The following is a 224,905-nucleotide window of genomic DNA, read 5'->3' as shown; positions in this document are numbered from 1 at the left end:
TGGTCCAGACCTTCTACGGTGCGTCGCATCGGGCGGGTCACCCCCACCGCTCCGCAAGGCACACGGTTCTGCACAGCCCTGGTACCCCCACCTCACCGCAGGGAGAACCATGTCCGCACCGCGTTCCACCCCCGCGCGCCGCCGGCGAAGACTCGCCGTGCTGCTCGCCGCGCTCCTGCTGCCGCTCGCCGCCCTCACCGGGCTCGGCGCGGCCCCCGCCGCGGCCGCCTCCGGCCTGACCGCCACCTTCGCCTCGCAGGACAACGGCTCCTGGTGGAAGGGCACGTTCGTCGTGCACAACGCGACCTCGGCGCCCGTCACCGGCTGGGCCCTGGAGTTCGACCTGCCCGCCGGGGTGAGCGTCACCGGCCACTACAACGGCGACGCGACCGTCACCGGCCGGCACGTCAGCGTCAAGAACGCCTACTACAACGCGACCGTCCCGCCCGGCGGTTCCACCGAGCCGTACAGCTACTGGTTCGTCGCGAACGGCCCGGTCGGGGCACCCACCGGCTGCACCGTCAACGGCGACAAGTGCGACGGCACCCCCGATGTTCCGCCCACCGCCCCGGGCACACCGCGGGCCGCCGCCGTGACCGCGCACAGCGTCTCGCTCGCCTGGAGCGCCGCCACCGCGGGGGACCACCCCGTCGCCTCGTACGAGGTGCTCGGCGGCGACACCGTGCTCGCCACCACGACCACCACCTCCGCGACCCTGACGGGCCTGACCCCGGCCACCGGGTACACCTTCACCGTCCGGGCCAAGGACACCCGCGGCAACCCCGGTCCGCGCAGCGAGCCGCTCGCGGTGACCACCGTGGACCCCGCGTCCGACCCGGTGCCGCCCGGCGCTCCGGGCGACCCGCGCGCCACCGCGAAGACCTCCACGAGCGTCACCCTCGCCTGGGGCGCGGCCACCGACAACATCGGTGTGGTCGCCTACGACGTCTACCGCGACGGCACCCTCGCGACGACCGTGGCCGCACCCGCCACCACCGCCACCGTGCCCGGCCTCACCCCGTCGACCACGTACACGTTCACCGTCAGGGCGCGCGACGCCGCCGACAACGCCTCCGCCCCCTCGGCCGCGCTCTCCGTCACCACCGACGACCTCGTGGGCCAGGGCAAGTACCTCAAGGCCGGCTACTTCGCGCAGTGGGGCATCTACGGCCGACAGTACTTCGTGAAGAACCTCGACACCTCGGGCGCGGCGGCCAAACTGGACGTCCTCAATTACGCGTTCGAGAACATCGACCCCACCAACCTCACCTGTCAGGCCGGTGTCACCAAGGGCGTCAGCGGCAACCCGCAGGACCCCGACGAGGGGACCGGCGCGGGCGACGCCGACGCCGACTACGGGCGCGCCATGACCGCCGCCCAGTCCGTCGACGGCGTCGCCGACGACGGCTGGGGCCAACTGCGCGGCAATTTCAACCAGGTGAAGAAGCTCAAGGCCAAGTACCCGAACCTCAAGGCCGTCGTGTCGATCGGCGGCTGGACGTACTCGAAGTTCTTCTCGGACGCCGCCGCCACCGACGCCTCCCGCAAGAAGTTCGTCAGCTCCTGCATCGACGTGTGGATCAAGGGCAACCTGCCGCTCTACAACGGCGCGGGCGGGCCCGGCACCGGTGCCGGGGTCTTCGACGGCATCGACATCGACTGGGAGTGGCCCGGCACCGACGGCCACCCCGGCAACCACTACTCCACCGCCGACAAGGCCCATCTCGCCCTCCTGCTCGCCGAGTTCCGCAAGCAGCTCGACGCGCTGGGCGGCCCGCACCGGCTGCTCACCGCGTTCACGCCCGCCGACCCGGCGAAGATCGCCGCGGGCTGGGACCTCACCCAGGGCTCCGGCGTCTTCTCCTCGCTCGACTACGCCATGGTCCAGGGCTACGACTTCCACGGCTCGGGCAGCGACAACTCCTGGGAACCGGGCCGCACCGGGCAGTCCGCCAACCTCTACCCCGACCCCAAGGACCCCTACAGCTTCCACTTCAGCGTGGACGCGGCCGTGGCCGCCTATCTGTCGGCGGGCACCAACCCGCGCAAACTCGCCGTCGGCTTCCCCTTCTACGGGCGGGGTTGGAAGACGGTCGCGGACGGCGGGGCGCACGGCGTCTGGCAGGCCGCCGACGGGGCCGCGCCCGGCCAGTTCCCCGAGGAGGCGGGCGTACGCGGTTACGCCAACCTGATCGCCTCGGTGCCCGGAATGACCGTCTACCACGACGACCGGGCGGTCGCCACGTACGGCTACACCGGGGAGGGCGGCCAGTGGTGGTCGTTCGACGACGCCTGGTCGATCGGCCACAAGACGCCGTACATCAAGAGCAAGAACCTCCTCGGCGCCTTCGTCTGGGAGATGTCCGGCGACACCCCCTCGGGCACCCTCATGAACGCTCTCGACACGGGCCTCAAGTAGCCGACGGCGGGCGGGAGTTGGACCCGCCCGCCCGCCGGGCCGGATTCAGTGTCCGCCGCCGTCGCCCGCGTCCCCCGCGGCGTGTGCGTCGGTGTGGTGGTCGGCGTGCACCTCCGGGGCCTCGTCGCCCCGGTGGCGCGTCTCGGTGATGATGCCGGTCACCGCGACCGCCACCAGGCAGGCGGAGATGATCGCCTCGGCCCACAGGAACGCCGCGTAGTCGAGCAGACAGCCCACCGGCGGGCCGCCGGGCGCCGCGTTGCGGAACCCGGCGAGCGCGAACAGGGTCGCCGCCATCCAGGCCATCGCCGGCCACACCAGACCCCGGCGCTGGTCGACGATCACCCAGGTCGCGCCGAGCACCGCGAGGGCGAGCCCCCACATGATGAACATCATGAACCAGGCCAGGATGAACGTGGCCCGCGAGCGGCTGACGCGCACCTCGAACGCGACGAAGCCGTGGTCCTGGCTGCGGCTGACGACCGTCGGCTTGAAGAACGCGTCGACGTCCCGCAGCGACAGGGAGACCGGCACCTCCCTGCCTCCCGCTTCGGCGGCGAAGCCGATGATCGTCGAGTACCGGTCGAACGGGTAGTCCGAGACGGAACCGCCGTCCAGGCTCACCTTCACGTCCTCGTAACTGACCTGCCGCCCCGCCTTGAAGTCCAGGGTGCCCCGGATCAGCGAGGAGGTCTCCACCCGCAGGTCGACGGCCGGGGTGTAGGGGTCGCCGTTCTCCCGCAACGAGCCCTGGGGGAGCACCAGGACCCGCAGCGTCAGCTCACGGGCCACCGGGTCGACCTTCTGGACGCTGGTGTCGACGTACACGCCGTTCGCGGCGCGGCTGTCGCCCACGAAGTGTTCCTGCTGGCGCACGTCGCGCTCGTTGAAGTACAGGAGCACTCCGATGACGGCGGCCAGCAGGATCACCAGCAGTGACATCACGTGACGCACGACGTACTTGTTCGGTCTGAAACGGGCCATAGGCGAATGAATACACCCCGGGGCCCCGCCGCGCGGGTCAGACGTGGCGGGGCAGCCGGACCGTCAGCGCGTAAAGGCGGGTGGTCTGCACCGGGTTCTCGTTGTCGTCACTGACCAGGAGGAGGCGCAGCCGGCCGTCCCGGGTGCGGCCGGTCACGGCCAGGCCCTCGATGTTGTCGAGCAGCGGGTTGGGCTGCGGCTGCTTCGCCGTGGCGCCGAGGGAGGGGCAGGCGCCGATGTCGGCGAGCAGCGTCTTGCGGACGGAGCGCGCCGGGCCCGGCAGGTTCTCGACCTTGCTCACATCGCTCGCGCCGCGCGGGTCGGCGAGGAAGAGGCGTACCGCATTGCCCACGCCCGCCGTGAAGCCGCGCTCCAGGACGAGCAGCCGCCCGTCGCCGGTGGCGGTGATCTCGGAGACGCCCGCGTTCGGCTCCACGGGGTAGGCGTACTGCCCGGCGAGCGTGAAGTCGCCCTGCGCGGAGCCCCGGTGCCAGGTCTGGAACCGGACGAGCGTACGTCCGGCCGCGTCCTTGGCGTCGCCGGACAGCGGGGCCTCCATCGAGGCGACGAGGGTATGGCCGCCGGGTTGCAGGGCCAGGCCCTCGAAGGTCGCGTTGGCGATGGCGCGCCCGGCGGGGGCGACCCGCAGGGCGTCCGGGACCGGCAGCCGGCCGAGGAGCTTGCCGTCGCGGTCGTAGTGGCGTATCGACGGTTCGGTCTCGGAGGTGATCAGACGGGTGCCGTCGCGCTCGACGACGACGGCCTCCGAGTCCAGCTGCGCGCCCCTCTCGTCGGCGAGCGGCACGACGCGGGTGGGAGCTGCCGAGAGGTGCTTGCCGACCTTCAGGGCGAACAGTTGGGAACGGTCGGACAGCGCGGCGACCGTGCCGTCGGTGTCCACGGCGAGACCGGACAGGTTGCCGACGACCGTGCCCTGGAACAGCGTCTTGTCCAGGTCGTCCGAGAAGCCGTCCACGGCCGTGGAGGCGGAGCAGGCGTGCGCGGAGGCGGGTGGCCGGACCGCGGCGTTCGCGTCGGTGACGGTCACGCAGGCGGCGACGGCCAGCGAAGCGGTGGCGGTGGTGACGAGGGTGCGCAGACGCACGGTTCCTCCCGGGTCGGATGTGGATGGCACCACACAGTAGATCGCCTTGTGTGAAGGGCGAGTTGAGCACATCCGTCCTGTACGGGAACGCCGGGCCGCCGAGCGAATCCCGGCGGCCCGGGCGAGGGGGCGGCCCCGCGGCGGGACCGCACGGGGCCGTCGTGACCGCAAACCGCGGGTGAGCCGGGCCCCTGGCGGACCGGGAGGCGCCCGGGGCCACTTATCCTGAGCCACTCAGTCCGTACCCGGCGTCCTGGCCGCACAACTTGTCCTTGGAGTCCGCCTTGAGGGTAAATCTCCGTTCCCGAGTCACCCTGTGGCTCGGGCGCACCTACCTAGCCAGGATCCAGAAGCGCGGCATCGGCCCCGGCACGATCTCGCTGCTGCCCGACGCGCTGCTCATGCCGCTGCGCCGGAACGGGCTCGACCCGGTGCCCGAGCTCACCGCCCGGCAGGCCGAGGAACCGGTCACCAAGGTCCCGCTGCCGTTCGGCATGGACGCCTGGGTGGTCACCGGACACGACGCCGTGAAGGCCGTCCTCGGCTCGGCCGACGGGTTCAGCAACGACTTCACCCACCTCGCGGGCAACGCCGGCGTGGTGGAGGAGCAGCATCCCGGCGGGCTCGGGTTCAGCGATCCGCCGGTGCACACCCGGCTGCGCCGCATCCTGACGCCCGAGTTCACCATGCGGCGCCTGCGCCGGCTGACCCCGCGCATCGAGGCCCTGGTCGAGGAGCGGCTCGACGCCATGGAGGCCGCCAGCGGCACCGTCGACCTGGTCGAGGCCTTCGCGCTGCCCGTCCCCTCGCTGACCATATGCGAGCTGCTCGGCGTGCCCTACGAGGACCGCCACGACTTCCAGCAGCTCGCCATGGAACGCTTCGACCTGTTCGCCGGGGCCACCGCCCCGCTCGGCGCGATGTCCGCCTCGCTGTCCTACTTCCGCGACGTGGTCAAGAAGCAGCGTGAGAACCCGGGCGACGGCCTGATCGGCATGATCGTCAAGGAGCACGGCGACAGCGTCGGCGACGACGAGCTCGCGGGGCTCGCCGACGGAGTCCTGACCGGCGGCTTCGAGACCACCGCGAGCATGCTGGCGCTCGGCGCCCTGCTGCTGCTCCAGGACCCGGACGCCTTCGCGCGAATAGCCAAGGACGAGGAGGCGGCCGCGACCTTCGTCGAGGAGTCGCTGCGCCACCTCACCGTCGTCCAGCTGGCCTTCCCGCGCTTCGCCCGCGAGGACGTGGAAGTGGCCGGCCGGCTCATCCCCAAGGGCGACATGGTGCTGTGCTCGCTCAGCGCCGCCAACCGCGACGCCGCCCACATCCCCGACGGCCACCGCTTCGACCCGCACCGCAGGGCGGCCGGCCATCTCGCCTTCGGCCACGGCATCCACCGCTGCATCGGCGCCGAACTCGCCCGCATGGAACTGCGTGCGGCCTTCCCCGCCCTGGCCCGCCGCTTCCCCGAGATGCGCCTGGCCGTCCCGGCGGACGAACTCGCCTTCCGCAAGCTGTCGATCGTGTACGGGGTCGAGTCGCTGCCGGTACGGCTGCGCGGCTGACCCCGCGGGCCCGGGCCGGAGCCCGCGGGGCGCGCCCGGTCAGCTCACCGTGAGCGCGGTGTCGTCGATCACGAACGACGTCTGGAGCTTGGAGCCCTCGGTCGCGGTGAACTTGAGCGTCACCGTCTGCCCGGCGTACGCGCCGAGGTCGAAGGCGCGCGGGGCGTAGCCGCTCGCCGCGTTCAGGTTGGAATACGTCCCGAGGGTGGCCAGGACCGATCCGCCGCTGTTCAGTACCTGCACCTTGAGGGTGTCGTACGCCGTGCTGGACGTCTCGGCCGTGTCGATGTGCAGCTGGAAGCCGAGCGAGGCGGCACAGCCCGCCGGGACGGTGACCTGCTGCGCCAGGGTGTCGGTGTGCGCGGTCCCCTTCCCGCCGAGCCACGCCTTGTACGCGCCGGTGCGGGCGGGCTCCCCGCTGCTGGTGTTGATGATGCCGCTGGTCGCGGTCCAGCCCGAACTCCCCGATTCGAAGCCGGGGTTGGCGAGGAGCTGGGCGCCGGTGCAGCCGGGGGTGGGGTCGCCGCCGGTGCTGCCGGCCGCGCCCGACAGCCATGCGGTGGCGTTGAGCGCGAGGGCGGCGTCCGTGCCGGCCGGGTCGTTCCAGCCGTCGTACAGGGTGTTGCCCGACTGGCCGGTTCCGTCGTCGATGGGCGAGCTGTCGCCCCAGAAGGCGACCCGGCCACTGCCGAAGGTGCTGGTGGCGAAGAACGCGCCGGTATCGCCGGAGTAACCGGTGCGGTAGACCTCGCCCTTGGCGGCCGGGTTGTCGGCGGGCTTGAGGGTCACCGTCGTGCCGTTGCGGATGATGCTGCCGGTCACCTTGCCGAAGGAGCCGTTGAGGACCGGGTCGGCGCTGTCGCCGATGGCCCTCGGGTTGTCGGTGGCGATGTTGAGCGAGTCCACCGAGAAGCCGAACGGGTCGGTGCTGTCCACGGAGTTGTTGGACATCAGGTCGTTGATGACCTTCACCGCGTCCGCGCCGTCGTTGTTGCGGTCGGAGCCGGTGTGGTCGGAGATGAGGAAGAGGCCGCCGCCGTTCTTCACGAACTGCATCACCGCGGTCTTCTCCACCGCGCCGAGCAGCACGTTGGGCTCCGGCAGCACGAAGGTGTCGAAGTTCTTCAGATCGAGCGGGGAGGACGTGCCGTAGGTGATCGTGTTGCCCGAAGGCAGCGTCTTCAGGGCGTAGCCGCCGCTCTTCTGGAGCGCCACGCCCCAGGAGGACAGGGCGCCGGTCCAGTCCGTCTCGGCCGAGGGGGACGGGTTCTGGGCCAGCGGGTCCGGCTGACTGGTGCTGATGATCCAGTCGGCGTTGCCGGCCGTCTCGGCCTTGGAGTTGTCGAACAGCACCCGGTGCGGCGCCGCCGCCGCGGCGACGGCCGGCGCGGAAGCGGCGGGCGGGGTGGCGGCCTGCGCGGCGGCGCCACCGGCGACGACCAGCGCGCCGAGCGCGGTCAGCACGCCGGCGGTCCGGCGGCGCGGCAGTGCGGTCCGGCGGCGCGAGGGAGCGGAACTGCTGGCTCCGAGCATCCTGCGTACCTCCATGAGGGGTGGGGGGAGTGGTGGTGGGGACACCAAGTCTGCGCGCGTAGAACGTCGTTGTGCGGACTCCGGAGCAGCGCGCGGTTGAACCGTACATGGCGGAAAGGGTGCGGCGGCAGGTGTTCGTCGTGGCGAAATCTGTCGGTAATCGTGGACGCGCCGCAGGTTCTACGCTCGTTGACGTGACCCGGGCCGGGGGCCGGACGGGAGCGCGCACGGGGCCGTGGTGCGGGCGGGATCGGGGAGGTTCGTCGATGGCTGATGGCGCCAGGCTGCGGCCGGTGGGCGACCAGGACGTGCGGCTGCGCCACCGGGTGGTGCACGGCTACCGCCGGGCGTACCGCACGGCGGGCCAGGGGCCGCCCGTCGTGCTGATCCACGGAATCGGCGACTCGTCGGCCACCTGGGCCGAGCTGATCCCCGGCCTCGCCCGCCGCTACACCGTCCTCGCCCCCGATCTGCTCGGCCACGGAGCCTCCGAAAAGCCGCGCGCCGACTACTCGGTGGCCGCGTACGCCAACGGCCTGCGCGATCTGCTCGGCGTCCTCGGCGTCGAACGCGCCACCCTCGTCGGCCACTCGCTCGGCGGCGGCGTGGCCATGCAATTCGCCTACCAGTACCCGGAGTCGACCGAACGGCTCGTCCTGGTCGGCGCCGGGGGAGTGGGCCGCGAGGTCAACCCGGTGCTGCGCGCCGCCACGCTCCCCGGCGCCGAGCTGGTCCTCGCGCTCCTGGCGCGGCCCGCGATGCGCCGGCCCACCCGGCTCGTCATCGAGCTGATGCGGCTGCTGGGCACCGACCTCGGCCAGGACGCCCCGGACCTGCTCGGCCTCGTGGACGCGCTGCCCGACGCGAGGTCCCGCAGCGTCTTCGTGCGCACCCTGCGGTCGGTCGTCGACCCGCACGGCCAGGTCGTCACCATGCTCGACCGCTGCTATCTGACCGCGGGCATGCCCACCCTGCTGATCTGGGGCTCGCGCGACAGTGTCGTACCACCGAGCCACGGCCGGCGCGCGCACGCCGCCATGCCCGGCAGCCGTCTCGAAGTCTTCGAAGGCGCCGGGCACTTCCCCTTCCACACGGACCCGGCCCGTTTCCTCGCCCTCGTCGAGGACTTCATCGCGACCACCCCGCCCGCCGACTGGAGCGCCGAGCACTGGCACGCCCTGATGCGCGCGGGCCGCGACGGCACGGCGGTCGCGGAGCCCGACCCCGGCCAAGAGTCCATCGTGGCACGGGAGTTGCGGAGGGAGAGCGAGCGCAGCGCGACCTGACGCCTGTCGTGCGGATCGGTCGGAGGCGCGCGGACAGGCCCTGGCCTCACTTCTTCATGACCGCCTCCATCACCGCCTTGGCGATCGGCGCGCCGAGCTTGCCGCCGGCGATCTCGGAGCGCTGGATGTCCATGTCGGCGGGGTCGACGAACACGGCCACCGCCACCGGGGAGGTGCCGTCGCTCTGCTTGGCGTACGAGACGAACCAGGCGTAGGGGCGCTCCTCGCGCACATCGGCGCCGTGCTGGGCGGTGCCGGTCTTGCCGCCGACGGTGACGCCGTCCATCCGCACCTTCTTCGCGGTGCCGTCGCTCGCCGTGAACTCCATCATCTCCTGCACCTTCTTCGCGGTGCTCTCGGAGACGGCCTGGTGCAGAACCTCGGGCCTGGCCTTCTCCAGCGAGGACAGGTCCGGGCCGCGCAGCTCGTCGACCATGTACGGCTTCATGACCTTGCCGTCGTTGGCGATGCCCGCGGTCACCATGGCCATCTGGAGCGGGGTGCTGGTCACGCTGCCCTGGCCCATGCCGGTCAGCGCGGTCCCCGGCTTGTCGAGGTCGTCGGGGTAACCGCTCTTCGCGGTACGCACGGGGACGAACTGCTCCTCGTTGAACCCGAACTTCTCGGCCGTCTCGCGCATCTTGTCCTTGCCGGTCTTCAGCGCGGTCTGGAGGAACACGTTGTTGCAGGACCACTGCATGCCGGTCTTGAGGGACACCTTGTCGCACAGCGAGTTGTCGACGTCGTTGCCCACCTGGGTGGTGCTCAGCGGCAGGGTGTACGGCGCGGGGGCGTCCGGCATGGCGGCGTTGATGTCGGTGACCACGCCGTGGTCGAGCGCGGCGGCCGCGGTGAGGATCTTGAATGTGGACCCGGGCGGATACACCTCGCGGATCGCCCGGTTGTTGAGCGGCTTGCTCTTGTCGGCGTCGAGCCGCAGGAACTCCTGGCCCTCCTTCCGGGAGATCCCGGAGAAGACCGACGGATCGTAGGAGGGGGTACTCGCCATCGCGAGGATCCTGCCCGAGCGCGGATCGAGGGCGACCACCGCGCCCTTCGCCTTCAGCTTCGTCAGACCCTCGTACGCCGCCTTCTGCGCGGCCGGGTCGATCGTGGTGATCACATCGCCGCCGCGCGGGGTCTCCCCGGTGAACAGGGACTTGGTCCGGTCGAAGAACAGCCGGTCGTCCTTCCCGTTCATCACCTTCGCGTGCACGCCCTCCAGGAACGTGGCTCCCTGCGCCTGGGAGAGATAGCCGGTGACGGGCGCGTACATCGGGCCGTCCTTGTAGGTGCGCTTGTACTTGAAGTCGGAGCCCGGCGTCGCCACCGACCCCGTGATCGGCTGCCCGCCCACCACGATGTCACCGCGCGGCTGGGCGAACGCGTCGATCTGCACCCGCCGGTTGTGCTCGTTGTTGGCCAGGGTGTCGCCCTTCACGAACTGGACCCACGTCGCCCGGACCAGCAGGGCGAACACCATCACCCCGCAGAAGGCGGCTATGCGCCGCAGCGGCTTGTTCATCACGCTCCCAGAGTCATACCGAATGGGGTTCAACCGGACATGTGGTGATCAGCAGAACAGGTCCGGCCCCCGGATGTCCAAGAGCGCTCAGGCGTCACACGCCATAGGGATTCGCCTATCAGTGCAGGTCATGGGGGCAAGATCGCCCTTCGTGAGCCCCGGATGGGGATATGGCTGTTACGGAAGGGTCATAAACCGGTCATGGCGTCCAGAGCGCCGACCGGGCCCCGGGTGCCTTCGGGCCGGGCAATGCCCGACGCCACGTCGTGTGCAATTCACCGGGAGCACATATGGCGATCCCATACTCACAGCGCGGAAGCCCATGCGGAAACCACAGAGGGATTCGACTGTGCCCCACGTCGCGGAGAACGCCACATCCATGCTCTCGATATCCACCGCACCCGCCGCCACCGGTTCCTACACCACCTCCATCGCGGACACCGAGGAACAGATCCGGGCCGCGCAGCGGTTGCGGTACCGCGTCTTCGGCGAGGAGATGGGAGCGGCCCTCACCACCCCGCTGCCCGGCCACGACATCGACGCCTTCGACACGCTCGCCGACCATCTGATCGTGACCGACACCGCGACCGGCGAGGTCGTCGGCACCTACCGGCTGCTGCCGCCCGGGCGGACCCGACGCTCCTACTCCGAGGGCGAGTTCGACCTCGGCTCGCTCGCCGCGCTGCGCCCCGCGATGATCGAGGCCGGGCGTTCCTGTGTGCACACGGACCACCGCTCGGGCGCCGTCATCAACCTCATGTGGTCCGCGCTGGCCCGCTATGTGCTGCTGTCCGGGCACCGCTATCTGGCGGGCTGCGCATCCGTACCGCTCGCCGACGGCGGTGCGGCCGCCTCCAGCGCCTGGCTCCTCGGCAACGCCAAGCACTCCTCACCCCCCGAACTGCGGGTCCACCCGCACCGCCCGTGGCTGCCGACGGCCCCGGCGCCGGGCCGCGCCGGCTACGCGGACCTGCCACCGCTGCTGCGCGGATACTTCCGGCTCGGCGCCTGGATGTGCGGGGCGCCCACCTACGACCCCGAGTTCAACGTGGCCGACTTCTTCGTGCTGCTCGACATGGACCGGCTCGGCGACCGCTACCGCCGCTACTTCCTCGGAGACGCCGGCCGCGGAGACACCCGATGAACCCCTGGTCGGTAGCGGCACCCTGCACCCCGGACTGTCTGGACGACCACACACCCCGAGTGCCGCTCACCGAGACGGCACGCCGGTACGCGGCCCTCACCCACACCCTGATCCGCGCCGTGGCGACGGGCGAGCGGCTCGCGGACCCGCGCGTGCTGCGCGGCCAGGCCCGGGCCGTACTCCACGCCCTGGGCGTGCGCCTGGAGACCGGGCCGCCCGTGCGGGGGGTCGCACCGGCCGCGGGGATCACGCCGGGCGCGCTGGTCGTCGCCAACCACATCTCCTGGCTCGACGCCGTGGCGCTGCTCGCCGTCGAGCCGGTCACCGTCCTCGCCAAGCGCGAGGTCGGCCAGTGGCCGGTGGTCGGCACGCTCGCCCGCCGCATCGGCACCCGCTTCATCGACCGCGGAGCGGTACGCGAACTCCCTTACACCGTGGCTGAGTTGGCCGGTCTCCTGCGCTCGGGCCGGTCTGTCCTCGTCTTCCCGCAGGCCACCACCTGGTGCACCGTCGCGGGCGGCCGGTTCCACCGGGCCGCGTTCCAGGCCGCCGTCGACGCGGGCGCCCCGGTGCGGCCGATGACCGTCGACTACCTCCAGGACGGCGTCCCCACCACGGTCGCGGCCTTCCTCGGCGGCGACGACTTCACGACCTCGCTGCGCAGGGTGACCCAGGCCCGCGCCCTGAGCGTGCGGGTCACCGCGCACCCGGAGCTGCACGGCACCGACCGCCGCACCCTGGCCGCCGCGGCCGGCGCCGCCGTGTGCGGCACCCGGCCGCCCGCCCACACCGGCACGCGCGTACCCGCCTGAACGCCCTGTCCGCCCCCTAAGCTGGGCAGCCATGTTCACACCCGAGGGTCCCAGCTTCCGTGAGCTCGCCGTCCAGGCGCTGTCGTCCGTCGAGCACGGCTACGACCTCCTGGCCCCGAAGTTCGACCACACCCCGTTCCGTACACCGGAGTCGGTCCTCGACGCCACCGCCGCCGTGCTCGCCGGACTCGGCCCGTTCGGCCGGGGGCTCGACCTGTGCTGCGGCACCGGCGCCGGCCTCGACGTGCTGGGCCAGGTGTGCCGGGAGCGGATCACCGGCGTCGACATCAGCGCCGGGATGCTGGAGGTCGCAGCCGGGGCGCATCCGGAGGCGGACCTGCTGCGCGGCGACGTGCGGGCACTGCCGCTCGGCGCGGACTACGACCTGGCCGTCAGTTTCGGAGCGTTCGGCCACTTCCTGCCCCGGGAGCGGCCGAACCTCTACGCCCAGGCGTACGCCGTGCTGCGGCCCGGCGGCCGGTTCGCGTTCCCCGTGGCCGCCCCGGCCCGGCCGGGCAGCCCGGGCCATCTCGCCCTGCTCGGCTTCGACACGGCCATGCGGATCCGCAACGCGCTGTGGCGCCCCCCGTTCGTCATGTACTACCGCGGCTTCGGCCTCGCGGACATGCGCCGGGAGCTGGCGACGGCCGGCTTCGCGGTCGAGCTGTACGCCCTGGAGGCGCTGGGGCGCCGCCCCGACGGCAGCCCGCGGGCCCGACTGGTCGTGGCCACGAAGCAGGACCGCGAAGCCCCTCAGCCACAGGTGAGTTGAGGTGCGGCCCAGTCCGCGTGGTCGTAGTCGACGCCGTCGCCGGCGTCCGTGACGACGAGCCGCAGCTCGTTCGCACCGCTCACCTCGGCACTGATCGCCTTCGCCGCGTCCGCTCCGGTGACCTTGCCGCTGTCGGCGGCGAGCACCCCGTCCCGGTACACCTGGAAGACGACCGAGCCCTTCGCGCCCACCTCGTCGTCCACACCCACGCTCGACCGGAACGCGGTGCAGGTGCCGCCGAGGTAGTACGTCACCGTGGACGCCGCGTGCGTGCCGAGGCCCTTGGTGTAGACGGTGCCACCCACGGTCAGGGGCTTGCCGTCGCCCGCGGCCTGTTCGCCGTTGCTGCGGTCGCGCTCGACCGGGCCCCAGCCGCCGGCCGCCGAGCTCCACGCCAGGTCGCTCAGCGCGTGGGTACCGGCGGACGGGCCCTGGCCGCAGGCCAGTTGGGGACCCGCCCAGTCGGCGTGGTCGTAGGTGATGCCGTCCCCGCCGTCGGTCACGACCAGGCGCAGCGTGCCGCCGCCCCGCAGATCGGCCGCGAGGTGCGTGGGCGGATCGCTCGCGGTGCGCAGCCCGCTGTCCGCGACGAGCGTCTGGTCCCGGTAGATCCGGAACACCACCGAACCGCCGGCCGTAGACTCGTCGTCCACGCCCACGTCGACGTTGAGCGAACGACAGCCGCCGCCCAGGTAGTACGTGATGTCCGAGGCGGCATGGGTGCCCAGGCCCTTGGCGTAGGTGGTCCCGTTGATGGTGAGCGTCCGGCCGTCGCCCGCGGTCTGTTCGCCGTTGCTGCGGTCGCGCTCGACCGGGCCCCAGCCGTTCACGGCCGACGTCCAGGGCAGGTCGCCGAGCTGGTGGAGACCGGTCGGCGGCGGAACCGGCGAGCCGGGTGTCACCCGGTACATCACGGTGCCGTGGGCCGGCACCGACGCGCTGATGGCGCTGGTGGTGCTGCTGGTCCGCTTGGACCACAGATCCTTGAGCGCGTACGAGGACGCGCCGCCGATCCCGAGGGCGTCGACGGTCGTCGAGATCGTCCGGGCCGAGGTGTTCTCATTGGTGAGCGTGACCGAACGGCCGCCGTCCGCAAGGGGTTTGGACATCACCACGAGGCCACCGGAGCTCGACACCACGGTGCCCTGCTTGCCGAGCGGGTCCTGGTCGACGGCGATGACGTCGGTGTTCTTGAGGATCGCGAGCGTCGCCGCGCTCGGATTGCGCAGATCGCTGCCGATGAGCAGCGGCGCCGCCATCTGCGACCAGAGGCTGAAGTGGGTGCGGTACTCGGTGTCCGTCATGCCGCCGTTGCCGACCTCCAGCATGTCCGGGTCGTTCCAGCCACCGGGGCCGGCATAGGGGGCGAGCGACTGGTTCTGGTGCGCGATGTCGATCATGCTCGACCAGGAGTCGCTGATGTCGCCCGTGGTGCGCCAGGAGTTGCCGGTGCCCGAGGCCCAGTTCCAGGGCTGGTTGGAGCCCCATTCGCAGATGCTGTACAGGATGGGCCGGCCCGCCGCCCTGAGCGCGTCGCCCATCGCCCGGTACCGCTGCTTCGCGTCGGCGCCGGTGTTGTTGCAGTTGTCGTACTTGAGGTAGTCGACGCCCCAGGAAGCCCACAGATCGGCGTCCTGCTGCTCGTGACCGAGGCCCCCGGGAAAGCCCTGGGTGTCGCAGGTCCTGGTGCCCGCGCTGGAGTAGAGCCCGAACTTCAGGCCCTTGGCGTGCACGTAGTCCGCGACGGCCTTGATGCCGTGCGGGAAGCGCGCCGGGTCGGGGACGAGGTTGCCGGAGGCGTCCCGGTCCGGCAGCGCCCAGCAGTCGTCGATGTTGACGTACGTGTAGCCGACGTCCTTGAGGCCCTGCGCGACGAACGCGTCCGCGATGCCCTCGACCATCGACTCGTCGAACTCGCCGCGGCAGTGCGTGGAGTTCCAGTTGTTGAACCCCATCTGCGGGGTACGCGCGAGGCCGTTGTCCACGGCCGCGGCCGGCGGCGCGGCCGCCACCTCCACGGCGACCGTCACGCCGCCCGCGACAAGAGCGAGGGCACCCAGAGAAGCGGTGACGCGCTGTCTGAAGATGTTCAGTTCGGCAGTCAAGTGCGGCTCCGTTGCAGGTGATTGGCGCACAAACGAACGGTGTCGAACGAAAGCAACCACATCACAGCGCCCGGGCAAGTGCATGTCAAGAGAAGCGGCCGGTGAGTCGGCACGGTGCGCCACCCCGCTCGGCGGGCCCCGCGGGGTCCGGCCGAACGCGGGGTCCGGGTCCCCTCACCGCCGCATCCGGTCACGCGAGGGCCCACCGCACCGGCGGTGGGGCCCTCGCGTGACCGCGGTGGACAGCGGCCGGAGGACTAGCAGTCGGGGACGTGTCCCCGTACGTCGACGTACGAGGCGCTGACCCAGCCGCGCGCGTTGCCCAGCCAGTACCACCAGTCGGTGCCGTGCACGTCCGTCCCGTACGTCTTGCACTCCACCCGGTCCCGGGCGCCCGGCGACAGACTCGTCACCACATCGGCGCGCAGCGTCGGGTCCTCCCGTACGTTCAGTTCGATGCGCGAGGTCACGGTGCCCCACACGGGTCCGTCGTCATGGTGTGCCGGGGCCGCGGTGGCGGTGACCGCCATGGCGGCGCCGCCCGCGGAAAGACCGCAGGCGAGCAGGCCCGCGGCCAGCGCTCGACGGGTGCGTCCGGTGTGCATGAGCGACTCCCTTCGTCACTGCTGCCCCCTGGGATGCGCGGGCCGTAGCCGACCGGCACCCCTCGACGCGTCCCCTCCATCACACACCAGGCCCACCGGGGATGCGACCCGAGCGGCGAGGGCCCGGGATCCGAAGGGATCCGGGGCCCGGGCGCCGGACGGGCCGCGTCAGGACGACGCGTGCAGGCGCAGCAGCGACGCCACCAGCTCGTCGACCTCCTCCGGGGTGTTGTACAGCGCGAAGGAGGCGCGGGCCGCCGACTCCAGGCCGTAGTGGGCGAGGGCCGGCTGCGCACAGTGGTGGCCGGCCCGGATCGCGATGCCGTCCCGGTCCAGCCAGGACGCGATGGCCGCCGGTTCGTGGCCCGCCATGGTGAAGGTGAGCACCGCGATGCGCTCCGGCGCCGACCCCAGGATCTCCAGGCCCGGCACCCTCGCCATCGCCTGCCGCGCGTACGCCGTCAGCTCGTTCTCGTACGCGGCGACCGCTCCCCGGTCGAAGGACGTGAACCAGTTCAGGGCGGCGAGCAGCCCGACCACCCCGGCGATGTTTCCGGTGCCGGCCTCCATGAGGTGCGGCACCGGGGCGAACGTGGTGCGCTCGAAGGACACCGAGTCGATCATGTTGCCGCCGCCCTGCCAGGGCCGCAGGCCCGCGAGGACCTCCGGCTTGACGTAGAGCGCGCCGATGCCGGTGGGCGCGTACAGCTTGTGCCCGGAGAAGGCGTAGAAGTCGGCGTCCAGGGCGGTGACATCGACCGGCAGGTGGGCCACCGCCTGTGCCCCGTCGACCAGTACCTTCGCCCCGTAGCGGTGGGCGAGTGCGGTCATCTCGCGCACCGGCGGGACCGTGCCGAGCACGTTGGAGGCCTGGCTGATCGCGACGAGCCGGGTACGGCACGAGAGCAGGTCCGCGTAGGCGTCCTGGTCGATCCGCCCGTCCGGCAGCAGCGGTACCGGGACCACGCGCGCCCGGGTCTCGCGTGCGATCAACTGCCAGGGGACGATGTCCGAATGGTGCTCCAAGACCGGCACGAGGATGTCGTCGCCGGGGCCGAGGCCGGCCCGCCCCCAGCTCTGCGCGACCAGGTTCACGGCCTCGGTCGTGCCCCGTACGAACACGATGGAGTCGGGCGACGGCGCCCCCAGGAAGTCCGCGACGGCGGCGCGGCCCGCCTCGTACATCTCGGTGGCCTCGCGGGCCATGGTGTGCGCGCCTCGGTGGATGTTGGAGTTGGACGTGCCGTAGTAGCCGGCGATCGCCTCGATGACCTGGCGCGGCTTCTGTGTGGTGGCCGCGTTGTCCAGCCAGACCAGAGGGTGCCCGTTGACCGTGCGGTGCAGGACCGGGAAGTCCTTGCGCGCCGACTCCGGTGTGAATCCGCCCGGTTGCCGCCCTGGTGGGACGATCCGCTCCGCAACCTCAGGAGTAGTCATGGTAGTTGGACACCTCGACGTTCTGGAGTACGGCGATCGCGTCCTCCACCAGGACGGCCGTGTTGAAGTACGCGGTCATCAGGTACGAGGTGATGCCCTTCTGGTCGACCCCCATGTTCCGCATGGACAGGCCGGGTTCGACCTCGTCGGGGACCGCGGCGGGCCGCAGCCCGACCACGCCCTGCTCGGCCTCGCCGGTGCGCATCAGCAGGATCTCCGTGGTGCCGATGGCTCCGCCGCCCGAGAAGCGCACCTTGTCGGAGGGCAGCAGCGGCACGCCCCGCCAGGTGAGCAGCGGGCTGCCGTACCGGCTGTCGGTCACCGGCGGCACGCCCCGCCGGGTGCATTCGCGGCCGAAGGCGGCGATCGCGCGGGGGTGCGCGACGAAGAACCCGGGCTGCTTCCACACCCGGGCCAGCAGCTCGTCGAGGTCGTCCGGGGTCGGTGAACCGGTGCGGGACTGCACGCGCTGGCCTGCGGATACGTTGTTCAGGAGGCCGAACTCGGGGTGGTTGAGCAGTGCCGCCTCCTGCCGCTCGCGCAGCGCCTGCACCGTCAGGTTGGACTGGGCTCGCGTCTGGTCGATCGGGCCGTTGTACAGGTCCGCGACGCGGGTGTGGATGCGCAACACCGTCTGGGCGAGCGTCATGTGGTACTCGCGCGGTGCGTCCTCGTAGTCCACATAGGTGCCCGGCAGCTCGACCTCCCCGACGTGCCCGGAGCTGAGGTCGATGGGCGCCTCCGCGCCGGGCCGCACCCCGTCGCCCGAGGCGTACGCGTCCATCGCGGTACGCAACTCGGGGCTGCGGTCGGCCAGTTGGGCGAGTGCGGCCCGGTCGGCGCACAGGGCCGTGCCCGGCGTGAGTGCCTTGACGCGGTACGGCATCGGCTCGCCGCGGGTCCAGGAGTCGAGACAGAAGAACTGGCCGTCGCCCACGACTTCGAGCAGCGCGTCCTCGCCGTACCGGCCGGTGACGCGCTTCTCCGCGCGGCCCTGCACCAGGACCCACAGCCGGTCGGCGGGATCCCCCTCCTGCACGAGCACCTGCCCGGCGTCGAACGTCACCGGGGTGAAGGCGCCCGCGAGTTCGCCCAGGAGCTCGTCCTCGGTGTCACGTAAGTAGGGCAGCTCGCGCAGGTCGCCCGGCATGACGCAGGGGGTGCCGTCCTCGTCGTACGTGCTGATCCGGTCGTCGCCCAGGACGAAGGAACGGCGCCGGTTGACGCGGTAGACGCCGGATTCGACGTCCACCCAGGGCAGCGCGCGCAGCAGATAGCGCGGGGTGATGCCGCGCATTTGCGGAACGGTCTTGGTGGCGGTGGCGAGTTGCCGAGCGGCGTCCGGGCCGAGACTCGACCGACCATTATTCACAGGAGCGTTCACCAGTACCTCCACGTCGGGGTTGGACGACAACCGATCGTGTTCCTGGAATTCCGGCGCCACAAGAGGCATGTGCCCGTGGCAGTCCTGAAAAGGTGCCAAAGGGGCCACGAAAAACCGCCCCGACGCAGGTCGGGGCGGTTTTGGCGCATCGCAGAACAGACTCGATTCAAACTGACTGCACGGCTATTACATCCTAAAAGCACGGCTTATGGGAATGCCCGTTCCGGTCGAATGAAAAGATCGACGGCGCGAATTCGACGAAGCGGTCAGCGGGCCGCCCGCTCCTCCACCGCGGTGCGCCAGGCAGCCTTTTCCGCGGGCGTTTCCTGTTCGGTCGCGGGCGCGTGCCGGCCGCCGCGGGCGAAGAAGCCGGCCAGCGGCAGGGTGGCCGCGCCCACGGTGACCGCGTCCGGGCCGAGCCGGCCGAGCTCGATGGTGACCCGCTCGGCCGGGTGGCGCAGCGCGTAGGCGGTGGCGTGCCGGCGCACCGACTCCAGGATGTGCGGGCCGAGTTGGAGCCCGGCCCAGCCGCCGATGAGGATGCGCTCGGGGTTGTAGAGGTTGATGAGATCGGACAGTCCGGCGCCCAGGTACTCGGCGGTCTCCTCGATCACCCCGAGCGCGACCGGGCTCGGGGCGACGCCCGGGTCCGTGGGGTAGGCGGCGCGGAGGAGGGCGGTGACGGCGGTCTCCTCGCCGGTGTCGGGGGGCAGTTGGGCTCCCGCCTCGCGCCAGCGCTGGATGAGGGCCTCGGCGCCCGCGTACGCCTCCAGGCAGCCGAGCGCGCCGCACCGGCAGCGCCGGCCGCGTACGTGCACGGTGGTGTGGCCCCACTCGGCGGCGCTGCTGTGCGCGCCCCCGTAGATCGCGCCCCCCGAGATGATGCAGGCCCCGACGCCCGAGCCGAACAGGACGATGGCCGCGTCGGAGGCCCCGCGGCCGCCGCCGAACCACAGCTCGGCCTGTCCCAGCGTCTTGGTGCCGTTCTCGATGAAGTAGCGTGTATCGGTGGGCAGTTGGAGGCTTTCGCGCAGCAGGGACTCCAGGGGGACCGCGTCCCAGCCGATGGTCTGGCCGTGCACCACGGCCCCGTCGGGGGAGCTGCGGTCGACGATGCCCGGCACGCCCACACCCACGCCGAGCAGGCGGGCCGGATCCAGACCGCTCTCGTGCAGCACGGCCGCGACACCCTCGCGGATGTGGCCCACGATGTGGTCGACGTCGTAGCCGCCCGCGTCCAACGACAGCTCCGCGCGGGCTAGTTCACGCAGTACCAGGTCGAACAGCTCGACCCTGACCCGGGTCTCGCCGACGTCCACGCCGATGAGGTGGCCGCAGCCGGGGGCGACCCGGAGCAGGGTCCGGGGCCGCCCGCCGTCGGAGTCCACCACCCCGGCGTCCTCAAGGAGGCCGTCCGCGACGAGCTCGGCGACGACGTTGCTCACGGATCCTGAACTCAGCCCGGTGGCGGGCCCCAGTGCCTGGCGGCTCATCGGTCCGTCGAAGTACAACCGGCGCAGAACCGCGCTGCGGTTGTCCCGGCGCAGGTCGCGGACGGTCCTTCTGTTCGGTGTGGCCATGTGGCTCCCTCCCTGCGTGCAACATACCGGTGCGAGAGCCCGTGCCGCGCCCTTGTCCCTGGTCTTAACTCATGCCCTAAATTAAGCCATGAGCTTGCTGGCGGCGCGCAAGGGGGCGGCGCACCCGCACCGGCGGCCCGCATGCGCGGGGGGATGCGTGGGGGCGTACGGGGTGTCCTAGCCCAGATGTGCCACGAGCCGTTCCAGGAAGGCCTGCTGGCCCTTGATGAGCAGCGGGGCCGCGGCCTCGGGGGCCAGCCAGGCGAAGCGGTCCATCTCCGGGAACTCGCGCAGGGTGCCCGAGCCGCGCGGCCACTCCATGGTGAACGTGCCCGGCACCACGTCCGCCGGATCCAGGTCCCCCTCCACCGCCCACGCCGTCACGGTCTTCCCGGAGCGCTGCACGACCTCGCCCAGCGGCACCCAGGCGCCCTCGGGAGCCGGCAGCCCCAGTTCCTCCTCGAACTCGCGCCGGGCCGCCGCCTCGGGCCGCTCCTCGGGGCCGTACTCCCCCTTGGGGATCGACCAGGACCCGGCGTCGCGTCCCGAATGGAACGGCCCGCCCATGTGCCCGACCAGCACTTCGAGCCCGCCCGCCGTCCCGCGGTACACCAGCAGCCCCGCGCTGCGCTTTCCTGCCATGCCGCCAGTCTGCGGGCCCGGCCCGCGCGGCGCCACGGGGCGGAGATGTCGGCGGGGTTTCGGTTGATATGTATGGGTACCGGACTTCGAGGAGGTGGTGCACATGGCGGACTCCGGGCGGAACGAGACGGCCGAGGAACGCGCCGACCGCAAGTGGGGCGACCTGCTCCAGGAGCTGAGGGTCGCGCAGACCGGAGTGCAGATCCTGTTCGGCTTCCTGCTCGCCGTCGTCTTCCAGGAGCGCTTCACCAGCCTCGGCAGCACCGACCGCACCATCTATGTCGTGACCGTGGTGCTCGGCGCCGCGACCACCGGAGCACTGATCGGTCCGGTCTCCTTCCACCGGGTGCTCGCCGGAGAGCGGCTGAAGCCGCAGACCGTGACCTGGGCGTCCTGGCTCACCGTCGTCGGCCTGGTGCTCCTGCTGTGCACGGTGGCCAGTTCGCTCCTGCTCATCCTGCGCGTCGCCCTGCACAGCGTGCTCGCACCGTGGCTGGTGGCCGGGGTGGTCTGCTGGTTCGTCTGCTGCTGGTTCGTGCTGCCGGCCGTGGCCCGCAGGCTGCACCACGGCGACCGTACGTCCTAGGGGTCATGCGTCCCGGTCAGGTGTCTCCGGGTCGGCTCCGGGGGCGGAATATTCCGAGCGCTCGGCCGACACGGCGAGCGTGAAGGAGTGGCCGGCCGGGTCGGCGTAGACGCGCTCGTCGCGCGGCCCGTTGTTGTCCTTGGTGTCGACGGGCATCCCGCCGAGGGTGATCACCTCGCGCTCGGCGGCGTCCATGTCGCCGAGCGCCACGACGATCCTGAGGTGCGCCTGCTGCGAGTCCTCGGGGCGCGGCCAGCTCGGCGGCGCGTACCCGTGGTCGCGGCGGATCGCCAGATGGACGCCGTCGCCGCCGATGACCTCCACGAAGTCCGGGTTCTCGGCGGTACGGGTCTCGCCGCCGAGCAACGCGGCGTAGAACTCGGCGAGTTCGACGGGCTCGGCACAGTCCAGTACGAGGATGCTGGTCTTGGGTACGCTCATGCCGGACGAGTGCCCCCGCCGGGCTCCGCCTAACCGGCGCGGGCCGGGCCCCGGCAGCCGTCGGGCACGCGGTCGCCGTCCGTGACCGCCGCGCCGCTCGCGTAGTGGACGTACTCGCGCACCAGTCGGAACCCGGCCGTCCAGGCCAGCAGCCGGCTCGGCCGGTCGTGGCGGGAGCAGGTCCAGCTCACGCCGCGCCCCCGTGCCGTGATGTCGTGGCTCAGCGCCAGCACGCAGTGCGGGGCGAGCCGTTGGTGGCGCCGCCCGGGCGCGGTGAGCACGGCGATGTCCTCGTAGGCGGCACCCCGGAAGTAGGTGCAGGCGAGGGCCAGGAGTCTCTCCTGGTGGAAGGCGCCCCACGCGTGCCCGGACCGGGCGAGGCCCGAGGGGCCGCCCCAACTCGCGTGGATCCAGGCCGAGTCGGCAGGCAGGGCGACGAGTGCGGGCGCGTCCGAGGAGGTGAGCGGACGGATCGTCACGGTACGCGGCGGGCGTGGGGGAGCCACCGGTTGCTGGCGCACGTAGACCATCCGCTCGCGCGGCACCACCTGGTCGAAGGCGGCGCCGAGGACCGGCAGGAAGGAGGCCGGCGCGTCGATGCGGCGATGGGCCAGGGGTGCGAGGTCCGCCGGTTCGAGGGCGTCCGGGTCGCCGCGCAGCAGCGCATGACGCGCGCAGTCCAGGGCGAGCACGCGCGGACGCCCGGCACGGTCGGCCAGGGCGTGGCCGTTCCCGGTGGTCAGCACGTGCTCGGCCAGCGCCGAGGGTCCGGGTTCCGTGGTGTCCAACCGGCCCACGAGTGCGGTGAGTTGAGGTAGGGAGAGTTCGATCACGTCGGGCTCCGTTCCGGCGGCGGGATGTCGGGCCTCGGGTCCGACGAGCGGCGAGGCCGACGGGTGCGAGGCGCTGCGCGGTGGGGTGCGGTGCGAGCGCCGCGGACTGTGCGGTGTGGTGCGGGACATGCGGTGAGCTGCGGTTCGGTGTGCTGCCTTTGCTTGTGCTTTGCCGTGAGGAATGGGTACCCCGTGCGCGGCGAGGTAAGGGCGCGACCTCCCCGGGGGCCGTTGCGTACCGCCGCGCGGCCGCACCGGGAGACGGCCCCGACGGTGCCGGCATCGCCCTGGCAGGCAAGGAAAGCAGGTCTTGAGCGTCCCCGGCGTCAGCGTCGCGTCAGTGTGGGCCCGCTTCCCGTCAGCGTCGCGTCAGGACGCCGGGCGGTCAGGACTCGCGGGCGTAGCGTCGCCGACGTGCCCCGGCCCGCCTCCCCGTGCCGGGGCCGCCCCACCCACCGCGCGGATCCTCCAGGAGGCATCCATGGCACGGCCCGTCGGTGCGGCGACGCCCCGGACCCCGGGGTACGCCCCGCCGACGGGCGCACGCGGTGGATCGCCCGACAAGGAGCACCTGGCCATGACCACCATGAACCTGCCGGCCGCCGCCCCCGCCCACACCCCGGACGATCTGTCCGTGTGGCCGGCCTCCACCTCCCGGCTGGGCCACGGCGGACTCGCGGTGGGCGCCGTCGCGCTCACCGAGATCGCCGAACGCTTCGGCACACCCGCCTATGTGCTGGACGAGGGCGAGGTGCGCGAACGCTGCCGCACCTATCGCAGCGCCTTCCCCGAGGCCGAAGTCCTCTACGCCGCGAAGGCGTTCCTGTGCCGGGCCGTGGCCCACTGGGTGCGGGACGAGGGCCTCGGGCTCGATGTGTGCTCGGCCGGCGAACTCGAACTCGCCGTCACCGCCGGATTTCCGGCCGACCGCATCGTGCTGCACGGCAACGCCAAGTCGCCGCACGACATCGAGGCCGCGCTGCGCCTCGGCGTGGGGCGGATCGTCATCGACAGCCCCTCCGAGATCGCCCGCCTGGCGGCGGCGGTCGGCCCGGGCGGTCACCAGAAGGTGATGCTCCGGGTGGTGCCCGGTATCAGTGCGGGCGGCCACGACAAGATCCGTACCGGCACCGACGACCAGAAGTTCGGACTGTCCCTCACCGACGGCCACGCCCAGCACGCCATCGCTCGCATCCTGGGGCAACCGCAGCTCGAACTGACCGGCCTGCACTGCCATTTGGGGTCGCAGATCACCACGGTCAAGCCCTATCTGTCGGCGGTGCGCCGCATGGTCGGCCTGATGGCCCGCATCCGCGACACCCACGGCGTGGTGCTGCCCGAGCTGGACATGGGCGGCGGCCACGGCGTCGCCTACCGGCCCGGCGAGGACGCGCTGGACATCACGGCGCTGGCCCGCCGGATGCGTACCGAACTCGTCGAGAGCTGCGCGGCGGCCTCGCTCACGGTGCCCCGGCTGCTCGTCGAGCCGGGCCGCGCGGTGGTCGGGCCGGCCGGTGTCGCGCTGTACCGGGTGCTCGCCGTCAAGCGCACCGGCGACAACCTCTTCGTCGCGGTCGACGGCGGCATGAGCGACAACCCGCGACCCGCCCTGTACGGGGTGCGGTACGAGCCCCGCCTCATCGGGCGGGCCGCGACCGCCGAGCCCCGCAGGGCGACCGTCGTGGGACGGCACTGCGAGGCGGGCGACGTCCTGGCCGCGGCGGTGGACCTGCCGGGCGACGTCCACCCCGGGGACCTGCTGGCCGTGCCGGTCGCCGGCGCCTACCAGCTGTCGATGGCGTCCGGCTACAACATGGTGGGCCGCCCCCCGGTGGTCGCCGTCGCCGACGGGCACGCCCGGCTCCTGGTGCGCCGCGAGTCGCTCGACGACTTCCGCAGCCGCGACGTCGGGCTGTGAGGCGACCCGGTCGCGGCATCGGGTGTGCGGCGGGCCGGCTCCGGCGACGGGTGTGCGGAGGCCGGTCCCGTCGCGGCCACGGGTGTGGGGAGGCCGGTCCCGTCGCGGCCACGGGTGTGGGGCGTCGCTTTCGGCATCGGCCGTGCGCCGCGCTCACTGCGGTCGCTGCGCGACCCGGGGGGCGGTGCGGCGGCCGAGGAGTTCGGCCAGGCCCCGTCGGGTCGCGGCGAGCACCACCCGGTCCTCGGGGCGCAGCACGTAGCCGGGCGGCACCTGCCACACCAGGTCGCCGGGAGAACCCGCCCGGTCGCGCCGGGCGGCACCCAGATCGGGCACCCGCTCGCCGGGCGAGGACGTGTCGAGCGCGAGGACCCGCCAGGCCCCCTCGCGGAAGGCCTCCTCGACCGTGTGCCCCTCCAGCTGTGGATGTCCCGCGACATCGACGGCCGCGAAGAGCAGCACCTTGCGCTCCACCGGTATGGCGCCCAGGATCTGACGACCCATCATGGCGCTGGCGAAGGCCGGCGCCGCCAGGTGCGAGACGCTGCGGCTGCGGGTGAGCGCCCCCGGGTGCGCGGCCCGCAGGGTGCGGTGGACGGCGGTCGCGAAATCGTCGTCGTAGAGGCGCATCACCACGCGCAGATCGGGCTTCACCGAGCGGGCGTACAGGGCGGCTTCCAGGTTGGTGGTGTCCGAGCTGGTCAGCGCGAGCAGGGCGTGCGCCCGGTGGATACGGGCGGACTCCAGGAGCCCTTCCTGGGTGACGTCGCCGATGACGGTGGGGACCCGAAGGCGCCTGGCGAGCGCTATGCCGCGGGCCTCGGGGTCGGCCTCCACGCACACCACGGGGATGTCGAGTTCGCGAAGCCGCACCAGGACCCGTGCGCCGATCTTGCCCATGCCGAGCAGCACCACATGGCCCGAGAGCCCGCGCGGGGGCCGGGGCAGCGCGGAGGCGTTGCGGAAGGTTCCCAGACCTTCCAGGACGGCGGCGACGAGGATCGGCAGGAGCAGCAATCCCACGAGTCCGGAGAGGAGTTGAAGGATCTGCCGTCCCACCGGCTGGCCCTTGGCCGGGTCGTCGATGGCGAAGATGTCGAGCAGCGTCAGATAGGCGGCGTGCAGGGGATCCGCGCCGGTGGTGAGGCAGGTCGCGACGGCGAGTGCGAGCACCGAGGCGACGATCCCGGCCAGCGACCAGCGAAGCCGCCGGGAGAACAGCCTGCCCAGGGGCGCGCTCAGATCGGTGAGGCGGCCCGGCGACCGCGCGGGCCCGGTGTAGGTGACCGTCTCCAGGACCACCCGGCCGCGGTGTCCGGCCTCGTCCATCGAGCGCTCGTCCGGCAGCAGCCGGGGTCCTTCCGAGCCGCTGCGGTCCGAACCCTCGGCACCCGCGGGGTCGTTGGTGGTCGACGACAGAAGGGCCAGGGTGCACAGACCGGGGTCGGTGACCTCGCCGGGCCGGGGCGGCGGACGCTGCCCCGCCCGCAGCAGCACCCCGTCGGCGTGTACGACCTTGCTGGTGCCCGCGAGCGCGGTCGCGGCGAGTGCGGGCGCCGCGGTGTCGGCGTCGGACAGGACGGTGGTGGAGGTCTCCGAGGCGCCCGGGCCCGGGCCGGGCGTGGTGAGCGCGGCGGCCTGGTCGAGCAACTCCTGGAGATACTGGCCGAGTTTGCGGTTGTAGAGGCGGATGACGAGCCGTACGCGCGGATTGAGACGCCGGGCGATGAGGGCGGCCCGGATGTTCGTCTCGTCGTCGCGGTGGACCAGGGCCACGGCCGCGGCCTGACCGATGCCGGCCTCCGCGAGCGTCTCGTCGTTGGGTTCCACCGCCTCCACGAGCCGGTTGTCACCGGCCCCGTCCGGGGCGGTGGCCGGGGTGCGCAGCATCACCGAGGACACGCGGCCGAACAGCGCGGAGGCCCTGGCGCGGCCGCCTGCCGGGAGCCGGGACGCGGGAGTTCCGTCGACCGGTGGTACGACCAGGATCACCCGCTCCCCGTACACCTCGCGCAGTTCACCGGCGAGCCGGTGGGCCAGCGCGCCGTCCCCGCTGACGATCATGTGTCCTACGGGCGGTCCGGGTCTCGACGCGGACGCGAGCGGCTGTTGAGGTAGTGAGGGCACACCCAGACCTTGCCCCATCAGGTGGCGTCGCGTCGACGCCCCGCCGGCCCCGGGCGCACCGGGGGAGCAACTGCCGCGTTCCGCACGGATGTTGTGAACAGGGTGTGCAGCAGCACCGCGGTGAGTGTCCCCGCCACCACCCCACTGCCCGCGACCGTACGCGCCCAGCCGGGGAACCCGTCGTAGAGGGCGGGCGCGAGCAGCGGCAGCAGGCCGATCGCCAGCGCCAGAGCCGCGACCACGGAGTTGGAGCGCTCCCCGAGCCCGGCGCGGGCGAGCATCTCCACGCCCATGACGGCGATGACCGCGTACACGACGAGCGCCGAGCCGCCGACCACCGCGGTGGGCAGCCCGGCCACCAGGCGCGAGAGCGGGGAGAGCAGTCCGGCGACCACCAGCAGGCCACCGGCCGCGGCCGTCACGTACCGGCTGCGCACCCCGGTCAGCCGGCCGATTCCGATGTTCTCGGAACTGGTCACCATCAGGGACGTACCGAACAGGGCGCCGACGAGGGAGACGAGCGCGTCCGCGCGGGCCACCCTCGGCACGTCCCGCCCGGGGTCGGGCGCGCGGCCCGCGGTCTCGCTGTTCAGTACGGTCTGGCCGGTGATCTCGGCCAGCGTGGTGAGGCTGAACACAAGAAGCGGCAGGGCCGCCAGCGGGTCGAACTCCGGTGCCCCGTAAGGGAAGAGGTCCGGCAGCGCGAAGCCCGAACCGGCGGCCGGGGTGAACGTGCCGAGGCCCGTGGTCACCGCGACGAGCGTGCCCACCGCCATGCCGATGAGGACGGCGGCCCGCCGCCACACCCCGCGCAGCACGAGGTGGGCCAGGACCGTCGCGGCCACGGTCACCGCGGCGAGCAGGACCGCGCGCGGGGCGGCCGTGCCGCCGGGGCCGGTGATGAGCTGGGCAGCGACCTTGACCATGGAGATTCCGATCAGGAGCACGGTCACCCCCATCACGAGCGGCGGGAAGAGCCGTACCACCCGGGCGTACAGCGGCAGGACGGCGAGCAGCAGCGCGGCGGCTAGCAGCACCGAACCGCTCGCCACCGCCGGGCCGTGATCGCGGGCGATCTGGAGGAACAGGGCCGCGGCCGCCCCGCCCGGCAGCATCACGAACGGCAGCCGCGCGCCGAACTTCCAGACGCCGAGCGACTGGAGGAGCGATCCGGCGCCGCACAGCACCAGCACGGCGCTGAGCAGCGAGGCGGTGGTCGGGGGCGGCAACCGCAGGGCGGTCGCCGTGAGGAAGACGGTGGACACGGGGGCCGCGACCATGGCGAGCACATGCTGAAGGGCGAGCGGCCCGAGCCGCGCCGCCGGTACGCGCTCATCGGCGGGGGAGGGGCCGCAAGAGGCGTACCCGGCACCGGAGTCGGGGGTCCCCGGGTCGTTCGGGGAAGCGGGGGAGGTCATGGGCGGGCCTCCAGCCAGGGCAGCTGCTCGGGGGTGTAGCGGTAGGCGCGGAACACCGCGTTCGGCTCGGCGGGGAAGAGCCGGCGGACCTCGGACTCCTCGTAGCCGCCGAACTGCGGCACCACGAACTCCCAGCACAGATAGCCCTCCTGGGTCACCTCGAAGAGGCGCCCCGCCGGTGAGTCGGTGATGAGCGTGTTGCCGCCCGGCAGCCGCTGTGCCGATCCCATGAACGGTGCGAAGAACGACTCGCGGGCCGGGTCGTGGTACTGCCACACCACCGCGCGGCTCTCTCGCGCGATCTCGATGACGCGCGAGTACGGCACGTCGTGGCCCGGCCGGAAGACGCCGTTGTCGAAGACGAGGATGTTGCCGTTCGCCAGCTCGGTGGGATGGTGCTGCTGGGAGACCGAGCCGGGCTCGGTGCGCCACAGGATCTCGCCGGTGTCCCGGCTGATGACGACCACCGCGGACACGCTGCGCAGACTGGCCAGGACGTTTCCGTCGGCGAGCGGGGTCACGCTGTTGATCAGTGGCCAGTGCTCACGGGCGTAGTCGGGGTGCAGCGGGAACTCGGCACGGTCGAGGTGGTCGGCGGCCCGCCACGACCACAGCTCGGTGCCGTCGGGTCCGACCTCCTTGATGGTGTCGGCCCACACCGTGTCCCCCGCGGCCTCCGAACCCGCCACCCCGCCGAGGACGGCGGCGGCCTGTGCGCCCCGCAGGGGTTCGAGCGCGGTGTACAGGACGCGCCCGTCGCCGAGGTGGTGGGCGTCGTGGTGCTGGAGGGGGTCGCGGTGCTCGCGCAGGACGGTGCCGTCCGGCGCGGCCTCCAGCATCACGCCGCCCCGGTACTTGTGCCACATCGGGAACAGCGCCTCCTGGTCCGGCAGCACGCCGTTGTACGCCAGGTTCCCGTTGCCGAGGATGCGGGCGTGCCGCCCCGGCCGGTAGGGGAGGTGCCAGGTGTGTACGGCCTCGCCGCGCAGGTCCACCAGATACACCTCGCCGTCCGAGGTGAGCGGGGCGTAGAGCGTGAAGCCCGGGCAGGCCGCGCCCGGGTCGAGCGCGATGAGACCGGTGCCGCGGCGGCGGCGCTGGTTCTGGTCGACGGCGGTCGGACGAGCGGTCACGACGACTCTCCTTCAAACTTTCTTTGATGGCTTCAAACAGCTTCGAAGGTAGAGGCGTTGTGTGTCAGCGGTGTGACGGGAGTGCGAAACCGTTCCGGGCCCTGCGTAAGGTGATCCCCAGGGAGGGCGGTGTCGATGAACGACGCAGGTGACAAGGGTGCGGGGCCGCGCCTGGGCGGGGCGGTCCGCCGCCGGCGCCGGGGGCTGGAGTTCACGCTCGCGGCCGTCGCGGAGCGCAGCGGCCTCTCCGTCCCGTTCCTCAGCCAGATCGAGAACGAGCGGGCCCGCCCCAGCATGCGCTCCCTCCAGCGCATCGCGGACGCCCTGAACACCACCGCGGTGGAACTGCTGGCCGCCGCCGACGCCACGGAGCGGACCGTGGATGTCGTACGGGCCGGCGACGACGCGGGCCTCTCCGCGGACGCCGGGGTGCGCCCGCTGGTGCGCGGCCGGCATCAGATGCACGCCCTGGAGTTCACCGGGGAGCGTGCGGCGGACCGCGAATTCCTGCACCACAACGACGAGTTGATGTACGTGGCCGACGGTGCGGCCGAGGTCGAGGCGGAGGGGCGGGGCTACACCCTGTCCAAGGGGGACACGCTCTACCTCACCGGCGGGGTGCGCCACCGCTGGCGGGCGACGCTGCCCGGTACGCGGGTCCTCGTCGTCGCCGTCTCCGACCACGTCGAGGGACCGTGAGAGGCGCCGCGGTCGATGGGTGGAGAGGCTTCGGCCCTCAACTGACCCCTTCGGCAAGGCTGTTGTAGCGCAGCAGATACTCCGCGAAGCGGTCGAGATCCTGCGGGGCCCAGTCGGCGAGGCGCTCGTGGAAGGCCTGGCGGCGCAGCTCGGCCGCCTCGGCGAGCTTGGCGGTGCCGGCCGGGGTCAGCTGGAGCAGCTGGATGCGGTGGTCGTCGGGGTCGCTGATCCGCTCGACGAACCCGAGCTTCTCCAGGGCGGCGACCTGCCGGCTGATCGTCGACTTGTCGAGCATGTAGTAGGCCGCCAGATCGGTCGCCCGGCAGCCCTGCTGGTCCTCCAGGTGGGAGAGCAGGGTGAACGAGACGAGCGAGAGCTCCGGGTGCATCCGGGCGGCGGCGGCCCGGGCGCGCCGGGCGAACGCGGTCAGCTCACGCTGGATGGTGACGACCGACTGGTCTCGGCTGAGCACGGCTGATCCCCTTTCGTCTCCACGGATCGGTTGCACAATACAACGTCACGGGGGATACGGGGAGCGCCACGCCGGGCGGGCCGCCCGCCTCGCCTTCCCGTGGAGCGGCCTACTTCGCGGGCGGTTCCGCCCGCGTTTCCACGGGCTCCTCGCCCAGGGTGTCGAGCGCCTCGGCCAGCCAGCCGATCCAGAACGTCTCCAGCTCGATGCCGCCGCGCAGCACCAGATGCCGCAGCCGGTCCCGCTCGCTGTCGCGTTCCGGCGGGAAGTCCTTCGCCTCGATTTCCTGATACATCGTCAGTGTGGCCTGGTGCAGGGCGAGATGGCGCTCCAGCTCGGCCCGCAGGCCCCCCGTGCCGACCACCGCCGCCGCCCGCATTCGCAGCAGCAGCGGGTCGCGCATCGGCTTCGGGTCCTGTGCGGCGGCCGCCCACTCGGTGAGCTCCGCACGGCCCGCGGGCAGTACCTCGTACTCCTTCTTCTGCCCCCGGGCCGGTGCCGCGGACGCCAGCGCCCGGATGAGGCCGGACTGCTCCAGCTTCGCCAGCTCGCGATAGATCTGCTGGTGCGTGGCCGACCAGAAGTAGCCGATCGACTTGTCGAAGCGGCGCGTCAGCTCAAGCCCCGACGAGGGCTTTTCGAGCAGTGCGGTCAAGATCGCGTGGGGCAGGGACATGACCGCATCCTAGGTTCGGGCCGATCCCGGGGCCCGCATCCTGGGTTCGGGCCGATGCCGGGGCCCGCATCCTGGGTTCGGGCCGATCCCGGGGCCCGAACCGGCGCTCGGCCCGTCAGAGCGCCGCGGCGAGCCGGGTGCCCTGGTCGATGGCGCGTTTGGCATCCAGCTCGGCGGCCACGTCCGCGCCGCCGATCAGGTGCACGGCCGCACCGGCCGCGGTCAGCTCCTCGTACAGGCCGCGCCGAGGTTCCTGGCCCGTGCACAGCACGACCGTGTCGACGGGGAGCACGGTGGAGGTGCCGTCCACGGTGATGTGCAGGCCCTCGTCGTCGATGCGGTCGTAGCGCACGCCCGGCACCATGGTCACGCCGCGGTGCTTGAGTTCGGTGCGGTGGATCCAGCCGGTCGTCTTGCCGAGCCCGGCCCCGACCTTGGTCGTCTTGCGCTGGAGCAGGTGCACCTGGCGCGGCGGCTTCGGCCGCTCCGGCGCGCGCAGTCCGCCGCGCTCGCCGTAGGCGGTGTCGACGCCCCACTGCCGGAAGTACGTCTCGGCGTCCAGGCTCGCCGCGTCCCCGCCGTCGGTGAGGAACTCGGCGACGTCGAAGCCGATGCCGCCCGCGCCGACGACCGCGACCCGCTCGCCCACCGGGGCCCCGTCGCGCAGGACATCGAGATAGGTGACCACGCTCGGGTGGTCCGAGCCCGGGATCTCGGGGGTGCGCGGGGTGACGCCGGTCGCGATCACGATCTCGTCCCAGCCGCCCGGGATCAGGTCGGCGGCGCTCACCTCGGTGTTCAACTCGACGTCCACACCGAGCAGTTCGAGCTGGGTGCGGTAGTAGCGAAGGGTCTCGTCGAACTCCTCCTTGCCCGGCACCCGCTTGGCGATGTTCAGCTGGCCGCCGATCCGGTCGGCCGCGTCGAACAGTGTGACGGCGTGCCCGCGTCCGGCCGCCGACACGGCGAAGGCGAGCCCGGCGGGCCCCGCGCCGACCACGGCCAGGCGCTTGCGCAGCTTGGTGGGGGCCAGGACCAGCTCGGTCTCGTGGCAGGCGCGCGGGTTCACCAGGCAGGAGGTGATCTTCCCGCTGAAGGTGTGGTCGAGGCAGGCCTGGTTGCAGCCGATGCAGGTGTTGATGGTCTCGGGGCGGCCCGCGCCGGCCTTGGCCACGAACTCGGGGTCGGCGAGGAAGGGCCGCGCCATCGACACCATGTCCGCCCGCCCCTCGGCCAGCAACTGCTCCGCCACCTCGGGGGTGTTGATGCGGTTGCTGGTGATCAGCGGGATCGACACCGACCCCATCAGCTTCTTCGTCACCCAGGTGTAGGCGCCCCGGGGCACCGAGGTCGCGATGGTCGGGATGCGCGCCTCGTGCCAGCCGATGCCGGTGTTGATGATGGTCGCTCCGGCCTCCTCGACGGCCCGCGCGAGGGTGGTGACCTCGTCGAAGGTGGAGCCGCCGGGCACGAGGTCCAGCATCGAGAGCCGGTAGATGATGATGAAGTCCGGGCCGAGGCGCTCGCGGGTGCGGCGGACGATCTCGACCGGGAAGCGCATCCGGTTCTCGTAGGAGCCGCCCCAGCGGTCGGTGCGCCGGTTGGTGGCGCCCGCGACGAACTCGTTGATCAGATAGCCCTCGGAGCCCATGATCTCGACGCCGTCGTAGCCGGCCGACCTGGCGAGGCCCGCTGCCCGGACGAAGTCCTCGACGGTCCGCTCGACCTCGTCGTCGCTCAGGGCGTTCGGCACATACGGGCTGATGGGCGCCTGGAGGGCGCTGGGCGCGACCAGGTCCTCGTGGTAGGCGTACCGGCCGAAGTGCAGGATCTGCATCGCGATCCGGCCGCCCTCGCGGTGCACGGCCTCGGTGACCACCCGGTGCTGGGCGGCCTCCGCCTCGGTGGTCAGACGGGCGCCGCCGGGGTAGGGCCGGCCCGCGTCGTTGGGGGCGATGCCGCCGGTGACCATGAGGCCGACCCCGCCGCGGGCCCGCTCGGCGTAGAACGTGGCCATCCGCTCGAAGCCGTTCTCGGCCTCTTCGAGACCGACGTGCATCGAGCCCATCAGCACCCGGTTGGGCAGCGTGGTGAACCCGAGGTCCAGGGGGCTCAGCAGATGGGGGTACGCGGTCATGGGGGCGCCTCCGGGTGGGATGTCGTCGCCACCCGTTGTAGACCAGCGCACCCCGGTTATGCAACAAGTTGCATAACACTGAGGTGCCGCTCACACCCGGGGTTCGCACACCGGAGATCACATCCGGAGATCACATCCAGAGAGCGCACCCGGAGATCACACCCGGAGCGGCGGCCCCACGGGGCGAGCCGGTACACGCCGGGCGTCCGCGACCGAGCCCCTTGGTGTACTCGGCGTGCGCCGCCGCGCCTACGCGCCCTCACACCTTCCGGTTCCCGTGCGCCGCCGCGCCTCACACCTTCCGGTCCCCGTGCGCCGCCGCGCCTACGCGCCCTCACACTTTCCGGTCCCCGTGCGCCGCCGCGCCGCACACCTTCCGGTCCCCGTGCGCCGCCGCGCCTCACACCTTCCGGTACCCGTACGCCGTCGCGCCCTCACACCTTCCGGTACCCGTACGCCTCCTCCGCCGCCGCCCGCACCGCCTCCAGGTCCGCCCCGGCCGAGGCGCTGACCACCGCGGCCACCGCGCCCTCCACGAAGGGAGCGTCCAGCAGCCGTGTCCCGTCCGGGAGTTCGTCGCCCTCGGCGAGCAGCGCCTTCACCGTGAGGACCGCGCTGCCCAGGTCCACCAGGACGGCCACGCCCGCGCCCCGGTCCACGGAATGGGCCGCCCGCACGATGAGTTCCTCGCTGGTGCCGAGCCCCCCGTCGGGCAGCCCGCCCGCGGGCGCGACGGGTGCCGTGGCGCCGCCCCCGGCCAGGCCCACGGCCAGCTCCGCGACGGCCGCCGCGACCGCCGCGCTGTGCGACACCAGGACCACCCCGACCAGCGGGGCCGGCCCGCTCACGCGGCGGCCTCGGCCAGCGCGCCGATCAGCAGGGCCGACGAGGTCGCCCCGGGATCCTGGTGCCCCACCGAACGCTCCCCGAGATAACTGGCCCGCCCCTTGCGGGCGATCAGCGGCACCGTCGCGAGCGCCCCGGCCTCGGCCGCCTCGGCCGCCGCCGCGAACGACCCGCCCAGCGCCTCGACGGCGGGCAGCAGCGCGTCCAGCATCGTCTTGTCCCCGGCAGCCGCGCCGCCCAGCTGCGCCACCGCCGCGACCCCTGCGCCGAGCGCCTCGGCCAGCTGCTCCCGGCTCACCTCGCCCGCCTCCCCGAGCGCCTTGCCGGTGCGCCGCAGGAGCGTCCCGTACAGCGGGCCCGAGGCGCCGCCGACCGTGGAGATCAACTGCCGCCCGGCGAGGGCGAGTACGGCCCCGGGGGTGTCCGGTGCCTCCTTGTCGAGCACCGCCGTCACGGCCCGGAAGCCGCGCTGCAGATTGGCACCGTGGTCGGCGTCGCCGATCGCCGAGTCGAGATCGGTCAGCCGGGATGCCTCCCGGTCCACCGCGGCGGCGGTGGCGGACATCCAGCGGCGCGTGAACGCGGCGTCGAGCACGGCTCCTCCTTCAGGCATCGGATCAGCAACCCCAGCGCAGCGCGGGTGTGTTGACGGGTGCGTCCCACAACCGCAGCAGCTCCTCGTCGGCCTGACACAGCGTCACCGAGCAGCCCGCCATGTCGAGCGAGGTCACGTAGTTCCCGACGAGCGTACGGGCGACCGGGACACCGCGCTCGGCCAGCACCCGGTGCACCTCGGCGTTGAATCCGTACAGTTCGAGCAGGGGAGTGGCGCCCATCCCGTTGACCAGGAGCAGCACGGGGCTGGTGGGCCGCAGATCCTCCAGGACGACGTGCACGGCATAGTCCGCGATCTCCCGCGAGGTCATCATCGGCCGCCGCTCGCGCCCCGGCTCGCCGTGGATGCCGACCCCCAACTCCAGCTCGCCCGGCGGGAGTTCGAAGGTGGGGCCGCCCTTGGCCGGGGTGGAGCAGGCGGTCAGGGCCACGCCGAAGCTGCGCGAACTCCCGTTCACCTGACGCGCGATCGCCTCGACGCGCTCCAGGGGCCGCCCCTCCGCGGCGGCCGCCCCGGCGATCTTCTCGACGAACAGGGTCGCGCCGGTGCCGCGCCGCCCCGCCGTGTACAGGCTGTCGGTCACCGCGACATCGTCGTCGACGAGCACCTTGGCGACGGCCACGCCCTCGTCCTCGGCCAGCTCGGCCGCCATGTCGAAGTTCAGCACGTCACCGGTGTAGTTCTTGACGACGAACAGGACTCCGGCGCCGCCGTCCACGGCCGCCGCGGCCCGTACCATCTGGTCCGGCACCGGCGAGGTGAACACCTCGCCCGGGCACGCGGCGGACAGCATCCCGGGCCCCACGAAGCCGGCGTGCAGGGGCTCGTGCCCCGAGCCGCCGCCCGACACGAGGGCCACCTGACCGGCCACCGGCGCGTCCCGCCGGACGACCACGCGGTTGTCGACGTCGACCGTGAGTGAGGGATGCGCCGCGGCGATGCCGCGCAGCGCGTCCGCCACCACCGTCTCGGGCACGTTGATGAGCATGTTCACCATGACCTCCAGGGCGAGGCGTGCGGAGTGTGACCACTCCAGTATCACGCGACGCCCCCTCCCGGGACGGGGCCGGTCAGGGGCGCCGGGCCGGGCGGCCCGGCAGGGTCACTCCTTGCCCTCGTAGCGGCGCTCGAAGCGGGCGATCCGCCCCTCCGTGTCCACGGTCCTGGCCCGGCCGGTGTAGAAGGGGTGGCTCTCGGCGGAGATCTCCACGTCGATGACCGGGTAGGTGTTGCCGTCGTCCCAGTCGATGGTCTCCTCGCTCGTCGCGGTCGACCGGGTCAGGAAGGCGAATCCGGCCGCCCGGTCACGGAAGACGACCGGCTGGTACGAGGGCTGCTTGTCGCGTTGCATGGGGGCTCCGGGGGAGAGGGTTTCGGTCAGCGGTTCTCGCCGGACCGCGTGCTGGAGGGGTCCTCGTATCCGTCGAGGTACTCGGTGTCGTCCTCGTCGACGATGTGCATGGCGGCCTCCTCCGCGGAGGCCGCGGCGCCGTCGATGCCCACGTCGGTGGCGAGCATCCGGGTCTCGTCGTCGGGGTGGGCGCCCTCGTCGGGGGCCACCAGGCGTCCGGCGCGGGCGCCGCCGACCTCGTTGTCGCGCGGCTCGCCGTCGGTGTCCCACGTGTCGCCCATGCCGTCGCCGTCGGCCTCCGACACCTCGGCGACCTCGTCGGACAGGCGCTGCTCCAGGCTGTCGCCGCGCAGCCGCTCGGCCGCCGTCACACCGGCGCGCTCCACGGCCCAGGGGCGCTCCGGCGGCGAGTAGCCGACGTCCAGCGGGTCCGGCGGGCCGTCGTCCAGCGTGTCCTCGGCGCCCAGGAGGCCCTCGTCGTCCTGTACCTCGGACCCGTCGGGCTGGTAGACCTCGTCCCCCCACGCCTCACTGTCGACCACGGCTACCTCCTGGGTTGCGGCCGGTGGCTCGCACGCCGCGCGGTCCGATCCGGCAGCCGCTCCCAGTCTCGGCTCGCCCGGACCCCGGGCACCACCGCACGCGGGCCACCCGGGTGATCGCCGACCGCGTTGAACGTGTTCAATTCCGTGCGCTAGGGTCGCTCCCAGATCGAGGGGGCGCAATGAAGATAGTGATTCCCGGCGGTACCGGGCAGGTCGGAGCGATCCTGGACCGGGCCCTGACGGCCGCCGGCCACGATGTCGTGATCCTGACCCGACGGCCGCGTCGCGAGCGCGAGGTGGGCTGGGACGGCGAGACGCCCGGCGCGTGGGGGGACGTCGTCGACGGCAGCGACGTCGTCATCAACCTGGCCGGACGCAGCGTGAGCTGCCGCTACACCGAGGCCAATCTGCGCGCCATGATGGACTCGCGGGTGCGTTCGGCCCGGGTCGTCGGGGACGCGATCGAGGCCGCCCGGCGCCCACCGAAGCTCTGGCTCCAGATGAGCACCGCCACCGTCTACGCCCACCGTTTCGACGCGGCCAACGACGAGGCGAACGGGATCGTGGGCGGCGCCGAGCCGGACGTGCCCGGCTACTGGGGGTTCAGCGTCGAGATCGCCAAGGCCTGGGAGGCGGTCCAGGAAGAGGCCCGCACGCCCAGGACCCGCAAGGTCGCGCTGCGTTCGGCGATGGTGATGAGCCCGGACCGTGGAGGCGTCTTCGACGTGCTCCAGAATCTGGTCCGGCTCGGTCTCGGCGGGCCGGTCGCCGGCGGTGCGCAGTACGTGTCCTGGATCCACGAGCGCGACTTCGTCCGGGCCGTCGAGTTCCTCGTCGCCCGTGGGGACCTGGCCGGCGCGGTGAACCTGGCCGCGCCCGTTCCCTTGCCGCAGCGCGACTTCATGCGCGCCCTGCGGACGGCCCGGGGCGTTCCGGTGGGCCTTCCCGCGACGAGGTGGATGGCCGAACTCGGCGCGTTCGCCCTGCGCTCGGACACCGAGCTGCTCCTCAAGAGCCGCCGCGTCGTGCCGGGCCGCCTCCTGGACGCGGGCTTCACCTTCGAGCACCCCGAGTGGCCGGCCGCCGCCGACGACCTGGTGCGGCGTGCGCGGGCCGGGCGCGGGGGCCACAACTAGCCGGTGCGCGGGCGCAGTTGGGAACGGACGGAGCCGACGAGCACGAGCAGCCAGGCCGCCACCGCGATCCCCAGCACGACCGCGCCGAGTGGGTGCAGCGCGCCGATGCCGGTGGCGTCCGAGGTGGACAGGGCGGCCGCCGCCGTCATCCCGACCGGGAAGACCGTCGACCAGCGTCTGACGTCGTAGCGCGGGCGCGGCCGGTACACCTCGGCGCCGAGCAGTACCGCGCACGCGGTGACATTGAGGCCCAGCAGCACCAGAGCGGCGATCCGCAGGGCCGTGTGCGCGGCGCCGGTCCACAGCGGGGAGAGGGCCAGCTTCGACGCGGTGAGCGCGGAGATGGCCAGGGCGCCGCCGCCGATCCACTGGTCGCCCGCGCCGTCCCGTACCTCGCGGAGGTCGAACCGCACCAGGGCCTCGCCGTAGAGGACCAGGCCGAGACCGAACACGGCCAGGGCCGCCCACCCCAGCCACGCGACGCCGACCGCCGGCGACAGGGTCCCGGCGAGCACGCCGAGGCCCTGGGTGGCGACGCACACCAGGAACACCGCGCCCGGCATCCGGCGCTGCCAGTGGCGTACCACCGCGATCAGGAGCACCGGCCAGAGCGCGGCCGCCAGCGCGAGCAGGGCCGCCGCGGCCGTCTGCCAGCCGAGAGCCGAAAGCCGGGTGCCGAGCACCGTGGTCGCGGCGACGGCGGTGAGCGCGGGCGGGGTGTCCGCCTCGCCCGACCAGCGGTCCCGGTCACGCAGCAGCCTGGTGAGGAAGTCCCCGGCGAGCAGCAGCCACAGCGCGGCCGCGAGCACGAGCGCCACCCGCGAGAGCGCTTCGTGGCCGGTCAGGTGCAGCCCGACGGAGATGATCGCAGTGGCCATCACGGCGGCGCCGGCCGCCGGGGGCAGCTCTGCCCACCACCGGTTCGCCTGGCCGTCCATGGCCCCATCTCAACGCGGCCCGGTCCCGGTCGCCACCGCGGTGGCTTCCCGGCGGAGATGCTTGTACAGTACAACTGACAGAAGTTGTAAAAGCCAACCATTGGGTCGCGACCGCTCCCGGCCGACGATCCGATCAGAAGGGTCCTGTCATGTCCGCAGGCCACAAGGCCGGTAGGGTCGCCGCTCCGGGCGACGTGCGTACGGCGCCGTCGAACCCCGCGCTGCGACACGTCCTCACGCACCTGATCACCCCGCTCCTGATGTGCCTCGGCATGGGACTCGCCTACCTGGGCGCCTTCGCCACGCCCGAGCCGCACCACCTGCCCGTCGCGGTCGTCGGAGCGGGCCCCGAGGCGAAGGTGTTCGCGCAGACCGTGAAGGACGAGGCGGGCGACCAGCTCGACGTCCGCACCCTGCCCGACCGCGCCACCGCCGTCCACCAGCTCAAGGACCGGGACATCTCCGGCGCCTACGTCCTGGACGCCAGGGCCCCCGAACTCGTCGTCGCCTCGGCCGGGTCCGACATGAGCGCCACCGCCGTCGAGAAGGTCTTCACCCCGGCGGCCACCGCCCAGGGCGTCCCCCTCAAGGTCACCGACGTCGTCCCGCCGGTCTCCGGCGACCCGACGGGCTCGGGCATCTTCTTCCTGCTCATCGCCGTGAGCATCGGCTCGTACGCCTCGGTCGCCGTCCTCGGCGCGGCCGGCGCCGGGCTCTCGCCGCGGACCCGGGCGGCACTCGTGGCCGGGGTCTCCTTCGTGGTGTCCCTCATCGGAGCCGCCTTCGCGGGCCCGCTGTTCCACCTCGTCGACCACGGCCTGTGGGGCGTGTGGGCGATGTCCTGGCTGTACTCGGCGGGGATCCTCTTCCTCGGCGCCGGGCTGCACACCTTCCTCAAGCGCTGGACCACGCTCGCTGTGATGGTGCTCTTCGTGATGCTCAACTTCACGAGCTCCGGCGGCTTGTTCCGGCCCGAACTGCAGAACGGCTTCTTCGGGAGCCTGCACGCCTTCTGGAACGGCGCCGGCCTCGTCGAGGGCATCCGCGACCTCGTCTACTTCGACGGTCACGGCCTCGCCCGCAACGTGTGGGTGCTCGCCGCCTGGCTGCTCCTCGGCATGATCGTGACGGCGATCGCGGGCGCGGTCGAACGACGCCGGGCCCCGGCCGGGTCCGTCACCCCTGTCACCCCCGCATCCTCGGTGAAGGCTCCGGCCGCCCCACCGATGGAATCCGTCGAGGAGGCCGAGGAGGCGGCGGAAGAGGAGGAGATCGAGGAGACCGTCGGCGTCTGATCGCGCCCGTCCCCGCTCCGGGCGGTCCGGCCTCGGCCGGGCCGCCCTCTTCCCGGCCTGTGCCGTGCGGCCGCACCGGTCGCGCAACGCGCGGGCCGTCGACAGGGTTGGACCGGTACGCAGCGCGGGGGAGCGACAGCCGGGAGGCATGATGCCGAGCAGGAACACAGTGCGGGTCCGCCGCGTCTACGACCCGCCCGAGGAGGCGGACGGCGTACGCGTCCTCGTCGACCGGCTCTGGCCGAGAGGACTGTCCAAGGAACACGCGGCCGTCGACGAATGGCCCAAGGCCCTCACACCGTCGACGGAACTGCGCCGCTGGTACCACGAGGACCGCACCCGGTTCGCCGCCTTCCAGGAGCGGTACGAGGCCGAACTGGCCGGCCCCGAGCAGGTCGGCGCGCTCGACCGCCTCGCCACCCTCGCGAAGGACCGCACCCTGACCCTGGTCACCGCCGTGAAGGACATCGACCACAGCCATCTGCCGACGCTGCTCGCGGCCCTCGGGCGGAGCCGCCCGTCCGGGTGAACCCGGCGGGCAGTCGCTCGCCGTCTGGGCTAGGCATTACGCATGTCACCGATGTCACGGATGGGCGCCATCGACCGCCGCTGGTTCGAGCGGGTCGCGACCGCACGCCTGGCCGGCGCCGACCAGGTACTGCCCCGGCTGAGTCACGCGGCCAACCACGGCAAGCTGTGGTTCGCCGCGGCCGGGGTGCTCGCGGTGGCCGGCGGCCCCACCGCCCGCCGGGCCGCCCGGCGCGGGATCGGCGCCCTGGCGCTGGCCTCGCTGACCGCCAACACCGCCGCCAAGTACGCGACCCGGCGCCGGCGCCCGGCGATCGACGCGGTGCCGCTGGTGCGCCGCCTCGCGAAGGCGCCCGGCACCACCTCGTTCCCGTCCGGGCACTCCGCGTCCGCCGCCGCCTTCGCGGCCGGGGTGGCGCTGGAATCCAGCCGGTACGGGGCACTGGTCGCCCCGCTCGCCGCGGCCGTGGCGTTCTCCCGCGTCTATGTCGGCGTGCACTACCCGGGCGACGTCCTGGCCGGGTGCGCGCTGGGCGTGGCCGCGGCCGCCGTCACCTGCTACTGGTGGCCACCCCGGCCCCAGCCGCTGCACCCCCTGCACACCCGCGCCGCGGCGCCCGCACTGACCCGGGGCGAGGGGCTCGTGGTGGTCGTCAACTCCGGCTCCGGCAAGGGCGTTCCGGGCCGGCTGCCCGCCCAGGACCATCTGCGACTGCTGCTCCCGAAGGCCGAGATCGTCGAACTCGGACCCGGCGACGACCTCGGTGAACTCCTCGACGAGGCCGTCGCCCGCGCCGCACAGCTCGACCGCGTGCTCGGCGTGTGCGGCGGCGACGGCACCGTCAACGCGGCCTGCGAGCGCGCCGCCCGCGAGGGCCTCGCCCTCGCCGTGTTCCCGGGCGGCACCTTCAACCACTTCGCCCTCGACGCGGGCGTGGCCGCCTTCGAGGACACCGCGTACGCCCTCGAACACGGCGAGGCGATCCGGGTCGACCTGGCCCGGGTCAGGGACGGGTCGGGCGAGGACGTCACCGCGTTCGTCAACACGTTCAGCATCGGCCTCTACCCGGACCTGGTGCGGATGCGCGAGGGCATGGAGGGCCGGATCGGCAAGTGGCCGGCCGCGGCGATCGCCCTGGTCCGGGTGCTGCGCACCGCCGCTCCCCTCCGCCTCCAGGTCGACGGCCGTCCACGGGCGCTGTGGCTGCTGTTCGCGGGCAACGGCCACTACCAGCCCGAGGGGCTCACCCCCACACACCGGCCGCGCCTCGACGAAGGCCTCCTGGACGTACGGACCGTCGACGCCGAAGTGCGGCTCGCCCGCACCCGGCTCGTGGTCTCGGCCCTGGCCGGAGCGCTGCGCCGCTCCCACGTCTACCGGGGTGAGCGCGTCCGCTCGGTCCGGCTCACCGGCCTCGACAACGTGAACTCCCTCGCCTACGACGGGGAGACGGCGACCGCTCCGGACGCGCTGCTGCTCGACAAGGCGGACCGGGCGCTCATCGTCTACAGCCCCGCCGAACCGCAGGACGAGCTCGCCCAGCGCGCCCGCACCGCGACGGCCGCCATCGCCGCCGGTGCCACCGCCGCCCGCGCCCGTTCGTCGAACCCTTGACCCGGCTCAACTCGTCTGTGGAACACGTGAGGTGGAGGATCGCGCCACCGGCTCGGGCGGTGCGGGCTCCGGCAGCCGTCGGGTCAGGAGCCAGGCCAGTACGGGCAGGACGACGAGCGGGGCCAGAGCCGTGCGCAGCGAGGTCGCGTCGGCCGCGGCCCCGATCAGCGGGCTCGCCACCCCGCCCACGCTCACCGTCAGACCGAGCGTGACACCGCTCGCGGTGCCGATCCGGCTGGGCAGATAGTCCTGGCCGAGCGTCACCTGCAACGAGAACGGCACATACAGGGCGGCCGAGGTCAGCGCGACGAACAGATAGAAGGCCGGCCCGGGCACGAACACCACTCCCGCCACCGCCGGCACCGCGGCGGCGTACGACCAGCACACCACGCGTACCCGGTCCCAGCGCGCCGCGAGCCTGCCGCCCACCACGGTGCCCGCCGCACCGCCCGCGTACAGCGTGAACAGGGCCGCGGAACCGCCGAGTTGACCGACTCCGACCCGCTGACGCGCGTACAGCGCGACGAACGCGGCAAGGCCCACGAAGACCAGCGAGCGGCAGACCACGGCCAGACACAGCTTCACGAACGAGGCCCGGTCGTCCCGCCCGGCCACCCGGGTGGACCCCGCTCCGGCCCGGCCCGGCATCCGCACCGCCCGCAGGGCGAGCACGCACAGCACACTGCCGAGGGCGGCCGGAACCACGAGCAGCGGGGCCGCCCGCAGGCCACCCGTCCCGACCACCCCGGCGACGAGCAGCGGAGCGGTGGCGAAGCCGAGGTTGCCGCCGAGCGAGAACCAGCCCATCGCGGTGTGGCTGCCCGCGCTCGCGAGCCGGGCCACCCGGGCGGACTCGGGGTGATAGGCGGCCACGCCCACCCCGGACACGGCCACCATCGCCAAAGTCGTGGCGTACGTGCCGCCCCAGGCGCTCAGCGCGATGCCGGCCCCGGCCACCGCCGTACTCACCGGCAGCAGCCACGGCATCGCCCACCGGTCGGTCAGCGCGCCGAACAGCGGCTGGACGATCGAGGAGAGCAGCGAGGCGGCCAGCACGATCCCGGAGGCCGCCGCATAGGAGTAGGCGCGCTCGGCGACGAAGAACGGCACCAGGGCCGCCACCGCGCCCTGGTACACATCGACGCAGGAATGCCCGACGGCCAGCAGGAGCACCGGCCGCCCGGGCCCCGCACCTCCCCGGGCCGACGCCCCGCGCACCGGATCCCTCCCACGCCCGTCACGCTGTTCGTTTCGCACACACCGATGGTCGTCGGCGGCCCTGTTGTCGCGCTTCCGATAAATTGCCAACCGATGCCGAACATCCGCCACACGCCCGTCGCCCCCACCCGGGCCCAGCGGCTGGCCCCCGGGGACACCATCGACGCGCACCGCCACGACGACCACCAGATCGTCTACGCGGGGCGCGGCGTTCTCGCCGTGACGACCGAGGCCGGCACCTGGGTGGCCCCTGCCACCCGCGCCGTCTGGGTGCCGGCCGGGACCGTGCACGCGCACCGGGCGCACGGCAGCCTCGAACTGCATCTGATGGGGATCGCGGCCGACGAGAACCCGCTGGGCCTGGACGCGCCCACCGTGCTCATGGTCGGGCCGCTGCTGCGTGAGCTGCTCCTAGCCCACACCCGGGCGCCGCACGACGACACTCCCGAAGGTGCCCGCCTGCGGGCCGTGCTGCTCGACCAGCTGCGCGCCTCGCCGCAGCGGCCCGTCACCCTGCCCGCGCCCACCGATCCGCGCCTGGTCGCGGTGTGCGCGCTGCTCGAAGCCGACCCGGCCGACCGGCGCGGGCTCGCCGAGCTCGGCCGGCTGGTCGGCGCGAGCGAGCGCACCCTGACCCGGCTCTTCCGCGCCGACCTCGGGATGACGTTCCCGCAGTGGCGCACCCAGCTCCGCCTCTACCTGGCACTGCGGCTGCTGGCCGAGGGCGCCCCGGTCACCACCGTGGCCCATCGCTGCGGCTGGTCCTCGACCAGCGCGTTCATCGACGTGTTCCGCCGCGCGTTCGGCCACACGCCGGGCGCGCACAGCCGCTTGCGTTAGAGCACGCTCCAACTCGTAGCGTCTTGTTCATGAACAGCGCAGACAACGCAGCCAACATCCCCGCCGCCTCGTCCGGCGCCGAGACCACCGACGAGCGGTTCGAGCGCGGTCTCGCGCTGCTCCGCACCATCGGCGGCCAGGAGCACCCGGCGGTCCTGGACAGCCTGGCCGACATCGCGCCCGGCCTCGGCCACATGACCGTCGCCTTCGCGTACGGCGATGTCATGTCCCGCCCCGGACTCACCCTGCGCCAGCGGCAGATCGCCACCGTCGCGGCCCTGGCCGCCATGGGGAACGCGGCGCCCCAGCTGCGCTTCCACATCGACGGCGCGCTCAACGTCGGGGTCAGCGCCGCCGAGGTGGTGGAGATCCTCCTCCACACCGCGGTGTACGCGGGCTTCCCGGCCGCGCTCAACGGCATCGGCGCCGCCCGCGAGGTCTTCGAGAGGCGCCCGGACGTCGCCGCGGCGCCGGTCGACAGCGAGCCGCTGCCGGGTGACCGTTACGAGCGCGGCCTTGTCAAGCTGGCCGAGGTGGACGGGCACGCGGGCGACCAGGTCGTCGCCTCGCTGCGGGACATCGCGCCCGATCTGGCGCGCTACATCATCGAGTTCGCCTTCGGCGACATCTATACGCGCCCCGCACTCGACCTGAAGTGCCGCGAGATCGCCAGCGTCGCCATGTGCACCGCGCTCGGCACGGCCGCGGCCCAGCTGCGCGTCCACATCCACGGTCTGCTGAACGTGGGAGGCAGCCGCGAGGAGGTCATCGAGGTCATCACCCAGATGGCGAGCTACGCGGGCTTCCCCGCGGCACTCAACGGTATCGCCGCGGCACGCGAGGTCTTCGAGGAGCGCGGCGCGGGGGAGTGACCGGGGCCGGGAACGGGCCAGGGGCGGTGGCGGCGCGGCGGGGTGGCCGTACTCCTCGGCCTCCCGGCGGGCCCCCATCCGCTACAACTCGGCTCAAGCGGCCTTCTGGCCAAGGGAGCTCAAGCTGCCTTCTGGCAAAGGGAGTTGACCCGGAACAGCACCTGGAACAGGGACCTGGACGGAGACCTGAACGGAGGCCGGAACGGCAAGGTGCCGCGCCGCGGCTGCCCCGAAGGGCGCCGAGGGTGCTACTCTGCGAGCAGCACGTGTGTACGCCCCTTCTCGCGGCGTCCGTGCTCGTTTCCTCCCGGTGCCGCCTCCAGCGCGGCGCCCGCTGTTCCTCTCCCGGCCGTCGTACGGCCCGGACTTCTCCTGCGCCCGTCGCGCGAAGGGACCCCCTGTGCTGAGCACGCTCGAACACCCCACCCCCACCTCCACCCCCAACCGTCACGACCAGCCCACCAGGACCCCGCTCGCCGGCGTCCTGGACCTCACGGCCGGCCAGGGCAGGCTCCGGACCACCGGGTACGCCCCCGGCCCCGGCGACATCAAGTTCCCGCCCGCCCTCATCCGCCAACACGCCCTGCGCAAGGGCGACTTCATCGAATGCGAAGGCCCCGCGGCCGAGCGGATCGTGCGGGTCAACGGCCAGCCCGTCGAAGCGCTGCGCCGCCGCCCGCACTTCGCCGACCTCACCCCGCTGCACCCCGGGGAGCGGCTCCGTCTGGAGACCCGGTCCGACCGGCTCGCCACCCGGGTCGTCGATCTCGTCGCACCCGTCGGCAAGGGGCAGCGCGGTCTGATCGTCGCGCCGCCCAAGACCGGAAAGACCATCCTGCTCAAGGAGTTGGCGCAGGCCGTCGCCGAGAACCACCCCGAGTGCCATCTGATGGTGGTGCTGATCGATGAACGTCCCGAGGAGGTCACCGACATGCTCCGCTCGGTCCACGGCGAGGTGCTCGCCTCGACCTTCGACCGGCCGCCCAAGGAGCACATCGCGCTGGCCGAGCTGGCCGTCGAGCGCGCCAAGCGCCTGGTCGAACAGGGCAGGGACGTCGTGGTGCTCCTGGACTCGCTCACCCGTCTGTGCCGGGCCCACAACAACGCGGCCGGTCCGGGCGGGCGCACGTTGAGCGGGGGAGTGGACGCGGCCGCGCTGCACGGCCCCAAGCGCCTGTTCGGCGCCGCCCGGCTCACCGAGGAGGGGGGCTCCCTCACCATCCTCGCGACCGCCCTGGTGGACACGGGATCGCGCGCCGACGACTTCTTCTTCGAGGAGCTCAAGAGCACCGGCAACATGGAACTGCGGCTGACCCGCGCCCTCGCCGAGCGCCGGCTCTTCCCCGCCGTCGACATCACCCCCTCCGGCACGCGCCGGGAGGAACTCCTTCTGGAACCGGCCGAGTTGAGCGCCGTTCGCGGACTGCGCCGGGCGCTGCACCATCAGGACGCGCACGGCGCCCTGGAGGCACTGCTCGACAAGATGAGGCAGACCCCCGACAACGCGGCCTTCCTGCGACAGATCCGCCTCACCGCCTGAGCCCGCTCCCACTCGACAACCCCGGGCCGGACAAGCCGGACGGCGCCCCGCCGGGCGAGCCGGACGCGCCCGGCCGGGGACGCTCGGCAGCCCGGGGGCGCCGTCGGCGCGGCCGTCACCAGGCCGGGAGGCCCCTCAGGGAAGCAGCTTGTCGAGCGCGGCGGGCCCCTCGGCGGCCAGCTTGCGCTCGGCCCAGGCCAGATTCTCCGGGGTGACGTCCCGCCCGGACGCGAGCACGATGTCCTCGGCGGTGACCTCGCCCCCGGATCCCGTGTGCAGCAGGGCGTCGGGGGTCACGGGCTCGCGCGGGCTGGAATCGGACCGGTCGTTCATGCCGCCTCCTGTGTTCGTCCGGTAATGCACCATTCTCGCCCCCGCCTACCCGGGCCGCATCCGGCCCACACGCCTCATCCGCACGGTCGGACGGGGCCGGACTCAGGAGGCCGCGTACACCCGGCTCGCGTACGACGAGAACGCCTCGGCGGTGAGCCTGCGCGCCAGGTCCGCCTCGGTGATCATGCCGACCGGAGCACCGTCCTCGACCACCACGATCCGCCGGATCCGTGCCTCGCTCATCGCCTTGACCGCGAGCGAGGCGTCCGCGTCGGCGTCGACCGTGTGCACACCGCCCTCGGCCAGGTCGCCCGCGGTCACCTTCGCGGCGTCCTTGCCCGCGGCGAGTGCCCTGACGACGATGTCGCGGTCGGTGACGATCCCGGCCAGCTCGCCCGCACCGCCCATGACCGGCAGTGCGCCGATCCCGTGGTCGCGCATCAACTGGGCGGCCCGGTCGAGCGTTTCGGTCGCGGGGACGCAGCGGACGTCCGGGGTCATCAGGTCACGGGCAGTGGTCACGGAGGCCTCCGGTCCAGGGGTGCGCAGGGGGTGCGGGCCCGTCGCCCGCGCCTCGGCCATGCTCGCCGGGTGCCGGTCCTCCGGCGACCGCTCGGCGCCGATCGGGTGTCCGGCGCATCCCCGGGCCTGCTGGGCGGCCGGGCGCGGGATCGACGCTCCCCTTCCAGATTCTTGAAACACGTTCTACTGTGTGCGCCGCCGTACCGCGACCGTCCTGGAGGGGCCGTGCACCTCGAATACACGCCTGAGCAGCAGCAGTTGCGCACCGAGCTGCGGACCTACTTCGCCGAGCTCGTACCGGACAACGTCTACGCCCGGTACGCAGACCCGGCCGCCCAGAAGCGGTTCTACCGGGAGACCGTACGGCGGCTCGGCGGCGACGGCTGGCTGGGCGTGGGCTGGCCCAAGGAGTACGGCGGGCGCGGACTGAGCCCCATGGAGCAGTTCATCTTCTTCGACGAGGCCGCCCAGGCCGGGGTCCCGCTGCCGCTCATGGCCCTGAACACCGTCGGTCCGACGATCATGCAGTTCGGCACGGACGAGCAGAAGGCGTACTTCCTGCCGAAGATCCTCTCCGGCGAGATCGACTTCGCCATCGGCTACAGCGAGCCCGACGCCGGGACCGACCTCGCCGCGCTCAAGACGCGCGCGGTGCGCGAGGGCGACGAGAACAGCGGCACGTACACCGTGAACGGGCAGAAGATCTGGACCACCAACGGAGACACCGCCGACTGGGTCTGGCTCGCCGTCCGCACCGACCCGGACGCTCCCGCACACAAGGGCATCACGATGCTCCTCGTACCCACCTCGGACCCCGGCTACAGCTGCACCCTGATCAACACCCTCGCCTCCCACGACACCACCGCCAGCTACTACGAGAACATCAAGGTCCCCGCGTCGCGCCGGGTCGGCGCGGAGAACAAGGGCTGGCGGCTCATCACCAACCAGCTCAACCACGAGCGGGTCACCCTGGCCGCGCACGGCACGATGGCGATCCGGGCCCTGCACGACGTCCAGCGCTGGGCCGCCGGCACCAAGCTCGTCGACGGCCGCCGCGTCATCGACCTCGGCTGGGTCCGCCGGAACCTCGCCCGCACCCATGCCCGCCTGGACGCGATGAAGCTCCTCAACTGGCAGATGGTCAACGCCGTCCAGGAGGGCACCCTCACCCCGCAGGACGCCTCCGCCGTCAAGGTGTACGGGTCGGAAGCGCGCCGGGACGCCTATGCCTCCCTCATGGAGGTCGTGGCGGCCGCGGGCCCGATGAAGGAGGGCTCGGCCAAGGCCGTCCTGCACGGCGAACTCGAACGCGGCTACCGCTCGGCCGTGATCTTCACCTTCGGCGGCGGCAACAACGAGATCCAGCGCGAGATCATCGCCTGGATCGGACTGGGGATGCCCCGCGTCCGGCGCTGACGGCCGGCGGCCATGAGCGTCCGGGGGGCGTGGGCGTGGGCGTCGTCGAGCGAAGGGGATCCCACGCGATCGGATCCCACGCGATCGGCCTCCGCGCTCCGGGCTGTTCCCTGGAGACGTGATCCTCCGGACGGTCAGGCGCGGCCGGCCGGGGCGCAGGGCCGCTGGATGTCCTCCGGGTGGGCCGTGCACAGCACGGCCTCCTCGTAGGCGACGGTGCCTGCCGCGACGAGGGCGTTGACGCCCGACTCCAGGGTCTGCATGCCGTCACGGTGGCCGGTCGAGATCATGTTGCGGATCTGGCGGGTCTTGCCCTCGCGGATCAGGTTGCGGATCGCGGAGGTGGCGACCAGCACCTCGAAGGCGGCCACCCGGCCACCGCCGGTCCGGGGGATGAGCGTCTGGTTGAGGATGCCGACCAGGGTGTGCGCCAACTGGAGCCGGATTTGCGGCTGTTGCTCGGCCGGGAACACGTCGACGATGCGGTCCAGGGTCTGCGAGGCGTCGTTGGTGTGCAGCGTGGCGAACACCAGGTGCCCGGTCTCGGCGATGGTCAGGGCCGCGGAGATGCTCTCCGGGTCGCGCATCTCGCCGAGGAGCAGGACGTCGGGATCCTCGCGCAGGGCCGAGCGCAGCGCGGCGGGGAACGAGTCGGTGTCGGTGCCCACCTCGCGCTGGTTGACCGCCGACCGCTTGTGCCGGTGCAGATACTCGATCGGGTCCTCGATGGTGAGGATGTGCACCGACCGGTGCGTGTTCACGTGGTCGAGCAGCGCCGCCAGGCTGGTCGACTTCCCCGATCCGGTCGGCCCGGTCACCAGCACGAAGCCGCGCGGCAGGCCCGCCCACCCGATGACGACCGGAGGGAGCCCGAGCTGCTCGTACGACGGCACCTCGAACGGGATGATCCGCAGCGCCAGCGCCGACGCCCCGCGCTGCACGAAGGCGTTCCCGCGCAGTCTGGCCCGCTCCCCCCAGCTGAACGCGAAGTCGACCTGCTTCTCCCGGCGGAACCTCTCCGTGAGGTCCTCGCCGAGCACTCCGGTCACCAGACGGTCGACCTCCGGCTCGGTCAGCGGAGCCCCCTCGACCGGCCGCAGGGCGCCGTCGACGCGCAGGAACGGCGCCGATCCGGCAGTGAGCAACAGGTCGCTGCCGCCCCGCTGCCACAGCTCGCCGAGCAGCTGGTCGATGATCGCGGAATCCGGCCCGGACATGGTGGTCTCCAAGGTGGTGTGCTCGCTCATGGCAGGACCGTCCACTGCTTGACGGTGCCGGCGTGGCCGTCGAAGGACACGGCGGCCCGGACCAGCGGGCCGGACAGCAGGTCGATCCCGGTGCCGCCGAGGTGCTCGGTCGCGCCACCGCTCCCGGCGGTGACGGTGTAGGTCAAGGTCAGCCCGGCCACCTGGGAGGCTCGGGTCAGGCCGCACGGTGCCAGGTCGAGCCGGTCGGCCACCGGGCCGCCCGGGCCGGGGTGGACCGGTACGTCCAGTGAGCGCTCGACGCCGGCACAGGTGCTGCCCGGAAAGTCCACCGACAACTTCACCGCCTTCACGTCCCCGTCGTCGTGGTGCGCCACGTGCAGGACGACGTGGTCGAGCGGTCCGGTCCCGGCCGGTTCCGGCTGGGTGTAGCCGCCGAAGGTGAGGGAGGCTCGGCCCCCGCCCGCGATGGCGGCGTCCGTGACGTCGACGGGCGCGCCGGGAGCCGGGGTGGTGAACCCGGTGCTCGCGGTGACCGACGCCGGTCGTGCGGTCACGGCCGGATAGGTCGTGAACAGCACCGGCTCCGGCGGGATTCCGATCACCGGGCGGAGGTATCCGGCCGCCGGACTGATGCCGAGATCAATGGTCCGGGCGACGATGCCGCGGGTGACGACCTGCGAACCGACCTGGCTCATCGACAGGTCGACGGCGGCGGTCGGAGCGTAGACCGTGCCGTTGACCACCAGCCGGCTGTGCTCGGTGGTCGTGTCGGCGTCGTCGGTCGACTTCAGCACCGCGCAACGGCTGCCCGTGGTGAGGCAGCCGGACAGGGCCCTGATGGACGGGGCCCGGAACACGATGTCGAGCTCGACGCCGTCGAGCCGGTCGGCCGCGGCGGTACCGCCCGTGGCCAGCCTCGCCGCATAGTCCACCGCGAGCCCGGACAACTGCTCGCCCTGGGTGATCCCGCAAGCGCCGAGGTCGACGACGTCGACACCGAGTGCCCCTTGATGGGCGGTCAGGGCGTGGCTCGCGTCGCAGGCGGTACCGGTGCCGGAGACGGTCAGCGCGGTCGTGGGAGGCTGCTTCGGCGCGGGCGGCGCCGGGTTGGTGTCGTCGTCCTGGTGGGCTACGCGCAGGACGACCTTGTCGATCACCGCCCCCGCCGGCAGGGGCAGCATCGCGAACCCGCCGGCCCGGACCGACGCCGACGGGGTGGCCGTGGAAAGCGTCGCGGTCGAGGCGGTGGCGTCGATCGCCCGCGCGTTCTCCGGGTCGGGGAACGCCGCGGCGGTGGGCGTCGCGGCGCTGATCGCCGTGGTGGGCCGTACCGGGAGCGGCGGCCGGTGGGCCAGTTCCAGGGTGACGCCGTCGAGCTGATCGGTGGCGGTGGTGCCGCCGGCGCCCAGGGTGGCGGTGTACGTCACGACCAGGCCGGTCAGCTGGGCGGGATCGGTCAGCCCGCAGGTGGCCACCAGGTCCAGGGTGTCGGTGGCCAGGCCGCCCTGGTGCACGGCGAGATTCCGCGCGGTGGTGCAGGAGCGGGGTAGGCCGGGCCCGGTCAGGGTGACCGCGGCCGTCGGCGGCGGCCCGCCGGCCGCCCCGGGATCGTCGCGGTGCGCGACGTGCAGCAGCGCCCCGTCCAGGACCGACCCGGGCGCCACCGCGGGGGCGTCGTAACCGCCGAGTCCGATGCTGGCGGTCGGCGTCGTCACCGGGTCGAGGGTGGCGCGGGCCGTGTCGGTGCCGTCGATCGCCTCGGCATCGGCCGCGTCGGTGAACGTCGTCGACTCCGCGCTCGTCGCCGGCCGGGGCGCCGGCGGGTCGTAGACGACTTCGAGCCATATGCCGTCCAGGGAATCGGAGCCCGTGGTGCCACCCTCCTTCAGCCCGGCGGTGTAGGTCGCGGTCAGTCCGGTCAGCTGCGCGGGGTCGGTGATGCCGCAGGCCTTGAGGTCGACGCGGTCGTCGCCCAGTACGGCCCGCGCGGTGAGCGGCAGCCGGGCGCAGCCGTCACCGCCGCCCGCGGGGGCGACGTCGATCCCGGGCGCCGCCGCGTCGCCGCTCTCCCGATGGGCCACCCGCAGCACGGCGGAGTCGATCGTCGACCCCGGCGGCAGGGGCGGCTGCCCGAACCCGGCCAGGGTGATCGACGCGGGCCGGGCCCCCGGGGTCAGATCGGCGCCGGCCGCCAACGAGGTCGGCTGTTCGCCGATCTCCAGGGCGCTGCCGGGATCGGTGAACCCGGTCGACGCGGTTACGGCGGTGGGCTTGAACGTGGTCGGCGTACGGTAGCTGACCTCCAGCCGGATGCCGTCCAGTCGTTCCGTGGCGGCGGTGCCGTCGGCGTCCAGGGTGGCGGTGTACGTCACCGTCAGGCCGGTGAGCCGATCCGGGTCGCCGAGCCCGCACGCGCTCAGCAGGTCGATCGGGGGATCCAGGGCGAGCGCCGGGTGCCGGGGCAGGTTGTCGGTGCGGCAGGCGTCCCCGCCGACCGCGGTGGTGACCTTCACCGCGCCGGGGGCGGCCAGGTCGCCCTCGTCCTGGTGCTCGACCCGCAGCGTCGCGCCGGTGATGACCGATCCGGGCGGCACCCGCGGGGTGAAGCCCGCGAGCCGCATCGAGGCCGACGGACGTGTCGCCGGATCGAGGACGGCGTCGGCCGTGCAGCCCGCCGTGCCGGTCGGCTGCGAACACCCGGGCAGGGTCGGCCGTTCGCCACCGGTCAGGGCATGGTCCGGGGCGGTGAAGCCGGTGTTCGTGACCACGGCTGTCGGCTTCAGGGTGTGCGACGGTTTCGGTGGCTGGACCCCGTACACCGCCACCTGCTGCGCGCCCGGAGCCACCGGGGCGCACAGTTCGGCGTGACCGCGGTCGACCCGGAACTGGCTGCCGCCGCCCATCATGACCTCGACGCCTTCGGGCCGGGTCCTGTCGCACGCCCCCGGGCTGGGGACGGCCGGGCGGGTGGGGGCTGCGGGGGCCCAGCCTGCCGGCGTGCCGCCGACCACACTCACCGTGGGGTCGTCGACCGTCCAGAGCGCGGTGCCGCCGGTGAAGGTGAAGTCGAAGTAGTAGATGCCCGGTTGGAGCCACACGACGACGTTGTGGCAGTCGCCGCCGGTGAGGCGGGTGAGGGCGTGGGCATCGTCGTAGTAGCCGGGCCGCAGCCGCACCAGCCAGGAACCGGGGTCGGGGCACGCGGGCACCGCCCGGCGGGGCGGGACGGCCGTGGCGGGCGGGGTGTAGTCCGGGTCGGCGCCCAGGACCTCGTCGGCGGGAGTCGACGGGGTGTCGTTGGCGCAGTCGTGCGCGTACGGCCCCTGGGTCGGGGGGAGTTGGGTCTGCGACACGGCACTGGAGCAGTCGCCGACGGCGGACACGTCGCCGGACACCGCCATCGAGGCGCCGGCGCCGGTGGTGATGTTCGAGCGGGAGAACACGCTGCCCTGCACACGCACCCCCTGCGCGGTCACGTTGACGCCGTCCTTGGCCGCCCGGCCCAGGCTGCGCAGCGCGTCCTGCGGTTGGGTCGCGCGCGTGGTCGCGGGCGACGTGTTGAGGGGGTCGCAGTGGACGATCATCTGCCGGCCGTTGATCGGCGGGGCGGTGTAGTCGGCACACGGGTTGCCCTGCGAGAAGTTCTTGATCGCGAGCTGTGTGGCACCGTCCGCGCTGTAGCTACGCCTGCCCTGGTCGACGTACACGCCCGCGGCTTTCAGCCCTGTGCCCGCGAAGGACAGCACCGCCACGGTCACCAGGCCGAAGACGACGACGAAGACCAGCGCGAGTATCAGCGTCGCGCCCTGTTCGTCATCGTCGCGCGGGCGGCGCGGACACGGGCGGCCGGTCAGGACGAACCGCGGATACGGGCGGCCGGTCATGACGAACCGCGGGTACGGGCGGGCGGCCACGGTGAGCCGCGGACTCGGGCGGCCGGTCATGACGCGCTCGATCGTCGGACGGCGGTGAGGGCCGTCGGGGGTGCGGCGGGGTCGCTCTGCACGGTCAGCGTTACCTCCATGGGCGAGGTGCACAAGGTCTCGGCACCACAGCTCAGAGTCACCGGATGGGTCGATGCGGCAGGGTCGAACCGGCCCAGCGACGTGGTGACGGCACCTGCGTCGGTGCACGTCACCCGGCTGAGGGCGCCGGTCGGCCGGTCGTAGCTGTAGACGGTGTCGGTGCCGGGCCGGCTCAGGTGGACGATCACGTCGGCGACGCCGCATGCGGGGGCGGTCGTGACGTTGTCCGCGCTCTGCACGTCGCCGTAGAAATAGCGGTTGAGCGTGCCCAGCGCGCTGGTGGCGGCCACCCGCTTCTCGGTACCCGTGGTGAACCGGAGTCCGAGGATGATCGCCTTGGGCAGCAGGGCCCCGACGATGCCCACGATGACGATCGTGACCAGCAACTCGGTCAGGGTGAACCCCAACTCCGAGCGTTCGGCGTGCCGTTGAGCCGTCATGACGGCATCGGCTCCCGCTTGACCACTTCGAGGGTCGCGTCCCTGACGGGGCGGGCGCCGGTCCGGCGCACGGTGAGTGTCACCTTCTGCACTCCGGTATCGGCCGTCGGGCAGGGCTCGCCGAACGCACCCACCCCGTCCCAGTACTCGATCCTGACGGTCACGGTGTACCCGGGGGGCGGGGCCGGAGTCCGGTAGTCACGCGCGCAGGACACGTACGGGTCGCTGACGACCTGCTCGGCGGCGCTGCGGACGACCGAGTCGGCGGTGGTCACCTTCGCCTGGGTGGCCGAGCTGATGATCGCGGTGCCGATGCCCCCGAGGATGGTCACGAAGGCAACCCCCATGAGCACCACGGCGACGAGAACCTCCACCAACGTCTCGCCCTCTTCGCCGCGGTGGCACCTCGGGTGGATCCTCGGGTGTCGCCTCGGACGGCGTGCCGGGCCGGTCACTGGACGGTGACCTGGCTGTAGACGCCGTAGATCGCCGAGATGAGGGCGACGGCCACAAACCCCACGACGACCCCCACCATGATCACCACGGTCGGCTCGAACAGGCTGGTCAGCCGCTTGAGTTTGTGCTGGAGTTCCTTCTCGTAGAACTCCGAGACGTTGTCGAGCTGGTCGTCGAGGGTTCCGGTCTCTTCCCCCACGCGCATCATCTGGGTGACCGCCCCGGGGAACAGCCCGGTGCGGGCGATCGGCTGGGAGATTCCGCCGCCTTCGAGCATCTCCGTCCGGGCGGTCCCGATGGACCGTTGGTACACCAGGTTGTTGGCGCCCGCACTCGCCAGGCCGAGCGCCTCCGGCAGGGGTACGCCGGCCTTGATCATCGAGGTCAGGATGCGGCAGAACCGTTCGATGACCATGAAGCGGACCACGTCGCCGACCACCGGCGTCGCCAGCAGGAAGCGGTCGCGCAGCACCCGTCCCCGCTCGGTCCGCAAACCGGCGAGCAGGGCCACCACGAGCGCGCCGAGCACGCCGACGATGACCGGATACCAGGCCGTGACGAAGTCGGTGAAGCCCAGCAGCATCCGGGTGGGCAGCGGCAGTTTCGCGTGGAAGGACTCGAAGAACACCTTGAACCGGGGCAGTACGAAGATGACGAGGACGAGGACGACCGCGACGGCCAGCCCCATCACCAGGATCGGATAGGTCAGTGCGGAGCGGATGCTGCGCCGCCCCTCGACGTCGCGCTCGATGTAGCGGCCCAACTGCGCCATCACCACGTCGAGTTCTCCGGTCGCCTCGGCCGAGCGCAGGACGGATGTGTAGAACGGCGGGAGCGCCGCGGTGTGGGCTGCCATCGCGGCGGCGAAGCTTTCGCCGAATCGCAGCGAGTCCATGACGTCGACGAGCATCCTGCCGAGCTTCTTGTCCTTGGTCTCGGCGCGGATGATCTCCAGGGCGTCCAGGATGGGCACTCCGGCCTTGATGAAGGCGGCCATCTGGCGCGAGAAGTTGCTCAGCTCGACCAGATCGACCTTCGCCGCGGTGAGTTCGAGGTGCAGCGGATTGCGGCCCACGGCCTTGACCGACCGTACGTCGTAGCCCTGCCGGGCCAGGCTGTCGGTCACGCCGTCGACACTGGAGCCCTTGAGCACACCGGTGGCCCGTCTCCCGTCCGGGCCGACCGCGACGTACTTGAAGGTGGCCATGCCGATGTACTCCTGATTTCCGGTCGGTGCAGAGGTTCGCGTCGTCAGTGCTGGGGTGCCGCGGCCGGCGAGGTGGGCCCCGGGGCCTGTCCGGCGGATCCGGTCGGGGACGCGCGGCCCTAGACCACGTACACGCTGGACATGATCTCGGCGATGGTCGTGACGCCCTCCTCCACCAGGCGGACGCCGCCGTCCAGGAGGCTGTCCATGTGCTGCTCGCGGGCGGCGCCGCGCAGGCTGTGCATCGGCGCCTTCTCGACGAGCAGCCGCTTGACCGCGTCGCTCATCACGAGCAGCTCGAAGACGCCGATGCGCTCCTGGTAGCCGGTCCGGGAGCAGAAGTTGCAGCCCCGGCCCTGCCAGAACCCGCTGTCGGTCGATCCGCCGGCCTTGGCGAAGAAGGCCAGTTCGTCCACGCCCGGCCGGTAGGGCTCGCGGCACTGGTCGCAGATCCGCCGCACCAGTCGCTGGCTGACGACACCGGCGACCGTGGAGGTGATCAGGAACGGCTCGATGCCCATGTCGGCGAACCGGTGCAGCGCGGAGCAGGAGTCGGCGGCGTGGATGGACGACAGGACGAAGTGGCCGGTGAGAGCGGACTCCACCGCGATCCGCGCCGTCTCGGCGTCCCGGATCTCGCCGACCAGGATCACATCGGGGTCCTGTCGGAGGATCGAGCGCAGGCCGGTCGCGAACGAGATGCCCGCCTGGTCGTTGATCTGGATCTGGTTGACCGACGGGAACACGTACTCCACCGGGTCTTCGATGGTGGTGATGTTGCGCTCGCTCTGGTTCAGCTCGCCGAGCGTGGCGTACAGGGTCGTCGTCTTGCCGCTGCCGGTCGGTCCGGCACAGGCGACCATGCCGTAGGGCGAGCGCAGCAGCGACGAGAACCGTTCGTAGGTCGCGGCGGGCATGCCGAGCTCGGCAAGGCGGAACAGGGTGCGGTTCCGGTCGAGCAGCCGCAGCACCGCCTTCTCACCCCAGAGGGTGGGGCTGGTCGCGACCCGGATGTCGACCGACCTGCCGTCGATCTCGGTGGCGATCTGTCCGTCCTGCGGGCGCCGCCGGTCGACGATGTTCATATTGGCCATGATCTTGATACGGCTGACCAGGGCCGGGCCCATGTTCTCCGGCAAGCTGAGCACGTCGTGCAGCGCGCCGTCGATGCGGTACCGCACCCGGACCCGGTCGGCGTGCGGTTCTATGTGGATGTCCGAGGCCCGGTCGCGCAGGCCCTGGGTCAGCATGAGGTTGACCAGGTGGACGACGGGCGCGTCCTCACTCACCACTCTGGCCCCGGAGTCGGCGTTGCGGCCGGTCTCGGTCGCCTCGAAGGCCTCGACCAGGCTGCCGACGCCGGCCAGCGCCCGGTAGGTGCTGTCGATCGAGCGCAGGATGTCCGCGGGAGCCGCGATCGCCAGCCGCACCCGGTCCGGCGCGACGGCCCGGCCGACCTCGTCGAGTACGCGCGGATCACCCGGGTCGCCCGCCGCGATCAGCAGCGTGCCCTCGGCCCGCCGGACCGCAACCACCCCCAGCGAGCGGGCCAGCGCCTCCGGCACCCGGGCGGCAGCCTCGGGATCGGGTTCGCTCTGGCGCAAGTCGGCCACGGGGACGTCGAGTTGAACCGACAGCGCCTCGATCAGCGACCGCTCGTCGACCATGGCGAGTTCGACCAGCAGGGCGCCGAGCCGCTTGCCCGACGCCGACTGTTGCAGGAGCGCCTCATCCACCTGCGCCGGGGTGAGCAGCCCGCGCCGCACCAGCAGTTCCCCGATACGCGGCCGCGTCTCCGCCGTGCGTGACGGCCCCCCTGGGCCGGACGTCGCGTCCCGGACCGGTTCGCCCACCGGGCCCGCGGACGGCTCCGGGGCCCGCGCGCCCTCGGACAGGGGGCCGTCCTCGCCCGCAGGGCTTGTCGCCTCCGCGCGGCGACGGAGAAGCCGGCGATTCGCCAAGGAACCCACCCCTTTCGCGCATCCAGAACACGGCCGATCCTTCGCCGCGCGTGCATCCGCAGTACTGTCAGTCGCTGATTAGTCAGCGGGATACTACAGCACCCCGTCGCAAGGTTCCGTGTGCCGTCCTCGCGTGGACAGCCCTTGTAAGTGGACCGTGGGCTACGTAGTCTACGGCTGATTAATCAGGCAGTTACTATCGTCCCGGGCCTTGCTTGAACCGGGCGCCGCAGATGGAGAGAGATGTTCAGATACCCACAAGCCACGTTGCGCCGGCGAATGCGTGCACCGAACGAGAGGGCGGAGTCCGGCTTCACGCTCATCGAGCTTCTCGTGGTCATCGTGATCCTGGGCATCCTGGCCGCCGTCGTCGTCTTCTCCGTCCGCGGCATCAATGACAAGGGCCAGAGTTCGGCGTGCAAGACCGACAGGTCCACGATCCAGACCGCGGAAGAGGCGTTCTTCGCCAATGGCAACCACGGCGCCTACGGCACCATGGCCGACCTGGTGAACGGTGGGTTCCTGTCCACCGAATCCACTTGGTACGACGTCAATCCGAAGGGCGCCACCTTCGAGATCACGCTGAGGAAACTCGACGGCGATCAGGCGAACCCCTGCACCTGACACGAACCCCTGCACCTGAGACGAGCCCCTGCACCTGAGACGAGCCCCTGCACCTGAGGGGGAGGGGAAACGGGGGAGTCCCGCCGATGTCGCCCGATGGCGGTTGGGGCGGCCACCAGGGCCCGGTTCATCGGGGTGGGGCGAGGGCCGCGAGGGCCTGGTCCGGGGGGAGTTGGCGAGAGGGCGGGGCCCGCCCCCTCGACCGTAATCAACCGCATCATTCCGGTAGCAACAGTTATGCACCGTAAGGCACGGTTACACCCATGGAATCCATATTTGTCGCGATGATCGGTCTGCTGGGGCTCGCGGTGGGGTCGTTCCTCAACGTCGCCGTCTCCCGGGTACCGGAAGGCCGTTCGGTCGTGCGGCCCCGCTCCGCCTGCCCGCGATGCGCCACACCGATCGCGGCCCGGGACAACGTCCCCGTGGTGTCCTGGCTCCTGCTGGGCCGGCGTTGCCGTGCCTGCCGGGTTCCCATTCCCGCGCGCTATCCGCTCATCGAAGCGCTCACCGCGATCCTGTTCCTGGCCGAGGCGCTGCGCTTTGGCCGGTCGGAAGAGCTCCCGGCCGAACTGGTCTTCACCGCCGGGCTGTTGGCCCTGGCCGCCTGCGATGCCGAACGCTTCCTGCTCCCCCGGCGGCTGGTCCATCCGACCCTCGGGCTCACCGCCGCCTGTCTGCTCGCGGCCGCGGCGACCACCGGCCAGTGGCAGCGGCTCGGCACGACCGCGCTGTGCGGAGCGGGCGCGTTCGCCGCCTTCTTCGCCCTGCACTGGGTGCGGCCGGTCTGGCTCGGCTTCGGCGATGTGCGCCTGGCCGGCCTGCTCGGCACCGGCCTCGGCTGGCTCGGTCCTTCCTACCTCGTCCTCGGGCTGCTGGCCGGGAGCGTCGTCGGGCTGCTGGTGGGCGTCGCGCTCATGGCGGCGGGGCGGGCGACCCGCCATACCCGCCTGCCGTTCGGACTGTTCCTCGCCGTCGGCGCCATCGCCGCCCTCCTCGTCGGCGCACCCGTCGTCCACTGGTACGAGAGCCTGAGCGACCGGTACGCGATGGACGCGCGGCTCACCACGGTCCGCCACTGACCCCGGTCACCGGGGCCGGACGCCGGCCGCGGGCCGGTTGGGAGTGGGTGCGACGGAACCCGGACGGCGGCCCTGGCTGTATCTACAGGACGCGCGCCGGGTGGGCACCGAAGACTGTTCCATCGCACAATCGTCCGCCGGACCAATTGCTACCCTGGTCACCATGGCGAAACCTGACCGACCTGATCTGCCACTGGCCGAGTGGATTGTGCTCGCACTCGTGGCCGAACGGCCGAGCCACGGCTTCGCCATCGCATCCCTCACCGCGGAGGGATCGGAGATCGGTGAATTCTGGTACATCTCGCGCCCGATGGTCTACCGGTCGATCTCGCGGCTCGTCGAGCGCGGACTGATCACGCCGGTCGGCTCCGAGGAAAGCGACCGCGGACCGCAGCGCATGATCTACGCCACCACCCGCGCGGCGAAGACGGCCGTCAGCCGGTGGCTCAGCGAACCGGTGCCCCATCTGCGCGACATCCGCGCCGACTTCACGAGCAAGCTGCTCCTCCTCCAGCGCCGCGGCATGAGCCCGGCTCGCCTGGTCGAACGTCAGCGGGTCGTCCTCGACGGGATCGAGGAGTCGCTGCGTGCCAAGGACCCCGTCGACGACCACCTCGCCCGCGCGATCTACGACTGGCGGCTGGAGATCGTCCGCGCCGCGCGCCAGCTTCTCGACGCCGTCGACGTCGACTCGAAGAGGCCGGCCGTCAAGACCGGCTGACGTCACGCTCGCCGTCATCCACTTCTGGGCCCACACCGTCGTCTTCTGGGCCCACACCGTCGTCGCCGCCGCGCGCCACGACCCGGTCGGGCCGGCACGACCACGGCGGCCGATACCCCGGTGGTCGCTCCCCGGCGTCACCGCCGGGACAGCCCGCACCTGCGCGGGCGGCACCCGATCCGTCGTCCGTGGACCGTGCTCACCAGCGCGTGCGCGTCGGCGGGACGGGGCCGGCGGTCGCATCATCGCCATCGCCGAAGCGACGGCGGGTGACCGCCATGGGACGGCCGTCCGGCGCGGGGCGACGTGCTGATCTGCTCATGGGCGAGGCCCCTTCTCGGGGCCCGACGAACGAGAGTGGGTGACACATTTCGGCGGGGAGGCCATCAACTGGCCGCCGCTGTAAGGCGGTTACCGTTCCGACGGGTGCGCGATGCCTGCTGAGGGCACGGCATGGCCCGACGCCCCGGCGGCGGCGCACGCGACGCGCCGGGGCCGCCGGCGGGGCGCTGTTCGCGCCCCGCCGACGGCCCGTTGCCCAGTGCTCCGGATCGCCTAGTAGCCGTAGGCGGCGAGGGTCGACTGGATGGTGGCGTTGCCGTCCCACTTGGTGTTGAACAGGTCGTCCCAGGCGGCCTCCGCACCGGCGTTGCCGCCGCTCAGGGCGACGCCGTACTGCTCGATGTCCCCGTAGCCGGAGTACGCGCTCGGATCGACGTCGGTCCACGTGTTGGGGTCATTGCCCGTGGTGCCGTTCAGCGAGCTCGACGTCCAGCTCACGTGCATGATGTTCGACTTCGCGACAAGACCCAGCTGGGTGTTCCCGCCGGCGTTCGCCGTCACCGCGCCGCGCACCTGGCTGATCCCGGATTCCAGGCGCACCTTGCACGCCGTCCCCGCGCTGTCGCACGCGCTCCCGGTGAACACGTTCTGACCCGCCCCGCTGGTGGTCCACGTGAACCCGTTCTGGATCAGCGCCTGCTTGGACGCCGCACCGAACGGCGCGGTGGCCGGGTCGGCGACGGCGATCCGGTGCCCACTCGTCGCGAGCCAGCTCACCACCCCGGACATCGTCGTGGGCGCGCCGCCGGAGACCGGCGACGCGTCACACCGCGGCGACTGCGCCTTGCCGTTGCCGCTGCCGTTGGCGTCCGCGCCGAACGCCAACGGCGGAGTCCCGCCGTTGGACGGGTCGTCCCCGTGGGTCGAGCCCGCCCAGCTGCCGCTACAGCTGTAGATCGCCAGGTGCCCGATGGCCACGGCGTGCTTGCTGGAGACCGAGCCGTTGCACTCGACGCTCCCGCTCGCCGTGCACGTCCCGCCGTCCGTCGTCGGGATGACCGCGTCCACGTTGGTCTCGTCCGCCGACAGGAACGCGTCGATGTGCAAAGGCCCGTTGACGCAGTTGTTCGACGAAGAGGGATCGCACGTGGTGTAGGGACCGGCGCTCTTCAACTGCTGGCGCAGGCTTCCCGACGTGATGCCCCGCATCGTCGACGTGTCGATCGCCGGCTTGTTCCAGAACCCGCCGACCTGGGACGAGGTGTTCGCCGTGAACGCGGTGAACGAGCCGAGCGACTCGATCGTGCTCTTCATGTCCTTCGTCGCGGGATACATGTTGTTCGCGATGCCGACCTGGGAACCCGTGGTGGCGAACACGGCGGGTGCCCCGGCGGCGATCAGCGCCGTCGCGAGCGCACCCACCGCGAACGCGTTCCGTACCCGGCGCATCGCGGCGAAGCCGGCGTGCGGAGCACTCCGAGCGCGTCTGAACCTTCGTTGCATTTGCTACTCCTAGTCGATCCGGTTGGCGGCGACTGCCGCCCGGGCACCTGCTGAACGGAGTGGGCACAGGTCCGAGAAATCCTGTACGTCCGCCCGGTTTCCCGGCATGGCGGTGCCCTGCAAGCCCTAGATGGTGCGCAGTTGGGGAGCCAGTAGTCAATCATTGACAACCGTGCTGGCTGTGGATGTAATGCACGGGTATCCCAGCCTGCGGCAGGCCGGCGGCCGTGTGCCGTCGGCCGCCGCGGGACGCACAAGAGGGGCTGGCGGCACGATGGGCAGAGGCATGTGATGGCACTGTTGAGCAGATGGTCGCGCTCCCGCGCGGTCAGGCGGGGTGCGCTGGTTCTCGCGTTGATCGCGGTGGTGTCGGTCGTGGTGGTGATCGCGCGCGGTGGCTCGGGCACGTCCGCCCCGGCCCAGCAGGCCGACCCCGCGTGGTGCACGCCGGGCACGCAGCGCAGCGCGCTCTGCCCGCACGGCGAGGTGTTCGACGCGAAGGAGTACGCCACCCACGGCAACGCCTTCGAGTGCGTGAGCTTCGCCAGTCAGGCGGATGCGCAGGCGGTGCTGCGGGCCAACCCCAGCGATCCGAACCACCTCGATGACGGAGGCGGCGTCGCATGTCGTGGACTGCCGCAACCGCGCGACACCCAACCGGTCGCCGCCATCGCCCAGCACCACAAGTGCGGTCCGGACGACACCCGCAGCGCGCTCTGCCCGCAGCCGAAGCGGTCGTTCGACGCCCGCTACTTCCTGCGCTACGGCAATGACGCCTACGACTGCGCGGACTTCGCCACCCAGGCGGACGCACAGGCCGTCCTGCGGTTCGAGCCGGCCGACCCGAACCACCTCGACCACGCCGGGAAGGGCATCGCGTGCCCGGACCTACCGGGAGCCAGGGACGTCAAGCCAGTGCGCCGGGGAACACCGTGACGCGGCAAGGGCTCGCGCGTGCGCTCGGGCTGAACGTGCCCCATCGATCGAAGGAAGCCCCGACCGCCATGCCATCGGCCCATCGCCTCACCTCCTTGCGCGCCAGACGCCAGGACGGCTTCACGCTCATCGAGTTGCTCGTGGTCATCGTGATCCTCGGCGTCCTCGCCGCCGTCGTGGTCTTCTCCGTCAGGGGCATCGGCGACAAGGGCCGCGCGAAGGCGATCGCCGCCGACGCGGCCACGCTGCGAACGGCGGAGGAGTCCTACTGCGCGAAGCACGGACGCTATGGGACGGCCGACGACCTGACAGCCGACGGTCTGCTGTCCGGCGAACCGACCTACAACATGGTGGTGGTCGGAAACGAGAACAAGTGCGGCCGGGGCGAGAAGTCGTCGTTCACGCTGTACGACACCTCCACGCCGACGCAGAGCGGGGCGGACGCGATCCGGGCGGGCACGAATCCGGCCGACCTCGCGGTCGACGAGAAGGCCGACCGCGTGTACGTCGTGGCCGGCGGCAGCAACGACGTGACCGTGATCGACGGCCGTACCGACACCCCGATCGGTTCTCCGATCGACGTATCCAGCGCCGTGTCGAGCCCCACCCGCATCGCCGTCGACCCCGGTACGGGGCGGGTCTACGTCGGGGGCATGGGCGGTGTCGCGGTCATCGACACGGCCAAGGGCGGCCAGGTGACCCGGGTCAGCGGCTTCACGACGACCGTCAGCGCCCTGGCCGTCTCCCCCGAGAACGGCGACGTCTATGTCGGCGGCGGTACCGCGGGCACCTCGGCGGTCGCCCGCATCGCGGCCGGCGGCTCGTCGGCGACGCCGATCACCCTGCCCGCCGCGGGAACCGTGGGCGCGATCAACGGAATGGACTTCTCCTTCGACCCCGCGCACCACACCGTGTACCTCGTCAAGAGCGGTGTCGGCCGCGGCACGAGTCTGGCTGCCAGCATCGGCCTCTTCGCGATCTCGTCGCAGACCCAGGCCGTCGGCGTCGTGGCGCAGTTCCCCACGGACTCGTGCAGTGCCAATGTCGGGAACGTCCTCGTCGTGAACAGCGCGCGTGGTGGCGTCGCGGTCGACCCCGGCCGCAACCGGGTCTACCTCCTGGCCAAGAGGTGCGTTCCGGACCCGGCGAATCCCTCGGGCCCGCGCAAGACCGTGGCGACAACGATCGCCATCAATCCCGGCGACGGCAGTTCCACGGCGATCAACGACCCGGTGGGATCCACCCTCACGCCCATCTCGGCGGTCTACAACTCCGCGGCGGGGTCGGTCTACGTCCTGCTGGACGGCGGGACGAACTGCAACAACTCCGGGGGCCGCATCGACCGGATCGTCGGTACGACGGTCACGGGGCAAGTGCCGGTGTGCGGAGTGTCGACCGCGCCCGGGAACATGGCGCACAAGGTCGCCGTGCTGAAGAACTTCAACAGGATCTTCGTGGCACAGCAGAACGTTCTCGGCGCGCCGGGCGGCCTCGGAGTGTCCGACGGCGGCACGCTGCTGCCGCGGCCTCCGATCGGCACGCCCCGCCGGTTCGCCGCGTTGGCCGCGAACAACACCACGGGGAAGGTGTACGCGGTCGATCCGGACAACGCGACGGTCGCGGTGTTCCGGACGGGATCGAGCTAGGGCGTTCCCGGACCGGCCACGCGAGCTCCACCAGGGCCCGGACCACCGGCAAGCCGCCGCCGGTGGTCCCACCCGGCCGGCGCGGGAACCGGCCCGGGACCGACGCGGCGGTACCCCCGCCGCCGGGCGCCGACTAACCTGCTGGTGTCACAGGCACGCCCGGTCCTGAGCGCACGGCCACTGGAGGTGGCGGATGACGGACGCCGACCCCGGGTACTTCGGGCCCGATTCGGTCACCTGGCACCTGCACAGCGACCCCATGATGTGGATCGCCGGCGTCAGGGCGCTCTACCTCCAGGCGCTGCACCCGCGGGCGGTGCGCGGGGTCATGCAGAACTCGGACTTCCGCAAGGACGCCTGGGGCCGCCTGCTGCGCACCGCCGACTTCGTCGGGACGCTCTCGTACGGCACCAAGGCGGACGCCGAACGGGCGGGCGCGCGGGTACGGCGCATCCATGCCCTGCTCAAGGCGGACGACCCCGTGACGGGGGAGCGGTTCGGCATCGACGATCCCGAGCTGCTCCTGTGGGTGCACTGCGCGGAGATCGACAGCTACCTCGGTGTCGTGCGGCGCTCCGGGTTCCGGCTCAGCGACGCCCAGGCGGACCGCTATGTCGGGGAACACCGCGTGGACGCGCGTCTGGTGGGGCTCGACCCGGCGGGCGTGCCGGGCAGCACGGCCGAACTCGCCGCCTACTTCGACTCCGTGCGTCCCCTCCTCGCGGTCTCCGCCGACGCCCGGAACGTCGACGACTTCCTGCGCCGGCCGCCCACCCCCTGGCCGCTGGTCCCGGCGCGCGAGCTGGTGTGGCGACGGGTGTCCGCCCTCGCCTACGCCGCGCTGCCCCCGTACGCCCACGAGCTCTACGGCCGCCCCGCCCCCGCCGCGGGGGCCGTGGACCGGCGCCTGCGGTTCACCGGGACGGTGCTGCGCCGCATCCCCGCGACGGTGCGCTGGCAGCTTCCGCCCCGGCACGTCCTGAGGGCGGTCGCCCGGCTCGGACCCGGGACCCGGCCCGCACCGTACAAACTTCGCGAACAGGCCGCCATACTGGACGGGCCGGGGAGGGCGCATGGTCAGTGACGGGGGCGACGGCACCAGATGGCGGACACCAGGCTGATCCACGGCCGCTACCGGCTGCTTGAGCCGATCGGGCGCGGTGGCATGGGCGAGGTGTGGGCGGCCCGCGACGAATCGCTGGAGCGACGGGTCGCGGTCAAGCTGCTCAAACCGCTCGCCCCGGGCCACGAGGAGTCGTTCACCCGGGTGCTCAGGGAACGCTTCCGGCGTGAGGCCCGCGTCGCCGCCGCGCTCCAGCACCGGGGGGTCACCGTCGTCCATGACTTCGGGGAGTACGAGGGCGGGCTCTACCTCGTCATGGAACTGCTCGACGGACGCAACCTCAGCCAGCTCCTCGACGACAACAAGCGGCGGCCGCTGGCGGTGGACGCCGTCGTCGACATCGCCGAACAGGTCGCGGCGGCCCTCGACTACACCCATCGACAGGGCGTGGTGCACCGGGACTTGAAGCCGGCGAACATCATGCGGCTCACCGACGCCGCCGTGAAGATCTGCGACTTCGGCATCGCCCGGCTCGGCGCCGACATCGGCTTCACCAGCCGGCTCACCGGTACCGGCATCGCGATGGGAACCCCGCACTACATGTCGCCGGAGCAGATCGCCGGCACCGAGGTCGACCACCGCAGCGACCTGTACTCGCTCGGCTGCGTCCTGTACGAACTCTGCACCGGGGCGCCGCCGTTCGACCTGGACGACGCCTGGGCCGTGCTCGTCGGCCACCGCGACAGCGTGCCCCGCCCCCTGCGCGAGCACCGCGCCGGACTCCCCGGCTTCCTCGACCGTGTCGTACTCGACCTGCTGGCGAAGGAGCCCGGTCAACGCCCGCAGGACGCGGGGGAGTTGGCGCGTCGGCTGGCTGCGGGCCGGGCCGGGGCGGGCCGACTCGGCGGCGCGGCTGGGGCGGCCTCGCGCCACGCGTCCGGGCTGCCGTCCTGGACCGAGGGGATGACCACCGGCCACAAGGCGACGCGCTCCTTCTCGCCGGCCGTCGACCCCGACCCCACCGCCGGCCTCACCGGCGAGTGGACCGCGCCGCCCGCCGCCCGGCACCGCACCCCGGCCACCCCCGCAGCGAGGGAGGCGGCGCGGCCGACTCCGGCGGCCAAGGCGCTCGCCGCGCTCGACAGCCGCCACAGCGCGGGGCTCAGCCTGGGCCGGCTCGGCCGCTGGGCGGAGGCGGGCGAGGTGCACCGGGCGGTGGCGGCCGAGCGCGCCCACCTGCTGGGGCCGGACCACCCCGACACCCTCGCCAGCCGCTACGAGATGGGCTTCACGCTGAGCCGGACGGGCCGGGCGGCCGACGCGCTGCGCGAATTCGGCAAGGTCGCCGAGGGCCGGGCCCGCTCGCTCGGACCCGATCACCCCGAGACGCTCGACGCACGCCAGGAGACGGCGTACGTCCTCGGCCGGCTCGGCCGTCACTTCGAGGCGCACCAGGTGTACGTCGCCGTCCTCGCCGCCCGCGAGCGCACCCAGGGTCCCGACGACCCGGACGCCCTGCGCTGCCGGCACAACCTCGCCTTCAACCTCAGCCGGCTCGGCCGTCTGGAGGAGTCCTGCGCGATGGCCCAGGACGTGGCCGCCGCCCGTGCCAGGGTGCTCGGCCCCGGCCACCCCGACACCCTGGTCACCCAGTACGAAGTCGCTTACGCGCTCGGCCTGTTGGGGCGCTGGGTGGAGGCGCTCGCCACCTATCGCGAGGTCGCCCGGGGTCGGGCGGCGGCGCTCGGCCGCGATCACCCCGACACCCTCGCGGCCCGCTACGAGATCGGCATCAGCCTCGGCCGGCTCGGCCGCAGCCCGGAGGCCCTGGAGCTGTACCGCGAGCTGGTGGCGGACCGGCTGCGGGTCGGCGGCCCCGAGGATCCGGAGACCCTGCGCGCCCGGCACGGCGTCGGCGTCAACCTCGGCCGTCTCGCCCGCTGGGAGGAGGCCCTGGAAGAGGCCCGCGAGGTGTGTGAGCTGCGCGTGCGCGTGCTGGGCCCCGAGCATCTCGACACCCTGGTCAGCCGACGCGAGGTCGCCGTGGGCCTGGGCTGGCTGGGCCGCTGGGCGGAGGCGCTCGATGCCTACCGGACGGTGGCCGAAGCCCGTGAACGCGTCCTGGGTGCCGACCATCCCGACACCCTCGCCAGCCGCAACGACCAGGCCAACTGCCTGGAGCAGCTCGGCCGGGGCTCCGAGGCGGTGGAGCTGTACCGCAAGGTGGCGGCCCTGCGCCGAACCGGCCACCACTGACCCGGGGCCGGGTTCCTCCGCCGACCGGGTTCCGCCGACCGGGGCGAGCCGCCGCTGCGGCGGCCGTGCGCTCGGGCGATCGGTCGATCGTGTACGGCCGACCTTCGACGTCAGGTCTCGACGTCAGGTCTCGACGTCAGGCCTCGACGTCAGGACAGTCTCGCTCCGGGGGCGAAGGCGGGCAGCCTCTCAAGACTGGTGCGCACGGCCTCGGCGCCGTACTCGAACATCTGCCGTTCGTAGTCGTCCACCGCGTCGAGCAGCTCCCGGCGGCCGTCGACTGCCTCGATCAGGCGGCGGCGCAGCAGGTCGGCGTCGCGCAGCGCGGTGTTCGCGCCGTTGCCGCCGGTCGGTGAGGTGGCGTGGATCGCGTCGCCCAGTAGGGTGACCGGGCCGGACGCCCAGCGTTCGCCGGGCTTGACGGCCCGGATGGACAGCAGGGTGCTGTTGTCCGGGTCGGCCTGCCCGATCAGCGCGCGCAGCCGCGGGTGCCACCCCTCCATCCTGGACAGCACGGCGTCCCGCGCGGTCACGTCGCCCAGCGAGTCGTCCGGCGGCAGGATCATGGCCCAGCGCACGTAGTCGCCGATGTCGGGCAGCGTGACCTCGGGAGCCAGTCGCTCCGCGGCCCGTTGGGGCGGGGTACTAAAGCGCATCGCGCCGAGCAGCAGGCTGACGCGGTCGTCCGTGATCTTCGAGCCGTATGCCGCGGACAGGCCGGTGAACTCGTCGGTCAGCGGGGTGCGGCCGATGACGAACCGGACGCCGGTGTCGGTGGGGACGGTCCCCGGCGACAACACCCCGCGGACCGCGGAGGCCACACCGTCCGCGCCGACGAGCAGGTCCGCGGTGGCCGGGCCGCGGCGGGCGAACCGGGCCTGGACCGTGCCGTCGGCCAGCACGTGGTAGCCGGTCAGCGCGGCATCCGTGTGCACGGTGAGACCGGTCAGCAGCAGGTGCCGCAGTACCTGCCGGTCGACCACGATGCCGGTCCGCCCCGCGCCGAGCCGGCCGATCTCGTTCAGCCGCGGGTCCAGGATCAGCTGCTCGGTGCAGGCACTCATGACGATCTCGTCCAGCAGCGGGTGCCAGCGCGTCGGCAGGCAGTCGCGCACCGCCTGGAACCCGATCGGGTCCAGCACCAGCCGGTAGCCCTGGAACCGGGCGCCGGTCCCCGGGTCGCGCTCGAACACCTCGGCCTCGATCCCGGCACCCCGCAGACCCTGTGCGAGAGCCAGGCCTCCCAGACCGGCTCCGACCACGGACACGCGCATCACATACCTCCAGGACGGCGGGACGAACTAAGTTCGCTCTGACGAACTTAGTTCTACTCAACGAACTTAGTTCGCGTCAAGGTACAGTGGTCCGCATGACCGCCGATCCCCGCCGGAGCCGTTCGGCTCGCCACGCCCAGCCCTCGGCGCAGCGCGCCGCTCCGGCACCGCGCAAGGAGCCGATCACCGTCGGGCGGATCGCCGACGCCGCCCTGGAAGTGGTCGCGACCGAGGGGTACGACGCGCTGACCATCCGCCGGGTCGCCGCCGTGCTCGGCACCGGTCCTTCGTCGCTGTACGCGCACATCGTCAACAAGGACGACATCGACGATCTGCTGATCGGCAGGCTCTACGCCGCGATCGTGCTCCCCGAACCGGACCCGGCCGCCTGGCGCGAGCAGGTGACGGGCGTGTACACGCAGATCCGTGACCTGTACCTGGAATACCCCGGGGTCTCGCGCGCCGCGCTGGCCATGGTGCCGACCAACCTGGAAACGCTGCGGGTCGGCGAAGGGATCCTGGCGATCCTGCTCGCGGGCGGGGTCGAACCGAGGACGGCCGGATGGGCCCGCGACGCGCTCTCCCTCTACGTCAGCGCCTATGCGCTGGAGCAGTCGCTGGTCCGGCAGCGGCGCCGGAACCAGGATCAGGAATGGGTGCTCGGCGACGAGGAGTTGCTGGACCGCTTCACGGCCCTGCCCGCGGAGAGGTTCCCGCAGACGCGGCGCCATGCCGCCGAGCTGATCTCCGGCACCGGACACGACCGCTTCGCGTTCGCCCTCGGTCTGCTCCTGGACAATCTGCGGCCGGCCTCGGGCTGACGCGTCAGTGGGAGCCATGAGGGTGGGGGGAACCATGAGGATGTGGTGACCTCGCGACGCGGACCCCGTGGGCGCGGACGTCGTCACCCGGCGGCCGAGGAGGCCGCGCACATCACCAGGGCACTGGGCCGTCGTCGTTGAAGAACTCGCCGGTCGGGCCGTCGTCGGGCAGGGTCGCGAGGGTGATCGCGATCGCCGCGCCCTGTTCGGGGGTGCGCACTCCCCGGAAGCCGTTGAGGTCGGTCGCGACGTAGCCGGGGCAGCCGGCATTGATCAGGATGTTCGTGCCGCTCAGCTCCCGGACGTACTGGAGGGTGACGGCGTTCAGGAACGTCTTCGACGGCGCGTACGCCACGGCCACCGGGCCTGCCGTCTCGTTCGCGGCGGGTCCTGATTGGCGGGTGAGGGAGCCGACGCTGCTGGACATGTTCACGATCCGCGGTGAGGCGGAGCGGCGCAACAGCGGCAGCATCGCGTTGGTGACGCGGATGACGCCGATCACGTTGGTCTCCACGACCGTCCGGATGGTGGCGGGATCGACCCGGGTGGGCTCCTGCGGCATGCCGCCCGTGATGGCGGCGTTGTTGACGAGCACGTCGAGGCGCCCCGGGCGTTCCCCGATCAGCTGTGCGGCGGCGGTCACGCTCGCGTCGTCGGTCACGTCCAGGGGCACGCCGAACGCGTCGACTCCGGCCGCGCGCAGCCGTTCCACCACCGCCGCACGGCGCTGATCGTCGCGGGCGCCGACGCCCACGCTCCAGCCGAGGGCGCCCAGGCCCCGGGCGATCTCGTAGCCGATTCCCTTGTTCGCGCCGGTGACCAGCGCAGTCGTTCGTTCGCTCATGGAGACCATGCTGCTCCTGGAACCCGGCCGCGGTCCAAGACCGATCGGGTGGGCAGCGATACCGTCAGGGTATTGATCCGGGGTAGCGTGGCGCCATGGAGACCCGGGAACTGCGCTACTTCGTCGCCGTCGCCGAGGAGCTGCACTTCGGGCGGGCAGCGCGGCGGCTCGGGATGGCGCAGCCGCCCCTGTCACGGGCGATCCAGCAACTCGAACGCCGGCTCGGGGCGGCCCTGCTGGACCGGACCAGCCGCACCGTCACGCTGACGGAAGCCGGCTCGGTGCTGCTGGCCGAGGGCCGGGCGGCCCTCGACGCGGTCGACGCCGCCGAGCGCCGGACCCGTCGTGCAGGCCTTTGCGCGACCGGCCGTCCCGGCCTGGCCCTGGTCACGAAGGCGAGCGCGTCCAGGGAACTGCTGGCCGAACTGCTCGACGCATACGCGGCCGAACCCGGCGCGGTCCCCGTCGACGTCATCCTGTGCGGCCCCGCCGAGCAGCAACGACTCCTGCGCGAGGGCCGGGCCGACGTGGCGCTGCTGCACCGGCCGTTCGACGCGACGGCCGGGTTCGACACCGAAACGCTCAGCACGGAGGGCCAGGTTCTGGTCCTGCCGTCCGGGCATCCGCTCGCCGCCCGGGCGCAGGTGCGCATGGCCGACGTCACCGCCCTGCCGGGCCTGCCCCTGCCCCGCTGGCCCGAGCCCGACGGCAGCTACCCGCCCGGCCCCGGCCCACAAGTCCGCGACCAGGCACAGCTGTTGCAGCTCGTCGCACTCGGGCGCGCCTGCGCGGTCGCACCGGAGTCGTGCCGAGCCCAGCTGCACGACGACCTCGCCGCCGTGCCCGTGGTGGACGCGCCGACCGTCACCACCGTCATCGCCTGGCCCCCGCACAGCCGGTCCGGAGCGGTCGCCGACCTCGTCCGGACCGCGACACGTCTCCATTAGGTCCCACCTGCCCGGCCGGGCTCCACCCGTCCTGTCCCGGCCCGGACGGGGGCGGCGAAACCCGGGCACCCCCGGCGGTGGCGGCCACGGGCAGTCCCGGCCCGCGGCGGGGTTCCGCGCGCGATCATCCCGTGTTACCAAGGGGCATGCCCGCACGCACCGCGTTCGCCCGTGATGTCTACGACGCCGTCATCGTCGGCGGCGGTCACAACGGCCTGGTCGCCGCCGCCTATCTGGCCCGCGCCGGGAAGTCCGTCCTGGTGCTCGAACGGCTCGGCCGCACCGGTGGCGCGGCCGTGTCCACCCGCCCGTTCACGGGGGTGGACGCCCGGCTCTCGTGCTACTCCTACCTCGTCTCGCTGCTGCCCCGGAAGATCGTCGACGATCTCGGGCTCGACTTCGCGGTCCGCAAGCGCACCGTGTCGTCCTACACGCCGACCCTGCGCGAGGGGCGTGCCGGCGGTCTCCTCGTCGGCGGCGGCGCGGACCGTACCGCCGCCTCCTTCCGCCAACTGACCGGATCGGACGCCGAGTTCAGCGCCTGGCAGGCGTTCTACGCCACCATGCGGCACGTCGCCGAGCGGATCTTCCCCACCCTCACCGAGCCGCTGCCCACCGCCGCCGCGCTGCGCGAGCGGGTCGGCGACGACGCGGCCTGGCGGATGCTCTTCGAGGAGCCCATCGGCGTCGCCGTGGAGGACCGCTTCCGCGACGACCTGGTGCGCGGAGTCGTCCTCACGGACGCACTGATCGGTACCTTCGCCGACGCCCACGACCCCTCCCTCGCCCAGAACCGCTGCTTCCTCTACCACGTCATCGGCCAGGGCACGGGCGACTGGGACGTCCCGGTCGGCGGCATGGGCGCCCTCACCGACGCCCTCGCCGGCGCCGCGCGGTCGGCCGGCGCGGAGATCGCCACCGGACACGAGGTGACCGCGATCCGCACCGATGGGACCGAGGCCGAGGTCGACTGCACGACGGCCGAGGGCACCGGTGCGGTGGCCGCCCGGCACGTCCTGGTGAACGCCTCGCCCCAGGCCCTCGCGGCGCTCACCGGGCAGGCGCCGCCCGAGGCCGCCGAGGGCGCCCAGCTGAAGGTCAACATGCTGCTCAGGCGGCTGCCCCGGCTCCGCGACACGGCCGTCGACCCGCGCGAGGCCTTCGCCGGGACCTTCCACATCGCCGAGGGATACGGCCAGTTGGCGACCGCGTACGCCGAGGCCGCGCGGGGTGAACTGCCCAGCGCCCCGCCCTCGGAGATCTACTGCCACTCCCTGACCGATCCGACGATCCTCGGTCCCGAACTCGCCGGGCAGGGCTACCAGACCCTCACCCTGTTCGGTCTGCACACCCCGGCCCGGCTGTTCGCCGAGGACAACGACAAGGCGCGCGAGCTCCTCCTCGCCGCGACCCTCGCCCAACTGGACGCCCATCTCGACGAGCCCCTCGCCGGCTGTCTGGCCCTGGACGCCGACGGCCGCCCCTGCATCGAGGCGAAGACGCCGCTCGATCTGGAGCGCGATCTGCGGCTGCCCGGTGGCAACATCTTCCACCGCGCCCTCGCCTTCCCCTACGCCGAAGCGTCGACCGGCCGCTGGGGCGTCGAGACGGCCCACCCGAACGTCCTCCTGTGCGGGGCCGGTGCCGTACGCGGCGGCGGGGTGAGCGGCATTCCGGGGCACAACGCGGCCATGGCCGTCCTCGGGCGGTGAGACGGAGCCCTCGCCTGCGGCCGGCGCGCCGAAGAAGGTCCGTCAACGCCCGCTTGAACGACGTCAGTTCGTGGATCTCGTCCAGCCGTCCGCCTCGATCCGGACGGCGTCGGTAGGCCGGACCTCGTCGAACAGCACCCGGCCGTCGTCGACGACCCGCATCCCGTCGACGTACACCCCGCGCCCGACGTACCGCGGACCGGTCGTGTACCGCCAGCGCAGCCGCAGCGGCCGGTCGCACCAGGCTGCCAGGTCCGCGCCCGCCTCGTGCCAGACCCGCCCGGACCACCCGGTCACCGACCCGGAGGGATGCTCCAGGGGTGTTTCGCCGGGGCGGCCGGTGGTGAACGGCACGGGCCGCCAGGTCGCTCCCGTGTCCGTCGAGGCCTCCAGGGCGAGCGTGCCCACGCCCGGCTCGGTGTCCCACCACAAGGAGAGGCCGAAGCGCCCCCGGCCGGACACGAACCGGCATTCGGGCAGGGTGAGCGTGGCCGTGGTGCCGGGCTCCATGCCCGCGAACCAGGCGGCGCCGCCGTGCGCGGTGCGTACCGGGACGGCCCGCGCGAGCGCGTTGCCCGCTGCCACCCTCGGTGCCGATCCGGTGCGCCACGTGCGCACCGGATGAACGGAGTTGGCGAGCAGTACGAGAAAGGTGTCGGTGCTGGGGTCGACGACGAGGCCGGTGCCGGTGAACCCGGTGTGACCCGCGCTGTGCGGCGTGGCCATCGCGCCCATGTACCAGTGCTGGTAGAGCTCGAAGCCCAGGCCGTGCTCATGGCCGGGGAAGGCCGTGTTGAAGTCCCTGAACAGCAGGTCCACGGAGGCGGGGCGCAGGATGCGGGCCCGGCCGTAGGATCCGCCGTTCAGGAGGGTCCGGGCGAGGACCGCGAGGTCCCAGGCGCAGGAGAACACCCCGGCGTGGCCCGCGACTCCGCCGAGGCAGTACGCGTTCTCGTCGTGGACCTCGCCCCACACCAGGCCCCGGTCGATCCCGGACCAGGGCTTGCGGGCGTCCTCGGTCGCGGCGATCCCCGGCTTCCAGGACGCGGGCGGGTTGTAGCGCGTGCGGCGCATCCCGAGCGGAGCGGTGATCCCGTCGTGGAGCAGTGCGTCCAGCGGGCGGCCGGTGATCTTCTCCAGGACCAGCTGGAGCGAGATCAGGTTGAGGTCGGAGTAGAGGTAGGCGCTGCCGGGCGGGCTCGCCGGGGGCTCGTTCCGGACGAGCCGCAGCCGGTCCTCGTGCGTCGCCGCCCCGTAGAGCGGGATCCAGGACGGGAACCCCGAGGTGTGGGTGAGCAACTGCCGTACGGTGACGGCCTGTTTGCCCGCCGCCCCGAACCCGGGCAGGTACGCGGAGACCCGCTCCTCCAGGACCAGCGAGCCCCGCTCGATCTGCTGGACGGCGAGCAGCGAGGTGAACAGCTTGGAGAGGGACGCCAGGTCGTACACCGTGTCCTCGGCCGCGGCGATCCGCCGCCCGGGCGGCAGCTCCACCGCCGTGTCGGTCTTCTCGTCGTACGCCGCGTACCGCACCGCGTCGCCGATGGCGTGGTGCAGGGCCACGGTGCCGCCGCGCCCGGCGAGCAGCACCGCCCCCGCGTACCAGGGATGCCCGGGGGAGGGGCCGAGGAACGTCCGGGCGTCCGCCACCAGGCGGTCCAGGTGCTCGGGGAGCAGTCCGGCCCGCTCGGCGGAGCCGTGCCGCAGAGTGCGGCCCCGGCCCGCGGCCACCGCCGTACCCGGCGAGGAACCCGCCATCAGTGCGCCTCCCAGCGCCATGGCCGCACCGGCCAGCCGTCGTCTGCCGACGCCGCCCCGGACTTCCCCGGCCATCGCCACACACCCTTCTCGACGCGCCGGTCCGACACGCTGAAAGTATCTTTCGCGATCACGTCACGCCCTGGAAACTTTCTTCCCCAGACCGTGCCCGTGTCAATGATCCGGCCCGCCGCGCGGCCCGGCGCAAAGAAACTGACGCAGCATCAGAAAATCTCTTCCTTCGTCGCCCCGGCTACGGCATCCTGCGCCCCATGCAGACGGAGCTGAGCAGGAAACTGGGAGTCGAGCACGCCGTCTTCGGCTTCACGCCGTTCCCCGCGGTGGCCGCGGCCATCACCCGGGCCGGCGGATTCGGGGTGCTCGGCGCGGTCCGCTACACGGCACCCGACGACCTCGCGCGCGACCTCGACTGGATGCAGGAGCACACCGACGGACTGCCCTACGGCCTCGACGTGGTGATGCCCGCCAAAAAGGTCGAGGGCGTCGGCGAGGCCGAGATCGAGGCCATGATCCCCGAGGGGCACCGCCGGTTCGTGCGGGACACCCTCGCCAAGCACGGCGTGCCCGAGCTCGCCGAGGGCGAGGCCTCGGGCTGGCGCATCACGGGCTGGATGGAACAGGTGGCCCGCAGTCAGCTCGACGTCGCCTTCGGCTATCCGATCAAGCTGCTGGCCAACGCGCTCGGTTCGCCGCCCGCCGATGTGGTGGGGCGCGCCCACGACCAGGGCGTGCTCGTCGCCGCGCTCGCGGGCAGCGCCCGGCACGCCCGCCACCACGCCGAGGCCGGCATCGACATCGTCGTGGCCCAGGGCTACGAGGCCGGCGGCCACACCGGGGAGATCGCCACCATGGTGCTGGTCCCCGAAGTCGTCGAGGCGGTCGGCCCGCTGCCCGTGCTCGCGGCCGGCGGCATCGGCAGCGGCGAGCAGATCGCCGCCGGGCTCGCGCTCGGCGCCCAGGGCGTCTGGCTCGGCTCCCTGTGGCTCACGGCCACCGAGGCCGACCTGCACTCCCGCGCGCTGACCGACAAGCTCCTCGCCGCCGGATCCGGCGACACCGTCCGCTCGCGCGCCCTCACCGGCAAGCCCGCCCGCCAGCTGCGCACCGAGTGGACCGACGCCTGGGACGACCCGGCCGGACCCGGCACCCTGCCCATGCCCCTGCAAGGCCTGCTCGTCGCCGAGGCCGTGTCGCGCATCCAGAAGTACGAGGTCCAGCCGCTGCTCGGCACCCCGGTCGGACAGATCGTCGGGAGGATGACCGCCGAGCGCACGGTCCAGGAGACCTTCGACGAGCTGACGCGCGGCTTCGAGCGCGCCGTCGACCGCATCAACCGCATCGCCGGGAGGGACGCCCGATGAACCAGCCGCCCAACGGATTCTGGGCCCAGGCCACCGCCGACCCCGGACGGTCCGTCCTCATCGCCCCCGACGGCGAGGTGTGGACCGCGGGCCGGCTGCACGGCGCCGTCAACCGACTCGTCCACGGACTGCGGTCCGCGGGCCTCGAACGCGGCGACGCCTTCGCCGTGGTGCTGCCCAACGGCGTCGAGTTCTTCACCGCCTATCTCGCCGCCTCCCAGGCCGGGTTCTACCTCGTGCCCGTCAACCACCACCTGGTCGGCCCCGAGATCGCCTGGATCGTCGCGGACTCCGGCGCCAAGGTCCTCATCGCACACGAGCGGTTCGCGGACGCGGCCACCGCGGCGGCCGACGAGGCGAAGCTGCCCGCCTCCCACCGCTATGCCGTCGGCGCGGTCCCCGGCTTCTCGCCGTACGCCCAACTCCTGGACGGAAAGACCGAGTCGGCGCCGCGGGACCGCACCCTCGGCTGGGTCATGAACTACACCTCCGGCACCACCGGGCGTCCGCGCGGGATCCGCCGCCCGCTGCCCGGCAAGCTGCCGGAGGAGACCTATCTCGGCGGGTTCCTCGGCATCTTCGGCATCAAGCCGTTCGAGGACAACGTCCACCTGGTGTGTTCGCCGCTCTACCACACGGCGGTCCTCCAATTCGCCGGCGCCTCCCTGCACATCGGGCACCGCATCGTCCTCATGGACAAGTGGACGCCCGAGGAGATGCTGCGGCTCATCGACGAACAGGCCTGCACCCACACCCACATGGTGCCGACCCAGTTCCACCGGCTGCTCTCGCTGCCCGCCGAGGTGCGCGGACGCTACGACGTGTCCTCGATGCGGCACGCCATCCACGGCGCCGCGCCCTGCCCCGACCACGTCAAACGCGCCATGATCGAGTGGTGGGGGAGCTGCGTCGAGGAGTACTACGCGGCCAGCGAGGGCGGCGGCGCGTTCGCCACCGCCGAGGACTGGCTGAAGAAGCCCGGCACGGTGGGAAAGGCCTGGCCCATCAGCGAGTTGGCGGTCTTCGACGACGACGGGAACCGGCTGTCGGCGGGGGAGCTGGGCACGGTCTACATGAAGATGTCGACCGGCGGCTTCAGTTACCACAAGGACGAGACCAAGACGCGGAAGAACCGCATCGGCGACTTCTTCACCGTCGGCGACCTCGGCTACCTCGACGAGGACGGCTACCTCTTCCTGCGCGACCGCAAGATCGACATGATCATCTCGGGCGGCGTCAACATCTACCCCGCCGAGATCGAGGCCGCGCTCCTCACCCACCCGGCCGTCGCGGACGCCGCCGCCTTCGGCATCCCGCACGCCGACTGGGGCGAGGAGGTCAAGGCCGTCGTGGAGGTGGCCGAGGGCCGCGTGGCGGACGGCGACCTCGCCGCCGCGATCCTCGCCCACTGCGAGGGCCGGCTGGCGGCGTACAAGCGGCCCAGGACCGTCGACTTCATCGAGACGATGCCGCGCGACCCGAACGGCAAGCTCTACAAGCGCAGGCTGCGCGAGCCGTACTGGGAGGGTCACGAGCGCGCGATGTGACCCGCCAGGCTCCGCCCCGCGACCGCGACCGCGAGGCCGGGCAGCCGGACGGTTGACCCCGGCCGCCCGGCCGCCCAGGATCCAGCCATGGACGACGTACGCAGCAGCACCGTCGACGGCATCGTGCGCCGCAGCGCCCGCCGCACCCCGCACCACACCGCCTTGCGATACGGGGAACGCACCTGGAGCTATGCCGAGCTGGACGCGGCCGTCTCCACGGCGGCCGCCTTCCTCGCCGGCCTGGGTCTGAGCAAGGGCGACCGGGTCGCCGCCTACGGCCACAACTCGGACGCCTACCTGATCGCGTTCCTCGGCTGCGCCCGGGCCGGGCTGATCCATGTGCCGGTCAACCAGCACCTCACCGGAGCCGACCTGGGGTACATCCTGGAGCAGTCCGGCGCCGCCCTCGTGCTCGCCGACCCCGCGCTCGCCGCACAGGTGCCCGCAGGCTTCGCCGTGCGCCCGCTGCGCGATGCCGGGGGTTCGCTGCTCGCGGCCCTCGCCGAGCCGCGCGCGTACGCCTGCGCGAGCCACGGGGACGATCTGGTCCAGCTGCTCTACACCTCGGGCACCACCGCGCTGCCCAAGGGCGCGATGATGACCCACCGCGCCCTCGTCCACGCGTACGTCTCCGCCATCACGGCCCTCGACCTGCGCACCTCGGACCGGCCCGTGCACGCCCTGCCGCTCTACCACTCGGCGCAGACGCACGTCTTCCTGCTGCCCTACCTCGCGGTGGGCGCGGAGAACACGATCCTGGACGCACCGGACCCCGGCCGGATCCTCGACCTCGTGGCGCGCGGGCTGCTCGACTCGCTGTTCGCGCCGCCCACGGTGTGGATCGCCCTCGCGGCCCACCCCGCCTTCGCCACCGGCGACCTGAGCGCTCTGCGCAAGGCCTACTACGGGGCCTCGATCATGCCGGTGCCGGTCCTGGAGCGGCTGCGCGCACGGCTGCCGGGGCTCGCTTTCTACAACTGCTTCGGTCAGAGCGAGATCGGGCCGCTGGCCACCGTCCTCGGTCCCGAGGAGCACCAGGGGCGGCTCGACTCGTGCGGGCGGCCCGTGCTGTTCGTCGAGGCCAAGGTCGTGGACGAGAGCGGCAAGGAGGTGCCCGACGGGGCGGCGGGCGAAGTGGTCTACCGCTCCCCGCAGTTGTGCGAGGGCTACTGGGACAGGCCCGCCGAGACCGAGGAGGCCTTCCGGGACGGCTGGTTCCACTCCGGTGACCTCGCCGTGCGCGACGGCGAGGGGTACTTCACCGTCGTCGACCGGGTGAAGGACGTCATCAACTCCGGCGGCGTCCTCATCGCCTCGCGCCAGGTCGAGGACGCGCTGTACACCCATCCGGCGGTCGCCGAGGCGGCCGTCGTGGGGCTGCCCGACGAGCGCTGGATCGAGGCGGTCACCGCGTTCGTCGTGCGGCGGGAGGGAGCGGACGGATCGGTGACCGAGGCGCAACTCATCGCTCACGCGAGGGAGTCGCTCGCCCACTTCAAGGCGCCCAAGCGGGTCCTGTTCGTGGACGAGCTGCCGCGCAACGCCAGCGGCAAGATCCTCAAGCGCGAGCTGCGCGACCGGTTCTCCTGAACACCGGTCGCTCCAGGCCAGGTTGGGGGCGGCCGGTCAGCCGCGCACCTCCCGCAGGTCGACGATGCGCTTGAACTTGCCCACCGAGCGCTCGATGGTCTCCGGGTCGACGATCTCCACCGCCACGGAGACGCCGATCCCGTCCTTGACCGCCGCGACGATCGACCGGGCCGCGTCCGCGCGCCGCTCCGGAGTGGTGTCCGCCCGGGCCTCCACCCGCACGGTCAGCGCGTCGAGCCGGCCCTGGCGGGTCAGGCGCAGCTGGAAGTGCGGGGCGAGGCCGGGCGTGCGCAGCACGATCTCCTCGATCTGGGTGGGGAAGAGGTTCACCCCGCGCAGGATGACCAGGTCGTCGCTGCGGCCGGTCACCTTCTCCATCCGCCGGAACACCCGGGCCGTACCGGGAAGGAGCCGGGTCAGGTCCCGCGTCCGGTAGCGGATCACCGGCATCGCCTCCTTGGTCAGCGAGGTGAAGACCAGCTCGCCGCGCTCGCCCTCCGGCAGCACCTGGCCGGTCAGCGGGTCCACGACCTCCGGATAGAAGTGGTCCTCCCAGATGTGCAGCCCGTCCTTGGTCTCCACGCACTCCTGCGCGACACCGGGGCCCATGACCTCCGACAGGCCGTAGATGTCGACCGCGTCGATCGCGAACCGCTCCTCGATCTCGGTGCGCATCTCCTGCGTCCACGGCTCGGCGCCGAAGATGCCCACCTTGAGCGAGGTGGAGCGGGGGTCGACGCCCTGCCGCTCGAACTCGTCGAGCAGCGTGAGCATGTAGGACGGGGTCACCATGATGATCTCGGGGCGGAAGTCCTGGATCAACTGGACCTGACGGGCCGTCATGCCGCCGGAGGCGGGGATCACCGTGCAGCCGAGCCGCTCGGCCCCGTAATGCGCGCCGAGCCCACCGGTGAACAGGCCGTATCCGTATGCCACATGGACCTTGTGGCCCGGCCTGCCGCCCGCCGCGCGGATCGAGCGGGCCACCACGTCCGCCCAGGTGTCCAGATCGCGCTGGGTGTAGCCGACGACGGTCGGGCGGCCGGTCGTGCCGCTGGAGGCGTGGATGCGCCGGATGTCGCTCTCGGGGACCGCGAACATTCCGAACGGGTAGTGGTCGCGCAGATCGGACTTGGCGGTGAAGGGGAAGCGCGCGAGATCGGCGAGCGAGACGCAGTCCTCCGGGTGCACCCCGGCCCTGTCGAAGGCGTCCCGGTAGAAGCCGACGTGCTCGTAGGCGTGACGCAGCGAGGCGCGCAACCGGTCGAGCTGAAGGGCCTGGAGTTCCGGCCCGCTCAGCCGCTCGCCCTCGTCCAGCTCAGGTGCCATGGATGCGCTCCCGTCCTCGCTCCGCCCGCGGGAGGGCGACGAAATCGGACGACCGATCATTCGGTCGATCTGTGTCGGATCAGTAATTCAGCAGCCCACGGGGTCCGTCAAGGCCTGTGGACGACTCGGAGGGCCCCGCGTCGACGGGAGACGGCCGTCCACGATGGCGCCGTGAGCGAAACCGGATTGCCGGGCGCGGTGACCGGCTGTGAGGATCGGCCGCATGCCCCAGTTCACGACGTACGACGGAACCTCGATCGCCTATCACCTGCGCGGCGACGGCGAGGCGCTGATCTGCCTGCCCGGCGGCCCGATGGGTGCCTCCGCCTACCTCGGGGACCTGGGCGGGCTGACGGCCCACCGGCGTCTGGTTCTGCCCGACCCGCGGGGCGCCGGCGACTCGGGCGTGCCCGACGACCCGGCCTCCTGCCGCTGCGACCGGCAGGTGGCCGACGTGGAGGCGCTGCGCGTCCACCTCGGTCTCGACCGCCTCGACCTGCTCGCCCACTCCGCCGCCGGGAACCTCGCGCTCCTGTACGCCGCCCGCCACCCCGACCGGGTCCGCACGCTCACCCTGGTCGCGCCCGGCGTCCGTGCCGTGGGGATCGAGGTGACCGAGGGCGACTGGCGGGCGGCCGTCGCCCTGCGGGCGGGCGAACCCTGGTACGCGGAGGGCCGCGCGGCCTTCGAGCGGCTCTGGGCGGGGGATGCCGCCTGGGCCGAGGTCGTTGACGTCATCAGCCCCTTCGCCTACGGACGGTGGGACGCGGCGGCGCGGCGGCACGAGGCCCTCACCCGAGCCGCACGGGACCGGGCCATGGCGGGTGCCTACTACGCGGGCGGCGCCTTCGACCCGGCGGCCACCGTGGCCGCGCTCGCCGGGCTCGACGTGCCCGTCCTGGTGATCGCGGGCGAGTACGACGGCGGTCCGACGCCGGCCCGTGCCGCCGAACTGGCAGCCCTCCTTCCGCACGCGGAGCTCGTCGTACAGCCGGGCGCCGGTCACTCCCCGTGGATCGACGACCCCGAGGCCTTCGTGCGCACCGTCGCCGCCTTCCTCGACCCCGACGTGCGCACGGTCGTCGTCGACGGAGTCCGGCTCGCCTACCGGGTGCGCGGCGCCGAGACCGCGCCGCCCGTGATCCTCGTGCACGGCCGGGGCGGCGAAAGCCGCGACTGGGACCACATCGCCGAACGCCTCGCGGTCACGCACCGGGTGTACGCGCTCGACCTGCGGGGCCACGGCCTGAGCGACTGGCCGGGCCGCTATTCCTTCGAGGCGTTCCGTGACGACCTACGCGGCTTCATCACCGAACTGGGACTGGCCGGGGCCGACTTGGCGGCCCACTCCATGGGCGCCGCGGCCGCCGCGCTGCTCGCCGCGGAGGGGCCGGGCCTGATCGGCCGGCTCGTCCTGGAGGAGGCCCCGCCGCTGTTCCCCCTCGACCCGCCGCGCGGCCCCGCCGAACGCCCCGAGGGGCCGCTGGGTATGGACTGGGCCGTCATCGGGGCCATCGACGCCCAGCTGAACGACCCCGACCCGGCCTGGCACGACCGTTTCGCCGCCATCGCCACGCCCACCCTGGTCGTCGCGGGCGGCCCCGGCAGCCACATCGACCAGCGGAAACTGGCCCGGCTGGCCTCGCGGATCCCGGACGCCCGCCTGGTCACCATCGAGGCGGGCCACCTCGTCCACACCGACCGTCCCGGTCAATTCCTCTCCGCACTAAGGGAGTTCGACATCGGCTGAGGCGCGCGGGCCCGGCCGGGTTCGGCTGAGGCGCGCGGGCCTGGCCGGGTGATGCCGGACCGGTCCTGCGCTCCCGAAGCTGCCGGGGAGGGACGAGCGGCCCCATCCGAGGCTCCAACGCGTACCGAAGCGCGTCCCACCGGGCGGTCCCGGGGCCTGCGGGGGAAGACGGGAGCAGGGAGTCGCCGCGGGCGAAGTGCTCGTGCTCGATCATGGGTGAATGACTGCCTTCTACCATGTGTGCTTCGTGGTTCCGGACCTCGATCAGGCAATGCGGGACCTTCGGCGTGCGGCCGGGGTCGAGTGGAGCGACCCGGTGTCGGACCGGCTCGGTGTGTGGGACTACCGCATCGTCTTCACCACAGGCGGGCCGCCCTTCATCGAACTCATCGAAGGACCGCCCGGCAGCCCTTGGGACGCGTCCAGGGGTGCCAGATTCGATCACATCGGCTTCTGGACCAGTGATGTGCGGCAGGGTTCGCAGCGTCTGGAGGAAGCGGGCATGCCCGTGGACTTCTCGGGCTGCCCCTATGGCCGGCCGTTCGCCTATCACCACATGGACGGCATCGGTGCCCGGATCGAACTTGTCGACGTCACCAGGCAGGCCGCCTTCCTCAACGGGTGGCATCCAGGCGGTGAACCGATGCCCGCCATCGATGAGACGCCCGGAGGCTGAACTCCCGTCACGCGCCCGGCACTCCCGTCGCGTGCCGGCTCGCGGGCCGTCTCCGCCCCGGCCGTTGTCTTCGACTCGCCCCGCTTGGCGAGACCTTGCCGGAGACGTCCGGCCCCGAGGCTGAGGATCCGCAGGCCGAGTCGGGCGGAACCCGGGAGCACCGTCGAGCGCGTCAGCCGCAGCGGCAGAGGTGGGAAGGCAGGCCGATCCGCCTGCCGCGTCGCGGCGGCTTCGGAAGTACAGGGCCCGGTCAGATGCCGTCGGCCTCGGTGGCGACCGAGCGTGCCCAGCGGTAGTCCGCCTTGCCGCTGGGGGAGCGCTGGATGGTGGGGGTGATCACCAGCTGGCGGGGCACCTTGTAGCCGGCGAGGCGGGTGCGGCAGTGGGTCTGGATCCCCTCCAGCGTCGGCTCGGCCGCGCCGTCGCGGACCTGGACGACCGCCGCCACATGGCTGCCCCACCGGGCGTCCGGCACCCCGGCCACCAGTGCGTCGTACACATCGGGATGCGCCTTGAGGGCCTGCTCGACCTCCTCCGGGTACACCTTCTCGCCGCCGGTGTTGATGCACTGCGAGCCCCGTCCGAGGACCGTGACGATGCCGCCCTCGTCCACGGTCGCCATGTCGCCGAGCAGCACCCACCGCTCGTCGCCCTTCTGGAAGAAGGTCTCGGCGGTCTTCCCCGGGTCGTTGTAGTAGCCGAGCGGAACGTGTCCGCGCTGGGCGAGCCGTCCCACCTCGCCGATCGCGACCGGCTCGTACGACACCGGGTCCACCACCTGCGTACGCTCGTTGACCTCCAGGCGGAAGCCCTTCTCGGGGCCCGAGTCGTCCGTGGCCTTCCCGTTGGAGCCGGACTCGGACGAGCCGAAGTTGTTCAGGATCAGCGCGTTGGGCACCAGGGCCTGCAACTGGTCGCGCACCGTCTCGGACATGATCGCCCCGGACGAGGACACGCTGAACAGCGAGGACATGTCGGTGCCCTTGAGCGGGCCGTGCAGCGCGTCGACGAGGGGCCGGAGCATCGCGTCACCGACCAGGGAGACGCTGGTGACCCGCTCCCTCTCGATCGTGCGGAGCACTTCCTCGGGGACGTACTTGCGGTGGATCACCACCCGCTGGCCGTAGTTGAAGGCGACGAACGAGGTCAGCGTGGAGGTGCCGTGCATGAGCGGGGGAGCGGGGAAGAAGGTGAGGCCAGAGCCGCTCCTGGCCACCCGCTCGGCCAGTTCCTCGGGCCGCTGGACCGGCTCGCCCGCCGGTTCGCCACCGAACAACCCCGCGAAGAACAGGTCTTCCTGACGCCACATCACACCCTTGGGCATCCCGGTGGTGCCGCCCGTGTAGATGATGAACTGGTCGTCGGCCGAACGCGCCGCGAATCCCCGCGAGGGGGAGCCCGCGGCCTCGGCCTCCGTGAACGCCGTCGCGGCGAGGGCCGGAGCGCCCTCGGGAGCGGCCCCGACCCGGACCAGGTGCCGCAGCTTCTCGGTGCGGGGCAGCGCGCCCGCGACCCGCTCGGTGAACTCGGCGTCGAAGACGAGCGCCGCGAGGTCGGCGTCCCGGTAGAGGTAGACCAACTCCTCTTCCACGTAACGGTAGTTCACGTTCACCGGCACCAGGCGCGCCTTGAGCGCGGCCAGCACGGTCTGCAGGTACTCGATGCCGTTGTAGAGGTGCAGGCCCAGGTGCTCGCCTGGCTTCAGGCCCGCGTCGATCAGATGGTGCGCGAGCCGGTTGGCGGCCTCGTCCAGCCGGCGGTAGGTCAGCCTGCGTTCGGCGCCCGTTCCGGGATGGTCGATGTACACGAGCGCTTCGCGGTCCGGGACCACGTCGACGACGGACTCGAACAGGTCGGCAAGGTTGTACTCCACCATTCCTCCTGACACCGCGCCCCGACTGAACTCGGGGGTCATCAGAACAAAGCCGCGCACAACTGGGAAGGGGTGCCGCAGAAGAAAACTGACTGAGTGTCAGAAAACTATTGAACTGACACCGCCCCTACTGCAACCTGTTCTAGGTCTTGAGACGGGAGGACGGCAATGGGCGGTACGGAACACCTCACGGTGCGTCGCGAGGGCGCCACCTTGGTGCTCACCCTGAACCGGCCGGAGGCGAAGAACGCGCTGTCGCTTCCGCTGCTGGTCGGGCTCTACGACGGCTGGCTGGAGGCGGACGCGGACGACTCGATCCGCTCGGTCGTGCTCACCGGCGCGGGCGGCGACTTCTGCGCCGGCATGGACCTCAAGGCCCTCGCGGGCCAGGGCATGGCGGGGGACCGGTACCGGGACCGGCTCAAGGCCGACCCCGATCTGCACTGGAAGGCGATGCTGCGCCACCACCGGCCGCGCAAGCCCGTGATCGCCGCCGTCGAGGGGTACTGCGTGGCCGGGGGCACCGAGATCCTCCAGGGCACGGACATCCGCGTCGCGGGGGCCGGGGCGACGTTCGGGCTCTTCGAAGTGAAGCGCGGGCTCTTCCCCATCGGCGGCTCGACCGTCCGCCTCCAGCGGCAGATTCCGCGCACGCACGCGCTGGAGATGCTGCTGACGGGCCGGCCGTACGGTGCGCAGGAGGCGGCGCGGATCGGGCTCATCGGGCGGGTGGTGCCCGACGGTACGGCGCTGGACGTGGCGCTGGAGATCGCGGCGCAGGTCAACGCGTGCGGGCCGTTGGCCGTGGAGGCGGTCAAGGCGTGCGTGTACGACACGGCGTCCATGAGCGAGGCGGACGGGCTGGCGGCGGAACTTGAGCGGGGGTGGCCGGTGTTCGCCACGGCTGATGCGAAGGAGGGGGCGCTGGCGTTCGCCGAGAAGCGGGCGGCGGTCTATCGGCGGGCCTAGCTCTTCCCCGCCCCGCCCCTTCCCGAGACCCTCCGGGGGTGTGGGCGGGGGCGCCGGTCTCCTGGGGCTCGGCCCCGGACCCCGTTCGCGCCCCGAGGGGCGCTCGTCCTCACACGCCGGACGGGCTGTAGGTGGCCCTGGACTTAAGGAGTTCTTTCATGGCTGGCTCTGCTGGGCCCGAGGTGCTGCGGGCGCCGCTTGTCGTCGAGTTTCCCTTCACCCGGTCCCTCGGGCCGGTCCAGAGCGCCTTTCTCACGGGGCTGCGGGAGCGGACCGTGCTCGGGGTGCGCACGGGCGACGGGCGCGTGCTCGTGCCGCCCGTCGAGTACGACCCGGTCACCGCCGAGGAGATCCGGGATCTCGTCGAGGTCGGCGCCACCGGCACCGTCACCACCTGGGCCTGGAATCCGGCCCCGCGCCGCGGCCAGCCCCTCGACCGGCCCTTCGCCTGGGTGCTCGTCAGGCTGGACGGAGCCGACACCGCCCTCCTGCACGCTTTGGACGCCCCCGGCCCCGACGCCGTGCACACCGGGATGCGCGTCCGTGTCCGCTGGGCCGCCGAACGCACCGGCGCCATCACCGACATCGCGTGCTTCGAACCCGGTGAAGAGGGGGAGGCGGCCGGGCATCAACCCACGCCGCACAGCGGCGAGTTCCATGACCCCGTCACCGGGATCGTGGCGCCGGCGCGGCTCGACTACACCTACAGCCCGGGCCGCGCCCAGTCCGCCTACATCAACGCGCTCTCCGCCCGCCGGACCGTCGGCGAGCGCTGCCTCTCCTGCCGCAAGGTGTACGTGCCGCCGCGCGGCGCCTGCCCCACCTGCGGGGTCGCCACCGAGGAGCGGGTCGAGGTCGGGCCCGCCGGGACCGTCACGACGTACTGCATCGTCAACATCAAGGCGAAGAACCTCGACATCGAAGTGCCCTACGTCTACGCGCACATCGCGCTCGACGGCGCCGGGCTCGCCCTGCACGGGCGCATCGGCGGCATCCCGTACGACCAGGTGCGGATGGGGCTGCGGGTCGAGCCGGTGTGGAGCGAGGGCGGCCGCTACCCCGACCACTACCGGCCCACCGGCGAGCCCGACGCCGACTACGAGACGTACAAGGAGCTGATCTGATGGCGCCCACACCTGCCGCCCGGGACGTGGCGATCGTCGCGTTCGCGCAGAGCGACCACCGGCGCCGCACCGACGACCTGTCCGAGGTCGAACTCCTCATGCCGGTGCTGCACCAGGTCCTGGACGCCACCGGCCTGAAGACCAGCGACATCGGCTTCACCTGCTCCGGCTCCAGCGACTACCTCGCGGGCCGCGCCTTCTCCTTCACCATGGCGCTCGACGGGGTCGGCGCCTGGCCGCCGATCTCCGAGTCCCATGTGGAGATGGACGGCGCCTGGGCGCTCTACGAGGCCTGGGTGAAGATCCTCACCGGCGAGGCCGACACCGCGCTCGTCTACGGCTACGGCAAGTCCTCGCCCGGCGAGGTGCGCGACGTGCTGACCCGCCAGCTCGACCCGTACTACGTGGCGCCCCTGTGGCCCGACTCGATCGCGCTCGCCGCCCTCCAGGCGCAGGCCCTCGTCGACGCGGGGGAGACCGACGAGCCCGCGCTCGCCGCGGTCGCCGCCCGCAGCCGGGACGACGCCGGCGCCAACGCGCATGCGCAGGTGCGGGGTTCACGCCCCCAGGGCGACTACCTGGTGCGGCCGTTGCGGACCGGGGACTGCCCTCCGATCGGGGACGGCGCCGCCGCGGTGATCCTCGCCGCCGGTGACCGGGCCCGCGAACTGTGTGCGCGGCCGGCCTGGATCCGCGGCATGGACCACCGCATCGAGGCGCACGGACTCGGCGTGCGCGACCTCACCGACTCGCCGTCCGCCAGGCTCGCGGCCGAGCGGGCCGGTGCCTTCGAACGGCCCGTGGACACCGCCGAGTTGCACGCGCCGTTCAGCTCGCAGGAGGTCGTCCTGCGCAAGGCGCTGCGGCTCGGCGACGACGTCGCCGTCAACCCGTCCGGAGGTGCGCTCGCCGCGAACCCCGTGATGGCGGCCGGCCTCATCCGGCTCGGCGAGGCCGCCGCCCGCATCCACCGGGGCGAGTCCGACCGGGCCCTCGCGCACGCCACGTCCGGACCCTGCTTGCAGCAGAACCTGGTCGCCGTCCTGGAGGGGGAGTCATGAGCAAGGAACCCGTGGCCGTCGTCGGCGTCGGCCAGACCAAGCACGTGGCCGCCCGGCACGACGTGTCGATAGCGGGACTCGTGCGCGAAGCGGCCCAACGGGCGCTCGACGACGCCGAGTTGAGCTGGGCCGACATCGACGCCGTCGTCATCGGCAAGGCGCCCGACTTCTTCGAGGGCGTCATGATGCCGGAGCTCTACCTCGCCGACGCGCTCGGCGCGGTCGGCAAGCCCATGCTGCGGGTGCACACCGCGGGCTCGGTCGGCGGCTCGACCGCGCTCGTCGCCTCCAACCTGGTCGCCGCCCGGGTGCACCGGACCGTGCTCACCCTCGCCTTCGAGAAGCAGTCCGAGTCCAACGCCATGTGGGGCCTGTCCCTGCCGGTTCCCTTCACCCAGCCGCTGCTCGCCGGGGCCGGCGGGTTCTTCGCCCCGCACGTACGGGCCTACATGCGGCGCACCGGCGCCCCCGACACGGTGGGCTCCCTCGTCGCGTACAAGGACCGGCGCAACGCCCTGAAGAACCCCTACGCGCATCTGCACGAGCACGACATCACCCTGGAGAAGGTCCAGGCCTCGCCGATGCTGTGGGATCCGATCCGCTACTCCGAGACCTGCCCGTCCTCGGACGGGGCCTGCGCGATGATCCTCACCGACCGCGCGGGCGCGGCCCGTTCGCCCCGTCCCGCGGCCTGGGTGCACGGCGGCGCGATGCGCAGCGAGCCGACCCTGTTCGCGGGCAAGGACTTCGTGTCGCCGCAGGCGGGCAAGGACTGCGCCGCCGATGTGTACCGGCAGGCCGGCATCGCCGACCCGCGCCGGGAGATCGACGCCGTCGAGATGTACGTGCCGTTCTCCTGGTACGAGCCGATGTGGCTGGAGAACCTGGGCTTCGCCGCCGAGGGCGAGGGCTGGAAGCTCACCGAGGCCGGCGTCACGGAACTCGACGGGGACCTGCCCGTGAACCCCTCGGGCGGTGTCCTTTCCACCAATCCCATCGGGGCATCCGGCATGATCCGGTTCGCCGAGGCGGCCCTCCAGGTGCGCGGTCTGGCCGGCGAGCACCAGGTGGAGGGGGCGCGCAAGGCGCTCGGCCATGCCTACGGCGGCGGCTCGCAGTTCTTCTCGATGTGGCTCGTCGGCGCCGAACCGCCCACCGGCTGAGGCCCGCCCGGCGTCCGCTCGCGGCGGGCGGCCTCCGGTACTCCTCCCGTGGCCTGTCCGTCCCCGCGGACGATCGCTAGGGTGGCCCCCGGACGACAGAACCGGGGAGGAGCACGGACGTGGCTGACACCAGCACCACCCAGCACACCTTGCGGACCCTTGCGGGTCACACCCGTTCCGGCTGGGACAAGCCGGAGCTCGACCTCAGCGAGGCCGAGTGGCAGTCGAGCAGTCAGGGGGCGGGGGACGTGCAGATCGCCTTCGTCGAGGGCTTCATCGCCATGCGCAACAGCGGCAACCCCGGCAGCCCGTCGCTGATCTTCAGCCCCGCCGAGTGGCGGGCCTTCGTGATCAACGCGCGCGACGGCGAGTTCGATCTCACCTGAACGATCCGCCGGAACCGCGGCCGCCGGGAGGGGCTCGATCCTCCCGGCGGCTCCGGTGTGGCGGCCGCCTTCCTCCTCAACACCCCTCCCCGTGCAGCGGGTTGAGTGCTACGCGCCCTCCCGCTCCTCGGTGGCCTGCTCGGGGAAGAGCTGGGCCCAGGGCCGCTGGCGGCCCTCGCTGACGGCGGCGATGCCGGCCTCGCCGTACCGCGCGGTCTCCAGGGACCACGCCAGGTTCCCGCTCATCAGGGCGCGCATGCCGTCGACGTAGTCGGCCACGTTCGCCCGCACCTGCTCGGGCAGTGCGGTCTTGTCGAGCTGGGCGGTGAGCTCGACGGTCAGGTCCTGGAAGCGCGCGATCCGGGAGTTGGCCATGGTGGCGACCCGGCGCAGGGCCTGCTCGACGGTGCACATTTCCTGCCGCAGCAGAATGATCACGCTGTTGTTGACGTCGCCCGCCGCCAGCTCCTTGTCCACGGACACCATGTCGTTGACGAAGATCACCACATCGGCGGTGATCTCCCGCATCTCGGCCAGCGGCACGCCCTCGTGGAGCTCCCTCGGCAGTGTGTAGCCGCCGCAGCGCTCCACGAGGTCGAGGCAGGGCTGCACGCCGATGGAGTCCCGGCGGCCGCGCAGGAAGCCCGGCAGCGAGAGCGTGCCGTTGCGGGTGCGGTTCAGCGCCTCCCAGTGATAGGCCGTCAGATACTCGCGCCAGTGCGCCCGGAAGCGGTCCTGCCACAGTAACGGCGTGCCCGCGGTGACCCGTTGCCAGAGATCACGGAAACTTTCGGCCAGTCGGTTCGTCGTCGCACCCGGCACCGGAGGCTCGTCACTCATGGTGTGCAGCACCGTGTCGATCTGGCGCAGCACCAGGTCGGGACGCTTCCCGAGCGGGCCGTCGAACTGGTCGTCGAAGACGAAGAACCAGGCGTTGAGGTCGGTCGCCAGTGCGAGATGCGCGTCCGAGGCGTCCGGATAGAAGTACGCCATCAGGCGCTCCAGGCCCATCGCGTCGTACTCGGCCGTGGCCTGCTCCCCGGCCAGCATGCCGAACTCGTAGAGCCAGTCCAGCGTGTGGCGCCGGGCCACCGCGTCCCGGGGATGCCTGCGGGCCGGAAAGGGGATGTCGACGAGACCGGTCCGCGTCCGGGCCGACCGGACCCTGCCAGTGCTGCCCATGCGGCACCGCCTCCTTAGTACTCCGTACGTAGTTCAATCATCAAGGTGAGGACGGCCGGAGGCCAGTCGCACGCTGGCGGAGTCCGACAGCGTGGAGGGGGCGTGCGAGGCCCTCACTGGCGCCCCACCGGGACATTTCGATGCCAACCACCCACGGATTCAGCCAACTTAAACAGTCAAGGAGGAGACGGCAGCCGGGTATTCATGTCACGGTACGTGTCCGGGGCGTAGGCTCGGTGCTACTGCCAGAAGGGGACCGCTGTGGCGGAGACGAAGGGCCGGGGCGGCGTGCCGCGCCGGATGCTCTTTGAGCGCGACGAAGAACTGATCCTGTTCGACAGCATGTTGAACGACCTGTGCGGCCGGGCAGGTGAGGGGAGCGCGCCCAACGGCGGACTGCTCGCCATCGCCGGATCGGCGGGACTGGGCAAGACCACACTGGTGGCCGAGGTCCGCCGCAAAGCCGCGGCCCGCGGCTGCACCCTGCTGGCCGCACGCGGCAGCGAGCAGGAGGAAGGCGTCGCGTTCCACGTCGTACGCCAGCTCGTGCAGCCCGTCCTCGCCGCGAGCAGCGAGGAAGAACACCGCAAGATACTGGGGAGTTGGTACGACATCGTCGCACCGGCCGTCGGCCTGGTCGCGGGACAGAGCGGCGTGGTGCCCGACCCGCAGGGCGTGCGGGACGGCCTCGACTGGCTCGTCACCCGCTTCGCGGTCCAGTACGCACCCGTGGTCCTCGTCGTGGACGACGCGCACTGGGCGGACGAGGAGACCCTGGCCTGGCTCACCTCCTTCGCGCTGCGCGCATCGGACCTGCCGCTGCTCATCGTCGTCGCCTACCGGCCCGAGGAACTGCCGCGGCACGCGGCCGAGTTCCGCCGGCTCGCCACCCGGCACGGCTCACGGCCGCTGGACCTGGCGCCGTTCACCCCGGCCGCCGTCAGCGACCTGGTGCGCGACGTGCTCGGCGAGGGCGGCGACGAACTGTTCGCCCGCGAATGCTGGGCGCTGACCGCCGGCAACCCGTACGAGGCCGTCGAACTCGTCGCGAGAATCCGCGACCGCGGCATCAAACCCCAGTACGCCAACGCCACCGAGCTGCGCGAACTGGCCTCCGCCGTACGCGGCAACGGTCTCATCGAGCACCTTGAGCGGCTCGGCCCCTCCGCGTTCCGGCTCACCTGGGCCGTCGCCGTGCTCGGCACCGACGCCCGCCGCGAGATGGCGGCCGGGGTCGCGGGGCTCGGCGCCGAGGAGATGGCCGACGCCATCGACAAGCTGCGCGACGCCCGCATTCTGGCCCCTCCGGGCGAGATCCAGGACCGTCTCGACTTCTTCCACCCGCTGGTCGGCACCGCCGTCTACCGGGCCATACCGTCCGCCATGCGCGTCGCGATGCACGGCCAGGCCGCCTTCGCCGTCAGCGAGGCCGGACTGGGTGCCACCGCCGCGGCCCGGCACATCCTGGAGATGCACCCCGAGAACGACCGGTGGGCGGTGCGCCAGCTGCGCGCCGCGGCCCGCGACTACCTGCGGGCCGGTGCCCCGGACGCGGCCCGGCGCTGTCTCGCCCGCGCCCTGCGCGAACCTCCCGCCCTGGAGGAGCGCGCCGAGGTCCTCTTCGAACTCGGCTGCTCGGCGCTCCTGAACGAGCCCGCCACCACCGTCAACCACCTCAAGGCGGCCCTCGAAGAGCCCGAACTCGCCCCGGAACTGCGCGAAGCCGTCACCTACCGGCTCGCCCAGGCACTGGCCCACACCGACCGGCTGAGCGAGGCCGCCGCCGTCGTGGGCGCCGAGGCCAAGAACTCCACCAGCGCCCGCACCCGGCTGCGCATGCAGGCCGAGAGCTTCCAGTGGAACGCCTTCCGCGCCGACGAGGAGGACTCACCGGCCCGCTCGCGCAGCCTGGCCCGGCTCGCCGAACACCTCACCGGACGCGGCAAGGCCGAGCGCTACATCCTCGGCCTGCGCGCCTGGGACGCGATGGTGCGCGGTGAACCCGCCGAGACCGCGCTGCACTATGCCGAGGAGTCCCTGAAGGGCGGTCTGCCCTGGACCGACGACAACTGGGGCTTCGAGGTCCCGGTCCTGGTCGCGCTCACCTTCATGTACTGCGACCAGCCCGGCCGGGCCGACGACCTGTTCACCCAGGGCATCGCCGACTGCGAACGCAAGGGCTGGCGCGGCGCCCACCTCTCCTTCGGCCTGACGCTCCTCGGCTACATCAAGTTCCACCGGGGCCGGCTCTCCGAGGCCGAGGACCTGGTGCACAGCGGACTGCGGATCGCCGACCGCGTCGGCCACCAGGTCCCCGCGCAGTGGTTCGCTCTCGGCATCCTCATCGAGATCCTGCTGGCCCGCGGCCGGGTCCAGGACGCGCAGGAGCTCTCGGACACCTACAACTACGGCCAGGTCGTACCGAACGCCGTCGTCTACCCCGACTCCGAGACCGTCTACAGCGAGCTCCTGATCGCCCGGGGCCTGCGCACCGACGCCGAGGAACGGCTGCGCGCGGTCGGCCGCAGGCTGGAGCCGCGCGGCATGCGCAACCCGATGTGGTGCCCGTGGCGTCCGCTCCTGGCGCAGACGATCGCCCACACCGACCCCGTCGAGGCCGCGGCGATCGCGCAGGAGGGCGTCGAGATCGCCCGGCGGTTCGGCACCCCGGGCGCCATCGGCCGGGCCCTGCACGCGGCCGCCAAGGTGACCTCCGGCGCCGACAGCCTGGCCCTGATGGCCGAGGCGGTCCGGCAGCTCGAAAGGTCCCCGGCCGCCTACGAGCTGGCCCAGGCCCTGGTCGACCACGGCGCGATGCTCAGCCGCGCCGGGCTGCCCCAGGACGCGGCCGACCTCCTGATGCGCGGTCTGGAGAGCGCGGCCCTGTGCGGGGCCGACGCCCTGGCGGCCCGGGCCCGCGAGGAGCTCGCCGCCTCCGGGCTCCGCCCGCTCCAGCTGCGGGCCATCGACTCGGACTCGCTGACCTCCCAGGAGAAGGCCGTGGCCGAGCGGGCCGCCCAGGGCTGGGAGAACCGGCGCATCGCCGAGGAGCTCGGCACCAAGGAGCGCACGGTGGAACTGCTGCTCTCCGGCGCCTTCCGCAAGCTCGGCACCAACCGTGACGGGCTCGCGGGACTGCTGCCCCGGCAGCCCCGCGGCTCCGGCGTCCGAGGAGTGCCCGGAAGCTGACCGGCCCCGGCACGGCCCCGGCCCCGAGCCACCCACGGGCAGGGGGCCGGGGGGCCGGGCCCTGCCGGCCCGGCCCCGGCTGCCGGAACCCGGCCGCCCCGGGCGCCACCACCCCGCAGGACGCCGCGCTCCGACCCGCCCAGGCCGCCGGGCCCGGCTCCGGCGGGGCGCCGCGGGCACGTACCATTGACGGCATGTCCTTCCTCCGCCGCCGCAGCGCCGCCACTCCCGCGGGCCCGGACTTCGATGTCCTGGCCATGGACCCGGGTGACTGGCCCGGCAACCTGGGCGCCGGTCTGCTGCCCGCCCCCGACGGCAGCTGCCAGGGTGTCTTCCTGCGCTACGACCTGTTCGGCGGCCGCGGCCCCGCGATGATCATCGGCAATCTGCCGGAGGGCTCCCCGGCCCGCGAGATGGCCGAGGGCCAGGTCCCCTTCGAGGTCGCCCAACTCCTCGTGGCCCTGGAGAACGACGAGCCGATCGAGGTCGTCGGCACCGAGGACATGCCGGTGATGCAGGGCGACAACCTGCTCATCGTGCGCCGCCTCAAGCTCTCCGAAAGCCGCATCTCCTGCGTGCAGTTCGACCGCAGCGACAACGTCCTCGTCACGATCGCCAGCTGGGACCGGCCGATCACGGACGACCTGTACGCCCTTCTGAAGCCGCTGCCCGCGGAGCTCTTCCAGCAGAGCTGACCCCTCCGGCGAAGCCGGGCGGACACCCGCGCACCGGCCGACGGCCCGGCACCTTCCGTCCGAGGTGCCGGGCCGCTGCATGTTCCGGGCCGCTTCGAGCCGGGGTCCCGGCGTCTCACGCCCGGGCATCGTGCGTCGAGGACAACCCGCCCGCGGGACAGCCCGCGCGTCCGGGACAGCCCGGGACAGCCCGGGACAGCCCGGGACAGCCCGGGACCGGAGCGTTCCGGGCCCCTGAACCCGGCCTGCCCGCGCGCCCGTTGAGGCCGTCGCGCCACCAGCAGGTCGGAGCCGCCGCCACAGGTCTCGTCCACTGTTACAAGTCGGCGCGCACGAGGGGTACTTGACGAGCCGTCATGCCAGGTCGCACTGTGTCCCGCGCGCACCCACGCGCGGCTGCGGCGCAAGAGCCCCCGCACCTTCCGGCAAGAAGGGTTGTCCATGACGTCCAAGCAGAGGATCAGACTCGCGCTGGCAACGGCGACGGCCGGCGCCCTGGGCCTGGCCCTGGCCCCCGCCGCCCCGGCGAGCGCGGCGGGCTCGGGCACCGAGTGCCCCCGCGTCCTGAAGTGCGACTGGGTACCGGCGGCCTACCAGCAGACCGGCGACCCGGCCAACAAGGAGGTGTACGGCAACTACGACGTCTCCGACCGGCCGAACACCAACAAGATCAAGTACATCGTCCTGCACGACACCGAGGAGACGTACGCGACCACCCTGAAGATCTTCCAGGACCCCACGCGCGCCGCCTCCGCGCACTACGTGGTCCGGTCCGCCGACGGCCATGTCACCCAGATGGTGAAGACCAAGGACGTGGCCTGGCAGGCCGGAAACTGGTACATCAACTCCGACTCCGTCGGGATCGAGCAGGAGGGCTACGCCACCGGCGGCGCCACCTGGTTCACCCCCGCGATGTACCGCTCGACCGCGGCCCTGGTGCGCTACCTCGCCGACAAGTACGACATCCCGCTGGACCGTCAGCACATCCTCGGCCACGACAACGTGCCGCCCACCACGGCCGGCGGCACCGCGGCCATGCACTGGGACCCGGGACCGTACTGGGACTGGAACTACTTCATGGGCCTGCTCGGCCACCCGACCGAGCCCACCGGCCGCCCCGGCGGCCAACTGGTCACCGTGAACCCGGTGTTCAAGCAGAACGTCCAGGCCTTCCGCGACTGCGAGAAGAACATCGACCTGCCCGCCCAGCCCTCCAGCGCGGTCCCGTTGTACACCCAGCCCTCCACCACGGCACCGCTGTTCGCCGACCCCGGCCTCCACCCGCCGGGCCAGAGCGGGACCAACTGCGCGGGCGACTGGGGCAGCAAGATCAGCGCCACCCAGCAGGCCGTGGTCGCCGAGCGCAAACCCGGCTGGACCGCGATCTGGTGGTACGGGCAGGAGGCCTGGTTCCAGAGCCCGGCGCACACCCGCACCACCACCGCGACCGCCGGTTACGTCGTACGCCCCAAGCAGGGCCGCACCGACGTCCCCGTCTACGGCACGGCCTACCCGGCGGCAGGCGACTACCCCGCCGACTTCACGGCGCCGAGGGTGAGCACCCCGCTCGCCTACACCATCAAGGCCGGACAGTCCTACCCCGGCGGCGAGCCGACGCCGACGGGCTACTACTACGCCCCCACCATCGACTCCTCGTACCCCTACGACCACACGTACTTCCCCGGCAGCACCCGCTATGTGACCGTGCAGATCGGCCACCGGATCGCCTTCGTGAAGGCCTCCGACGTCGACGTGGTGCGCGTTCGCTAGGACGGCGACAAGGCCCATGACAGCGGACCGCGCGCCCAGTGTGTCGGCACTGGACGCGCGGCCCGTCCTCCCCCTGCCCGGCCGTCAGCGGGTGCCGACCGCCGCCCGCACCGCCCGCCGCGCCAGCGCGCAGTCGTCGTGCAGCCTGCGCAGCAGCAGCCGCTGCTGCTCCCCGGCGGACAGCACCCCCGGGGCGTTCTGCGCCGGGCTCGCCGGCGCTGCGTCCCGCATGGTGCGCTGCACCGCCGTCTCGTACGTCCGGATCTCCCGGGTCAGTACGAGCATCAGGTTCACGAGGAACGCGTCCCGCGCCGCCGGGCCCGCCTCCTGGGCGGCCGAGGCGATCTGCCGCCGCTCCGCCGGAGCCTCCCCCAGGACCGCCCAGAGCGTCGCCAGGTCGTACCCGGGCAGGTACCAGCCCGCGTGCTCCCAGTCGACCAGGACCGGGCCGGCCGGTGACAGGAGGATGTTGGACAGGAGGGCGTCACCGTGCGAGAACTGCCAGTCGACTCGACCCGAGAGGGCCAGACCGTGCACCAGTTTCTGAAGGTCGCTCAGATCCCGGTCGGTGAACAGACCGAGCTCGTGGTAGCGCGCGATCCGCGGCGCGTAGTCCAGGGGCCTGCCGAACATCTCGGCGGGCGGCCGCCAGGCGTTGACCGCCTTGACCGCCCCGAGGGCTGCCCTGACGTCCGCGCGCGGGGGAGCCTCGACCGGGTGTCGGGTGAGGGCCGCCGCCCGGCCGGGCATCCGCTCGATCACCAGGGTGCAGTTGTCGGGGTCGGCGGCGATCAGCCGCGGCACCCGCACCGGTGGGCGGTGCCGGACGAACGCGCGGTATGCAGCTATTTCGTGCCGGAAGCGCTCGGCCCAGGCGGGCGAATGGTCCAGTAAACACTTGGCGACGGCCGTCGTGCGCCCTGTCGTGCCGACGATCAGCACGGAGCGTCCGCTGTGCCGCAGCACCTGAACCGGGTTGAACTCCGGGCAGATCCGCTGCACCGAGGCGATCGCGATGCGCAGCTGGGCGCCCTGGGGACCGGAGAGGTCGATTCTTCCGCTCAGCGGCTGTGCGGGTGCCCCCGTCCGGCGTGGCATCCGGCCGACGCCGTAGGCCGAGCCGGCCTGGGTGGGGTCGAGGTAGGGTCCGCCGCCCGCTCCCAGGGGACGGTGCGGCCGGGGCGGCGTGGACACGGAGGACGATGCTGTGTACATGGGGGTGACAGATCCCTTCGTGTGCCGACAAGTTGCGTGCGCTACCCGTCCCGGTGGCCGAGCCGCACCCTGGGGAATGAGGTCCGGCCCCCGGGTCGGGGTGGCGCTCTCTTACCTGACACCCGGCCGTGGGTGGCACACCATCTGGCGTGCCCTGGCGAACCCTGGCGAATAGTCGCGCCGCATCTGACAGGGGATTACTGTCAACTCAGCCGAGAACCTGGGGGCTTGACGTGAGCGGACAACCCAACACCCGCCTGAACGACCTGTTCGGCCTCGCCGGATGGTCCAAGGGCGAACTCGCGAGAATGGTGAACCGGCAGGCGGCGGCCATGGGCCACCCCCAACTGGCCACCGACACCTCACGGGTGAGGCGCTGGATCGACATGGGGGAGACCCCGCGCGATCCGGTGCCCCGGGTGCTGGCGGCGCTGTTCACCGAGCGGCTCGGCCGTGTCGTGACCATCGAGGACCTCGGGTTCGACCGGCACGGGCGCGCTGGAAAGCGGAACGACGTCAGGAACACCAAGAATCCGGACGGCCTTCCGTGGGCGCCCGAACGGACGGCAGCGGTCCTCACCGAATTCACGGGAATGGACCTCATGCTCAACCGACGCGGTCTGGTGGGCGCGGGCGCCGCGCTCGCCACCGGCTCAGTACTCAGCAGCGCCATGCACGACTGGCTGCACACCGACCCCGTACTCTCGGCCGACGCCCCCCGCCTCCACGACCCCCTGCACGCCGACCCCGCCGGGTTCGACCGCTACGAGGCCGCTCCCATCGGGTCGCAGGAGATCGACGCGCTGGAGCGCTCGGTCGACGTGTTCCGTGCCTGGGACGCCTCCCGTGGTGGCGGACTCCAGCGCAAGGCGGTGGTGGGGCAGCTCAACGAGGTGGGCGGCATGCTCGCCTACCGCCACCCCGACCACCTCCAGCGCCGCCTGTGGGGCGTCGCCGCCAACCTCGCCGTCCTGGCGGGCTGGATGTCGCACGACATCGGCCTGGAGCCCACCGCGCAGAAGTACTTCGTCATCGCCGCCCACGCGGCACGGGAGGGCGGCGACCGGCCCCGCGCCGGCGAAGCCCTCTCGCGGGCCGCCCGCCAGATGGTCCACCTGGGCCGCCCCGGCGAAGCACTCGATCTGATGAAGCTCGCCAAGTCCGGTTCGGGTGAGGAGACCCTGCCGCGCACCCGGGCGATGCTGCACACCATCGAGGCGTGGGCCCAGGCGTCCATGGGACGCGGGCAGGCGATGCGGCGCACCCTCGGCGAGGCGGAGGAGCTCTTCGTCTCGGACAAGGGCGATGTGCCGCCGCCCAGTTGGATGCAGATGTTCGACGAGGCGGACCTGCACGGCATGGAGGCCCTGGCCTTCCGCACGCTCGCCGAGCACGATCCGGCCGCGGCCACCATCGCGCAGCACCACGCCAAGCAGGCGCTCGCGCTGCGGGTGGGCGGCCGTCAGCGCTCGAAGATCTTCGACTACATCTCGCTCGCCTCGGCCTGCTTCATCGCCGACGACCCGGAACAGGCGGACCGCTACGCCCGCTTGGCCCTGGTGTCGATGGGGGAGACCTCCTCGCACCGCACCTGGGACCGGCTGCGCGAGATGTACCGGCTCACCAACCAGTACGCGAGCCACGGAAAGATCCAGGATCTGCGGGAGGAGATCCAACTGGCCCTGCCCCAGGCCCCGTTGAAGCGGAGCCGGGTGGCGGACATCTAGAAGGGGGTTGTACGCCCGAAACGTACAACCCCCTGCCGCAAGGCCGTCCACGGCCGCCTGGGTGTCAGGAGGCCTGTGCGTCAGGACCCGATGCGGGCCACCAGCACACAGGCGTCGTCCTCGCGCTCGTGCTCGCCGAACTCCTCGACGATCATCCGTACGCAGTCCTGGGCCGTACGGCCACCGTCGAAGAGCGGGGCGAGTCCGAGCAGCCCGCGCTGTCCGTCGTCGTCGGAGGCGCTCCGCCGGGTCAGCCCGTCGGTGGCGAGGACGAGCAGGTCGCCCGGGAGCAGGGTGGCCTCGGCCTGGCCGTAGGCGGCCCCCCGCGTGGCACCGAGGAGCACCCCGTCCGGTGCTCCGAGGGCGCGCCCCGTCCCGTCGCGGAAGAGCAGCGGGGCGGGGTGGCCGGCCCCGGACCAGACGAGCCTGCGCTCGCCGGGCTCGTAACGGCAGCAGACCGCGCTGCCGAGGGCGGGCTGCACGGTCTGTTCCAGGAGCTGGTTGAGGTGGCCCATCAGGGGGCCGGGACCGATGCCCGCGACGGCCATGCCGCGCAGGGCACCGAGCAGCATCGCCATCGCGCCGGTCGCCGTCACGCCGTGCCCGGTGAGGTCGCCGACGGTCAATAACGAGGCGCCGTCCGGGAGTTCGAGCGCGTCGTACCAGTTGCCGCCGATCAGGGCGCTGGCGGAGGACGGCAGATAGTGCGCGGCGATGTCGAGCGCGCCGGGGCCGCCCCGCGGGAGGCGCAGGGAGCCGCGCCACGGTGGCAGCACGGCCTCCTGCAACTCGACCGCGAGCCGGTGTTCGGTCCGGGCGATGTGGCGTCGGCGCTGGAGGTGGTCGCGGCTCTCCCGCACGGCACGCTGACTGCGTCGCAGTTCGCTCACATCGCGCAGGACGGCCCACATCGAGGCGGTGCAGCCGTCGGCGTCGAGCACCGGCTCGCCCATCATGTGGAGCGTACGGACCTGGCCGTCGGGCCGTTCGATCCGGAACTCCCCGTCGATCGGCCTGCCGTCGACCAGTGCGCCGGTCACCATCGCGGTGAGCAGGGCCTGGTCGTCCTCGACGACCACGGCGGGCAGTTCGTCGAGCGACATGCCGCCGTTCCCCGGGGCACGGCCGAAGATCTGGAACAGCTCCTCGGACCAACTCACCGCGTCCGTCAGCAGGTTCCACTCGGCGCTGCCGACCCGGCTGAGCAGGGTGGCGGCCTCCGGGCCCGGCCCGAAGACGCTCTCGACGGCGAGCGCCGCCGCGTCCGACTCCTCGGCGGTCGGCCCGTCGCGCAACTGGTCCAAGTGCGAGCCCAGATCATCGAGTTGATGGACCGCCAGATCGCACAGGGCGCGCTGCCAGCGGAGCTGGGCGTCGTCCTCGTCCACGAGCGCGTCGCGGCGCACCGCGTCCACGCCGCCGCGCAGTCGGCGGGTCTGCGTGATCAGTGCGTCGACCGTGCCCCGCTCGGGCGGTTGGGGAGCGGGACGGTCCGCGAACAGATGGGACGGCATGACGTTCTCCGATGCGGCCGCGGTAGAGCCTGGTCTGGTGAAGTGGACCGGTTACGAGGGTTGCACAGGGAGCGATGCCCCGTAAGGGATTTGGCAACACTCGATACGGTGGTGCTTCTGACATATGCCAAAGGCGAGCGGTTTCGCGCCGTACGAGCGGGGCCGGCCGCCGGGCATATGCGGATCGGCATCATCCGCGCACGGGCAGCGCGAAAGCGGCCGCACACAGCGCGACGCCCGTCACGCCGGCCGCCGGCGAGCAGCACCACACCACCAGAGAGGTGAGGGCGGCCCCCGCCACGACGGCCACGAGCCGCCCGGCGACCCAGCGGTCGGCGTGCTTCGCCTCGCGCTTCGCCAGGCGCCCGGCGAGGTTCGTGAACGTCCCCGTGAAGTAGGTGGTGGGGGTGCCCCAGGCCCGCGCCTGTACGCCCATCGCGAGGGCCGCCGCGAACAGCAGCACCAGCTGCGGGCCGAGCGACCGCCCGGAGCCGAGGCCCCAGCCGGCCGCGGCGAGGCCCAGCAGCGCGGTCTGGACGGCGAGCAGCGGCCGGGCTGCGAGGCGCGCGGTGGCGAGCGCCGCCCCGGCCGCCCCGAGCGCGTACCCGGCCAGGGCGACGACGGCGCGGGGCACCGCGTCACGGTCCCCCGCGCCCACCGACGCGCCCACCAGAACGAGATTGCCGGTCATCACCCCGGCGAACACTTTCCCCAGACAGAGGAAGGCGAAGGCGTCGGTGGCCCCGGACGCCGCCGAGAGCACCAGGAGGAACCGCTCGTCGGGCCGGTCGGCGTTCGGTGTCGTGATCGCGGAACTCATCCGCGCATTCTCGCCCTCTCAGTCCGTGTGGACCTGCCGCGACGGCACGGACGCGGACGGAAGATCCGCATCCGGCGGAAGCGGCGCGGGCGCTCCCGCACCGGACCCGACCCCGTGGCACGTCCACGACAAGGGTCCACTACGGTCCCTGTGAACACACCGGTCCGCCGCGCGGGCCTCACGGGAGGAAGAGCATGAAGATCGACTGGGACCGGCGCACCTGTGCGCGCCGCGGCCATGTGACGTACGCGCCGCAGGAGGCCGGGCTGCGCGACCGGTTGCGTGCCGAAACCGGTCTGGGCGAGGCCTGGCGCTGTCTGCGCTGCGGCGACTTCGCCCTCGGCGAGCCGCACGGCTCAGGACCCGCCGAGGACGCGCCGCTCGTGCCGCGCGGCAAGGTGCTGCGCGATCTGTTCATCCTGCGCTTCCTGGCCGTCGAGCGAGCCGTGCGCGGCCTGTTCATCGTGCTCGTCGCGATCGCGGTGTGGAAGTTCAGCAACAGCCAGGACGCGGTGCGCCGGTTCTTCGACGAGTACCTGGACGTGTTCCGGCCGGTCTTCCGCCACTTCCACTACGACCTGGACCACTCGCCGGTCGTCGGCACCATCCAGAAGACCTTCGACTACAAGCACTCCACGCTGCTGATCGTCGCGGTGGCGCTGCTCGTCTACGCGCTGATCGAGATCGTCGAGGGCGTCGGCCTGTGGCGCGCCAAGCGCTGGGCCGAGTACCTCACCGTCGTCGCCACGGCGATGTTCCTGCCGCTGGAGATCTACGAACTCACCGAGAAGATCAGCTGGGTGAAGATCGTCACGCTGACGATCAACATCCTCGCGGTCCTCTACATCCTGCTCGCCAAGCGCCTGTTCGGCCTGCGGGGCGGGCACGCGGCCTTCGAGGCCGAGCGGCACAGCGCCTCGCTCATCGAGGTGGAGAGCTCGGCCGGCGTCGCGGCGCACCGATGAGGTGTAACTCGCGGACCGGGGGTACGGGTTGCCCGACGGGTACAGATACAGACAGTGTGCGGCGGCCCGCCGCACCGAGCGTCCTTGGGGGATGACAAGCATGAACGAAACGCACTCCACGCCCACCCGCAGGACCGGGCGGCTGCGCCGGGTGGCCGTGCTGCTCACCCTGGTGCTCGGCACCGCACTCGTGGCGGGCCCGGTGACGGCCGAGGCCGCGCCGCGCACCGCCGTGGTGGCCGCCTCGGCCGCCTCGGCCCCGCAGGCCGCGCCCGCGAGCGAGCCGGCTCAGGCCGAGGCGCGGGCCGGGCAGCACACCGTCGCCGGCAAGTCCGTGGTCACCGCGTCGAAGAAGGCCAAGAAGACCAAGAAGAAGGGCGGCTTCTTCAAGAAGCTCGGGATCTTCCTGCTGATCATCGTGATCCTCTTCATCGCGCTGATCGTGTTCGTGATCTGGTTCATCGTGAGCCGGCTGCGCAGGCGTCGCGACCGGCACTGACCGCTCAGTCGCCGGGCCGCCGCGGGCGCATCCGCTGCCCGACCGTCCCGCCGTCGGTCTCCCACCAGGGCCGGACCATCTCCGCGGCCTCCGGCCGCCCCTCGACGGGGGCGGCCGGAGCCAGTTCCGCGTCCAGACGGCGGTCCAGCACCACGCGCTGGGCGCGGTCGGCGCGCGACCACTGCACCAGGATCGCGAGCAGGAACGGCAGTGACACCAGCTCGGCGATGGAGACCATCGCGCCGCCGCCGAGCTGCTGGTCGCGCTGGACGTCGGGCGCCCACGCGGGCGCGTGGTGCAGGTACCAGGCGCCCGCGATCAGGGTGCCGTGGGTCATCACGACGATGCCGGGCACCGCGTCGACGAGCCCGTCCAGGAAGACGAGCGCGGCCCGTACGGGGTGGTTGCACCAGGCGGGCAGCGCGTCCTCGCGGGTGAGCACCGGGAGCACGAACAGGCTCCCGGCGAGCAGCAGTTGGAGATACATGAGCTCATGCAGCGCACGGTGGCGCAGGGCGCTCTCGAAGTACGGCGTGAAGTAGATGCAGAGCTCGGAGGCGAGCACCAGGACGGTGCTCACCAGCGGGAAGGTGAGGAAGCGCACCAGGCGTCCGCTCATCGCGCGCCGCAGGCGCCCCGCGCCGCGCTCGGGCAGCGCGAGCATGCCGAGCCGCAGCGGATCGCCGAGTGCCAGGCCGAGCGGCGCGATCAGGTCGAGCAGGACGTTCTGCACGGCGGCCGGCCAGAACAGCTCGGTGTCGTACACCGCGAGCGCCGACATCGTGGCGGCGGCCAGGCTGCCGAGGCCAAGCAGCGCGAAGGCCGCGACGCGCGGCAGCGGCCAGCGCTCACCCCGGCGGCGCAGCCGGAGCACGCCCCAGGCGTAGAGGCCGCCGAGGACGACGATCAGCAGCAGTGCCGCCACGTCCGGCCGCCACACCGAAAGCAGCCGCCCCGTCGTCAGTTCGGGCAGGCTCCCCGCCGCCACGCTCAGCGTCATACCGGACATCCGGGCCCATCTCCTCACCGGCCCGTGACGTACGACGGGCCGTCCACACGCTAGCCCCGCCGCCCGGGCGAGCCCGCACCGGGCCCCGGGCACGCTCGGCCGAAGGTGTGGATTCGGCCGAAGAACGCGTAGACGTCATAGGTGCCTGAGGCATGTAGTGGAGATCGGCAAGACGGATCCCTTCGCTTGCGAGGTCTTCATGACAGGCACCGACACCAGCGCCACCACGGACCACTCCGCCACCCGAACCGGCAGCGTCGACTTCCCGCAGGACCGCACCTGCCCCTACCACCCGCCCACCGCCTACCAGCCGCTGCGCGACGAGCGTCCGCTGGCCCGCGTCCGCCTCTACGACGGGCGGACCGTGTGGATGGTCACCGGGCTCGCCGAGGCGCGCGCCCTGCTGGCCGACTCCCGGCTGTCCACCGACCGGGAGAACGAGGCATTTCCGCTGCCGACGGCCCGGTTCGCCGGGGTCACCCGGCGACGCGTCGCGCTGCTCGGCGTCGACGACCCCGAGCACGCCACCCAGCGCCGGATGCTGATCCCCAGCTTCACCCTCAAGCGGACCGCCTCGCTGCGGCCGCAGATCCAGGAGACCGTGGACCGTCTCCTGGACCGGATGGTCGCGCGGGGGCCGTCGGTCGACCTGGTCGGCGCGTTCGCGCTGCCGGTGCCCTCCATGGTGATCTGCGCCCTGCTCGGCGTCCCGTACGAGGACCACGAGTTCTTCGAGGGCCAGTCCCGCAAGCTGCTGCGCGGGCCGGAGCCCGCCGACATCGAGGCGGCCCGCGACGCCCTGGAGGACTACTTCGTCAAGCTCATCGACCGCAAACAGAAGGAACCCGGCGACGGCCTGCTCGACGAGCTCATCGAGCAGCGCCTCAACGAAGGCGCGCTGGACCGTCAGGAGCTGGTGGACTTCGCGACGATCCTCCTCGTCGCGGGCCACGAGACCACCGCCAACATGATCTCGCTCGGCACCTTCACCCTCCTCCAGCACCCGCAACAGCTGGCCGAGTTGCGCTCCGACGCGGCGCTGATGCCGGCCGCCGTCGAGGAGCTGCTGCGCTTCCTGTCGATCGCCGACGGGATGCTCCGGGTGGCCCTGGAGGACATCGAGATCGGCGGCCGGACCATCCGGGCGGACGAGGGCGTCGTCTTCTCGACATCGGTCATCAACCGGGACAGCGCCAGCTACGAGGAGCCCGACCGGATCGACTGGCACCGCTCCACCCGGCACCACGTCGCCTTCGGCTTCGGCATCCACCAGTGCCTCGGCCAGAACCTGGCGCGGGCCGAGATGGAGATCGCGCTGCGCTCCCTCTTCGACCGGCTGCCCGGGCTGCGCCTCGCGGTGCCCGCCGAGGAGATCCCGTTCAAGCCGGGCGACACCATCCAGGGCATGCTCGAACTCCCCGTCGCCTGGTAGCGGACGGGAAACCGAAGAAAGGAGCCGCGCATGCGGATCGGCATCGACAAGGACGTCTGTATCGGCGCGGGCCAGTGCGCACTGACCGCCCCCGGCGTCTTCACCCAGGACGACGACGGGTTCAGCGCGTTGCTGCCCGGCCGTGAGGACGGCGCGGGCGACCCTCTGGTCCGCGAGGCCGCCCGGGCCTGTCCGGTGGGGGCCATCACCCTCGACGGCTAGCGAAACGTCCGGTTCCGGTCAGTCCCCGGAGCCGGTGATCAGACGCTGTACGGCCGGCGCGTAGAGGTCCGCCAGCTGCTCGGGCGTGGCGCGTTCCCCGGCGCCGGGCCGGTGCAGGCTGAGGGTCGCGCCCAGGCCGAGCAGCAGACCGGCGATCAACTCGGCCCTCAACTCGCTCTCCCCGCCGCGCAGTTGACGAGCCAGCCGGGACGTGACCTGCTCGCGGAACCGCTCCCGCAGCAGGGTCCGTTCGTCCATGTTGCCCAGCGAGAACACCGCGCGAAGCAGCGGATCCCCCTGGTCCTCGCGCCGCATCCGGACCATGGTCAGGACGAGGTGCCGCCCGAGCGTCTCCAGCGGCGCGGAGAACAGCGCGTCGGCGGCCGGCCCGAAGTCCGCGACCGTGTGGAACAGCCGCTCCTTGCTGCCGAACCGCTTGACGATGAGCGAGGCGCTGACTCCCGCGTCGGCGGCGATCGAACGCATCGTGACCTCCGCGTACGGGCGCAGCGTGAACGCCCGCCGCGCCGCCCGCAGGATCGCGTCCCTGCCCGTCCCCGCCTCCACCCCGGTGGGGTGCTGCCCCGTCATGCGCTCTCCTCGGCCGTCGTACGTCCCGTCGCGCCCTCGGCGCGGTCCGCTCCGACGGTAGCGGTGGTGGGCGCGGTGCGGCCCGGCAGGAACAGCGTGGCGACCAGGGCCGCGAGCGCGGCACCGGCGGCGATCAGGAACACCAGGAGGTAGGCGTGCAGGGTGGGCGCGGTGTGGCCGCCGGCCTGGAAGGTGACATTGGCCAGGATCGCGGCGACCACCGCGCTGCAGCAGGCCTGACCGACCGAGCGCATCAGGGTGTTGAGCCCGTTGGCGGCTCCCGTCTCGCTCACCGGGACCGCCCGCATCACCAGGGCGGGCAGCGCCGAGTACGCGATCGCGGTGCCGCAGGCCACCACCGTGGCCCCCGCGATGATCATGGGCAGGCTGTGGCTGGTGAAGAACCGCACCCCGTAGCCCACCGCCATGACCGCTGCGGCGAGCGCGAGGGCGGCCTTCGGTCCGTACTTCGCCGAGATCTTCGCCGACACCGGGGAGAGGGCCACCATCGCGAGGCCGCCCGGCAGCAGGCAGAGCCCGCTGACCACGATGGACGCGCCGAGCCCGTACCCGGTGGCCTTGGGCTCCTGGACCATCTGCGCGGTGACGAGGGAGTTGGCGTAGAAGGCGAAGCCGATCAGGAGGGCGGCCACGTTGGTGAGCAGGACGGCGGGCCGTGCCGAGACGCGCAGATCCACCAGGGGGGAACGGGTGCGCAGTTCGTAGGCGCCCCACAGCGGCCAGATCACCACGGCCGCGCCGAGCAGGGCGAGCGTGCGCGGCGAGGCCCAGCCCCAGTCGGCGCCCTGGGTGATGGCGAGCAGCACCGCGACCAGGGCCGCCGAGAGGCCGAGCGCGCCCACCGCGTCGAACCGGCCGCGCGAGCGCAGGGGCGACTCCGGGACGACCCACAGCACCAGGACGATGTCCAGCACACCGAGCGCGGCCGAGGCCCAGAACATGGTGTGCCAGTCGAAGTGCTCGACGACCAGCGCGGCGACCGGCAGTCCCACGGCCGCGCCGATGCCGAGCGTCGAACTCATCAGGGCCACCGACGACAGCACCTTCGCTGGCGGCAGCTCGTCGCGCATGATGCTGATGCCGAGCGGAATCACCGCGAGCGCCGCCCCCTGGAGGGCGCGGCCCGCGATCAGGATCCCGATGTGGGAGCTGACCGCGCACATCACGGAACCCGCCGTGAGCACCCCGAGCGAGACGAGCAGCAGCCGCCGTTTGCCGTACATGTCACCGGCCCGGCCGAGCACCGGCGTGAACACCGCCCCGGTCAGCAGCGTGACCGTGACCAGCCAGCTCGCCGCGGCCGGGGTGCTGCCGGTGAGGGCGGGCACGTGCGGGAGCAGCGGCACCACCAGTGTCTGCATCACGGCCACGACGACCCCGCAGAACGCCAGGACCCCGACGAAGAAACGGGGGCGCGGCGGATCGGCGGGCACGGGTATCGCTGGGGGCATGACTCTCCGTACGGCTGGAGCGCGGACAGGGGTGCACAGATGTTCACCCTCAGGGTAAACGCTTGTGCACCCCTTCTTCCCCGCCCCGGACCGGAATCCTGTTCCGGGGGTCCGAGGGCCAGCGGCCCGCCGGTCCCGGAGGCCCGCCGGGCCGCCGGACTGCCGGGCCGCCGGGCGCGGAGGTCCGGAGGCCCGCCGGTCGGGGAGGCTCAGCCGTGCGCGGCGGGTTCGGGCAGCGGCACGCCCGGGCAGCTGGTGTCCCTCGCGGGGAGCGTGCCGTCGAGGAGGTAGTCCTCGACACGCGCGTCCACGCACGCGTTGCCGTTCTGGAACTGCCCGTGGTCGCCGTCGGGCACGGTGATCAGGCGCGACCCCGCGAGCGCGCGGTGCGCCCGCAGCGCCCCCTCGTAGTAGGCCGCCGGGTCGTGCGTCGAGTTGAGCATGAGGACGGGCGGCAGCCCCTCGCCGGTCACCTTGATCTGCGGAGTCCTCGTCCGCGGCCAGTTCGAGCAGATCGCCGCGAACGTCAACTCCCGTGCTCCGGCGAGGGGGTTGACGCTGGTGGCTTTGGCGCTCTCGGCCACCCAGTAGCGGCTGTCCCGCTTCCACGGGGTTTCGCCACAGGTGACCGCGGTGAAGTCGGCGAAGAAGTTGGCGCCCATGGCGTGCCGCAGCTGCGCGGCCGCGGTCTTGCGCGCGTCGGCGGACGCGGCCTCGGGGTCTTCGAGCAGGACCAGCTGCGCCGCGAGCGTCTGGAAGCCGCCGTCCGCCGTGTACATCGCGTTGGTGGCGGCGACATCGAGCTGATTGGGGGTGACCGTCGTGCCTTCCAGATCGAGCGGCTGGTCGTGCAGGGCGGCCCGCAGCCGCTCGTAGGAGGCCTTGGCCTCGGCGGGCGTGCGGCCCTGGTGGTAAGCGGCGTCGTTCTTCGCCAGCCACGGCAGGAAGTCCTGCTCGAACCGGCGCTGGAAGCTCATCGGCTGCCCGGTTAGGAACGACTCCCAGCCGCGGGTGAAGTCCACCGTGCTGTCCAGGACGACCCGCTCGACCCGGCGCGGGAACTCGGTCGCGTAGTACGCCCCGAGGACGGTGGCGTAGGACGGGCCGTAGTAGGACACCTCGTCCACGCCGAGCAGCGAGCGGTACAGGTCCATGTCGTGCACGGCCTGGTCACTGGTGATGTACGGCAGGAGCCCGCCCGACGCGCGCTCGCAGTCGGCCACGAAGTCGCGGGCCCGGTCGAAGGTGGCGTCGATCGCGCGCGGCGAGCGGTCCCGCAGATCGCCGCTGGTGAACAGGGCGTCGACCTTGTCCTGGCCCGAGCAGACCACGTTGGTGCTCGCGCCCACGCCGCGCTGGTCGAAGCTGACGACGTCGTACGCCGCCGCGAGCTTCGGGCTGAGCCCGGTGAGCGTGGCCGGACGCTTCAGGCCCGAGGCCCCCGGCCCGCCCGCCGCCATCATGAGCACACCGCGGCGCTTCGCCGGGTCGGCCGCCCGGTGCCGGGAGACCTCGATGGCGAGGCTCGGGCCGGCGCCCGGGTGGTACCAGTCCCGCGGCACGGCCATCGTCGCGCACTCCAGCTTGCCGTCCAGGCACGGCTGCCAGTCGAGCTTTTGCAGGCGGTAGCGGTCCGGGACGGGCGGGGCGCTGCCGGCGGCACTCGCCGCCGCCCCCGGCAGGGCCGCGGCGGCGAGCATCCCGCACGCCACGGCGGCGGCCCAGCGGCCCGTCTTCCTGATCAACTGCATGTGTTTCGCTCCCCGTTGGGATCGCTCCCCTTGCTGCGAATCGGTCACCAGGATCGTCCCGCGCCCCGGCCCGCGCCCTCGATCCCGCCACCACCCCGATCGGAGGTGGCACCAATGCCACCCCGGGGGTGGCACAGGGGGGACGATGCCGGCGATCAAGGCCCGCGGAATCGCTCAGGATTGGTCGGGCTGGTCGGCAAGTCCCCCCGGATGCAAGGAGAATGGCCCGATGAACTCACCTCGAAGGATCGTGAAAGTGGCCACCCCCGCGTTGGTGGCGATCGCGGCCGGGGCGGTGGCCGTGGCCACGCTGACCGCGCGCTCGCCGGACGGCGACGACATGACGGCGCGCCGTGCGTCCCCGGCCGAATCCACAACCCCCCTGATATCCGAGGCAGTTGACGGCGGAGACGATCCCGCGAGCTGGAGCCTGCCGATCGAGGCGTACATGTTCAGCAGGTCGCAGGTCCACACGATGAACAGCAGACGGGCCGCGCTGATGGCCGACTGCGCGCAGCGCGCCGGCTCGCCGGGGCCGGCCCCGGCCCTCGACGCCCCCGACCTCGACGGGCGGACCGAGACCGATCTGCGGTACGGGATCCACGATGCCGCCCTGGCCGCCCGGCGCGGCTACCACCCGGACGCCGCCGACCAGCAGGCGCACGACCGCGCGATCGCGGCGGGTGCGGTGGTCCCGGCCGGAGCGGACGGGGCCGTGCTGCGCGGCTGCTCCGATGCGGCCGGTGTCTCCGTGCCCGCCCCCGTCCAGGCGGAGGTGGTGGAGGCGATCGCGCGTGACTCCTACGCACGATCGGCCAAGACCCCCGAGGTCACGGCGGTCTTCGCGCGGTGGTCGGCCTGTATGAAGGCGAAGGGCTACTCCTACGCCAGGCCGATGGACGTCAACGACGACCCCCGCTTCCACGACCGGGACGGTGTCCGGGACGTGGAGATCGCCACGGCGACGGCGGACGTCGCCTGTCGTCGGCGGGTTCCCGTGGCGAAGGTGTGGTTCGAGGCCGAGTCGGTGTTGCAGACGGAGGCCATCAAGGCGAACCAGGGCGTCCTGGACACGGTCCGGGCCGGCATCGAGGAAGCCGTCGGCCGGGCGGCCGCACCCAAGGCTTCCTGAGGACGCGGCATCCCGGGGCCCCGGGCGCTCCGGCCCCGGGGCCTCCTAATCGGCGTCGGCGGCCGCGAGTGTGTTCCAGAACATCGACTCGTACGTCTGGAGCAGCCGGCCGAAGTGCGCCCCGCTGCCGACGCCCTCGCCGTGCGCGTCGTCGGAGCCGGCCGCGACGGCGGCCACCGCCCGCTGTTCGAGCTCGGGGGCCGGCCCGGCGAAGAAGTCGAAGAAGCCGCACGCCTCGTCGGTGAAGCCGTAACGGGTGCGCAGCGCCGCGCCGATGCGGGCGCAATAGCCGCCCCAGGCCGCGAAGTTGGCGGTGAGGGCGAGGGCCACGCTCGGCGGCTCGCCGTTCAGGGCCAGCCAGGACACATACGCCGGGTAGGCCTGGCAGCCCGCCCGGGGAAGGTACTGGCCGACCGCCTCGGGGGTGAGCCCGCAGGCGCGCTCGTACGCGGCGAGCCGGTCGAGGGCCAGGGTCTCGCCCTCGGCGAGCGTGCCGAAGAACTCCGCGCACGCGCTGCCGGGCCCCGAGCGCTCGGCCAGGAACGCGAAGGCGCGCCGGTCGGAGGCGATGATGTGGCGCTGTTCCAGGGCGAGCCCGGCGAGCGCGGACAGCGGCGCCGTGCCGGCCTCGACGAGCGGCAGGAGGCGATTGTCATGCGGCCCGGGAGCGAGTTCCGCGGCTGTCGCCGCGATGATCTCCTCGGCCGGACGCCTCTGACGAGTCATGGGGGACCTTCTTCGCAGGTCTGCCGATGCGGTCGCGGACAGCCTCTCACGCGGTACGGGCCGGGGATGCGCCATCCGGTCCCGGGCCGTGCCTCACGCGCCCACGGCGGCCGGCCGCTGCCTGCGCCGCCGGTCGCGGCCGCGGTCGCGTTGCGGCCACAGGAGTACGTACCCCGTGGAGACGAGCACGAAGGCCAGCCGGATGAGCCCGCGTGCCGCGTCGTCCGGCACCACGAACACGCTCCCGTACAGGGTCAGCAGCGCGAGCCAGCTCCACCAGGGAACCAGCCTCCGTTGCCCGATCACGTCCCACAGCAGGGTGCCGAGCAGGACGGAGGCGGTGTAGTACGTGTAGACGCTGGGGTCGAGCACGATCCGCGCGTTGGCGCCGAGCAGCACCACCGCCGCCCACCGCCCCCGCCACACCGCGATCGCGCCGAGCAGCAGGCCGAGCGCGGCCTGTGCGGGCCGGTCCCAGCCGGGCGTCTCGGCGTCGGCGACGCCGAGCCAGCGCAGGGCGGAGGCGGGCTGGTTGGGTATCGCGAAGCCGGCCGCCGACATCGAGTGCGGATTGCTGAGGAAGAACGGCGCCCAGGCGATGGCGAGCACCGCCGCGCACCACAGCCCGGCCCGCAGCCACTGGTGACGGGGCAGGGCGAAGAGCAGCGCCGCGAACGTCACCGCGGTCGGCTTCGAATCCATCGCGAGCGCCAGCCACACGCCGGTGCCCACCGGGCTGCCCCGGGTCACCGAACGGACCGCGAGCGCGGTGAAGAACAGCGCGAGCACGTCGTCGAGGTGGCCGAAGCGCACCGACACCTCGATCCACATCGGGATGAAGGCGAGCCCCGCGATCAGCACCCGCTGCCGCAGCCGCTGGTGGTTGGTGCCGGTCCCCAGGAAGTGCCAGGCGGCGCTGCGCCCGGCGATGACCACGATGACCAGGCCGAGCACCGACATCAGGAGCGCCGCGAGGAACTGCCCGGTCCGCTCGGGGAACGGGTTGAAGAGGCCCGCCGTCAGGAAGCTGACCGGGCCCATCTGGAGCTCGGGATGGTGGGCGTAGAGATTGAGCCCGCCGGTGCCGTCGCCGGAGGGGCCCTGGTAGATGAGCTCGCCCCCGGCCCGCAGATAGTGCCAGGAGAAGCCGCCGTTGGGCTCCACCACGGCGAACCAGAGCGCGGTCCATGCGGAGAGCAGGATCAGATGCATCCTCTGACTGATGGCCGGCACGTGTGTTCAGCTCCTGTTTCCCTGCCCGATGCGAATGGCGTTCCGTGGAGCACGCGGGGCCCCGGGGAAAGATGTCATGTGGCGCCGGTTCGTTCGCACAGCGGGTCCACATGTGCTGCTCGCCACACTCTGCGGCGGGTTAAACCGCGCTGCGGGGCGTCGCGGCTACGACGCCCTCTGGTCATTAGCTCTGAGTCAGAGATAAAATGGGGACATGGCCGCCGATGAGCCCGACCCGGAAGCGCCCGAACCGTTCGACGACTCCTTCGCCGATGTGCTCGCCGCCGTCCAGCGGCTCGTGCGGCGCCGGCTGCGCCGCGGGCTGACCGCGCCACGGCTGCGCGGCGCCCACATCGAACTGCTCGGCCTGGTCGCCGCCCGGCCCGGCATCGGGGTGTCGGCCGCCGCCAAGGAGCTCTACCTGGCGGGCAATTCGGTCTCCACGCTGGTCAACCAGCTGGTGAAGGGCGGATACCTGAGGCGCGAGACCGATCCGGGCGACCGCCGCTCGGCCCGGCTCCACGTCACCCCCGCCGCCCTCGACCGCCTGCACGACTGGCAGCGCCGCCGGGCCGCGCTCGTACGGGAGCAGGTGGCGCGCCTGGACCCGGCCGACCGGGCCGCGCTGGCCGCCGCGATGCCCGCACTGCGCCGGCTCGCCGAGAACCTGCACGAGGAAGCGGAGGGGTCATGAGTGACGACGACGCTGCGACCGACGGCGTCGCGGTGCGGTGCGACGGCCTGGAGTACGCCTTCGGCGGGACCAGAGCCGTCGACGGACTCGACCTGACCGTCGCCACCGGCGAGGTCTTCGGGCTGCTCGGCCCGAACGGCGCGGGCAAGACCACCGCGATCCGCTGCATCACCACCCTGCTGCCCGTACCGGCGGGCCGCGTCCGGGTGTTCGGGCACGACGCGGCCAAGGAGCGGATGGCCGTGCGCCGGCTGCTCGGCTACGTGCCGCAGCAGCTGTCCGCCGACTCCGGCCTGACCGGACGCGAGAACGTGGCCCTGTTCGCCCGGGTCTTCGACGTGCCCCGCAAGGAACTCGCCCGGCGCGTCGAGCAGGCCCTGTACGCCGTCGGTCTCACCGAGTCCGCCGACCGGATGGCCAAGACGTACTCGGGCGGCATGATCCGCCGCCTCGAACTGGCGCAGGCGCTGGTCAGCGCGCCCCGCCTGCTGATGCTCGACGAGCCGACCATCGGGCTCGACCCGATAGCCCGCACCAGCGTGTGGGAGCACATCAACGCGGTGCGACGGGCCACCGGCATGACAGTCCTGGTGACCACCCACCACATGGACGAGGCCGATCAGTACTGCGACCGTCTGGCGCTCATGCACCGCGGAAGGATACGAGCCCTGGGCACGCCCGAGGGGCTCAAGGCCGAACTGCGCGAGCGCCGCGGCGCGAGCGGTCCCGACGATCCGCCGCCCACCCTGGAGGACGTCTTCCGCGACGTCGCGGGACGTGGGCTCGACAGCCAGGGAGGTGACTTCCGCGATGTCCGCAGCACCCGCCGCACCGCAACCCGCCTCGGCTGAGGTCCCCGGCACCGCCGGGGGCGACAAGGCCGGCGCCCTCGATCTGCTGCTCGTCCCGCCGCGGGCCCGCACCGGCTGGCGGCTGCTGCCGGCCAGGATCGGCGCGCTGTGCCGGGTCGAACTGCAAAAGCTCCGGCACGACCGGGCCGAGCTCTACACCCGGGCCGTGCAGCCCGCCCTGTGGCTGCTCATCTTCGGCGAGACCTTCACCCGCATCAAGGCGATCCCCACCGGCGGCATCCCCTACATCGACTATCTGGCGCCCGGCATCATCGCCCAGTCCGCCATGTTCATCGCCATCTTCTACGGCATCATGATCATCTGGGAGCGGGACTCGGGCATCCTCACCAAGCTCCTCGTCACCCCGACACCGCGCTCCGCCCTGATCACCGGCAAGGCCTTCGCGGCCGGCGTCAAGGCGCTCATCCAGGCGGTCGTGGTGATCGCCATCGCGGCGCTGCTGGGCGTGGCCCTCACCTGGAACCCGTTGCGGCTGCTCGGCGTCGCCGCGGCCGTGATCCTCGGCTCGGCGTTCTTCTCCTGTCTGTCGATGACGATCGCCGGGATCGTGCTGACCCGTGACCGCCTGATGGGCATCGGGCAGGCCATCACGATGCCGCTCTTCTTCGGCTCCAGTGCCCTCTACCCGGTGTCGATCATGCCGGGCTGGCTCCAGGCCGTCAGCAAGGCCAACCCGCTCAGCTACCAGGTCGACGCGCTGCGCGGTCTGCTGCTCGGCACCCCGTCCCATCTCGCCCTCGACTACGGGGTGTTGCTGCTCGCGGCGGCCCTCGGCATCCTCGCCGCCTCCTCACTGCTCGGCAGGCTGGCCCGCTGAGGCTGCCATCATGATCCCCATGACCGAGGACGACGGATACCTCCTGGACAACCGGCAGACCGAGGCGGGGGAGCGGTTCGACGCGCTCGCCGAACTCTTCGACGCCGCCACGTTCCGCCATTTCGACGCCCTCGGCCTGACGGCCGGGCACCGGGTGTGGGAGGTCGGCGCGGGAGGCCCCTCCGTGCCGCGCGGCCTCGCCGAACGGGTCGGCCCCGAGGGGCACGTCCTCGCGACGGACCTCGACACCGGCTGGCTGACCGGCGTCCCCCTGCCGCCCCATGTCGAGGTGCGGCGGCACGACGTCGGACGGGACGAGGCGCCCCCGGGGAGCTTCGACTTCGTGCACGCGCGCCTGGTCCTGGTCCACGTCACCGACCGGGCCCGGGCGCTGCGCACGATGGCCGGGGCGCTGCGCCCCGGCGGCGTCCTGCTCGTCGAGGACGCCGACCCCGCGCTCCAGCCGCTGCTCTGCCTCGACGAGTACGGGCCCGAACAGGAACGCGCCAATCGGCTGCGCCGCGCCTTCAGGCAACTCCTCGCCGAGCGCGGCGCCGATCTCTCCTACGGTCGCAAACTCCCGCGCCTGCTGCGGGAGTTGGACCTTGAGCAGGTCGAGGCCGACGCGTACTTCCCGGTCACCTCGCCGGCCGGCGCCGTCCTCGAAGCGGCCACCGTGCGCCAGGTCAGGGACCAGCTCGTCGACAAGGGCCTGGCCGACGACCGGGAGATCGAACGCCATCTGGCGAGCGTCGCCGCCGGCCGCCTCGACCTGGCGACCTCGCCGATGATCTCCGCCTGGGGCCGCCGGCCGGCCTGAGCGCGACCGGCGGCCGACGGGGCTAGGCCGCCGTGTCGTACGTGTAGTAGCGGGTGTGGTCGAGCATGTCCGCCGGGGTCACGTTGTTCCACGGCCGCATCGTGTCGTGGAGGTCCACGACGTCCCGCGTGCCGGCCGCCGGCAGGTACGGCGAGGCCGGGTGCTTGGCCTGCCACTGCGACCACAGCTTGTCGACGAACGCGTGGTGCATCCAGAACACCGGGTCGTTGGGCGAGGCCCCGGTCGCCATCTGGCCGCCCACCCACACATGGACGCGGTTGTGCAGATTGACCCCGCGCCAGCCCTCCAAGTGGTTGCGGAAGCCGTCGGAGGCGCTGTTCCAGGGCGCCATGTCGTACGTCGCCATGGCAAGGACGCTGTCGACCTCGGCCCGGGTCGGCAGCTGGGCGACCGAGGCGCCGAGCGCCCGGCGCAGGTAAGTGCGGCCGTCCACCCGGACGTTGAGGGGCCAGCCGCCCGCGCTCTGCGCGAAGGGCCCGTCCATCACCTGGCCGTCCCGGCTGCGGCCGGTGCCGCCGAGGAAGTCGGCCGCCCACAGCGAGGACGACGGGGTGCGGTCCACCGTCCAGTCCCAGTACGGCAGGGTCACCGACGGGTCGACCGACTGGAGGGCCTGCTCGAACTCGATGAGGAATCTGCGGTGCCAGGGCAGGAAGGACGGTGAACGGTGGCCGACCCGGTCGCCCGTGTCGGTGTCGCTCATGATGAACGCGTTGTGCGTGCTGACGAAGGTGTCGTACCTTCCGCCGCGCTTCAACTGGAGCAGCGCGTCGACGAGTCGGCGCTTCTCGGTGGCGGTGAGGTCCGCCTGGTTCTTGCGAACGGCCATGGCTGTGCTCCTGGTTGGGCGTGGGACGAGGGTGGGACGGCGGTCGTGGCCGGATCAGGCGAGCGGGACGAGGGCGGCGCCCTGGAGCTCGACCACGGCGGCGCGGGCGACCGCGCGGGGCGTGGCGAACGTCTCGTAGTGGTTCACGACGCTGATCCAGGTGCCGTCGGCGTTCTGCATCACATGCAACTCTTGGCCGTCTATGCGTACGCCGTAGCCGCCGCCGTGGTGCATGTGCCCGGCGGCGGGCGCGCCCTGTATCCGACGTCCCTGGAACACCTCGTCGAAGGCCTCGGGCGCGTCATGGCCGGTGTGGGCGTCGGAGTGGCCGCTCGGCACGGCGGCGTGGGCGCTGCCCGCCAGGGCGAGTCCGGCGAGGGTGCCGGCGGTGACGCCGATGGCCTGACGGCGGGTGGGTCGGGACAGTTGGGAGGGTTGAGACATGGCGATCCCCATTGCTTCGCGGCGAGTTGACGCACGGACCCGCCGGGAGGCATTCGACCGGCCTGGTCACGGCCGGGATGCCCGGCGAACCGGTGCACATCCATCCCTACCGGTCGGGGCGGTGTGGCAAGAAGTGGCGAATGGAGGGTTGGCCGCTATGCGGACATGTCCCGATTCGAAGTGCAGTGTTCAACAAGGAGGATCTTGCTGAACCCGTGTCACTGGGGCGTCCAGGGTGAAGATTCTCTCCGGCATATGCCAAGTTTGTGAAAATCTTGTTGCCCTGGCGTGAGGGATGTGTCTGCCCTCACGTGCCGAACCTGTCCAAAAACGCCTGCCGAGGACCGGCCAGTGGCCTGAACCGCCTCTGGAGTTGAGGGCGTTCACCGACCGCGGCTCGACCGCCGGCCCGCGCCGCCCCGGCCTTCGACCCGGCCGTCGTAGAACCAGCCAGTACCGCCCGGCGCGGGGTGGTTGCCGTGCTGGAGGTGCTGGTCCCGGGCGAGCCGATGCCATCGGCGGAACCGGGGACGGGGAGGGGAACGGCGGCCCTGACCCGGCTTTCCTGTCGGGCGGGCAGGGTGGCCGCCGTTCCGTCCGGCGGAGCCGGACTATCCCACGCCGCGCGGCAGGGCCAGCGACTGGACCTGGGGAAGCGAGGTCCAGTCGTTCGAGGCGACGCTTGCGTGGGCCGCGGCGAGGCGGGCCACCCGCGCCTGTGCGTCCGCCGGTGAGGGGTTCTTGTCGTCGAGGGCCGGCGCGACGTTCTGCGCGTCGGTCATGACGACGAAGTAGTGGTGGGTGTCGTACCAGGCGGTGTCGATCGTGCCGCCGAGATACGTCGCTGCGTCCCCGTCGAAGACCACGAACCACGGGCGGATCGAGGTGTCCGCGTAGCGTGAACGCGGGTCACCTGCCTGGGCGTTGTGCACCGCGGGAAAGATCTGGGCCTGGCCGGTGCGGCCGGCCGCCGCCAGATCGCGCAGGTGGCGCGCGTACTCGACGTCCGTCCAGAGGCTGTCGGTGGGATTGCCCTCCTCGACCGTCCCCGGGATCACTTCGAGCATCACCTTGCCCGCGAGCGCCTGACGGGTCGGCCAGTTGCCGGCGACCGCGGCCTCGTCGAGCGTGGCGTACTGGCCGCCGCCGGGCCTGGCGAGCAGGTCCGCCGGGCGGAAGACCGCGGAGCCGAGGTGGTCGCTGATCGTCTGGTCCAGCTTGGCGGGGCTCATGCCGTAGGTGGCCTGGAAGCCCGCCTTCATCTCCAGCTTGATGACGAGCGGCGGATGCCCGGGGTGGGCGCCGAGCCACACCCGTACGTCGTCGAGGCAGCTCTCCAGGTTCTTGTTGGCGCCGCCGGTGTAGAGCTGGGCGGGGGTGCCGGCGTTGACGCAGTTGTTGCTGTTGCCGAGAGGATTGGAGTGGCTGACCTTCCACTCCTTGGTGATGAAGTCGTCCCAGACGTCGAGCTCGATCATCGAGGTGCCGGAGTCCAGGGCCTGCGCCAGATAGGGGAAGGCCGCCGGGTCGTAGGTGTTGTGCAGCCCGGAGACGGTGGCCCCGGACAGCGGCAGGGTCTCGGGCCCCGCCGCGGACGCGCTGCCGCCGGCACCCGCCGTGGCGAGGGCGAGGCAGGCGGCGAGCGCGCCGAGCAGGGTGGTGCGCGGCCGGGGCGCGAATCGTCTGGGCCGGGGATCCGACACGGGTCCTCCTAGTGGGGGGTGACTCTCCGTCAGGACAGTGTCATCGTCGCGTGAAGCGACGAAGACATGTCAAGTAACACGAGTTGGATTCCTGCTGTCACCCCCTGCGGCCGATCCGGTCGCAGTTGGCGCTCGCGTCAGTGTCGACGGGGTCAACCTGGCGTCGGGGAAGGGGAGTTGGACACTGCCCCGGTGCCGGGCGCCTAGAAGTTGAACACGGCTTCGGAACCGGCCGCCTTCAGGCAGGAGTTGGCGTACGTCTGCACATGGCTGACCCGCTTGCCGTTCCAGACGCCGTCCGCCCGTACGGTCACCGGCTGCCACACCTGGGTACACAGCCGTGGGGCGCCACTCGCGACGAGGGCGGTGAAGTCACCCTGCACGTTCCTGAGTTCGGCACAAGCGGCGGCCGGCGCGGGGTGGGTGCCGGAGGGGGTCGGGGCGCAGCTGAGGGTGACGGCGCGCTGGACGGAGGCGCCCTCGTCGCCGGTGCCGGGCTCGACGCTGATCACGAGCGCCGACGGCGGGTACAGGCTCATCGGCTTCATGGTGCCGGTCGGGGCCGCGGCCGCGCTGCCGAGTCCGGTGCCGATGAGCCCGTTGGCGAGTAGGGCGACGGCGACGGCGCTGACTGCTGCGATCTTCCGCATTTCGAACACTCCTGGGGTCGGTTTCCGAAGAACGGACAGGAGTCTGTCCTGCATCGGAGGGCCCCGTGCGCCACGCCGGACACATTCGGTCACACGAAGTGACTCAACGAAGCCGCATCGGTGCAGGCGGACGGACGGGAGCGCAGGTCGCCGAGTCGGTCAAGGTCGGCCAAAAGAAAGGCATGAAGAGGTATATGAAGTCGATTTCCAGGCAACGAAAGGCTGAATTCTGGGAATCTTAGGCCGGTTTGAGGGCTGGTCAGATTCAGCGATCGGCCGTCGCGGGCCGCGCGGGGCCGCCCTCCGGGATCGCCCGGGTCCGTCGTGCCAGACGGCCCGGACCGATGTCCGGGCGCGCTCCGGTCCGTCTTTCGGACGCCCGCCCTCCGGCGGCCCCGGTCGGTCCGGAACCGTGCGGCCGGTCCGACGGGCCCCGGCGGCCGGCGCCCCGGTCGCGGGATGGCCCGGTGGCCGGGATGCCGCCGGAGTTCACTCCGAGGAACGCGTGCGCTCCGCGCGAGCGCGGACGACGCGGCGCCGGCGCACCACCAGGAACACGGTTCCGGCCACGGCGAGGCCGGCTGCCGCCGAGCTCGTCAGTGTCCAGCCGGGCTCGTCGTCGTCCACGGGGGCCTCGGGCTCGACGGCCGCGACCTGTGCGATCTGGGCCTGCCGCTGGGGAGACTTGGCCCGTACGGGTTCGAGGGAGCCCACCGAGTCGACGTGGTCCCAGGCCGCGAAGCCCCAGTCCAGCAGGGTGCGGGCCTCGTCGTAGACCTCGAAGCCGCCGCCGGCCTGCGGGTTCATGACGGTCACCAGCAAGGTGCGGTCGCCCTGCTTCGCGGCCGCGATCAGCGTGTTGCCGGCGTTGGTCGTGTAGCCGTTCTTGACCCCCACGATCCCGGGGTAGCGGGACACCCCGTCGGAGCCCGAAAGCAGCCGGTTGGTGTTCATGATCCCGTACGAACCGCCGCCGCCGGGGAACTGCGCGGACGGCGTCGAGCAGTACTCGGCGAAGTCGGGACGGGCCAGGCCCGCCCGCCCGAACACCGCGAGGTCGAAAGCCGAGGAGACCTGGCCCGGGCTGTCGTAGCCGTCGGGCGAGACGACCTCGGTGTCCAGGGCGCCGAGCCGCCGGGCCTGGGCCTGCATCTGCGCCGCGGTCTCCTCCCAGCCGCCGTTCAGCGAGGCCAGCACGTGGACGGCGTCGTTGCCCGAGCTTAGGAAGACGCCGCGCCACAGGTCGGCCACCTGATAGGTGTGCCCCGCTTCCACGCCCACCAGGCTGCTGCCCGGGCCGATGCCGGCCAGTTCCTGCTCGGAGACCGTGTGCCGGTCCTCGGCGTGCAGATGGGGGAGGGCCGTGACCGCGAACAGCGTCTTGAGGGTGCTGGCCGGCGGCAGCTTGCGGTGGGCGTCCCGGGCGGCGAGCACCTTGCCCGTGCGGGCATCCGCGACCACGTACGACAGGGCGGACACCTCGCTCGGAAGGGCGGGAGCGCCCGGTCGCAGACTGACCTGCTGGCCCGCTCCCGGGCCCTGCGCGGGCGCGGAGGCGGAGCTGTCGGGCGTCGGGGCGAGGCAGCACAGACCGATGGCGGCAGTGGCGGTGAGTGCTGCCATGGAACGGAAACCGGATCTGATGACCATTCAGCCACCGTAGGAACAGAACGGACATCACGCAGGTCGGCTTGTGCCGTCCGGCCTACACGGGAGGCACTCGACCGGGCGGTTCCGTCCCGGCGGGCGGGCGCCCGTGCGCAGGCGCCGGCGCGGGCGGTCCTGTCCGGCCCGTCGGGGAGCCTGTGCGGGAGGCGCTCGGCCGGCCCGTTCCGTTCACCGGGCGGGGCCGGCGCCGGAGGCACTCGGCGGACGGCTCCGTTCACCGGTCCGGCGTCCTTTGTTCAAGGAAGAGCAATGGTCTAGTCCAAGTCGTTGACGTGTTCCGGCCACCGCCCAATTCTGGGAGCCCCTCCCCTCCCCAGGAGACCTCGACATGAAGCCACTTCGTGCTCTCCTGTGCGGCGCCGCCAGCGCCGCACTCGCCGCGGCCGGGCTCACCGCCCTCGTCGCAGGACAGGCCTCCGGCGCGACCGCCGACGCCGCCGGGCTCGGCAGCCGCTGGTACGCGGCCGCGCCCTATCTGATGCCACTCGACAACAACCCGCCCGACACCTCCGCCATCATGGACGCCACCGGACTCAAGGCCTTCCAGCTGGCCTTCGTCCTCGCCCCCAACGGCGGTGGCTGTAGCCCCACTTGGGGTGGAACGGCCCCCGTCTCCTCCGACACCGCGGTCGCCGGGATCATCGGCTCGATCCGTGCCAAGGGCGGAGACGTCTCGGTCTCGGTCGGCGGGTACGGCGGCACCAAGCTCGGCCAGAACTGTGCGGACGCCGCCTCCACCGCCGCCGCGTACCAGCAGGTCATCACCAAGTACCAGCTCAAGGCGATCGACTTCGACCTCGAAGAGCCGGAGTACGAGAACACCGCCGCCATCTCGCACGAGATCGGCGCCGCCAAGATCCTTCAGCAGAACAACCCCGGCCTGTACGTGTCGGTGACCACCGCCGGGACCGCCGACGGCACCGGCTGGTTCGGCAAGCAGATGCTGAACGAGGCCAAGACCCAGGGCTTCGTGCCGGACAACTTCTCGATCATGCCGTTCGACGGCGGGTTCAGCGGAGCCGCCGCCCAGACCGCCGCCCTGACCAACTTCAACTCGGTACTCCAGTCGACCTTCGGCTGGTCCGCCGCGACGGCCTACGCCCACGAGGGCTTCTCCGGCATGAACGGCCGCAGCGACTCCGGCGAGTACTTCTCGCAGGCCGACTTCCAGACCGTGCTCGACTACGCGACCAGCCACGGCATGGCGCGCTTCACCTTCTGGTCCCTCAACCGGGACCGGCAGTGCACCCCGCCCGACAACAACGGCACCACGTCGGGGGTGTGCAGCAGCGTTCCGCAGGCGGCCTGGGACTTCGCCAAGTACTCGGTGAGGTTCGCCGGAGCCACCCCGCCCAACTCGCCCCCGCCGTCCTCCCCGCCGCCCTCCTCGCCCGGCGGCGGCACCTGCGCGGTGACGGCCTGGAGCTCGGGTGCCGTCTACACCCAGGGCAACGAGGTCTCCCACAACGGCCACCAGTGGAAGGCCAAGTGGTGGACGCAGAACGAGGAGCCCGGCACCACGGGGGAGTGGGGGGTCTGGCAGGACGAGGGCACCTGCTGAACGCCGCGGCGGACCGGGCGCCGCTCGCCGCGTTCGCCGCCGCTCGCCGTCGCTCCGGAAAGTTTTTCCGGAGCGACGGCAACCCCGGGTGCCGCCGCACGTCGTCAGGGGTGAAGGCGCGGAATTCCGCGCCGCCTCGCCGACCGTGGAGAAGCACAACGTGACCGTCCCCCAGCACCGTCCCGACCGCCCGGCCCGCCGCCCCCTCGCCGGGGCCGCCGCGGCGACCGGCCTGCTCCTCGCCCTCGCGGCCCCCGTGTTCGCCGGCACCGCGTACGCCGAGACCCCGGCCCCCCAGCCCAAGCGCGCGGCCCCCGCCTCGGCGCCCCAGTCCGCCGCCGTGCCCGGTTCGCCGGTCAAGCGGGCGGATGAAAGCAAGCAACCGGCCGCGGCGCCGGCCGCGAAGCCCGAGGCCGGCGCCCCGTCGGCCGCCCCCGCCGCCAAGGAGCCCGCGCCCGTGCCTCCGTCCGGCGGGCAGGGTGAGCCGAGCGCGGCGCCCAGCGCACCGGCCGCGGCTCCCGCGCCCGCGGACCAGAAGGAGCTCGCGCATACTGGTGCGTCCACCACCACCAACACGGTGATGGGTGTCGGAGCGGGCGCACTGATCCTCGCGGGCGCCGGAACCGTCGTCGCCGTACGGCGACGCCACCAGAACTGAGCACCCAGGCACCCACCGCCCCGTCCCCTCGCCAGGGGGCGGGGCACGCCCGCGCAACCGAGGAACCGATGGAGCACACCGCCGCACCGCACCCGGCACTCTTCACCCCGCGCGCGCTCGCGCCCCGGTGGCGCGGACTGCTGTGGCGCGGCCGCGCCACAGCGGGCGCTCCCCGTGCGCGGACGCCCTCGGCCACGCGGTCCAGCGCGTTCACCGGGGCCCGCGACCCCGGCGCCGTGCCGCCGACCGTCGGCGAGCTCTACCACGCGCACCGCCTCAAGATGGTGCGTCTCGCCGTGATGCTGGTGGACGACCGGGCCACGGCCGAGGACGTGGTGCAGGACGCGTTCACCGCCCTGTACCGGCGCCACGGCGACCGCATCGATGAGATCGACAACGCGCTCGCCTATCTGCGCACCGCCGTCGTGAACGCCTCGCGGTCCGTGCTGCGCCGCCGCCGCACCGCCCGCGGCTACACCCCGCCGCACGAACCCGACGCGCCCTCCGCCGAGGAACGCGTCGTCCTCGACGAGGAACACCGCGAAGTCCTCGCCGCCCTCGGGCAGTTGACGGTCCGTCGGCGCGAGGTACTGGTCCTGCGGTACTGGAGCGACCTCACGGAGGCCGAGATCGCGACCACCCTCGGCATCAGCCGGGGGTCGGTGAAGTCCATCGCGAGCCGGGCACTCGACTCGCTGGAGAAGATCCTGGAGGCACGGGCATGAGCGGCCACTGGAGCGGGCCCGACACCCCCGAGCGTCCGGTCGAGCGCCGGCTGCGCGCGGCGCTCGCCGCCCGCGCGGAGGGCATCGCCGTCGTTGATCTGCGCCCCGCCGATCCGCCGGGCCCCCATCTGCGCCGCACCCCGCTGGCCCGGTTGCGCCGGCGCCGCTTCCTGCTGCCCCTGGCCGGGCTCGCCACGGCCGCCGCCGTGGCGATCGGCTGGTTCACCCTGGCCCCCGCCCCCGAGCCGCCGCGCCCGCTGCCGGCCGGGACGCCGGGCCCGGTGGAGCCGCCGCCGAGCCCCGGCGTCTCCGAAGCACCCGCGCCGATGCCCGCGCCCGTGCCGCCCAGCCCCACGCCCTCGGCCGACCGCTCGAAGGCACCGGGCGAGGGGCCGCCGGCGCCCCCGCGCCGGCCGGTGGCCCCGAGCGCCGGAACACCGGCGCGGGCGACACCGGACGGGCCGGCCCCGCTCTCCAGGACGTCGGCCCCCTGAGGTCAGCGGACGCGGGCCGCGTCGCGCCGGCGCCGCCACAGCACCACGGGTGCCGCGCCCGCCAGTGAGAGCGCGCCCGGTGCGAGGGCGGCCCGTGTGTTGATGCCGGGCTGGTCGAAGGTGCCCGGGACGGGCAGCGTCGCCCAGCGCGAGAGCGGCCACGCGACCACGAACGCACGGCCCACGGCCTCGTCGACCGGCACGAACCCGTGGTTCTTGTCGGCCTGGTGGTAGCGCGAGTCCTCCGAGTCCTGCCGGTGGTCGCCCATCATCCACAGCTTGCCCTCGGGGACCGTCACCTTGAACTGGCCGCCCTTCTGGTCGACGCTGCATGGCGTGTTCCCGGGAAAGACGTACGGCTCGGTGAGCGGCTTGCCGTTGACGGTCAGGGGGCCGGTGCCCTTGCACTCCACGGTGTCGCCCCCGACCCCGATGACGCGCTTGATCAGGTCCTGCTCGTTGGCCGACGGCATCACGCCGACGAACGACAGGACCTTCTGCACCACGTTCGGGTGGGAAGCCGGCTGTCCGGAAAGCCAGTTGTCCGGGTCGTGGAAGACGACGACCTCGCCGCGTCCGGGCTTCGCGCCGAACCACGGGGTCAGCTTGTCGACCAGGACGCGGTCGCCGGGCTGGAGTGCGTTCTGCATGGACTCGGAGGGGATGGAGAACGCCTGCACCAGGAACGTCTTGATGAGCAGCGCGAGCACCAGCGCGACCACGACGAGGATCGGCAGCTCCCGCCAGAAGGAGCGGTGTCTGCCGGGGCCGGAGCGACGCGGTCCCTCGGGCCCCTCACCCTCGGCCCGAGGGCTCCCGTCCGCGCCGACCGCTGAATTCCCCACGCCCGCTCCTTCGTTCGTACCGCACCCACGCGCCGATGGCGTGGGTCCACGACCTGCCCGATGAACGGTAGTTCCCCACGGCCCCGATCCACGGGGGCGCCGGGCGGTGTCCGGTCGCGTTCCTGCATCCGCAGGACGCGGGGCGGGTCAGGAGGAGGGCTCGGGGCCCTGCATGTGCTCGCTGATCCACTGGATGAGGCCGCCGTTGGCCATGTTCGGCACATACGTCTTGGCGTTGTGGCCGCCGCCCTGGATGACGCTGAGCTTCGTCTTGATCGGGCCCTTGCCGTACTTGGCGATGAACTCCTCGATCTTCGGCTTGGCCTGGGCGTCGGAGCCCACGGTGCCGACCTGGAAGGCCAGATAGACGTCGGGGCTCTTCGCCGCGATCAGTTTCTGGGCCAGCAGATTGGGGTTGTTCTCGCCCTTCTCCTTGTCGTGCCCGGCCCACAGCCGCGAGTCGGGCACGATGTCCGGGCCCGAGGCGATGACGGCCTTGAACTGGCCGGGCTTCTGCAACACGCTCTTGAGGCCGGCGAAGCCGCCGGTCGAGGAGCCCATGAAGGCCCAGCCGTCACGGGACTTGACCGTACGGAAGTTGGCCTTGATGAGGTCGGGCACGTCCTCCGTCAGCCAGGTGCCCATCTTCGGCTGGCCGGGGATGTCACTGGCGTCCCAGTACAGGCCGCCGGTGTCCGGGTGCGGGTTGAGCACCGGCATCGCGAGGATGAACGGCAGGCTCTTGCCCTCCTTGGACCACTGGGAGACACTCGCCTCCAGCTTGAGGTCCGTACCCATCCAGTAGTTGGTCGGGTAGCCGGCGCCGCCGGGCAGCGCGACCATGACCGGGAAGCCGCTCTTGGCGTACTTCGGGTCCTTGTACTCCGGCGGGACCCAGACCCAGACCTTGCCCGTGAAGCCGGACTTCTTGCCCTCCAGGGTCGTCACGGCGATCTTGGTGCCGTTCTCCGGAACCGTGCCGGCCACCGTGAACTTGGCCTCGGGCCCGGTCGGCATCAGCACCTTGGAGCTGCTCGCCTTGCCGTCGCCGCCCGGCTTGTCACCGCCGGCTCCGGAGCCACCCTGGCCAAAACTGATCGCGTCGCCCTTGTCGGAGAAGACGTCGAAGTAGTTCAGGACGGGCCACGCGATCAGGCCGAGCACGGTGACGGCGGCCACGCCGAGTATCCAGCGCTTGGCGCGGCTGGCCCGGCGGTGGCCCCGAGACTGGTAGGCCCCGTGGCGGGGGTGGGTCATTGCTGTCGCTCCGGGTGGTTCCGTGGCCCAAGGGCATGCCTGTTCGTTCCACCTGGGCTGATGGGCGGGAGCGGCCAAAGGGTTCCGGATTTGTCTTACAAATCTTGTGAATGTGACCGATCAAGCCACCCGCGCACCGGACTCCCCCCGCCCCTCCCCGGCCCGTACGGCCGACGGTCCCCTGAGGTCAGGCGGCCAGAGGATGCCGGACCCACACATGGGGCTCGACATAACTCACCCCGTCGTGACGGGTGTCACAGTGCACCGGGACCAGGGCGGCGGGGACCTCGATCTCGCCGTCGCGGTCGAAGGGCAGCCCCGTCCAGCGACGCCACTCGGCCGACGTCCCGCTCACCGTCATCGACGCGGCGGCCGCCTTCACCATGGTGCCGCCCGCCCTGACGTGAACGCGCAGCCAGGGATCGGCGGGCAGACCGTCGTCCCTGACCTCGCGCAGATATTCGGCCATGGGCAGCCGCGGCCGCAGATGCTCCGCCGTCGGCCGCACCGGCGCCACGAGGGCGTCGAGCCCCTGGTGCCCCACCGCGGCCCGCATCGCGGCGAGCATGCGGTACGACAGACCGCGCCTCCCGAAGCTCGCCGCGTCGATCTCGGCCCGTACGCCCGAGTCACCGAGCGGCTCCGCGATGTCGACGCCGCCGGAGCGGATCGCGAAACTGCCGCGCACCGGGAACAGCCCGAACAGGTGCCGGGTCGTGAACTCGACGGCCGAGGCTCCCGGGTCGATCGCGTAGTGCCCGAGCGCGGGCGCCGCCGTGGTCCTGTCCTCGTTGGTCTCCATGGCCCGATGGGACCGCGAGGCAGCCCCGTGCGCCAGAGCGGACGGGAGGAGGACGGGGCGACGAAAGGCGGGCAGGACGCGGCGGCATACGACTTTCGTAGGGTGTGCCGGGACCGGAGGTCTCCTTCCCGGGGGCCGCCGACCGGAATTGACCTACCGTGAACGGCATGAGTGACGGACCGTGGCACTGCCGGCATCCGCTCGCCGTGGACACGGCGATCGCCGTCTGCTTCACCGTGACCGACCTGGCGATCACGCTGGTCGGCGCGACCTGGTGGCCCGAGCGCCCCGGCCCCCTGGCGTGGGCCCTGCTCGGCGCCCAGGCCCTGGCCTGTCTCTCCCTCGTCGCCCGTCGCCGGGCGCCCCTGACGGTGGTCGCGGTCCTCGGCGCCTTCACGCTCGCCGTGACGCTGCTGATCTCCCCGGTGCACGCCCTGACCCCCGCCGACCCGGGCAACGTCTGGGCCCCGTTCTCGACGGCGCTCGCCGCGTACGGGCCGGTCTTCTACGGCAGGACCGCACGCAACCGGCGCACGGTGTTCCTGGTGCTCGGCCTCTTCACCCTGGTGGTCGCCCGGGCCTGGGAGCCGTCCGTCACCGTCCTCACCATCGGCCTGCTGCGCACCGCGGTCGGACCGCTGCTCGCCCTGTACTTCGACGCGCGCAGACGGCTCGTGTGTGCCCTGACCGAGCGCGCCGAGCGGGAGCGCCATCTGCTCGCCGAGCGGGCGCGCGCCGAGGAACGCGGCCGCCTCGCCGGGGAGATGCACGACGTGGTCACCCACCGGGTCAGCCTCATGGTGCTCCAGGCCGGCGCGCTGCGTGTGACCGCGTCCGACGAGGCGACCCGGCGGGCGGCGGAGGAACTGCGGGCGGCCGGCTGCCAGGCTCTGGAGGAACTGCGGGACCTGGTCGGCATCCTGCGCACCGCGCCGGAGGAGGACCGCACTCCGTCGCCCGACGGGCTGGCCGCGCTCGTCGCCGAGTCGACGGCCGCGGGCGTCCCCACCGAGCTGATCGAGGCGGGCGACCGGTCGCTGGCCTCGCCGGTGGTCGGCCGCACCACGTACCGCGTCGTGCGCGAGGCGCTGACCAACGTGCACCAGCACGCCTGCGGTGCCCGCGTCACCGTCACCGTGGCGTACGACGGGGGCGGGGTGCGTGTCACCGTCCGCAACACCCGGCCGAGCGGGAGCCCCGACAGCGCCCTGGTGCGCACGGGTTCGGGCCTGGGCATCGCCGGCCTCCGCCGGCGCATCGAGCTCGTCCACGGCTGCCTGCGGGCGGGCCCCGAACCGGGCGGCGGGTTCTGCGTGGCCGCCGAACTGCCCGCCTATGTGCCGACAGCGCAATCAGTGGGGTGAGGGCCGTGGTGCGAGTGGTGGTCGTGGACGACGAGGCGATGGTGTGCGGGTTCCTGCGCACCATCCTCGGCTCCGCCGACGACATCGAGGTGGTCGCCGAGGCGCACGACGGGGCGGCCGGCGTCGAGGCGGTGCTGCGGCACCGGCCCGATGTCGTCCTCATGGATCTGCGCATGCCGGGCATGGACGGCATCACCGCCATCGAGCGGCCGGCCCGGCGCGAAGCGCAGCCACCGCCCGTCGTGGTGCTCACGACCTTCGACGCGGACCAGTACGTCCTGCGCGCGCTGCGCGCCGGGGCGACGGGGTTCCTGGTGAAGTCCACGCCGCCGGAGGAGCTCATCGGCCTCGTCCGGGTGGCCGCCGAAGGCCATACCGTCCTGTCGCCCGCCGCGGCCCGGCGGCTCATCGCGGCCTCGACCGACGGTCTGTCGGCCCGCGGCCACGCCCGCGAACGGGTCGCCCTGCTCACCGAGCGGGAGACCGAGGTCCTCGCGGGACTGGGGGAGGGCCTCTCCAACGCGCGGATCGCGGCCCGGCTCCACCTGTCGGAGGCGACCGTCAAGGGATACGTGTCGCGGACACTCGACAAACTGGATTGCGCCAATCGCACCCAGGCCGGACTGCTGGCCCACGAGGCGGGCATCGTGGCGGCGTAGCCGGAATCTCCAACAAGCCGCACACGTAAGTGAGTTGACGCTCCGCCAGGTCCCGCCTGCGAGGGCCCGCATGGTGCGGCCCGCCGCCGGCGGGCGGCCCGGGCGCGGACACGCCGCGGCAATGCCGGGCTCGGTGCCGACGGGGGCGGATGCTTGTTTCTGCTCGTCCGACGGGAGCCGTTGACAAGAACGAGCATCAGTACTGCACTGGCGGGTGCCCTCCGGCAGGCTCGTGCCGGCGGGATCGGCACCTTCCCCTGCCTCCTACGCATCCCGCCCGGGCCGCGACCGGCCGGGCCAGGAAGGAATCTGTCGTGCCGTCACTTCCTACCCGGCGCAGGAGACTCGCCGCCCTGCTCGCCGCACTCCTGGCCGTACCGCTGGCCGCGACCGGCGCCTACGCCACGGCGGCCCCGGCCCCCGCCCCGGCGTCGCCCGCCGCGCCCCAGAGCGGCAGGCTCGCCGCCACTCCACCGATGGGCTGGAACAACTGGGCGCACTACATGTGCGACATCAGCGAACAGACCGTGGTGCGCAACGCCGACGCGCTGGTCTCCTCGGGCCTCGCGGCCAAGGGCTACAAGACGGTCACCGTGGACGACTGCTGGATGGCCAAGGCCCGCGACGGCCAGGGCAACCTGGTGGCGGATCCGGTGCGCTTCCCGCACGGCATGGCGTGGCTCGGCTCGTATCTGCACGCGCGCGGCCTGAAGTTCGGCATCTACGAGGACGCGGGCTCCGCCACCTGTGAGGGCTACCCGGGCAGCGGACGCCCCCAGGGCGGCGGCCCCGACCACTTCGCGCAGGACACCGCCACGTTCGCGTCCTGGGGCGTGGACTACCTCAAGCTCGACGGCTGCAACATGTACGTGGCCCCCGGTCAGACCAAGGAAGAGGCCTACCGCCAGGCGTACGACGCCGAGTCCGCGGCGCTGCACGACGCGGGACGCGACATCGTCTTCTCCGAGTCGGCGCCCGCCTATTTCCAGCCCAATGGCGAATGGGGCAGCCCGGACTGGTTCTCGGTCCTGTCCTGGGTCGGCCAGGACGGCCAGCTCTGGCGCGAGGGCACGGACATCGTGGTGTACAACCCGCAGAAGCCCACCGCGAGCCGCTGGGCGAGCGTGCTGTGGAACTACGGTTACAACCGCTGGCTCGGCCGTTACGCCGGGCCCGGCAACTGGAACGACCCCGACTTCCTGCTGGCCGGCGACCCCGGTCTGACCGCCGACGAGTCGCGCAGCCAGGTGGCGCTCTGGTCGATGATGGCGGCCCCGTTCATCCTGTCCTCCGACGTGTCCGCCCTCACCCCGGCCGGGCTCTCCGCCCTCGGCAACCCCGGGCTGATCGCCGTCGACCAGGACCGCATGGGCCGGCAGGCCGCCGTGGTCGCCACCAACGGCACCACCGACGTCCTGGTCCGCCCGCTGGCGAACGGCGACCGGGCCGTCGCCGTGCTCAACCGGTCCTCCTCGGCGCGCGACGTCTCCACGAGCCTCGCCTCCATCGGCCTGCCCGGCTGCACGGTGAGCGCCAAGAACCTCTGGAGCGGGGCGAGTTCGAGCGTCTCGTCCGCGCTGGCCGCGACCATCCCCGCCCACGGAACGGCCGTCTGGCGGCTCACCCCGGGCAGCGGCTGCGCGCCCGCCGTACCCACCGGACAGCTCACCGGCAACGGCGCCAACTGCGTGGACGTGTCCAACAGCGGTACGGCCGACGGCACCCCGGTGATCCTGTTTCCGTGCACCGCCAACGCCAACCAGCGCTGGAGCCTGGCCGACGACCACACCGTACGGGCGCTCGGCAAGTGCCTGACGGCGAGCGGTTCCACGGCGGGTGGCTCCGCGGTCCTGTCGGCCTGCACGGGCGCGGACGCCCAGCGTTGGACCACCGGCGGGGACGGCGCGCTGGTCAACGCCGGATCCGGGCTCTGCCTCGATGTGTACGGCGGCGGCACGGCGAGCGGCACCAGGCTCGACACCTGGACCTGCGGCAGCCACCAGGCCAACCAGACGTGGGCGCTGCCCGTGTGACGCCCGGCGTCAGCCCGTAGCCGCGAGCTCCTGTCGCACGCTGATCGCGTCGAGGCGGATCGTGACCGCCGCGGTGTCCTCGGCGCCCAGCGACAGGAGCTCCGCCCGGCCTGCGGCCACGGTCACCTCGACGCGGAACGCGACGACGTAGAGGTGGCCGCCCGTCTCCTCGTCCTGGAGCGCGAAGAGCAGGTGGTAGAAGTACCGCGTGCCGTCCGTACTCTCCTGGAAGGCGAGATGGGCCGCGTCCTGCTGCGCCCCGAGGCCGAGGAACACCCCGGCCAGAGCCTCGTCCGCCTTGTCCCAGAATGACGGGTTCTCAAACGGTTCGACCAGGGCCTGGCGCACGGCCTGCCGGAGGGTGAGGACCATGACCTGGAGGGGGGCGGTCTCCTGGAGGCCGAAGCCGGGGATGATCTTGACGACGGAGCTGTTCGGCAGATTCCGGGCGGCCGCGCGCACGGCCCCGAAGTCGAAGCCCGCGTCCGCCGCCGGCGCGACCGCCCTCTGAAGGGCGTCCTCGGCGGCCCGCACCTGGCCGAGGGCCTCCGGGCCGACATCGACGACCGTCTTGAAGGCGGCCGTTGTGGTGGTGGCCCGGTCAACCATGGCTGCTCCCGCGGGGGTTGGAAGTGATCAGTTTCAGCCGCGTCAGTATGCCGAAGCGCTCCAGAACGGGCGGACCGGTCTCATATTCCGTACGCGAAATGCCGCAGGGGAGTGAGGCCTTGACTACGCGTAACCGAACGTGATCAATGGCACCGCTCTGACCTGCAAGGACCACGCAAAGTGACGCCGGTCACTTCGGGTAATTTTTTCGGCATGTTCCCCGCATGCCGGGGCAGGGGCGGTGGTGGCCCTGTCCCAGTACCGCATCGGAGGACCCGAAACATGCCCGAGCTCTTCATCGACGGCCAGTGGAGTGCCGCCGTCGACGGGCGGACCCGTGAGATCCGGTGTCCCGCCGACGGCACCCTGGTCGCCACCGTCGACGAAGCGGGTCCCCAGGACACCGCGCACGCCATCGCCGCGGCCCGAGCCGCCTTCGACCACGGACCGTGGCCGAGGACGGCCCCGGCCGAGCGTGGTGCGCTGCTGCTTCGCGTCGCCGATCTGCTCGTGCGTGACAAGGAACTCCTCGCGCGCGCCGAGTCCCTGGACACCGGCAAGCGCCTCGTCGAGTCCCGCTACGACATGGACGACATCGCCAACTGCTTCCGCTACTTCGCCACCCTCGTCGCGGCCGAGGGCGCGGGCCGCGTGGTCGACACCGGCAACCCGGTCGTGGACAGCCGCGTCGTCCACGAGCCGGTCGGCGTGTGCGGCCTGATCACGCCGTGGAACTACCCGCTGCTCCAGACCGCCTGGAAGGTCGCCCCGGCGATCGGCGCCGGCAACACCTTCGTCCTGAAGCCCAGCGAGCTGACCCCGCACACCGCCATCCACCTCATGAAGCTGCTGACCGAGGCGGGTCTTCCGGCGGGCGTGGCCAACCTGGTGCTCGGGGCGGGCGCCGAGGCGGGTGCGCCGCTCGCCGAGCACCCCGACGTCGACCTCGTCTCCTTCACCGGCGGCCTCGTGACCGGCCGCCGGATCATGGCCGCCGCCGCGCCCACGGTGAAGAAGACCGCGCTCGAACTCGGCGGCAAGAACCCGAACGTCGTCTTCGCCGATGTCGCCGCGACCGAGGCGAGCTTCGAGGCGGCCGTGGACAACGCGCTGACCGCAGTGTTCCTGCACTCCGGCCAGGTCTGCTCGGCCGGTACCCGGCTCCTGGTCGAGGACTCGCTGCACGACCGGTTCGTCGACGAACTCGTACGGCGGGCCCGACTGATCCGGCTCGGCGGTCCGTTCGACGAGCGCGCCGAGACCGGCCCGCTGATCTCCGCCGCCCACCGCGACAAGGTCGAGGCGTACGTCGCCGCCGGCGTCGCCGAGGGCGCCGTCCTTCGCTGCGGCGGCGAGCGCCCCGACTCGGCCGAGCTGGAAGGCGGTTACTACTACCCGCCGACCGTGCTCGACGAGTGCCGGGCCGACATGAGCGTGGTGCGGGACGAGTCCTTCGGGCCGGTCCTGACCGTCGAGCGCTTCACCGACGAGGACCAGGCCGTGCGCCTGGCCAACGACACCGTCTACGGCCTGGCCGGCGCGGTGTGGACCACCGACGAGGCCAGGGCCCGCCGGGTGGCGGCCGGGCTGCGGCTCGGCACCGTGTGGATCAACGACTTCCACCCGTACGTCCCGCAGGCCGAATGGGGCGGCTACAAGCAGTCCGGGACCGGACGCGAGCTCGGGCCCGCGGGCCTGGCCGAGTACCAGGAGACCAAGCACATCTGGCGCAACACCGCCCCCGAACCCCAGCGGTGGTTCGAGAGCTGACCCGCTGAACCCACGACCGGCCGTACCCCGCGGACGGCCGGTCACCGCACCGTGCCCCCTCCTGAATCCCTGCCTACTTGGAGTCTGGTCATGAGCATGACGAAGGATGACGACGATCTCCGGGAGTTCGGTTACAGACCCGAACTCAAGCGCACCCTCGGCAACTTCCACACCTTCGCCGCAGGCATCAGCTACATCTCGATCCTGACCGGCACCTTCCAGCTGTTCTACTTCGGCTTCGGCTTCGGCGGCCCCGCCTACTGGTGGTCCTGGCCGCTGGTCTTCGTCGGCCAGCTGATGGTCGCCCTCTGCTTCGCCGAACTCGCCGCCAAGTACCCGGTGGCCGGGTCGGTCTACAACTGGGCCAAGAAACTCGGCGGCCCGCACGTCGGCTGGCTGGCCGGCTGGATGATGCTGATCGCCTCGATCGTGTCGATCGCCGCGGTGGCCCTCGCCTACCAGGCCACCCTGCCGCAGATCTCCAAGGTGTTCCAGATAGTCGGCGACGGCACCGGCACCTACGACGTCGCCACCAACGCCGTGATCCTCGCCGCGGTGCTGATCCTCTTCACCACCCTGGTCAACGCGTTCGGCGTCAAGCTGATGGCCCGCATCAACACGGCCGGCGTCTTCCTCGAACTCGTCGCCACCGTCGTCCTGATCGTCCTGTTCGCCGTCCATGTCGTGCGCGGCCCCTCCGTCGTCCTCGACACCCACGGCCACGGCGGCAGCGGCAGCTTCGGCTACATGGGCGCCTTCCTCACCGCGGCCCTCGCCTCCGCCTATGTGATGTACGGCTTCGACACGGCCGCCTCCCTCGGCGAGGAGTCCGTCGACCCGTCCCGCAACGCGCCGCGCGCGATCCTGCGGGCCCTGCTCGCCTCGTTCGTGCTCGGTGGCCTGATCCTGATCCTCGCCCTGATGAGCGTCTCCAGCCTCGACGGCAAGGGCATCACCACCGACGGCCTCCAGTACGTGGTGCTCGACGTGCTCGGCGACACCGGCGGCAAGCTCATGCTGTGGTGCGTCCTGATCGCGGTCACCGTGTGCGCCCTCGCCGTGCACACCGCCGCCATCCGCCTCGCCTTCGCGATGTCCCGGGACAACAACCTGCCGGCCGCGTCGCTGATGGCCAAGGTCAGCCCGCGCTTCCAGACCCCCGTGCTGCCGGCCGTCGTCATCGGTGTCCTGGCCCTGGCGATCCTCCTGGTGAACATCCGCCAGCCGCAGATCTTCTCGGTGGTCACCAGCATCGGCATCATCATGATCTACGTCGCCTACCTCCTGGTCACCCTGCCGATGCTCGTCGCCCGGCTGCGCGGCAAGTGGACCCCGGCCGGCGACGGCAAGTTCTCGCTGGGCCGCTGGGGCCTGCCGGTGAACATCCTCGGCGTGCTGTGGGGCGGCGCCATGACGCTCAACCTGGCCTGGCCGCGCGCCGAGGTCTACAACGCCACCGCCCCCTACCACTGGTACCTGCGCTGGGGCGCCTTCCTCTTCGTCGGAGCCGTCCTGCTCGGCGGCTTCGCCTACTACTGGTTCGTCCAGCGCCACAAGACCGGCGTCCTGGCGAGCCACGCCGCATCGGAAACCGAAAGTGAGTCAGAGACCCATGTCCACACAGCCCACTGAATCCCCCGTTCCCACCGAGGAGTTCGACTACGTCGTCGTCGGCGGCGGCACGGCGGGCAACGTGGTCGCGGCCCGGCTCAGCGAGGATCCCTCGGTCACCGTGTGCGTCCTGGAGGCCGGTCCCTCCGACGTCGGCGACGACAACGTCCTCAAGCTGGACCGCTGGATGGGCCTGCTCGAATCCGGCTACGACTGGGACTACCCGGTCGAGCCCCAGTCCCACGGCAACAGCTTCATGCGGCACGCCCGCGCCAAGGTGCTCGGCGGCTGCTCCTCGCACAACTCGTGCATCGCCTTCTGGGCACCCGCCGAAGACCTCAACGCCTGGGAGGCGGCGGGCTGTTCGGGCTGGGGCGCGGCCGACATCTTCCCGCTGTACCAGCGCCTGGAGACCAACGACGCCCCCGGCGACCACCACGGCCGCAGCGGCCCGGTGAAGATCCGCAACGTCAAGTCGTCCGATCCGTGCGGCGCGGCGCTGCTCGAAGCGTGTGCCCAACAGGGCATCCCCACCACGCAGTTCAACGACGGCAAGACGGTGGTCCGGGGCGCCAACTGGTTCCAGATCAACTCCGACGAGAACAACATCCGTCAGTCCTCCTCGGTGGCCTACCTGCACCCGGTGATGGACAAGCGCCCCAACCTCGTCGTACGCACCGGGGTGCGCGCCAAGAAGCTGATCATCGATGCGAACCGCCGCTGCACCGGTGCGGAGTACCTCGACCCGGACCTCATCCACACCCGTACCGTCACCGCGCGGCGCGAGGTCATCGTGTCCTGCGGCTCGATCGACACCCCCAAGCTCCTGATGCTCTCGGGCATCGGGCCGGCCGCCCATCTGCGCGAGGTGGGTGTGGACGTCCTGGTCGACGCCCCCGGCGTCGGCGAGAACCTCCAGGACCACCCCGAGGGCGTCATCATGTGGGAGGCCAAGCAGCCCATGACGACGGCCTCCACCCAGTGGTGGGAGATCGGCATCTTCGCGGACACCGAACCCGGCCTGGAACGCCCCGACTTGATGTTCCACTACGGCCAGGTGCCGTTCGACATGAACACCGCGCGCTACGGCTACCCGACCACCGAGAACGCGTTCTGCCTCACCCCCAACGTGACGCAGGCCAAGTCCCGCGGCACCGTGCGCCTGCGCACCCGCGACTACCGGGACAAGCCGATGGTCGACCCGCGCTACTTCACGCACGAGCACGACGAGCGCGTCATGACGTACGGCCTCAAGCTGGCCCGGAAGATCGCGGCACAGCCCGCACTGAGCGGCTGGGCGGGCGCCGAGCTCGCCCCGGGCCCGGACGTGCGCACCGACGACGAGCTGCTCGACTACATCCGCAAGACCCACAACACCGTCTACCACCCCGCCTCGACGGTGAAGATGGGTGCCGACGACGACGCGATGGCTCCGGTGGACGCCCGGCTGCGCGTCAAGGGCATCGAAGGACTGCGGGTCTGCGACGGATCGGTCATGCCGGAACTCGTCACCGTCAACCCGTGCATCACGACCATGGCGATCGGCGAGAAGTGCGCCGACCTGCTGAAGGCCGACGCGCGCTGACCCCCCGTCGACCGGTTCCGGGCCTCCTGCACGGGGCCCGGGACCGGTCTCCTGGGGCCCGTCCGCCGGACCGGCCCTAGGCCGGAGGCAGCAGGGGCCCGCAGTCCCACTGCTGGAAGATGAGCCGGGTCTCCACCCGGGCCACCTCCGGCCGCGAGGTGAACTCGTCCAGGACGAGCCGCTGAAGATCGGCCGTGTCCGCGACGGTCACATGCACGAGGTAGTCGTCGGGCCCGGTCAGATGGAAGAGCGACCGGGACTCCGGCAGCGCCCTGACCCGCTCCACGAACGGGCCGATCAGATCGCGCCGGTGCGGACGCACCTGCACCGAAAGCAGCGCCTGAAGCCCCCGCCCCAGCTTCGCCGGGTCTACGCGCAGCTGATATCCCAAGATCACCCCGGATCGCCGCAGTCGCGCCACGCGGTCCAGACAGGTGGAGGGCGCGACGCCCACCTCGGCGGCGAGATCGCGGTAGGTCATGCGTGCGTCGTTCTGCAAGAGGCGCAGAATGTGCAGATCCACCGGGTCCAGTACGACGGAATCGGCCATGGCCCGAACGTAACACGGGGTACGGCCGCGATGGCCCGGCCACTGTTCACAGTGGACCCATGGACGCCGACACCACCCCCGTGGACGCCAGAGCCGTGGACACCCTCGCCGTGCACGCGGGCCGCGAAGACCTCGCCGGTCTCGGGCTGCACGCCCCGCCGATCGACCTCTCCACCACCTACCCCTCGTACGACAGCCGGGGCGAGGCGGCCAGGATCGACGCCTTCGCCGCCACCGGCGAGACCCCCGAGGGCCCGCCGGTCTACGGCCGGCTCGGCAACCCGACCGTCGCCCGCTTCGAGACGGCGCTGGCCACCTTGGAGGGAACCGAGGCCGCCGTCGCCTTCGCCAGCGGCATGGCGGCGCTGTCGGCCGTCCTGCTCGCCCAGCACGCCACGGGCCGCCGCCACGTCGTCGCGGTGCGCCCGCTGTACGGATGCAGCGACCACCTGCTGACCGCCGGGCTGCTCGGCACCGAGGTCACCTGGGCCGACCCGGAGGCCGTCGCCGACGCGCTCCGCCCCGACACCGCCCTGGTCATGGTCGAGAGCCCCGCCAACCCGACCCTCGCCGAGGTGGACCTGGCGGCGCTCGCCGAGGCCTGCGGCACGGTGCCGCTGCTCGTCGACAACACCTTCGCCACGCCCGTACTCCAGCGGCCCGTCAGCAGCGGCGCCCGGCTCGTGCTGCACAGCGCGACGAAGTATCTCGGCGGCCACGGGGACGTCCTCGGGGGAGTCGTCGCCTGCGACGAGGCCTTCGCCCGCCGGCTGCGCCAGATCCGCTTCGCCACGGGCGGCGTCCTGCACCCGCTCGCCGGCTACCTGCTCCTGCGGGGACTCTCGACCCTGCCGGTGCGCGTGCGGGCCGCGTCCGCCACCGCCGCCGGGCTCGCGGCCCGGCTCACCGCCGACCCGCGCGTGCTCCGCGTCCACTACCCGAAGGTGGGCGGCGCCATGGTGGCCTTCGAGACGCTCGCCGACCCGCACGAGGTGATCGCCCGGGTCCGGCTGATCACCCCGGCCGTCAGCCTCGGCAGCGTCGACACCCTCATCCAGCACCCGGCCTCGATCAGCCACCGCATCGTGCCCGAGGACGACCGTGCCTCCTGCGGCGTCAGCGACCGACTGCTGCGCATGTCGGTCGGCCTGGAGGACGCCGGGGACCTGTGGCGGGACCTGGACCAGGCGCTCGGTGAGTCGCTCACAACTGCCGTGCCAGTCACGGGTGTTCGTGCCCTGCCCGCCTCCGGGCGGGTGCGGTTCGCCGACGCGTGAGCGGGGCCGGCCCGGTGGCTCCGAGCAGCCCCGGGGGCCGGGCGAGGCCGTGGCGTGTCCCGTTCGCGGGGTGCCCCGGCCTCAGCCGTTCGTCTTGTTCCGGCTGAACTCGTCCTTGCCAAAACCGTCCCAACTGACCTCCAGCTTGGCGCCGTTCATCCTCGCCGTGCCCCTGACGCGTGTGGTGTTCCCGTCCGCGCACGTCAGACGCAGCGCCGTCGTCCCGGCGGTGCTGTTCGCCGTTCCGTTGCACAGGTGCTCGCCGAGCACCGAGGCCACCTTGCCCTTGATGACGAGTGCGACGGGCTTGCCCTGGGTCACGGCGACCCAGTTCCCGTCGAGCCCCTTGGCGCCGGGCGCCGAACCCCCCGGAGCGGCGGATCCCTTGCCCCGACCGGGAGTCGAGGCTCCGCCCGACCCTGCCGGAGCCTGCGCCGGCGCGCTGCTGCCCGGCGTTGCCCGCCCCGACGTCTGTCCCGACGGCTTGTCCGAAGCCTTGTCGGAACCTCCGCTGCTGCACCCCGAGGCCAGAAGGGCCGCGGCGAGCCCCACGGAGGCGAGGCCGGTGGTACGCGAGAACCTGTGCACTGCTGATCGTCCCCTTGCGAAGCGCTTTTCCGGACGCGTCAAGCTACCAGCCACCCGCCCCGCCCATCGGAACTTCTTCCGTACCCGAACTCTTGACGGGTCCGCCGGGCCCTCCTAACTTCACACCTTGAAGAAAGCCATGAACCCCACGCGCCACTCGTGACGCCCTCGCGCAGTTCCCGGTTCGCAACTCCTCCCGTACACCCCCCACTTACTCCGTGCACCCCGCGGTACAGGAGAGACGTATGAGAACTCCCGGATCACCCCGGCCCCTGATCCCGCCCCGGCCCCCGCACCGCGCCACCCCCATCGTCCCGCTGCTCGCCCTGGGCGCACTGCTGGCCTCTCTGGTGTCGGCGACCGCCCTCGCCCCCTCGGCACACGCCGTCGGCCTCCCGTCGGGCTGGGTCACCGTGGCGGCCGGGAACAGCGGCAAGTGCGTGGACGCGGCCGCGGCCGGCACCGCCGACGGCACGGCCGTCCAGCAGTACGCCTGCAACGCGAGTGCCGCGCAGCAGTGGCAGTTCCAGACGACGAGCAGCGGATACGTCCGCGTCAACAATCGCAACGACCCGACCAAGGCCTGGGACGTCACCGATGTCTCGACCGCCGACTCCGCGCCGATCCAGCTGTGGACGTACGGCGGCGGGGCCAACCAGCAGTGGCTGCCCGTCCAGGAGGCGGGCGGCACCTACCACTTCGTGAACCGCAACAGCGGCAAGTGCCTCGACGTGCCGAGCGCCTCGACGGCGGACGGCGCCCGGATGCAGCAGTACGCGTGCAACGCGAGCGCGGCCCAGTCGTTCGCGGTGGACGCCGCGAGCGGGCCCCAACCCCCCTCCGGCACACCGGACTTCGGGCCCAACGTCACCGTCTTCGATCCGTCGATGTCCGCCTCCGCCATCCAGGGCAGGCTCAACCAGGTCTTCGCCCAGCAGGAGAAGAACCAGTTCGGCGCGCAGCGCTACGCCCTGCTCTTCAAGCCCGGTACCTACAGCGCCGACGCGAACGTGGGCTTCTACACCCAGGTCGCCGGCCTCGGCCTCTCCCCGGACGACGTCACCATCAACGGTGCCGTGCACGCCGAGGCCGACTGGTTCCAGGGCAACGCCACCCAGAACTTCTGGCGCTCCGCCGAGAACCTGTCGGTCAACCCCACCGGCGGCAGCGACCGCTGGGCGGTGTCCCAGGCAGCCCCCTACCGCCGGATGCACGTGCGCGGCGACCTCCAGCTCGACGACGGCGGCTGGTCGAGCGGCGGTTTCATCGCCGACTCGAAGATCGACGGCCAGGTGCGCTCCGGCTCCCAGCAGCAGTGGCTCTCGCGCAACACCCAGTGGGGCGGCTGGAACGGCTCCAACTGGAACATGGTCTTCGTCGGCGACGTCAACGCCCCCGCCAACACCTTCCCCAACCCGCCCTACACCACGGTCGCGCAGTCACCCGTGACCCGTGAGAAGCCGTTCCTGTACGTGGACGGGGCCGGTGCGTACAAGGTGTTCGTGCCGGCCCTGCGGACCAACTCCCAGGGCACGACCTGGTCGGGCGGCAGCCGGCCCGGCAGCTCGCTCGGGATCGACACCTTCTTCATCGTGAAGCCGGGCGCGACGGCGACCGACATCAACCAAGCACTCGCCCAGGGCAAGAACCTGCTGTTCACACCAGGTGTCTACCACCTCGACCAAACCCTGAACGTGAACCGGGCGGACACCGTCGTGCTCGGCCTCGGACTCGCCACCCTGGTCCCCGACAACGGCATCAGCGCGATGAGCGTCGCCGACGTCGACGGCGTGAACGTGGCCGGTCTGCTCATCGACGCGGGCACCACCAACTCCGGGACGCTGATGCGGATCGGGCAGAGCGGCGCGAGCGCCCGGCACGGCGCCGACCCGACCTCCCTGCACGACGTGTTCTTCCGCATCGGCGGCGCCGGAGTCGGCAGAGCGACCCAGAGCCTGGTCGTCAACAGCTCCGACGTCATCGGCGACCACATGTGGCTGTGGCGCGCCGACCACGGCAGCGGCGTCGGCTGGACCAGCAACACGGCCGCCAACGGCCTCATCGTGAACGGCACCGACGTCACGATGTACGGCCTGTTCGTCGAGCACTACCAGCAGCACCAGGTCATCTGGAACGGCAACGGCGGCCGCACCTACTTCTTCCAGAACGAGATGCCCTACGACCCGCCGGACCAGGCGTCCTGGATGAACGGATCGACCCGCGGCTACGACGCGTACAAGGTGGCGAGCGGCGTGACCAGCCACGAGGCCTGGGGGCTCGGCAGCTACTGCTACTTCAGCTCCAACCCCTCGGTGGTGGCCGAGCACGCCTTCGAGGCACCCGCCGCCCCGGCAGTCCGCTTCCACGACATGGTGACGGTCTCCCTCGGCGGCACCGGCACCATCAACCACGTCATCAACACCGCCGGAGGGCCCTCCAACTCCGCGACCAACGTGGCCGACCTGGTCTCGGGCCCCTAGCGCCCCCGGTCAGTCGTCGAGGGTGATCCGGACGGCCACCGTGCCCGTCGCGCCGCGCCGCAGCCGGCTGCCGAGCAGGGTGAGCCGTCCGATCACGCCGTACTTGCGCCGCAGCAGGGCCCGGCAGGCATCGGCGGCCGCCGGGTCGCAGATCTCCGCGGTCGCCGGATGCGGCTCGCCCGTCGGGTTGCCGCGCACGTCGCAGGGGCCGACCAGCACATCGGACCGGTTGCGGATGCGCTTGACCTTCCAGGAGTCGGCGACCGTCCAGATCATCAGGGCATCGCCGTCCCGGACCACCCACACCGGCGTGGCGACGCCCGTGCCGTTCTTCTTGTACGTCGTGACGAGCAGGTACTTGCCGGCGCCGAGCCGGTTCAGTACTTCGGTGGGCATGACGCCGTCCCTCGGGTCCGCGGAGAAGCTGGAAGGCCCTTTCTAGCAGGTGGGCCCCGACGGCGGACCGAATCGGAGGCCACGGCGGACCGAACCGGAGGCCACGGCGGCCCGTGCGACGGCCCGTGACCGGAAGGCGGCTTGACGGCACACCGGCCCGGCCGAAAGCCGCACCCCCGCGCGGGACGCGCTGCGACGATGGGACGGCAGACCTCTGCCGCGACAGCGGCCACCTCGCGTGACGACAGGAGCGACCGTTGGCGACCAGCTCGGACCACCCGCAGCACCCCACCGCCCCCGCCGGCCCCTCACCGCTCAACGGGCTGGTGTACGGACACATCTACTCGGCCGCGGTACGGGCCGTGGCGGTCCACCGCATCGCGGACCGTCTCGCCGACGGCCCCCGTACCGTCGAGGACCTCGCCAAGGACTCCGGCCTGCACGCGGACTCCCTGCGGCGCGTCCTGCGGCTGCTCGCGATGCACGGCCTTTTCAGCCAGGACGGCAGCGGCGCCTTCGGCCTGACCGAGGCGGGGCTATTGCTGCGTACCGACGTTCCCGGATCGCAGCACGCGGCGGCCCTGTTCATCACCGACGAGATGCTCCGCCGCGCCTCCTACGGCATCACGGACACCCTGCGCACGGGGGAGACCCCGTTCGAAGCCGCCTATGGGCGCCCGTTCTTCGAGCACCTGGCGACGACGCCCGAGGCGCGGGACCTCTTCGACGCCGGTATGGCCTCGCTGTCCGGCCGGGTCGTCGAGCGCGTCGCGGGCAGCTACGCGTTCCCCGGCAGCGGGACCGTCGTCGATGTCGGTGGCGGACGGGGCGGCTTCCTGCGCGCGGTACTGAGCCGTGAACCGGGCTTGAACGGCGTGCTGTTCGACCGCCCGGACACCGTGTCGGACCATCTGCTCGACACCGAGGAGCTGGCCGGACGCTGGAGCGTGGCGGGCGGCGACTTCTTCACCGAGGTACCGGCCGACGGCGACCTCTATCTGCTCAAGAACATCCTGCACGACTGGGACGACGAGGACTGCCTGCGCATCCTGGGCGCCGTCCGCCGGGCCGCCGCCCCGGGCAAGCGGCTCCTGGTGGTGGACGCGGTCCTGCCCGACAGCGGCGATCCGCACCCCGCCGTCGAGCTGGACATGATCATGCTCATGGTGCTGAAGGGCAGGGAGCGCACGGCCGCGGAGTTCGCGAGCCTGCTCACCCGGTCCGGCTTCCGCCTGCACCGCGTCCTGTCCACGCCGTCGCTGTCGTCGATCATCGAAGCGGAGGCGGTCTGAGCGGCCCCGGCCGCTCGTCGACGGGCCGGCCGCTACGCCCCCGCGGCGAGATCGCGGACGTACAGGGCGAGGATGCCGAGCAGGGCGACGATGACGAGCCAGGAGGCGAGGCCGGTGTGCCGGTTCCCGCGCGCCGGCTTCGCCGTCCGTCTCGCCTTCGTCCTGCGTGGTCCGCCCGGCCTCGGCGGGTGCGCGGCGCCGCGGGGGGCGGGCCCCGCGGCCGTCTCCGCGAGCAACCTCCGGCAGATCGCCGCGAGTTCGGCCCTGCCCACGGTGAGACTGGCCACCGTCTCCGAGCGGGCCGGGGCGGTGGTCCCGCCCTCCAGGATGCGGCCGGCCCGGATCAGGACCTGGTCCTTGCCGCCGGTGGGGGAGAGGCTGATCCAGCGTTCGACGTGGGGGCCCCGGATGACCACGGTGCCCGACCGTTCGCGGTACAGCGTGTGCTCCCGCCACAACAGCTCGGCCAACTCGCCTGCTGTCTCCCGTAGTTGCGCGTTCACGCCGCTTCCCCCCACACCCCTGGACATTCGAACAAGCATCGCACTCTAGCGGCAGTCGGGAGGACGTGCGAACCGGCGGTGCATGACGTGCGAACCGGCGGTGCGTCACCCCGCCGGTTCGACCTCCAGGTAGTGGTGCCGACGCGGCCCGCGGTACTCCAACGCCACCCACCCCAGCGCCCGCAGCGCTTCGGCGCACCGCCGCAGCGCCTCGTTCGCCGCGTACTCGGCGCCGCTTCCGGGCGGGCCCAGCCACTCGACGCGGACCGCGCGGCCGCCGTCCTCGGCGCTCGCCCGATAGCCCGTGGCGCACCGCGTACCGTCGCCGTCCACGGCGGAGGGCTCGATGCCCGCGGCCTCCAGGGCGAGGGCGACGGCCCGCACCGGCTTGAGCCGCTCCCACTCGGCGGGGCCCGATGCCCCCATGACCCGGCGGATGTTCAGCAGGCCGTCGAAGGCGGTGCGCACGGCGGCCGCCCGCTCGGTGCCCCGCACGACGGGCCCGTCGCCCGTGGCCGGCTCGAACGGCCGCGCCGCGTCAGTCATCCGGCCACTCCTCAACTCGCCCCCGTATCCGCACGGTTCACCTTCCGCCGGAGACCCGCAGGATCGCGCCGGTGGTGTACGAGGCGTCGGGCGACAGGAGCCAGGAGACGGCCGCCGCGATCTCGGACGCCTGGCCCGGGCGGCCGAGCGGGATGCTGTCGGCCATCCTGGCCGGGCGCCCGGGGTCGCCCATCGTGGCGTGCATGTCGGTGTCGATCAGGCCGGGCGAGACCGCGTTGACCCGGATGCGATCCTGGCCGAGCTCCTTGGACAGGCCGATGGTCAGGGTGTCGGTGGCCGCCTTGGACGCCGCGTAGTGGACGTAGTCGCCGGGGCTGCCGAGGGTGGCCGCCGCGGAGGAGATGTTGACGATGGCACCGCCGCCGGAGGCCGCCATGTCGCGGGCCGCGCGGCGGCAGCAGAGGAGATAGCCGAGCAGGTTCACCTCAAGAACCCGGCGCAGGTCCTCGGTGCGCGCGTCCGCGAGCCGGGTGAGCGGCCCGGTGACCCCGGCGTTGTTGACCAGGCCGGTCACCGGGCCCAGCTCCGCCGCGGCCGTGTCGAACAGCCGCTCCACGTCCGCCTCTTGAGAGGTGTCGGCCCGCACGGTGACGCAGCGGGCCCCGGCGGCGCGCACCGCCGCGGCCGCCTCCCGGGCGGCCTCCTCGTTGCTGACGTACCCGAGGACGAGATCGTGCCCGTCGGTGGCGAGCCGGGCGCAGGTCGCCGCGCCGATGCCCCGGCTGCCGCCGGTGACGAGGGTGACCGGACGTGCCATGTGCTTCTCCTGTGCTGGTCGGTGTGCCCTGCGCGCCGCAGCAAGTCCTACCGTACGGGCGGCGGATCGGCGCACGGCCCCCATGTCCGTGGCCTTCGGGGTCATGCGGTACGCCGCCAGATGGCGATCCACCGCTCGTGACGCTCCCGCGCGACCCGGACGTCCCGCCCGGCCGGGCGGGACCCGAGCGTGATCCCGCACCGGGCACAGAGGTCGTGCTCGTCGTGGCCGGAGAACCACCGGGTCGTGCCGGCCCGTCCGTCGCACGCCGGGCACGCGGAGGAGGGCTCGGCGGCGAGGACGCGGGCCACCACCACCGGCAGCGGTCCGCCGGGGTGGAACCCGGGGTCCGGGCAGAAGGCGAGACTTCCGCCGGGGCCGCGTCGGCGCGCCCGCCGATGGTGGTCGACGGGCAGATACCGGCGGCCGACGGCCTTCTCGCGCCGACGGCGATCGGTGTACGCGGCCTCGTCGGCGAGCCACAACTGCCGCGCGGCGCCGAGCTCTTCCACGGCTCGCACCAGGGACTCCGGATCCGATGCGAGGTCCCTGGGTACACCGGCACTGACGCAGAGGTGGTGATAGGTCGCCCGAAACCCGTAGGGAGCGAACATCACCACACAGGTGCGCAGGTTCGCGTGCCGGGCACGCGGCGTCAGCCGCACGTCGTGTACGCGTTGTCGGTGTGTCGCGAAGCCACTCATCGGCGCAGGCTATGCCGGGCCGTGTGGGACGCGCACATGGATTGCGGCTGGGCTATGGGTGGGCCGCCGCCGCGGCATCGAGGCCCTCGGTCAGGGTGGCCAGGAGGGTGCGCAGGGTGTGGAAGTCCTCGGGGGGGAGGTTGACCGCGCGCGCGATGTGGTGCGGCACCACCCGGGCGCGCTCCCGCAGGGCCGTGCCCTGGTCGGTGAGGCGGATGGTGACGGACCGCTCGTCCGCCCGGCTGCGGTGCCGCTCGACGAAGCCCGCCGACTCCAGGCGCTTGAGCAGCGGTGAGAGCGTGCCGGAATCCAGCCGCAGCTTCTCGCCGATGCTCTTGACCGGCAGCTCGCCGTGCTCCCAGAGCGTCAGCATCACGAGGTACTGCGGATACGTCAGACCCAGGTTCTTCAGGAGCGTGCGGTAGACGCCGTTGAAGGCGCGCGAGGCCGCGTGCAGCGAGAAGCAGAGCTGGAGATCGAGCCGCAGGTAGTCCTCGTCGTGCGGGCGGGCGGGGGGCGTGGTCACCATGCGGCCAGGCTAACACCACGCCATTCAGTTGTGCACAACTTAATTGTGTGCTTCAGTTGGTTCCGGGCAGCCGAGGCTTCCCCGTACGGAGCCGCACCGGATCCGTACGGAGCGACACGAGAGGAACCGATCCCATGGACGCGCTCTACACCGCAGTGGCGACCGCCAACGGCCGGGAGGGCCGCACCGTCAGCTCCGACGGGCAGCTCGACCTCCCGCTCGCCTTCCCGCCGGCCCTCGGGGGCAACGGCCGGGGCACCAACCCCGAGCAGCTCTTCGCCGCCGGGTACGCGGCCTGCTTCGCCAGTGCCATGGGCTCGGTCGCCCGGCAGCTGAAGCTCGACGTCAAGGACGTCTCGGTGACCGCCGAGGTCGGCATCGGCAAGGACCCGGCCGACGGCGGCTTCGGCATCGGCGTCGTCATGCGCGTCGAGCTCCCCGAGCACCTGGAGGGCGAGACCGGCGCGAAGCTCGTCGAGCTGACGCACGCCGCCTGCCCGTACTCCAAGGCCACCCGCGGCAACATCCCCTTCGAGATCGTCATCGAGTAGCCCCGAGCGTGTGCCGGCGTTCAGGACTGCTTGGCCAGCAGGCCGCGGTACCACGCGAGCGTGGCGTCGAGGGTGTCGCCCAGCGGGACCGGCGCCGTGCGGAACGCGGCCTCGAAGGCGCCCGAGTCCATGATCTGCGGCTCGGTGTGCTGGTAGAACATCTCGGCGTACGCATCCATGAAGACCTCGTCGAACGGGCCGAAGGGGCGCGGCGAGTCCAGCGTGACGATCTTCAGCGGGCGGCCCACCCGGTCCTCGACCATGCCGAGGACCTCGCGGGTGGTCCGGGCCGGTGCCGTCGGGAGGTGCCAGACGCGGCCGTCGCCGTGCGGGCTCTCGCCGAGCGTGGCGAGCCCGGCGGCCACCGCGCGGATGTCGGTGTAGCTGTGCGGCAGGTCGATGTCGCCCAGGGTCAGCACCTCGCCGCCGGTCAGTGCGCCGGGGAAGACCGCCGCGCCGAGCGTCGAGTTGAGGACGCCGGGGCCGACGAAGTCGGCGGAGCGGCCGAGCACCACCGAAGCGCGCTCCTCGCGGTGCGCGGCCAGGTAGATCTCGTCGAGCTCGGCACGCATCCGGCCCTTGTGGGTGGTGGCGCGCCAGGGCGTCTCCTCGGTCATCACCTCGCCGCCCGTCCTGCCGTACGGATAGAGCGTGTCGAGCACGACCAGACGGGCCCCCTCCGCCTCCGCGGCGCCGAGCACCGCCCGCTGGATCCGGGGCATGACGTCGACCTGGAGTTGGTAGGCGACGTTCACGCAGTGGTAGACGACCCCTGCCCCGTGGATGGCGGCGGCGGCCCCCTCGGGCGTCGAGACGTCACCCCGCATCCGGTCGACGCCCGCCGGGGCGGCGCCCGTCGCGGACCGGTCGACGAGCCGGACCGGGTGGCCGCGGTGGGCGAGCTCGGTGGCGAGGGCGGTGCCGGCCGGTCCCGAGCCGAGAACCACATGCAGATTGCTTTCGGTGTGTGCCATGACGGATCCCCTCCTGGCCGGGGCGTTGCCGCACCCGGCAGTGTTATGTGCAGTGCCGTTAGTTAGAGACTGTAACGCGCGCTACTGGTCGACGCAATGGCGTGATGATGCCGCCATGTCGATGGTGGAGGGGCGGGGGTGGGGTCCAGGGCCCACGGCCGTACGGCGGCATGCGAAAGCGGGCGGTGGTCGCCCATCTGGCAGCACCCGCTGCCCACCAAGGCGAGCAGCACGGCCAGGAGCAGCGGCATCCCGCTGTCGCAGGCCCTCCGTGTCTCGTACCGGCTCACGGAGTCGGGGGCCGCTCTGGGGCCCGCCCTCACGGAACTGGCCGCTCTGGGACCCGCCCTCACGGAACTGGCCCAGTGGGCCGAGAAGTACCTGCTCAAGGGCAAGGGCGGCTGCTGAATCCGGGCACCCCGGTCGAGCAGGCCGCGCGAGGGCGCCAGCCGTACCGTCCCGCCCTGCCGGAGTCCCGCCGGGGCCCGCACCGGTCAGGCGACCAGACGCAGCCAGGCCGCTGTGAGCGCGGCGTGGCCGGCCGGCGACGGGTGCACGCCGTCCGCGGACCAGTGCCCCAGCTCGGTCGTCGCCGCCAACTCGGCGAACATGCCGTCCGCGGCCAGCAGATGAGCCCCGTGGGTACGGGCGAGTTCGCGCACGACCCGGATCTTCGGGTCCAGGTCCGTGCGCCACTCCTTGCGTTCCTTGTCGCCGACGAGCGCGGTACCGGCCTCGATGACGCCGTCGATCGGGAGGAGGAACGGCTCGATGAGGATGAGCTGGGTGCCCGCATCCGCGAGCGGGGCGAGCAGCCGCTCGTAGCCCGCCGCGAACTCCTCGGCCGTGATCACGTAGCCGTCGGGGTCCAGCGTGTGCCAGCCCATGTCGTTCACGCCGACGAGGATCGACACGACGTCGGGGCGCACGTCGAGCACGTCCGTCTGCCAGCGCGCTTCGAGGTCGCTCACCTTGTGGCCGCCCGTCCCGGTGTTGAGCCAGGTCACGGGGCGGTCCGGATGCCGGAGGCCCCACTGGCCCGCGATCTGCATCGGATAGCCGAATCCGAGACCGTCTTCGCTCTCACGGCGTTGGCAGTCGGTGATCGAGTCGCCGGTGAACATGACGGTGCTGCCCGGTCGGAGGGCGATGGTCATGAGTGCTCCATGGAGGTCGTAGCGGGAAGGAGGTGGTGCGGGTGGTCAGGCCTGCGGGCGGCCGAACCACCGGGAGGCCGCGCTCTCGAACCCGTCGGGAGTGAAGGCGTGGTCGCCCGCCCAGGCGACGGTGCCGTCCGGGCGGACCAGTACGGCACCGAGTCCGAGGTCGTCCGCCGGCGTCCCGGTCGCGTAGCGCAGTCGGTTTCGCCAAGACGCCGCCGGGCCGCTCAGCCGGCGGTCGGCACTGAAGTCGAGGACGACGCCCAGTCCGTCCCGCATCAGCTCACCGAGACAAGTCCCTTCTGTCAGACGGAAGTTGGGGGCGTTGCGGCCCACCAGCGGATGCGGGTCGCCGAGGTCGTAGCGGATCGACGCCCCCGACACCTTCTCGAAGACATACGTCGTCCCGTCGCGGGTGCCGAGCAGGTCGCGGACCACGCCCTGGATGGCCTGGCCGTGCTGGTCCGGCCTCATGATCGAGACCTGGGCGCGCGACCAGTCGAGCACCTGGGCTCCGATCGGACGGCGCTCTTGGCCATAGGTGTCGAGGAGTCCGTCCGGTGCGTGCCCGCGCACGGTGGCCGCGAGTTTCCAGCCCAGGTTCACGGCGTCGCCCAACCCGGTGTTCAGGCCCTGGCCACCGAGCGGCGAGTGGATGTGGGCAGCGTCGCCCGCGAGCAGGACGCGGCCGCGCCGGTAGGCCGTCGCCTGCTTGGCCCGATCGGTGAAGGTGGAGGCGAGGCGGACGTCGCTCAAGGTGACGTCGGTGCCCGACACCCGGCGCAGCACCGTCTGGAGGTGCTCGCGCGTCGGCCGGCGCGTGCGGTCGAAGGCGCCGCCGTCGAAGTCCATCATGCCGAGGTGTCCGTCGATGGCCATCCGGATGTACATGCCTGTCGGCGTCAGGTTGATCCCGGGGCGCAGCTTCTCCGGATCGGCGAGCGTACCGAGAACGGTGTATCCGGTGAACTCCGGCTCGGTGCCCGTGAATTCGAAGCCGGCGAGACGTCGCACCGCACTCCGTCCGCCGTCACAGCCGACGCCCCAGCGCGCCTCGAAGCCGGCCTCGCCCGAGGACACGACCACGTGGTCCTCGTCCTGTACGACCGCGTCCACGGTGACTCCGCGCCGGATGTCGACTCCCAGTTTGACCGCCCTCTCGGACAGCAGCGATTCGAGCGCCCGAAGGGTGATCATGGTGAAGTCCGGGGCCGGGCTGGGCAGCCGGAAGGGCAGGGCCGCCGTGTCGACCTTGGCCGGATCGAGCACCATGCCGGCGAAGTGGCCCACCATACGCGGCCTTGACGAAGCGTCAGATCGGCCAGGAGCGCCCGGTCCTTCGAGGGTGAACGACGCCGACCGCAGCTCGTCCAGCAGTCCGCGCCGGTAGAACGCCCCGACCGAGAAGCCGAACAGGCCGCGCATGCCCAGCGGTTGCGTGCGCCACGGCGAGTCCGGCTCCGACTCCTTCTCCAGTACCAGTACGGAACAGCCCGAGAGGCCGAGTTCGCATGCGAGGAAGAGACCGACCGGGCCCGCGCCCACGATCACGACGTCGTGCATGAGACATCCCCTTTCCGAAGCCGTCCGCCGGGCGGTCGCCCGGACGGACCTCTCGAAAGGTGTCAGTCCCTGCCGACACCGGCCCGACAGGCCGCCGACTCCCCCGACAGATCACCGACAACGGCGCGCGCCGGGCGTGCTGCTCAGCCGTCCGTCACGCTTCCCGCCCACACCGGGGGAGTCCGGCCCGACCACGGACTCGCCTCCTCCAGTTGCCCGGCGAGACGGAAGAGGCGGCCCTCCAGTCCGTAGCCCGCCGCGAACTGCATGCCGATCGGGAGCCCGGTCTCGGCGTCCGCCGTCAAGGGCACGGACATGGCCGGCGTGCCGGTCACGTTGAACGCCGCCGTGAACGGCGAGAGGTCGAAGAGGCGGCGAAGCCAGCCGAGGCCGTCCATCGCCTCCACTCCCCGGGTGTGAGTGCCCAGAGGTACGGGCAGGTCCGGCACGGTCGGGGTGAGCAGGATGTCGTAGGTGTCGAAGTGCGCCGCCATGCTCCGCGCGACCCGGTTGCGGATCGCGAGCGCGGTCGCCAACTCGGCACCGGTGACGCGCTGCCCGTAGTGATAGCTGACCAGGGTCGACGGTTCGAGGGTGGAGGAGTCGACAGGACGGCCGAGGGCTTCGGCCAGCTCGTCGATCGAGGCCGTCAGGTTCGCCGTCCACTGGCGGGCGTTGGCCAGCAGGAACTCCTCCCAGTCCGCCCCCAGTGCGACTGCGACCTCCTCCACGCGGTGACCGAGCGATTCCAGCAGGCGCACGGTGCGCGAGAGGGCTTCCGATACGGGCGTGGTGGTGCGGTGTCCGCCCCACCCGTGCGCGAGCACGCCGATCCGCAGGGAGCCCGGGGGCCGGGTGACCTCGTGCGCGTAGGGCCGGGGCGGCTCCGGCGCGACGTACGGGACGCCAGGCTCGGGGCCGCGCATCTGGTCGAGCAGCACCGCGCTGTCCCGCACGGTGCGGCTCACGCTGCCCTGCACGGCAAGGCCGTTGAAGATCTCGTCGACGAACGGGCCCACGGAGACCCTGCCACGGGTGGGCTTCAGCCCGAAGAGACCGTTGTAGGAAGCGGGTATGCGGATCGAACCGGCGGCGTCGGTGGCATGCGCGATCGGCACGACACCGGCGGCGACGGCGGCGCCCGCGCCCCCGCTGGAGCCGCCCGCACTGCGGTCCAGCTCCCACGGGTTGCGGGTCGTGCCGTACAACTCCGTTTCCGTCGTGGTGTTGTAGGCCATTTCTGGGGTGGTGGTCCGCCCGAAGGTCACGAGGCCGGCGCGACGGAAGCGCGCCATCAAGAAGGAGTCCGCGACGGAGACGTGGCCGGCCGCGAGCCGGCTGCCCATCTCCATCCGCCGCCCGGCCATGGCGACGCCGAGGTCCTTGATCAGGAAGGGGACTCCGGCCAGCGGTGCGGCGCCGGGGCGGGGCTCGTCGTCGGGCGTCCAGGTCTCCGCGATCGCGTTGATCCGCGGCTCGACCGCCCGCGCGGCCGCTCGGGCTGCCATGTGGAGCTCCGCGGAGGTCACCTCCCCCTTGGCGACCAGCCCGGCAAGTCCGACCGCGTCGTAGCCCACGTACTCGCTGATTTTCACTGTCTCTCCCAGGGATTGGAGCAATACCGACAAGACCCGTTCGATACCGATCGGTATCGTGTGAGCCGAGCTGGTACCGTAGCAGGAAGTCGGAGCCCCGCAACCGACCGGACCTCACGGAGCAGCAGTCATGACATCGACCGCCAGAAGGCCGAGCAGGGTGGCGAAACTGCCCCCGCGCGAGCGCATCCTCGACGCGGCCGAGGAGCTCTTCCAGAGCGAGGGAATCCTGCGGGTGGGCGTCCAGGCGATCGCCGAGAAGGCCGAGACCACCAAGATGGCGATCTATCGACACTTCGAGACCAAGGACGCCCTGGTCGCGGAGTGGCTGCGCATCGTCGCCGCCGACTATCAGGCGGCGTTCGACCGGGTCGAGACCGAGCACCCCGGCCGGCCCAGGGAACAGATCCTGGGCGTGGCCCGGTTCATCGCCGAAGGCCTTCCGGCGCTTTCGCACCGGGGGTGCCCCTTCATCAACTCCCTCGCGGAACTGCCCGACCGCGCCCATCCGGCACGCCAGGTGATTGAGCAGCACAAGGCGCGCCAGACCCGTCGTCTCGTCGGCCTGTGCACCGAGGCCGGCCTCGACGACCCCGAACAGGTCGCGGCGGAGATCACCTTCGTGCTCGAAGGCGCGCAGGTCAGTACGCAGAACGGGAGCATCGACCGGGTGGGAGACCGCCTGATGACGATCGTCGCGGCCATCGTGGATCGGAGCCACTCGCCCGCGGGCGCACCTCGCAGGACCGGCGGCTGACCGCCAGTCCCGGCCTCGATCGTTCCGCGACCACCGCCCGCCGAAGACCCCCTCCCGGAGAGGGCGCGTCCTACGCTGCCGGAGCCCCCGGCGGTGTCGTGCCCTCGCCCGCCGTGGCGAGGCGCGCCGACAGTGGGGCGGCGATGTCCTCCAGGGACTTGCCCTCGGCGTCGATCGCGAGGAAGGCGGCCACCACTCCGGCCGCCGTCATCAGGGCCGCTCCGATGCTGAAGGCGAGCACGGCGTCCCCCACCACGCCGCTGGAGGTCAGTGCCGAGAAGACCAGCGGCCCGGAGATGCCGCCCGCCGCCGTCCCGATGGCGTAGAAGAGGGCGATCGCCATGGCCCGCGTCTCCATCGGGAAGATCTCGCTCACCGTGAGGTAGGCGGAACTGGCGCCCGCCGACGCGAAGAACAGCACCACGCACCAACAGGCCGTCATGGTGGTCGAGTTGAGCCATCCCTGGGCGAAGAGCCAGGCGGTGACGAAGAGCAGCAGACCCGAGAGCACATACGTCCCGGCGATCATCTTCCGTCGGCCCACGGTGTCGAAGAGCTTCCCGAGCAGCAGCGGGCCCAGGAAGTTGCCGAAGGCGATGACGGCGAAGAAGTACCCCGTGGTGCCGCTGGAGACGTCGAAGAACTTGACCAGGATCGAGCTGAACCCGAAGGTGATCGCGTTGTAGAGGAACGCCTGCCCGATGAACAGGGAGAAGCCGAGCACCGCCCGCTTGGGGTAGGACTTGAACAGCGTCCTGGCGATCTCCACGAAGCCCACGCTCGTGCGCTGCTCGATGGTGATGGAGCTGCCCGGCTCGGGGAGGCGTTTGCCGGTCTCCTCCTCCACCGTGTGTTCCACGTCGTCGAGCAGCTTCTCCGCGCCCTCCTCCTTGCCGTGGATGAACATCCAGCGCGGGCTCTCCGGCACGTGCCGCCGCACCAGCAGGATCACCAGGCCGAGCACCACGCCGAGCGCGAAGGTGAGGCGCCAGCCGATGTCCTTCGGCAGCAGGTCGGTGTTGAGCGCGAGCACCGAGAGCAGCGCCCCGCCCATCGCGCCCAGCCAGTAGCTGCCGTTGATGATGAGGTCCACCCGGCCCCGGTACTTGCTCGGGATCAGCTCGTCGATGGCCGAGTTGATGGCCGCGTACTCGCCCCCGATGCCGAAGCCGGTGAGGAAGCGGAACAGGAAGAACCACCACGCGCTGAAGGACAGCGCGGTCATCGCGGTCGCGGCGAGGTAGATCGCGAGTGTGACCAGGAACAGCTTCTTGCGCCCGAAGCGGTCGGTCAGCCAGCCGAAGAACAGCGCGCCCGCGCAGGCGCCGGCCACATACAGCGCGGCGCCCAGGCCGGTGACCTGGGCGTCGCTGATGGCGAGCCCGCTGCCGGGCTCCGAGAGCCGGCTCGCGATGTTGCCGACGACGGTGACCTCAAGACCGTCCAGGATCCACACGGTGCCGAGGCCGATCACGATCATCCAGTGCCAACGCGACCAGGGCAGCCGGTCCAGTCTGGCCGGCACGGAGGTGGTGATCGTTCGCGGCCCCGGCCCGGGGCCCTGCACCGCATTGCTCATGAACTGCCTCCTGCCGCCGGGAGCCGAAACCGCACCTGCCGGACGCGTGTACCCGGCGTGCACCGGACATACTCCCCGCAAGACCCCGCGCCCGGCCGCACCCGGCGGACGCGGCGCGCCCCCTCTGCGGGCCGTTCTCAGACGGAGGCCGCGGGATCGATCCCGGAGGTCAACTCCAGTGCGGCGAAGTCGTGTTCGGCCCAGATCCGGCGCGAGGCCTCCTGCGGGTACGGCACGGTGTGCGGCTCGGCGGTGAACACCCGGGTCAGCCGTTCGCCGGTGCGGAAGGGCGCCCAGCCCGGATCGCCGTGCGCCGCGAACGCGTGCCACGCCCGGCCCATCGCCTCCGAGACGGCCCACGCCTCGGCGGGCGGTTCCTCCCCGAGCGCCAGGGTGGCGATGCCGCCGATCAGGTTGCCGAACACCAGTGGCACATCCAGACCGTGGCAGGCACCGAGCGCCCCACCGAACGCGGGCGCCGCCCACGCCAGTTCGTAGAGGTACGAGGTGCCGCCGCCCGCCGTGTGCGCCTCGGCCAGCCGCAGGCTCGGCATCCGGAACAGCCAGTCCGACATCACCAGGTCCTGGAGCGTGGTCGGATCCGCGTCCGGGTGGGCCGCCCGGTAGGCCGCCGCGCCCCCGCGCCGGGGCGCGAACCGTGACAGTGCGGTGTCGGCCTCCTCCTCGGTGACCCTCCCGGAGCGGCCCGACATGACCGTGAACAGCTTCGCCTCGTCCCGGTTGTGACCCGCGATCAGCTCCACCTCCCTGCCCCGGCCGGTCCGCAGCGCCTCCCAGGGGGAGAGGGGCAACACCTCGCCGTCGACCACCGGCGAGAACGGCAGATGGGCGTGGGCGATCTGCCCCCAGCGCGCCCCGCGCCCGGTGATGCCGCCGAGCACGGCGTCCGCCGCGTCGCGCAGCGCCTTGGGCGCGACCGGGGCCAGCGCCGCCAGGGTCGGGGGCAGCCCGAGCTCCGCGGCCACACTCGCGCCGACGTCCGCGGCGAGCGCCGGGCCGAAGACCGAGCCGGGCACGCTCTGGGCCACCGCCCGGCGGAACAGGCCCGTGGCCCTCGGCATCGCGAGCAGCGCGGCGATCGCGCCGGCCCCCGCCGATTCACCGAAGACGGTCACCCGGTCCGGGTCGCCGCCGAACGCCGTGATGTTGTCCCGCACCCACTCCAGGGCGGCGACCTGGTCGAGCAGCGCCCGGTTGGGCACCGCGCCCTCGAAATGGCCGTACCCCTCCGCGCCGACCCGGTGGTTGAACGTGACGACGACCGCGCCCCGGCGGGCCAGCGCCGCGCCGTCGTACGTGGGCCCCTCGGCCGAGCCGACCAGGTAGGCGCCGCCGTAGATCCACACCATGACCGGCAGCCGGGCCGTCGCGGCCGGGTCCGGGGACCAGACGTTCACCGTCAGCCACTCGTCCGAGTCGCCGGTGTTCTCGGGCCCGGAGCCGAACCCGAGCCCGAGGGACTGCGGGGGAGTGGGCCCGAACGAGACCGCCTCGCGGACGCCGTCCCACGGCAGGGCGGGGACGGGCGGGGCCAGGTGCAGGGCGCCTACCGGCGGCTGGGCGAACGGTATGCCGCGGAAGACGGCCGTGCCGTCCACCGTACGGCCGCGGACGGAACCGGCGATGGTGCGGATCTCGGGTGCGCGGGTGGGCTCGGGCATGCGATGTCCCTTCTCGGCGGCGGGACTCCACGATACGGAGCCGGGAAGGGGGAGGGTGAGGCGGCACCTGACCTGACACATCGTCAACTCGCCTGCCGTGTTGTGCGGTTCACCCGATGGCGGGCGGGGATGTTCTTCCGCCCGCCGGGCGGTCCGGCTACGGGGTTTCGCGCAGGTACAGCGCGCCGCAGGTGTGGCAGAAGGGGTGGGCCGTCTCCGTCCCCCAGGCGTCGTCCGGCTGTTCGTCCGCACCCGGGTCCAACTCGCGTCCACACATCGACAGTTGCTCGTCGCCGCGGACCATGTGCCATTCCTTGAGGGTGTCGCCGTCGGGGAGTCTCTCGGCAACGATGCGATGGCGCACTGGTGGCTCCTCTTCCGTCTCGGGCCGCGCCCGGCCGCCCGGCCGCGGACGCCGGGTGGGCCCCGGCGTTTCGACACTGTCACCGGAACCACGCCGACGCATGTGGAACACCTGCCGGAGGTGACACCGCACCCGACCGGGGCCGGAGGGCCCGGGGTGGCCCGAGGGCGCCGCCGTCCATCGCGCCGGCCGGTCGTGGGTACCGGGACCGGCTCGTCCGTTCGATGCAGTCGCCGCGGGGCAAGGTCGTGCCGGGGGAGGATTTGCCCGGCTCGGCCCCCTTGCGAGAGTTGGCTCGGATCGTCGACCTCACCAGCGTGGCCGACCGAAAGGAAGACTCCATGTGGTCACCCCGCGCGGACCGCCGTCGCGCACGCGTCACCGCGACCACCGCGGGACTGGCGATGGCCCTGATGGCGGCCGTCGTCCCCGCCCGGGCCGCGCCGGTGCCCTCGCCCGCGGCCGTCGCGGTCTCCGGCCGGACGGCCACCGCCCCGGCCGGGGGCCTGGACCGCGAGGCACTGTCCGCCTCGCTCGGCGCGGTCCACCGGGCGGGCATGTACGGCGCCATGGCGGAGGTCCGGGACGGCGGGCAGGAGTGGCGGGGCGCCACCGGCGTCGCCGACGTGGCCACCGGGCAGCCGATGCGGCCCCGGTTCCAGCACCGTGTGGGCAGTGCGACCAAGGCGTTCACCGCGGTGGCCGTGCTCCAGCAGGTCGCCAGGGGGCGCATCGGCCTGGACGCCCCGATCGGGCGCTATCTGCCGGAGACCGTGCCCGGCGAGCGGGGGCGGTCGATCACGGTACGGATGCTGCTCGACCACACCAGCGGCATCGGCGACTACGTGGAGGGCGCGTTTCCCTCGCTGGCGCGGAACTCGGCCGCGAGCCTGGAAGACAACCGCTTCCGCCACCGGGAGCCCGGCGAACTGGTCCGCCTCGGCCTCGAAGCGGCGCCCACCGGCAGGCCCGGCCAGAAGTGGTCGTACTCCAACACCAACTACATCATCGCCGGGATGCTGCTCCAGACGATCACGGGTGAGGACGCCGAGGCCCTCATCACCCGCGACGTCATCCGCAGGGCCGGGCTGCGCGACACCTACTTCCCGCGCTCACCCCGCCTGGCCGGGCCGCACCCGAAGATGTACGAGGCGTACTACGGGCTCATCGACCCGCCACGCGACTTCAGTGTGTACGACATGTCGTGGGCCGGGACGGCGGCTGCGCTCGTCTCCACGACCAGCGACCTCAACGACTTCTACCGCGAACTGCTGCGCGGCCGGCTGCTGCCCGCCGCGCAACTCCGAGAGATGCAGACCACGGTGCCGGTTCTCGACGAGGACGGCAACACCTCGATGTACTACGGCCTCGGGGTCTACGCCCTGGACCTGCCGTGCGGGCGGATCTGGGGTCACGACGGGGCGGTGTTCGGGGCCGGTACGGCCGTCCTGGCCACCGCGGACGGCAGACGCCAGGTGTCCCTGGGGCAGAACCTGATGAAGTATCAGAAGATCAGTGCAGAGGGCAGGTTGGAGCCCCATCGGATCGACGACGCGCTCGGCGCCTTCTACCTCCGGGCGCTGTGCGGAACGGGCGCGGCGCAACGCCGGGACAAGCCGCTCGGGCCCTTGGCGCCGCTGCCGCGCACCCCGGACCTGGCCCCGGTCCTGGCTCGGCGCCCCTGACCCGGAGGTGAGCGACCGCCTCCGGAGACGCAACCAACCACAAGCGCACCGGAGTCGTCGGTGGCCTGTTTCGAACGGGCCGTGTTCCCAAGGGCCGCCGCCGTCCGCATGCTCGGGCGGGAACGGGGGGCGGCGCGAGAAGGGACGGGTGCACGATGACGGACGACCGGCTGACCGGGGCGGGAGCGACCGGTGGGGTGGGAGTGGCGGACACCGCCGCGGCACCGGGGATGTCCCCGTTCGACGCGACCTACGACCAGCCCGATCCCAGGGCCTACTTCCAGGCCCTGGGGCCCCTCGGATACCGCACGCCCGGCCACGCCCAACGGATCTTCCGGCGACTGCGGACCGTACTGTCACCCGGCCCTTCGGAGCCCCTCACCGTGCTCGACCTGTGCTGCTCGTACGGGATCAACGCGGCCCTGCTGAACCACGAGGTGACCCTGGACGAGCTGTGCCGGCGCTACACCTCGCGCGAGGCCGCCGCCATGACCGGTGACCAACTGGCCGCCTGGGACCGGGAGTTCTTCGCGTCGCGCCGCCGTCGCGACCATGTCCGGGTCATCGGGCTGGACAGGGCGCCGCGTGCCGTCGCCTACGGCCGGGCCGTCGGGCTACTCGCTGAGGGCTTCGCCGAGGATCTGGAGGAGGCGCCGCCGAGCCCGGAACTGCGCGAGGCGGTGCGGGACGTCCGTCTGGTCACCGTCACGGGCGGCGCCAGCTTCCTGTCGCGGCGCACCTTCAGGCCGCTGCTGTGTGCGGCCCGTGGACCGGTCTGGGTCGCCGCGTTCGTGCTGCGCACCGCCTCGTACGAGGACATCGCGGACTGCCTCGCCGCGTTCGGCCTCGCCACCGAGCGGAGCGGCACGACCTTCACCCAGCGCCGCTTCACCGACGACGCCGAACGGCGCTACGCCGTCGACACGGTGACCGCGGCCGGGCTCGACCCCGCGGGCAAGGAGGGCGAGGGCTCCTTCCACACGGTGCTGCACCTGTCGCGCCCCACCAGCGACGTCGTGATGACGCCGCTGGAGACCCTGGTGCCGTAGCACGCCGGACACACCGCTGCCGCCCACGGATCGCGGGCGGCAGCGGCGGATCGGGTCAGCTACGGGCGGCCGGGGTGTTCGCCGCGGTCACGTTGACGGCGGCCCAGGACTTGTCCACCGTCTTGTACTCGGTGCTGCTCGCGCCGTACAGGTCGGCGGCCGCGCTCAGCGTGGCGGTGCGGGCGTCGTGGAAGTCGGTCGTGGAGACCATGTATCGGGTGAGCGCCCGGTAGAAGATCTGCGTGGCCTTGTCCCGGCCGATACCGGTCACGGTGGAGCCGTCGTAGGTCGGCGAGTCGTAGGCGACCGAGTTGATGGTCTTCTTTCCGCTGCCCTCGGCCAGCAGGTAGTAGGCGTGCGAGGAGACGCCGGAGCCGGCGTGGACCTCGGTGTCGTACGACGCCTTCGACCAGTAGTCGACCGTGCCTTCGAGCTTGTCGAGGGACGGCTTGTCGAGGCGGCGCAGGAACTTCTGCTGGAGGCCGAGCTTCTCGCCCATCAGGTAGTTGGGCGGGTTGTTCGGGTTGTTGGTCGCGAACTCGACGTTGCTGCCGAAGATGTCGGCGAGCGACTCGTTGAGCGAGCCGGGCTCGCCGAACTGGTTGTCGTTCGCGTCGACCCGGGTCGGCTGGAGGTTCGCCGTCGCGTCCACGACGCCGTGGGTGAGCTCGTGGCCGGTGACGTCCAGGACGACGAGGGGCTGCGCGAACGTCTGCCCGTCACCGTCGCCGTAGAGCATGCAGCCGCAGTCCGAGGACCAGAACGCGTTGCCGACCTTGTTGCCGAAGTGCACCAGGGCGTGCGCGCCCGCGCCGTCGTTCTTGATCCCGTTGCGGCCGAAGGTCTTCTTGTAGAAGTCCAGGGTGCTGGTGATCCCGTACTGCGCGTCGACGGCCGCGGTGGCGCGGTCGCTCGCCTTTCCGGTGCCCCAGCGGTCGGTGGTGCTGGTGAACGCCTTGCCGCCGGAGAACTGCTCCAGCTCCTTGTTGCCGGCGTCGCGGGTCTCGGTCTGGCCGCGGCTCGGGTCCTTGAGCGTGAACGCGCTCTTCGCCGTCTGGGTGGTGATCAGCGGGACGCTGCCGACGAAGAGGGACTGGCCGGTGCCGTTGGCCTGCGCGGGGAAGCCGGTCGCCTTGGCGGAGGCGAGCGGGGCGGGCGTGGCCGTGGCGAGGGAGGGGTTGAGCTTCTGGCCGCTCTTGCGGAGCTTCTCCTGGACGCGGGGCGACAGGAAGGAGTCGGCGACCGGGGTGTTGCTGAGGATCGCGCCGCTGGCCGCGTCGACGACCACGGTGCGGGCGCCGGACTCGGCGGTGGCGCTGTCCGTCACCTGGATCTGGTAGGCGAGGGCCGAGTGTCCTGCGCGGGCGTCCACCACCAGCTGGGCGGTGCCCGCGGTGCCCTTGGCGGTGGCGGCGGCCTTCGCCCGGGCCTGTCCGGCCGTCAGCTTGGCACTGGTGGTGGCGACCTTCACCTGCTGGCGCAGCGCGCGGGTCACGCCGGTGTAGGCGGATCTCCTGTCGAGGTGGATGACCAGGTCGCCGCCGAGAACCGGAAGCCCCTGGTGCGAGCGGACGAAGCGGACGTGCTGCTTGCCGTCCGGGTCGACCAGGACGTCGGTGGCCTGAAGTGTGTCGTCCTTGCCGACGCCGGTGGCGGCGGCGTGGGTGACGGCGGCGGTGCGGGCCGCGTCGATCACCGGCTGGAAACCGGCGCTCGCGACGGGGGCGGTGGTCCCCGGGGCGGCGGGAGCTGCGAGGGCCGTGGCCCCGCCTCCCGCGGTGATGGTGACGGCCGTGGTGACGGCCAGGGCTATCGCCAGGCTGCGTATGTGGGGTGTACGCACGGTGGGGGGTCCTTAGAGGTGCGGGGGCGGTCGGCTCAACAACCACCCGTACGCACGGTGCTGTTGTGCACCGCGGGGACCATGTGGTCCCGGCCGGAACCCTGCTATGTCTGGCATGAGCATGTAAAGAGGGATGATCGACTTTCCGTGCTCCCGGAACCCAGATTTAACAATTCCTGGTGATCCAGGTGGCCAAAAGGTGTCCAACTTCCCGTTCACCGGCCCAGATGCGGGATCGGGCGGATCGGTTGCCTCGCCCGCGCACATTCGTTCCCTTCTCCGACGACGTTTCGGCAGCTTGCCGAACGAACCCGTCTCGTACGTCTGTTGCCGACCGGAACCGGACGAAGTTCGTCCTTTTCCGGCGTACGTTCCACCCGTCACGGAACAGTGGGGCCCGTGTCAACGGACGACGAAACGGCCGACGGATTCGCAGCCGAGCTGCGCCGTCTGCGAGGCCTGCGCAAGGTGTCCCTCACCGGTCTTGCCCGCTCGATCCACTACAGCAAGGGGTATCTCAGCAAGATCGAGAACGGCGGCAAGCCCCCCACGCTCGATGTCGCACGCCGCTGCGACGACGTACTGGAAGCCGGCGGAGCGCTCCTGCGCCTGGTGGCGAGTCCGCCGGCCGTGCCCGCCGCCCGCGCCGCGCACGGCGGCCCCGCCGAAACCGCCCGGTGCCCCTACCGGGGACTCGCCGCCTACGGCCCGCAGGACGCCGAGTGGTTCTACGGCCGGGAGAGCGCCACGGCCGAACTGACCGGCCGGCTCGCCGAACGGATGGGCCGAGGACCACTCGCCGTGGTCGCCCCCTCGGGCGCCGGAAAGTCCTCGCTCCTCCAGGCCGGGCTGCTGCCCGCACTGCGCCGGGGCGCCCTTCCGGCACCCGGATCCGACCGCTGGCCGGTCGTGGTGTGCACCCCAACCGCCCATCCGCTCAAGGAACTTCTGCGCTGCGCCGCCGATGTGCTCGGCGCGGCGGGCGCCGAGCTCACCCCCGAGGCGCTGGCGGAGCGGCCCGCCGCCCTCCTCGACGCCTCGGCGGCGCGCGGGGGCCGGCCCGGACTGGTGCTTCTGGTCGACCAGTTCGAGGAGGCGTTCACCCTCTGCGAGGACGACCGCGAGCGCCGCGCCTTCGTCGCCGTGCTGCACGCCCTGGCCACCGCGCGGGCCGGCGACGACGGCAGCCCGCAGGCCGCCGTCGTGGTCGGCCTGCGCGCCGATTTCTGCGGCCGCTGTCTGGACCATCCCCACCTCGTGGAGGTCTTCACACACGGCCTGTTCGCCCTCGGCCCGATGTCCGGCACCCAACTGCGCCAGGCCATCACCGGGCCCGCCGAACGGGCCGGGCTCAGCCTCGAACCCGGCCTGGTGGAACTTCTGCTGAGAGACCTCGGCATCGACACGGCCACCTCGGCCGGCTCCCTCCCGCTGCTCGCCCACGCGCTCCTCGTCACCTGGCAGCAGCGCACCAGCCGCACCCTGACCGTGGCCGGTTACGAGACGACGGGAGGCATCCACGGCGCCGTCGCCCGCACCGCCGAGTCCGTGTACGCCCGGCTGGACCCGGCCGAGCAGCTGACGTCCCGTCAACTCCTGGTGCGGCTCGTTCATGTGGCGGACGACAGTGCCCAGACCCGCAAGCCCGTCGAACGCGAGCTGCTGCTGCGGCAGTTGAGCGACCCCTCCGCCGGAGGCCGCGCGCTGGACGCCTTCGTGCGGGCCCGCCTCGTCACCGCGGGCAGTGAGACGGTCGAGATCACCCATGAGGCACTCCTGCACGCCTGGCCGCGGCTGCGCGGCTGGATCGACGCCGACCGTGCGGGACTCGTCATGCGTCAGGAGCTCTTCGACGCCGCGACCCAGTGGGTACGGGCGGGCCGTGATCCGAGCCTGCTCTACCGCGGAAGCCGCCTCGCGGCCGTGCGCGACCGGTCCCGTCACGCCCCGGACAGAAGCCATCTCGGTCCCGAGACACGGGACTTCATCGCGGCGTGCGAGGCCGAGGAAGGGCGCGGATTGCGCGTCGCGCGGCGCCAGGCCCGCATCCGACGCGCCTTGCTCGTGACCCTCGGGGGCCTCCTCGCGGTCGCCGTGACCGCCGGATCCCTCGCCTTCCAGCAGAGCCGCCGCGCCCTGGACCAGAGCCACACCGCTCAGTCCCAGGCCCTCGCGGTGCGCTCGGGCGCGCTCGCCGCCGGGCAGCCGGAGGCCTCCATGCTGCTCGCCTCCGACGCCTACCGCACCGACCGCACTCCGCAGGCGCGCGGCGCCCTGCTGAGCACCCAGGCCCAGTCCTTCGACGGGCGATTGCGCGGCCACTCGGGCCCCGTCAACTCCGTAGCGTTCAGTCCCGACGGCAAGACCCTCGCATCGGCGAGCTCGGACGCCACCGTCAAGCTCTGGGACACCGCGACCCACCGGGTCACCGCCACCCTGACCGGCCACACCGGAGCGGTCACCTCCCTCGCCTACTCCGCCGACGGCACGCGGCTCGCGACCGCGGGCGAGGACGGCACCGTACGGCTCTGGAGCACGGCCACACACCGCACGACGGCCAGCCTGACGGGTCATCAAGGAACCGTCCGCGCGGTGGCGTTCAGCCCCGACGGCCGCACCTTGGTGTCCGGCGGCGTCGATCGCACCGTGCGTCTGTGGGACGTACCGGCCGGCACCTCGCGCGCGGTCCTGGCCGGGCACGGCGACGCGGTGATGTCGGTCGCCTTCGGGCCCGACGGGCAGAAGGTGGCCTCCGCCTCCGCCGACCGCACCGTACGGGTCTGGGATGTGACGGGCAGTCAGTCACCGACGGTGCTCACCGGGCACAGCGACCAGGTACTCGGGGTGGCCTTCAGCCCCGACGGCCACACCCTGGCGTCCGGCTCCGCCGATCGCACCGTGCGGCTGTGGAACCTGCCCGACGGAACGGCCGGCGGCGTCCTGACCGGGCACAGCGACGACGTCAACGCCGTCGCCTTCACCCGTGCCGGGGACACCGTCCTCAGCGCGGGAGGCGACGGCACCGTCAAACTCTGGGACGCCGTCAACCACCGCCTCGTCACCACCCTGTCCGGCCACACCGACTACGCCTTGGCGGTCGCCGCCGGACCCGGCGAACGCCTGGCGACCGGCGGCTTCGACCAGTCGGTGGTGCTGTGGGACCCGGGCCGCTCTGCACTCACCGCCCGGCCGTTCACCGAAGCCTGGCAGTCGGCCTTCTCGCCCGACGGAAGCCTGCTCGCCTCCGCCCAGGCGGACCGCACGGTACGGGTGTGGTCCGTCGCCGACCACCGGCTGCGCACCACCCTGACCGGCCACGACGGCTCGGTCTTCGCGGTGGCCTTCTCCCCGGACGGCCGCCTCATCGCCTCCGCCGGAGCCGACCGCACGGTCCGGCTCTGGGACGCGGCCACCGGGCACCCGGAGGCGACGCTCACCGGCCACACCGGATCCGTGTTCTCGCTGGCCTTCTCACCCGACGGGCACCTGCTCGCCTCCGCGAGCGCCGACCGCACCGCCATCCTCTGGACGGTCGGCACGCGGCGCCCGTACGCCACGCTCCACGGCCACGAGGACTTCGTCAACGCGGTCGCCTTCAGCCCCGACGGGCACACCCTGGCCACCGCCAGCGACGACCTGACGGTGCGTCTGTGGGACGCGCGCGACCCCGGCGGCGGGCCGCGCTCCGTCCTGCGCGGGCACACCGGTTCGGTACGCTCCGTCGCCTTCGCCCCCGACGGACACACCCTCGCGAGCGGCGCCAACGACGGGACCGTACGCCTGTGGGACCCGGCCACGCACCGCCGGACCGGCATCCTCGCGGGGCACAGCGGCTCGGTGCGCGCGGTCGCCTTCAGCCCCGACGGCGCGACCCTCGCGAGCAGCGGCAGCGACCAGACCGTACGCCTGTGGAACCCGGCCGGCGCCGAACAGCTCGCCGCGCTGAGCGGACACACCGGGGCCGTCTGGGGCGTCGCCTTCGACCCCGGGCTCCCCGGAACGCTGGCGAGCAGCAGCAACGACGGGACCGTACGGCTGTGGAACACCGACGTGCCCCGTCAACAGAGCGACGTCTGCCGCCTCCTGGGCGACACGGGCCGCGACCGGTGGGCACGCCTGCTGCCCGACCTGCCCTACCGACCGTTGTGCCCGACGCCCGACTGACCTGCGAAGTCCCGGTGTTTCCCGGGGTGTTTCCCGTTTCCCGACGGCACAGGAGACGCCGGGGTCCTCGACATCGGCCCCCGCCACGGCACAGTCTCGAACACACCGCGACAGATGATCCCGCCCCGCACCGGAGCGGCTCGCGGCCGACCGGGGCGACCCGGCGACACGTACGACGAAACGGGGAACACACACATGCACCACACCCTTGCCGGAATGCGACGGACCTTCGTCGCCGCGGGCATCGTGGCGGCCTTCGCCATCGTGCCCACCGCCCAACTCTCCGCCGCCGCACCCCACTCGACGGGCATCGCCGGCCGCTCCGCGGCGGCCGCCGGCGGCTGCGACGTACTCGCCCCCGGCGCCTCGGCCACCGCCGAGGCGGCCGTCCGCGCCGCCTGTTCGCAGCTCGGCATCTGGTACACGTGGGGCGGCGGCCACGGCCCGCAACCCGGCGCGACCTACGGGCAGGTGGACCCCACCGACCCGGCCAGCAACCACGACCCGGAACGGCTCGGCTTCGACTGCTCCGGCCTGGTCCGGTACGCCTATGCCCAGGCGACCGGGCAGGACATCCTGGCCGGCACCGCCAACAGCCAGTACCACTCCTCCCGGGTCACCGCCCGCTTCGCCGCGTCCCAGGGCACCGGGCCGCTGCTGCCCGGCGACCTGATGGCGTGGGGCGGCGCCAACTCCATCCATCACATCGCCGTCTACCTCGGCGCGGGCAAGATGGTCGAGGCCCGCCAGTCCGGCACCCATGTGATGGTCAGCGACGTGCGTCTCGGCGGCGACTACAACGGTGCCGTGCGCATCGGCGCGAGCCCGGGCCAGAACGGCAACTTCTCCACCTGGGGCACCGATGTGTGGACGCACGCCGAACCGTCCACGACCAGCGCCCGGGTCAACAAGTTCGCGGGACCGACCCGAGTGAAGGTCGGCTGCCAGAAGCACGCCCAGCTCGTCGAGGCCGACGGCTACCGCAACGACGCCTGGTCGTACCTGCCGGACTACAAGGCCTGGATCACCAACATCTACATCCAGGGACCGGCCTGGCTCGACGGCGTTCCGACCTGCGCCTGACCGCGGCCGGTCGCCGGACGTTCCGCACCGGCCGGGCCTGTTCCGACCGGTCCCCGGCCTGGACACATCGTCCGCCACCACATGGCCTCAGGCACCACGTTCCCGGACGTTACGGGTACGCCCCATGGGGCCGGGAGCCACACAATGCATCACAGCCATGTCGGGTCATCCAGCACGCGCCGAGCCGCCCCGCACGACGCACGGAGCATGACGCACCAGACAGCACCCACCACCCGTCGCCCGCCACACACCACCCATCGCCCACCGCTCTTCGCCCACCACCCATCACTCGTCAGGAGTTCTTTGTGAACGCTCGCAAGAAGATCGCCCTGTTCCTCTCCGCCACCGCGCTGACCGCCGGCCTCACCGCGACCGGGCTGCCCGCCGCGGTCGCCGCGCCCGCCAAGGCGGCGGCGCCCGCCGCCGAGTGCGGGGTGCGCTCGGACGGCCGGCTGTACTGCGGCAACGCGGTGGGCGCGAAGGGCTACGCCGACCGTTCCTACCGCTCGGCGACCCGCGGCGAGCTCACCACCGGGTTCAACTGGTTCGCCTGCTGGGGCCACGGCGACCCGCACCAGGGCGGCAACGACATCTGGTACTGGACGCAGCTCGACAACGGCGCCTGGGGCAACGTCCCCGCCGTCAGCGTGCGCACCGGCCAGGACCCGGCGCCGGGTCTGCGCGAGTGCTGATTCCGGCACCGCACTGAAGCACCGGGCCGCCCGTCGATCCCCCGACGGGCGGCCCGGCCACATGTGTGGGCGGGACACCTCACACAGGGCCCCGGCCACATGTGTGGGCGGACACCTCACACAGGGGGCGCGTATGTGGCGAGACTGCGGGGGAGGCGGGCCTGGGGGAAGCTGGGAGGGACGGTGTCGGCCCGCCCGCACAGCGGGCGTCTGCGCGGGAGGTGCCCATGGATCCGGTGGCGGCCCTGAGGCGGATCGCCTTTCTGCTCGAACGCGGCCAGGGCGCCACCTATCGCGTCCAGGCCTTCCGTACCGCGGCCGCGGCGATCAAGGAGATGCCGCCGGACGAGCTCGCGGCACGCGCGGCGGTGGGGGGAAGCCTCGAATCGATCAAGGGGATCGGCCCGAAGACCGCCCAAGTGGTGCGCGAGGCGCTGGCCGACGAGGTGCCGGGCTATCTCCAGCGCCTGGAGTCGGAGCTGGAGGCGGCGGCGCCGCTCGCGGTGGGCGGCGAGACGCTGCGCGCGGCACTGCGCGGCGACTGCCATCTGCACTCCGACTGGTCGGACGGCGGCAGCACCATCGACGACATGGGCCGCACGGCCGCCGAACTCGGCCATGAATGGGCCGTGCTCACCGACCATTCGCCCCGGCTGACCGTGGCGGGCGGGCTGAGCGCCGAGCGGCTGCGCAGCCAGCTGGAGGTGGTGGCCGAACTCAACGAGCGCTGGGCGCCGTTCCGGCTCCTCACCGGCATCGAATGCGACATCCTCGACGACGGCTCCCTCGATCAGGAGGACGAGCTGCTCGACCAGCTCGACGTCGTGGTCGTCTCCGTACACTCCAAGCTGCGGATGGATGCCGCCGCCATGACCCGGCGACTGGTCGCGGCCGTGAGCAACCCGCTGGCGGACGTCCTGGGCCACTGCACGGGGCGCCTGGTCACCGGTCGTGGCCGGCCGGAGTCGGAGTTCGACGCGGACGCCGTCTTCGCGGCGTGTGCCGCGGCCGGTACGGCCTTGGAGATCAACAGCCGTCCGGAGCGGCTCGACCCACCGCGCCGCCTCCTGAACCGGGCCGTCGAGGCGGGCCTCCTGTTCGCCGTCGACACCGACGCGCACGCCCCCGGGCAGCTCGACTGGCAGATCTACGGCTGCGCCCGTGCCGAGGAATGCGGCGTCCCACCGGAACGAGTCATCACGACCTGGCCGATGGATGCCCTGCTGGCCTGGACCCGCACGCGCGAGGTCCCGGCGGGGGCGGAGGCGCCGGGCCGATGAGGGCCACCGGGCGGCCGGTCGCTCCCGGCAAGCACAGCGCGCCCGCACGAGCCGGGACCTCAACCCCTATCGGGTGAGGCCCCGGCCGACGTGGCTCGGCGCGCTATCGGGTGGGGCCCCGGTTGCGGGGGCTCAGCGCCCACTGGGTGAGACCCCGGCTCGCGCGTCCTCAGTGCGTACCGGGCGAGGCCGCGGCTTGCGTGGTCTCACCGGCGTACCGGGTGAGACCCCGGCTCGCGCGTCCTCAGTGCGTACCGGGTCAGGCGCGGTCGGTGCCGGCGTCGCGCATCGCCTGCTCGGTCCGCTCCTGCTGTTCCTGTGCCCGACGGCTCGCGTCGGACTCGTCGGAGCGTCCGGAGATCCGCTCCCTCGTCTCCGTCGTCTTCGCCCTGGCCTGCTCGGCGGCCTGCTGCGCCTTGTCCCGGAACTTTTCGGCCTTGCCCATCGGGATTCACTCCTGCGTGTGGGGGGATGGGGGATCGAACCACTTCACGGTGACACGCGCCCCCACCCACCGCGCGTCGAGCCGCAACGCAGCGTGACCCATCCGAGAAGGTGGGCTCCGTTAGCAGTGGGTCCTGCTGAAACCACGGATTCCATGGTGCGTTGGCAGTGGGCCGACCGGCTGATCTTCAGCCATCGTGTGGCCCGCCGGGACGGACCGTTGGACTGAGGTCCGGTGCAGCAAGCCGGAGAACTTTCCCCGCTCCCCGGCGGGTGTCGCCGAGCTCATCAGTCTCCTCATGCTCGGCGACACCCAGCGTTTGCGCTGGTCAGGCCTGGGAGCGGGTCGCGGTGATCACGACGGACGTGTAGGGCATGGTGGCGTGGCCGCCGAGCTTGTCGATCGCGGTCCCGGCGCTGTCCAGGACCTCCGCCATTGTGTCCGCGGGGAGTTGGGTGAGGCCGCCGAAAGTGGGGAGCTGATCGAGCCACTCCTCTCGGGAGCAGGTGCGCTCCCAGGCGAAGCGCCACTGTTCCGGCTCGCTGAAGCTGCCGGTCTGCCGGATCCCGTTGGAGATCTTCGCGAACAGCGGCTGGTAGGCGTCCAAGGCCGAGCCCCTGAGCGGGCCGGGGTTGAACGGAGAATCGGGAGCGACTCGTTGGAGTGCTTCGGCGAGGGCGTCGATCACCTCGGCCGGGAGCTGGGGGACGTGGTGGAAGGGGGCGAGTCGGCCGCCGGGCCTGAGCACCTGGGCCGCCTTGGCCGCGCCGGCGACGGGGTCCACCCAGTGCCAGGCGGTTCCGGCGACGACCGCGTCGAACTGCCGCCCGGCCGGCTGCCAGTCCTCGAACCTGGCGACCTCGACCTCGATACGGCCGCGTTGCGCGAAGGCGGCCATCCGCTCGTCGGGCTCGACAGCGAGCACCGTGCAGCCGGCCGCCTGGAACTGCCGGGCCTCGATGCCGGTCCCGGCTCCGACGTCGAGGATGTGCCGGCCGGGGCTTGCCGCGACGATCCTGTCCACCAGGGCCTGGGGATACGGCGGTCGGGCGCGGTCGTAGCGTTCGGCGTCCACTCCGAACGACTCGGCTGTCTGCCGGTGTCGGTGGGGCTCGGGGCCGGACGTGTCCGGCTGTCCCTGCAATAAAGTGGGCATGCGCCCACACTAATGGGCGGTTGCCCACTTGTTGAGGCGGGCGGTGCGGAAAGGGAGACAATGCCGTCAGGGGTGCACATCCACAACGTGCGCGGCCAGTTATTCGAAGCCGCCGAGCGTGTCCTGCTTCGGGACGGGCCCGACGCGTTGACCAGCCGGGCGGTCACGGAGGAGGCGAACTGCGCGAAGGGTGTGCTGCACCGGCACTTCGCCGACTTCGACGCCTTCCTGGCGGAACTGGTCCTCGACCGCGTCCGCGGCATCGAGGACCGGACCACGACTCTGCGCGCGGCCGCCGGGACCGGGAGCGTGGTGGACAACCTCACAGACGCGCTGCAGGACCTGTTCGGTCCGGTCACGGTGGCGATCGTCGCGCTCATCACCTTCCGCGACGGCCTCCGTGCCCGGCTGCGCGAGGCCGGTCTGACCGGCATCCCACTCGCCATGCAGGGCACCGCCATGATCGCCGCATACCTCACCGCCGAGCGGGAGTGGGGGCGCCTGGCCGGTGACGCCGACATCGACACACTCGCCCCCACCCTCGTCGGGGCCGGGCACCTGCTGTTCGCCGACCGGACAAGCGCCCCACCGCAGACCGCCGCCGTCCGCAAGATGGTGACCACCGTCATCGTCGGCGCCTTGCGACCGCCCCAGCCGTAACCTGAACGCCCAGGTCGCCGACCACAGGTGCTGCCAACGCGACCCGGAAGATCGCTGGCCGACTGCTGGAGATCGACCGACACTGCCAACGCGGACCCGGAATCTACAGCCCGGGGCCGGGAGTGGTCGGCGGGGCGTTCCGTATGCCGTAGGGTGGAGTCATCGACGCGGGGTGGAGCAGCTCGGTAGCTCGCTGGGCTCATAACCCAGAGGTCGCAGGTTCAAATCCTGTCCCCGCTACGGAACTTCGGCCCCCGGCACCCAGTGCCGGGGGCCGAAGTGTGTGCCGGGCACCCACACATGGGTAGGCCATCTTGACGTGCGGTGCTGTGACTCCCCTGTGAACAGGGCTCGTTGGGGTCGGCGCACGCCGGGGCGCATGCGCTGGGGGACCTGACGGTGTGTCGATGTCCGCGTTCTGTTACGCGTTGAACTACTTTCCTTGGCCGACGCGGATCGGGTCCAGAGTGTGGGTGTCCGGCCGCCACCAGGCCGGACGATCGCACCATCGGACGGCGACGCAGGCTCTGCTCGCCGTCCTGAACTGGGGGTTTCCATGTCCGCACGTTCCATAGCCCGTGTCGTGGCCGGCCTGGCCGCCGGAGCCGCTCTGGTCGGGGCCACGGCCCTGCCCGCCACCGCCGCCGCCCCGCGCTCACCGATCGTCTTCGGCACCATCCAGTACGACAGCCCCGGCAAGGACGACGGTTCGCAGCGCAGTCTCAACGCCGAGTGGGTCACCGTCAGCAACACCGGTCGCTCGTCGGTCAACCTGAAGGGGTGGACGCTCAGCGACCGCAGCCACCACGTCTACACCTTCGGCGGCTTCACGCTGGGCGGTCACGCCTCGGTCCGCGTGCACACCGGCATCGGCCGCAACACCCGCGGCGACGTCTACCAGAACCGCCGTGCCTATGTGTGGAACAACACCGGTGACACCGCCACCCTGCGCGACAACCACAGCCACGTCATCGTCACCAGGTCCTGGGGTCGCCGCTGATGCCTTGGCGCGCGAAGTGACGCGCGCGGACTGTTGGTCGACGACGGCCGGCACCTCGGGAGGGGAGTGCCGGCCGTCGCCGTGCCCTGCCCCGCCTCGACCGGGCGGGGGAGGGCTGTGGAGGTGCCGGGCGGGGGTTTCTTGATGAGCGAGCGGCGGTGGGATGATGGCGCGATGTCTGATCGTGTTGTGGTTGCCGCCTGTGATGGCGCGTCGAAGGGTAATCCGGGTCCCGCGGGCTGGGGCTGGGTGATCGCGGATCCGGAGGGACGGCCGGAGCGCTGGGGCGCGGGACCGCTCGGCACCGCCACCAACAACGTGGGTGAGCTGACCGCACTGGAACGCCTCCTCGAAGCCGTGGCCCCCGGCACGCGCATGCAGGTGCGGATGGATTCCCAGTACGCCATGAAGGCGGTCACCCAGTGGCTGCCGGGGTGGAAGCGCAACGGCTGGAAGACCGCGGCGGGCAAGCCCGTCGCCAACCGCGAACTCGTCGAGCGCATCGACGAGTTGCTCACCGGGCGGGATGTGGAGTTCATCCATGTCCCCGCACACCAGGTGGGCGGGGACCCGTTGAACGCGATCGCCGACCAGGCCGCCAGCGATGCGGCCGCCACCCAGCGGGCCGCCGGTACCGCGCTGGGCGACCAGGAGTTGCCGGTGCCGGCGCCGGCCCGGGCCTCCGCGACGCGGGCCAGGCCCGCATCCGCGAGGAAGGCATCGTCCGCGGCCAAGCCGGCCTCCTCGGGGAAGCCGCGGACCATCAAGGCGAAGTTCCCGGGCCGCTGCCCTTGTGGGCAGCCGTATGCCGCGGGTACTCCCATCATGAAGCGCGAGGGCGGCTGGGGTCACCCGGACTGCAGCCCTGTGGAGTGAGGCACGGGGCCATGTCACCTCGTGGGTGGGTGGCTCCGCAGACGGTTTCGGGCGGGCCGGCCGGTCCGGCTCGCCACGAGGTCAGCCGGTGGTGGCGGGGGTGACGGCGTCCGCTCCCTTCTTGACGTCGCTGTCCGCCGGCTCCTTGGCCGTGCTGGTGTCCGTGGCGTCGGGGGCGGTGTAGAAGACGGACCGGTTCTGACGGGTGCGCTGCGCCTGGCCCTTGGCGACGAGGTTTTCGAGGGTGTTGCGCACCACGGTGCCGGCGATGTTGCGCTGCGGGTGTGCGTCGGTGAGACCCGCGGTGATCTCGGCTGCCGAGCGCGGCTCGCCGCTCTGCGCGAGGTGGTTCGCGACGAGGTCCCGCAGGGTGGGAGCGTTCCCGGACGCCTTGGCCTTGACGGCCGGCTTCGCCTGCTTCTTCCCGGCGCGACCTGCGGACTTCGCCGCCGTGCGCGCCTGGGGGATCCGCGGCGCCGTGGCCCCGGCGGTCTTCTTGGCGGCCTTGTCCTTGCCCTTGGCGGTGGCCTTGGCCGGCGTGTTGGAGGCGGGACCGATGGCCTGCTGCATGGACGCGAGCAGCGCGTGGTTGTTCTCCAGAACGCTCAACTGCTCCTGGAGCGCGCTGATCTGGCCGGCGATCTGTTCGCGTTCGGCGACATTGCTGTCCAGGTCGCTCTGGATCTGGGCGGCGTACTGGGACTGGAGCGGAGTGCTGTCCGGCACGAGTGGTTCCTCCGGGGGTGTGTGCGTAGGTGATTGCTGCCGGATGTTACGCGCCTCACCTGTGTCCGGACACCCACTTGACAGTAGATGAGACCGCTGAGGGTGATGAAGTGGTGTGGTGGTGGCCTCCACGGACACATCGAGTGAGGTCCCGCCCTGAGGTGTGGGTGCTGTGTGAGGGGTCGGACGGGGCGGTGCCGACCGGTCGATGCCGTCCCTGTCGGGGTCCGATGCCATCCCCGTCAGACCCCGATGTCACCCCCCCCCCCGGCAGACTCCCGTGGCATACCCGGCAGCCCCCATTGCATCCCGTCGGCCCCGCCGTGCGGTGTCACTCCGGTGTCGTGCACCTGAGTTCGCGCTCGCCCAGGGTGCGGCGCACACATGCCGCGACCACACCGCCGAGGCTTCCGGTATGGGCGAGTAGCGCGCGCTGAACGAGGGCGCCGTTGCCGTGGGCGAGGAGCCCCGCGGTCGTCCTGCGGGCCCAGCCCAGGTCGCCGGTGTCTTCGAGAGCCTCCTGTACGTGGTCGAGCAGGGCCCGCAGGACGGTGGGCGCGGGGGCCGGCCGCATGGTCAGGGGGTGCAACAGATCACCCTCCAGACCCGAGCGCGCGGCCCGCCACGCGGCCAGGCGCAACAGCTGCACCCCATGTCCCACCGGCGGCAGTCCCGCCCGCCAGTCGCGGGCCGCGGTCTCGACCAACGCGCGTCCCAGGCAGGCCAGCAGCACGGTGGTGGTGGACTCCAGACACACATCGGCGACGCGGATCTCCACCGTGGGGTAGCGGTGGGAGAGCCGGGCATCGAAATAGATCATGCCCCGGTCATGTACCACTCCGCTCGTCACCATGTCGTCGACCTGGGAGTGGTAGCGCTCGGCCGAGCCGAACACCCCGGTGGGTCCCGACATGGGCCATCGCCCCCACACCCGGCTGCGGTAACTGCTGTAGAGGGTGTCGTTCCCGTGCCAGTACGGCGAGTTCCCGCTCAGGGCGGTCAGGACGGGCAGCCACGGCTGGATCCGGTCCACGACCGCCACGCCTTCCTCGTCCGATGCGACCGACACATGCACATGGCAACCGCAGGTGAGCTGTTCCTGGGTGGTGAGGCCGAACTGTTCCTCCATCCACTGGTACCGCCGGCTCACGTTGACGGCGGGACGGGCGGGCAGCGGAGAGGTCGCGAGCGCGGCCACCGCCGCCCCGGCCTCCGCCGCGTGGCGGGCCGCCTCACGGCGCCAGCGCATGATCTCCGCGCCGAGTTCCTCCCGGTCCGTCTGGGGCCGGGTGCCGAACTCCAGCTGCTGGGCCTGGAGTTCGCCCTGGAAGGTCCCCTTCGGTGCACCGCCTCCGGCGGCGGCACACTTGGCAAGGCGGGCCAGTACTTCCGAGGACAGGGCACAGGGGTACCCGGTGCCCGGGTCGACCAGGAGCAGTTCCTCTTCCACGCCTACGGTGCGCAAAATGACGCTCCCATCCTGTCCGGGCGCCCGACGGGCGGCACGGGGAAACGGCCGGAGGCACCAGCATGCCTGGCCCACGCCATCCGTAGTTCCCCGTGCGGGGCTCTCTTTCGGTCACACCGCGCGCGGCCCGGCACCGCCCGCCCCAGCGGTCTCGTCGGTATCCGTCACGTCACTCGGGCACCAGCCGCGGCGGCCGTCGGACACGCCGCCGACCGGGGTGAATCCCCGGCGGGCGGGTGCGCCCACGGTATTCCTTGGGCCAGCGCGGGCGGGTGAACGTGCCGCCCACGCGCCCCACTCACGTCACGATGTAGGAGATCTGCCGATGCGCGTACCTCTTGTCGCCGCCGGGGCCGTCGCCGCCGCCGGAGCCCTTCTCGCGGTGGTCGCGGGCCCGGCCGCCGCGAGCTCCGGGTCCGTGTCCGCCGACCCGACGGGGACCGTCTCCCGGGACGGCACCATCACCCTGTCCGGCACCTACCGGTGTACCGCGCCGACGAGCCCGGGCCCGGTGCTCGTGGCCAGCTCGGTGGGGATCGGCTCGGCGGACAGCGGCAGCGTGCGGTACGGGCTCAACGGCGTCGCCGCGCAGTGCGACGGCGCCGAGCACACCTGGGTCAACCGGGGCCGGGCCGGATCCGGACCCGCCCCGGCGGCCGGGCCCGTCGACGTCCAGGCGACACTCGTACAGCTGGTCATGCGGGGCGGTCTTCCGCTGCCCTTCGTCATCGCCGCCGACCGGCACCAGGTGGAGTTGCGCCCCGCGGCGGAGTGAGGGCCCGGACCCCGACGGCCGGGCGGCCTCAAGGTTGCCTCCACAAGTGTGGGGACGGTGAGTTTCGGACATACCTTCCCCCATGGGGGCGGGAGGCGCGGCGTCCCCCGCGCAGGCTCGGTCCCCGATGGTGAAAGTCCTGTGTCGACAGGTGTCAACACCTGCAATTCATATGGTGGTTGCCCTGATCTGGCCGTTGATTCTCTTGATCCACTGCCAGAATGGCATAAGAAACGACCGAAAGTGTCCTGTTTGTTTTGACTCCTGATCGGCCTGCGGTGAAGGTCTCGTGCATGTCCCCTTCGCCCCAGGCCGCTTCCGGCGGTCTGCTCCGTATGCGCGATTTCCGCCTTCTGCTCGCCGGAGCCGCGGCCGGGCAGGTCGGCGCCCAGGTCACGCTGGTGGCGCTGCCCCTGGTGGCCGTGCTCGAACTCAAGGCACCCGCCTTCCAAGTGGGACTGCTCACCGCGGCGGAGACCGCCGCGTTCCTGCTCATCGGACTCCCGGCCGGGGCCTGGGTCGACCGGATGCGCAAACTGTCCCTGATGATCCGCGCCGACGTCGTGCGCTCGCTGGCCATGGCCAGCGTCCCGCTCGCCGCGCTCGCGGATGTCCTGACGATGGTTCAGCTGTACGCCGTCGCGCTGGTGGTGGGCGTCGCGACCGTCTTCTTCGACGTGGCCCACCAGAGCTATCTGCCCCAACTGCTGCCCCGGGAGCACCTGGTGGCCGGGAACGGGGCACTGGAGACGGTGCGTTCCTCGGCGCAGGTCGCCGGCCCCGGGCTCGGCGGCGGACTCGTCCAACTCGTCGGCGCCCATCTGGCGATCGTGGCCGATGCCATCGGCTACGCGATATCCGCCCTGTTCCTCCTCGGCATCCGCCGCCCCGAGAGCAAGCCTGAACCGGTCCCCGGCGCCTCCCTGCGCAAGGAGGTCGGCGAGGGCCTGCGCTTCGTGCTCGGCCACCCGCTGCTGCGCGTCATCGCGGGCACCACCGGCCTCGGCAACTTCTTCACCGCCATGCTCATGGCCACCCAGACCGTCTTCCTGGTCCGGGTCCTCGGCCTGCCGCCCGCCGCGGTCGGCGTGATGCTCTCCGCCTCGGCCGTGGGCGGACTCGCCGGCGCGCTCTGCGCCGGGCGTCTGGCCGGACGCTTCGGCCAGGCCCGCGTCATCTGGCTCTCCGCCCTCGTCACCGGGCCGTTCGCGCTGCTGTGGCCACTGTCCGGAAAGGGCGCCGCGGCCGCCCTGTTCGCCGTCGCCTCCGGCGTCGTCTTCTTCGGCGCCGTGGTCTACAACGTCGCTCAGGTGAGTTTCCGTCAGACCCTGTGCCCCCCGCGCCTGTTGGGTCGCATGAACGCCACCCTGCGCTTCCTCATGTGGGGCACCCTGCCGCTCGGCGCCCTCGTCGGCGGCGCCGTCGCCGACGCGTCCGGCGCCCGCGCCGCGCTGTGGATCTGCGCCGTCGGCTTCCTCGTCGTACCCCTGCCGCTGCTGCTCTCCCCGCTGCGCCGCATGCGCGAACTCCCCGACGCCGTCCAGCCCGAGGACGACGACCTGCGGCTCGCGGCGCCCGGTCACGACGAGAACGTTCCCGTCGCCTGACCCGCGAAGGCGCAGCACCCGCTCAACTCCGCACCGCCGCACGGACGTTACCCCCCCACGCCGAGCGTTTCCGACCCGAGAGAGGATCACGTGCTCCCCAGCATCACGGGCCAGTATCTGGCCCGCTACCAGCGCCTCGGCGACGCGGGTGACCCGGCCGCCGCGCTGCTGCCCGTCACCGGAGCCCAGCGGCGCTTCCTGCTCGTACGCGCCCTCGACCCCGCGGGCCGCGCGGACATCGTCCCGATGTTCTTCGCGTTCCCGCGCGGCACCGTCGACCCGGCGCGGCTGCGCGCCGCCGCGGAACACCTCGCGGCCCGCCACCCCGTCCTGCGCTCCCAGCCGTGCGTCGTACGCGGCACGCCGGTACTGCGGCCGCAGCCGGCCGAGGTGCCCCTGGAGCACGTGATCCGCGCACCCGGCGAGAGTGCCGAGGACGCGCTGCGCCGGGCGCTCGCGGACTGGGCCGCACAGGGCCCGCCGCTGCGCCTCTTCCTCGCCCGCGACGGCGCCGGGGGCGCCTCTCCCCAGGGCCCCCGCGACGCCTCGCACGACGCCTCGCGCGGGGGTGAGGAAGTGCTCGCCGTCGTCCTGGACCACACCGCCTGCGACGGCCAGTCGCTCGCCCGCATCGTCGAGGAACTCGGCGCCGCCTACCGCGACCGCCTGGGCCCCGACGACCTGTCGCCCGCCGAGGCGGCCACCGAACTGGCCGCCTACCGCGATGCCGTCCTGCGCCAGCTCGACGCCGAGGACCGAGCGGCCTCGCCCCGCGCCCTCGCGTACTGGGGGGACCGGCTGCGTACGGCGCAGGAGCAGGCGCCACTGCCGCGGAAGCTGCCCATATCCGCCGAACTGCCCAGCGGAGCGGTCGAGTCGAGGATTCCGTCACCTGTCGGTGGCGTCCCCTTCCCGGCGCTGCTCGACGCGTGCCGTGCGGCGGCCGGTGCGCTGTTCGGCACCGGGCCCGTGTCACCCGTCGGCTACCCGTGGGGCGGCCGGCCCGCCGGCGCGGAGCCGGTGCTCGGCTGCTTCCTCAACACCGTGGTCTTTCCCGCCGACACCGGCGCGGCCACGGTCCCGGAGATCACCGCCACCGACTGGTGGGACGACCTCGACCGGGCCGACACCCCCTTCGACGAAGTGGTACGGGCCGCCCGCGCGGGCGGCTCCGCCTGGTCCGGCAGGCTCGACGGCCTGCTCACCGTGGACGACTCCCGCCACCGCACCCCGCTCGTGCTCGGCGCCACCCCCGGCCGTGAGGTGCACATCGGCGGCCGTCAGGTCCGCGCGCCCTTCGCCGTCTCCGCGACCCAGGGTCCCGAACTCCACCTGCGCATGGTGTGGGACCGCGCGGTCCTCGACGACGCCGCGGCCGAGGACGCCTTCGCGGCCCTGTGCGGAGCGCTCCCCGCCGAGGCCCCGGCCCACTAGCCCACCCGCGCCGCACGTGACCGCCCGCGGACGGCCGCGTACCCCCGAACCTTCCGCATCCGTCCGTGCCGCGCGATCCGCGACCGGCCGGCGCCCCGCCGTGCGGTCGCACAACCGCGTTCCGCACCATCCGACCCGACAACCCAAGGGATCGCCCATGCTCCCCCTCTCCTCCTCGCAGGAGATCGTCTGGCTGCACGAACAAGTGCAGCCCGGCAGCCGCGCCTACAACTTCACCGCCTCGCTCGACCTGTGGGGCACCCTCGACGTCGACGCGCTGCGCAGCGGCCTGACCGCCACGCTCGCCCGGCACACCGGGCTGCGGCTCGAACTCGTGGCCGTGCCCGGCGCGATGCCGGGCCAGCGGGTGGCCGACGTCTGCCTGCCGCGGCTGAGCACCGTGGACATCTCCTGGGAGGCCGATCCCGAGGCCGCCTTCGAGAAGCTGCTGCGCGGCGAGGCGGAGACCCCGCTGGACACCTTCGAGGCGCCGCTGATCCGCTGGACCCTCGTCAAGCTCGCCGACGACCAGCACCGGCTCATCCACGTGGAACACCACCTGATCCACGACGGCCACTCCTTCGCGATCCTCCTGCGCGACGTCTTCAGCGTCTACCGGGCCCAAGTGCTGGGCGAGAAGATCGAGTTGGGCACCCCCAGCTCGTACGCCGACCATGTGCGCGCCCGCGCCGAGGACGTACGGGCCGAGGAGCTGAGCGCCAGCCTGGCGTACTGGACCGACACGCTGCGCGACGCCTCCTACGACATGCCGCTGCCCGGCCTGACCCGGCCCGGCGCCCGGCGCCGCCACCACGGCGGCCAGCTGCGCCAGTCGATCGGCGCCGACCTCGCGGAGCGGCTGCGCGCCCACACCCGCGAACGCGGACTGACTCCGTTCGCCACCCTGCTCGGGCTCTTCGCCGAGATGTTGCGCCGCCACAGCGGACGCGGCCAGATGGTGGTGGGTACCGCCGTGGGCAACCGGCCGCGCGGCTTCGAGGACGCCGTCGGTATGTTCGTCAACACCATTCCCCTGCGCCTCGACCTGGATGCCTCCGCGCCGGCGGAGGACGCCATGGACGAGGTCACCGACACCCTCATCCGTGCGCTCCCGCACCAGGAAGTGCCGGTGCAGGAATTGACCCGGTCGCTCGGGCTGCACACCTCGGGCGCCGACAACCCGCTGTTCAGCGTCATGTTCAGCGCCCATGACGCACCGCTTCCCGAACTGGACGTGCCCGGGCTCGACGTCACCCTGTTCGAGGGGTTCAACACCGGCACCACCCGCTTCGACCTCGATGTGGTGCTGCTCCCCGACGACCGGCGCGGGGTGAGCCTGCGGCACGGCACGGCGGGCATGACCCTCGTCTGGGACTACGACGCCGACCTGTTCGGAGAGGAGGTCGCGCGGCTCCTCGCCGACCGCTTCCTCGACCTGCTGCGCGCCTACCTCGACGCGCCCGCCACCGCCCTCGGCGACCTGGCGCTCCCCACCACCTTCCCGGAACCGGAGCCCGCCCCCGTCGTGCCGCCCGACCGCGACGCGCTCGACCCGGCCGCCGGGCAGGACCCGTCGCTGCCCGCCCTCCTGATCGGCGCCCGCCGGCTCACCTACGGCGACCTGGACGCCCGGGTCGCCTCGCTCGCGACGCGGCTGCTGGCCGCCGGTGTGACGGCCGGGCAGCCGGTCGCCGCGGTGCTGCCGCGCGGTGTCGACTCGGTGGTGACCCTGCTGGCCTGTCTGCGCACCGGCGCGGTCTACTGCCCGCTGTCGCCGTCCGACCCCGCCGCCCGCCTGGAGCTGCTCCTGGAGCGGCTCGCCCCCGCGCTCGTCCTCACCGCCGAGAACAGCCCGGTCCGCGTCCCCGACGGCCTGCCGAGCGCCCACCTCGACGCCCCCGCGCTGCCGGCCGCACGCCCGGCGGACACCGTGCCGAACACGGCGTACATCATCCACACCTCCGGCTCGACCGGCATACCCAAGCCGGTGGCCGTCGGCCGCCAGGCCCTGGTCAACCACCTGACCGGTGCCGCCGAACGGTTCGGCCTCGCGGCCGGCGACCGGGTGCTCCTGTTCGCCCAGCCCTCCTTCGACGTCGCCCTCGAAGAGGTGCTGCCCTCGCTGTACGCGGGCGCCTGCCTCGTCGTACCCGAGCAGGACGTGCCGACCGGCGGCGAACTCGCCGAGCTCCTCGCGTCCGCCCGGGTCACCGTGGCGAACCTGCCCACCAGTTACTTCCTCGCCACCCGCGAAGACCTCCTGCCGGTCCTGAAGGAAGAGCGCTGGGCGCCGCGCCTGATCGTGCTGGGTGGCGAGCGCATCCCCGCGGACGTGATGCGCGCCTTCTTCGCCGCCACCGAAACGGACACCGGGACTCCGTTCTCGGTGCTCAACGCGTACGGAGTGACCGAGGCGGCCATCAGCTCCACCGTCCACGAGATCACCCGCGAGAACCTCGTCGAGGGAGCCGAGATACCGCTCGGCGGCGAACTGCCGGGCGAGCGGATCCACGTCCTGGACGAGGGCCTGCGCCCGCTGCCCACCGGCGCCGTCGGTGAACTCGCGGTCGCGGGAGCCGGGTTGGCCGAAGGATACGTCGGCAACCCCGAGGCCACCGCGGCCCGCTTCGTCACCGTCGAGGCGCTCGGGGGCGAGCGCGTCTACCTCACCGGCGACCTCGGCTACCGCGGCCAGGACGGCCTGCTGCGCTTCCTCGGCCGCCGCGACAACCAGATCAAGCTGCGCGGCTACCGCATCGAACTCGAAGAGGTCGAGGCCGCCGCCTCCGCCGCGCTCGGCGGCCGTTCCTGCGCCGTCGTGCTCGACAAGGACGCTGCCGGCGGGCCCCGGCTGGTCGCCTTCCGCGAGCGCGCCGACGAGGTCGAGGAGTGGGACGAGCAGGCCCTGCACGCCGAGCTCGCCAACCGCCTTCCCGGCGCCCTGGTGCCCGCCCGCTGGGTGCTCCTGGACGCCATGCCCACGCTCGCCGGAGGCAAGCCCAACCGGGTGGCCCTCGCCCGCCTGGCCGCCGAACCGGCCCCGGCCGCCCCCGTCGAGGAGGCGCCGCCGATGGCGGACCCGGCACTCTCGCGGGACCCGGCCGTCGCGCTGCTCGCGGAGGGCTGGCGCGAGGTGCTCGGACACGATCGCTTCGAGGAGAGCTCGCACTTCTTCCACATCGGCGGACACTCCCTGCTCGCCGCGCAGCTGGCGGCCTGGCTGGAGCCCCGCCTGGGCGAGCGTCCCTCGCTGCGCCTGCTCTTCCAGCACCCGGTCCTCGCCGACCAGGCCCGCGCCCTCGGCGCGACCGCCACCCCCGCCCTCGCCACGCCGAAGGAGTCGTGATGACCGATCAGTTGACGGAACGTCAGTCCACCGCCCCTGCCGCCGCCGACGCCGGCCTGAGCATCCTGCGCGGCGCACCCCTTTCCACGTCCGCCGCTCCGGGTGTGCTCGCGCGCTACGAGGAGTGGGTGCGCAACGCACCGCAGGCCCCCGCGGTGATCGACGGCGAGCACCGCTGGAGCTACGCCGAGCTCGACGAGGCGGCGGACGCGGTCGCGAAGACGCTGGCCGGCCGGGTCCGGCCCGGCGACCTCGTCGGAGTCTGCCTGGACCGCTCGGCGGCCCTGGTGGTCACCGCCGTCGCTCTGGCCCGGATCGGCGCGGTCTACCTGCCGCTCGGCCCGCGCCCCGGAGAGCGCCGCATCAGCGCCGTCGCCGAGGACATCGGCGTCGTATGCCTCATAGCCGACCCGCACAACCTGACGGAGTGTCAAGGGCAGGGCGAACACGTCGAGTTGCCACTGCCCGCGGAAGGCGTCAACGCCACCGCCGCTGTCGTGGCCGCCTTCGGGACGGTCGCACCGGACGCTCGTACCGCCCCGCCCGAGGCCCTGTACGCCGTCCTCACCTCCGGATCCACCGGCCGCCCCAAGGCGGTCGCCGTCGGCGAACCCGCGCTCGCCGCCCTCCTGGACTGGTACCGCGCGGAGACCGGGCTCGCCCCGGGCGACCGGCAGTCGCTGCTCATCGGTGTCGCCTTCGACCCCCACCTCCTTGAGCTGTGGGGCGGACTGACCTGTGGCGCGGCCCTGATACCCGCCCCCGACGAGGTCCGCTGGGACCCGGCCGCGCTCACCGACTGGTGGCGCGACGCCGAGATCACCGTCGGCGTCTCGGCCACCCCCATGGTCGAACCTCTTCTGGACCGGCCCTGGCCGCAGGACCTGAAGCTCCGTCACCTCATGGTCGGCGGCGACCGGATGCGCCGCCGCCCCGGCCCCGACGTCACCGCCACCGTGCACAACGCCTACGGCCCCGCCGAGGCGACCGTCGTCACCACCACCCACGCCATGCGGGCCACCGACCCCGACGTGAGCCTCGACGCCGCACCGCCCATCGGCGCCCCGGTCGCGGGTGCGACCGTCGCCGTCACCGATGCCGACGGCGCAGTCCTGGCGCGCGGTGAGGCCGGCGAACTCCGCATCGGCGGAAGCTGCCTGGCGCTCGGCTACCTCGACCCGGAGCTGACCGCCCGGCGCTTCACCGCCCCGCCGGCCCACCTGCCGGACCTGGACCGCATGTACCGCACCGGCGACCGGGTCCGGATGCTCGCGGACGGCCGCCTCGAATTCCTCGGCCGCCTCGACGACCAGGTCAAGATCAGCGGCGTGCGGATCGAACCCGCCGAGGTCGAGGCCGCGTTCGAGCAGCACGAGCACGTCCGCAGCGCCGTGGTCACCGCCCCGCGCGACACCGAGGGCCGCGCCCGGCTCGTCGCCCACGTCCTCGCCACCGCCGGAGCGGCCCCCGCCGTCGATGAACTCCTCACCGCCGTACGGGCCTGGCTGCCCGAGCAGGCGGTGCCCTCGACCGTACGGATCGTGGACGCCTTCCCGCTGGACGCCAACGGAAAGGTGGACCGGGCCGCCCTGCGCAAGCGGGCCGAGGAGTCGCCCGCGCCCGTGGCCGGGGCCGAGCTGCCCGAGGGGGCCGGCGCCGACGAACTCCTCGTCCTCGCCACGGTCCGTGACCTGCTCGGCCGTCCCGAGATCACCCTGGACGACAACTTCACCGACGCCGGAGGCACCTCCATCCTCGCGGCCCGGCTCCTCGAAGCCCTGGAGCGCGAGACTCAAGTGCGCCTTCGCGCACCGGAGTTGCTGCGTCAGCCCGACCTGCGCGCGATCGCGGCCGTGCTCGACAGGCGCCGCACCCTCGCGCGCACCCCGGGGACCTGACGTGACTGCCTCGCGGCCCCCCACCGACCTCGACGACCGGAAGGAAACGACCGTGACCGTGGCACAGACCGGCCTGCCCGCCCTGGTGGCGCGGCACGCCGAACACACCCCGGACGCCCTCGCCGTGGCGGACGGCGACACCACCCTCACGTACGCGCAGCTCGTCTCGCGCGCCCGCCGTCTCGCCGCCCACCTGCACGAGCAGGGCGTACGCACCGGTGACTCGGTGGCGCTCCTCATGCCCCGCTCGGCCGCCACCGTCGTCGCCCAGCTCGCCCTGTGGTGGGCGGGCGCCGCCGTCGTGCCGCTCGACCCGGCGCACCCCGCCCCCCGTACCGCCGCCATGCTCGAAGACTCCGGCGCCACGCTCACCCTCGGCGACAGCAAGCTGCTGGAGGCCGCCGCGCCGGCCGGAACCGTCCTCGCCCTGCCCGGCGACGAGCGGCTGACCGACCTGGAGCTGCCCGGCGAGGGGCCCGGCCCCGACGCCGTCGCGTTCGTCATGTTCACCTCCGGCTCCACCGGCCGCCCCAAGGGCGTCGCGATCCCGCACGGGGCCGTCGCCGAACTCGTCACCGCCCCGGACTACGTCACCGTCACCGCGCGCGACCGGGTCCTCCTGCATTCCCCGGCGACGTTCGACGGCTCCACCTTCGAGGTGTGGTCGGCCCTCGCCAACGGCGCCGCCGTCGTGGTGTGCACCACTGAGCGGCCCTCCTTCGAGGATCTCGCCAAGGACGTGGAGCGGCACGGCGTCACCGTCGCGTTCTTCACCACCGCCCTCTTCCACCAGCTCGCGGCCCGCCGCTCGCGCGTCTTCTCGCTGCTGCGCACGGTGGTCGTCGGCGGTGAGGCGATGGCCGCGCAGCACGCCCGCGCCGTGCTGCGCGCCTTCCCCTGGGTCGAGCTCGTCAACGGCTACGGCCCGACCGAGACCACCACCTTCGCCACCGCCCACCGGGTCACCGACGCAGACTGCGACGGGCCCGTACCCATCGGCCGCCCCGTGGCCGGTGCCACCGCCCACATCCTCGACGCGGCGGACCTGCCCGTCGACGGCGGGGCACGCGGCGAACTGTGGATCGGCGGCAGCCGACTGGCCCACGGATACACCCGGCGGCCCGAGCTGACCGCCGAGCGCTTCGTCGCCCACCCCACGCTCGGCCGCCTCTACCGCACCGGCGACCTCGTCTCCGCCCGCCCGGACGGCATCCTCGACTACCACGGCCGCACCGACGACCAGGTCAAGGTGCGCGGCTTCCGCATCGAGCCCGGCGAGATCGAGCACGCGCTGCGCGAGCAGCCGGAGGTGGACGACGCGGCCGTCACCGTACGCCGCCCCACCCCCGACGACGCCCGCCTCGCCGCCTTCGTGGTGGCCGGCCCCGGACCGGTGCCGCACTCGGAGGCACTCCTCGCCCGCCTCGCCGCCCTCCTGCCCGCGCACCTGGTCCCGGACGAGCTGACCTTCGTCGAACGGCTGCCGCTCACCACCTCCGGCAAGGTCGACCGCGGGTCCCTCGGCGACCTCGCCACCGCCGTCGACACCATCGGCGCCGCCCAACCGCTCACCCCGCTCCAGCAGGCCGTCGCCGAAGTGTGGGCACGCTCGCTCGGCTGCGAAGTGACCCGGCCCGACGCCGACTTCCTCGAACTCGGCGGACACTCCCTGCTCGCCCTCGTCGTCGCCGAGGACCTGCGCGAGGACCTCGGCGTGGAACTGTCGCTCGCCGACTTCTTCGCAGCCCCCACGGTCGCCGGCCACGCCGACCTGGTCGAGCGCGCCCTGCTCGCCGCCCACACCGATCTGCACCCCGACGCGCCCGAGGACACCGATGGCCGCCACTGACACCCCCGCCGACCTTCAACAGGAGCTGCTGCGCAGGGCCCGGGCCCGCGCCGCCGCGCGTCCGGCCACTCCGGCGCCGGCCCAGGAACGTGCCACCGGACCCGCCCCGCTCACCCATGCCCAGCGCCGCATGTGGCTGATGGAACGGCTCGGCCAGAGCAGCGCCCAGTACAGCGTGCCCTTCGCGACCCGGCTCACCGGGCCCTTCGATCCGGACGCCCTGAGCACCGCGCTCACCGAGCTGGTACGCCGCCACGAGATCCTGCGCACCCGCTACGGCCACGACGGCGACGAGCCCTACCAGGAGCCGCTGCCCGCCCCCGACGCCATCGCGGTCCCCGTGGTCGACGCCCCGGACGACGGCGCCCGGCTCCTGACCGAGGAGGCCCGCCGCCCCTTCGACCTGGCCGACGGCACCGTCCCGCGCGCCCTCGTGCTGCGCCATGGGCCGCAGGACCACACCGTATTGCTGACGTTCCATCACATAGCCATCGACGGCGGCTCGTTGGAGACCGTGGCCGGAGAGCTCGCGGCCCTGTACCAGGCGGCTGTCGACGGCCGTCCGCTCGCACTGCCCGAGCCGCCGCAGTACGCGGACTTCGCGCGCCGCGAGCACACCGACGCGGCACGCCTGGAAGACGGCCTCGGCCACTGGATGCGGCGTCTCGACGGCGCCACCGCGCCGCGCCTGCCCCGGCCGGCCGTACTCCCCGCCGATGTGACCGAACACCCGGCCGCGACCCGCTCCACCGCGCTCGGCGAGGACGTACTGCCCGCGCTGCGCGAGCTCGGCCGGCAGCGCCGGGCCACGGTGTTCACCGTGGGCCTGGCCGCCGCGTTCGCCGCACTGCACCGCCTCACCGGCGAGCTGGACCTCGTCATCGGCTGTGCCGCCACTCACCGTGAGGGCCCGGCGATGCGCGGCCTGGTGGGCCTGTGCGTCAACACCCTCCCGGTACGCGTCGACCTGTCGGGCGATCCCGGCTTCGCGACCCTCGTCGAGCGCGTGCGGGACGCGTTGCTCGCGGCACAGGAGCACCGTGAGGTGCCGTTCGACCTGATCCTGGAGCGGCTCGGCGCGGCGGTCCGGGGCGACGACGGCACCGGACTCGTACGGGTCACCTCGGACGTCGTCGGCACCCCAACCGCACTGTGTCTGCCCGGACTTGAGGCACGCGCCGTCGACGTGGCCGTGGGGGAGGCCAAGTTCGACCTCACCTTCGGCCTGTTCGACACCGAAGCCCCGGCCAGCCTGGTCCAGTTCGGCCGGGCCGCGCTCGACGAAGTGACGGGCCGGGCCCTCGCCGCGTCCTTCACCGAACTGCTCACCGCCGTCGCGACCGACCCCGAACTCCCGCTGTCCGCACTGCCGGGCAGCCCCGCCGGGCAGGTGACCGACGGAAGCCACCCCGCCGAGGTCCGGCTGCTGGCCCACCCGGAGGTGGCCGAGGCCCACGTGCCTGACCCGGTGGGCGGACCCCTGCTCGCCTACGCCGTACTGCGCCGCACCGGAGGGCCCTCGCCCGTCCAGCTCCGCACCCATCTGCGGGGAGCCCTCGGACGCGCACTCGTGCCCGCCGCGGTCATCCTGCTGGACGCCATGCCGCGCACGGCGGACGGATCCGTGGACACCGCGAAGCTGCCCTCGGCCCCGGTTCCGGCGCCGCCCAGGAGCCCGCGCCTCGACGCGGTGACGGAGGCGTTCACGGGACTGCTCGGCCAACGGCCTTCCCCGGACGACGATTTCTTCGCGCTCGGCGGCCACTCGCTGGCCGCCGTCCAGCTCGCCGAGCGTCTGCGGTCGGCGCTCACGCTGCCCCTGGTCGGCCTCGACATCATGCAGACCCGTACGCCGAGGGCCGTCGCGGAGCTGCTCGACGCGCGTGCGGCGGAGCGGGCCTCGGCGGTCGCCGCGTCCGCTGCCGCGTCCGCGTCGGCCACTGCCTCCGCGCGACCGCGCCGGGCGCGCGAGGGCACGGTCCTGGTGACCGGCGGCACGGGGGGCGTCGGTGCGTTCGTGCTGCGTGAACTGGCCGCCCAGGGACGGCCGGTGCTCGCGCTGGCCCGGCCCGAGTCCGCGCATCTGGTCGGCGGACAAGGCGTCGAGGTCATCGAGGGCGACCTCACCGACCTGGACGGTCTGCGAGCCGCCGTCGAAGGCGCGGACGCAGTGATCCACGCCGCGTGCACCTTCACCCGCCCCGAAGTGGATGTGGCCGCGATGGAGGCCATGGTCGACGCCTGGCGCGGGGGCCCCTTCGTCTTCGTGAGCAGTGTGGACGCCTATGGCCGGCCCCAGGCCGCCCAGGTGGCAGAGGAGTCGGCCGCGCAGGCGCCGCTCAGCTCGTACGGCCAGGCCAAACTGGACTGCGAGCGGCACCTGCTGAGTGCTGCGGGCACCGAGGGGCGGGGCGGCGCGAGTGCCGTGCGCTCACCCATCGTGTGGGGCGCGCACGACCGGCTGCGCGACCAACTGCGGTGGGGCGCCACGGGGTTGCTGTACCAGGCGGCCCTCGCCGGCCACCCCATCGGCCTGCCGGCCTCCGGTGCGGGTGGACACGACTGGTACGGGGCGCCCTGGGTGCACGCGGCGGCTCTGGCCCGCGCGGTGGTCTCCTGCCTCGACGCACCCGTGCACGGCGTCGCCAACGCCGTGAGCGGACACGTGGCCTGGTCCGACCTCACCGCCGAGCTGGTGACGCTGCTCGGCAGCGACAGCGCCGTCACGTTCGACGACGAGGTGCACCGCGACCTCGACCACCGCTGGCACTACCGCGCGGACCGACTCGCACGGGCCCTGCGCCCGGCGCCGGGGGAGGACCTGCACTCGGTGCTGGCCGAGATGATCGAGCCGATGGGTCACCGATGAGCCGTCGATGAACCGATGAAGGGGGCAGGTCGCACGGGCTGAGTCGGAAGCGGCGAGGGTGAAGGGGGCAGGGGTGGAGGGGTGAGCGTGGGTGTGTGAGCCGCATCGCATGGGGTGCGGCCACGTGTGCACTGCGTACAGTGGTCGGCCGACCATGGGTCGGGCGCACACCCCCGTGCCGCCGGTCCCGCTCGATTCACCAGGAGTTGCCGTGTTCCGCCCGCAGTCCCGACCGACCGCCCCTGCCTCCCCATCCACCCGTGCCGTTGCACGGCCGACGGCTCGAAGGGCCGCCGGCGCCGGCGCCGCCCTGGTGCTGCTCGCCCTGCAGATCGGGGTCGGTTCGGCGGCTCAGGCGAGAACACCTGGGACGGCGACGGATGCCCGGGCCACGGCGGCGGGAGTGGGGGCCGGGGGCGCCGCACGCACGGGTCACGCCCCCCTCGAAGCCACCATCTCCGAGGGGCAGATGAAGGAGGTCGCGCCGGGCGGTGTGCTCACCTACCCGAGCGTGACCAGCTGCCTCACCATCACGGTCCGCCTGAGCGGCGGTGGCCTGGTGGGCGCGCACGCCAGTCTCTTCCAGGTGCCCGGCGAACTGCGCTCCGACGGGATACTGCCCGCCCTCAAGGCCGCGGTGGGCGGCCGACCGGTGAGTGCCATCGAGGTCAGGGGCGCGGTCGGAGCTTGGCACCCGAGCTACTTCACCAAGGCGATCGAGAGCTACGGCGACACGGATCCGGTGCCGGTCCCGACCGGCCAGGACGCCGAGGGCATCGCCCGGGCGGTGGCCGACGGCCTCGGCCTGCCGCGCCCCCTCGTGACCGTCCAGGACGTGCCCGACGGCGACCAGACCGTCCGCTGATCCACCCCGCCCCCGCCGGCCCCGGCGACCGCGCCGACCCCGTCGAACGGTCAGCGCAGGGTCGTCGGCGGCAGGAACTCGCGGGGCGCCTCGCGGTGCCACCACGCTCCGGTCGTCCGGAGTTCCTGCCACGTCGTGAAGCGATAGCGCCACACCCGGGCACGGATGAATACCGGCGGCGCGTCGGGAAAGGGATTGTGCCGCAACAGGCGCACCGTATCGGGGTCGTTGACCAGAAGGCGTGCCACGAACGCGCTGAACCACGAGGAGCCGTAGGACGGCGAGAGCGCCAGGAACCAGAGTAGCCAGTCTAGCCGCAGGTGGTACGGGGCGAACTGGCGCGGCAGCCGTCGTACATCGCCCGGCTTCCCATGGAATTCGTACTCCCGCCAGATGGTCCGCTCTGTCACCGACTCGTCCGCGGTTCCCTCGATGACGACCTCGCGCCGGACGCGCGTGATGCTCCCGAAGGCCCCGTACGAATTGACCAGATGCAGTGGCTCGTACGTCGTGTTCATCCGCTGCCGGTGCGAAAGGAGATTGCGGGCAGGACGACAACTGAGCGCGAGGACGAGAGCGGCCACCAGGGCGACGACGATCTCGTACCACAGGGGCGGGCGGGACAGGGTCGGCGCGGTCGCGACGGGGGAGCCGTCGAGGGCGGAGGAGGCGAGGACGATGGTCAGCCAGTTCAGCCAGGCGAAGTTCCCGGAGAGGACCAGCCACAGCTGGGTGCAGATGATCACGCAGGCAGCGATGCTCGCGACCGGCTGCGGGGTGAACAGGACTACGGGCACGACGAGTTGGACGAAGTGGTTGGCCGCCACCTCCACCCGGTGCAGGGGCTTCGGCAGATGGTGGAAGAACCAGCTGAGCGGGCCGGGCATCGGCTGGGTCTCGTGGTGGTAGTACAGGCACGTCAGATCGCGCCAGCACGGATCGCCGCGCAGCTTGATGAGCCCGGCGCCGAACTCCACCCGGAACAACACCCACCGCAGCAGCCACATCAGGATCACGGGAGGGGCGATGTCGTCGTTCCCCAGGAAGACGGCGAGGAAGCCGGACTCCAGGAGAAGCGACTCCCAGCCGAAGCCGTACCAGGTCTGGCCGACGTTGACGATGGACAGGTACAGCGCCCACAGCACCGCCCAGCACACCATCGCCGCCCACAACGGCACGGCATCGGCCGCCCCCGCCACCACGGCCCCCGCCAGGGCCGCCCCCGACCACGCACACAGGCCGAACAGCCGGTCGGAGTAGCGGAGTTGGAACAGGCTGGGTGCACTGCGGAACGGTACGCGCCGCACGAAGGCGGGCACGGGAAGCATCCCGTGCTCGCCGATGAGCGCCCGGAACTGCAGGGCCGCCGCGAGGAACGCCACCAGGTAGACGGCGGCGAGGGAGCGCTGGAAGACGAGCCGGCCGAACCAGTACGCCGACGACGAGAACCACTGCACGACGGGGCGCCTCCAGGCCGGGGAGCGGAACGGCGGGCGAAGCCCGCGCCCCCTTCGTAGCGGGTATCCGGGAGCCGGTCGAGTCGGCCTGGTGTCCCTTCACCCGCTCGCGCCACAACCGTGATCATCGGAAGAGGTCCGGTGGCCCGGCGAGGCGCGCCGGCGACGCCCGGCCGGGCCGTGTGGAGGCGCCGACGCGCCCCCCCGCACACGGTCGGCCCGCGCGGCGGTCGGCCGCGTCAGACGTTGACTCCGTAGTCGGCGGCGATACCGGCGAGCCCCGACGCGTAACCCTGGCCGACCGCGCGGAACTTCCACTCGGCGCCGTGCCGGTAGAGCTCCCCGAAGACCATCGCCGTCTCCGTCGAGGCGTCCTCGCTCAGGTCGTAGCGGGCCAGCTCGATGCCGCCCGACTGGTTGAGCACGCGGATGTAGGCGTTGCGCACCTGGCCGAAGTTCTGCCCGCGCGCCTGGGCGTCGTGGATGGAGACCGGGAACACGATCTTCGCGACGGGGGCGGGGACAGCGGTGAGGTCGATGTTGATGGTCTCGTCGTCGCCCTCGCCCTCGCCGGTGAGGTTGTCGCCGGTGTGCTGCACCGAGCCGTCCGGGCTGGTCAGGTTGTTGTAGAAGACGAAGTGGCTGTCCGAGAGCACCTTGCCGCTCTCGTCGCAGAGCAGCGCGCTGGCGTCGAGGTCATGGTCCGTGCCGGTGGTCGTCCGCACGTCCCAGCCCAAACCCACCGTGACGGCCGCGAGGCCGGGGGCTTCCTTGCTCAGCGAGACATTCCCGCCCTTACCGAGACTCACGCCCATGTTGTTCCTCCGTGGTTGTGCCGGTTCCGTCGTCCGATGAGAACGTCCGGAACACGGCTACGGTTCCACGATTGCGCAATCCCTGAAGTGATGGCCTGTTGTTGGAGGTGCGGGCCGGAACGCCTCGGTCAGGAGGCGGGACCGGCCGGAGGCGCGCCGGTGGTGGCGGCCTTGTAGAGGGCCTGGGCGGCCGGCCCGAAGTACGCGCTGTACGAGACCTGCGGGGTGTTGCCGCCGGTGTGGTAGCCGCCGATGACGCCGATCACACCCCAGCCGCCCGGCCGGGCCACCAGCATGGGCCCACCGCTCGTGCCGCCCACGAATCCGGCACAGGCGATGCGCTCGAAGGTGCCCGGGTCGGCCGGGTCGTCGCTGAGCCACTTCGTGGTCTTGCTCAGGCATTCCAGTGGCTTCTGCGCGCCACCGGGGTAGCCGATCATGCGTACGGGGGCGTGGGCGTACCCCGAGCCGGTGACCAGCTGGACCCCGCCGACCGCGTCCTCCAGCCGCTGTCCGTCCTGGTTGGCCTCGGTGAGCGCGAACCCGAAGTCATAGGCCGCGCCCGCGTGTTCACCCTTGTCGTAGTACTGCTGCGAGACGTACACCCCGTTGTCCTGGACGGGGAAGACACCGAACGGGGTGAGCCCGTCGTGGTACTGCGGCACGAAGGCGAGATGACGCTTGGGGGCGTTGCCGGCATACCCCTTCAGGCAGTGCCCGGCACTGAGCACCAGGTTGTGGCCGGGGCCGCGCACCACGGAACCACTGCACGTACGCCCCGTACCGGAGTCGTCCGTCCAGAAGAAGGTGCCGGCCTGAGGAATCCCGTCGAAGCTCTTGCTCGGCGGGATGACCTCGCCGGGGCGTGGGCCGTCCACGGACGGCGATGTGGTGTGGGCCCCCATGGCTTCGTCCTGACTTGTGGCACCGGGCCCTGGGTCGCCCGGACCCGTGTCGCCGGGCTGAGCGGCCGTCATACGGGCCGCGGTCCAGAAGGCGCCCAGCTCGGCGGCGTCCGGGCCGGGCGCCGACGGGGTGCCCGCCGCGAACGCCGTGGGAGTCAGGCCGGCGGACAGCAGCACCGCAGCCGCGAGTGCGGCGCCGTGTCGGATGTTCCTGGTCCTGCGCACCATCAATTCCTCTCCGCCCGGACATATGTGACGGCCCACCATACGGGGGCTCCAGCGGTGTGCAGTAGAGCGCGAAGTCGCCCGGCGCGGCGCCGGGCGCCCCGCGTGATCGGTCAGTGCACCACCGCCCCGAAGGCCTGATGTGCCGCCCGGCGCCACCGGTTGGCGGGCAGTGCGGGGCGCAGCACGGCGAGCGCCCCGCAGTACTTGGTGAACACGGCGGGCCGCACCCGATGGGCGTGCAGCAGCCGGTCCGCCTCCGTGAGGTGCTCGGCGGACTTCGTTTCGACGAGTACGAGCCCCGCGTCGGCGCGCACCGCGCGCTTGCCGGCCAGATCGACACACACCAGCCCCGCGTCGCACGTGACGCGCTGACCGTCCGCCACGAACGTGGCCCGGAGGTAGTCGGTGGACAGGGAGGGCCCGAGCAGGTCCGGCGCGTCGATCGCGTACGCGCGGCGCAGTGTGTCGGCGAGGAACACCCGCTGCGCGGCGCCCATCGGGGTGTCCGCGCCGGTGAGGGCGCGGCGGTGTTTGACCGTGTCACCCCGGGCACCCTTGAGCTTGATCTCGAACTGCCGCTCCCCGCTGTCCTCGTAGACCCGCTCACGGACCTTGAACCGCAGCCGTCTGCCCTGCCGGTGGTCGTGGAAGGAGCGCAGGGCGGGGGTGTCGTAGTACACCGAGTGGTAGCGGAAGACGCGGATCCCATCGATGGCCAGCGCCCGGAAGGGCCCGCCCGGCCGCCCGGCCGCGGTGAGCGGGCCGACCACCTGGAGGAAGGCGGGGACGGGCACGAGGTAGCTGCGGTCGAAGCGGGTGAGCAGCGAGGACCGCTCGTTGAGCTCGGCCAGCGAGATCGGGCCGGCGCCCCAGGCGGCCTCCTCGACGGCCCGCACGGCCTCGATGCTCATGCGGTGTCCAGGGCGGGGGCCGCCGGGCGCGGCACGTCGGCGTGGCCCGTCGTCACCGACGCGGACATAGATGGTGATGTAGATGGTGACGCGGGTGTGGACGTGCGGATGTGGGGGTGGGCGGGTGCCGGTGCGGAGGTCGCCACCGGTTCGCGGTAGCGGACGTCGACGACCATCAGATCCCGTACGAAGTCGATCTCCATGACCGTCCAGTGCAGCGGCTCGCCGAGGCGCCGTGCGAGGTCGGTCCGTAGCGCGGTGGGGTTGGTGTGCACGGCGTCCAGGGTGATGACCGCGCGGCGGGCACGGGCGAAGAGGCGCGGGTGGTCGGCTGCGTACACGACCAGGAGCAGAACGGCGCTGAGCGCGGCCGCCAGGCCGAACCGGAGGTGGGGCAGCCCGCAGATGAGGCCGAGCACCAAGGTGGTGAAGTAGTAGGCCACCTCCTGGTGCTGCACGGCGTCGGAGCGCAGCCGGATGATCGACAGGACCCCGAACAGACCGAAGCCGAGCGCCATGCCGCCTCGGCCACCCACCTCGGCGAGTGCCGCGACGATGGTGAACAGGGCCACGTTCAGGGCGAGATAGGCCGGCACGAGGTCGCGGCGCCGGTGCCTCGGGTAGTAGATCGCGAACGTGAGCAGGCAGATGGCGGTGAGGTCGAGCCCCAGATGGGCGGCGAGATGACGTAACGAGTCCATGGCTCCGCTCCCGGTATGCGTACGCGTGCGTAGGTGTGCGTACGGGAAGAGAACCCAGACTCTAGGAGGCCGCCGGGTGAACCTTCGCCAACTTGTCAGTGAATCCAACGGATCATTGACGTATTCGAGTGGTCATTGACCAATTCGGTTGTGGCGCTGACGAGTTCGGCCCTCTTGCGATGCACGTCCGCGATCGGTCCTGCTGCGGTCCGCGCCCCCTCTCAACAGGTGCCATAGGCACCTCGCTATGGCCATGTTCCCGGGACGCCTCTTGGACGCCGAGGGGGCACGGCTGTTCTGCTGGGGACATGCGAGACAACACGACACGCTTTGCCGCCCTGCACCGCTCTCCCGCGAAGTGGCCCGCCGCGCTGCTCGCCCTCGCGGTGCTCACCACCGGGACCGCCTCCACCGCGCAGGCGGCCGAAGCCCGGGACCGCACCACCCTGAGCGCCACGTCCGCTCAGGGGTCGCGCCACGTGGGTGACACCTCCGCTCAGCTGACGCGCCATGGGGGCGACACACATGATGGGGCCGCCACGCGTGATGTCGCCGACGCGCTGCGGCAGCTGGAAGCGAGTCACGACGTGCGGATCGGTGCGTACGCCCTCGACACCGTGACCGGACGGGCCGTCAGCTACCGGGGTGGCGAGAGCTTCCCCTCGCTGTCCACCTTCAAGGCGATGGCGTGTGCGGCCGTGCTCGACCGGGCGCGGCGCACCGAGCCGGGGCTCCTCGACAAGGTCGTGCAATGGAAGGCGAGCGACGAGGTAGCCAACTCGCCGGTCACCCAGGGGCAGGGCGCCAAGGGGATGACCGTCGCCGAGCTGTGCCGGGCAGCCATCACCCGGAGCGACAACACGGCGGGCAACATGGTGCTCCACCAGATCGGTGGTCCCCAGGGCATGACCCGCTACTACCGCTCCCTCGGCGACCCGGTCTCGCGGCTGGACCGCTGGGAGCCCGAGCTGAACGACTGGCGGCCGGGGGAGCGGCGCGACACCACGGCCCCCGCCGCCATGGGACGTGACCTCGCCAAGACCTCCCTGGGGTGCGCCCTGGCACCGGCCGACCGGGACACGCTGAACACCTGGCTGCGGGGGACCGTCACGGGAGGCGAGCGGATCCGGGCCGGCTTGCCCAAGGACTGGACCGTCGGAGACAAGACCGGTACGACCGACGCGTACGGCTCCGCCCATGACATCGCGGTGGCGTGGCCGAAGTCCGGCCACCCCGTGATCATCGCGATCTACACCAACCATGCGGCTGCCGAGGCGCCCGCGGACAACGCGGTGATCGCGAGCACCGCGTCGGCGCTTGTGCGCGGCCTCGGGGTCCCGACCTCCTGACCGGCGGCCGAGGGCGGGTGCGGCGCGCCGGTGTCGTCACCAACTGCCCTCTGCCGGGCTCTGGTTGGTAATGGCCTGCCACACCTGGCGGGCCAGAATGCGGGGCGCCGCCATCCCGTCGACGACCAGGTCGCACGAATGACGTGCCGGCTCGACGTGCCGGTAGTGCGCCTCGCGCCGGTGCTCCACATAGTTCCGCAGAAGCACATCGAGCGGGAAGTCCTCGCTCAGGCACTTGCGCCGGATCTTGCGGGCCAGGCGCAGGTCGGCCGGCAGATCGACGAACACGTCGAAGCGGCGGTGCCGCGTCCGCGGGGCTATGTGGTGCGCGAACATGCCGTCGACGATGACGAACTCCGCCGCATCCAGGGCGGCGTCGGTGTCCTCGGTGAGGCGTTCGGTGTCCATCGAGCGCGGGTCGCCGGCGTCCAGACGTGGCACGCCCGCCTCGTCGGGCGTCCACACGCCTCGCTCGGGAGTGCGGAAGTAGTAGTCGTCGCCGTGCAGGACCCGTACGGGCGTGCGGGGCGCGTCGGCGGCCAGAGCCGTGGCCAGAGTCGTCTTGCCGGCGCCCGCGCCGCCCGTCAAGGTGAGCAGCATCCGGTCCTCCCCGATCCATCGCGAGGGTCGATGGTCGCACGCCTTCCGGCGCGTCCCGGCGTGCCGCCCGGCCGGGGGTCTGCGAGGGTCGGCCTGGAACCCGTGACCCTGGGGCCCGGCACCCTCCGCACAAGGAAGTGAGCAAGGCATGGAGAAGTTCTCCCTGGAAGCGATCGCCCGCGCTCAGCTGAAGGCCGCCCGGGACGCCGGGGCCGGACGCAGCGCGTCCACCGTGATCGGCGGGCACGAGCGCGTGCTGCGCCACACGGTCATGGCTCTGACCGAGGGCAGCACACTCGGCGAGCACGGCCATGGGGGCGAGGCCACGCTGCTGGTGTGGACGGGCCGCATCCGCCTCGTCGCCGGAGCGGACACCTGGGAGGGCCGGAACGGGGACCTGTTGGCGGTACCGGCCACGCCCCACACGGTGGAGGCCTTGGAGGACTCGGCGTTCCTGCTGACCGTAGCGATGGCTTGACGGGCTGACGGCTTGAAAGCTTGACGGGCTGATGGCCCGACAGGCTCAGGCGCCGACGTGCGGACGTGCTGCGCCCCGCTGTTCCCCGCGAGGGCGAGGGTCTCCTCAGCGTGGTGTGGCCCCTACGGGACGGCCCTCAGCCGGCCCCGACCCCGAGCCATGTGAGCTTCGTCCGTGCGGGCGATGGATGAGCGCCACACGGGGTCGACCCTGGAATTGGCCGCGACAGGTGCGACCGAGCCACACGAGAACCGCGTCAGGAGAAGAGAGGCCGTCATGAACGCCGCCCGCAGCCCGCGCGTCGCCCGCAGCCCCCGCCCCGCCCACAGCTCACACCCTGCCCCCGCCGCCATATCCGCGGAGCATCTGAACGATCCCCGCAGCCTGGCGTTCTTCCGCGGTGCGAAGGTGCTCGTCGGCGCCTACCTGGGGATCAGCGTGCTCACGCTGGCGGTCATCGTTCTCCTCCGCGGCGACTCGGCGGACGTGAACTCCGCCGTGTGGGTGCGGGGAACCATCGTCGCCGTGAGCGCGCTCGTGACGCTCCTGTGCGCCGTTCGCGCGGCCCGCGGCTCACGCTCCGCGTATCGCAGGCTCAGGATCATCTCGGCCGTCTCGGTCGTGGCCATCGCGGCCGTCGTCGCGCTGCCGGGCACGTTTCCCGCTTGGCTGAAGGCCGAACAAGCGGCCTGCGGGCTGCTCCTGGTGGCCGTGGTGGTGCTGGTCAACGGCAAGCACGTGCGATCGGTCTTCGCCGCCGGCTGAGCGCGGAGCTCCGACCGGACCGGACGAGTGAACCCCTGGCGAGTGGACCGGACCGGCAGGAAGCGGTGCGCCGCTTTCGCCCTCAGCGTGATCGGTCTGGACGTGGGCAGGGTGTGGCAGCGTACGGGTATGACCCCGGCGATAGCCCATCTCAGTGACCCGCACCTCACGTCCGGCCCGCTGGCCGGTGCGCCGGCCGAGGCGTTGGCCCGCGCGCTCGGCCGGGTCCTCGCCTTGGATCCACGGCCCGACGCGGTGGTGATCACGGGGGACCTGACCGACCGGGGCCGTGCCGAGGAGTATGCGGTCCTGCGGGAGGTAGTCAGCGGCTTTCCCCTGCCGCTGCATCTCGTCGCCGGAAATCACGACGACCCCGAGTCGCTGCGTACGGCCTTCGGCGGTACCGCCTTCCTGGGCGGCGGATACAAGACGCACTACGCGGTGCAGCACCCCGGCTTCACGGTCGTCGTCCTCGACTCGACGGTTCCGGGCTCTCCCGGCGGCCGTCTGGGGGCGTCCCAACTGGGCTGGCTGGACTGGGTGCTTGAACGGAGGTCCGGTATCCCGGCGTTCGTCTGTCTGCACCATCCCCCCGTCCCGGTGGGGATCGGATTCCTGGACGGAATGCGGCTGGCCGATGGGGACGCCCTGGCCGTGGTCGGCCGCCATCCCCATGTCGCCCGGGTCCTGGCGGGCCATGTCCACCGTTCCGTCACGGCGCCCTTCGCCGGTGGCATCCTGGCGGTCGCTCCCAGCACCCACCTCCAGAGCGGGCTGGCCCTACGGGGCGAGGTCCCCAACTACCTCGCGGAACCAACCTCCTTCCTGCTCCACCTCCGTACGGACACCATGTGGGTCACCCACACCGTCCCCATCAGTCACGCCGGTGCCACGATCGCCACATGGGCTTCGGGCACATGACATGGCGCATCGGTATGGCTCCATGACATCTCATGACATGGCGCGGGGCAGCGACACGACGTGGCCGCTCGCGTGGGGACCGCGGATGGCCTGCGGTCAGGAAGAGAAGCCCACATGGACGTGGTCGTGGTGGGTGTCGTCGGAGAAGAATTGATGTGCCGTGGCACCGCCCGTCAGCTGCACCGGGCCACCGACGTTGTACGACCCGGCCGACGCGGCGGCTCGCATGAACCCGGTGATCAGGCTGCGGGAGGTCGCCGGGTCCACGACCGGCCGGCCGTCGATGCGCCACACGTCGAAGGCGCGGCCCAGCGGATGATCGCTGGGCCGGTCGGTGCCGAACACGTCCAGCGGATGACCGGAGCGTACGACGCTGACCGAAAGCCGGTAGGTGCCCGCGAGTTGGAGCATCGCACGCAGCACACTGTCATGTACGGCGCCGCTGCGGATGTCGGCCACGGAGGCGGGCGGCAACTCGATCCGGGACTGGGCGAGCACATCCCGCGCAGCTGAGTCCAGCGCCTTGGCGGGGCCTGGTGCCGCGGGGTGCAGGCCGGTGACGGCCCAGCCGCCGGGGTCGTGGCTGAGGCGAACGTCGACGGTCGTGCCTCCGTGGTGCACGGCCGAGCCCGTCAGGGTGGGCTGGTCGCAGACGACCAGAACGCTCGCCGTGTCGGACAGGATCCCGCCGTACTGGGCGTCGATCACCCGCACCACCGCCGCGTCCGCCGATGGTGTCAACGACCCTGCCTCGGCGGCCAGTTGGGCAGCAAGGCTTTCGGAGATCCCCAGCGAGGCGACACGTGCCGCGGCCGCCTCCCGACCGCCTTGCCCGAGCGCCCAGGTGCCCAGCGCCTCGACCAGCCGCACCGCGGCGAGTTTGGCGGCGGGCTCGATCTCGCCGGGCCCCGGCCGCCACGGCACGGCCTCGGGGAGTGTGCCGACGGGGCTCGCCGCGAGGGACGGCGAGCCCGAGGCGGATGCCGGGCCGGTGGGGGAGGCCGCGGACGGTGCGCGCGAGCGGGCGCCGGACGATGTGGGCGCGGGCGATGAATGTGCCCCGCCCGAGCAGGCCGCGGTGCCCAGGCACCAGGCGGCCGTGCCGAGAAGCACCGAACGGCGGCGGAGGACTCCGGGTGGAGGCTGGCTGGGTGGGGGAGGCAGAACCATGGCCGGCTCCTCGGACGCGCGGGCGTACGGAAATGCCGCCAGTATCCGCCCGCCCGGCCCGCACGCCGTGCACCTCGCCGCAGGGTCGGCCGGATCCGTTTCGGCAGGGTGCGGCCGCCGTCGCGATCCCTCGCTCCCCCCGCCCGTATCTCCGTTCCGTATCGTCGCTGTGGATGTGGCGCCGCTGTGGATGTGGCGGGGAACCATGACTTTCGCAGCACACGGGGGCACGGGTCATCATGGGGCGCGCAGTGCCGACCGGAGTACTGCTCGTCGTACTCGGTGCAGCACTGACCGCAACACGGAGGAGCGCCATGGCCCGCAGGGTCCACCAACCGCTGGAGAACGAGGAGTTCGACTTCATCCTCGCGCTGGCCGAAGGCCCGGTGCTCGCGTATTTCTGCGGGACCTGGCCCAAGGCCGTCAAGGCATGCAAGGAGATGGACCCCGTCGTGGCCGAGGCCGCCGAGGAGTACGCGGGACGCCTGACCGTGATCAAGGTCGACATGACGCGTTGCCCGGTGCCGGTACGGCGCTACGGCGTGGAGGGCGCCCCCTCCGTGGTCCTGATCAAGGGTGGCGAAACGGTGGCGCTCGCGGCGGGAACGATGGACGGCTCCGCCCTGAAGACCTTCCTGGACGGCAATCTCTGAGGGGTACGGGTACGGGTACGGGCACGGGCACGGGTACGGGCCAAGGGCCGAGGGCCATAGGGCAGAGAGCCAAGGGCCAAGGGCCGAGGGTCGACGGATACGAGTTCCCACCCGCACCCGCACCCGCACCCGCACCCGCACCACCCGCACCCACGCAGTCGCAGGTCAGGTCGCAGGTCAGGCCCTGAGTGCCACCGTCACCACGAGAGGCGGGCGCTGCCGTTCGGCCGCCCAGTCGCGGCTGAGCGCATGGACCGGGTCGGCGACGCCGTCGGCCTCGTCCGGGGTCGGATGCGACTGCGACATGGCCGTGAACCCCGCACGATTCAGGAGCGCGGAGATCGCGGCGGGGGGCCAGGCGTGGTTCGGCGTGGACTGCCAGGTTCCGTCGGTGCGGCGCAGTCGTACCGTCATGGCCTGGCCGGGACCGTACGTGGCACCGGGTTCGCCGACCCGCAGCGAGGCGTACTCGATGCCTGCGCACGCCGGGTCCGTGGTGAGCAGCGCGAGGGGTGCGCCCGGCCGCAGCAGCCGGTGGATCTCGCCGAACACGGCCAGGACGCTCCGGTCGTCGGGCAGCGAGGCCAGGACGTGATTGCACATCGCCGCGTCCGCGCAGGCATCGGCCAGGCCGTCCGCGCGGCCTCCGGTGACCAGGTGGTACTCGGCGCCCGGGGTGCCCCGTTCGCGGGCCAGGGCGAGCATCTCGGGGGAGGCGTCCACGCCGATGATCCGCATGCCGAGCCGTCGGGCGGCGTACTCCGCGACGGTGCCGGGTCCGCAGCCGAAGTCAAGGAGCGTCCCGCCGGTGGTGTTGGCCCCCGCGAGGGCCCGGAATACGAACGGATAGCCGATCAGCCAATCCGTCGCCGCGTCCACCGCCGCGAACGCCTGCGCACCCGCGCGCCCCGACCACGCCCGGCCACCTTCTTCACCCGGGCGCGGACCCTCGGCGGCCGCGCGCGCCCTTTCCGGAGTCAACCGCCCGCCCTCGGGATCCGGCCGCCCACCTTCTGCTTCCTGCGGCATGTGCTGCTCCCCTCTCTCGGATCCCCAAAAGGTGCCTGCCGGGTCTCTGGGATGTACACGAGTGCAAGGGGTGCCTGCCGGGGAAGCCGTTCGCCGCACGCAGTCCCGCTTCCATCATCGAATCCCTAAGGGCTGGACGCATCCCGTAGCGCGGGCTCGGGGAGCCGCTCGATGGCCACCATCGCGGCGTCGTCGCCCAGGGTTCCGGTCGGAGTGTGGGCGAGCAGATCGCGGCGGAGGTGGCTCAGCAGGGCGTGGGGGCCGGTTCCGTTCCAGGCGGCCGCGCGTTCGGCCAGGGGATAGAAGTCGCCCGCCTCGTCGCGTGCTTCGAGCACGCCGTCGGTGTACAGGAGAAGGATGTCGCCGGGCTCGAACGGGAAGCTCTGTGCGGCCAGTTGGGACTCGGCGAGGCCGGCGAGCCCGAGGGGTGGTGCCGGATGGTCGACCTCCAGGGTGACGACCCCTTCGCGACGCAGGAGCAGCGGCGAAGGGTGGCCGCAGTTCACCAGGTGGACGGAGTGTCCGAGGTCCGGGATCTCGATCAGGGCGGCGGTGATGAACGCCTCGCTGTGGTCGTCGAAGCCGGGGTCGTCCGCAGCCGTACCCTCGGGTCCGGGGTCAGGATGGGAGGCGCGGCCGGAGCCGAGGGGGGAACCGGGCCGAGGGGGCTCGGAGGCCTCATGGGCCTCATAGGTCTCATGGGCCTGAAAGGACCGCTGGGTCTGATGGGCTTGATGGGCTTGGTCGAGGTCCGGCGCGACGGCACGTTCGAGATAGTCGACAAGGCTCGGCAGATCGGCCTCCTGGTGCGCCGCGGCCCGGAACGCCCCGAGCACCAGAGCCGCGTCTCCCACGGCCTCAAGTCCCTTGCCGCGTACGTCACCGATGATGAGCCGGCTGCCGTGGGAGGTCCGAGCGGCGGCGTACAGATCACCGCCGATCCGAGCATCCGCCGCGGCGGCCAGATACACGCTCGCGACGCGCAACGGGCCGAGGCGCTCACGCAGGGGGCGCAGCACGACCTGCTGGGCGGCCTCGGCGACCGAACGCAACCGCACAAGCTGTTGCTCGTGCACCTCACGGAGATGGGCGAACAGCGTCACGAACACCGAGATCAGGAGCAGCGTGATGATCTGGAAGGTGTGATTGAGATCGGTGACGCTGCCCCGCACCATCGCCACGACCACCTGCGCCAGGACGGCGACCACCCCGATGGAACCGGTGGTGCGGGGCCCGGCGAAGGACGCCGTGACGGCGGGGGCGGCGGCCAGGAACGGCCCGAGGTGCACATCGGGCGGGACGAGCAGATCGCCCGTCGTGACGAGCGCGATCATCGCGAGCGGCACCGCGAGCAGAGCGTGCCGCGGCGCCAGGGAGCGGCGGCGGGCCGCGCGCAGTGCCTGAAGATCCATCACCCCTGAATACACCGCACGGCCGCCCGCACCCGGCACGCCTGGCCGAGTGTGCTCCGAGCACACATCGCAGGAGTCCGACGTACACACCGTATGAGACCAGCCCGCCCAGCGCATGAGCCCGGCCCCCGCTCCGCATGTGCCCGGCCCCCACATCGCGGGGCGCGCCCGCAACCGCATCCACCACGCACCAGGCAGCCCGCGATCACTCCGGGATGGACCCGGGCGCACACTGATCGGGACAGCTGGGCGACGAGCGACCGGAGCGCACCCGCGCACCAACACAGTCGCTCGGAGCACGAGGGCGCGAAGGCGACGCGAAGGCGACGCGAAAGCGGCGCGAAAGGAAGCGTGCGACCACATGGACAGGGACGTGGACGGCAAGATGAACGACCGCGACGGCGAAGGTGACAGCGACAGGGGTAACGGGGTAGCAGGCAGGGGTGCGGCCAGAGACGCGGACGGACAGCGTGACGCGTCCCCCCGAGGCGTTGCCCCCGCGATCCACTGCCGCGCGGTGATGGCGGAGACCGAGCGCTTCGTCGCGGCCATCGCGGGCGCGAACCTGGGGACGCCGGTACCGAGCTGTCCCGGCTGGACCCTCGTCGACCTGATCCGGCACACCGGAAGCGTGCAGCGCATGTTCTCCGGACTGCTTCGCCGGCTGGTCCAGGAGCGTCCCCTCACCCGCGACACCGTCCTCGACCTGCCGGCGAGCGACGATGGTTATCCCGCCTGGTTGACCGGCAGCGCGCGGGTGGCAGGCCAGGTGTTCGCCGACACCGACCCGGACGCTCCCATGTGGGTGTGGGGTGCCGATCCGCACGCCCGGTTCTGGATGCGGCGGATGCTGTTCGAGACGCTGATGCACCGGGTGGACGCGGAACTCGCCGTAGGCCTCCGGCCGGTGATCGACCCCGCGCTCGCGGCGGACGGAGTGGACGAGTTCCTGGTCAACCTGCCCTTCGCCGAGTTCTTCGCGCCGAAGACCGCGGAACTGCGCGGCCAGGGCGAGACGATCCGCTTCCGCTGTACGGACCGGCCGGACGAATGGCTGGTCCGACTGCGCCCCGACGGCTTCGGCATCGACCCGAACGCCGAGGAGGCGCTCGCCATGGGTACGGCGGACGCCACCGTCGAGGGCGTGGCGGCCGATCTGCTGCTGCTCCTGTACGGCCGCCTCGACCGCGGCGCCGAGGTCTTCGAAACCTCGGGGAACGACGACCTGCTCCGGCGCTGGGTGGCCAACTCGGCCTTCTGACGCCTTGGGCGGCCGCGTCAGTTGTGGCCGAACTTCCGGGACCGCTTGTGCGAGACCTCCGGCGTCGAGTGCATGGTCGCCGACGAGACGGGGCTCTGCGTCTGCTCCTTGGCCTCGGCCGTGGTGGCGGTCCGGTCATGGCCGCCGGTGCGTGCACCCCGGTTCTGGCGGGTCTGCTTCTTGCTCATCGTGGTCGCCCCCTGCTGGGCAGGTCGGAGGTAGAGCCACTTCCACGCTCGCACGCACCCTGGGAGATCGCATTCGGGGCGGTCGAGGCGCACGATCACCTGTTGTCGAGGTACGGGTGACGCGATGACGTGCCGACGCGGCGACGTGCCGACAAGGTGCCTTCGCCGGCACGTCCACGTCACCGCGCGTCACCGTCGTTGTACGGCGGTCCTTCGGGGTGCGGGGCCGTCGTCCAGCAGGGCCTCCATGACAAGACGGATGCCGCGCGCGAGCCGGCCCAGCTGTTCGAGTTCCATCGCGTACATCCTGATGGTGTTCTCGATGACGGCCGGGGCAACGCCCAGCGTGGGCAGTTCGGCGCGACTGGTCTGGAGGGCCACGCGCACCGCGCGGATCTCGTGCTGCACCTGGATCTGTGCGTGCCGCGCCAGCAGGACGTGGTGGCGGACCAGGGGCGAGTAGCCGGCGTAGCGGGCCGGCAGCAGGTCGCGCAGCCAACGGGTGGCGGTGCGCTCCCAGTCACGGCTCCCGGGCGATTTGACCTGACACGGCCAGTCCGGGCTGAGGGAGGTGGTGGGGGCGGTAGGGGACATTCTCGTCGCTTCCGATGGTTGTCGAACTCTGATCGAGAGGTGTGGGCGGCCCCGGCCCAGGGGTTGGCCGAGGCCGCCAGGGGCGTACCACCGGATCCGACAGCCTGGATCGGACAGCCGGCGCGGCGTGAGGAGGGGGGCGCCACGCCGGGTGTTCGTTCTCGGAGGGGCTGGGGTGGCTCTCCTTGGCAGGGGGCGATCGGTGGCCGCCTCGGCTCAGTAAACATATATACCGTTGAGTAAACAAGGGTATGAAAAGATTCATGCGCCGTTACGTTGTGAAGATCCTGCGCTTCACCTCGGACGAATCCGGCCCCGGGGGGAAGAAACGGAATTGTCGACTCAGTGGTGCGTGAAGCGCAGGTCGAGGAGCAAGTGCGGGCGGGCGGTGAGGGCTGCGCCGGCCGCGGGGGCGCACGGCGGCGAGCGGCGGGCCGACCGAGGACGTTCAGCCGGCCGGCGCAGGTTCAGGCGTCGGCTCGCGGGTTCTGGCGGGCGCGGGTTCAGAGGAAGAAGCCGTGCTTGTCGGCGGCCTGCTCGTACTCCTCAAGCCGCGCCTGGGTCCGCTCGGGGTCGGCGTCGGCCATCGCCTGGAGGATGGCCGCGGCGAGCACACCGGGCGCCGCGTACGAGTCGAACACGAGCCGTGAGCCGGTGCCCGCGGTCAGCGCCACATCGGCCTCGTCCACGAGCGGGCCGAGGGTGGTGTCCGTGACCAGCGCGATGCGCAGCCCGGCGCTGCGGGCCGTCCGGAGCGCGGACAGGGTCTCCTTGGCGTGCCGGGGCATGGCGAAGGCCAGCACCCAGGTGCCGCCCGCCGAACGGGACTGGAGCAGCGCGTCGTAGGCGACGCTGCCGCCGCGTGTCACCAGCCGCACGTCGGGGTGGATGCGGCGGGCCGCGTACGCGAAGTACTCGGCGAGGGAGACGGAGATGCGCAGGCCGAGGACCGTCAGCGGCACCGAACGGGCCAGCTCGCGGCCGATCTCCAGGACCTGGGTGGTATTGGCGACCAGGCGGCGCACGTTCTCCAGGTTCTCGATCTCGGCGTCCACCGCCGCCTGGAGTTCGTTGTGCTTGCTCTCCTCGCGCCCCTCGGGGGTGCCCGCGACCGCGCTCAGGGCCAGCGGCTGGAGGACCTCGCGCAGCGCGGGATAGCCGCTGTAGCCGAGGGAGGAGGCGAACCGGGTCACGGACGGCTGGCTCACGCCGACCCGCTCCGCGAGTTCGGTGATCGAGAGGAAGGCGGCGTCGGTGAGGTGGTCGATGAGGTACTGCGCGATGCGCCGCTGACCGGGGGAGAGCCGGTGGCCGTCGAACAGGGCGCGGACCCGGTCCACCGGGGCGCGTTCGTGGTCCGAGGGCTCCCCGCTCGGCGTGATCGCGGCCGACTGGGCGCGTACCTGCTGCCCCGATGACACCGGCGGGCCTCCTTCTCATGCCACGTGTGCTCAAAACATAGCTCACCCTTGTGGCGGACCAGCCCAAATTCCACCACTGACCTGGCTACTTCGGTGTGGTGCGTGGGTTCGGCGGCCCACGTGGACGCCAGGCGCGCGCTGTCCGGTACGGGTTCGCCCACGCCGGGGTGTGGTCGTCCGCGAGTACACCCGGTGGGGGTATGGTCGGGCCGGAGGACACGAGCCGTACGAGCGAGGGAAGGCCGGGGCAGACCGTGAACGGCGGACGCGTGCGCAGGGTGGAGCTCTCCCGGCTCCTGGTGCTGTGTGCCGTCCTGTTCGGGCTCTTCGCCATGCACGGGGCCCCGGCGAGCGCCGCCTCCGGCTGCCACGGTGACTTCGCCACGGCGGCACCCATGGGCACGCCGATGAGCATGGGGCACACGAACATGTGGGGTGAGCACATGGGTGTGCGCGCCGCCTCCGTCACCCCGCCCATGAGTGGCGAGCTCTGTGTGTCCACGCCCGCCCGCGACCGTCTGCCGGCGGCCGCGGCCGGGCTGCTCGCGCTGCTCGGCCTGGTGGTCCTCGTCGGGTGGGGGCTCGCCGGGTGTCCCAGGGCTCCACTCGCGGCGGCTCGGCGCGGACCACCGCTCCACGGCAGAGAACTGCTCCTTCAGGTGTGTGTCGCACGGACGTGACAGGTGCTCTCGGCCCGGCCGCCGGCCGGACCGACGAGGTGCCCTGCCCGTTCGAGCGCCCCAGCGTAGGCGCGACCACCTGGAAAGAACTCCATTCGATGTCTGCCACCCACACCTTCGCCGTCCGCCGCCGCACCCTCGCGGCCGTAGGCACTGTCGCCGCCCTCACCCTCGCCCTCGCGGGCTGCGGTTCCTCCAGTGGCTCCAAGTCCGGGGACTCGGCCACGCACGGCATGAACCACGGACCGAGCAACGCGGCGTCGCCCAACTCGCCGTCCTCCCACGCCCCGTCCGGCTCCGGCGCCTTCAACGACGCGGACGTGACGTTCGCGCAGCAGATGATCCCGCACCACCAGCAGGCGTTGGAGATGGCGCGCCTCGCCGACGGCCGCGCCGCCGACCCCGAGGTCAAGAGTCTGGCCACCACGATCCAGAAGGCCCAGGACCCGGAGATCGCCACGATGAAGGGCTGGCTCAGGACATGGGGCAAGCCGCTGCCTTCGGCGTCCTCCTCGATGGGAGACATGCCCGGGATGCACCACGGCTCGTCCGGCATGGCCGGGGTGATGTCCGACCAGGACATGAGCGCCCTCAAGTCCGCCAAGGGCAAGGACTTCGACAAGAAGTTCGCCGAGTTGATGATCGGCCATCACCAGGGCGCGGTCACCATGGCCAAGGATGAGCAGAGCAACGGGGCCAACCCCGACGCGAAGAAGCTCGCGGGCAATGTCATCGCGGCCCAGAACGCCGAGATCGAGCAGATGAACAAGATCGTCGAGCGACTGCGGTAGTTCCGGCGGGCTCGGCGGCTCGGCGAGCCCGCTGAGCCGGTCGAGTCGGTCGAGTCGGTCGGGCCGATCGAACCCGCCGAACCCGCCGAACCCGCCGAACCCGCCGAACCCGCCGAGCCGGTCGGGCCGGTCGGGCCGACGGGAGAAGGGCGGTTCCGGTCCTGCGTCGAGGTGACGGAGGACCGGAACCCCACCCCGTTGCCCGCTCCGCCACGCGCCCCAGCCAGAAACCGCACTCCGGCACGTGACCCCTGTCCGTCCTGTGCCGCCCGTCCCCAGTCCGTCCCGCGCCCGTCCAGGGAAGGCACATCATGGATGCCGTACTGCACGCCCTGCGCATCACCGGTTCGATGACCTGGGAGATCACCTGGGCCCTGGTCCTCGGCTTCACCCTGTCCGCCGTCGTGCAGGCGGTGGTGCGCAAGTCCACGGTGGTCGCCCTGCTCGGCGACGACCGCCCGCGCACCCTGGCGCTCGCGGCGGGTCTGGGCGCGGCCTCGTCCTCCTGCTCGTACGCCGCCGTCGCGCTCGCCCGCTCCCTCTTCCGCAAGGGTGCCCACTTCACCGCGGCGATGGCCTTCGAGATCGCCTCGACGAACCTCGTCGTCGAACTCGGCGTGATTCTGGCCCTGTTGATGGGCTGGCAGTTCACGGCGGCCGAGTTCGTCGGTGGCCCCGTCATGATCGTGCTGCTCGCCGTGCTCTTCCGGCTGTTCCTCCGGGACCGACTGCTCGGCCAGGCACGCGAGCAGGCCGAGCGCGGTCTGGCCGGGTCGATGGAGGGGCACGCCTCGATGGACATGTCCGTGCGGAAGGAGGGCTCGTTCGCCGCGCGACTGTTCTCGGCGGACGGCTTCACCTCCACCGCGCACGTCTTCGTCATGGAATGGGCGGCGATCCTGCGTGACCTCGTCGTCGGACTGCTCATCGCGGGCGCGATCGCCGCATGGGTGCCGGATTCCTTCTGGCGCACGTTCTTCTTCGACGGTCATCCGCTGGCATCCCGGCTCTGGGGGCCGCTGATCGGTCCGCTCGTCGCCATCGCCTCGTTCGTCTGCTCCATCGGCAACGTGCCGCTCGCGGTGGTCCTCTGGAAGGGCGGCATCAGCTTCGGCGGGGTGGTCGCGTTCCTCTTCGCGGACCTGTTGATCCTGCCGATCCTCTCCATCTACCGGAAGTACTACGGCGCCCGCACGGCCGCCTTCCTGCTCGGCACGTTCTACGGGGCGATGGTGGTCGCCGGGTATGTGGTCGAGTTCCTTTTCGGTGGCCTCGGCCTCGTTCCCGACCGGAGCTCGGCGACCATCCCCATGGAGGGTGTGGCCTGGAACTACACGACGTGGCTCAACATGGTGTTCCTGGTGCTCGCCGGCGTGCTGCTCGTGCGCTTCTTCCGGACCGGAGGGAGGGAGATGCTGCGCATGATGGGGGGCGCGCCGCCCGAAGGCGGGGACTAGCCCACGAGTTGTCCGGTGGGCCACCGGGCTGCCCGACGCGCACCCGCGCATCCAACGCCCGCCGGGGGGCAGGTCGTATGCCGTACCGGGGCAGGTCGTGCTCCCTACCGGACGGCAGTCTCGGCCGCGAACGCGTCCAGCAGGGCGAACGTGTGCTCCGGCTGTTCCAGATGGGGCAGGTGGCCGGCTTGCGGCACCGTCACATAGCGGGCGTTGTCGAAAGCCGCGGCGAAGGCCGAGCCATAGGCGGGCGTCACGATGCGATCGGCCTCTCCCCACAGCACGAGCGTCGGGACGGTGACATCCGCCAGCCGGGCCCGCAGGGTGGGGTCCGCCATCGCGGGACCGCCGGAGAAGAGGCGCAGGGCCGCCATGTTGCCGGCCATGGCCGCACGCCGCTCGGCCGGCACGTCCTCCGGAGCGACATGGAACCGCTCCGAGTCGTAGTACGCGTAGGTGGCGACACCCTTGGCGTCGAGGGTGAAGAAGTCGCGCACCGGTTCCTGCTCGACCTCGATGCCGACCGCGTTCACCAGCGCGAGCCCGCTGATCATCCCTTCCGTGTCGGCGGCCGACATCTCCGCGGCGATCCAGCCCCCGAGCGACGACCCCACGACCAGGACGTCGCGAAGACCGCGCTCGCGCAGGAGCCGGAGGTAGCCGGCGGCGAGGTCGGCGACACACGTGACGTCCTCGGGGCGCGATGTGCCGTTCCAGCCCGGATGGGTGGGAAGCAGGGTGGGCGAGGACGCGGCGAAGTGCTCGGCGATGGGGGCGACGGTGGCGGGGCCGCCGCCACCGTGCAGGACGAGGACGGGGCGGCCGGTGGCGGGTCCGGACAGGGCGAGCGCGCGTTCGGAAGTCATGGCCACGACTGTAACTAAAGATGTTTAGCTAAACAAGCTTAGTTGCCATGCTAATCTGCTCGCATGGCCGTTGACCTGCAAGCCCTCGGAAAGGCCGTGAAGGCCGCCCAGTATCGGCAGCACCGCTCCCTCGATACGCACCTCGCCGCCATCGGCAGCACGCTGGCCCAGTGGGACGCACTGCGCGCGATCGACAACGCGCCGGGAGCCAGCGCCCGGGAGCTGGCCGCGACGACGTTCCAGAGCGAGCAGGCATTCGGCGCGCTCGCGGGCCGTCTTGTGGCTCAGGGTCTGGTGGACCGGCGCAAGGGGCACGGCCGGCGCATCGAGCACCACCTCACGGCCGAGGGGAGGCGGGTGCTGCGTGCGGGGCATGAGGTGGCCGACGCGGCACTCGCGGAGTGCTTCGAAGGGCTGACGGCGGGAGACCGGGCGTCGCTGCTGGCGCTGCTGCGCAAGCTCTCGGCCCGGCCGGACGCCGACGGCGGCTGACGTCCTGGGCGGCCGGCCTTCCTAGCGGGGTGCTGGGCTCAGGACCAGGGGCAGATAGATGTCGTCGACGATGTCGACGATGAACTCGTCCGGCACCGGGGCGCCGAACAGCAGGAATTGATTGCGCAGCAGATCGGTTGCGACGGTGGCCCGCCGGGAGGTGAGGATCCACGGCTCGATCTCACCGCGCTCCACGGCCCGCTCCAGGATGACGTGAACGGTCGACGGGCGGACGGTGTGGACGCGCTCCCGAATCAATTCGGCCAGCTCGGGGTCGCGGGTCATCTCGCCGAGCAGGCCGCGCATGATTCCGCCGAGCGGGCTGGCCATGGTGACGGCCATGTGCCGCAGCAGCGCCAGGGTATCGCCGCGCAGCTCGCCGGTGTCGGGCAGATCGACGTCGGAGATCTTGCCCAACTTGCAGGCATCCAGGACGAGTTGGGCCCGACTTGGCCAGCGCCGGTAGACGGCTGCCTTGCCGGTGCGGGCCCGGGCGGCCACCCGCTCCATGGTCAGCGCCGCGTAGCCCGCCTCGGCGAGTTCGTCCAAGGTGGCCCGCAGAATGGCTCGTTCCAGTTCCTCGCCACGGCGGCGCGGGCCTTTGCGGTGGTCAACGGATGGTTCGGTGGCCGGGCCGGTGCTGCTGGGCACCCATGCCTCCCGGGTGTGTCCGATAGGGGCCGTTGCGTTCTTCAGGGGGGACAGCCTAGCCTCCAACTTAGAGAACTGACCGTTCTTTAACGTCTGAGGTTTCGAGGGATTCGATGACCGACACGACCGAGACGACGACCGCACCGTTGCAGAAGGCCGAGGCCCCCGCCTTTCCGGCCGACCGGACCTGCCCCTATCAACTGCCCGCCTCCTACGTCGAGTTGCGGGACAAGGCCGATGCACTGAGCCCCGTGACCCTCTTCGACGGGCGACGGGCCTGGGTGGTGACCAAGCACGAGACCGCGCGCAGGCTGCTCGCGGACCCCCGGCTCTCCTCCGACCGCACCAGCGTCCATTTCCCCGCCACTTCACCGCGGTTCGAGGCCATCCGCTCCGGCCGCCCCGCCTTCATCGGCATGGACCCGCCGGAGCACGGCCCCCGTCGGCGGATGACGATCAGTGAATTCACCGTGAAGCGCATCAAGGGCATGCGCCCGGACGTCGAACGCATCGTGCACGGTTTCATCGACGAGATGCTCGCCGGTGGCCCGCCCGCCGACCTGGTCAGCCAGTTCGCGCTCCCCGTTCCCTCCATGGTGATCTGCGAACTGCTCGGCGTTCCGTACGCCGACCACGACTACTTCCAGGACGCGAGCAGGCGTCTCGTGCAGTCCACGGACGTGGACGGCGCGATCACCGCCCGCCAGGACCTCAACGAGTACCTGGACGGGCTCATCACCAAGATGCAGGCCCAGCCCGGCTCCGGCCTCCTGAACTCCCTGGTGTCACGGCAGTTGGCGGCCGGGGAGATCGACCGCGAGGAGCTGATCTCGACCGCACTGCTGTTGCTCGTCGCCGGTCACGAGACCACCGCATCGATGACCTCGCTCAGCGTGATCACTCTGCTCGAACACCCCGAGCAGCACGCCGCGTTGCGCGACGACCCCTCCCTGGTGCCCGGCGCGGTGGAGGAACTGCTGCGCTACCTCGCCATCGCGGACATCGCGGGCGGCCGGGTGGCCACCGCCGACATCGATGTCGACGGGCAGCTCATCCGCGCGGGCGAGGGTGTGATCGTCACCAACTCCATTGCCAATCGCGACAGTTCGGTCTTCGCGGATCCGGACCGTCTCGATGTGCACCGCACCGCGCGCCACCACCTCTCCTTCGGGTACGGAGTGCATCAGTGCCTCGGCCAGAATCTGGCCCGCCTCGAACTCGAAGTCATCCTCACCGCGTTGTTCGACCGTATTCCGACCCTGCGTCTCGCCGTCCCGGTGGAGCGGCTCACGCTGCGGCCGGGTACGACGATCCAGGGTGTCAACGAGCTCCCGGTCACCTGGTGACCGGGGTGGAAGGAGTCCCCATGCGGGTGTCCGCCGACCGGGACGTGTGCGTCGGCGCCGGGCTGTGCGCGCTGACCGCCCCCGGCGTCTTCGACCAGGACGACGACGGCCTCGTCGATGTCCTTGCGCCGGATCCCGACGGGGCGCAGCAGTCGGCGGCCCGCCAGGCGGCCAACCTCTGTCCGTCCGGAGCGGTCCGCATCGTCGAATAGGCCTGCTACCGACGGGCCCACCACCGACGGGCCTGCCGCGGACGGGCTTGCCCCGACAGGCCTGCCCTGCCTCCGCCCGATCCCGACCCGCCTGCGCCCGATCCCGGCCGGAGCCGCCCGAGCGGCTCCGGCCCGGACGCGCGCGGGCCGGTCTGTACTGCCCGTGCCGCGAGGGCCGCGCCGGCAGCGAGGCCAGCGAGTCGACGCGAGGTCTCGCGGTGTCGCGGGCCGACCCGATCTCCCTACGAGAAAGGACCGGTTGACGCCTACGGCTTCTCCCGCTCCGCGTCGGACCAGAGATGGTCGAGGGTGTCGACCACGAGCCGGCAGACCGTGTCCGGGTCCGCGCTCGCCAGGGGCTCGCGCGCGACGACCGTCCGCATGAGCCCGATCCCGAGCAGCCACGCCATGGCCAGATCGGCGCGCAGCGCGCCGTCCTTGGCGCCGGACAGCTCGGCCAGTGCGCGCTGGTAGCGCTCGCCCAGCTCGCGCAGCGTTCCGGTCGCCTCGTCGCCCCGGCCGATGGACCGCAGATAGACCTCAAGGGACCGGTCGGCCGTCCCCGCGGCGCTGCTCGTCAGCATCGAGCGGAGCGCGGTCTCGAAGAGCTCCTCGGGCGGTGTGGCGCGAAACTGCTCCAGGCCGCCCTGCGCGACGACCTCGGTCAAGAGGCCCTGCTTGGACCCGAAGTACCGGAACAGCAAGGCCTGGTTGGCGCCCGCGCGTTCGGCGATCTCACGGACCGTCGCCCCTTCGTAGCCGCGTTCCGCGAACAGATCGCGTGCGGCGTCGAGCAGCCGCCTGCGGGTGGCCGCGGCATCGCGGCGGCGCTCGCCGGCGGGCGATTCGGGGGCTTCTGCCATGGGAGGTCCTCTCAGACGGCCCGTCAGGATAACGGCCACAATGCGCCGTTGACCGACTCGGGGGGCGCCCCTACCGTTGTAAGCAGCTGCTTACATCCGGGAGGCCGCAGTGACGACAGCCGAGACCACACCCCTCGCCTATCCCTTCAACACCGCCGACGGACTCCAGCTCGCCGAAGAGTACGAGCGGGTACGCGAACTGCCGGGCCTGTTACGCGTGCAGCTGCCGTACGGCGAGCCCGCCTGGCTCGTCACCCGCTACGCGGATGCCCGGCTCGTCCTCGGCGACCAGCGCTTCAGCCGGGCCGCGGGTGCCGAGCACGACGAGCCGCGCCAGTCCGAGGGGCGGACCAACAGCGGGATCCTCGGCATGGACCCGCCGGACCACACCCGGCTGCGCTCCCTGGTGGCGCGGGCGTTCACCGTCCGCCAGGTGGAGAAACTCCGGCCGCAGGTCCGCGAGCTCACCGCGAGTCTGCTCGACGACATGGAGGCGAGCGGGGCGCCCGCCGACCTCGTGGACTCCTACGCGCTCCCGCTGCCGGTCGCGGTGATCTGCCGACTGCTCGGCGTGCCCACCGAGGACCGCCCGCGTTTTCGGGTGTGGAGCGACGCCGCCCTGTCCACGAGCTCGCTCACGGCCGCCGAGTTCGAGGCCAACCGGGAGGAACTGCGCTCGTACATGGGCGAGTTGATCGCCCTGCACCGCCAGGAACCGCAGGACGACCTGATGACCGCGCTCATCGAGGCGCGCGACGGCGGCGACCGCCTGTCCGAACTCGAACTCGTCGACCTGTGTGTGGCGGTGCTGGTGGCCGGACACGAGACCACGGCGTCCCAGATCCCCAACTTCACCCTCACCCTGCTCGACCACCCCGACCAGCTCGCCCAGCTCAGGACCCGCCCCGAGCTGATCGCCAACGCGGTGGAGGAACTGCTCCGCTTCGTGCCGCTGGGCAGTGGCGCCGGCCAGGCGCGGTACGCCACCGAGGACGTCGAGGTGGGCGGCACCCTGGTACGGGCCGGCAGCCCGGTCCTGGTCGCGACCGGCGCCGCCAACCGCGACGCGCTGCGCTTCAGCGGCCCCGGCGTGCTGGACATCGCGCGCGAGGGCAACCAGCACCTCGGTTTCGGCCATGGAGTCCACCACTGCCTGGGCGCCCCGCTGGCCCGCCTCGAACTCCAGGAGGCGCTGAGCGCGCTCATCACGCGCTTCCCCGGCCTGAAACTGGCCGGCGACATCACCTGGAAGACCGAGATGCTGGTCCGCGGGCCGCGCGTCATGCCGGTCGCGTGGTGACGGCCATGACCTGGACCGTACGCGTGGATCCACAACTCTGTCTGGCCTCGGGCATGTGTGCCGGGGCCGCCCCCGACGTCTTCGCGCTCGACACCGAGCACGCACGGGTGCTGCCGGACGCGATCGAGCCGGACGAGCGCGTTCTGGACATCGCCGACGCCTGCCCCGCGCAGGCGATCACCGTGCACGACGGGAACGCGGTCATAGGCCCCCGCCGCGACTGACGAGCGAGCCTGCCTGCCCAGGCTGGCGGGCCCGCCAGCCCAGGCTGACGCCCCGTCGAGAGGTGCCCCGTCGAGACCGGCGCCCGGGGCGCGGCCGACGCCCGGACCGGGCGGGAGCGGCGGCCGGGGCCGGACGGGCGCGGGCGACTACTCGAAGCGCGAGGTGTCGCCCGCGCCCCGGCGCACGATCTCCGCCTCGCCGCCCGAGAAGTCGATGACGGTGGTCGGCTCGGTGCCGCAGTCGCCGGAGTCCAGTACCGCGTCCACCACGTGGTCGAGGCGCTCCTTGATCTCCCAGCCCTGCGTCATCGGCTCGGCCTCGTCGGGCAGCAGCAGCGTGCTGGAGAGCAGCGGCTCCCCGAGCTCGGCGAGCAGGGCCTGGACCACGGCGTGATCCGGGATCCGCACGCCCACCGTCTTCTTCTTTGGGTGCAGCAGCTGCCGCGGCACCTCCCTCGTCGCGGGCAGGATGAACGTGTAACTGCCGGGCGTAGCCGCCTTGATGGCGCGGAACACGTCATTGTCGATCTGCACGAACTGGCCCAGCTGCGCAAAGTTCTCGCACACCAGGGTGAAGTGGTGGCGGTCGTCCAGATCGCGGATCGAGCGGATCCGGTTGATGCCGTCACGACTGCCCAGCTGGCACCCCAGCGCGTAGCAGGAGTCCGTCGGGTACGCGATGAGCGCACCGGAACGGATGCTGTCGGCCACGCTGCTGATGGTGCGCCGCTGAGGGTTGTCGGGGTGCACGTCGAAGTACTTTGCCATCCGCCGAGTCTACGGTCCGTGCGTGCGGACGCCCGGCTCCGGCGGTCGCGAGGTGTCGACGCGGTGCCCCTCCGAACCTCGGCATCACCCCCTACGTCGGCGTCACCTCCCACCTCGCGGCATCATCCGCTACGTCGGCATCCCCCACCTCGGCATCGCCCTCCGGACCGGCATCACCCGTGCGGGTCGGCGCGCAGGCCGAGCACGAGGTCGCGGGGCAGCCCGTGGGTGTCGTGGAGGTAGTCGAAGTCGTCCTCGCCGAGCGGGCCGCGGAAGCGGGGCCGGGACAGGACGCGTCGGCCCCGCTCCAGGAGCTGGGCGAAGCGCCGCTCCTCTTCGAGGAGTACGTCGCGGATCGGTCCGCCCGGTCCCTGCTGGCCGAAGTGGTCCAGCGTGTGGCCGAAGAGTTCCTCGGGCAGGTCGCCGAGCGTGCGGGAGGGGTCGGCCCGCCACAGGGAGGTGAGCACCCGCCGCACCAGGCGCCGCAGGACGTATCCGCGACCGGTGTTGGCCGGCAGTACGCCGTCGCCCACCACGACGATGCCGGACCGCAGATGGTCGCAGACCAGGCGCAGCGAACGCAGGTCCAGGTCCCACAGTGGGGGCACCGTGCGCATCCACGGTTCGAACAGGTCCGTGTCGAAGACCGACCGCCTGCCCTGGAGGACGGCGACCAGCCGCTCCAGGCCCAGCCCCGTGTCGATGTTCCGCTGGGGCAGGGATTCCAGTGTGCCGTCCTCGCCGCACCGGTGACGCATCATCACGTGGTTCCACACCTCGACCCATCGATCGTCACCGGTCGGCGTGGACCGGGGCGGCCCCTCGCCGGTCCAGACGAAGATCTCCGAGTCCGGCCCACAGGGACCGGTGGGGCCGTTGGACCACCAGTTCTCCTCGCCGGTCAGCTCGACCGGTACGCCGATCTCCTGCCAGGCGCGCAGGGATTCGAGGTCCGGACCCGAGCGCTCGTCGCCGCCGAACACCGTGGCGTACAGCAGTCCCGGATCGATGCCGAAGCCGTCCACCAGCAGGTCGTGGCCCCAGCGGAGGCTCTGCGAGCCGGTGTAGTCGCCGAGCGACCAGGTGCCGAGCATCTCGAAGACCGTCAGATGGGTGTTGTCACCCACCTCCTCCAGGTCGGTGGTGCGCAGACAGCGCTGCGCATTGACCAGACGCCGGCCCAGCGGGTGGGGGAGGCCCTGCAGATGCGGGGTGAGGGGGTGCATGCCCGAGGTGGTGAAGAGGACGGAGTCACCGGGCGGCGGCAGCAGGGACGAGCCCGTGATGCGCCGGTGGCCCAGCCGCTCGAAGTGCTCGACGAAGGTGCGGACGACGTGCTCGCTGCTCATGACGGGGTTCACGACGGGGTTCATGACGTACGGATCCTTTGACTGCGGGGCAGCCGGAAAGGGACCGCGAGCACGGGGCGACGAACGGGGAACTCGGTCGATCCACACCGGCGGGCCGTTTCCGGTCGCCGGGGGAGAGGGATAAGGAGGTCAGGCGGCGGCAACCGGCGAGCTGGTCGCTCGCGCGGTCGTGACGCTGCTGCGGTGGATGACCTTCATGCCGCCAGGGTACGGGCGGCCCGATCGCCCCGCACCCGAGTTTTCGCCCCCGGGTCTGCGGGCGTACGCCCCACGAACGCGCCGGCCGGTTCCCCGGCGGGCGCCTCAAGCCCCGCCGGGCGAAGTGCTCGCCCCCGGGCGGGCGCCTCAAGCCCCGCCGGTGTCCCGCGGGCCGCGTTCCTCCGCCGCGCGCTCCGCGGCCTCCACCTCCGCGGTGAACTCCTTCGCGGACAGGCGGCGCAGCGTGCCGCCGTGGCGCCGGGCCAGCTCGTCGGCGGGCTCCTGCGAGGACTCGTGCAGATCGACGACCAGCATCGATGTGCCGTCCTCGACCCTGCTGCTCAGCACGATGAGGCCGGCGCCGTCCTCCAGGATCTGGCGGTTCTCCGCCGCGTTCGCCAGCGTGGCCCCGGCCGCGCTGCCCAGCAGCACGCCGATCGGGCCGCCGAGCAGCCCGAGGAGACCGCCGACCAGGCCGCCGCCGACCGTGGGCACCCCGGCACCCCGCACATGGTTCTCCGGCACGTCCAGCAGACCCTCGGCCGAACGTTCCAGAACGGCTGCCTGGCGCACCCCCGGCAGGGAGGCCGCTTCCTCGAAGGCCGCACGGCACCGCGTCGGATCGGTGAACGAGATCAGCAGAACATGGTGGGTGTCCGCCATCGCAGGTACTCCCTCATCGTGTGACGCACGGCTCCTGGTCCTCCCAGTGGACCGCCCGCCCGGGCACCCCGCCAGGCGGGAAGGCCGGGCGGGCGCCCCCGGCGGGAGCGCGAGCGTCCCTGCGTGCCCGGGCCGCCCGTCTGCGGCCTGGCACGATGTGGACATGGATATGCCACTGACATTCGGGGACACATTCGGGGACGCGTTACGGGCCGACCTCGGGTCGCCTACGGAGGTTCGCTCCTTGAGCAGCAGCCCGCGCTCGCAGGTGTGGCGCGTCGAGCTGCCGGCCGAGGTGCGGGGCCGGCCACGCCAGGCCGTGGTGAAGCACCTCGTCGACGGCCCCGGCGCCGCGGAGCGCTACGCCCGCGAGGTGGCCGCCCTGGGGATCGCCGCCCGGTCCCCCGCGCCGGTCGTGCCACGGCTGTTGGCCACCGACCCCGAGCGCCGCCTACTCGTCCTCGACCATCTCGACCACCACACCCCGGCACCCGACTGGATCGTCCACTACGCCGAGTCCCTGGCCCGGCTGCATGCCACGGCGGTTCCGGAGGATGCCGGGCTGCTGCCGCGGTGGCAGGGCCCGGGCGAGACCGACATCGCCGCCTTCCTCGCCCTCGCCGCGGCGCTCGGAGCGGCTGTCCCGGCCGGTGTCCGCGACGAACTCGAAGCGCTGGTGGGCCGCCTCGACCGGGCCCCGGGACATGCCCTGCTCCACGGGGACCCCTGCCCCGGGAACGATCTGCACACCATCGAGGGCGTCAGGTTCGTCGACTTCGAGCAGGCCTCGCTCGGCAGCGGCCTGATGGAACTGGCCTATCTGCGGATCGGCTTCCCCACCTGCTGGTGTGTCACCGCGGCCGCCGAGCCGCTGCTGGCCCGGGCGGAGCGTGCGTACCGTACGGCATGGCGTGCCGCCACGGGCTCCGAGCTCCGGGTGGACGGTCTTGTCGACGCGTGCGTCGGCTGGCTGATCCGTGGTGACGCGCTGGTCCAGCGGGCACACCGCGACGGCACGGACCATCTGGCCCGGGTGCCGGACGAGGACTGGACGTGGGGCACGGCGAGCGCCCGCCAGCGACTGGTCCACCGGCTCGGGGTCGTCGGCGCACTGACCGCCGAGGACCCGCTTCTCGGCGCGGTGCACGTCCTGACGGCGAGCATGCGCGGCCGGATGCTCGCCCGCTGGCCCGTGCTCCGGCCCGTACCGGCGCTGCGACCCTGAGGCATGGGGCGGGGACCGGGGGAGTACTCCCTCCGGTCCTGCCCGCGGGGAGCACTCCGCCCCTCGTGCCCTGCCCGCGGGGAGTTACTTGCCCGGGTGGGCCAGCAGGAGCTCGGTGTTGTGGTCGGCCGAGGAGCCGAGCTTGGCCGACGGGGTGGCATAGGGGTCGTTGTAGGAGAGTTCGCGGTAGAGGGCGGCCAAGCCCCGGTCGGAGGTGTCGCCGAAGTCCGTCGTATAGGGTGCGTCGGACTCGATGAGGGTGGTGAACAGGGACAGCGTGCCGTCACCGTTGTCCGCGATCTCGATCACGCGGGCGTGCTGCGGATAGTCGATGTGGGATGCGGTGTTGATCTCCCAGAAGGCGCGCTCGGGGACCGCGTGGCCGTGCGGGGTGATCCGGTTCTCGTGCGTGTGGCCGTTCACCCACGCCACCACGTTCGGATAGCGCTGGAGCAGCGCGACCAGCGCGTTTCCGTCGTGCCGCCCTTCGAACGGGTGGTACGGGTCCGGCAGCAGGTTGCCCATGGTCGTGCTGGTGTGATGGCTGAACAGGACGACGAGTGAGTCGCTGGATCCGCCGCGCACCACGTGCCCGTCCGTGTCGTACCAGCGGCTGCTGTGCGACTTGAGGACCGACTCCAGCCAGTTGAGCTGGGCCGTGCCGATCGAACCGTCCGCGAATCCCGCCCTGTTGGTGGTGTCGAGGCTGATGCCGAGCACCCCGCCCGCGAGGGGGAACGTGTAGTACAGGTGCCCGCTGCTCGCCGCGTCCGAGGTGAAGCCGTGCCCGACCGGACCGGCACCCGTGTAGGCCGGGTTGAGATGCGCCTTGGCGAACTCGGCCGGGGTGAAGGGGCGCCGGCGCTCGTCCGGGGTGACCTTGCGGATCGCGCCGCCGTTGCCGAGCAACTGGGCGAGCAGCAGCGCCGCTTGGGCCGGGTTGTGCTGGAGCGCGTAGGCGAGCTTCGCGGCGGTGGCGTCGTCGCAGCCCTCGATCTTGCGGTCGCCCGTGTACAGGTCGTTGAGGAGCCCGAGGTCCGGCAGACTGCCCTCGATGCTGTCGTCGTGGTTGCCGACCGTCGTATACCAGGGGACGCTGAGACCCGGCGCGTCGAAGGGCCGGGCCGCACCCGAGAGGAATCCCGGAATCTGCGGAAGGCCCCTGGCCTTGTAGGAGTCCTGGAAGGAAAGCTCCGGGTTCCAGTACTGCGCGCTGCCGGAGTTCTGTACGCCCTCGTAGCGCGAGACGTCGCCACTGCTCGGGGTGATCCGGCCACCGCTCATGACACTCAAGTACCAGTCGAGCTCGATGAGTTCATGGTTGTCGGTGTTGTCACCGGTGGCCATCACCATGCCGAACGGCAGCCCGGTGTACGGGCCTTGGCGCACCGAGTTGACCCGCTCGACCAGGGCGGACGCGCCGCGCACCGTGAGCGCCTCCTGCGGGCGGTGCGCGCTGTCGTTGTACTGGGCCAGGTACTCGAACCGCACCGGCGACTCGGTGTCGGCCAGGTGCAGGTCGGTGAACTGCACGAAGGAGGCCAGCCCGGTCCGGCGGTCGTCCCGCCCCGCGCTCCCCGCGGCCAGCTCGCCCCGGACCACCAGCGGCCACCCCGGCCCGGCCGCCAGCCGCTTGTACGGCCCGGTGCCCACCGGCATCGCGGCCTGTTCCAGGGTGGTGCCGCCGGTCCGGACGGCTCGCGCGACGGTCGCGGCCAGCGCCCGGTCCTGCGCCGCCATCGACCACAGGGCGGCGCCCGCGGCGGCGCCGGACATCCTGGAAACGAACTGACGTCGGCTCATCCCGCGCATGGGTATCCCCCTGGTGGCACTGGCAGTTGGCGACACGGCAGCCCTCGGGTGCGACCGCGCGGCCACACACTACTGGCGGGTATGCGTATGTACAGGGGCCGGGAGGAAACTTGAGGGAAACAAAAGGGCGCCGGGGCGTCGGCGGCGAGATGGATGCGAGCCCGGTCCTCTACCGCCGCGTGGCAGGAGTGCGGGGTGTCAACGGGACTCTGCCGAGCGGCCGTTGACACCCCCGGAACGAGTCGGATCGGTCGGAGCCGGCTCGTGCGTGAGTGCTTCGCCCGTGATCCGATCACTCGTGGTGGATCACTCGTGATGGATCACATGCTGCGTATTTCCTGTGGCGTATCACCTGCGGTGACGGGCGGACTGGCGGGCGTTCGCCGAACCGGAGACGGCCGCCCGGCAGTCGCCGCTCACCCTGTCACTTGCAGTAGGGGACCGCCGCCAGGTTCTGAACGTAACGGGCGGTGACCCAGCCGGGCTTGTTGGCGCCGAGCTTGTACCAGGTCTTGTTGCCGTCCACGTTCTGGGCGGTCTTCTTGCACTGCAGGGCGACGACCGAGCCCTGGGGCAGCAGGTTCAGCCGCTTGGAGGTGGTGTTCGCTTCCTGGTGGACCCACAGGCCGCCGTTGGCGACGACCTTGCCCTTGGCCTCGGCCGCCGCAGGTGCGGCGGGGGCCGCCTGCTGGCCCGAGGTGCCGACCGGAGTCGGGTCCGCCGCCGAGGCCCCGCCCGCGGTGAGCAGGATCCCCGATCCGGCGAGTACCGCCACCGCGCTCGCCGCGGCCATCCTGCGCATGCCAGACACGTACACGCTGTTCCCCTTTCGTTCCTTTTGGGATGTGCGCCCTGTAAGAGCGCCTCTCGTGCCGATGCGTTCCACCCCGGAAGAGGGAACTTCCGTGCGCCGTAAGGCAGTTGATGTGCCGATCGGATGAGTTCGGACGAATCCGGGCGTGCGGGGAGTCGCCCCGGGGGCCGCACGGCGGCCCGGCCGGGGTGCAGGTGCAGGTGCGGGCGATGGGCGGCATGCCGGGCGGGCGGCTGGGCAGGATGAGGCGGCCATGTCACGTCGGTCCCCAGGGAAGGAAACCCTCAAGTGCTCCGCAGAAAAGGCGCGTTGCTCGCCGCCGTCCTCCTGTTCCCGCTCGCCACGGCGACCCAGGCGGGCGCCGCCGCCCCGGCGCCGCGGCCGGACGCCCCGGCCCCGCACACGTCCCCGGCGACCGCGGCCACCGCGGCCACCGCCTGTGCCTACACGCCGGCCGTGCCCGCCGACAACTACAAGGGGATACCGGACTTCGACCCGGCCAAGGCGGCCAGGCCGTTCAGTGCCACCCTGCGTACCAGCCAGGGCGCCATCACCTTCAAGGCGCTGACCGACAAGGCCCCGTGCACCACCAACTCCTTCCGGTTCCTCGCCGAGAAGCGCTACTTCAACGGCTCGCACTGCCACCGGCTCACCACGGCCCGCCTGTACGTCCTCCAGTGCGGCGACCCGACCGGCACGGGCAGCGGGGGCCCCGGATACTCGTTCCCGGACGAGAACCTCACGGGCGCCACCTATCCGGCCGGAACCGTGGCGATGGCCAACGCCGGGCCGAACACCAACGGCAGCCAGTTCTTCTTCGTCTGGAAGGACACCAAGCTCTCGCCCGCCTACACACCCTTCGGCCGGGTCACCTCCGGGCTCGACGTCCTGCGGAAGATCGCGGCGGGTGGCGAGGACGACCAGAACGGCCCCGGCGACGGATACCCCACGCTGCCCGTGAACATCAACCGCGTGACGATCAAGAAGGGCTGAGCCGGGACCGGCCCGTCCGGATAGGCCAAGCGATTGCTGTTGGCGCTGCGCTGGCGGGGGAGCGCGGGACGGGCCGGGGGCGCGGCTAGTCTCCGCCCATGACGGACACCTTTGACCACACCCCGCAGGTATGGACGGCAGGCCGCCTGCGACAGGCCCTCGCCGACCTCTCCGACGACACCCCCATCCACATCGCCGTCGCGGACGGGCCCGGCGACTTCGAGGGCTACAGCGAATACGCCCTGGTCGACCTGGAGCCCGTCGAGAAGGAATGCGGCGAGGACACGGCGCCCGCGACCGAGGTCGAGTACACCCTGTTCGCCGACTACAAGGCCGGCCGGTACCACGTCGACCTGGTCTGAGCCGCCGTCGGCAGGCGTCCCGTGCCGGCTGTCGTGGGGGGGGGGGGGGGCCCCCCCCCCCCCCCCCCCCCCCCCCCCCCCCCCCCCCCCCCCCCCCCCCGCCGCGCCCCCCCGCCCCAAAC

Annotated in this window: 198 protein-coding genes and 1 tRNA gene; 101 read left to right on the top strand and 98 right to left on the bottom strand. The window is 72.2% G+C overall.

Annotated features, from left to right (window positions below; all coding sequences use genetic code 11):
* The first annotated feature begins 109 nt into the window (after positions 1–109).
* On the top strand, positions 110–2,419 hold the full coding sequence (locus tag ACFYNP_RS14285) for a glycosyl hydrolase family 18 protein (RefSeq protein WP_388785523.1): 2,310 nt from the start codon (positions 110–112) through the stop codon (positions 2,417–2,419).
* 45 nt (positions 2,420–2,464) lie between these two features.
* Here the strand turns inward: ACFYNP_RS14285 and ACFYNP_RS14280 are convergent, their stop codons facing one another.
* Together ACFYNP_RS14280 and ACFYNP_RS14275 are read right to left on the bottom strand one after the other, a co-directional pair.
* The gene (locus ACFYNP_RS14280) at positions 2,465–3,403 is read right to left on the bottom strand and encodes a DUF4436 family protein (protein ID WP_388785521.1); all 939 of its coding nucleotides are present in this window, start codon (positions 3,401–3,403) and stop codon (positions 2,465–2,467) included.
* Between the two features lie 37 nt (positions 3,404–3,440).
* Positions 3,441–4,508 (bottom strand): esterase-like activity of phytase family protein, encoded by a 1,068-nt coding sequence (locus ACFYNP_RS14275; protein WP_388785519.1) that lies wholly within the window; start codon positions 4,506–4,508, stop codon positions 3,441–3,443.
* 284 nt (positions 4,509–4,792) lie between these two features.
* Here ACFYNP_RS14275 and ACFYNP_RS14270 point away from each other — a divergent pair, with 284 nt between their 5' ends.
* Positions 4,793–6,073 carry a cytochrome P450 gene (locus ACFYNP_RS14270; RefSeq protein ID WP_388785517.1) on the top strand — a complete coding sequence of 427 codons (1,281 nt, stop codon included), beginning with the start codon at positions 4,793–4,795 and terminating at the stop codon, positions 6,071–6,073.
* Positions 6,074–6,112: 39 nt separating this feature from the next.
* Here the strand turns inward: ACFYNP_RS14270 and ACFYNP_RS14265 are convergent, their stop codons facing one another.
* The gene (locus ACFYNP_RS14265; RefSeq protein WP_388785515.1) at positions 6,113–7,606 is read right to left on the bottom strand and encodes a hydrolase; all 1,494 of its coding nucleotides are present in this window, start codon (positions 7,604–7,606) and stop codon (positions 6,113–6,115) included.
* A 266-nt stretch (positions 7,607–7,872) separates the two neighbouring features.
* Between ACFYNP_RS14265 and ACFYNP_RS14260 the strand changes: the two genes are divergently transcribed.
* The gene (locus ACFYNP_RS14260) at positions 7,873–8,892 is read left to right on the top strand and encodes an alpha/beta fold hydrolase (RefSeq protein WP_388412928.1); all 1,020 of its coding nucleotides are present in this window, start codon (positions 7,873–7,875) and stop codon (positions 8,890–8,892) included.
* A gap of 46 nt (positions 8,893–8,938) precedes the next feature.
* Here ACFYNP_RS14260 and ACFYNP_RS14255 read toward each other — a convergent pair whose 3' ends face one another.
* Entirely contained in the window at positions 8,939–10,417 is a 1,479-nt protein-coding gene (locus ACFYNP_RS14255) for a peptidoglycan D,D-transpeptidase FtsI family protein (protein ID WP_388785802.1), read from the bottom strand.
* A 379-nt stretch (positions 10,418–10,796) separates the two neighbouring features.
* On the opposite strand from ACFYNP_RS14255, the gene ACFYNP_RS14250 reads away from it, so the two are divergent.
* The 3 genes from ACFYNP_RS14250 to ACFYNP_RS14240 are packed head-to-tail and all read left to right on the top strand — an operon-like array spanning position 10,797 to position 13,145.
* A complete protein-coding gene (locus ACFYNP_RS14250) occupies positions 10,797–11,561 on the top strand; it encodes a GNAT family N-acetyltransferase (RefSeq protein ID WP_388785800.1) in 765 nt (254 codons plus the stop codon).
* On the top strand, positions 11,558–12,373 hold the full coding sequence (locus ACFYNP_RS14245) for a lysophospholipid acyltransferase family protein (protein ID WP_388785513.1): 816 nt from the start codon (positions 11,558–11,560) through the stop codon (positions 12,371–12,373). The genes ACFYNP_RS14250 and ACFYNP_RS14245 overlap by 4 nt, the downstream gene beginning before the upstream one ends.
* A 31-nt stretch (positions 12,374–12,404) precedes the next feature.
* Positions 12,405–13,145: a class I SAM-dependent DNA methyltransferase gene (locus tag ACFYNP_RS14240; protein ID WP_388785511.1), complete on the top strand. Its 741-nt coding sequence runs from the start codon at positions 12,405–12,407 to the stop codon at positions 13,143–13,145.
* Here ACFYNP_RS14240 and ACFYNP_RS14235 read toward each other — a convergent pair.
* The 6 genes from ACFYNP_RS14235 to ACFYNP_RS14210 form a co-directional block, all read right to left on the bottom strand.
* Positions 13,127–15,250: an NPCBM/NEW2 domain-containing protein gene (locus ACFYNP_RS14235; protein WP_388785509.1), complete on the bottom strand. Its 2,124-nt coding sequence runs from the start codon at positions 15,248–15,250 to the stop codon at positions 13,127–13,129. The two genes, ACFYNP_RS14240 and ACFYNP_RS14235, sit on opposite strands and share 19 nt — an antisense overlap.
* Positions 15,251–15,507: 257 nt before the next feature.
* On the bottom strand, positions 15,508–15,855 hold the full coding sequence (locus tag ACFYNP_RS14230) for an SH3 domain-containing protein (protein WP_388412920.1): 348 nt from the start codon (positions 15,853–15,855) through the stop codon (positions 15,508–15,510).
* 168 nt (positions 15,856–16,023) lie between these two features.
* On the bottom strand, positions 16,024–17,292 hold the full coding sequence (locus ACFYNP_RS14225) for a SufS family cysteine desulfurase (RefSeq protein ID WP_388785507.1): 1,269 nt from the start codon (positions 17,290–17,292) through the stop codon (positions 16,024–16,026).
* Positions 17,279–18,676, bottom strand: a complete 1,398-nt coding sequence (locus ACFYNP_RS14220; RefSeq protein ID WP_388785505.1) for a family 2B encapsulin nanocompartment shell protein — start codon at positions 18,674–18,676, stop codon at positions 17,279–17,281. The genes ACFYNP_RS14225 and ACFYNP_RS14220 overlap by 14 nt, the downstream gene beginning before the upstream one ends.
* A 266-nt stretch (positions 18,677–18,942) precedes the next feature.
* Positions 18,943–20,256 (bottom strand): ROK family protein, encoded by a 1,314-nt coding sequence (locus tag ACFYNP_RS14215; protein WP_388412915.1) that lies wholly within the window; start codon positions 20,254–20,256, stop codon positions 18,943–18,945.
* Positions 20,257–20,433: 177 nt separating this feature from the next.
* The gene (locus ACFYNP_RS14210) at positions 20,434–20,898 is read right to left on the bottom strand and encodes an NUDIX domain-containing protein (RefSeq protein ID WP_388785503.1); all 465 of its coding nucleotides are present in this window, start codon (positions 20,896–20,898) and stop codon (positions 20,434–20,436) included.
* A gap of 103 nt (positions 20,899–21,001) precedes the next feature.
* On the opposite strand from ACFYNP_RS14210, the gene ACFYNP_RS14205 reads away from it, so the two are divergent.
* Positions 21,002–21,484, top strand: coding sequence for a DUF6328 family protein (locus ACFYNP_RS14205; protein ID WP_388785501.1), 483 nt, complete (start codon positions 21,002–21,004; stop codon positions 21,482–21,484).
* 3 nt (positions 21,485–21,487) lie between these two features.
* Here the strand turns inward: ACFYNP_RS14205 and ACFYNP_RS14200 are convergent, their stop codons facing one another.
* Positions 21,488–21,925 carry a VOC family protein gene (locus tag ACFYNP_RS14200; protein WP_388412912.1) on the bottom strand — a complete coding sequence of 146 codons (438 nt, stop codon included), beginning with the start codon at positions 21,923–21,925 and terminating at the stop codon, positions 21,488–21,490.
* Positions 21,926–21,954: 29 nt separating this feature from the next.
* The gene (locus tag ACFYNP_RS14195; RefSeq protein ID WP_388412911.1) at positions 21,955–22,758 is read right to left on the bottom strand and encodes a GNAT family N-acetyltransferase; all 804 of its coding nucleotides are present in this window, start codon (positions 22,756–22,758) and stop codon (positions 21,955–21,957) included.
* A 577-nt stretch (positions 22,759–23,335) separates the two neighbouring features.
* Here ACFYNP_RS14195 and lysA point away from each other — a divergent pair.
* The gene (gene lysA, locus ACFYNP_RS14190) at positions 23,336–24,676 is read left to right on the top strand and encodes a diaminopimelate decarboxylase (protein ID WP_388785499.1); all 1,341 of its coding nucleotides are present in this window, start codon (positions 23,336–23,338) and stop codon (positions 24,674–24,676) included.
* Between the two features lie 153 nt (positions 24,677–24,829).
* Here lysA and ACFYNP_RS14185 read toward each other — a convergent pair whose 3' ends face one another.
* Genes ACFYNP_RS14185 through ACFYNP_RS14175 form a run of 3 tightly spaced genes read right to left on the bottom strand, consistent with a single transcriptional unit; the run spans position 24,830 to position 29,354 of the window.
* Positions 24,830–26,821 (bottom strand): NAD-binding protein, encoded by a 1,992-nt coding sequence (locus tag ACFYNP_RS14185; RefSeq protein WP_388412908.1) that lies wholly within the window; start codon positions 26,819–26,821, stop codon positions 24,830–24,832.
* Entirely contained in the window at positions 26,821–28,221 is a 1,401-nt protein-coding gene (locus ACFYNP_RS14180; protein WP_388412907.1) for a uracil-xanthine permease family protein, read from the bottom strand. The genes ACFYNP_RS14185 and ACFYNP_RS14180 overlap by 1 nt, the downstream gene beginning before the upstream one ends.
* Entirely contained in the window at positions 28,218–29,354 is a 1,137-nt protein-coding gene (locus tag ACFYNP_RS14175; RefSeq protein WP_388785497.1) for an aryl-sulfate sulfotransferase, read from the bottom strand. The genes ACFYNP_RS14180 and ACFYNP_RS14175 overlap by 4 nt, the downstream gene beginning before the upstream one ends.
* Positions 29,355–29,489: 135 nt before the next feature.
* Between ACFYNP_RS14175 and ACFYNP_RS14170 the strand changes: the two genes are divergently transcribed.
* Positions 29,490–30,053, top strand: a complete 564-nt coding sequence (locus ACFYNP_RS14170) for a helix-turn-helix domain-containing protein (protein ID WP_388785495.1) — start codon at positions 29,490–29,492, stop codon at positions 30,051–30,053.
* A gap of 37 nt (positions 30,054–30,090) precedes the next feature.
* Here ACFYNP_RS14170 and ACFYNP_RS14165 read toward each other — a convergent pair whose 3' ends face one another.
* The 8 genes from ACFYNP_RS14165 to ACFYNP_RS14130 form a co-directional block, all read right to left on the bottom strand.
* Complete coding sequence (locus ACFYNP_RS14165; protein ID WP_388412905.1) at positions 30,091–30,525, bottom strand: MarR family winged helix-turn-helix transcriptional regulator; 435 nt, start codon at positions 30,523–30,525, stop codon at positions 30,091–30,093.
* A 109-nt stretch (positions 30,526–30,634) separates the two neighbouring features.
* On the bottom strand, positions 30,635–31,201 hold the full coding sequence (locus ACFYNP_RS14160) for a PadR family transcriptional regulator (protein ID WP_388412903.1): 567 nt from the start codon (positions 31,199–31,201) through the stop codon (positions 30,635–30,637).
* Between the two features lie 115 nt (positions 31,202–31,316).
* Complete coding sequence (locus ACFYNP_RS14155) at positions 31,317–33,338, bottom strand: FAD-dependent oxidoreductase (protein WP_388785493.1); 2,022 nt, start codon at positions 33,336–33,338, stop codon at positions 31,317–31,319.
* A gap of 434 nt (positions 33,339–33,772) precedes the next feature.
* Positions 33,773–34,186 (bottom strand): PTS-dependent dihydroxyacetone kinase phosphotransferase subunit DhaM, encoded by a 414-nt coding sequence (locus ACFYNP_RS14150; protein WP_388785491.1) that lies wholly within the window; start codon positions 34,184–34,186, stop codon positions 33,773–33,775.
* Positions 34,183–34,779, bottom strand: coding sequence for a dihydroxyacetone kinase subunit DhaL (gene dhaL / locus ACFYNP_RS14145; protein ID WP_388412899.1), 597 nt, complete (start codon positions 34,777–34,779; stop codon positions 34,183–34,185). Before dhaL ends, ACFYNP_RS14150 begins: the two co-directional genes overlap by 4 nt.
* Before the next feature lie 22 nt (positions 34,780–34,801).
* Positions 34,802–35,794, bottom strand: coding sequence for a dihydroxyacetone kinase subunit DhaK (gene dhaK, locus ACFYNP_RS14140; protein WP_388785798.1), 993 nt, complete (start codon positions 35,792–35,794; stop codon positions 34,802–34,804).
* A gap of 108 nt (positions 35,795–35,902) precedes the next feature.
* The gene (locus ACFYNP_RS14135; protein WP_167160010.1) at positions 35,903–36,151 is read right to left on the bottom strand and encodes a type B 50S ribosomal protein L31; all 249 of its coding nucleotides are present in this window, start codon (positions 36,149–36,151) and stop codon (positions 35,903–35,905) included.
* A gap of 26 nt (positions 36,152–36,177) precedes the next feature.
* Positions 36,178–36,693 carry a DUF5709 domain-containing protein gene (locus tag ACFYNP_RS14130; protein ID WP_388785489.1) on the bottom strand — a complete coding sequence of 172 codons (516 nt, stop codon included), beginning with the start codon at positions 36,691–36,693 and terminating at the stop codon, positions 36,178–36,180.
* Between the two features lie 182 nt (positions 36,694–36,875).
* On the opposite strand from ACFYNP_RS14130, the gene ACFYNP_RS14125 reads away from it, so the two are divergent.
* Entirely contained in the window at positions 36,876–37,832 is a 957-nt protein-coding gene (locus tag ACFYNP_RS14125; RefSeq protein WP_388785487.1) for a TIGR01777 family oxidoreductase, read from the top strand.
* Here the strand turns inward: ACFYNP_RS14125 and ACFYNP_RS14120 are convergent.
* Complete coding sequence (locus ACFYNP_RS14120; RefSeq protein WP_388785485.1) at positions 37,829–38,770, bottom strand: tellurite resistance/C4-dicarboxylate transporter family protein; 942 nt, start codon at positions 38,768–38,770, stop codon at positions 37,829–37,831. The genes ACFYNP_RS14125 and ACFYNP_RS14120 overlap by 4 nt on opposite strands.
* 149 nt (positions 38,771–38,919) lie before the next feature.
* On the opposite strand from ACFYNP_RS14120, the gene ACFYNP_RS14115 reads away from it, so the two are divergent.
* The 3 genes from ACFYNP_RS14115 (at position 38,920) to ACFYNP_RS14105 (ending at position 42,208) form a co-directional block, all read left to right on the top strand.
* Positions 38,920–40,065 (top strand): ABC transporter permease, encoded by a 1,146-nt coding sequence (locus tag ACFYNP_RS14115; RefSeq protein ID WP_388785484.1) that lies wholly within the window; start codon positions 38,920–38,922, stop codon positions 40,063–40,065.
* Between the two features lie 151 nt (positions 40,066–40,216).
* Positions 40,217–40,594, top strand: coding sequence for a DUF488 domain-containing protein (locus ACFYNP_RS14110; RefSeq protein WP_388785796.1), 378 nt, complete (start codon positions 40,217–40,219; stop codon positions 40,592–40,594).
* A gap of 51 nt (positions 40,595–40,645) precedes the next feature.
* The gene (locus ACFYNP_RS14105) at positions 40,646–42,208 is read left to right on the top strand and encodes a bifunctional phosphatase PAP2/diacylglycerol kinase family protein (protein ID WP_388785794.1); all 1,563 of its coding nucleotides are present in this window, start codon (positions 40,646–40,648) and stop codon (positions 42,206–42,208) included.
* A gap of 6 nt (positions 42,209–42,214) precedes the next feature.
* Here ACFYNP_RS14105 and ACFYNP_RS14100 read toward each other — a convergent pair whose 3' ends face one another.
* Positions 42,215–43,426 carry an MFS transporter gene (locus tag ACFYNP_RS14100; RefSeq protein WP_388785482.1) on the bottom strand — a complete coding sequence of 404 codons (1,212 nt, stop codon included), beginning with the start codon at positions 43,424–43,426 and terminating at the stop codon, positions 42,215–42,217.
* Positions 43,427–43,519: 93 nt separating this feature from the next.
* On the opposite strand from ACFYNP_RS14100, the gene ACFYNP_RS14095 reads away from it, so the two are divergent.
* The 3 genes from ACFYNP_RS14095 (at position 43,520) to rho (ending at position 46,678) form a co-directional block, all read left to right on the top strand.
* Positions 43,520–44,266: an AraC family transcriptional regulator gene (locus ACFYNP_RS14095; RefSeq protein ID WP_388412890.1), complete on the top strand. Its 747-nt coding sequence runs from the start codon at positions 43,520–43,522 to the stop codon at positions 44,264–44,266.
* A gap of 29 nt (positions 44,267–44,295) precedes the next feature.
* Positions 44,296–45,138, top strand: coding sequence for a carboxymuconolactone decarboxylase family protein (locus ACFYNP_RS14090; RefSeq protein WP_388785480.1), 843 nt, complete (start codon positions 44,296–44,298; stop codon positions 45,136–45,138).
* A 400-nt stretch (positions 45,139–45,538) separates the two neighbouring features.
* Positions 45,539–46,678, top strand: coding sequence for a transcription termination factor Rho (rho, locus tag ACFYNP_RS14085; RefSeq protein ID WP_388785478.1), 1,140 nt, complete (start codon positions 45,539–45,541; stop codon positions 46,676–46,678).
* A gap of 135 nt (positions 46,679–46,813) precedes the next feature.
* Here the strand turns inward: rho and ACFYNP_RS14080 are convergent, their stop codons facing one another.
* Together ACFYNP_RS14080 and ACFYNP_RS14075 are read right to left on the bottom strand one after the other, a co-directional pair.
* On the bottom strand, positions 46,814–47,011 hold the full coding sequence (locus tag ACFYNP_RS14080) for a hypothetical protein (RefSeq protein WP_100573042.1): 198 nt from the start codon (positions 47,009–47,011) through the stop codon (positions 46,814–46,816).
* Positions 47,012–47,113: 102 nt separating this feature from the next.
* Positions 47,114–47,533, bottom strand: coding sequence for a CBS domain-containing protein (locus ACFYNP_RS14075; RefSeq protein ID WP_388412884.1), 420 nt, complete (start codon positions 47,531–47,533; stop codon positions 47,114–47,116).
* A gap of 225 nt (positions 47,534–47,758) precedes the next feature.
* Here ACFYNP_RS14075 and ACFYNP_RS14070 point away from each other — a divergent pair, with 225 nt between their 5' ends.
* Complete coding sequence (locus ACFYNP_RS14070) at positions 47,759–48,949, top strand: acyl-CoA dehydrogenase family protein (RefSeq protein ID WP_388412882.1); 1,191 nt, start codon at positions 47,759–47,761, stop codon at positions 48,947–48,949.
* A gap of 134 nt (positions 48,950–49,083) precedes the next feature.
* Here ACFYNP_RS14070 and ACFYNP_RS14065 read toward each other — a convergent pair whose 3' ends face one another.
* The 6 genes from ACFYNP_RS14065 to ACFYNP_RS14040 all read right to left on the bottom strand — a co-directional run bounded on the left by ACFYNP_RS14065 (position 49,084) and on the right by ACFYNP_RS14040 (position 58,051).
* Positions 49,084–50,196: a type IV pilus twitching motility protein PilT gene (locus ACFYNP_RS14065; protein ID WP_388412880.1), complete on the bottom strand. Its 1,113-nt coding sequence runs from the start codon at positions 50,194–50,196 to the stop codon at positions 49,084–49,086.
* Positions 50,193–54,101, bottom strand: coding sequence for a hypothetical protein (locus tag ACFYNP_RS14060; RefSeq protein ID WP_388785476.1), 3,909 nt, complete (start codon positions 54,099–54,101; stop codon positions 50,193–50,195). The genes ACFYNP_RS14065 and ACFYNP_RS14060 overlap by 4 nt, the downstream gene beginning before the upstream one ends.
* Positions 54,098–54,622 carry a type II secretion system protein gene (locus ACFYNP_RS14055; RefSeq protein WP_388785475.1) on the bottom strand — a complete coding sequence of 175 codons (525 nt, stop codon included), beginning with the start codon at positions 54,620–54,622 and terminating at the stop codon, positions 54,098–54,100. Before ACFYNP_RS14055 ends, ACFYNP_RS14060 begins: the two co-directional genes overlap by 4 nt.
* The gene (locus tag ACFYNP_RS14050; protein ID WP_388785792.1) at positions 54,619–54,996 is read right to left on the bottom strand and encodes a type II secretion system protein; all 378 of its coding nucleotides are present in this window, start codon (positions 54,994–54,996) and stop codon (positions 54,619–54,621) included. Before ACFYNP_RS14050 ends, ACFYNP_RS14055 begins: the two co-directional genes overlap by 4 nt.
* Positions 54,997–55,073: 77 nt before the next feature.
* Positions 55,074–56,285 (bottom strand): type II secretion system F family protein, encoded by a 1,212-nt coding sequence (locus ACFYNP_RS14045; protein WP_388412875.1) that lies wholly within the window; start codon positions 56,283–56,285, stop codon positions 55,074–55,076.
* Between the two features lie 119 nt (positions 56,286–56,404).
* A complete protein-coding gene (locus ACFYNP_RS14040; RefSeq protein ID WP_388785473.1) occupies positions 56,405–58,051 on the bottom strand; it encodes a GspE/PulE family protein in 1,647 nt (548 codons plus the stop codon).
* A gap of 474 nt (positions 58,052–58,525) precedes the next feature.
* On the opposite strand from ACFYNP_RS14040, the gene ACFYNP_RS14035 reads away from it, so the two are divergent.
* From ACFYNP_RS14035 to ACFYNP_RS14025, 3 genes are all read left to right on the top strand, one after another.
* A complete protein-coding gene (locus tag ACFYNP_RS14035) occupies positions 58,526–58,870 on the top strand; it encodes a type IV pilin protein (RefSeq protein ID WP_388412871.1) in 345 nt (114 codons plus the stop codon).
* 263 nt (positions 58,871–59,133) lie between these two features.
* On the top strand, positions 59,134–59,952 hold the full coding sequence (locus ACFYNP_RS14030) for a prepilin peptidase (RefSeq protein WP_388785471.1): 819 nt from the start codon (positions 59,134–59,136) through the stop codon (positions 59,950–59,952).
* A 163-nt stretch (positions 59,953–60,115) separates the two neighbouring features.
* The gene (locus ACFYNP_RS14025; protein WP_388412867.1) at positions 60,116–60,673 is read left to right on the top strand and encodes a PadR family transcriptional regulator; all 558 of its coding nucleotides are present in this window, start codon (positions 60,116–60,118) and stop codon (positions 60,671–60,673) included.
* A gap of 555 nt (positions 60,674–61,228) precedes the next feature.
* Here ACFYNP_RS14025 and ACFYNP_RS14020 read toward each other — a convergent pair.
* Positions 61,229–62,458, bottom strand: coding sequence for a hypothetical protein (locus ACFYNP_RS14020; RefSeq protein ID WP_388412865.1), 1,230 nt, complete (start codon positions 62,456–62,458; stop codon positions 61,229–61,231).
* A gap of 300 nt (positions 62,459–62,758) precedes the next feature.
* Here ACFYNP_RS14020 and ACFYNP_RS14015 point away from each other — a divergent pair, with 300 nt between their 5' ends.
* The 4 genes from ACFYNP_RS14015 to ACFYNP_RS14000 all read left to right on the top strand — a co-directional run bounded on the left by ACFYNP_RS14015 (position 62,759) and on the right by ACFYNP_RS14000 (position 68,359).
* Positions 62,759–63,394, top strand: a complete 636-nt coding sequence (locus tag ACFYNP_RS14015) for a hypothetical protein (RefSeq protein WP_388785470.1) — start codon at positions 62,759–62,761, stop codon at positions 63,392–63,394.
* 68 nt (positions 63,395–63,462) lie between these two features.
* Positions 63,463–65,040, top strand: a complete 1,578-nt coding sequence (locus ACFYNP_RS14010; protein WP_388785468.1) for a prepilin-type N-terminal cleavage/methylation domain-containing protein — start codon at positions 63,463–63,465, stop codon at positions 65,038–65,040.
* Positions 65,041–65,233: 193 nt separating this feature from the next.
* A complete protein-coding gene (locus ACFYNP_RS14005; RefSeq protein WP_388785467.1) occupies positions 65,234–66,124 on the top strand; it encodes an oxygenase MpaB family protein in 891 nt (296 codons plus the stop codon).
* An 18-nt stretch (positions 66,125–66,142) separates the two neighbouring features.
* Positions 66,143–68,359, top strand: a complete 2,217-nt coding sequence (locus ACFYNP_RS14000) for a tetratricopeptide repeat protein (RefSeq protein ID WP_388785465.1) — start codon at positions 66,143–66,145, stop codon at positions 68,357–68,359.
* 149 nt (positions 68,360–68,508) lie between these two features.
* Here the strand turns inward: ACFYNP_RS14000 and ACFYNP_RS13995 are convergent, their stop codons facing one another.
* Entirely contained in the window at positions 68,509–69,633 is a 1,125-nt protein-coding gene (locus tag ACFYNP_RS13995) for an FAD-dependent oxidoreductase (protein ID WP_388785463.1), read from the bottom strand.
* Between the two features lie 95 nt (positions 69,634–69,728).
* Here ACFYNP_RS13995 and ACFYNP_RS13990 point away from each other — a divergent pair, with 95 nt between their 5' ends.
* Positions 69,729–70,454 (top strand): TetR/AcrR family transcriptional regulator, encoded by a 726-nt coding sequence (locus tag ACFYNP_RS13990; RefSeq protein ID WP_388785461.1) that lies wholly within the window; start codon positions 69,729–69,731, stop codon positions 70,452–70,454.
* Between the two features lie 112 nt (positions 70,455–70,566).
* Here the strand turns inward: ACFYNP_RS13990 and ACFYNP_RS13985 are convergent, their stop codons facing one another.
* The gene (locus ACFYNP_RS13985) at positions 70,567–71,298 is read right to left on the bottom strand and encodes an SDR family oxidoreductase (protein ID WP_388785459.1); all 732 of its coding nucleotides are present in this window, start codon (positions 71,296–71,298) and stop codon (positions 70,567–70,569) included.
* Positions 71,299–71,393: 95 nt separating this feature from the next.
* Between ACFYNP_RS13985 and ACFYNP_RS13980 the strand changes: the two genes are divergently transcribed.
* Together ACFYNP_RS13980 and ACFYNP_RS13975 are read left to right on the top strand one after the other, a co-directional pair.
* A complete protein-coding gene (locus ACFYNP_RS13980) occupies positions 71,394–72,245 on the top strand; it encodes a LysR family transcriptional regulator (protein ID WP_388785457.1) in 852 nt (283 codons plus the stop codon).
* 146 nt (positions 72,246–72,391) lie between these two features.
* On the top strand, positions 72,392–73,957 hold the full coding sequence (locus tag ACFYNP_RS13975) for a phytoene desaturase family protein (protein ID WP_388785456.1): 1,566 nt from the start codon (positions 72,392–72,394) through the stop codon (positions 73,955–73,957).
* A 63-nt stretch (positions 73,958–74,020) separates the two neighbouring features.
* Here the strand turns inward: ACFYNP_RS13975 and ACFYNP_RS13970 are convergent, their stop codons facing one another.
* Entirely contained in the window at positions 74,021–75,790 is a 1,770-nt protein-coding gene (locus ACFYNP_RS13970; protein ID WP_388785454.1) for a serine hydrolase, read from the bottom strand.
* A gap of 197 nt (positions 75,791–75,987) precedes the next feature.
* On the opposite strand from ACFYNP_RS13970, the gene ACFYNP_RS13965 reads away from it, so the two are divergent.
* The 3 genes from ACFYNP_RS13965 (at position 75,988) to ACFYNP_RS13955 (ending at position 80,234) form a co-directional block, all read left to right on the top strand.
* Entirely contained in the window at positions 75,988–77,097 is a 1,110-nt protein-coding gene (locus ACFYNP_RS13965; protein ID WP_388412844.1) for an NAD(P)H-dependent flavin oxidoreductase, read from the top strand.
* Positions 77,094–78,644 carry an acyl-CoA synthetase gene (locus tag ACFYNP_RS13960; protein WP_388785452.1) on the top strand — a complete coding sequence of 517 codons (1,551 nt, stop codon included), beginning with the start codon at positions 77,094–77,096 and terminating at the stop codon, positions 78,642–78,644. The genes ACFYNP_RS13965 and ACFYNP_RS13960 overlap by 4 nt, the downstream gene beginning before the upstream one ends.
* Before the next feature lie 87 nt (positions 78,645–78,731).
* Positions 78,732–80,234 carry an acyl-CoA synthetase gene (locus ACFYNP_RS13955; RefSeq protein WP_388785451.1) on the top strand — a complete coding sequence of 501 codons (1,503 nt, stop codon included), beginning with the start codon at positions 78,732–78,734 and terminating at the stop codon, positions 80,232–80,234.
* Positions 80,235–80,270: 36 nt separating this feature from the next.
* Here ACFYNP_RS13955 and paaK read toward each other — a convergent pair whose 3' ends face one another.
* Positions 80,271–81,563 carry a phenylacetate--CoA ligase PaaK gene (gene paaK / locus ACFYNP_RS13950; RefSeq protein WP_388785449.1) on the bottom strand — a complete coding sequence of 431 codons (1,293 nt, stop codon included), beginning with the start codon at positions 81,561–81,563 and terminating at the stop codon, positions 80,271–80,273.
* Positions 81,564–81,786: 223 nt separating this feature from the next.
* On the opposite strand from paaK, the gene ACFYNP_RS13945 reads away from it, so the two are divergent.
* Both ACFYNP_RS13945 and ACFYNP_RS13940 read left to right on the top strand, forming a co-directional pair.
* Positions 81,787–83,313, top strand: a complete 1,527-nt coding sequence (locus ACFYNP_RS13945; protein WP_388785447.1) for an alpha/beta fold hydrolase — start codon at positions 81,787–81,789, stop codon at positions 83,311–83,313.
* 247 nt (positions 83,314–83,560) lie between these two features.
* Positions 83,561–83,989, top strand: a complete 429-nt coding sequence (locus ACFYNP_RS13940) for a VOC family protein (RefSeq protein WP_388785445.1) — start codon at positions 83,561–83,563, stop codon at positions 83,987–83,989.
* A 250-nt stretch (positions 83,990–84,239) separates the two neighbouring features.
* Here the strand turns inward: ACFYNP_RS13940 and ACFYNP_RS13935 are convergent, their stop codons facing one another.
* On the bottom strand, positions 84,240–85,862 hold the full coding sequence (locus tag ACFYNP_RS13935; RefSeq protein WP_388785790.1) for an acyl-CoA synthetase: 1,623 nt from the start codon (positions 85,860–85,862) through the stop codon (positions 84,240–84,242).
* A gap of 168 nt (positions 85,863–86,030) precedes the next feature.
* Between ACFYNP_RS13935 and ACFYNP_RS13930 the strand changes: the two genes are divergently transcribed.
* The 5 genes from ACFYNP_RS13930 to ACFYNP_RS13910 all read left to right on the top strand — a co-directional run bounded on the left by ACFYNP_RS13930 (position 86,031) and on the right by ACFYNP_RS13910 (position 90,565).
* Complete coding sequence (locus ACFYNP_RS13930; RefSeq protein ID WP_388412834.1) at positions 86,031–86,831, top strand: crotonase/enoyl-CoA hydratase family protein; 801 nt, start codon at positions 86,031–86,033, stop codon at positions 86,829–86,831.
* 158 nt (positions 86,832–86,989) lie between these two features.
* Entirely contained in the window at positions 86,990–87,955 is a 966-nt protein-coding gene (locus tag ACFYNP_RS13925) for a Zn-ribbon domain-containing OB-fold protein (protein WP_388785443.1), read from the top strand.
* The gene (locus ACFYNP_RS13920; protein WP_388785441.1) at positions 87,955–89,016 is read left to right on the top strand and encodes a thiolase domain-containing protein; all 1,062 of its coding nucleotides are present in this window, start codon (positions 87,955–87,957) and stop codon (positions 89,014–89,016) included. Before ACFYNP_RS13925 ends, ACFYNP_RS13920 begins: the two co-directional genes overlap by 1 nt.
* Entirely contained in the window at positions 89,013–90,179 is a 1,167-nt protein-coding gene (locus ACFYNP_RS13915) for a thiolase domain-containing protein (protein WP_388785440.1), read from the top strand. The genes ACFYNP_RS13920 and ACFYNP_RS13915 overlap by 4 nt, the downstream gene beginning before the upstream one ends.
* 119 nt (positions 90,180–90,298) lie before the next feature.
* The gene (locus ACFYNP_RS13910) at positions 90,299–90,565 is read left to right on the top strand and encodes a DUF397 domain-containing protein (protein WP_388412826.1); all 267 of its coding nucleotides are present in this window, start codon (positions 90,299–90,301) and stop codon (positions 90,563–90,565) included.
* 108 nt (positions 90,566–90,673) lie between these two features.
* On the opposite strand, the gene ACFYNP_RS13905 is transcribed toward ACFYNP_RS13910, so the two are convergent.
* Complete coding sequence (locus ACFYNP_RS13905) at positions 90,674–91,747, bottom strand: isoafricanol synthase (RefSeq protein WP_388412824.1); 1,074 nt, start codon at positions 91,745–91,747, stop codon at positions 90,674–90,676.
* Between the two features lie 300 nt (positions 91,748–92,047).
* On the opposite strand from ACFYNP_RS13905, the gene ACFYNP_RS13900 reads away from it, so the two are divergent.
* From ACFYNP_RS13900 to ACFYNP_RS13890, 3 genes are all read left to right on the top strand, one after another.
* Positions 92,048–94,936, top strand: coding sequence for an ATP-binding protein (locus ACFYNP_RS13900; protein WP_388785789.1), 2,889 nt, complete (start codon positions 92,048–92,050; stop codon positions 94,934–94,936).
* Between the two features lie 194 nt (positions 94,937–95,130).
* A complete protein-coding gene (locus ACFYNP_RS13895) occupies positions 95,131–95,631 on the top strand; it encodes a hypothetical protein (RefSeq protein ID WP_100573614.1) in 501 nt (166 codons plus the stop codon).
* Positions 95,632–96,072: 441 nt separating this feature from the next.
* Positions 96,073–97,401 carry an N-acetylmuramoyl-L-alanine amidase gene (locus tag ACFYNP_RS13890; RefSeq protein ID WP_388412821.1) on the top strand — a complete coding sequence of 443 codons (1,329 nt, stop codon included), beginning with the start codon at positions 96,073–96,075 and terminating at the stop codon, positions 97,399–97,401.
* Positions 97,402–97,485: 84 nt separating this feature from the next.
* Here ACFYNP_RS13890 and ACFYNP_RS13885 read toward each other — a convergent pair whose 3' ends face one another.
* The gene (locus tag ACFYNP_RS13885; protein WP_388412820.1) at positions 97,486–98,616 is read right to left on the bottom strand and encodes an aminoglycoside phosphotransferase family protein; all 1,131 of its coding nucleotides are present in this window, start codon (positions 98,614–98,616) and stop codon (positions 97,486–97,488) included.
* A gap of 233 nt (positions 98,617–98,849) precedes the next feature.
* Here ACFYNP_RS13885 and ACFYNP_RS13880 point away from each other — a divergent pair, with 233 nt between their 5' ends.
* Positions 98,850–100,343 (top strand): hypothetical protein, encoded by a 1,494-nt coding sequence (locus tag ACFYNP_RS13880; RefSeq protein ID WP_388412818.1) that lies wholly within the window; start codon positions 98,850–98,852, stop codon positions 100,341–100,343.
* Between the two features lie 80 nt (positions 100,344–100,423).
* Here ACFYNP_RS13880 and ACFYNP_RS13875 read toward each other — a convergent pair whose 3' ends face one another.
* Entirely contained in the window at positions 100,424–101,857 is a 1,434-nt protein-coding gene (locus ACFYNP_RS13875; RefSeq protein ID WP_388785438.1) for a PP2C family protein-serine/threonine phosphatase, read from the bottom strand.
* Positions 101,858–102,047: 190 nt separating this feature from the next.
* A complete protein-coding gene (locus ACFYNP_RS13870; RefSeq protein WP_388785437.1) occupies positions 102,048–102,677 on the bottom strand; it encodes a YoaK family protein in 630 nt (209 codons plus the stop codon).
* Positions 102,678–102,871: 194 nt separating this feature from the next.
* On the opposite strand from ACFYNP_RS13870, the gene ACFYNP_RS13865 reads away from it, so the two are divergent.
* Positions 102,872–103,642, top strand: coding sequence for a DUF2127 domain-containing protein (locus tag ACFYNP_RS13865; RefSeq protein ID WP_345259068.1), 771 nt, complete (start codon positions 102,872–102,874; stop codon positions 103,640–103,642).
* 100 nt (positions 103,643–103,742) lie between these two features.
* Positions 103,743–104,141, top strand: coding sequence for a hypothetical protein (locus tag ACFYNP_RS13860; RefSeq protein WP_388412811.1), 399 nt, complete (start codon positions 103,743–103,745; stop codon positions 104,139–104,141).
* A gap of 4 nt (positions 104,142–104,145) precedes the next feature.
* Here ACFYNP_RS13860 and ACFYNP_RS13855 read toward each other — a convergent pair whose 3' ends face one another.
* Positions 104,146–105,150 (bottom strand): cytochrome c oxidase assembly protein, encoded by a 1,005-nt coding sequence (locus ACFYNP_RS13855; RefSeq protein WP_388785435.1) that lies wholly within the window; start codon positions 105,148–105,150, stop codon positions 104,146–104,148.
* 199 nt (positions 105,151–105,349) lie between these two features.
* On the opposite strand from ACFYNP_RS13855, the gene ACFYNP_RS13850 reads away from it, so the two are divergent.
* Both ACFYNP_RS13850 and ACFYNP_RS13845 read left to right on the top strand, forming a co-directional pair.
* The gene (locus ACFYNP_RS13850) at positions 105,350–106,582 is read left to right on the top strand and encodes a cytochrome P450 (RefSeq protein WP_388785433.1); all 1,233 of its coding nucleotides are present in this window, start codon (positions 105,350–105,352) and stop codon (positions 106,580–106,582) included.
* A 30-nt stretch (positions 106,583–106,612) separates the two neighbouring features.
* The gene (locus ACFYNP_RS13845; RefSeq protein WP_388412805.1) at positions 106,613–106,804 is read left to right on the top strand and encodes a ferredoxin; all 192 of its coding nucleotides are present in this window, start codon (positions 106,613–106,615) and stop codon (positions 106,802–106,804) included.
* An 18-nt stretch (positions 106,805–106,822) separates the two neighbouring features.
* On the opposite strand, the gene ACFYNP_RS13840 is transcribed toward ACFYNP_RS13845, so the two are convergent.
* The 3 genes from ACFYNP_RS13840 to ACFYNP_RS13830 all read right to left on the bottom strand — a co-directional run bounded on the left by ACFYNP_RS13840 (position 106,823) and on the right by ACFYNP_RS13830 (position 110,618).
* Positions 106,823–107,395 carry a TetR family transcriptional regulator gene (locus ACFYNP_RS13840; protein ID WP_388412803.1) on the bottom strand — a complete coding sequence of 191 codons (573 nt, stop codon included), beginning with the start codon at positions 107,393–107,395 and terminating at the stop codon, positions 106,823–106,825.
* Positions 107,392–108,867: an MFS transporter gene (locus tag ACFYNP_RS13835; RefSeq protein ID WP_388785431.1), complete on the bottom strand. Its 1,476-nt coding sequence runs from the start codon at positions 108,865–108,867 to the stop codon at positions 107,392–107,394. Before ACFYNP_RS13835 ends, ACFYNP_RS13840 begins: the two co-directional genes overlap by 4 nt.
* A gap of 209 nt (positions 108,868–109,076) precedes the next feature.
* Complete coding sequence (locus tag ACFYNP_RS13830; protein WP_388785430.1) at positions 109,077–110,618, bottom strand: alpha/beta hydrolase; 1,542 nt, start codon at positions 110,616–110,618, stop codon at positions 109,077–109,079.
* A 229-nt stretch (positions 110,619–110,847) separates the two neighbouring features.
* On the opposite strand from ACFYNP_RS13830, the gene ACFYNP_RS13825 reads away from it, so the two are divergent.
* Positions 110,848–111,750: a hypothetical protein gene (locus ACFYNP_RS13825; protein ID WP_388785428.1), complete on the top strand. Its 903-nt coding sequence runs from the start codon at positions 110,848–110,850 to the stop codon at positions 111,748–111,750.
* 45 nt (positions 111,751–111,795) lie between these two features.
* On the opposite strand, the gene ACFYNP_RS13820 is transcribed toward ACFYNP_RS13825, so the two are convergent.
* Positions 111,796–112,476 (bottom strand): transcriptional regulator, encoded by a 681-nt coding sequence (locus tag ACFYNP_RS13820; RefSeq protein ID WP_388785426.1) that lies wholly within the window; start codon positions 112,474–112,476, stop codon positions 111,796–111,798.
* Positions 112,477–112,569: 93 nt separating this feature from the next.
* The gene (locus ACFYNP_RS13815; protein WP_388785425.1) at positions 112,570–113,709 is read right to left on the bottom strand and encodes a hypothetical protein; all 1,140 of its coding nucleotides are present in this window, start codon (positions 113,707–113,709) and stop codon (positions 112,570–112,572) included.
* 214 nt (positions 113,710–113,923) lie between these two features.
* Here ACFYNP_RS13815 and ACFYNP_RS13810 point away from each other — a divergent pair, with 214 nt between their 5' ends.
* From ACFYNP_RS13810 to ACFYNP_RS13795, 4 genes are read left to right on the top strand one after another with little or no spacing between them, the layout of a single operon-like run.
* Positions 113,924–114,403, top strand: coding sequence for a MarR family winged helix-turn-helix transcriptional regulator (locus tag ACFYNP_RS13810; RefSeq protein WP_388412793.1), 480 nt, complete (start codon positions 113,924–113,926; stop codon positions 114,401–114,403).
* Positions 114,400–115,254 carry an ABC transporter ATP-binding protein gene (locus ACFYNP_RS13805; protein ID WP_388412791.1) on the top strand — a complete coding sequence of 285 codons (855 nt, stop codon included), beginning with the start codon at positions 114,400–114,402 and terminating at the stop codon, positions 115,252–115,254. Before ACFYNP_RS13810 ends, ACFYNP_RS13805 begins: the two co-directional genes overlap by 4 nt.
* The gene (locus tag ACFYNP_RS13800; protein ID WP_388412789.1) at positions 115,214–116,092 is read left to right on the top strand and encodes an ABC transporter permease; all 879 of its coding nucleotides are present in this window, start codon (positions 115,214–115,216) and stop codon (positions 116,090–116,092) included. Before ACFYNP_RS13805 ends, ACFYNP_RS13800 begins: the two co-directional genes overlap by 41 nt.
* A gap of 19 nt (positions 116,093–116,111) precedes the next feature.
* Positions 116,112–116,912 carry a class I SAM-dependent methyltransferase gene (locus ACFYNP_RS13795; RefSeq protein WP_388785424.1) on the top strand — a complete coding sequence of 267 codons (801 nt, stop codon included), beginning with the start codon at positions 116,112–116,114 and terminating at the stop codon, positions 116,910–116,912.
* A 22-nt stretch (positions 116,913–116,934) separates the two neighbouring features.
* Here ACFYNP_RS13795 and ACFYNP_RS13790 read toward each other — a convergent pair whose 3' ends face one another.
* From ACFYNP_RS13790 to ACFYNP_RS13770, 5 genes are all read right to left on the bottom strand, one after another.
* Positions 116,935–117,762: a tyrosinase family protein gene (locus ACFYNP_RS13790; protein WP_388785422.1), complete on the bottom strand. Its 828-nt coding sequence runs from the start codon at positions 117,760–117,762 to the stop codon at positions 116,935–116,937.
* A 54-nt stretch (positions 117,763–117,816) separates the two neighbouring features.
* Positions 117,817–118,188 (bottom strand): tyrosinase cofactor, encoded by a 372-nt coding sequence (locus tag ACFYNP_RS13785; protein ID WP_388785787.1) that lies wholly within the window; start codon positions 118,186–118,188, stop codon positions 117,817–117,819.
* A 629-nt stretch (positions 118,189–118,817) separates the two neighbouring features.
* Complete coding sequence (locus ACFYNP_RS13780) at positions 118,818–119,909, bottom strand: phosphatidylinositol-specific phospholipase C domain-containing protein (protein ID WP_388785420.1); 1,092 nt, start codon at positions 119,907–119,909, stop codon at positions 118,818–118,820.
* 203 nt (positions 119,910–120,112) lie between these two features.
* Positions 120,113–120,559, bottom strand: coding sequence for a subtilase-type protease inhibitor (locus ACFYNP_RS13775; protein WP_388412782.1), 447 nt, complete (start codon positions 120,557–120,559; stop codon positions 120,113–120,115).
* A 489-nt stretch (positions 120,560–121,048) separates the two neighbouring features.
* Positions 121,049–122,209 carry a D-alanyl-D-alanine carboxypeptidase family protein gene (locus tag ACFYNP_RS13770; RefSeq protein ID WP_388412780.1) on the bottom strand — a complete coding sequence of 387 codons (1,161 nt, stop codon included), beginning with the start codon at positions 122,207–122,209 and terminating at the stop codon, positions 121,049–121,051.
* A gap of 346 nt (positions 122,210–122,555) precedes the next feature.
* On the opposite strand from ACFYNP_RS13770, the gene ACFYNP_RS13765 reads away from it, so the two are divergent.
* From ACFYNP_RS13765 to ACFYNP_RS13750, 4 genes are all read left to right on the top strand, one after another.
* Positions 122,556–123,788: a carbohydrate-binding protein gene (locus ACFYNP_RS13765; RefSeq protein ID WP_388785418.1), complete on the top strand. Its 1,233-nt coding sequence runs from the start codon at positions 122,556–122,558 to the stop codon at positions 123,786–123,788.
* 160 nt (positions 123,789–123,948) lie between these two features.
* Positions 123,949–124,446: an LPXTG cell wall anchor domain-containing protein gene (locus tag ACFYNP_RS13760; protein WP_388785416.1), complete on the top strand. Its 498-nt coding sequence runs from the start codon at positions 123,949–123,951 to the stop codon at positions 124,444–124,446.
* 68 nt (positions 124,447–124,514) lie between these two features.
* A complete protein-coding gene (locus ACFYNP_RS13755; RefSeq protein ID WP_388412773.1) occupies positions 124,515–125,171 on the top strand; it encodes an RNA polymerase sigma factor in 657 nt (218 codons plus the stop codon).
* Positions 125,168–125,665: a hypothetical protein gene (locus tag ACFYNP_RS13750; RefSeq protein ID WP_388412772.1), complete on the top strand. Its 498-nt coding sequence runs from the start codon at positions 125,168–125,170 to the stop codon at positions 125,663–125,665. Before ACFYNP_RS13755 ends, ACFYNP_RS13750 begins: the two co-directional genes overlap by 4 nt.
* Before the next feature lie 2 nt (positions 125,666–125,667).
* Here ACFYNP_RS13750 and lepB read toward each other — a convergent pair whose 3' ends face one another.
* The 3 genes from lepB to ACFYNP_RS13735 form a co-directional block, all read right to left on the bottom strand.
* On the bottom strand, positions 125,668–126,510 hold the full coding sequence (gene lepB, locus ACFYNP_RS13745; RefSeq protein WP_388785414.1) for a signal peptidase I: 843 nt from the start codon (positions 126,508–126,510) through the stop codon (positions 125,668–125,670).
* A 147-nt stretch (positions 126,511–126,657) separates the two neighbouring features.
* Positions 126,658–127,767, bottom strand: a complete 1,110-nt coding sequence (locus ACFYNP_RS13740) for an alpha/beta hydrolase (protein WP_388412768.1) — start codon at positions 127,765–127,767, stop codon at positions 126,658–126,660.
* Positions 127,768–127,954: 187 nt separating this feature from the next.
* Complete coding sequence (locus tag ACFYNP_RS13735; protein WP_388785413.1) at positions 127,955–128,569, bottom strand: YceI family protein; 615 nt, start codon at positions 128,567–128,569, stop codon at positions 127,955–127,957.
* Between the two features lie 167 nt (positions 128,570–128,736).
* On the opposite strand from ACFYNP_RS13735, the gene ACFYNP_RS13730 reads away from it, so the two are divergent.
* The 3 genes from ACFYNP_RS13730 (at position 128,737) to ACFYNP_RS13720 (ending at position 132,625) form a co-directional block, all read left to right on the top strand.
* Positions 128,737–129,933, top strand: coding sequence for a sensor histidine kinase (locus tag ACFYNP_RS13730; RefSeq protein ID WP_388785411.1), 1,197 nt, complete (start codon positions 128,737–128,739; stop codon positions 129,931–129,933).
* 5 nt (positions 129,934–129,938) lie between these two features.
* Positions 129,939–130,592, top strand: a complete 654-nt coding sequence (locus ACFYNP_RS13725; protein WP_388785410.1) for a response regulator — start codon at positions 129,939–129,941, stop codon at positions 130,590–130,592.
* A gap of 314 nt (positions 130,593–130,906) precedes the next feature.
* Complete coding sequence (locus ACFYNP_RS13720; RefSeq protein ID WP_388785409.1) at positions 130,907–132,625, top strand: ricin-type beta-trefoil lectin domain protein; 1,719 nt, start codon at positions 130,907–130,909, stop codon at positions 132,623–132,625.
* Positions 132,626–132,634: 9 nt separating this feature from the next.
* Here the strand turns inward: ACFYNP_RS13720 and ACFYNP_RS13715 are convergent, their stop codons facing one another.
* Complete coding sequence (locus ACFYNP_RS13715; protein ID WP_388785407.1) at positions 132,635–133,234, bottom strand: Type-2Aa cytolytic delta-endotoxin; 600 nt, start codon at positions 133,232–133,234, stop codon at positions 132,635–132,637.
* Between the two features lie 282 nt (positions 133,235–133,516).
* On the opposite strand from ACFYNP_RS13715, the gene ACFYNP_RS13710 reads away from it, so the two are divergent.
* From ACFYNP_RS13710 to ACFYNP_RS13700, 3 genes are all read left to right on the top strand, one after another.
* Positions 133,517–135,004 (top strand): aldehyde dehydrogenase family protein, encoded by a 1,488-nt coding sequence (locus ACFYNP_RS13710; RefSeq protein ID WP_388785405.1) that lies wholly within the window; start codon positions 133,517–133,519, stop codon positions 135,002–135,004.
* A gap of 90 nt (positions 135,005–135,094) precedes the next feature.
* A complete protein-coding gene (locus ACFYNP_RS13705; protein WP_388412757.1) occupies positions 135,095–136,636 on the top strand; it encodes an APC family permease in 1,542 nt (513 codons plus the stop codon).
* Complete coding sequence (locus tag ACFYNP_RS13700; RefSeq protein ID WP_388785404.1) at positions 136,617–138,200, top strand: GMC family oxidoreductase; 1,584 nt, start codon at positions 136,617–136,619, stop codon at positions 138,198–138,200. The genes ACFYNP_RS13705 and ACFYNP_RS13700 overlap by 20 nt, the downstream gene beginning before the upstream one ends.
* 76 nt (positions 138,201–138,276) lie before the next feature.
* Here the strand turns inward: ACFYNP_RS13700 and ACFYNP_RS13695 are convergent, their stop codons facing one another.
* Entirely contained in the window at positions 138,277–138,750 is a 474-nt protein-coding gene (locus ACFYNP_RS13695) for an Lrp/AsnC family transcriptional regulator (RefSeq protein WP_100573104.1), read from the bottom strand.
* A 59-nt stretch (positions 138,751–138,809) separates the two neighbouring features.
* Here ACFYNP_RS13695 and ACFYNP_RS13690 point away from each other — a divergent pair, with 59 nt between their 5' ends.
* Positions 138,810–140,027 carry a trans-sulfuration enzyme family protein gene (locus tag ACFYNP_RS13690; protein WP_388785402.1) on the top strand — a complete coding sequence of 406 codons (1,218 nt, stop codon included), beginning with the start codon at positions 138,810–138,812 and terminating at the stop codon, positions 140,025–140,027.
* Positions 140,028–140,108: 81 nt separating this feature from the next.
* Here the strand turns inward: ACFYNP_RS13690 and ACFYNP_RS13685 are convergent, their stop codons facing one another.
* Complete coding sequence (locus ACFYNP_RS13685) at positions 140,109–140,348, bottom strand: hypothetical protein (RefSeq protein ID WP_388785401.1); 240 nt, start codon at positions 140,346–140,348, stop codon at positions 140,109–140,111.
* Between the two features lie 512 nt (positions 140,349–140,860).
* Between ACFYNP_RS13685 and ACFYNP_RS13680 the strand changes: the two genes are divergently transcribed.
* Positions 140,861–143,095, top strand: coding sequence for an RICIN domain-containing protein (locus ACFYNP_RS13680; protein WP_388785399.1), 2,235 nt, complete (start codon positions 140,861–140,863; stop codon positions 143,093–143,095).
* A 9-nt stretch (positions 143,096–143,104) separates the two neighbouring features.
* Here the strand turns inward: ACFYNP_RS13680 and ACFYNP_RS13675 are convergent, their stop codons facing one another.
* Positions 143,105–143,491 carry a PPOX class F420-dependent oxidoreductase gene (locus tag ACFYNP_RS13675; protein ID WP_388785397.1) on the bottom strand — a complete coding sequence of 129 codons (387 nt, stop codon included), beginning with the start codon at positions 143,489–143,491 and terminating at the stop codon, positions 143,105–143,107.
* Between the two features lie 257 nt (positions 143,492–143,748).
* Between ACFYNP_RS13675 and ACFYNP_RS13670 the strand changes: the two genes are divergently transcribed.
* The gene (locus ACFYNP_RS13670; RefSeq protein ID WP_388785396.1) at positions 143,749–144,783 is read left to right on the top strand and encodes a methyltransferase; all 1,035 of its coding nucleotides are present in this window, start codon (positions 143,749–143,751) and stop codon (positions 144,781–144,783) included.
* Between the two features lie 32 nt (positions 144,784–144,815).
* On the opposite strand, the gene ACFYNP_RS13665 is transcribed toward ACFYNP_RS13670, so the two are convergent.
* The 5 genes from ACFYNP_RS13665 to ACFYNP_RS13645 form a co-directional block, all read right to left on the bottom strand.
* The gene (locus ACFYNP_RS13665) at positions 144,816–145,286 is read right to left on the bottom strand and encodes a hypothetical protein (RefSeq protein ID WP_388785394.1); all 471 of its coding nucleotides are present in this window, start codon (positions 145,284–145,286) and stop codon (positions 144,816–144,818) included.
* 105 nt (positions 145,287–145,391) lie between these two features.
* A complete protein-coding gene (locus ACFYNP_RS13660; RefSeq protein ID WP_388785392.1) occupies positions 145,392–145,832 on the bottom strand; it encodes a hypothetical protein in 441 nt (146 codons plus the stop codon).
* Between the two features lie 37 nt (positions 145,833–145,869).
* A complete protein-coding gene (locus ACFYNP_RS13655) occupies positions 145,870–146,610 on the bottom strand; it encodes an SDR family oxidoreductase (RefSeq protein WP_388785390.1) in 741 nt (246 codons plus the stop codon).
* A gap of 101 nt (positions 146,611–146,711) precedes the next feature.
* Positions 146,712–147,314, bottom strand: coding sequence for a hypothetical protein (locus ACFYNP_RS13650; RefSeq protein ID WP_388785388.1), 603 nt, complete (start codon positions 147,312–147,314; stop codon positions 146,712–146,714).
* Between the two features lie 52 nt (positions 147,315–147,366).
* Positions 147,367–147,843, bottom strand: coding sequence for a MarR family winged helix-turn-helix transcriptional regulator (locus ACFYNP_RS13645; RefSeq protein ID WP_388785387.1), 477 nt, complete (start codon positions 147,841–147,843; stop codon positions 147,367–147,369).
* Positions 147,844–147,977: 134 nt separating this feature from the next.
* Between ACFYNP_RS13645 and ACFYNP_RS13640 the strand changes: the two genes are divergently transcribed.
* Entirely contained in the window at positions 147,978–148,394 is a 417-nt protein-coding gene (locus tag ACFYNP_RS13640; protein ID WP_388785385.1) for an organic hydroperoxide resistance protein, read from the top strand.
* Between the two features lie 20 nt (positions 148,395–148,414).
* On the opposite strand, the gene ACFYNP_RS13635 is transcribed toward ACFYNP_RS13640, so the two are convergent.
* A complete protein-coding gene (locus tag ACFYNP_RS13635; protein WP_388412732.1) occupies positions 148,415–149,368 on the bottom strand; it encodes an NAD-dependent epimerase/dehydratase family protein in 954 nt (317 codons plus the stop codon).
* A 138-nt stretch (positions 149,369–149,506) separates the two neighbouring features.
* Between ACFYNP_RS13635 and ACFYNP_RS13630 the strand changes: the two genes are divergently transcribed.
* A complete protein-coding gene (locus ACFYNP_RS13630; RefSeq protein WP_388785383.1) occupies positions 149,507–149,776 on the top strand; it encodes a hypothetical protein in 270 nt (89 codons plus the stop codon).
* An 86-nt stretch (positions 149,777–149,862) separates the two neighbouring features.
* Here ACFYNP_RS13630 and ACFYNP_RS13625 read toward each other — a convergent pair whose 3' ends face one another.
* The 3 genes from ACFYNP_RS13625 to ACFYNP_RS13615 form a co-directional block, all read right to left on the bottom strand.
* A complete protein-coding gene (locus ACFYNP_RS13625) occupies positions 149,863–150,525 on the bottom strand; it encodes an SGNH/GDSL hydrolase family protein (protein ID WP_388412730.1) in 663 nt (220 codons plus the stop codon).
* 45 nt (positions 150,526–150,570) lie between these two features.
* On the bottom strand, positions 150,571–152,091 hold the full coding sequence (locus ACFYNP_RS13620; RefSeq protein ID WP_388785381.1) for an FAD-dependent monooxygenase: 1,521 nt from the start codon (positions 152,089–152,091) through the stop codon (positions 150,571–150,573).
* A gap of 143 nt (positions 152,092–152,234) precedes the next feature.
* The gene (locus ACFYNP_RS13615) at positions 152,235–153,686 is read right to left on the bottom strand and encodes an amidase (protein WP_388785379.1); all 1,452 of its coding nucleotides are present in this window, start codon (positions 153,684–153,686) and stop codon (positions 152,235–152,237) included.
* A 130-nt stretch (positions 153,687–153,816) separates the two neighbouring features.
* Here ACFYNP_RS13615 and ACFYNP_RS13610 point away from each other — a divergent pair, with 130 nt between their 5' ends.
* Complete coding sequence (locus ACFYNP_RS13610) at positions 153,817–154,443, top strand: TetR/AcrR family transcriptional regulator (protein WP_388412727.1); 627 nt, start codon at positions 153,817–153,819, stop codon at positions 154,441–154,443.
* A gap of 70 nt (positions 154,444–154,513) precedes the next feature.
* Here ACFYNP_RS13610 and ACFYNP_RS13605 read toward each other — a convergent pair whose 3' ends face one another.
* The 3 genes from ACFYNP_RS13605 to ACFYNP_RS13595 all read right to left on the bottom strand — a co-directional run bounded on the left by ACFYNP_RS13605 (position 154,514) and on the right by ACFYNP_RS13595 (position 158,068).
* The gene (locus ACFYNP_RS13605; RefSeq protein WP_388785377.1) at positions 154,514–156,022 is read right to left on the bottom strand and encodes an MFS transporter; all 1,509 of its coding nucleotides are present in this window, start codon (positions 156,020–156,022) and stop codon (positions 154,514–154,516) included.
* Between the two features lie 137 nt (positions 156,023–156,159).
* Positions 156,160–157,704 carry a carboxylesterase/lipase family protein gene (locus ACFYNP_RS13600; protein ID WP_388785375.1) on the bottom strand — a complete coding sequence of 515 codons (1,545 nt, stop codon included), beginning with the start codon at positions 157,702–157,704 and terminating at the stop codon, positions 156,160–156,162.
* Between the two features lie 157 nt (positions 157,705–157,861).
* Entirely contained in the window at positions 157,862–158,068 is a 207-nt protein-coding gene (locus ACFYNP_RS13595) for a hypothetical protein (RefSeq protein ID WP_388412723.1), read from the bottom strand.
* Positions 158,069–158,409: 341 nt separating this feature from the next.
* On the opposite strand from ACFYNP_RS13595, the gene ACFYNP_RS13590 reads away from it, so the two are divergent.
* On the top strand, positions 158,410–159,753 hold the full coding sequence (locus tag ACFYNP_RS13590) for a serine hydrolase domain-containing protein (protein ID WP_388785374.1): 1,344 nt from the start codon (positions 158,410–158,412) through the stop codon (positions 159,751–159,753).
* A gap of 155 nt (positions 159,754–159,908) precedes the next feature.
* On the top strand, positions 159,909–160,802 hold the full coding sequence (locus ACFYNP_RS13585) for a hypothetical protein (RefSeq protein WP_388785373.1): 894 nt from the start codon (positions 159,909–159,911) through the stop codon (positions 160,800–160,802).
* 55 nt (positions 160,803–160,857) lie between these two features.
* On the opposite strand, the gene ACFYNP_RS13580 is transcribed toward ACFYNP_RS13585, so the two are convergent.
* Positions 160,858–162,645 carry a M4 family metallopeptidase gene (locus ACFYNP_RS13580; protein ID WP_388785371.1) on the bottom strand — a complete coding sequence of 596 codons (1,788 nt, stop codon included), beginning with the start codon at positions 162,643–162,645 and terminating at the stop codon, positions 160,858–160,860.
* A 399-nt stretch (positions 162,646–163,044) separates the two neighbouring features.
* On the opposite strand from ACFYNP_RS13580, the gene ACFYNP_RS13575 reads away from it, so the two are divergent.
* The 4 genes from ACFYNP_RS13575 to ACFYNP_RS13560 all read left to right on the top strand — a co-directional run bounded on the left by ACFYNP_RS13575 (position 163,045) and on the right by ACFYNP_RS13560 (position 169,864).
* Positions 163,045–166,809, top strand: a complete 3,765-nt coding sequence (locus tag ACFYNP_RS13575; RefSeq protein ID WP_388785369.1) for a helix-turn-helix domain-containing protein — start codon at positions 163,045–163,047, stop codon at positions 166,807–166,809.
* Between the two features lie 216 nt (positions 166,810–167,025).
* Positions 167,026–167,892 (top strand): C40 family peptidase, encoded by an 867-nt coding sequence (locus ACFYNP_RS13570; RefSeq protein WP_388785368.1) that lies wholly within the window; start codon positions 167,026–167,028, stop codon positions 167,890–167,892.
* A 305-nt stretch (positions 167,893–168,197) separates the two neighbouring features.
* A complete protein-coding gene (locus ACFYNP_RS13565; protein ID WP_388412712.1) occupies positions 168,198–168,584 on the top strand; it encodes a hypothetical protein in 387 nt (128 codons plus the stop codon).
* A gap of 227 nt (positions 168,585–168,811) precedes the next feature.
* Positions 168,812–169,864 carry a PHP domain-containing protein gene (locus tag ACFYNP_RS13560; protein ID WP_388412710.1) on the top strand — a complete coding sequence of 351 codons (1,053 nt, stop codon included), beginning with the start codon at positions 168,812–168,814 and terminating at the stop codon, positions 169,862–169,864.
* Between the two features lie 259 nt (positions 169,865–170,123).
* Here the strand turns inward: ACFYNP_RS13560 and ACFYNP_RS13555 are convergent, their stop codons facing one another.
* On the bottom strand, positions 170,124–170,309 hold the full coding sequence (locus ACFYNP_RS13555) for a hypothetical protein (protein ID WP_388412708.1): 186 nt from the start codon (positions 170,307–170,309) through the stop codon (positions 170,124–170,126).
* A 328-nt stretch (positions 170,310–170,637) separates the two neighbouring features.
* A complete protein-coding gene (locus tag ACFYNP_RS13550) occupies positions 170,638–171,465 on the bottom strand; it encodes a class I SAM-dependent methyltransferase (protein WP_388785367.1) in 828 nt (275 codons plus the stop codon).
* A 72-nt stretch (positions 171,466–171,537) separates the two neighbouring features.
* On the opposite strand from ACFYNP_RS13550, the gene ACFYNP_RS13545 reads away from it, so the two are divergent.
* From ACFYNP_RS13545 to ACFYNP_RS13530, 4 genes are all read left to right on the top strand, one after another.
* A complete protein-coding gene (locus ACFYNP_RS13545) occupies positions 171,538–172,125 on the top strand; it encodes a TetR/AcrR family transcriptional regulator (protein WP_388785365.1) in 588 nt (195 codons plus the stop codon).
* A 166-nt stretch (positions 172,126–172,291) separates the two neighbouring features.
* A tRNA-Met gene (locus ACFYNP_RS13540) sits at positions 172,292–172,365 on the top strand.
* 316 nt (positions 172,366–172,681) lie between these two features.
* On the top strand, positions 172,682–173,125 hold the full coding sequence (locus ACFYNP_RS13535) for a lamin tail domain-containing protein (RefSeq protein WP_388785363.1): 444 nt from the start codon (positions 172,682–172,684) through the stop codon (positions 173,123–173,125).
* A gap of 174 nt (positions 173,126–173,299) precedes the next feature.
* Positions 173,300–174,001: a ribonuclease H gene (locus tag ACFYNP_RS13530; protein ID WP_388785361.1), complete on the top strand. Its 702-nt coding sequence runs from the start codon at positions 173,300–173,302 to the stop codon at positions 173,999–174,001.
* An 81-nt stretch (positions 174,002–174,082) separates the two neighbouring features.
* On the opposite strand, the gene ACFYNP_RS13525 is transcribed toward ACFYNP_RS13530, so the two are convergent.
* Together ACFYNP_RS13525 and ACFYNP_RS13520 are read right to left on the bottom strand one after the other, a co-directional pair.
* Entirely contained in the window at positions 174,083–174,727 is a 645-nt protein-coding gene (locus ACFYNP_RS13525; RefSeq protein WP_388785359.1) for a hypothetical protein, read from the bottom strand.
* Positions 174,728–175,058: 331 nt separating this feature from the next.
* On the bottom strand, positions 175,059–176,192 hold the full coding sequence (locus ACFYNP_RS13520) for a glutamate--cysteine ligase (protein WP_388785357.1): 1,134 nt from the start codon (positions 176,190–176,192) through the stop codon (positions 175,059–175,061).
* A 328-nt stretch (positions 176,193–176,520) separates the two neighbouring features.
* Between ACFYNP_RS13520 and ACFYNP_RS13515 the strand changes: the two genes are divergently transcribed.
* The 8 genes from ACFYNP_RS13515 (at position 176,521) to ACFYNP_RS13480 (ending at position 190,838) form a co-directional block, all read left to right on the top strand.
* Positions 176,521–176,970, top strand: a complete 450-nt coding sequence (locus ACFYNP_RS13515; protein ID WP_388785355.1) for a DUF6299 family protein — start codon at positions 176,521–176,523, stop codon at positions 176,968–176,970.
* Between the two features lie 293 nt (positions 176,971–177,263).
* Positions 177,264–178,577: an MFS transporter gene (locus tag ACFYNP_RS13510; RefSeq protein ID WP_388785353.1), complete on the top strand. Its 1,314-nt coding sequence runs from the start codon at positions 177,264–177,266 to the stop codon at positions 178,575–178,577.
* Between the two features lie 90 nt (positions 178,578–178,667).
* Positions 178,668–180,011, top strand: coding sequence for a non-ribosomal peptide synthetase (locus tag ACFYNP_RS13505; protein ID WP_388785351.1), 1,344 nt, complete (start codon positions 178,668–178,670; stop codon positions 180,009–180,011).
* A 157-nt stretch (positions 180,012–180,168) separates the two neighbouring features.
* The gene (locus tag ACFYNP_RS13500) at positions 180,169–183,357 is read left to right on the top strand and encodes an amino acid adenylation domain-containing protein (protein WP_388785350.1); all 3,189 of its coding nucleotides are present in this window, start codon (positions 180,169–180,171) and stop codon (positions 183,355–183,357) included.
* On the top strand, positions 183,357–185,255 hold the full coding sequence (locus ACFYNP_RS13495) for a non-ribosomal peptide synthetase (RefSeq protein WP_388785348.1): 1,899 nt from the start codon (positions 183,357–183,359) through the stop codon (positions 185,253–185,255). Before ACFYNP_RS13500 ends, ACFYNP_RS13495 begins: the two co-directional genes overlap by 1 nt.
* 52 nt (positions 185,256–185,307) lie before the next feature.
* On the top strand, positions 185,308–187,104 hold the full coding sequence (locus ACFYNP_RS13490) for an amino acid adenylation domain-containing protein (protein ID WP_388785346.1): 1,797 nt from the start codon (positions 185,308–185,310) through the stop codon (positions 187,102–187,104).
* Entirely contained in the window at positions 187,091–189,973 is a 2,883-nt protein-coding gene (locus tag ACFYNP_RS13485; protein WP_388785344.1) for a condensation domain-containing protein, read from the top strand. Before ACFYNP_RS13490 ends, ACFYNP_RS13485 begins: the two co-directional genes overlap by 14 nt.
* A 469-nt stretch (positions 189,974–190,442) precedes the next feature.
* Positions 190,443–190,838, top strand: a complete 396-nt coding sequence (locus ACFYNP_RS13480) for a hypothetical protein (protein ID WP_388785343.1) — start codon at positions 190,443–190,445, stop codon at positions 190,836–190,838.
* A 50-nt stretch (positions 190,839–190,888) separates the two neighbouring features.
* Here ACFYNP_RS13480 and ACFYNP_RS13475 read toward each other — a convergent pair whose 3' ends face one another.
* From ACFYNP_RS13475 to ACFYNP_RS13455, 5 genes are all read right to left on the bottom strand, one after another.
* Positions 190,889–192,295: a lipase maturation factor family protein gene (locus ACFYNP_RS13475; protein WP_388785341.1), complete on the bottom strand. Its 1,407-nt coding sequence runs from the start codon at positions 192,293–192,295 to the stop codon at positions 190,889–190,891.
* A gap of 239 nt (positions 192,296–192,534) precedes the next feature.
* Positions 192,535–193,110, bottom strand: coding sequence for a TerD family protein (locus tag ACFYNP_RS13470; RefSeq protein WP_388412686.1), 576 nt, complete (start codon positions 193,108–193,110; stop codon positions 192,535–192,537).
* A gap of 128 nt (positions 193,111–193,238) precedes the next feature.
* Entirely contained in the window at positions 193,239–194,243 is a 1,005-nt protein-coding gene (locus ACFYNP_RS13465) for a trypsin-like serine peptidase (RefSeq protein WP_388412684.1), read from the bottom strand.
* 110 nt (positions 194,244–194,353) lie between these two features.
* A complete protein-coding gene (locus ACFYNP_RS13460; protein WP_388785339.1) occupies positions 194,354–195,154 on the bottom strand; it encodes a polyphosphate polymerase domain-containing protein in 801 nt (266 codons plus the stop codon).
* Positions 195,151–195,855 carry a DUF4956 domain-containing protein gene (locus ACFYNP_RS13455; protein WP_388785338.1) on the bottom strand — a complete coding sequence of 235 codons (705 nt, stop codon included), beginning with the start codon at positions 195,853–195,855 and terminating at the stop codon, positions 195,151–195,153. Before ACFYNP_RS13455 ends, ACFYNP_RS13460 begins: the two co-directional genes overlap by 4 nt.
* Positions 195,856–196,163: 308 nt before the next feature.
* Here ACFYNP_RS13455 and bla point away from each other — a divergent pair, with 308 nt between their 5' ends.
* On the top strand, positions 196,164–197,204 hold the full coding sequence (bla, locus tag ACFYNP_RS13450) for a class A beta-lactamase (protein ID WP_388785336.1): 1,041 nt from the start codon (positions 196,164–196,166) through the stop codon (positions 197,202–197,204).
* A gap of 36 nt (positions 197,205–197,240) precedes the next feature.
* Here bla and ACFYNP_RS13445 read toward each other — a convergent pair whose 3' ends face one another.
* Positions 197,241–197,804, bottom strand: coding sequence for a uridine kinase (locus tag ACFYNP_RS13445; RefSeq protein ID WP_388785335.1), 564 nt, complete (start codon positions 197,802–197,804; stop codon positions 197,241–197,243).
* A gap of 148 nt (positions 197,805–197,952) precedes the next feature.
* Here ACFYNP_RS13445 and ACFYNP_RS13440 point away from each other — a divergent pair, with 148 nt between their 5' ends.
* From ACFYNP_RS13440 to ACFYNP_RS13430, 3 genes are all read left to right on the top strand, one after another.
* A complete protein-coding gene (locus tag ACFYNP_RS13440) occupies positions 197,953–198,282 on the top strand; it encodes a LuxR family transcriptional regulator (protein ID WP_388412676.1) in 330 nt (109 codons plus the stop codon).
* Positions 198,283–198,558: 276 nt separating this feature from the next.
* Positions 198,559–199,047: a hypothetical protein gene (locus tag ACFYNP_RS13435; protein ID WP_388785333.1), complete on the top strand. Its 489-nt coding sequence runs from the start codon at positions 198,559–198,561 to the stop codon at positions 199,045–199,047.
* 129 nt (positions 199,048–199,176) lie between these two features.
* Positions 199,177–199,968, top strand: a complete 792-nt coding sequence (locus ACFYNP_RS13430) for a phosphodiesterase (RefSeq protein ID WP_388785331.1) — start codon at positions 199,177–199,179, stop codon at positions 199,966–199,968.
* A gap of 96 nt (positions 199,969–200,064) precedes the next feature.
* Here ACFYNP_RS13430 and ACFYNP_RS13425 read toward each other — a convergent pair whose 3' ends face one another.
* Entirely contained in the window at positions 200,065–201,138 is a 1,074-nt protein-coding gene (locus tag ACFYNP_RS13425; protein WP_388785329.1) for a hypothetical protein, read from the bottom strand.
* A 314-nt stretch (positions 201,139–201,452) separates the two neighbouring features.
* Here ACFYNP_RS13425 and ACFYNP_RS13420 point away from each other — a divergent pair, with 314 nt between their 5' ends.
* Complete coding sequence (locus ACFYNP_RS13420; RefSeq protein ID WP_388412671.1) at positions 201,453–201,791, top strand: thioredoxin family protein; 339 nt, start codon at positions 201,453–201,455, stop codon at positions 201,789–201,791.
* A 177-nt stretch (positions 201,792–201,968) separates the two neighbouring features.
* Here ACFYNP_RS13420 and ACFYNP_RS13415 read toward each other — a convergent pair whose 3' ends face one another.
* Both ACFYNP_RS13415 and ACFYNP_RS13410 read right to left on the bottom strand, forming a co-directional pair.
* On the bottom strand, positions 201,969–202,820 hold the full coding sequence (locus tag ACFYNP_RS13415) for a class I SAM-dependent methyltransferase (protein ID WP_388785327.1): 852 nt from the start codon (positions 202,818–202,820) through the stop codon (positions 201,969–201,971).
* Between the two features lie 125 nt (positions 202,821–202,945).
* Positions 202,946–204,232, bottom strand: a complete 1,287-nt coding sequence (locus ACFYNP_RS13410) for a PP2C family protein-serine/threonine phosphatase (RefSeq protein WP_388785325.1) — start codon at positions 204,230–204,232, stop codon at positions 202,946–202,948.
* 520 nt (positions 204,233–204,752) lie between these two features.
* On the opposite strand from ACFYNP_RS13410, the gene ACFYNP_RS13405 reads away from it, so the two are divergent.
* Positions 204,753–205,493: a maleylpyruvate isomerase family mycothiol-dependent enzyme gene (locus ACFYNP_RS13405; protein WP_388785323.1), complete on the top strand. Its 741-nt coding sequence runs from the start codon at positions 204,753–204,755 to the stop codon at positions 205,491–205,493.
* A 17-nt stretch (positions 205,494–205,510) separates the two neighbouring features.
* Here the strand turns inward: ACFYNP_RS13405 and ACFYNP_RS13400 are convergent, their stop codons facing one another.
* From ACFYNP_RS13400 to ACFYNP_RS13390, 3 genes are all read right to left on the bottom strand, one after another.
* Positions 205,511–205,681, bottom strand: coding sequence for a hypothetical protein (locus tag ACFYNP_RS13400; protein ID WP_388412665.1), 171 nt, complete (start codon positions 205,679–205,681; stop codon positions 205,511–205,513).
* Between the two features lie 189 nt (positions 205,682–205,870).
* Positions 205,871–206,275: a hypothetical protein gene (locus tag ACFYNP_RS13395; RefSeq protein WP_388785321.1), complete on the bottom strand. Its 405-nt coding sequence runs from the start codon at positions 206,273–206,275 to the stop codon at positions 205,871–205,873.
* A 503-nt stretch (positions 206,276–206,778) separates the two neighbouring features.
* On the bottom strand, positions 206,779–207,696 hold the full coding sequence (locus ACFYNP_RS13390; protein WP_388785319.1) for a MurR/RpiR family transcriptional regulator: 918 nt from the start codon (positions 207,694–207,696) through the stop codon (positions 206,779–206,781).
* 254 nt (positions 207,697–207,950) lie between these two features.
* On the opposite strand from ACFYNP_RS13390, the gene ACFYNP_RS13385 reads away from it, so the two are divergent.
* From ACFYNP_RS13385 to ACFYNP_RS13375, 3 genes are all read left to right on the top strand, one after another.
* Complete coding sequence (locus ACFYNP_RS13385; protein ID WP_388785317.1) at positions 207,951–208,376, top strand: hypothetical protein; 426 nt, start codon at positions 207,951–207,953, stop codon at positions 208,374–208,376.
* Between the two features lie 98 nt (positions 208,377–208,474).
* Complete coding sequence (locus tag ACFYNP_RS13380) at positions 208,475–209,167, top strand: DUF305 domain-containing protein (RefSeq protein WP_388785315.1); 693 nt, start codon at positions 208,475–208,477, stop codon at positions 209,165–209,167.
* 311 nt (positions 209,168–209,478) lie between these two features.
* Complete coding sequence (locus ACFYNP_RS13375) at positions 209,479–210,624, top strand: permease (protein ID WP_388785313.1); 1,146 nt, start codon at positions 209,479–209,481, stop codon at positions 210,622–210,624.
* 104 nt (positions 210,625–210,728) lie between these two features.
* Here ACFYNP_RS13375 and ACFYNP_RS13370 read toward each other — a convergent pair whose 3' ends face one another.
* The gene (locus tag ACFYNP_RS13370) at positions 210,729–211,490 is read right to left on the bottom strand and encodes an alpha/beta fold hydrolase (protein WP_388412656.1); all 762 of its coding nucleotides are present in this window, start codon (positions 211,488–211,490) and stop codon (positions 210,729–210,731) included.
* Between the two features lie 63 nt (positions 211,491–211,553).
* On the opposite strand from ACFYNP_RS13370, the gene ACFYNP_RS13365 reads away from it, so the two are divergent.
* Entirely contained in the window at positions 211,554–211,982 is a 429-nt protein-coding gene (locus ACFYNP_RS13365; protein ID WP_388785311.1) for a MarR family winged helix-turn-helix transcriptional regulator, read from the top strand.
* 21 nt (positions 211,983–212,003) lie between these two features.
* On the opposite strand, the gene ACFYNP_RS13360 is transcribed toward ACFYNP_RS13365, so the two are convergent.
* Entirely contained in the window at positions 212,004–212,633 is a 630-nt protein-coding gene (locus ACFYNP_RS13360) for a TetR/AcrR family transcriptional regulator (protein ID WP_388785310.1), read from the bottom strand.
* 113 nt (positions 212,634–212,746) lie between these two features.
* On the opposite strand from ACFYNP_RS13360, the gene ACFYNP_RS13355 reads away from it, so the two are divergent.
* Together ACFYNP_RS13355 and ACFYNP_RS13350 are read left to right on the top strand one after the other, a co-directional pair.
* On the top strand, positions 212,747–213,979 hold the full coding sequence (locus ACFYNP_RS13355; RefSeq protein WP_388785308.1) for a cytochrome P450: 1,233 nt from the start codon (positions 212,747–212,749) through the stop codon (positions 213,977–213,979).
* 20 nt (positions 213,980–213,999) lie between these two features.
* A complete protein-coding gene (locus ACFYNP_RS13350; protein WP_388412649.1) occupies positions 214,000–214,191 on the top strand; it encodes a ferredoxin in 192 nt (63 codons plus the stop codon).
* Positions 214,192–214,457: 266 nt separating this feature from the next.
* Here ACFYNP_RS13350 and ACFYNP_RS13345 read toward each other — a convergent pair whose 3' ends face one another.
* On the bottom strand, positions 214,458–215,054 hold the full coding sequence (locus tag ACFYNP_RS13345) for a TetR family transcriptional regulator (protein WP_388412647.1): 597 nt from the start codon (positions 215,052–215,054) through the stop codon (positions 214,458–214,460).
* Between the two features lie 109 nt (positions 215,055–215,163).
* Here ACFYNP_RS13345 and ACFYNP_RS13340 point away from each other — a divergent pair, with 109 nt between their 5' ends.
* Positions 215,164–216,354, top strand: coding sequence for a cytochrome P450 (locus tag ACFYNP_RS13340; protein ID WP_388785306.1), 1,191 nt, complete (start codon positions 215,164–215,166; stop codon positions 216,352–216,354).
* Between the two features lie 5 nt (positions 216,355–216,359).
* The gene (locus ACFYNP_RS13335; RefSeq protein ID WP_388412644.1) at positions 216,360–216,578 is read left to right on the top strand and encodes a ferredoxin; all 219 of its coding nucleotides are present in this window, start codon (positions 216,360–216,362) and stop codon (positions 216,576–216,578) included.
* Positions 216,579–216,725: 147 nt separating this feature from the next.
* Here the strand turns inward: ACFYNP_RS13335 and ACFYNP_RS13330 are convergent, their stop codons facing one another.
* The 3 genes from ACFYNP_RS13330 to ACFYNP_RS13320 form a co-directional block, all read right to left on the bottom strand.
* On the bottom strand, positions 216,726–217,346 hold the full coding sequence (locus ACFYNP_RS13330) for an L-threonylcarbamoyladenylate synthase (RefSeq protein ID WP_388412642.1): 621 nt from the start codon (positions 217,344–217,346) through the stop codon (positions 216,726–216,728).
* A 173-nt stretch (positions 217,347–217,519) separates the two neighbouring features.
* Positions 217,520–218,695 (bottom strand): alanine--tRNA ligase-related protein, encoded by a 1,176-nt coding sequence (locus ACFYNP_RS13325; protein WP_388785785.1) that lies wholly within the window; start codon positions 218,693–218,695, stop codon positions 217,520–217,522.
* A 366-nt stretch (positions 218,696–219,061) separates the two neighbouring features.
* On the bottom strand, positions 219,062–219,577 hold the full coding sequence (locus tag ACFYNP_RS13320; protein WP_388785304.1) for a histidine kinase: 516 nt from the start codon (positions 219,575–219,577) through the stop codon (positions 219,062–219,064).
* A gap of 169 nt (positions 219,578–219,746) precedes the next feature.
* Here ACFYNP_RS13320 and ACFYNP_RS13315 point away from each other — a divergent pair, with 169 nt between their 5' ends.
* Positions 219,747–220,802 carry a phosphotransferase family protein gene (locus ACFYNP_RS13315; protein WP_388785783.1) on the top strand — a complete coding sequence of 352 codons (1,056 nt, stop codon included), beginning with the start codon at positions 219,747–219,749 and terminating at the stop codon, positions 220,800–220,802.
* Between the two features lie 84 nt (positions 220,803–220,886).
* On the opposite strand, the gene ACFYNP_RS13310 is transcribed toward ACFYNP_RS13315, so the two are convergent.
* Both ACFYNP_RS13310 and ACFYNP_RS13305 read right to left on the bottom strand, forming a co-directional pair.
* Positions 220,887–222,614, bottom strand: a complete 1,728-nt coding sequence (locus ACFYNP_RS13310) for a TIGR03767 family metallophosphoesterase (RefSeq protein ID WP_388785302.1) — start codon at positions 222,612–222,614, stop codon at positions 220,887–220,889.
* A gap of 424 nt (positions 222,615–223,038) precedes the next feature.
* Positions 223,039–223,431 (bottom strand): SH3 domain-containing protein, encoded by a 393-nt coding sequence (locus ACFYNP_RS13305; protein WP_388412636.1) that lies wholly within the window; start codon positions 223,429–223,431, stop codon positions 223,039–223,041.
* Between the two features lie 285 nt (positions 223,432–223,716).
* Here ACFYNP_RS13305 and ACFYNP_RS13300 point away from each other — a divergent pair, with 285 nt between their 5' ends.
* Positions 223,717–224,421, top strand: a complete 705-nt coding sequence (locus ACFYNP_RS13300) for a peptidylprolyl isomerase (RefSeq protein ID WP_388785301.1) — start codon at positions 223,717–223,719, stop codon at positions 224,419–224,421.
* A 98-nt stretch (positions 224,422–224,519) separates the two neighbouring features.
* Positions 224,520–224,783 carry a DUF6225 family protein gene (locus tag ACFYNP_RS13295; RefSeq protein ID WP_388785299.1) on the top strand — a complete coding sequence of 88 codons (264 nt, stop codon included), beginning with the start codon at positions 224,520–224,522 and terminating at the stop codon, positions 224,781–224,783.
* Positions 224,784–224,905 lie beyond the last annotated feature (122 nt).

Source organism: Streptomyces sp. NPDC006691 (assembly GCF_042869955.1).
Classification (GTDB): domain Bacteria; phylum Actinomycetota; class Actinomycetes; order Streptomycetales; family Streptomycetaceae; genus Streptomyces.
This window is presented reverse-complemented; position numbering and strand designations above follow the sequence as displayed.

What these genes read in the sequence shown, in the direction of transcription:
- ACFYNP_RS14285 (WP_388785523.1), top strand. Translation starts at nt 110, where the DNA reads ATGTCCGCACCGCGTTCCACCCCCGCGCGCCGCCGGCGAAGACTCGCC.
- ACFYNP_RS14280 (WP_388785521.1), bottom strand. Translation starts at nt 3,403, where the DNA reads ATGGCCCGTTTCAGACCGAACAAGTACGTCGTGCGTCACGTGATGTCA.
- ACFYNP_RS14265 (WP_388785515.1), bottom strand. Translation starts at nt 7,606, where the DNA reads ATGCTCGGAGCCAGCAGTTCCGCTCCCTCGCGCCGCCGGACCGCACTG.
- ACFYNP_RS14260 (WP_388412928.1), top strand. Translation starts at nt 7,873, where the DNA reads ATGGCTGATGGCGCCAGGCTGCGGCCGGTGGGCGACCAGGACGTGCGG.
- ACFYNP_RS14255 (WP_388785802.1), bottom strand. Translation starts at nt 10,417, where the DNA reads ATGAACAAGCCGCTGCGGCGCATAGCCGCCTTCTGCGGGGTGATGGTG.
- ACFYNP_RS14250 (WP_388785800.1), top strand. Translation starts at nt 10,797, where the DNA reads ATGCTCTCGATATCCACCGCACCCGCCGCCACCGGTTCCTACACCACC.
- ACFYNP_RS14245 (WP_388785513.1), top strand. Translation starts at nt 11,558, where the DNA reads ATGAACCCCTGGTCGGTAGCGGCACCCTGCACCCCGGACTGTCTGGAC.
- ACFYNP_RS14240 (WP_388785511.1), top strand. Translation starts at nt 12,405, where the DNA reads ATGTTCACACCCGAGGGTCCCAGCTTCCGTGAGCTCGCCGTCCAGGCG.
- ACFYNP_RS14230 (WP_388412920.1), bottom strand. Translation starts at nt 15,855, where the DNA reads ATGCACACCGGACGCACCCGTCGAGCGCTGGCCGCGGGCCTGCTCGCC.
- ACFYNP_RS14225 (WP_388785507.1), bottom strand. Translation starts at nt 17,292, where the DNA reads ATGACTACTCCTGAGGTTGCGGAGCGGATCGTCCCACCAGGGCGGCAA.
- ACFYNP_RS14215 (WP_388412915.1), bottom strand. Translation starts at nt 20,256, where the DNA reads ATGGCCACACCGAACAGAAGGACCGTCCGCGACCTGCGCCGGGACAAC.
- ACFYNP_RS14210 (WP_388785503.1), bottom strand. Translation starts at nt 20,898, where the DNA reads ATGGCAGGAAAGCGCAGCGCGGGGCTGCTGGTGTACCGCGGGACGGCG.
- ACFYNP_RS14205 (WP_388785501.1), top strand. Translation starts at nt 21,002, where the DNA reads ATGGCGGACTCCGGGCGGAACGAGACGGCCGAGGAACGCGCCGACCGC.
- ACFYNP_RS14200 (WP_388412912.1), bottom strand. Translation starts at nt 21,925, where the DNA reads ATGAGCGTACCCAAGACCAGCATCCTCGTACTGGACTGTGCCGAGCCC.
- lysA (WP_388785499.1), top strand. Translation starts at nt 23,336, where the DNA reads ATGACCACCATGAACCTGCCGGCCGCCGCCCCCGCCCACACCCCGGAC.
- ACFYNP_RS14185 (WP_388412908.1), bottom strand. Translation starts at nt 26,821, where the DNA reads ATGGGGCAAGGTCTGGGTGTGCCCTCACTACCTCAACAGCCGCTCGCG.
- ACFYNP_RS14180 (WP_388412907.1), bottom strand. Translation starts at nt 28,221, where the DNA reads ATGACCTCCCCCGCTTCCCCGAACGACCCGGGGACCCCCGACTCCGGT.
- ACFYNP_RS14170 (WP_388785495.1), top strand. Translation starts at nt 29,490, where the DNA reads ATGAACGACGCAGGTGACAAGGGTGCGGGGCCGCGCCTGGGCGGGGCG.
- ACFYNP_RS14160 (WP_388412903.1), bottom strand. Translation starts at nt 31,201, where the DNA reads ATGTCCCTGCCCCACGCGATCTTGACCGCACTGCTCGAAAAGCCCTCG.
- ACFYNP_RS14155 (WP_388785493.1), bottom strand. Translation starts at nt 33,338, where the DNA reads ATGACCGCGTACCCCCATCTGCTGAGCCCCCTGGACCTCGGGTTCACC.
- ACFYNP_RS14135 (WP_167160010.1), bottom strand. Translation starts at nt 36,151, where the DNA reads ATGCAACGCGACAAGCAGCCCTCGTACCAGCCGGTCGTCTTCCGTGAC.
- ACFYNP_RS14125 (WP_388785487.1), top strand. Translation starts at nt 36,876, where the DNA reads ATGAAGATAGTGATTCCCGGCGGTACCGGGCAGGTCGGAGCGATCCTG.
- ACFYNP_RS14120 (WP_388785485.1), bottom strand. Translation starts at nt 38,770, where the DNA reads ATGGACGGCCAGGCGAACCGGTGGTGGGCAGAGCTGCCCCCGGCGGCC.
- ACFYNP_RS14115 (WP_388785484.1), top strand. Translation starts at nt 38,920, where the DNA reads ATGTCCGCAGGCCACAAGGCCGGTAGGGTCGCCGCTCCGGGCGACGTG.
- ACFYNP_RS14110 (WP_388785796.1), top strand. Translation starts at nt 40,217, where the DNA reads ATGCCGAGCAGGAACACAGTGCGGGTCCGCCGCGTCTACGACCCGCCC.
- ACFYNP_RS14105 (WP_388785794.1), top strand. Translation starts at nt 40,646, where the DNA reads ATGTCACGGATGGGCGCCATCGACCGCCGCTGGTTCGAGCGGGTCGCG.
- ACFYNP_RS14095 (WP_388412890.1), top strand. Translation starts at nt 43,520, where the DNA reads ATGCCGAACATCCGCCACACGCCCGTCGCCCCCACCCGGGCCCAGCGG.
- ACFYNP_RS14090 (WP_388785480.1), top strand. Translation starts at nt 44,296, where the DNA reads ATGAACAGCGCAGACAACGCAGCCAACATCCCCGCCGCCTCGTCCGGC.
- ACFYNP_RS14080 (WP_100573042.1), bottom strand. Translation starts at nt 47,011, where the DNA reads ATGAACGACCGGTCCGATTCCAGCCCGCGCGAGCCCGTGACCCCCGAC.
- ACFYNP_RS14065 (WP_388412880.1), bottom strand. Translation starts at nt 50,196, where the DNA reads ATGAGCGAGCACACCACCTTGGAGACCACCATGTCCGGGCCGGATTCC.
- ACFYNP_RS14060 (WP_388785476.1), bottom strand. Translation starts at nt 54,101, where the DNA reads ATGACCGGCCGCCCGAGTCCGCGGCTCACCGTGGCCGCCCGCCCGTAC.
- ACFYNP_RS14055 (WP_388785475.1), bottom strand. Translation starts at nt 54,622, where the DNA reads ATGACGGCTCAACGGCACGCCGAACGCTCGGAGTTGGGGTTCACCCTG.
- ACFYNP_RS14045 (WP_388412875.1), bottom strand. Translation starts at nt 56,285, where the DNA reads ATGGCCACCTTCAAGTACGTCGCGGTCGGCCCGGACGGGAGACGGGCC.
- ACFYNP_RS14035 (WP_388412871.1), top strand. Translation starts at nt 58,526, where the DNA reads ATGCGTGCACCGAACGAGAGGGCGGAGTCCGGCTTCACGCTCATCGAG.
- ACFYNP_RS14030 (WP_388785471.1), top strand. Translation starts at nt 59,134, where the DNA reads ATGGAATCCATATTTGTCGCGATGATCGGTCTGCTGGGGCTCGCGGTG.
- ACFYNP_RS14025 (WP_388412867.1), top strand. Translation starts at nt 60,116, where the DNA reads ATGGCGAAACCTGACCGACCTGATCTGCCACTGGCCGAGTGGATTGTG.
- ACFYNP_RS14020 (WP_388412865.1), bottom strand. Translation starts at nt 62,458, where the DNA reads ATGCAACGAAGGTTCAGACGCGCTCGGAGTGCTCCGCACGCCGGCTTC.
- ACFYNP_RS14010 (WP_388785468.1), top strand. Translation starts at nt 63,463, where the DNA reads ATGCCATCGGCCCATCGCCTCACCTCCTTGCGCGCCAGACGCCAGGAC.
- ACFYNP_RS14005 (WP_388785467.1), top strand. Translation starts at nt 65,234, where the DNA reads ATGACGGACGCCGACCCCGGGTACTTCGGGCCCGATTCGGTCACCTGG.
- ACFYNP_RS14000 (WP_388785465.1), top strand. Translation starts at nt 66,143, where the DNA reads ATGGCGGACACCAGGCTGATCCACGGCCGCTACCGGCTGCTTGAGCCG.
- ACFYNP_RS13995 (WP_388785463.1), bottom strand. Translation starts at nt 69,633, where the DNA reads ATGCGCGTGTCCGTGGTCGGAGCCGGTCTGGGAGGCCTGGCTCTCGCA.
- ACFYNP_RS13990 (WP_388785461.1), top strand. Translation starts at nt 69,729, where the DNA reads ATGACCGCCGATCCCCGCCGGAGCCGTTCGGCTCGCCACGCCCAGCCC.
- ACFYNP_RS13985 (WP_388785459.1), bottom strand. Translation starts at nt 71,298, where the DNA reads ATGAGCGAACGAACGACTGCGCTGGTCACCGGCGCGAACAAGGGAATC.
- ACFYNP_RS13980 (WP_388785457.1), top strand. Translation starts at nt 71,394, where the DNA reads ATGGAGACCCGGGAACTGCGCTACTTCGTCGCCGTCGCCGAGGAGCTG.
- ACFYNP_RS13975 (WP_388785456.1), top strand. Translation starts at nt 72,392, where the DNA reads ATGCCCGCACGCACCGCGTTCGCCCGTGATGTCTACGACGCCGTCATC.
- ACFYNP_RS13970 (WP_388785454.1), bottom strand. Translation starts at nt 75,790, where the DNA reads ATGGCCGGGGAAGTCCGGGGCGGCGTCGGCAGACGACGGCTGGCCGGT.
- ACFYNP_RS13965 (WP_388412844.1), top strand. Translation starts at nt 75,988, where the DNA reads ATGCAGACGGAGCTGAGCAGGAAACTGGGAGTCGAGCACGCCGTCTTC.
- ACFYNP_RS13960 (WP_388785452.1), top strand. Translation starts at nt 77,094, where the DNA reads ATGAACCAGCCGCCCAACGGATTCTGGGCCCAGGCCACCGCCGACCCC.
- ACFYNP_RS13955 (WP_388785451.1), top strand. Translation starts at nt 78,732, where the DNA reads ATGGACGACGTACGCAGCAGCACCGTCGACGGCATCGTGCGCCGCAGC.
- paaK (WP_388785449.1), bottom strand. Translation starts at nt 81,563, where the DNA reads ATGGCACCTGAGCTGGACGAGGGCGAGCGGCTGAGCGGGCCGGAACTC.
- ACFYNP_RS13945 (WP_388785447.1), top strand. Translation starts at nt 81,787, where the DNA reads ATGCCCCAGTTCACGACGTACGACGGAACCTCGATCGCCTATCACCTG.
- ACFYNP_RS13930 (WP_388412834.1), top strand. Translation starts at nt 86,031, where the DNA reads ATGGGCGGTACGGAACACCTCACGGTGCGTCGCGAGGGCGCCACCTTG.
- ACFYNP_RS13925 (WP_388785443.1), top strand. Translation starts at nt 86,990, where the DNA reads ATGGCTGGCTCTGCTGGGCCCGAGGTGCTGCGGGCGCCGCTTGTCGTC.
- ACFYNP_RS13920 (WP_388785441.1), top strand. Translation starts at nt 87,955, where the DNA reads ATGGCGCCCACACCTGCCGCCCGGGACGTGGCGATCGTCGCGTTCGCG.
- ACFYNP_RS13915 (WP_388785440.1), top strand. Translation starts at nt 89,013, where the DNA reads ATGAGCAAGGAACCCGTGGCCGTCGTCGGCGTCGGCCAGACCAAGCAC.
- ACFYNP_RS13905 (WP_388412824.1), bottom strand. Translation starts at nt 91,747, where the DNA reads ATGGGCAGCACTGGCAGGGTCCGGTCGGCCCGGACGCGGACCGGTCTC.
- ACFYNP_RS13900 (WP_388785789.1), top strand. Translation starts at nt 92,048, where the DNA reads ATGCTCTTTGAGCGCGACGAAGAACTGATCCTGTTCGACAGCATGTTG.
- ACFYNP_RS13895 (WP_100573614.1), top strand. Translation starts at nt 95,131, where the DNA reads ATGTCCTTCCTCCGCCGCCGCAGCGCCGCCACTCCCGCGGGCCCGGAC.
- ACFYNP_RS13890 (WP_388412821.1), top strand. Translation starts at nt 96,073, where the DNA reads ATGACGTCCAAGCAGAGGATCAGACTCGCGCTGGCAACGGCGACGGCC.
- ACFYNP_RS13885 (WP_388412820.1), bottom strand. Translation starts at nt 98,616, where the DNA reads ATGTACACAGCATCGTCCTCCGTGTCCACGCCGCCCCGGCCGCACCGT.
- ACFYNP_RS13875 (WP_388785438.1), bottom strand. Translation starts at nt 101,857, where the DNA reads ATGCCGTCCCATCTGTTCGCGGACCGTCCCGCTCCCCAACCGCCCGAG.
- ACFYNP_RS13870 (WP_388785437.1), bottom strand. Translation starts at nt 102,677, where the DNA reads ATGAGTTCCGCGATCACGACACCGAACGCCGACCGGCCCGACGAGCGG.
- ACFYNP_RS13865 (WP_345259068.1), top strand. Translation starts at nt 102,872, where the DNA reads ATGAAGATCGACTGGGACCGGCGCACCTGTGCGCGCCGCGGCCATGTG.
- ACFYNP_RS13860 (WP_388412811.1), top strand. Translation starts at nt 103,743, where the DNA reads ATGAACGAAACGCACTCCACGCCCACCCGCAGGACCGGGCGGCTGCGC.
- ACFYNP_RS13855 (WP_388785435.1), bottom strand. Translation starts at nt 105,150, where the DNA reads ATGTCCGGTATGACGCTGAGCGTGGCGGCGGGGAGCCTGCCCGAACTG.
- ACFYNP_RS13850 (WP_388785433.1), top strand. Translation starts at nt 105,350, where the DNA reads ATGACAGGCACCGACACCAGCGCCACCACGGACCACTCCGCCACCCGA.
- ACFYNP_RS13845 (WP_388412805.1), top strand. Translation starts at nt 106,613, where the DNA reads ATGCGGATCGGCATCGACAAGGACGTCTGTATCGGCGCGGGCCAGTGC.
- ACFYNP_RS13840 (WP_388412803.1), bottom strand. Translation starts at nt 107,395, where the DNA reads ATGACGGGGCAGCACCCCACCGGGGTGGAGGCGGGGACGGGCAGGGAC.
- ACFYNP_RS13835 (WP_388785431.1), bottom strand. Translation starts at nt 108,867, where the DNA reads ATGCCCCCAGCGATACCCGTGCCCGCCGATCCGCCGCGCCCCCGTTTC.
- ACFYNP_RS13830 (WP_388785430.1), bottom strand. Translation starts at nt 110,618, where the DNA reads ATGCAGTTGATCAGGAAGACGGGCCGCTGGGCCGCCGCCGTGGCGTGC.
- ACFYNP_RS13825 (WP_388785428.1), top strand. Translation starts at nt 110,848, where the DNA reads ATGAACTCACCTCGAAGGATCGTGAAAGTGGCCACCCCCGCGTTGGTG.
- ACFYNP_RS13820 (WP_388785426.1), bottom strand. Translation starts at nt 112,476, where the DNA reads ATGACTCGTCAGAGGCGTCCGGCCGAGGAGATCATCGCGGCGACAGCC.
- ACFYNP_RS13810 (WP_388412793.1), top strand. Translation starts at nt 113,924, where the DNA reads ATGGCCGCCGATGAGCCCGACCCGGAAGCGCCCGAACCGTTCGACGAC.
- ACFYNP_RS13805 (WP_388412791.1), top strand. Translation starts at nt 114,400, where the DNA reads ATGAGTGACGACGACGCTGCGACCGACGGCGTCGCGGTGCGGTGCGAC.
- ACFYNP_RS13800 (WP_388412789.1), top strand. Translation starts at nt 115,214, where the DNA reads ATGTCCGCAGCACCCGCCGCACCGCAACCCGCCTCGGCTGAGGTCCCC.
- ACFYNP_RS13795 (WP_388785424.1), top strand. Translation starts at nt 116,112, where the DNA reads ATGACCGAGGACGACGGATACCTCCTGGACAACCGGCAGACCGAGGCG.
- ACFYNP_RS13790 (WP_388785422.1), bottom strand. Translation starts at nt 117,762, where the DNA reads ATGGCCGTTCGCAAGAACCAGGCGGACCTCACCGCCACCGAGAAGCGC.
- ACFYNP_RS13775 (WP_388412782.1), bottom strand. Translation starts at nt 120,559, where the DNA reads ATGCGGAAGATCGCAGCAGTCAGCGCCGTCGCCGTCGCCCTACTCGCC.
- ACFYNP_RS13770 (WP_388412780.1), bottom strand. Translation starts at nt 122,209, where the DNA reads ATGGTCATCAGATCCGGTTTCCGTTCCATGGCAGCACTCACCGCCACT.
- ACFYNP_RS13765 (WP_388785418.1), top strand. Translation starts at nt 122,556, where the DNA reads ATGAAGCCACTTCGTGCTCTCCTGTGCGGCGCCGCCAGCGCCGCACTC.
- ACFYNP_RS13755 (WP_388412773.1), top strand. Translation starts at nt 124,515, where the DNA reads ATGGAGCACACCGCCGCACCGCACCCGGCACTCTTCACCCCGCGCGCG.
- ACFYNP_RS13750 (WP_388412772.1), top strand. Translation starts at nt 125,168, where the DNA reads ATGAGCGGCCACTGGAGCGGGCCCGACACCCCCGAGCGTCCGGTCGAG.
- ACFYNP_RS13740 (WP_388412768.1), bottom strand. Translation starts at nt 127,767, where the DNA reads ATGACCCACCCCCGCCACGGGGCCTACCAGTCTCGGGGCCACCGCCGG.
- ACFYNP_RS13735 (WP_388785413.1), bottom strand. Translation starts at nt 128,569, where the DNA reads ATGGAGACCAACGAGGACAGGACCACGGCGGCGCCCGCGCTCGGGCAC.
- ACFYNP_RS13730 (WP_388785411.1), top strand. Translation starts at nt 128,737, where the DNA reads ATGAGTGACGGACCGTGGCACTGCCGGCATCCGCTCGCCGTGGACACG.
- ACFYNP_RS13715 (WP_388785407.1), bottom strand. Translation starts at nt 133,234, where the DNA reads ATGGTTGACCGGGCCACCACCACAACGGCCGCCTTCAAGACGGTCGTC.
- ACFYNP_RS13710 (WP_388785405.1), top strand. Translation starts at nt 133,517, where the DNA reads ATGCCCGAGCTCTTCATCGACGGCCAGTGGAGTGCCGCCGTCGACGGG.
- ACFYNP_RS13705 (WP_388412757.1), top strand. Translation starts at nt 135,095, where the DNA reads ATGAGCATGACGAAGGATGACGACGATCTCCGGGAGTTCGGTTACAGA.
- ACFYNP_RS13700 (WP_388785404.1), top strand. Translation starts at nt 136,617, where the DNA reads ATGTCCACACAGCCCACTGAATCCCCCGTTCCCACCGAGGAGTTCGAC.
- ACFYNP_RS13695 (WP_100573104.1), bottom strand. Translation starts at nt 138,750, where the DNA reads ATGGCCGATTCCGTCGTACTGGACCCGGTGGATCTGCACATTCTGCGC.
- ACFYNP_RS13690 (WP_388785402.1), top strand. Translation starts at nt 138,810, where the DNA reads ATGGACGCCGACACCACCCCCGTGGACGCCAGAGCCGTGGACACCCTC.
- ACFYNP_RS13680 (WP_388785399.1), top strand. Translation starts at nt 140,861, where the DNA reads ATGAGAACTCCCGGATCACCCCGGCCCCTGATCCCGCCCCGGCCCCCG.
- ACFYNP_RS13675 (WP_388785397.1), bottom strand. Translation starts at nt 143,491, where the DNA reads ATGCCCACCGAAGTACTGAACCGGCTCGGCGCCGGCAAGTACCTGCTC.
- ACFYNP_RS13660 (WP_388785392.1), bottom strand. Translation starts at nt 145,832, where the DNA reads ATGACTGACGCGGCGCGGCCGTTCGAGCCGGCCACGGGCGACGGGCCC.
- ACFYNP_RS13655 (WP_388785390.1), bottom strand. Translation starts at nt 146,610, where the DNA reads ATGGCACGTCCGGTCACCCTCGTCACCGGCGGCAGCCGGGGCATCGGC.
- ACFYNP_RS13650 (WP_388785388.1), bottom strand. Translation starts at nt 147,314, where the DNA reads ATGAGTGGCTTCGCGACACACCGACAACGCGTACACGACGTGCGGCTG.
- ACFYNP_RS13645 (WP_388785387.1), bottom strand. Translation starts at nt 147,843, where the DNA reads ATGGTGACCACGCCCCCCGCCCGCCCGCACGACGAGGACTACCTGCGG.
- ACFYNP_RS13640 (WP_388785385.1), top strand. Translation starts at nt 147,978, where the DNA reads ATGGACGCGCTCTACACCGCAGTGGCGACCGCCAACGGCCGGGAGGGC.
- ACFYNP_RS13635 (WP_388412732.1), bottom strand. Translation starts at nt 149,368, where the DNA reads ATGGCACACACCGAAAGCAATCTGCATGTGGTTCTCGGCTCGGGACCG.
- ACFYNP_RS13625 (WP_388412730.1), bottom strand. Translation starts at nt 150,525, where the DNA reads ATGACCATCGCCCTCCGACCGGGCAGCACCGTCATGTTCACCGGCGAC.
- ACFYNP_RS13620 (WP_388785381.1), bottom strand. Translation starts at nt 152,091, where the DNA reads ATGCACGACGTCGTGATCGTGGGCGCGGGCCCGGTCGGTCTCTTCCTC.
- ACFYNP_RS13610 (WP_388412727.1), top strand. Translation starts at nt 153,817, where the DNA reads ATGACATCGACCGCCAGAAGGCCGAGCAGGGTGGCGAAACTGCCCCCG.
- ACFYNP_RS13605 (WP_388785377.1), bottom strand. Translation starts at nt 156,022, where the DNA reads ATGAGCAATGCGGTGCAGGGCCCCGGGCCGGGGCCGCGAACGATCACC.
- ACFYNP_RS13600 (WP_388785375.1), bottom strand. Translation starts at nt 157,704, where the DNA reads ATGCCCGAGCCCACCCGCGCACCCGAGATCCGCACCATCGCCGGTTCC.
- ACFYNP_RS13590 (WP_388785374.1), top strand. Translation starts at nt 158,410, where the DNA reads ATGTGGTCACCCCGCGCGGACCGCCGTCGCGCACGCGTCACCGCGACC.
- ACFYNP_RS13585 (WP_388785373.1), top strand. Translation starts at nt 159,909, where the DNA reads ATGACGGACGACCGGCTGACCGGGGCGGGAGCGACCGGTGGGGTGGGA.
- ACFYNP_RS13570 (WP_388785368.1), top strand. Translation starts at nt 167,026, where the DNA reads ATGCGACGGACCTTCGTCGCCGCGGGCATCGTGGCGGCCTTCGCCATC.
- ACFYNP_RS13560 (WP_388412710.1), top strand. Translation starts at nt 168,812, where the DNA reads ATGGATCCGGTGGCGGCCCTGAGGCGGATCGCCTTTCTGCTCGAACGC.
- ACFYNP_RS13555 (WP_388412708.1), bottom strand. Translation starts at nt 170,309, where the DNA reads ATGGGCAAGGCCGAAAAGTTCCGGGACAAGGCGCAGCAGGCCGCCGAG.
- ACFYNP_RS13550 (WP_388785367.1), bottom strand. Translation starts at nt 171,465, where the DNA reads ATGCCCACTTTATTGCAGGGACAGCCGGACACGTCCGGCCCCGAGCCC.
- ACFYNP_RS13535 (WP_388785363.1), top strand. Translation starts at nt 172,682, where the DNA reads ATGTCCGCACGTTCCATAGCCCGTGTCGTGGCCGGCCTGGCCGCCGGA.
- ACFYNP_RS13530 (WP_388785361.1), top strand. Translation starts at nt 173,300, where the DNA reads ATGTCTGATCGTGTTGTGGTTGCCGCCTGTGATGGCGCGTCGAAGGGT.
- ACFYNP_RS13515 (WP_388785355.1), top strand. Translation starts at nt 176,521, where the DNA reads ATGCGCGTACCTCTTGTCGCCGCCGGGGCCGTCGCCGCCGCCGGAGCC.
- ACFYNP_RS13510 (WP_388785353.1), top strand. Translation starts at nt 177,264, where the DNA reads ATGTCCCCTTCGCCCCAGGCCGCTTCCGGCGGTCTGCTCCGTATGCGC.
- ACFYNP_RS13500 (WP_388785350.1), top strand. Translation starts at nt 180,169, where the DNA reads ATGCTCCCCCTCTCCTCCTCGCAGGAGATCGTCTGGCTGCACGAACAA.
- ACFYNP_RS13495 (WP_388785348.1), top strand. Translation starts at nt 183,357, where the DNA reads ATGACCGATCAGTTGACGGAACGTCAGTCCACCGCCCCTGCCGCCGCC.
- ACFYNP_RS13485 (WP_388785344.1), top strand. Translation starts at nt 187,091, where the DNA reads ATGGCCGCCACTGACACCCCCGCCGACCTTCAACAGGAGCTGCTGCGC.
- ACFYNP_RS13480 (WP_388785343.1), top strand. Translation starts at nt 190,443, where the DNA reads ATGAAGGAGGTCGCGCCGGGCGGTGTGCTCACCTACCCGAGCGTGACC.
- ACFYNP_RS13470 (WP_388412686.1), bottom strand. Translation starts at nt 193,110, where the DNA reads ATGGGCGTGAGTCTCGGTAAGGGCGGGAATGTCTCGCTGAGCAAGGAA.
- ACFYNP_RS13465 (WP_388412684.1), bottom strand. Translation starts at nt 194,243, where the DNA reads ATGGTGCGCAGGACCAGGAACATCCGACACGGCGCCGCACTCGCGGCT.
- ACFYNP_RS13460 (WP_388785339.1), bottom strand. Translation starts at nt 195,154, where the DNA reads ATGAGCATCGAGGCCGTGCGGGCCGTCGAGGAGGCCGCCTGGGGCGCC.
- ACFYNP_RS13455 (WP_388785338.1), bottom strand. Translation starts at nt 195,855, where the DNA reads ATGGACTCGTTACGTCATCTCGCCGCCCATCTGGGGCTCGACCTCACC.
- bla (WP_388785336.1), top strand. Translation starts at nt 196,164, where the DNA reads ATGCGAGACAACACGACACGCTTTGCCGCCCTGCACCGCTCTCCCGCG.
- ACFYNP_RS13445 (WP_388785335.1), bottom strand. Translation starts at nt 197,804, where the DNA reads ATGCTGCTCACCTTGACGGGCGGCGCGGGCGCCGGCAAGACGACTCTG.
- ACFYNP_RS13440 (WP_388412676.1), top strand. Translation starts at nt 197,953, where the DNA reads ATGGAGAAGTTCTCCCTGGAAGCGATCGCCCGCGCTCAGCTGAAGGCC.
- ACFYNP_RS13435 (WP_388785333.1), top strand. Translation starts at nt 198,559, where the DNA reads ATGAACGCCGCCCGCAGCCCGCGCGTCGCCCGCAGCCCCCGCCCCGCC.
- ACFYNP_RS13430 (WP_388785331.1), top strand. Translation starts at nt 199,177, where the DNA reads ATGACCCCGGCGATAGCCCATCTCAGTGACCCGCACCTCACGTCCGGC.
- ACFYNP_RS13425 (WP_388785329.1), bottom strand. Translation starts at nt 201,138, where the DNA reads ATGGTTCTGCCTCCCCCACCCAGCCAGCCTCCACCCGGAGTCCTCCGC.
- ACFYNP_RS13420 (WP_388412671.1), top strand. Translation starts at nt 201,453, where the DNA reads ATGGCCCGCAGGGTCCACCAACCGCTGGAGAACGAGGAGTTCGACTTC.
- ACFYNP_RS13415 (WP_388785327.1), bottom strand. Translation starts at nt 202,820, where the DNA reads ATGCCGCAGGAAGCAGAAGGTGGGCGGCCGGATCCCGAGGGCGGGCGG.
- ACFYNP_RS13410 (WP_388785325.1), bottom strand. Translation starts at nt 204,232, where the DNA reads ATGGATCTTCAGGCACTGCGCGCGGCCCGCCGCCGCTCCCTGGCGCCG.
- ACFYNP_RS13405 (WP_388785323.1), top strand. Translation starts at nt 204,753, where the DNA reads ATGGCGGAGACCGAGCGCTTCGTCGCGGCCATCGCGGGCGCGAACCTG.
- ACFYNP_RS13400 (WP_388412665.1), bottom strand. Translation starts at nt 205,681, where the DNA reads ATGAGCAAGAAGCAGACCCGCCAGAACCGGGGTGCACGCACCGGCGGC.
- ACFYNP_RS13395 (WP_388785321.1), bottom strand. Translation starts at nt 206,275, where the DNA reads ATGTCCCCTACCGCCCCCACCACCTCCCTCAGCCCGGACTGGCCGTGT.
- ACFYNP_RS13380 (WP_388785315.1), top strand. Translation starts at nt 208,475, where the DNA reads ATGTCTGCCACCCACACCTTCGCCGTCCGCCGCCGCACCCTCGCGGCC.
- ACFYNP_RS13375 (WP_388785313.1), top strand. Translation starts at nt 209,479, where the DNA reads ATGGATGCCGTACTGCACGCCCTGCGCATCACCGGTTCGATGACCTGG.
- ACFYNP_RS13370 (WP_388412656.1), bottom strand. Translation starts at nt 211,490, where the DNA reads ATGACTTCCGAACGCGCGCTCGCCCTGTCCGGACCCGCCACCGGCCGC.
- ACFYNP_RS13365 (WP_388785311.1), top strand. Translation starts at nt 211,554, where the DNA reads ATGGCCGTTGACCTGCAAGCCCTCGGAAAGGCCGTGAAGGCCGCCCAG.
- ACFYNP_RS13355 (WP_388785308.1), top strand. Translation starts at nt 212,747, where the DNA reads ATGACCGACACGACCGAGACGACGACCGCACCGTTGCAGAAGGCCGAG.
- ACFYNP_RS13350 (WP_388412649.1), top strand. Translation starts at nt 214,000, where the DNA reads ATGCGGGTGTCCGCCGACCGGGACGTGTGCGTCGGCGCCGGGCTGTGC.
- ACFYNP_RS13345 (WP_388412647.1), bottom strand. Translation starts at nt 215,054, where the DNA reads ATGGCAGAAGCCCCCGAATCGCCCGCCGGCGAGCGCCGCCGCGATGCC.
- ACFYNP_RS13335 (WP_388412644.1), top strand. Translation starts at nt 216,360, where the DNA reads ATGACCTGGACCGTACGCGTGGATCCACAACTCTGTCTGGCCTCGGGC.
- ACFYNP_RS13330 (WP_388412642.1), bottom strand. Translation starts at nt 217,346, where the DNA reads ATGGCAAAGTACTTCGACGTGCACCCCGACAACCCTCAGCGGCGCACC.
- ACFYNP_RS13325 (WP_388785785.1), bottom strand. Translation starts at nt 218,695, where the DNA reads ATGAGCAGCGAGCACGTCGTCCGCACCTTCGTCGAGCACTTCGAGCGG.
- ACFYNP_RS13320 (WP_388785304.1), bottom strand. Translation starts at nt 219,577, where the DNA reads ATGGCGGACACCCACCATGTTCTGCTGATCTCGTTCACCGATCCGACG.
- ACFYNP_RS13315 (WP_388785783.1), top strand. Translation starts at nt 219,747, where the DNA reads ATGCCACTGACATTCGGGGACACATTCGGGGACGCGTTACGGGCCGAC.
- ACFYNP_RS13310 (WP_388785302.1), bottom strand. Translation starts at nt 222,614, where the DNA reads ATGCGCGGGATGAGCCGACGTCAGTTCGTTTCCAGGATGTCCGGCGCC.
- ACFYNP_RS13295 (WP_388785299.1), top strand. Translation starts at nt 224,520, where the DNA reads ATGACGGACACCTTTGACCACACCCCGCAGGTATGGACGGCAGGCCGC.